The 230686-nt window shown below is 72.8% G+C and carries 185 protein-coding genes, 1 tRNA gene, 1 pseudogene and 2 riboswitches (2 of these 189 running past the window's edge); of the genes and pseudogenes, 116 read left to right on the top strand and 71 right to left on the bottom strand.

Annotated elements, in window-relative coordinates; genetic code table 11:
* Positions 1-338, bottom strand: partial view of a type I pantothenate kinase gene (coaA, locus tag V5O49_RS12195; RefSeq protein WP_405001192.1) — the 5' end (the start) only. It extends 622 nt beyond the left edge of the window; 338 of the gene's 960 nt are visible here — the first part of the coding sequence; it begins with the start codon at positions 336-338; the stop codon falls past the left edge of the window.
* 140 nt (positions 339-478) lie between these two features.
* Here coaA and glmS point away from each other — a divergent pair, with 140 nt between their 5' ends.
* Both glmS and V5O49_RS12185 read left to right on the top strand, forming a co-directional pair.
* Positions 479-2365, top strand: a complete 1887-nt coding sequence (glmS, locus tag V5O49_RS12190; protein WP_332902473.1) for a glutamine--fructose-6-phosphate transaminase (isomerizing) — start codon at positions 479-481, stop codon at positions 2363-2365.
* A gap of 31 nt (positions 2366-2396) precedes the next feature.
* A complete protein-coding gene (locus V5O49_RS12185; protein ID WP_278236563.1) occupies positions 2397-2747 on the top strand; it encodes a holo-ACP synthase in 351 nt (116 codons plus the stop codon).
* Between the two features lie 198 nt (positions 2748-2945).
* Here the strand turns inward: V5O49_RS12185 and V5O49_RS12180 are convergent, their stop codons facing one another.
* Complete coding sequence (locus V5O49_RS12180; protein WP_332902472.1) at positions 2946-4016, bottom strand: TIGR03560 family F420-dependent LLM class oxidoreductase; 1071 nt, start codon at positions 4014-4016, stop codon at positions 2946-2948.
* Positions 4017-4089: 73 nt separating this feature from the next.
* Here V5O49_RS12180 and V5O49_RS12175 point away from each other — a divergent pair, with 73 nt between their 5' ends.
* Positions 4090-5721, top strand: coding sequence for an NAD(P)H-hydrate dehydratase (locus V5O49_RS12175; protein WP_332902471.1), 1632 nt, complete (start codon positions 4090-4092; stop codon positions 5719-5721).
* A complete protein-coding gene (locus V5O49_RS12170) occupies positions 5721-6251 on the top strand; it encodes a GNAT family N-acetyltransferase (protein ID WP_332902950.1) in 531 nt (176 codons plus the stop codon). Before V5O49_RS12175 ends, V5O49_RS12170 begins: the two co-directional genes overlap by 1 nt.
* Here the strand turns inward: V5O49_RS12170 and V5O49_RS12165 are convergent.
* Genes V5O49_RS12165 through V5O49_RS12155 form a run of 3 tightly spaced genes read right to left on the bottom strand, consistent with a single transcriptional unit; the run spans position 6226 to position 8184 of the window.
* Entirely contained in the window at positions 6226-6708 is a 483-nt protein-coding gene (locus V5O49_RS12165) for a glutathione peroxidase (protein WP_278236567.1), read from the bottom strand. The genes V5O49_RS12170 and V5O49_RS12165 overlap by 26 nt on opposite strands.
* 8 nt (positions 6709-6716) lie before the next feature.
* Positions 6717-7556 carry a cytochrome c biogenesis CcdA family protein gene (locus V5O49_RS12160; RefSeq protein WP_332902470.1) on the bottom strand — a complete coding sequence of 280 codons (840 nt, stop codon included), beginning with the start codon at positions 7554-7556 and terminating at the stop codon, positions 6717-6719.
* 1 nt (position 7557) lies between these two features.
* Positions 7558-8184 carry a TlpA family protein disulfide reductase gene (locus V5O49_RS12155; RefSeq protein ID WP_332902469.1) on the bottom strand — a complete coding sequence of 209 codons (627 nt, stop codon included), beginning with the start codon at positions 8182-8184 and terminating at the stop codon, positions 7558-7560.
* 91 nt (positions 8185-8275) lie between these two features.
* Between V5O49_RS12155 and V5O49_RS12150 the strand changes: the two genes are divergently transcribed.
* The 6 genes from V5O49_RS12150 to V5O49_RS12125 all read left to right on the top strand — a co-directional run bounded on the left by V5O49_RS12150 (position 8276) and on the right by V5O49_RS12125 (position 13327).
* Complete coding sequence (locus V5O49_RS12150; protein ID WP_332902468.1) at positions 8276-9244, top strand: pseudouridine synthase; 969 nt, start codon at positions 8276-8278, stop codon at positions 9242-9244.
* A 96-nt stretch (positions 9245-9340) separates the two neighbouring features.
* Entirely contained in the window at positions 9341-10585 is a 1245-nt protein-coding gene (gene alr / locus V5O49_RS12145; protein WP_332902467.1) for an alanine racemase, read from the top strand.
* A complete protein-coding gene (gene tsaE, locus V5O49_RS12140; RefSeq protein ID WP_332902466.1) occupies positions 10582-11130 on the top strand; it encodes a tRNA (adenosine(37)-N6)-threonylcarbamoyltransferase complex ATPase subunit type 1 TsaE in 549 nt (182 codons plus the stop codon). The genes alr and tsaE overlap by 4 nt, the downstream gene beginning before the upstream one ends.
* 30 nt (positions 11131-11160) lie before the next feature.
* Positions 11161-11901, top strand: a complete 741-nt coding sequence (gene tsaB, locus V5O49_RS12135; protein WP_332902465.1) for a tRNA (adenosine(37)-N6)-threonylcarbamoyltransferase complex dimerization subunit type 1 TsaB — start codon at positions 11161-11163, stop codon at positions 11899-11901.
* Positions 11898-12455: a ribosomal protein S18-alanine N-acetyltransferase gene (rimI, locus tag V5O49_RS12130; protein WP_332902464.1), complete on the top strand. Its 558-nt coding sequence runs from the start codon at positions 11898-11900 to the stop codon at positions 12453-12455. The genes tsaB and rimI overlap by 4 nt, the downstream gene beginning before the upstream one ends.
* The gene (locus tag V5O49_RS12125) at positions 12452-13327 is read left to right on the top strand and encodes a sulfurtransferase (RefSeq protein ID WP_405001177.1); all 876 of its coding nucleotides are present in this window, start codon (positions 12452-12454) and stop codon (positions 13325-13327) included. Before rimI ends, V5O49_RS12125 begins: the two co-directional genes overlap by 4 nt.
* A 139-nt stretch (positions 13328-13466) precedes the next feature.
* Here the strand turns inward: V5O49_RS12125 and V5O49_RS12120 are convergent, their stop codons facing one another.
* Entirely contained in the window at positions 13467-14087 is a 621-nt protein-coding gene (locus tag V5O49_RS12120; RefSeq protein WP_332902463.1) for a malonic semialdehyde reductase, read from the bottom strand.
* 103 nt (positions 14088-14190) lie between these two features.
* Here V5O49_RS12120 and tsaD point away from each other — a divergent pair, with 103 nt between their 5' ends.
* A complete protein-coding gene (tsaD, locus tag V5O49_RS12115) occupies positions 14191-15234 on the top strand; it encodes a tRNA (adenosine(37)-N6)-threonylcarbamoyltransferase complex transferase subunit TsaD (RefSeq protein ID WP_332902462.1) in 1044 nt (347 codons plus the stop codon).
* Here the strand turns inward: tsaD and V5O49_RS12110 are convergent.
* Both V5O49_RS12110 and V5O49_RS12105 read right to left on the bottom strand, forming a co-directional pair.
* Positions 15231-16403 carry a glutamate--cysteine ligase gene (locus V5O49_RS12110; RefSeq protein ID WP_332902461.1) on the bottom strand — a complete coding sequence of 391 codons (1173 nt, stop codon included), beginning with the start codon at positions 16401-16403 and terminating at the stop codon, positions 15231-15233. The two genes, tsaD and V5O49_RS12110, sit on opposite strands and share 4 nt — an antisense overlap.
* Before the next feature lie 97 nt (positions 16404-16500).
* Positions 16501-17727, bottom strand: a complete 1227-nt coding sequence (locus V5O49_RS12105) for a class I SAM-dependent methyltransferase (protein WP_332902460.1) — start codon at positions 17725-17727, stop codon at positions 16501-16503.
* Positions 17728-17902: 175 nt separating this feature from the next.
* Here V5O49_RS12105 and groES point away from each other — a divergent pair, with 175 nt between their 5' ends.
* Positions 17903-18199 (top strand): co-chaperone GroES, encoded by a 297-nt coding sequence (groES, locus tag V5O49_RS12100; RefSeq protein ID WP_172152756.1) that lies wholly within the window; start codon positions 17903-17905, stop codon positions 18197-18199.
* Between the two features lie 179 nt (positions 18200-18378).
* On the opposite strand, the gene V5O49_RS12095 is transcribed toward groES, so the two are convergent.
* Positions 18379-18678 (bottom strand): WhiB family transcriptional regulator, encoded by a 300-nt coding sequence (locus V5O49_RS12095; RefSeq protein ID WP_278236579.1) that lies wholly within the window; start codon positions 18676-18678, stop codon positions 18379-18381.
* Positions 18679-18880: 202 nt separating this feature from the next.
* Between V5O49_RS12095 and V5O49_RS12090 the strand changes: the two genes are divergently transcribed.
* Both V5O49_RS12090 and guaB read left to right on the top strand, forming a co-directional pair.
* A complete protein-coding gene (locus V5O49_RS12090; RefSeq protein ID WP_332902459.1) occupies positions 18881-19999 on the top strand; it encodes a MerR family transcriptional regulator in 1119 nt (372 codons plus the stop codon).
* Positions 20000-20079: 80 nt separating this feature from the next.
* Entirely contained in the window at positions 20080-21597 is a 1518-nt protein-coding gene (gene guaB / locus V5O49_RS12085) for an IMP dehydrogenase (protein WP_278236581.1), read from the top strand.
* Between the two features lie 44 nt (positions 21598-21641).
* Here the strand turns inward: guaB and V5O49_RS12080 are convergent, their stop codons facing one another.
* Positions 21642-22364 (bottom strand): exonuclease domain-containing protein, encoded by a 723-nt coding sequence (locus V5O49_RS12080; protein WP_332902458.1) that lies wholly within the window; start codon positions 22362-22364, stop codon positions 21642-21644.
* 90 nt (positions 22365-22454) lie between these two features.
* Between V5O49_RS12080 and V5O49_RS12075 the strand changes: the two genes are divergently transcribed.
* The 3 genes from V5O49_RS12075 (at position 22455) to V5O49_RS12065 (ending at position 28346) form a co-directional block, all read left to right on the top strand.
* Complete coding sequence (locus V5O49_RS12075) at positions 22455-23579, top strand: GuaB3 family IMP dehydrogenase-related protein (protein ID WP_332902457.1); 1125 nt, start codon at positions 22455-22457, stop codon at positions 23577-23579.
* A 179-nt stretch (positions 23580-23758) separates the two neighbouring features.
* Positions 23759-25381 (top strand): succinic semialdehyde dehydrogenase, encoded by a 1623-nt coding sequence (locus V5O49_RS12070; protein WP_332902456.1) that lies wholly within the window; start codon positions 23759-23761, stop codon positions 25379-25381.
* A gap of 271 nt (positions 25382-25652) precedes the next feature.
* On the top strand, positions 25653-28346 hold the full coding sequence (locus tag V5O49_RS12065) for an amidase family protein (RefSeq protein ID WP_332902455.1): 2694 nt from the start codon (positions 25653-25655) through the stop codon (positions 28344-28346).
* A 61-nt stretch (positions 28347-28407) separates the two neighbouring features.
* Here V5O49_RS12065 and V5O49_RS12060 read toward each other — a convergent pair whose 3' ends face one another.
* Both V5O49_RS12060 and V5O49_RS12055 read right to left on the bottom strand, forming a co-directional pair.
* Positions 28408-29394 carry a DUF4031 domain-containing protein gene (locus tag V5O49_RS12060; protein WP_332902454.1) on the bottom strand — a complete coding sequence of 329 codons (987 nt, stop codon included), beginning with the start codon at positions 29392-29394 and terminating at the stop codon, positions 28408-28410.
* Positions 29391-30098 carry a FadR/GntR family transcriptional regulator gene (locus V5O49_RS12055; protein ID WP_332902453.1) on the bottom strand — a complete coding sequence of 236 codons (708 nt, stop codon included), beginning with the start codon at positions 30096-30098 and terminating at the stop codon, positions 29391-29393. Before V5O49_RS12055 ends, V5O49_RS12060 begins: the two co-directional genes overlap by 4 nt.
* Before the next feature lie 118 nt (positions 30099-30216).
* Between V5O49_RS12055 and V5O49_RS12050 the strand changes: the two genes are divergently transcribed.
* Both V5O49_RS12050 and V5O49_RS12045 read left to right on the top strand, forming a co-directional pair.
* On the top strand, positions 30217-30768 hold the full coding sequence (locus V5O49_RS12050) for a gluconokinase (RefSeq protein WP_332902452.1): 552 nt from the start codon (positions 30217-30219) through the stop codon (positions 30766-30768).
* A 55-nt stretch (positions 30769-30823) separates the two neighbouring features.
* Positions 30824-32206, top strand: a complete 1383-nt coding sequence (locus V5O49_RS12045) for a GntP family permease (protein ID WP_332902451.1) — start codon at positions 30824-30826, stop codon at positions 32204-32206.
* 138 nt (positions 32207-32344) lie between these two features.
* On the opposite strand, the gene V5O49_RS12040 is transcribed toward V5O49_RS12045, so the two are convergent.
* The 3 genes from V5O49_RS12040 to V5O49_RS12030 form a co-directional block, all read right to left on the bottom strand.
* Entirely contained in the window at positions 32345-33616 is a 1272-nt protein-coding gene (locus tag V5O49_RS12040; protein WP_332902450.1) for an acetate/propionate family kinase, read from the bottom strand.
* Positions 33613-35778 carry a phosphate acetyltransferase gene (pta, locus tag V5O49_RS12035; protein WP_332902449.1) on the bottom strand — a complete coding sequence of 722 codons (2166 nt, stop codon included), beginning with the start codon at positions 35776-35778 and terminating at the stop codon, positions 33613-33615. The genes V5O49_RS12040 and pta overlap by 4 nt, the downstream gene beginning before the upstream one ends.
* Positions 35779-35885: 107 nt before the next feature.
* Positions 35886-38360, bottom strand: coding sequence for a phosphoketolase family protein (locus V5O49_RS12030; RefSeq protein WP_332902448.1), 2475 nt, complete (start codon positions 38358-38360; stop codon positions 35886-35888).
* 189 nt (positions 38361-38549) lie between these two features.
* Between V5O49_RS12030 and V5O49_RS12025 the strand changes: the two genes are divergently transcribed.
* The gene (locus V5O49_RS12025; protein WP_332902447.1) at positions 38550-39476 is read left to right on the top strand and encodes an SURF1 family protein; all 927 of its coding nucleotides are present in this window, start codon (positions 38550-38552) and stop codon (positions 39474-39476) included.
* Positions 39477-39678: 202 nt separating this feature from the next.
* Here the strand turns inward: V5O49_RS12025 and V5O49_RS12020 are convergent, their stop codons facing one another.
* A complete protein-coding gene (locus tag V5O49_RS12020) occupies positions 39679-40656 on the bottom strand; it encodes a hypothetical protein (protein ID WP_332902446.1) in 978 nt (325 codons plus the stop codon).
* 174 nt (positions 40657-40830) lie between these two features.
* Positions 40831-41412, bottom strand: coding sequence for a TetR/AcrR family transcriptional regulator (locus tag V5O49_RS12015; protein WP_332902445.1), 582 nt, complete (start codon positions 41410-41412; stop codon positions 40831-40833).
* 99 nt (positions 41413-41511) lie between these two features.
* Here V5O49_RS12015 and V5O49_RS12010 point away from each other — a divergent pair, with 99 nt between their 5' ends.
* Complete coding sequence (locus tag V5O49_RS12010; RefSeq protein WP_332902444.1) at positions 41512-43140, top strand: glutaredoxin domain-containing protein; 1629 nt, start codon at positions 41512-41514, stop codon at positions 43138-43140.
* A 135-nt stretch (positions 43141-43275) separates the two neighbouring features.
* On the opposite strand, the gene V5O49_RS12005 is transcribed toward V5O49_RS12010, so the two are convergent.
* Together V5O49_RS12005 and V5O49_RS12000 are read right to left on the bottom strand one after the other, a co-directional pair.
* The gene (locus tag V5O49_RS12005; RefSeq protein WP_332902443.1) at positions 43276-45063 is read right to left on the bottom strand and encodes an ABC transporter ATP-binding protein; all 1788 of its coding nucleotides are present in this window, start codon (positions 45061-45063) and stop codon (positions 43276-43278) included.
* On the bottom strand, positions 45060-46832 hold the full coding sequence (locus V5O49_RS12000; RefSeq protein WP_332902442.1) for an ABC transporter ATP-binding protein: 1773 nt from the start codon (positions 46830-46832) through the stop codon (positions 45060-45062). The genes V5O49_RS12005 and V5O49_RS12000 overlap by 4 nt, the downstream gene beginning before the upstream one ends.
* A 65-nt stretch (positions 46833-46897) precedes the next feature.
* Between V5O49_RS12000 and V5O49_RS11995 the strand changes: the two genes are divergently transcribed.
* Together V5O49_RS11995 and V5O49_RS11990 are read left to right on the top strand one after the other, a co-directional pair.
* Positions 46898-47293: a DUF3817 domain-containing protein gene (locus tag V5O49_RS11995; protein ID WP_278236596.1), complete on the top strand. Its 396-nt coding sequence runs from the start codon at positions 46898-46900 to the stop codon at positions 47291-47293.
* On the top strand, positions 47290-48549 hold the full coding sequence (locus tag V5O49_RS11990; RefSeq protein WP_332902441.1) for a ThiF family adenylyltransferase: 1260 nt from the start codon (positions 47290-47292) through the stop codon (positions 48547-48549). Before V5O49_RS11995 ends, V5O49_RS11990 begins: the two co-directional genes overlap by 4 nt.
* Before the next feature lie 7 nt (positions 48550-48556).
* Here the strand turns inward: V5O49_RS11990 and V5O49_RS11985 are convergent, their stop codons facing one another.
* The 3 genes from V5O49_RS11985 to thiO all read right to left on the bottom strand — a co-directional run bounded on the left by V5O49_RS11985 (position 48557) and on the right by thiO (position 50940).
* The gene (locus V5O49_RS11985; protein WP_332902440.1) at positions 48557-49387 is read right to left on the bottom strand and encodes a thiazole synthase; all 831 of its coding nucleotides are present in this window, start codon (positions 49385-49387) and stop codon (positions 48557-48559) included.
* 9 nt (positions 49388-49396) lie between these two features.
* Positions 49397-49687: a sulfur carrier protein ThiS gene (gene thiS / locus V5O49_RS11980; protein WP_332902439.1), complete on the bottom strand. Its 291-nt coding sequence runs from the start codon at positions 49685-49687 to the stop codon at positions 49397-49399.
* Positions 49684-50940: a glycine oxidase ThiO gene (gene thiO / locus V5O49_RS11975; protein WP_332902438.1), complete on the bottom strand. Its 1257-nt coding sequence runs from the start codon at positions 50938-50940 to the stop codon at positions 49684-49686. Before thiO ends, thiS begins: the two co-directional genes overlap by 4 nt.
* Positions 50929-51030, bottom strand: a riboswitch (TPP riboswitch). It overlaps the preceding gene by 12 nt.
* Before the next feature lie 38 nt (positions 51031-51068).
* Here thiO and thiE point away from each other — a divergent pair.
* The 4 genes from thiE to V5O49_RS11955 all read left to right on the top strand — a co-directional run bounded on the left by thiE (position 51069) and on the right by V5O49_RS11955 (position 54670).
* A complete protein-coding gene (gene thiE, locus V5O49_RS11970) occupies positions 51069-51716 on the top strand; it encodes a thiamine phosphate synthase (RefSeq protein ID WP_332902437.1) in 648 nt (215 codons plus the stop codon).
* Positions 51717-51762: 46 nt separating this feature from the next.
* A complete protein-coding gene (gene guaA / locus V5O49_RS11965) occupies positions 51763-53382 on the top strand; it encodes a glutamine-hydrolyzing GMP synthase (RefSeq protein ID WP_332902436.1) in 1620 nt (539 codons plus the stop codon).
* Positions 53379-54068 carry a trimeric intracellular cation channel family protein gene (locus V5O49_RS11960; protein ID WP_332902435.1) on the top strand — a complete coding sequence of 230 codons (690 nt, stop codon included), beginning with the start codon at positions 53379-53381 and terminating at the stop codon, positions 54066-54068. The genes guaA and V5O49_RS11960 overlap by 4 nt, the downstream gene beginning before the upstream one ends.
* Positions 54069-54181: 113 nt before the next feature.
* Entirely contained in the window at positions 54182-54670 is a 489-nt protein-coding gene (locus tag V5O49_RS11955) for an aromatic ring-opening dioxygenase LigA (protein ID WP_332902434.1), read from the top strand.
* Between the two features lie 76 nt (positions 54671-54746).
* Here the strand turns inward: V5O49_RS11955 and V5O49_RS11950 are convergent, their stop codons facing one another.
* Positions 54747-55148 carry a hypothetical protein gene (locus V5O49_RS11950; RefSeq protein ID WP_332902433.1) on the bottom strand — a complete coding sequence of 134 codons (402 nt, stop codon included), beginning with the start codon at positions 55146-55148 and terminating at the stop codon, positions 54747-54749.
* On the bottom strand, positions 55145-56659 hold the full coding sequence (locus V5O49_RS11945) for a PspC domain-containing protein (protein ID WP_332902432.1): 1515 nt from the start codon (positions 56657-56659) through the stop codon (positions 55145-55147). The genes V5O49_RS11950 and V5O49_RS11945 overlap by 4 nt, the downstream gene beginning before the upstream one ends.
* Before the next feature lie 124 nt (positions 56660-56783).
* Between V5O49_RS11945 and V5O49_RS11940 the strand changes: the two genes are divergently transcribed.
* Both V5O49_RS11940 and V5O49_RS11935 read left to right on the top strand, forming a co-directional pair.
* Positions 56784-58082, top strand: coding sequence for an ATP-binding protein (locus V5O49_RS11940; protein ID WP_332902431.1), 1299 nt, complete (start codon positions 56784-56786; stop codon positions 58080-58082).
* Entirely contained in the window at positions 58079-58750 is a 672-nt protein-coding gene (locus V5O49_RS11935) for a response regulator transcription factor (RefSeq protein WP_332902430.1), read from the top strand. The genes V5O49_RS11940 and V5O49_RS11935 overlap by 4 nt, the downstream gene beginning before the upstream one ends.
* A gap of 30 nt (positions 58751-58780) precedes the next feature.
* On the opposite strand, the gene V5O49_RS11930 is transcribed toward V5O49_RS11935, so the two are convergent.
* The 4 genes from V5O49_RS11930 to V5O49_RS11915 are packed head-to-tail and all read right to left on the bottom strand — an operon-like array spanning position 58781 to position 63406.
* The gene (locus V5O49_RS11930; RefSeq protein ID WP_332902429.1) at positions 58781-59488 is read right to left on the bottom strand and encodes a sirohydrochlorin chelatase; all 708 of its coding nucleotides are present in this window, start codon (positions 59486-59488) and stop codon (positions 58781-58783) included.
* A gap of 56 nt (positions 59489-59544) precedes the next feature.
* On the bottom strand, positions 59545-60792 hold the full coding sequence (cobA, locus tag V5O49_RS11925) for a uroporphyrinogen-III C-methyltransferase (RefSeq protein WP_332902428.1): 1248 nt from the start codon (positions 60790-60792) through the stop codon (positions 59545-59547).
* Positions 60792-61682 carry a phosphoadenylyl-sulfate reductase gene (locus V5O49_RS11920; protein WP_332902427.1) on the bottom strand — a complete coding sequence of 297 codons (891 nt, stop codon included), beginning with the start codon at positions 61680-61682 and terminating at the stop codon, positions 60792-60794. Before V5O49_RS11920 ends, cobA begins: the two co-directional genes overlap by 1 nt.
* A complete protein-coding gene (locus tag V5O49_RS11915) occupies positions 61679-63406 on the bottom strand; it encodes a nitrite/sulfite reductase (RefSeq protein ID WP_332902426.1) in 1728 nt (575 codons plus the stop codon). Before V5O49_RS11915 ends, V5O49_RS11920 begins: the two co-directional genes overlap by 4 nt.
* Before the next feature lie 365 nt (positions 63407-63771).
* Here V5O49_RS11915 and V5O49_RS11910 point away from each other — a divergent pair, with 365 nt between their 5' ends.
* The 3 genes from V5O49_RS11910 to V5O49_RS11900 are packed head-to-tail and all read left to right on the top strand — an operon-like array spanning position 63772 to position 65163.
* On the top strand, positions 63772-64143 hold the full coding sequence (locus V5O49_RS11910) for a hypothetical protein (protein ID WP_332902425.1): 372 nt from the start codon (positions 63772-63774) through the stop codon (positions 64141-64143).
* 46 nt (positions 64144-64189) lie between these two features.
* On the top strand, positions 64190-64672 hold the full coding sequence (locus V5O49_RS11905) for a DUF456 domain-containing protein (protein ID WP_332902424.1): 483 nt from the start codon (positions 64190-64192) through the stop codon (positions 64670-64672).
* 29 nt (positions 64673-64701) lie between these two features.
* Positions 64702-65163, top strand: coding sequence for a GNAT family N-acetyltransferase (locus tag V5O49_RS11900; protein WP_332902423.1), 462 nt, complete (start codon positions 64702-64704; stop codon positions 65161-65163).
* On the opposite strand, the gene V5O49_RS11895 is transcribed toward V5O49_RS11900, so the two are convergent.
* Both V5O49_RS11895 and V5O49_RS11890 read right to left on the bottom strand, forming a co-directional pair.
* Positions 65144-65521: a VOC family protein gene (locus V5O49_RS11895; protein ID WP_332902422.1), complete on the bottom strand. Its 378-nt coding sequence runs from the start codon at positions 65519-65521 to the stop codon at positions 65144-65146. The genes V5O49_RS11900 and V5O49_RS11895 overlap by 20 nt on opposite strands.
* Before the next feature lie 103 nt (positions 65522-65624).
* Positions 65625-67304 (bottom strand): DUF389 domain-containing protein, encoded by a 1680-nt coding sequence (locus V5O49_RS11890; RefSeq protein ID WP_332902421.1) that lies wholly within the window; start codon positions 67302-67304, stop codon positions 65625-65627.
* A 74-nt stretch (positions 67305-67378) separates the two neighbouring features.
* On the opposite strand from V5O49_RS11890, the gene pcrA reads away from it, so the two are divergent.
* From pcrA to purN, 5 genes are all read left to right on the top strand, one after another.
* Positions 67379-70000 (top strand): DNA helicase PcrA, encoded by a 2622-nt coding sequence (gene pcrA / locus V5O49_RS11885; protein WP_332902420.1) that lies wholly within the window; start codon positions 67379-67381, stop codon positions 69998-70000.
* A 225-nt stretch (positions 70001-70225) separates the two neighbouring features.
* Entirely contained in the window at positions 70226-71410 is a 1185-nt protein-coding gene (sucC, locus tag V5O49_RS11880; RefSeq protein ID WP_332902419.1) for an ADP-forming succinate--CoA ligase subunit beta, read from the top strand.
* Between the two features lie 29 nt (positions 71411-71439).
* Positions 71440-72333 carry a succinate--CoA ligase subunit alpha gene (gene sucD, locus V5O49_RS11875; protein WP_332902418.1) on the top strand — a complete coding sequence of 298 codons (894 nt, stop codon included), beginning with the start codon at positions 71440-71442 and terminating at the stop codon, positions 72331-72333.
* Positions 72334-72445: 112 nt separating this feature from the next.
* Entirely contained in the window at positions 72446-73732 is a 1287-nt protein-coding gene (locus V5O49_RS11870; protein WP_332902417.1) for a cell division protein PerM, read from the top strand.
* Positions 73733-73741: 9 nt separating this feature from the next.
* On the top strand, positions 73742-74383 hold the full coding sequence (gene purN / locus V5O49_RS11865) for a phosphoribosylglycinamide formyltransferase (protein ID WP_332902416.1): 642 nt from the start codon (positions 73742-73744) through the stop codon (positions 74381-74383).
* Positions 74384-74401: 18 nt separating this feature from the next.
* On the opposite strand, the gene V5O49_RS11860 is transcribed toward purN, so the two are convergent.
* Positions 74402-74959: an ArsR/SmtB family transcription factor gene (locus tag V5O49_RS11860; RefSeq protein WP_332902415.1), complete on the bottom strand. Its 558-nt coding sequence runs from the start codon at positions 74957-74959 to the stop codon at positions 74402-74404.
* A 73-nt stretch (positions 74960-75032) separates the two neighbouring features.
* Here V5O49_RS11860 and V5O49_RS11855 point away from each other — a divergent pair, with 73 nt between their 5' ends.
* Entirely contained in the window at positions 75033-76316 is a 1284-nt protein-coding gene (locus V5O49_RS11855) for an MFS transporter (protein ID WP_332902414.1), read from the top strand.
* A 125-nt stretch (positions 76317-76441) separates the two neighbouring features.
* Here the strand turns inward: V5O49_RS11855 and V5O49_RS11850 are convergent, their stop codons facing one another.
* On the bottom strand, positions 76442-77524 hold the full coding sequence (locus tag V5O49_RS11850) for an SDR family NAD(P)-dependent oxidoreductase (RefSeq protein ID WP_332902413.1): 1083 nt from the start codon (positions 77522-77524) through the stop codon (positions 76442-76444).
* A 64-nt stretch (positions 77525-77588) separates the two neighbouring features.
* Here V5O49_RS11850 and V5O49_RS11845 point away from each other — a divergent pair, with 64 nt between their 5' ends.
* Entirely contained in the window at positions 77589-78176 is a 588-nt protein-coding gene (locus V5O49_RS11845) for a helix-turn-helix domain-containing protein (protein ID WP_332902412.1), read from the top strand.
* Positions 78177-78412: 236 nt separating this feature from the next.
* The gene (gene purH / locus V5O49_RS11840; RefSeq protein ID WP_332902411.1) at positions 78413-80047 is read left to right on the top strand and encodes a bifunctional phosphoribosylaminoimidazolecarboxamide formyltransferase/IMP cyclohydrolase; all 1635 of its coding nucleotides are present in this window, start codon (positions 78413-78415) and stop codon (positions 80045-80047) included.
* Between the two features lie 83 nt (positions 80048-80130).
* On the opposite strand, the gene V5O49_RS11835 is transcribed toward purH, so the two are convergent.
* Positions 80131-81474, bottom strand: coding sequence for an NAD(P)/FAD-dependent oxidoreductase (locus V5O49_RS11835; protein WP_332902410.1), 1344 nt, complete (start codon positions 81472-81474; stop codon positions 80131-80133).
* A 58-nt stretch (positions 81475-81532) separates the two neighbouring features.
* On the opposite strand from V5O49_RS11835, the gene V5O49_RS11830 reads away from it, so the two are divergent.
* Complete coding sequence (locus V5O49_RS11830) at positions 81533-81853, top strand: DUF3017 domain-containing protein (protein WP_332902409.1); 321 nt, start codon at positions 81533-81535, stop codon at positions 81851-81853.
* Positions 81854-81944: 91 nt separating this feature from the next.
* On the opposite strand, the gene V5O49_RS11825 is transcribed toward V5O49_RS11830, so the two are convergent.
* On the bottom strand, positions 81945-82958 hold the full coding sequence (locus tag V5O49_RS11825) for an aquaporin (RefSeq protein ID WP_332902408.1): 1014 nt from the start codon (positions 82956-82958) through the stop codon (positions 81945-81947).
* A gap of 205 nt (positions 82959-83163) precedes the next feature.
* Between V5O49_RS11825 and V5O49_RS11820 the strand changes: the two genes are divergently transcribed.
* The 3 genes from V5O49_RS11820 to pulA all read left to right on the top strand — a co-directional run bounded on the left by V5O49_RS11820 (position 83164) and on the right by pulA (position 93814).
* Positions 83164-84150 carry a malate dehydrogenase gene (locus V5O49_RS11820; RefSeq protein ID WP_278236631.1) on the top strand — a complete coding sequence of 329 codons (987 nt, stop codon included), beginning with the start codon at positions 83164-83166 and terminating at the stop codon, positions 84148-84150.
* Positions 84151-84224: 74 nt separating this feature from the next.
* Complete coding sequence (locus V5O49_RS11815; RefSeq protein ID WP_332902407.1) at positions 84225-87809, top strand: ABC transporter ATP-binding protein; 3585 nt, start codon at positions 84225-84227, stop codon at positions 87807-87809.
* A gap of 119 nt (positions 87810-87928) precedes the next feature.
* Positions 87929-93814 (top strand): pullulanase-type alpha-1,6-glucosidase, encoded by a 5886-nt coding sequence (gene pulA, locus V5O49_RS11810; protein WP_405001175.1) that lies wholly within the window; start codon positions 87929-87931, stop codon positions 93812-93814.
* A gap of 63 nt (positions 93815-93877) precedes the next feature.
* Here the strand turns inward: pulA and V5O49_RS11805 are convergent, their stop codons facing one another.
* Positions 93878-94675, bottom strand: coding sequence for an alpha/beta fold hydrolase (locus tag V5O49_RS11805; protein WP_332902405.1), 798 nt, complete (start codon positions 94673-94675; stop codon positions 93878-93880).
* A 317-nt stretch (positions 94676-94992) separates the two neighbouring features.
* On the opposite strand from V5O49_RS11805, the gene chvE reads away from it, so the two are divergent.
* The 6 genes from chvE to V5O49_RS11775 all read left to right on the top strand — a co-directional run bounded on the left by chvE (position 94993) and on the right by V5O49_RS11775 (position 102310).
* Complete coding sequence (gene chvE / locus V5O49_RS11800; RefSeq protein ID WP_332902404.1) at positions 94993-96156, top strand: multiple monosaccharide ABC transporter substrate-binding protein; 1164 nt, start codon at positions 94993-94995, stop codon at positions 96154-96156.
* Positions 96157-96275: 119 nt separating this feature from the next.
* Positions 96276-97835, top strand: a complete 1560-nt coding sequence (gene mmsA, locus V5O49_RS11795) for a multiple monosaccharide ABC transporter ATP-binding protein (protein ID WP_278236636.1) — start codon at positions 96276-96278, stop codon at positions 97833-97835.
* On the top strand, positions 97832-99010 hold the full coding sequence (gene mmsB / locus V5O49_RS11790; protein WP_332902403.1) for a multiple monosaccharide ABC transporter permease: 1179 nt from the start codon (positions 97832-97834) through the stop codon (positions 99008-99010). Before mmsA ends, mmsB begins: the two co-directional genes overlap by 4 nt.
* A gap of 90 nt (positions 99011-99100) precedes the next feature.
* Complete coding sequence (locus V5O49_RS11785; RefSeq protein WP_405001191.1) at positions 99101-100285, top strand: ROK family transcriptional regulator; 1185 nt, start codon at positions 99101-99103, stop codon at positions 100283-100285.
* The gene (locus V5O49_RS11780; RefSeq protein WP_278236639.1) at positions 100282-101025 is read left to right on the top strand and encodes an ATP-binding cassette domain-containing protein; all 744 of its coding nucleotides are present in this window, start codon (positions 100282-100284) and stop codon (positions 101023-101025) included. Before V5O49_RS11785 ends, V5O49_RS11780 begins: the two co-directional genes overlap by 4 nt.
* Positions 101026-101200: 175 nt before the next feature.
* Positions 101201-102310 (top strand): sugar-binding protein, encoded by a 1110-nt coding sequence (locus V5O49_RS11775; protein WP_332902401.1) that lies wholly within the window; start codon positions 101201-101203, stop codon positions 102308-102310.
* A 77-nt stretch (positions 102311-102387) separates the two neighbouring features.
* Here the strand turns inward: V5O49_RS11775 and V5O49_RS11770 are convergent, their stop codons facing one another.
* The gene (locus V5O49_RS11770) at positions 102388-102888 is read right to left on the bottom strand and encodes a MarR family winged helix-turn-helix transcriptional regulator (RefSeq protein WP_332902400.1); all 501 of its coding nucleotides are present in this window, start codon (positions 102886-102888) and stop codon (positions 102388-102390) included.
* Between the two features lie 103 nt (positions 102889-102991).
* Between V5O49_RS11770 and V5O49_RS11765 the strand changes: the two genes are divergently transcribed.
* The gene (locus tag V5O49_RS11765) at positions 102992-103606 is read left to right on the top strand and encodes an NADPH-dependent F420 reductase (protein WP_332902399.1); all 615 of its coding nucleotides are present in this window, start codon (positions 102992-102994) and stop codon (positions 103604-103606) included.
* Positions 103607-103656: 50 nt separating this feature from the next.
* Positions 103657-104538, top strand: a complete 882-nt coding sequence (locus V5O49_RS11760; RefSeq protein ID WP_278236643.1) for a VOC family protein — start codon at positions 103657-103659, stop codon at positions 104536-104538.
* A gap of 146 nt (positions 104539-104684) precedes the next feature.
* On the opposite strand, the gene purU is transcribed toward V5O49_RS11760, so the two are convergent.
* Positions 104685-105584, bottom strand: coding sequence for a formyltetrahydrofolate deformylase (gene purU / locus V5O49_RS11755; protein ID WP_405001174.1), 900 nt, complete (start codon positions 105582-105584; stop codon positions 104685-104687).
* 28 nt (positions 105585-105612) lie between these two features.
* On the opposite strand from purU, the gene V5O49_RS11750 reads away from it, so the two are divergent.
* The 13 genes from V5O49_RS11750 (at position 105613) to V5O49_RS11690 (ending at position 126391) form a co-directional block, all read left to right on the top strand.
* A complete protein-coding gene (locus V5O49_RS11750) occupies positions 105613-106194 on the top strand; it encodes a GNAT family N-acetyltransferase (protein WP_278236645.1) in 582 nt (193 codons plus the stop codon).
* 38 nt (positions 106195-106232) lie between these two features.
* The gene (locus tag V5O49_RS11745; protein ID WP_332902398.1) at positions 106233-107249 is read left to right on the top strand and encodes a LacI family DNA-binding transcriptional regulator; all 1017 of its coding nucleotides are present in this window, start codon (positions 106233-106235) and stop codon (positions 107247-107249) included.
* 92 nt (positions 107250-107341) lie between these two features.
* Positions 107342-108955, top strand: a complete 1614-nt coding sequence (locus V5O49_RS11740; protein WP_332902397.1) for a xylulokinase — start codon at positions 107342-107344, stop codon at positions 108953-108955.
* A gap of 25 nt (positions 108956-108980) precedes the next feature.
* On the top strand, positions 108981-109703 hold the full coding sequence (locus V5O49_RS11735; protein WP_332902396.1) for an L-ribulose-5-phosphate 4-epimerase: 723 nt from the start codon (positions 108981-108983) through the stop codon (positions 109701-109703).
* A 41-nt stretch (positions 109704-109744) separates the two neighbouring features.
* Positions 109745-111256 carry an L-arabinose isomerase gene (araA, locus tag V5O49_RS11730; RefSeq protein WP_278236649.1) on the top strand — a complete coding sequence of 504 codons (1512 nt, stop codon included), beginning with the start codon at positions 109745-109747 and terminating at the stop codon, positions 111254-111256.
* A 159-nt stretch (positions 111257-111415) separates the two neighbouring features.
* Complete coding sequence (locus tag V5O49_RS11725; RefSeq protein WP_278236650.1) at positions 111416-112435, top strand: LacI family DNA-binding transcriptional regulator; 1020 nt, start codon at positions 111416-111418, stop codon at positions 112433-112435.
* On the top strand, positions 112435-114006 hold the full coding sequence (locus V5O49_RS11720; protein ID WP_332902395.1) for a sugar ABC transporter ATP-binding protein: 1572 nt from the start codon (positions 112435-112437) through the stop codon (positions 114004-114006). The genes V5O49_RS11725 and V5O49_RS11720 overlap by 1 nt, the downstream gene beginning before the upstream one ends.
* A gap of 207 nt (positions 114007-114213) precedes the next feature.
* Positions 114214-115239 carry an ABC transporter substrate-binding protein gene (locus tag V5O49_RS11715; RefSeq protein WP_332902394.1) on the top strand — a complete coding sequence of 342 codons (1026 nt, stop codon included), beginning with the start codon at positions 114214-114216 and terminating at the stop codon, positions 115237-115239.
* Between the two features lie 99 nt (positions 115240-115338).
* Entirely contained in the window at positions 115339-116877 is a 1539-nt protein-coding gene (locus V5O49_RS11710) for a sugar ABC transporter ATP-binding protein (RefSeq protein ID WP_332902393.1), read from the top strand.
* Entirely contained in the window at positions 116877-117953 is a 1077-nt protein-coding gene (locus V5O49_RS11705) for an ABC transporter permease (RefSeq protein ID WP_332902392.1), read from the top strand. The genes V5O49_RS11710 and V5O49_RS11705 overlap by 1 nt, the downstream gene beginning before the upstream one ends.
* Positions 117953-118999, top strand: coding sequence for a galactofuranose ABC transporter, permease protein YjfF (gene yjfF / locus V5O49_RS11700; RefSeq protein WP_332902391.1), 1047 nt, complete (start codon positions 117953-117955; stop codon positions 118997-118999). Before V5O49_RS11705 ends, yjfF begins: the two co-directional genes overlap by 1 nt.
* A gap of 214 nt (positions 119000-119213) precedes the next feature.
* Positions 119214-124568, top strand: a complete 5355-nt coding sequence (locus V5O49_RS11695; RefSeq protein ID WP_332902390.1) for an alpha-L-arabinofuranosidase C-terminal domain-containing protein — start codon at positions 119214-119216, stop codon at positions 124566-124568.
* A gap of 323 nt (positions 124569-124891) precedes the next feature.
* Positions 124892-126391, top strand: a complete 1500-nt coding sequence (locus V5O49_RS11690) for a helix-turn-helix domain-containing protein (protein WP_332902389.1) — start codon at positions 124892-124894, stop codon at positions 126389-126391.
* Positions 126392-126496: 105 nt separating this feature from the next.
* On the opposite strand, the gene arfA (V5O49_RS11685) is transcribed toward V5O49_RS11690, so the two are convergent.
* Positions 126497-128026, bottom strand: coding sequence for an arabinosylfuranosidase ArfA (gene arfA / locus V5O49_RS11685; RefSeq protein WP_332902388.1), 1530 nt, complete (start codon positions 128024-128026; stop codon positions 126497-126499).
* Positions 128027-128163: 137 nt separating this feature from the next.
* Here arfA (V5O49_RS11685) and V5O49_RS11680 point away from each other — a divergent pair, with 137 nt between their 5' ends.
* The 13 genes from V5O49_RS11680 (at position 128164) to V5O49_RS11620 (ending at position 143297) form a co-directional block, all read left to right on the top strand.
* Complete coding sequence (locus tag V5O49_RS11680) at positions 128164-129180, top strand: LacI family DNA-binding transcriptional regulator (protein WP_278236658.1); 1017 nt, start codon at positions 128164-128166, stop codon at positions 129178-129180.
* 197 nt (positions 129181-129377) lie between these two features.
* A complete protein-coding gene (locus V5O49_RS11675) occupies positions 129378-130757 on the top strand; it encodes an ABC transporter substrate-binding protein (protein WP_332902387.1) in 1380 nt (459 codons plus the stop codon).
* Positions 130758-130829: 72 nt separating this feature from the next.
* Entirely contained in the window at positions 130830-131810 is a 981-nt protein-coding gene (locus V5O49_RS11670) for a carbohydrate ABC transporter permease (RefSeq protein WP_332902386.1), read from the top strand.
* Positions 131807-132715: a carbohydrate ABC transporter permease gene (locus V5O49_RS11665; protein WP_278236661.1), complete on the top strand. Its 909-nt coding sequence runs from the start codon at positions 131807-131809 to the stop codon at positions 132713-132715. Before V5O49_RS11670 ends, V5O49_RS11665 begins: the two co-directional genes overlap by 4 nt.
* 83 nt (positions 132716-132798) lie before the next feature.
* Positions 132799-134313: an arabinosylfuranosidase ArfA gene (gene arfA / locus V5O49_RS11660; protein ID WP_332902385.1), complete on the top strand. Its 1515-nt coding sequence runs from the start codon at positions 132799-132801 to the stop codon at positions 134311-134313.
* A complete protein-coding gene (locus tag V5O49_RS11655) occupies positions 134310-135341 on the top strand; it encodes an arabinan endo-1,5-alpha-L-arabinosidase (RefSeq protein WP_332902384.1) in 1032 nt (343 codons plus the stop codon). The genes arfA (V5O49_RS11660) and V5O49_RS11655 overlap by 4 nt, the downstream gene beginning before the upstream one ends.
* Positions 135342-135651: 310 nt before the next feature.
* The gene (locus V5O49_RS11650; protein ID WP_332902383.1) at positions 135652-137676 is read left to right on the top strand and encodes a carbohydrate-binding module family 20 domain-containing protein; all 2025 of its coding nucleotides are present in this window, start codon (positions 135652-135654) and stop codon (positions 137674-137676) included.
* Between the two features lie 90 nt (positions 137677-137766).
* Positions 137767-137854: riboswitch (ZMP/ZTP riboswitch) on the top strand.
* A gap of 44 nt (positions 137855-137898) precedes the next feature.
* Positions 137899-139182: a serine hydroxymethyltransferase gene (glyA, locus tag V5O49_RS11645; RefSeq protein WP_332902382.1), complete on the top strand. Its 1284-nt coding sequence runs from the start codon at positions 137899-137901 to the stop codon at positions 139180-139182.
* Complete coding sequence (locus tag V5O49_RS11640) at positions 139179-140060, top strand: bifunctional methylenetetrahydrofolate dehydrogenase/methenyltetrahydrofolate cyclohydrolase (protein ID WP_332902381.1); 882 nt, start codon at positions 139179-139181, stop codon at positions 140058-140060. The genes glyA and V5O49_RS11640 overlap by 4 nt, the downstream gene beginning before the upstream one ends.
* A gap of 161 nt (positions 140061-140221) precedes the next feature.
* Positions 140222-140704 (top strand): VOC family protein, encoded by a 483-nt coding sequence (locus V5O49_RS11635; protein ID WP_332902380.1) that lies wholly within the window; start codon positions 140222-140224, stop codon positions 140702-140704.
* 45 nt (positions 140705-140749) lie between these two features.
* Positions 140750-141562: an exodeoxyribonuclease III gene (locus V5O49_RS11630; protein WP_332902379.1), complete on the top strand. Its 813-nt coding sequence runs from the start codon at positions 140750-140752 to the stop codon at positions 141560-141562.
* Between the two features lie 158 nt (positions 141563-141720).
* On the top strand, positions 141721-142953 hold the full coding sequence (locus tag V5O49_RS11625; RefSeq protein WP_332902378.1) for a Na/Pi symporter: 1233 nt from the start codon (positions 141721-141723) through the stop codon (positions 142951-142953).
* Complete coding sequence (locus tag V5O49_RS11620) at positions 142950-143297, top strand: hypothetical protein (RefSeq protein ID WP_332902377.1); 348 nt, start codon at positions 142950-142952, stop codon at positions 143295-143297. The genes V5O49_RS11625 and V5O49_RS11620 overlap by 4 nt, the downstream gene beginning before the upstream one ends.
* A gap of 73 nt (positions 143298-143370) precedes the next feature.
* Here the strand turns inward: V5O49_RS11620 and galK are convergent, their stop codons facing one another.
* Entirely contained in the window at positions 143371-144600 is a 1230-nt protein-coding gene (gene galK, locus V5O49_RS11615; protein ID WP_332902376.1) for a galactokinase, read from the bottom strand.
* Between the two features lie 109 nt (positions 144601-144709).
* A complete protein-coding gene (locus V5O49_RS11610) occupies positions 144710-145861 on the bottom strand; it encodes an Mrp/NBP35 family ATP-binding protein (RefSeq protein WP_332902375.1) in 1152 nt (383 codons plus the stop codon).
* A gap of 112 nt (positions 145862-145973) precedes the next feature.
* Between V5O49_RS11610 and V5O49_RS11605 the strand changes: the two genes are divergently transcribed.
* Together V5O49_RS11605 and V5O49_RS11600 are read left to right on the top strand one after the other, a co-directional pair.
* Entirely contained in the window at positions 145974-146786 is an 813-nt protein-coding gene (locus V5O49_RS11605; RefSeq protein WP_332902374.1) for a general stress protein, read from the top strand.
* A gap of 228 nt (positions 146787-147014) precedes the next feature.
* Positions 147015-147983, top strand: a complete 969-nt coding sequence (locus V5O49_RS11600; RefSeq protein ID WP_332902373.1) for a hypothetical protein — start codon at positions 147015-147017, stop codon at positions 147981-147983.
* Between the two features lie 138 nt (positions 147984-148121).
* Here the strand turns inward: V5O49_RS11600 and V5O49_RS11595 are convergent, their stop codons facing one another.
* Together V5O49_RS11595 and V5O49_RS11590 are read right to left on the bottom strand one after the other, a co-directional pair.
* Positions 148122-149651: an aminopeptidase P family protein gene (locus V5O49_RS11595; RefSeq protein WP_332902372.1), complete on the bottom strand. Its 1530-nt coding sequence runs from the start codon at positions 149649-149651 to the stop codon at positions 148122-148124.
* Positions 149652-149706: 55 nt separating this feature from the next.
* Positions 149707-150450 carry an alpha/beta fold hydrolase gene (locus V5O49_RS11590; protein ID WP_332902371.1) on the bottom strand — a complete coding sequence of 248 codons (744 nt, stop codon included), beginning with the start codon at positions 150448-150450 and terminating at the stop codon, positions 149707-149709.
* A gap of 91 nt (positions 150451-150541) precedes the next feature.
* Here V5O49_RS11590 and V5O49_RS11585 point away from each other — a divergent pair, with 91 nt between their 5' ends.
* Complete coding sequence (locus V5O49_RS11585) at positions 150542-151402, top strand: PHP domain-containing protein (RefSeq protein WP_332902370.1); 861 nt, start codon at positions 150542-150544, stop codon at positions 151400-151402.
* Positions 151390-152025: a MarC family protein gene (locus V5O49_RS11580; RefSeq protein WP_278236684.1), complete on the top strand. Its 636-nt coding sequence runs from the start codon at positions 151390-151392 to the stop codon at positions 152023-152025. Before V5O49_RS11585 ends, V5O49_RS11580 begins: the two co-directional genes overlap by 13 nt.
* Positions 152026-152072: 47 nt before the next feature.
* On the opposite strand, the gene V5O49_RS11575 is transcribed toward V5O49_RS11580, so the two are convergent.
* The gene (locus V5O49_RS11575; protein WP_332902369.1) at positions 152073-152372 is read right to left on the bottom strand and encodes a DUF1905 domain-containing protein; all 300 of its coding nucleotides are present in this window, start codon (positions 152370-152372) and stop codon (positions 152073-152075) included.
* A gap of 111 nt (positions 152373-152483) precedes the next feature.
* Entirely contained in the window at positions 152484-154148 is a 1665-nt protein-coding gene (locus V5O49_RS11570; protein WP_405001173.1) for a DEAD/DEAH box helicase, read from the bottom strand.
* Positions 154149-154367: 219 nt separating this feature from the next.
* On the opposite strand from V5O49_RS11570, the gene V5O49_RS11565 reads away from it, so the two are divergent.
* Positions 154368-155075: a ferritin-like fold-containing protein gene (locus V5O49_RS11565; RefSeq protein ID WP_332902368.1), complete on the top strand. Its 708-nt coding sequence runs from the start codon at positions 154368-154370 to the stop codon at positions 155073-155075.
* A 72-nt stretch (positions 155076-155147) separates the two neighbouring features.
* Here the strand turns inward: V5O49_RS11565 and V5O49_RS11560 are convergent, their stop codons facing one another.
* A complete protein-coding gene (locus V5O49_RS11560) occupies positions 155148-155372 on the bottom strand; it encodes a DUF3107 domain-containing protein (RefSeq protein ID WP_332902367.1) in 225 nt (74 codons plus the stop codon).
* 247 nt (positions 155373-155619) lie between these two features.
* Here V5O49_RS11560 and V5O49_RS11555 point away from each other — a divergent pair, with 247 nt between their 5' ends.
* Genes V5O49_RS11555 through V5O49_RS11545 form a run of 3 tightly spaced genes read left to right on the top strand, consistent with a single transcriptional unit; the run spans position 155620 to position 162812 of the window.
* Positions 155620-158928 (top strand): ATP-dependent helicase, encoded by a 3309-nt coding sequence (locus V5O49_RS11555; protein WP_332902947.1) that lies wholly within the window; start codon positions 155620-155622, stop codon positions 158926-158928.
* Positions 158925-162440, top strand: coding sequence for an ATP-dependent helicase (locus V5O49_RS11550; RefSeq protein ID WP_332902366.1), 3516 nt, complete (start codon positions 158925-158927; stop codon positions 162438-162440). The genes V5O49_RS11555 and V5O49_RS11550 overlap by 4 nt, the downstream gene beginning before the upstream one ends.
* Before the next feature lie 9 nt (positions 162441-162449).
* A complete protein-coding gene (locus tag V5O49_RS11545; protein ID WP_332902365.1) occupies positions 162450-162812 on the top strand; it encodes a hypothetical protein in 363 nt (120 codons plus the stop codon).
* 81 nt (positions 162813-162893) lie between these two features.
* Here V5O49_RS11545 and V5O49_RS11540 read toward each other — a convergent pair whose 3' ends face one another.
* On the bottom strand, positions 162894-163817 hold the full coding sequence (locus V5O49_RS11540; protein ID WP_278236690.1) for a macrolide 2'-phosphotransferase: 924 nt from the start codon (positions 163815-163817) through the stop codon (positions 162894-162896).
* A gap of 74 nt (positions 163818-163891) precedes the next feature.
* Between V5O49_RS11540 and nudC the strand changes: the two genes are divergently transcribed.
* Positions 163892-164839, top strand: a complete 948-nt coding sequence (gene nudC / locus V5O49_RS11535; RefSeq protein WP_332902364.1) for an NAD(+) diphosphatase — start codon at positions 163892-163894, stop codon at positions 164837-164839.
* 20 nt (positions 164840-164859) lie between these two features.
* On the opposite strand, the gene V5O49_RS11530 is transcribed toward nudC, so the two are convergent.
* The gene (locus V5O49_RS11530; protein WP_278236692.1) at positions 164860-165123 is read right to left on the bottom strand and encodes a mycoredoxin; all 264 of its coding nucleotides are present in this window, start codon (positions 165121-165123) and stop codon (positions 164860-164862) included.
* A 59-nt stretch (positions 165124-165182) separates the two neighbouring features.
* Here V5O49_RS11530 and V5O49_RS11525 point away from each other — a divergent pair, with 59 nt between their 5' ends.
* The 3 genes from V5O49_RS11525 (at position 165183) to V5O49_RS11515 (ending at position 168119) form a co-directional block, all read left to right on the top strand.
* Positions 165183-167228, top strand: a complete 2046-nt coding sequence (locus tag V5O49_RS11525; protein ID WP_332902363.1) for an ATP-dependent helicase — start codon at positions 165183-165185, stop codon at positions 167226-167228.
* Between the two features lie 188 nt (positions 167229-167416).
* Positions 167417-167584, top strand: a complete 168-nt coding sequence (locus tag V5O49_RS11520) for a hypothetical protein (RefSeq protein ID WP_332902362.1) — start codon at positions 167417-167419, stop codon at positions 167582-167584.
* Between the two features lie 166 nt (positions 167585-167750).
* Positions 167751-168119 carry a WhiB family transcriptional regulator gene (locus V5O49_RS11515; protein WP_278236695.1) on the top strand — a complete coding sequence of 123 codons (369 nt, stop codon included), beginning with the start codon at positions 167751-167753 and terminating at the stop codon, positions 168117-168119.
* Positions 168120-168179: 60 nt separating this feature from the next.
* Here the strand turns inward: V5O49_RS11515 and V5O49_RS11510 are convergent, their stop codons facing one another.
* Entirely contained in the window at positions 168180-169274 is a 1095-nt protein-coding gene (locus tag V5O49_RS11510) for a ThiF family adenylyltransferase (RefSeq protein WP_332902361.1), read from the bottom strand.
* A gap of 188 nt (positions 169275-169462) precedes the next feature.
* Between V5O49_RS11510 and V5O49_RS11505 the strand changes: the two genes are divergently transcribed.
* Positions 169463-169951, top strand: a complete 489-nt coding sequence (locus V5O49_RS11505; protein ID WP_405001172.1) for a M48 metallopeptidase family protein — start codon at positions 169463-169465, stop codon at positions 169949-169951.
* A 10-nt stretch (positions 169952-169961) separates the two neighbouring features.
* Here the strand turns inward: V5O49_RS11505 and V5O49_RS11500 are convergent, their stop codons facing one another.
* Positions 169962-171404 carry a zinc-dependent metalloprotease gene (locus tag V5O49_RS11500; protein ID WP_332902359.1) on the bottom strand — a complete coding sequence of 481 codons (1443 nt, stop codon included), beginning with the start codon at positions 171402-171404 and terminating at the stop codon, positions 169962-169964.
* A gap of 131 nt (positions 171405-171535) precedes the next feature.
* Here V5O49_RS11500 and V5O49_RS11495 point away from each other — a divergent pair, with 131 nt between their 5' ends.
* The 3 genes from V5O49_RS11495 to V5O49_RS11485 all read left to right on the top strand — a co-directional run bounded on the left by V5O49_RS11495 (position 171536) and on the right by V5O49_RS11485 (position 176100).
* A complete protein-coding gene (locus V5O49_RS11495; RefSeq protein ID WP_332902358.1) occupies positions 171536-172720 on the top strand; it encodes a YlbL family protein in 1185 nt (394 codons plus the stop codon).
* Positions 172721-172876: 156 nt separating this feature from the next.
* Positions 172877-175921 carry a UPF0182 family membrane protein gene (locus tag V5O49_RS11490; RefSeq protein ID WP_332902357.1) on the top strand — a complete coding sequence of 1015 codons (3045 nt, stop codon included), beginning with the start codon at positions 172877-172879 and terminating at the stop codon, positions 175919-175921.
* 102 nt (positions 175922-176023) lie between these two features.
* Positions 176024-176100, top strand: a tRNA-Met gene (locus tag V5O49_RS11485).
* A 68-nt stretch (positions 176101-176168) separates the two neighbouring features.
* Here the strand turns inward: V5O49_RS11485 and V5O49_RS11480 are convergent.
* The 4 genes from V5O49_RS11480 to V5O49_RS11465 all read right to left on the bottom strand — a co-directional run bounded on the left by V5O49_RS11480 (position 176169) and on the right by V5O49_RS11465 (position 181256).
* Positions 176169-177077 (bottom strand): aldo/keto reductase, encoded by a 909-nt coding sequence (locus V5O49_RS11480; RefSeq protein WP_332902356.1) that lies wholly within the window; start codon positions 177075-177077, stop codon positions 176169-176171.
* Between the two features lie 85 nt (positions 177078-177162).
* Positions 177163-178050 (bottom strand): helix-turn-helix transcriptional regulator, encoded by an 888-nt coding sequence (locus tag V5O49_RS11475; RefSeq protein WP_332902355.1) that lies wholly within the window; start codon positions 178048-178050, stop codon positions 177163-177165.
* A gap of 238 nt (positions 178051-178288) precedes the next feature.
* The gene (locus V5O49_RS11470) at positions 178289-178540 is read right to left on the bottom strand and encodes a DUF4242 domain-containing protein (RefSeq protein WP_278236707.1); all 252 of its coding nucleotides are present in this window, start codon (positions 178538-178540) and stop codon (positions 178289-178291) included.
* A 106-nt stretch (positions 178541-178646) separates the two neighbouring features.
* On the bottom strand, positions 178647-181256 hold the full coding sequence (locus V5O49_RS11465; protein WP_332902354.1) for an ATP-binding protein: 2610 nt from the start codon (positions 181254-181256) through the stop codon (positions 178647-178649).
* A gap of 159 nt (positions 181257-181415) precedes the next feature.
* Here V5O49_RS11465 and V5O49_RS11460 point away from each other — a divergent pair, with 159 nt between their 5' ends.
* The 6 genes from V5O49_RS11460 (at position 181416) to V5O49_RS11435 (ending at position 186201) form a co-directional block, all read left to right on the top strand.
* Positions 181416-181685: a DUF7218 family protein gene (locus V5O49_RS11460; protein ID WP_332902353.1), complete on the top strand. Its 270-nt coding sequence runs from the start codon at positions 181416-181418 to the stop codon at positions 181683-181685.
* Between the two features lie 49 nt (positions 181686-181734).
* The gene (locus V5O49_RS11455; protein ID WP_332902352.1) at positions 181735-182280 is read left to right on the top strand and encodes a dsRBD fold-containing protein; all 546 of its coding nucleotides are present in this window, start codon (positions 181735-181737) and stop codon (positions 182278-182280) included.
* A gap of 114 nt (positions 182281-182394) precedes the next feature.
* Positions 182395-183276 carry an ABC transporter substrate-binding protein gene (locus tag V5O49_RS11450; RefSeq protein WP_332902351.1) on the top strand — a complete coding sequence of 294 codons (882 nt, stop codon included), beginning with the start codon at positions 182395-182397 and terminating at the stop codon, positions 183274-183276.
* Between the two features lie 13 nt (positions 183277-183289).
* Positions 183290-184171, top strand: coding sequence for an amino acid ABC transporter permease (locus V5O49_RS11445; protein WP_332902350.1), 882 nt, complete (start codon positions 183290-183292; stop codon positions 184169-184171).
* A complete protein-coding gene (locus V5O49_RS11440; protein WP_332902349.1) occupies positions 184168-184929 on the top strand; it encodes an amino acid ABC transporter ATP-binding protein in 762 nt (253 codons plus the stop codon). Before V5O49_RS11445 ends, V5O49_RS11440 begins: the two co-directional genes overlap by 4 nt.
* A 102-nt stretch (positions 184930-185031) precedes the next feature.
* Entirely contained in the window at positions 185032-186201 is a 1170-nt protein-coding gene (locus V5O49_RS11435; protein ID WP_332902348.1) for a DUF2235 domain-containing protein, read from the top strand.
* Between the two features lie 9 nt (positions 186202-186210).
* Here the strand turns inward: V5O49_RS11435 and V5O49_RS11430 are convergent, their stop codons facing one another.
* The 4 genes from V5O49_RS11430 to V5O49_RS11415 all read right to left on the bottom strand — a co-directional run bounded on the left by V5O49_RS11430 (position 186211) and on the right by V5O49_RS11415 (position 189390).
* Positions 186211-186585: a universal stress protein gene (locus V5O49_RS11430; RefSeq protein WP_332902347.1), complete on the bottom strand. Its 375-nt coding sequence runs from the start codon at positions 186583-186585 to the stop codon at positions 186211-186213.
* Between the two features lie 12 nt (positions 186586-186597).
* Entirely contained in the window at positions 186598-187701 is a 1104-nt protein-coding gene (locus V5O49_RS11425) for a calcium/sodium antiporter (RefSeq protein ID WP_332902346.1), read from the bottom strand.
* Between the two features lie 89 nt (positions 187702-187790).
* Entirely contained in the window at positions 187791-188249 is a 459-nt protein-coding gene (locus tag V5O49_RS11420; protein WP_278236721.1) for a SufE family protein, read from the bottom strand.
* Positions 188250-188484: 235 nt separating this feature from the next.
* Positions 188485-189390 carry a sulfurtransferase gene (locus V5O49_RS11415; protein WP_332902345.1) on the bottom strand — a complete coding sequence of 302 codons (906 nt, stop codon included), beginning with the start codon at positions 189388-189390 and terminating at the stop codon, positions 188485-188487.
* A gap of 177 nt (positions 189391-189567) precedes the next feature.
* Between V5O49_RS11415 and V5O49_RS11410 the strand changes: the two genes are divergently transcribed.
* From V5O49_RS11410 to V5O49_RS11390, 5 genes are all read left to right on the top strand, one after another.
* Entirely contained in the window at positions 189568-190851 is a 1284-nt protein-coding gene (locus V5O49_RS11410) for a helix-turn-helix domain-containing protein (protein WP_332902344.1), read from the top strand.
* A gap of 130 nt (positions 190852-190981) precedes the next feature.
* Positions 190982-192505 carry an acetaldehyde dehydrogenase ExaC gene (exaC, locus tag V5O49_RS11405; RefSeq protein ID WP_332902343.1) on the top strand — a complete coding sequence of 508 codons (1524 nt, stop codon included), beginning with the start codon at positions 190982-190984 and terminating at the stop codon, positions 192503-192505.
* Between the two features lie 15 nt (positions 192506-192520).
* Positions 192521-192934, top strand: a complete 414-nt coding sequence (locus tag V5O49_RS11400) for a DUF779 domain-containing protein (protein ID WP_332902342.1) — start codon at positions 192521-192523, stop codon at positions 192932-192934.
* 9 nt (positions 192935-192943) lie between these two features.
* Positions 192944-193240 (top strand): DUF3175 domain-containing protein, encoded by a 297-nt coding sequence (locus tag V5O49_RS11395; RefSeq protein WP_332902341.1) that lies wholly within the window; start codon positions 192944-192946, stop codon positions 193238-193240.
* Between the two features lie 55 nt (positions 193241-193295).
* Positions 193296-194345: a hypothetical protein gene (locus tag V5O49_RS11390; protein ID WP_332902340.1), complete on the top strand. Its 1050-nt coding sequence runs from the start codon at positions 193296-193298 to the stop codon at positions 194343-194345.
* 79 nt (positions 194346-194424) lie between these two features.
* On the opposite strand, the gene V5O49_RS11385 is transcribed toward V5O49_RS11390, so the two are convergent.
* The 9 genes from V5O49_RS11385 to V5O49_RS11345 form a co-directional block, all read right to left on the bottom strand.
* Positions 194425-194898, bottom strand: coding sequence for an HNH endonuclease (locus tag V5O49_RS11385; RefSeq protein WP_278236728.1), 474 nt, complete (start codon positions 194896-194898; stop codon positions 194425-194427).
* A gap of 274 nt (positions 194899-195172) precedes the next feature.
* Positions 195173-196102, bottom strand: coding sequence for a CHAD domain-containing protein (locus V5O49_RS11380; RefSeq protein WP_332902339.1), 930 nt, complete (start codon positions 196100-196102; stop codon positions 195173-195175).
* A gap of 6 nt (positions 196103-196108) precedes the next feature.
* Positions 196109-196552 carry a hypothetical protein gene (locus V5O49_RS11375; protein WP_332902338.1) on the bottom strand — a complete coding sequence of 148 codons (444 nt, stop codon included), beginning with the start codon at positions 196550-196552 and terminating at the stop codon, positions 196109-196111.
* A gap of 108 nt (positions 196553-196660) precedes the next feature.
* Positions 196661-199684 (bottom strand): DEAD/DEAH box helicase, encoded by a 3024-nt coding sequence (locus V5O49_RS11370; protein ID WP_332902337.1) that lies wholly within the window; start codon positions 199682-199684, stop codon positions 196661-196663.
* A complete protein-coding gene (locus V5O49_RS11365) occupies positions 199681-201201 on the bottom strand; it encodes an EH signature domain-containing protein (RefSeq protein ID WP_332902336.1) in 1521 nt (506 codons plus the stop codon). Before V5O49_RS11365 ends, V5O49_RS11370 begins: the two co-directional genes overlap by 4 nt.
* Positions 201198-202031 (bottom strand): OmpA/MotB family protein, encoded by an 834-nt coding sequence (locus V5O49_RS11360; RefSeq protein WP_332902335.1) that lies wholly within the window; start codon positions 202029-202031, stop codon positions 201198-201200. The genes V5O49_RS11365 and V5O49_RS11360 overlap by 4 nt, the downstream gene beginning before the upstream one ends.
* Positions 202028-203659, bottom strand: a complete 1632-nt coding sequence (gene zorA, locus V5O49_RS11355; RefSeq protein WP_332902334.1) for an anti-phage ZorAB system protein ZorA — start codon at positions 203657-203659, stop codon at positions 202028-202030. Before zorA ends, V5O49_RS11360 begins: the two co-directional genes overlap by 4 nt.
* 191 nt (positions 203660-203850) lie before the next feature.
* Positions 203851-204723, bottom strand: a complete 873-nt coding sequence (locus V5O49_RS11350) for a DUF4190 domain-containing protein (protein WP_332902333.1) — start codon at positions 204721-204723, stop codon at positions 203851-203853.
* Positions 204724-204749: 26 nt separating this feature from the next.
* Positions 204750-205418 carry an Rv1352/Rv1906c domain-containing protein gene (locus V5O49_RS11345; protein WP_332902332.1) on the bottom strand — a complete coding sequence of 223 codons (669 nt, stop codon included), beginning with the start codon at positions 205416-205418 and terminating at the stop codon, positions 204750-204752.
* A 220-nt stretch (positions 205419-205638) separates the two neighbouring features.
* On the opposite strand from V5O49_RS11345, the gene V5O49_RS11340 reads away from it, so the two are divergent.
* The 4 genes from V5O49_RS11340 (at position 205639) to V5O49_RS11325 (ending at position 211682) form a co-directional block, all read left to right on the top strand.
* Positions 205639-207702, top strand: a complete 2064-nt coding sequence (locus tag V5O49_RS11340; RefSeq protein ID WP_332902331.1) for a hypothetical protein — start codon at positions 205639-205641, stop codon at positions 207700-207702.
* A gap of 14 nt (positions 207703-207716) precedes the next feature.
* Complete coding sequence (locus V5O49_RS11335) at positions 207717-209333, top strand: class I SAM-dependent DNA methyltransferase (protein WP_405001171.1); 1617 nt, start codon at positions 207717-207719, stop codon at positions 209331-209333.
* Positions 209330-210517 carry a restriction endonuclease subunit S gene (locus V5O49_RS11330; protein WP_332902330.1) on the top strand — a complete coding sequence of 396 codons (1188 nt, stop codon included), beginning with the start codon at positions 209330-209332 and terminating at the stop codon, positions 210515-210517. The genes V5O49_RS11335 and V5O49_RS11330 overlap by 4 nt, the downstream gene beginning before the upstream one ends.
* 172 nt (positions 210518-210689) lie before the next feature.
* Positions 210690-211682 carry an Abi family protein gene (locus V5O49_RS11325; protein WP_332902329.1) on the top strand — a complete coding sequence of 331 codons (993 nt, stop codon included), beginning with the start codon at positions 210690-210692 and terminating at the stop codon, positions 211680-211682.
* Positions 211683-211687: 5 nt separating this feature from the next.
* On the opposite strand, the gene V5O49_RS11320 is transcribed toward V5O49_RS11325, so the two are convergent.
* Complete coding sequence (locus V5O49_RS11320; protein ID WP_332902328.1) at positions 211688-213562, bottom strand: exonuclease domain-containing protein; 1875 nt, start codon at positions 213560-213562, stop codon at positions 211688-211690.
* 172 nt (positions 213563-213734) lie between these two features.
* On the opposite strand from V5O49_RS11320, the gene V5O49_RS11315 reads away from it, so the two are divergent.
* From V5O49_RS11315 to V5O49_RS11305, 3 genes and pseudogenes are all read left to right on the top strand, one after another.
* Positions 213735-214286 (top strand): type IV toxin-antitoxin system AbiEi family antitoxin domain-containing protein, encoded by a 552-nt coding sequence (locus tag V5O49_RS11315; protein ID WP_332902327.1) that lies wholly within the window; start codon positions 213735-213737, stop codon positions 214284-214286.
* Positions 214283-214663: pseudogene (locus V5O49_RS11310) on the top strand (nucleotidyl transferase AbiEii/AbiGii toxin family protein); the annotation flags it as partial. The gene V5O49_RS11315 and the pseudogene V5O49_RS11310, both read left to right, overlap by 4 nt.
* Before the next feature lie 142 nt (positions 214664-214805).
* On the top strand, positions 214806-215540 hold the full coding sequence (locus tag V5O49_RS11305; protein WP_332902326.1) for a DUF4230 domain-containing protein: 735 nt from the start codon (positions 214806-214808) through the stop codon (positions 215538-215540).
* 61 nt (positions 215541-215601) lie between these two features.
* Here the strand turns inward: V5O49_RS11305 and V5O49_RS11300 are convergent, their stop codons facing one another.
* A complete protein-coding gene (locus V5O49_RS11300) occupies positions 215602-216924 on the bottom strand; it encodes a hypothetical protein (protein ID WP_332902325.1) in 1323 nt (440 codons plus the stop codon).
* 272 nt (positions 216925-217196) lie between these two features.
* Here V5O49_RS11300 and V5O49_RS11295 point away from each other — a divergent pair, with 272 nt between their 5' ends.
* On the top strand, positions 217197-220490 hold the full coding sequence (locus V5O49_RS11295) for a type I restriction endonuclease subunit R (RefSeq protein WP_332902324.1): 3294 nt from the start codon (positions 217197-217199) through the stop codon (positions 220488-220490).
* Positions 220491-221010: 520 nt separating this feature from the next.
* Here the strand turns inward: V5O49_RS11295 and V5O49_RS11290 are convergent.
* The gene (locus V5O49_RS11290; protein ID WP_332902323.1) at positions 221011-221328 is read right to left on the bottom strand and encodes a hypothetical protein; all 318 of its coding nucleotides are present in this window, start codon (positions 221326-221328) and stop codon (positions 221011-221013) included.
* Between the two features lie 357 nt (positions 221329-221685).
* Here V5O49_RS11290 and V5O49_RS11285 point away from each other — a divergent pair, with 357 nt between their 5' ends.
* Positions 221686-222741 carry a hypothetical protein gene (locus V5O49_RS11285; RefSeq protein ID WP_332902322.1) on the top strand — a complete coding sequence of 352 codons (1056 nt, stop codon included), beginning with the start codon at positions 221686-221688 and terminating at the stop codon, positions 222739-222741.
* Between the two features lie 1434 nt (positions 222742-224175).
* On the opposite strand, the gene aceB is transcribed toward V5O49_RS11285, so the two are convergent.
* Complete coding sequence (gene aceB / locus V5O49_RS11280; RefSeq protein WP_332902321.1) at positions 224176-225921, bottom strand: malate synthase A; 1746 nt, start codon at positions 225919-225921, stop codon at positions 224176-224178.
* A gap of 95 nt (positions 225922-226016) precedes the next feature.
* A complete protein-coding gene (gene aceA, locus V5O49_RS11275; protein ID WP_332902320.1) occupies positions 226017-227360 on the bottom strand; it encodes an isocitrate lyase in 1344 nt (447 codons plus the stop codon).
* 164 nt (positions 227361-227524) lie between these two features.
* Between aceA and V5O49_RS11270 the strand changes: the two genes are divergently transcribed.
* Both V5O49_RS11270 and V5O49_RS11265 read left to right on the top strand, forming a co-directional pair.
* Positions 227525-229024, top strand: a complete 1500-nt coding sequence (locus tag V5O49_RS11270) for a helix-turn-helix domain-containing protein (protein WP_332902944.1) — start codon at positions 227525-227527, stop codon at positions 229022-229024.
* Positions 229025-229105: 81 nt separating this feature from the next.
* A protein-coding gene (locus V5O49_RS11265; protein ID WP_332902319.1) for an NAD-glutamate dehydrogenase crosses the window boundary here: on the top strand, positions 229106-230686 show its beginning. It continues 3195 nt past the right edge of the window; only the first 1581 of its 4776 coding nucleotides appear in the window; its start codon is at positions 229106-229108; the stop codon falls past the right edge of the window.

Raw genomic sequence — 230686 nt, 5'->3', positions numbered from 1 at the left:
ATCTCGCGCAGGACGCGCGCCGTCGTCGACTTGCCGACCGCGACCGAGCCCGCCACCCCGATGACGTACGGGGTCCGGGGCGGGTCCTCGCCGAGGAACGTCGAGGTCGCCCGGTGCAGCCCGCCCGTCGCCGTCACGTACAGGTTCAGCAGGCGCGACAGCGGCCGGTAGACGGCGTCGACCTCCGCCAGGTCGATCGGGTCGCCCAGGCCGCGCAGGCGCTCCACGTCGGCGTCGGTCAGCGGCAGCGGCGTCTGCTCCGACAGCCGGCTCCACGCCGCGCGGTCGAAGTCCACGTACGGCGAGGCGGGGGCGAACCGGGACAGGTGCTCGCTCAGCGGCCGCGGCGGCACCGGTTCGCCGGGTGCGGGGCTGTGCTGGCTCGCGAAGGTCACAGGGACGATTCTGCCCGAGTCGGGACCGATGACGGCAATCCGGTGCTCGGGGACGCCCAGGGCGCGCGGGTAGACTCCGGCGCATGTGTGGCATCGTCGGATACGCCGGGACTGGTACTGCCGTCGCCGGAGGCCCGGACGCGAGCGAGCGTCCGCTGGAGGTGGCCCTGGCCGGGCTGAAGCGACTCGAGTACCGCGGGTACGACTCCGCGGGCGTGGCGCTCGTCGGCCCCGGCCGCCCCGAGGCGGCGTTCGCCAAGAAGTCCGGCAAGCTCGACAACCTCGTCGCGGAGATCGCGGCGCACCCGCTGCCAGCCGCGACGGCCGCGATCGGGCACACGCGGTGGGCGACCCACGGCGGCCCCACCGACACCAACGCCCACCCGCACCTGGCCGACGGCGACCGTCTCGCGGTCATCCACAACGGCATCATCGAGAACTACAGCGAGCTGCGCGACTCCTTGACGGCCGACGGCGTCACGTTCCTGTCCGACACGGACACGGAGGTCGCCGCCCAGCTCCTGGCGCGCGAGTACCGGGCGGCCGGTGACCTCGCCACCGCGATGGCCGCCACCGCCCGCCAGCTCACCGGGACCTTCACCCTGCTCGCCGTGCACGCCGACGCCCCGCAGACCGTGGTGGGCGCCCGGCACGACTCGCCGCTCGTCGTCGGCCTCGGCGAGGGGGAGAACTTCCTGGGCTCCGACGTCGCCGCCTTCGTGGAGCACACCAAGGAGGCGCTCGAGCTCGGCCAGGACCAGATCGTCACGATCACCCCGGACGCGGTGACCGTCACGGACTTCGACGGCGCGCCGGCCGAGGGCAAGCGGTTCACCGTCGACTGGGACGCGGCTGCCGCCGAGAAGGGCGGATTCGACTCCTTCATGGACAAGGAGATCCACGACCAGCCCCACGCCGTCGCCGACACCCTGCTGGGTCGGACGGACTCCTCGGGCCGGATCGTCCTCGACGACCTGCGCATCGACGAGTCCGTGCTGCGCAGCGTCGACAAGATCATCGTCATCGCCTGCGGGACGGCGGCCTACGCCGGGCACGTGGCCAAGTACGCCATCGAGCACTGGTGCCGCATCCCGGTCGAGGTCGAGCTCGCCCACGAGTTCCGCTACCGCGACCCGATCGTCGACGAGCGCACCCTGGTGGTGGCGATCTCGCAGTCCGGCGAGACCATGGACACCCTCATGGCGGTGCGCCACGCCCGCGAGCAGGGTGCCAAGGTGCTCGCCATCGTCAACACCAACGGCTCGACCATCCCGCGCGAGTCCGACGCCGTGCTGTACACGCACGCCGGTCCGGAGATCGCGGTGGCCTCGACCAAGGCCTTCCTGGCCCAGATCACCGCCGCCTACATCCTCGGGCTGTACCTGGCACAGCTGCGCGGCAACAAGTTCCCCGACGAGGTCGCCCAGCTCTTCGACGAGCTGCGCGACATGTCCCGCAAGGTGCAGACCGTCATCGAGCGCGGCGAGTACGTGCGGGCCACCGCCCGGTCGATGCAGGCCGCCGACAAGGTGCTGTTCCTCGGCCGCCACGTCGGGTACCCGGTGGCGATGGAGGGCGCGCTCAAGCTCAAGGAGCTCGCCTACATCCACGCCGAGGGCTTCGCCGCGGGCGAGCTCAAGCACGGGCCGATCGCCCTGATCGACTCCGGCCAGCCGGTGTTCGTCGTCGTGCCCTCCCCGCGGGGCCGCGACCAGCTGCACTCCAAGGTCGTCTCCAACATCCAGGAGATCCGGGCACGCGGGGCGCGCACGCTGGTGATCGCGGAGGACGGCGACGACGCGGTGCGGCAGTACGCCGACGAGATCTTCTGGATCCCGCGGGCCCCGTCGCTGCTCCAGCCGCTGCTCGCCGTGGTGCCGCTGCAGATCTTCGCGATGGCGCTCGCCGGCGCCAAGGGGCTCGACGTCGACCAGCCCCGCAACCTGGCCAAGTCGGTCACCGTCGAGTGACCCGCCGGCAGGGGTGACCAGGGGTGACACGGTGATCATCGGGGTGGGCATCGACGTCGTGGACGTCGAGCGGTTCATGGCGACCCTGGAGCGCACGCCCCGGCTGCGCGAGAAGCTGTTCACCGAGGCCGAGCGGGAGCTGCCGGCGTCGTCGCTGGCGGCCCGGTTCGCGGCCAAGGAGGCCATCGCCAAGGCGCTCGGCGCGCCGGGGACCATGCACTGGCACGACGCCACGGTGCACCGCGTGGTCGGCGGGCCGCCCCAGGTGGAGCTGCGCGGCTCGGTGCAGGCGCGGGCGGACGAGCTCGGGGTGCGGCACTGGCACCTGTCGATCTCGCACGACGCGGGGATCTCCTCGGCGATGGTGGTCGCCGAGGGCTGACCCGGAGCGAGCCTGCGAGTGCAGGGTCGGCCCGACCCGGGGGCGCCGAGGGCTGACCGACCCCTCGAGAGACCGCTCCGTCGCCGAGATACCGGTCGATCGACGCCGACGACGGCGACGGGCCGGTATCTCGACGACCGGACGGTATCCCGGCGACCGAGCACCGTCTGGGGGACGGGCTCGAACCCAGGGGAGCGGTCAGCCCTGGAGCTCGGGGATGACCTGACGCTGGAACAGCTCGATCTGCTCGCGGTCGCCGACGGCGTTCGCGAAGTAGGTGATCGCGTACGTCATGCCGCGGGACCTCAGGTCCTGCAGCGTCTCGACGATCTGCTCCGGGGTGCCGACCAGGGGGCCGTTGCGCCAGTTGGCGATCTCGCGCTCGCCCGGCTCACCCGGGGCGTACCGCGAGAAGTGCGAGGCCACCCAGGCCAGCTTGTCGTCGATCTCGGCCTGGTTCTCGCCGATGACCACGTTGTAGTTGGCCGACCGCGTGATCGCCCCGAAGTCCGTGCCGACGTCGGCGCAGTGCTGCTCCAGGATGCGCGACTTGTGGTCGAAGCCCTCCGGGTCGCCGGCGAAGTTCGTGTACTGGGCGTACTTCGCAGCCGTGCGCAGGGTCTTCCGCTCCCCGCCGCCGGCGATCCACAGCGGGATGGACGGAACGAGGTCGGCGTCGCCCGAGCCGTCTGAAGGGCCGACGGCCAACCGCTGCAGCGGCTGCGGGTAGCACAGCGCACCGTCGACCTGGTACCGCTCGCCGGTGAACGTGCCCGAGGACCCCGTGCGCCACATGTTCGCCATGATCTGCACGCCCTCGTCCAGGGCGCGCAGGCGCTCCCCGGCGGTGGGGAAGCCGTACCCGTACGCGCGCCACTCGTGCTCGTACCAGCCGGCGCCGATCCCCATCTCCACGCGGCCGCCGGAGATCGCGTCCACGGTGGAGGCGACCTTGGCCAGGTAGGTGGGTTCGCGGTAGGCCATGCACGTGCACATCTGCCCCAGGCGGACGCGCTGGGACGCGGCCGCGAAGGCGGCCATCAGCGACCAGGCCTCGTGGGTCGCCTCGGTGCTGGGCACGGGCACGGTGTGGAAGTGGTCGTAGACCCACACCGACTCCCAGGCGAACTCACCGCCCGGTACCGCCTCGCCGGCCGCGGCGTTGTCGGCGTAGTGGAGGAGAGACAGCATCGTCTCCCAGTGCTGCTCCGGCGGGACGTCCGTGAGGGACATCCGCCAGCCCTGCGGGATGAAGAGTCCGAATCGCATGCCTGAGAGCCTATTCCCCCGCGGCCCGCCGCGCCGCTGCGAGCCGCCCGGGTCAGGCGGCATGATCGAGGACATGATCTCCGCCTGGACCGCCGCCGACGTCCGCGCCGCCGAGGAACCGCTCCTGGCGGCCGGCGAACCTCTCATGGAGCGCGCCTCGTTCGCCCTGGCGGTGCAGGTCCTGGCCGACCTGCGCGCCCGACGGCGGCACGTCCGCGGGGCGCGCGTCGCCCTGCTGGTCGGGGCGGGCAACAACGGCGGCGACACCCTGCACGCCGGCGCGGTCCTCGCCCGCCGCGGTGTCGCGGTGACCGCGGTCCTCACCTCCGACCGCGTCCACGCCGGGGGGCTCGTCGCGTTGCGCGGCGCCGGAGGGACGGTCGTCGACCTCGCCGCCACGCCGGAGCGGACCGGGGCCGTGGCCGACGACGCCGCCGGCGCCGACGTCGTCCTCGACGGGCTGCTCGGGATCGGCGCCCGGGGCGCGCTGCGCGGGCTCGCCGGAGACCTCGTCTCCGCCCTCGTCTCCCGGTGTGCTGTGGGCGTGAAATCCGCAGGCTCGGAACGTTCCGAGCCTGCAGATTTCACGCCCACAGCACCGGGGGGCGGGCGAGAGCGGGAGAGGGGGCCCTGGGTGGTGGCCGTCGACCTCCCCTCCGGCATCGGGGTCGACGACGGCACGCTGCCCGGCCCCGTCCTGGCGGCCGACCGCACCGTCACCTTCGGCGCCGCCAAACCGGGCCTGCTGCTCCCGCCGGCCGCCCGTGTCGTCGGTGCGGTGACCGTGGTCGACATCGGCCTGGACCCCGCCGGGCCGCCCGCGGTCCGCCGCCTGGAGCCCGCCGACGTCGGCGCATACTGGCCCGTGCCCGGCCCGGCCGACCACAAGTACACCCGCGGGGTCGTCGGGCTGGTGGCCGGTACCGCCACCTACCCGGGGGCCGCCGTCCTCGCCGCGTCGGCCGCGGTGCGCACCGGCACCGGCATGGTGCGCTACCGCGGCTCGGACCCCGTGGCGCGGGCCGTCCTCGCCGCCCGCCCCGAGGTCGTCACCGCGACGGGGCGCGTCCAGTCGTGGGTGGTCGGCCCCGGCATCCCCACCACCCGCGACCGCGACGACCCCGCCGACGACGGGCAGCACGACCGCGGGCGGGGCGGCCTCGCCGTGGCCGCCGGGAACCTGCCGGGGACGTCGTACGGGCCCGTGCCCGCCGTCGTCGACGCCGGGGGCCTGCCGCTGCTCGCGGAGTCGAACCCGCCGTGGTTCGTCCTGACACCGCACGCCGGCGAGCTCGCCGGTCTGCTGCGCTCCCGCGGCGAGGACGTCCACCGCGACGACGTCGAGGCGGCTCCGCTGCACTGGGCCCGGCGCGCCCACGAGCTCACCGGCGCCACGGTGCTGCTCAAGGGCGGCGTGACCCTCGTGGTCGGCCCCGACGGTGCCTGGGCCCAGGCCGACGCGCCCGGCTGGCTCGCCACCGCCGGCGCCGGCGACGTGCTCGCGGGGATCCTGGGCACGATGCTCGCCGCCCGGTCGGAGGAGATCGTCGCCGGGCCGGCGCTCGCGGCCGAGGTCGCGGCGGGTGCCGTGCTGGTCCACGGGCTCGCGGCCGAGCGGGCGAACCCCGGCGGCCCGGTCGCCGCCCTGGACGTCGCGGCAGCGGTGCCCGCCACCGTGGCCGGGCTGCTCGAGCAGCGACGGTGATGCCGCTGACCGCGCCGGACGGCCCCGCGGGCGTGTCGGTGCGACGGGCCCGCGAGGACGACCTGCTCGCGATCGAGGAGGTGCAGGAGGCCGCGGGCCGAGGGGAGCTCCTCGACGGGGTGCGGGCGGCCCTGCACGACCCGCAGCGGCTGGTGGTGGTCGCCGAGGCCGCCGGCGCCGTCGTCGGCTGGGCCAAGACCCACGTGCACGCGACGTCCGACGGCGTCGCCCCGGCGGGCCACTACCTCGGCGGGGTGACCGTCGCCCCGGCGTGGCGGCGCCGCGGTGTCGGGACGGCGCTGACCGCGACCCGCATGGACTGGCTGGCCCGGCGCACCGGGCGGGTGCACTACGTGGTCAACGCCGCGAACACCGCGTCGATCGCGCTGCACGCACCGTGGGGGTTCCGGGAGGTGGTGCGCTCGTCCGCGCTGCACGGCGTGCGGTTCGCGGGCGGCGTCGGGGTGCTGCTGCGCGCCGACCTGCCGGCACCCGCCCCGACGGTCAGCGCGGCAGGTGGGACTCGATGACCTCGACGATCTCCGGGTCGTCCGGCACGGTCTTGGGGGAGTAGCGGCGGACCTCGCCACCGGGCAGCACGAGGAACTTCTCGAAGTTCCACCGGATGCGGCCGTCGTGGCCGCCGGCGTCCGGCGTCTTGGTCAGCTCGGCGTACAGCGGGTGGGCGTTCCTGCCGTTGACCTTGACCTTGGACACCACGGGGAACGTCACCCCGTAGGTGGCCGAGCAGAACTCCGCGATCTTCTCGTCGGTGGACAGCTCCTGCAGGAACTGGTTGCTGGGGAACCCCACGACCGTGAACCCGCGCTCGGCGTACTTCTGCTGGAGCTGCTCCAGGGCGGTGTACTGCGGGGTCAGGCCGCAGCGCGAGGCGACGTTGACGACCATCACCACGTCGTCACGGTGCTCGGCCAGCGTCGCCGTCGTGCCGTCCATCCGGTCGAAGGGGATCTCGTAGATGTCCATGCGACCCATCATGCCCGGTGCCGGCGCCACCAGGTCAGGCCCGCCACGGACCCGAGCACGACGACGAGCACCGCCAGCAGACCGATCCAGCCCAGGCTCTCCGCGGTCGAGGCCAGCCAGCGCTGGACGGCGGCGGCGCCCTCGACCACGGGGTCGGTGCCTGCGCCGCCGTACAGCACGCGCAGCTCCCAGAACCCGTACCAGGCCACGTACAGCCCCGCGACGAGGAGGATGGCGCCGCCGACGCGGGCCAGGACCGGCCCGGCACGGCGGGCGCGACCCACGACGCCGGCCCCCGCGACGGCCACGACGACGGCGGCCGTGCCGACGAGCAGGGCCATGCCGGCCGCGTAGGTGGCGAACAGCGCCACGCCCTGCCCCACGGACCCGGCGCGGAAGGCCGTCACGACGACGGCGAGGAACGGCGCGATCGTGCAGGTGAGCGACGCCAGGGCGTACGAGGCGCCGAACCCCACCACCGACCACCAGCGGTCCGTCAGGGGGCGCCCCGTCCCGGTGCGCAGCACCCGCAGCCCCGGCAGCTCGCGCCCGGCGACCACCCACGCGCCGGCAGCGGCGAGCACGACGCCGAGCACCAGGGTGAACACGGGCAGCCAGCGCTGGACCGAGCTGGCCACGGGCGCCACGACGAGCCCGAAGGCGCCGAACACGGCGACGAACCCGAGGGTCAGCGCCGCCGTCGAGCGCAGGGCGCGGCCGACGGCGGACGCCCGGCCGTCGTCGGGTCGCACCAGGGTGGCGAGGTAGGCGGGCAGCAGCGCGAACCCGCACGGGTTGACCGCCGCCACCAGGCCGGCCCCGAGAGCGAGCGCGAACCCCTCGCCCACGTCAGCCCGCGAGGTCGGCGACGACGGACTCGAGCTCGGACTCCGGCACGGACCCCTCGAGGACGATCTCGCCGTCGGCGTCGAGCACGACGAAGGTCGACTGCTGCGTCATGCCGAAGTGCTGCCAGACCTCGCCCGCGTCGTCGACGAGGTGGGTGGGCCCGGCGATGTCGTCCGCGGCCATGTCGCTGATCGCCTCCGCGTCGTCGAGGCCGCCGACGGCCACGACCGCGACGTCCTCGCCGTAGGTCTCCGCCAGGCCGGTCACCGTGGGGATCTGGGCCCGGCAGGTCGGGCACCACGGCGCCCAGAACCACAGCACGGCGGGCGCGTCGGCGAGCTCGGAGCCGACGAAGGTGCCGCCCTCCAGCGTCGTCGCGGAGAAGTCGTAGACGGCGGGGAGATCCGCGTCGTCCGTCCTGTCGGTGCTCTCGTCCGCGGACATGTCGTCCGAGTCCGTCTCCTGCGCCGCGTCGTCCGCCGTCTCGTCGTCCATCGGCTCCGCGGAGGCCGTCGTGGTGTCCGCGGCCGAGCCGGCGGCGGACGGCGTCTCCTCGGCGGCGCAGCCGGCCACGAGCAGCAGGGCCAGGGTCGCGGCGGCCGTCGCCGCACCTCGTGTGGTTCGCATGCCCCCAGTCTGCGTCGGCGCGGACCGCGATCCCAGGGTGCGGCGCCTTACGGAGTCGTGACGACGGGTGGCGGGGCCCGACAATGGAGGCATGCCGTCCCCGCGCAAGCACGTCCCGCCGCTGCCGGTGCGCGACGGACTGAACCCCACCCGGCTCGTGCTGCCGCACGACGAGGCCTCCGTGGCACGGTTCGCGACGGCCGCCCAGTACCTGCTGGACCGCTTTCCCGACGACGCGGCTCGCCTGCGGGAGGAGATCGCCGCGGGGGAGGTCGTCACGGGTGACGGCACGCGGGTCACGGACGACACGCCCTACCGTCCGCGGGGCTTCGTGTACCTCTACCGCGACCCGCCGTCCGACGAGCCCGACGTCCCGGCGCTGGCCGAGATCGAGGTGCTGCACCGCGACGAAGACCTGCTCGTGGTGGACAAGCCGCACCGGGTCGCCACGATGCCGCGCGGCCGGTGGGTCACCCGCACCGTGCTGACCCACCTGCGGCGCGAGCTCGACCTGCCGGACCTCGTCCCCGCGCACCGCCTCGACCGGCCGACCGCCGGTGTCCTCGTGCTCACGGTCCGGCCCGAGGTCCGGGGCCCGTACCAGCTCGTCTTCCAGGAGCGCCGCGCGCACAAGGTCTACGAGGCGGTCGCCCCGCTCCCCGCGGCCGACGACGACGGCGGCCCCGCTTTCCCGCGGACGGTCCGGTCGCGCATCGTCAAGCGCCGCGGGTCGGTGCGGGCCGAGGAGGTGCCCGGCGAGGTCAACGCGGAGTCGTGGATCGACCTCGCCGACCGGGACCGGGACCGCGGGCTCGGCCTGTACCGTCTCGAGCCGCACACCGGAAAGACCCACCAGCTCCGGCTGCACATGGCCTCGCTCGGGCTGCCGATCCGGCACGACCCGTTCTGGCCCGTGCTGCGCGCCGGGTCGGACGACGACGCCGACGACGGCCCGCCGCTGCAGCTCCTGGCGCGCACGCTCACCTTCGCCGACCCGCTGACCGGGCGGTCGCGCCGCTTCACCTCTCGGCGCAACCTGTCCGCCTGGCCCTCCCGCTGAGTGTTGTGGGCGTGAAATCTGCAGCTCCTGGCCCCCGAGAGCTGCAGATTTCACGCCCACAGCGGTGGGGCCGGGTCCGGTGAGAGAATCGCGACCGTGACGACTCCCGCCTTCGACGACGGCACCCCGGCCCGCGCGATCGTCGACCTCGACGCGATCCGCGACAACGTCTCCGCGCTACGCGACCACGCGCCGTCGGCCGACCTGATGGCCGTCGTCAAGGCCGACGGCTACGGCCACGGCATGCTCCCCGCGGCCCGGGCGGCGCTCGCGGGCGGGGCGCACTGGCTCGGGGTGGCGACCGCCGAGGAAGCCCTCGCCCTGCGTGCCGGGCTGGGCCCCGACGTGCCGGTGCTCGTCTGGCTCCTGACGCCGGGCGCGCCGTTCGCCGAGCTGATCGCGGCCGGCGTCGACGTCACCGTGGCGGCCCCCTGGGCGCTGGACGAGGTCGCCGCCGGTGCGCGGGCGGCCGGCCGGGTCGCCCGGGTGCACGTCAAGGTCGACACCGGCCTGTCGCGCAACGGCGTCGCGATGGGCGACCTGCCGCGGGTGGCCCGCCGGGCGGCCGGGCTGGAATCGTCGGGGGAGATCCACGTCGTCGGGGTGTTCTCGCACCTGGCCTGCGCCGACGAGCCCGGCCACCCGTCGATCGACCGCCAGGCGGCGGCCTTCGACGCCGCGCTGGAGGAGATGGCCGGTGCCGGGTTGCGGCCCGAGGTGCGGCACCTCGCGAACTCCGCGGCCACGCTCACCCTGCCGGGGCTGCACTACGACCTGGTCCGGCCCGGGATCTCGGTCTACGGCAACTCGCCCGGTCCGCTCCTCGGGCCACCCGGCCGGTACGGGCTGCGCCCGGCGATGACGTTCGAGGCACGGCTGGCGAACGTCAAGCACGTCGCCGCCGGCGAGGGCGTCTCGTACGGCCACCTGTACACCACGACCCAGGACACGACCGTGGGCCTGGTCCCGGTGGGCTACGGCGACGGCGTCCCGCGGCACGGCTCGGGCGGCGCGGCCGGTCCCGGCGGACCGGTCGCCGTCGGCGCGGACGGCTCCGGCCGGGTGCTGCGCGTGGCGGGCCGGGTCTGCATGGACCAGTTCGTCCTCGACCTCGGGCCGGGGGCCGCCGAACGAGCGGGCGACGTGGTGACCCTGTTCGGCGCGTCGGACGGCGTGGCGCACGGGGCACCGCTGCCGAACGCCCAGGACTGGGCCGACGCCGCGGGGACCATCAGCTATGAGATCGTGACGCGTCTGGCTCCGCGGGTGCCGCGGACGTACGTCGGCACCGCCGGGTCGGACACGACGGACCGCACGACCGAAGGAGAGGCACAGCAGTGAGTGACGTCGTCGCGCAGGTCGAGCTGGACCTGCCCGAGGCCGCGGACGCGCGGGCGCTGGGCGGGGCGCTGTCGGGGATCCTGCGGGCCGGGGACCTGGTGATCCTCACCGGCGATCTCGGCGCGGGCAAGACCACCCTGACCCAGGGGCTGGGCCGTGCGCTCAACGTGCGCGGCCAGGTCGCGTCCCCCACCTTCATCGTCGCGCGCGAGCACCCGCCGCTGCCGCGCCAGGACGGGACGACCGGCCCGGCGCTGGTGCACGTGGACGCCTACCGCCTCGGCGGCCTGGACGAGCTGGACGCCCTCGACCTGGACTCGTCACTCGACGAGTCCGTCACCGTCGTCGAGTGGGGCCGCGGGCTGGCCGAGGCGCTCACCGAGGACCGGCTCGAGGTCGACCTGCAGCGTCCGCGCGGCGGCGACGTCGACACCGAGCACCCCGAGGCCGGCGTCCGGCGCGCGACCGTGCGCGCCGTCGGCCCGCGCTGGCAGGGCGTCGACCTGACCCGGCTCGTGCCGCGCCCGCGCCCCAGCGAGGTCTGACGGGGCGGCTGCTCGCCGTAGGCTGGTGCCGTGGCAGTTCTCGCGATCGACACGTCCGCCGCCGTCTCCGTCGCCCTGGTCGACGACGACGGCGGCCGCCTCGCCGTCCGCACCGCCGACGAGCGCCGTCGGCACGCCGAGTCCCTCGCCCCGCTGATCGCCGAGGTGCTGGCCGCGGCGGGGCTGGAGCGGACCGACCTGACCGCCGTCGTCGGTGGCACCGGGCCCGCGCCGTTCACCGGTCTGCGGGTCGGTCTGGTCACGGCCCGCACGCTGGCGCTCGCCCTGGGCATCGAGGTCCTCGGCGTTCCGAGCGTCGACGCGCTCGCGGTCGAGGCCGTCGCCGACCTGGGGCTGGACCCCGGCGACGAGGTCGTCGTGGCGACCGACGCCCGGCGCAAGGAGGTCTACTGGGCCCGGTACCGCGTCGTCGCGCACGAGGGGCCGCACGGCCTCCCGGCCGTCGAGGTGCTGAGCGGACCCGAGGTCGCCACGGCGGCCGCCGTCGCGGACGCCCACCTCGACGCCCCGGCGGCGGACGGCGCACGCCTCGCCGTCGTGGGGGAGGGCACCAGCCTCTACCCGGACCACCTGCCGGCCGAGGAGGACGCCCCCGTCCTGCCGGACGCGACCGTGCTCGCCCGGCTGGCGCTGACCCGCCGCGCCGCGGGCGTGGAGCAGCCGACGGAGCCGCTGTACCTGCGGCGTCCGGACGTCCAGGAGCCCACCGGGAACCGGAGCATCCTGCGTGCCGCCGGGAGCGGGGCATGACGCAGCGTCCGGTGTCCGTGCGGCTGCGACCGCTGGCCAGCGCCGACTTCGACCGCATCCTGCAGCTCGAGCACGAGCTCTTCGGTCCGGGCGCCTGGACCTACGGCATGCTCGCCGACGAGCTGGCGGGGCTCGGGCGCTGGTACGTCGTCGCGGAGCTCGACGGACCCGACGCGCTGGGTCTCGGCCCGGGTCGGCGGCCCGTGGTCGGCTACGCGGGCCTGTGGTTCGACGGCGACGTCGCCCAGGTGATGACGATCGGCACGGCGCGGGAGTACCAGGGCCGCGGGGTGGGCCGACAGCTCCTGCAGGCGCTGGTGGACCGCTCCCGGCAACTGCGGGCGAGCGGCCTGCTGCTCGAGGTCGCCGTCGACAACGACCGCGCGCTGGCGCTGTACGGCCGGTTCGGGTTCGAGCAGCTCGGGCTGCGCAAGCGCTACTACCAGCCCGAGGACAAGGACGCCTACACGATGCGGCTGGACCTGTCGGCGGCGGCCGCGTCCTCCGCTCCGGAGACCCGCGCCTCGTCCGGACACTCCGGCGGCGCCGCGTGACGCCGCCCGGGGCGGAGCGCCGGGGCGAGGTCCTGGTCGACGCGGACGTGCTGGCCGCCGACCTGCAGCTCGGCGGGCTCGAGGACCCCTTCGGCGGGGCCCCGGTGCTGCTCGACGTGCGCTGGGCGCTGGGCCGGACGGACGGACGGGACCGCTACGAGGAGGGGCACCTGCCGGGCGCCGTCTACGTCGACCTGGAGACCGAGCTCGCCTCGGTGCCCTCCCCGGCGAGCGGTCGTCACCCGCTGCCCTCGGCGGCGGAGTTCCAGCGCGCCGCCCGCTCCTGGGGCGTGGGGACGGACTCGCGGGTCGTGGTGTACGACGACGTCGGCGGGACGTCCGCGGCGCGCGCCTGGTGGCTGCTGCGCTGGTTCGGGCACCACGCGGTGCGGATCCTCGACGGCGGTCTCGAGGCGTGGCGCCGGGCGGGCCACCCGCTCGAGGTCGGCCTGACCACGCGCGTGCCGGGGGACGTCGTCGTGCACCCGGGCGGGATGCCCGTGCTGGACGCCGACGACGCGGCCGACCTGACGACGTCGGGCGTGCTGCTCGACGCGCGGGCCGCCGAGCGCTACCGCGGCGAGGTGGAGCCGGTCGACCCGCAGGCCGGGCACATCCCCGGTGCCGTCTCGGCGCCCACGACGGGCAACCTCGACGACGACGGCACGTTCCGGCCGCCGCACGAGCTGGCGGCACGGTTCGCCGCCCTCGGGGTGCGGGAGGACGCCCCGGTCGGGGTGTACTGCGGGTCGGGCGTCACCGCCGCACACGAGATCGCGGCGCTGGCCTCGGTCGGTGTGACGGCCGCGCTGTACCCCGGGTCGTGGTCGCAGTGGTCGAACGACCCGGGCCGACCCGTCGCCACCGGCTGACCGTCCGCCGCCTCACCGCTCCCGTCGGCCAGCCGTCGTGGGTGTGTCGTTGTGGGCATGAAAAATGCGGTCTTGAACTGGTTCAAGACCGCATTTTTCATGCCCACAACGACACGGGGGAGCCGTGGGGTGACGAGACTCAGAGGGTGCGGGAGACCTGCTCCAGGTCGAGGCGCTTGTTGCGAGGGTGCGGCGCACCCTCGCCGTCGGCCTCGCCGACGTTGACGACCATCAGCGACCGCCAGCCGGACTCGGCGAAGAACTCCCGGTCGATCCCGTCGGTGTCCATGCCGTCCATCGGGCCGGCGGCGAGACCCGCGGCCCGCAGCGCGACGACGAGGTAGCCGGCCTGCAGCAGCGCGTTCTTGCGTGCCATCTCCTCGCGGACCGCGGTCGCCGGGGCGAGCTGCTCGCGGACGCCCGGGTAGACCGGGAAGAGCTCGTCCAGGTGCTCGTGGAAGGCGGGGTCGGCGGCCAGGACGAGGGACACCGGGGCGGCGTCGACCTTCGCCTTGTTGCCGCCGCCCATGTGCTCGATCAGGCGCTGCTTCGCCTCCGGGCTCCGGACGACCAGCATGCGCAGCGGCAGGGTGTTCATCGCGGTCGGGCCGAGCTTGGCGAGGTCCCAGGCGGCCTCCAGCCGGGCGTCGGGGACCTCGGCGTCGGTCCACAGGGACGTCGAACGGGCGTGGCGGAAGAGCCGGTCCGCCGCCGCCTCGTCGATGGCGAGGGGGGCGGTCTCGAGCACGGTGTCGGTCATGCTCGGGGGAACCGTCCATGCGTTCGCACGATTCCGGTCGGGGCTGTGGGTCGCGTCACCACGCGACGTCGCCCTACCCGGACCGGGTGACAGAATGTGGCCCATGCCTGAACCCCTGGTCCTCGGCATCGAGACGTCCTGCGACGAGACGGGTGTCGCCCTGGTGCGCGGCGACACGCTCCTGTTCGACGCGGTGGCGAGCTCGATGGACGAGCACGCCCGTTACGGCGGGATCATCCCGGAGGTGGCCAGCCGCGCCCACCTCGAGGCGATGACCCCCACGATCCGCCGCGCGCTGAGCGAGGCCGACGTCGACCTGTCCGAGGTCGACGCGGTCGCCGTGACCGCCGGCCCCGGCCTGGTCGGTCCGCTGACGATCGGTGCCAGCGCGGCCAAGGCCCTCTCGATCGGGCTCGGCAAGCCGCTGTACGGGATCAACCACGTCATCGGCCACGCCGCGGTGAACCAGCTCGTCGACGGTCCCTTCACCGAGCGGTCCATGGCGCTGGTTGTCTCCGGCGGGCACAGCTCGCTGCTGCTCGTCGACGACATCGCCACCGACGTCACCGAGCTCGGCTCCACCCTGGACGACGCCGCCGGGGAGGCCTTCGACAAGGTCGGCCGCCTGCTGGGCCTGCCCTACCCGGGCGGCCCGCACATCGACCGGCTCGCGCGCGAGGGCGACCCGGAGGCCATCCGGTTCCCGCGCGGGCTGACGGCGCGCAAGGACCAGGCCCGGCACGCCTACGACTTCAGCTTCTCCGGGCTCAAGACGGCCGTGGCCCGCTGGGTCGAGTCCTGCCAGGACGCCGGCAAGGAGGTCCCCGTGGCCGACGTCGCCGCCTCCTTCGCCGCGGCGGTCGCGGACGTGCTCACGGCCAAGACCATCGCCGCCTGCCGCGCCCACGACGTCGACACCCTCATCATCGGCGGCGGGTTCTCCGCCAACAGCCAGCTGCGCGACATGGCGGCCGAGCGCTGCGCCGAGGCCGGCATCGACCTGCGGATCCCGCCGATCCGCTACTGCACCGACAACGGGGCGATGATCGCGGCGCTCGGGTCCGCCGTCGTGCGCGCCGGGCTGCCGCCGTCGGACCTGGACATCGCGGTGGACTCCTCGATGCCGCTGACGACGATCACGGTCTAGGTCGCGGCGCCGCGGCCGAGCACGGACGGGTCGAGCGGCCGGCCGGCGTGCAGCTCGGCCACCAGCGCCCCGACCACGGCCTCCAGGCCCCGCTGCCCGCCGCCGTGGGCCGCTGCCACCGCGCGCTGGCGCTGGTAGGAGGCACCGAGGCGCACGATCTCGCGGATGCCGTCGAGCTCGGCCGCGCACCCCAGCCGTTCCGCCACGGGGGCCAGCTCCTCGAGCAGCCGGGGCAGCGCGTCGGTGATCAGCTCCTCGTTGCCGTCGTCGTCGAGGATGATGATCGCGTCCATGCCGTACCGGGCCGCGCGCCACTTGTTCTCGTGGACGTACCACCGCGGCATGGTGGGCAGCGCGCGGCCCTCGTCGAGCAGGGTGGAGAAGTGCTCGACGAGGCAGTGCACCAAGGCGCCCAGGGAGGCCAGCTCGGCGACGTTGGAGGTGCCGTCGCAGATGCGCACCTCGACGGTGCCGAAGTGCGGGGCCGGCCGGATGTCCCAGCGCACCTCGGTGAAGTCGTCGATGACGCCGGTCTTGAGCATGTCGGCGGTGTAGCGCTCCAGCTCGGCCCACTCGGTGAACTGGTAGGGCAACCCCGCCGTGGGCAGCTGCTGGAAGATGAGTGCACGCATCGAGGCGTAGCCGGTGTCCGCGGCGTCCCAGTACGGCGACGACGCCGACAGGGCCTGCAGGTGGGCGACGTAGACCAGCAGCGAGCGCAGGATCGGCAGCACCTTGGCGCGGTCCTCCACCCCGACGTGCATGTGCACGCCGTAGACCACCTGCTGACGGCCCCACACCTGGGCGCGGTCGACGACGGTGGCGTACCGCTCCTTGTCGGTCACCTGCTGCTGCGACCAGGGCGCGAAGGGGTGGGTGCCGGAGCCCATGAGCTCCGCCCGCATCGGCCGGATGACCTCCTGGACGCGGGCGACCCCGTTCTCCAGGTCGGCGATGGCGCCGGGGACGGTGTCGCACACGTCGGAGACGATCTCGACGGTGTTGCGCAGGAACTCCGGCTTGACGTGTCGCGCCCGCGCGTCCGGGCCCAGCTCGGCCATGACGGCGGGGGCCACCTGGCGCAGGATGCCGGAGTCGGCGTCCACCAGGGCCAGCTCCCACTCCAGGCCGACGCTCGACCGCCGGGAGGTCTCGAACTCCAGCACCATGCCGCCATGCTTCCACGGCCGGGGCGCCCGGCGCGCCCCGAGGCGGCCGGATGTTGCCTACCTCGGCCGAGGGGCGCCTAGCTCGGCCGAGGGGCGTCTACCTCGGCAGAGGCTCCACGACGAGCACGTGCTGACGCCCCGCGACCCGGGTGAGGACCAGCGTGGCCTCGGCGTCGCCGGTCAGGGAGAGCTGGGCGCGCAGCTGCTCGGGGGTGACGGCCGTGCCGCGCTTCTTCACCGTCAGGCGCCCCACGCCGCGCTCGCGCAGGTAGGCCTTGAGCCGCTTGAGGTTGAAGGGCATGACGTCGAGCACCCGGTAGCCCGTCGCGGGCGCCGCGGTGCCCGACGGCGGCGGACCGGCGGGGGTGTCGGTCGTGACGTAGGCGATGGTGCGGTCCACGAGCCGCCCGCCCAGCTCGGCGGCGACGTGGGCCACCAGCCCCGCGCGCACGACCGCACCGTCGGGCTCGTACAGGTAGCTCCCGACCGGCCCGACGTCGGGGTTCAGGTCGGCGCCCTCGGCCCCGGGGCGCACGACGCGCGCCGCGGTGCCGCCGTCCTCGGTGCGCAGCACCAGGGCGGTGCGTCCCGGGCCGTCGGGGGCGAGCGGGCCGAACCAGAGCCCGGCCTCGACCACGTCGCCGTCGAGAGAGACCCACTGGGTCTCGGCGTCCTCGGGCAGCCCCTGGTGGCCGATCCCGGGGCCGACCTTGATGCCGACGGCGGGCACCTGCTCGCGCAGCGCCCACACGGCATCCAGGGGCGGCGCCCACGCGGACGGGTCGAAGACCCGCTTCCCGCCGCGCGTGCGGCGGGCCGGGTCGGCGTACACGCCGTCGACGCCCTCGGCGACCAGGTCCAGCGCCAGCCCGTCGCCGTGCCGGACCTCGGCCTCGGGGAAGGCGCGCAGGTTGACGGTGGCCAGGGCGGCGGTCACCTCGTCGACGTCCGTGGCCAGCACGTCCAGGCCCACGCCGGCGAAGGCGAGCGCGTCCGCGCCCAGGCCGCAGGTCAGGTCGGCGACCTTGTGCACTCCGGCGGCCAGGTAGCGGCGCGCGTGCAGGGCGGCGACGGTCAGCCGGGTCGCCTGCTCGAGGCCGTCCGGGGTGAACAGCATCCCGTCGGCGAACGGACCCAGCTTGGCCCGGGCGCGGGCACGCAGGCGGGACTGGGTCAGGGCGGCCGCGGCCAGGTCGGGGTCGACACCCTCGGCGCGGAGCCGCGTGGCCAGCGCCATCGCCTCCGACTCGTCGTAGGGAGGGAGGTCGTTGAGCAGGGTCCAGCCCTCGGGGCTGAGAAGCTTGCTGAGCGAGGCCGCGTCCATCGGGACATCGTCTCAGGCCGGGTGCGGAGCGCGGTCTTTGGCACTCGACTTGTCAGAGTGCTAATGGCTGCCTAGATTTGGTCCCAGCGCACGCGCTGTGCCGGCACCCGCGACGACGGACAGCGGCCGGGCGCGACCCAGTCAACGCTAGTCATCGCGAACAAGGAGGTCCGACGTGTCGGTCCCCATCAAGCCGCTCGAGGACCGGATCGTCGTCAAGGCCGTCGAGGCCGAGACCACGACCGCTTCCGGCCTGGTCATCCCGGACACCGCCAAGGAGAAGCCCCAGGAGGGCGAGGTCCTGGCCGTGGGCGACGGCCGCTTCAACGACAAGGGCGAGCGCGTCCCGGTCGACGTGAAGGTCGGCGACAAGGTCATCTACAGCAAGTTCGGCGGCACCGAGGTCAAGTACGCCGGGGAGGACTACCTGGTCCTGTCCGCGCGCGACATCCTCGCCGTCGTGGTCGGCTGACGACCTGACGCAGGCGGCGGGTCCGTCCGTCGACCCCGGTCGTCGGACGACCGGCCCGCCCGCACGAGAGCCCCGCACCGAGATCGGTGCGGGGCTCTCGTCGTGCTCGGACGGCGGCCGTGCTCGGACGGCGGCGCGGGCGAGGGGGTCGCGCCGGTCCGGGGCGGTCGGGCGAGGGGTCAGCCGACCTTCTTGCGCTCGCGGTCGCGGCCGCTGAGGATCGCCGAGCGCTCGTCCTCGCTCAGGCCGCCCCAGACGCCGTAGGGCTCGCGGACCCGCAGCGACTGCTCGCGGCACTCCATCATCACGGGGCAGCTGCGGCAGATCGCCTTGGCGGCCTCCGCACGTCGTCGACGGGTCGACCCGCGCTCACCCTCCGGGTGGAAGAACAGGGTGTCGTCCGCGTCGCGGCACGACCCCTGGTACTGCCACTCCCACAACTCCATGACCGGCCCTGGCAACCGCGAAATCTCCGTCATGGCGAACAACCTACAAGTTGGGCAGAAGTTGTTCAACCCCCTGGTCGACGCGATCGGCGACACCCGGGATGAATCAGTGTGACCATGGTGTGAACCGCTTGCTATCGCGCCATGGCCAGGTTCGATGTCGATTTCCCGACGGCGACGGGACGCGCCGCCGGGCGCGGTGGCGGTCCCGGGTCACCGTGGGCAGAATCGAGGCATGACCTCTTCGCGACCCGCCCAGGATGCTGGGGGGTCGCGTCCGTCGGGCCCCGGGCTGGCGGTCGCGGCCGTCGCGCGGCGCCTCGGCGTCGCGCCCGCCACGCTGCGCACGTGGGACCGCCGCTACGGCCTCGGGCCGTCCGACCGGACGGCCGGCTCGCACCGGCGCTACACGCCCGAGGACGTGGCTCGACTGCTCGTCATGCGGCGCCTCACGCTGGAGGGCGTCGCCCCCGTGGATGCGGCTCAGGCCGCCCTCGAGGCCGACGTCGACGAGCTCGAGGAGGCCCGCCGGTCCGGGCCCCCGAGCCCGCCCGGCGAGGACGCGTCGACCGAGTCCGCCGAGGAGTCCCCGGACGACGCCGGCCGCACCGGCCGCGCGCACCTGCGCGCCCTGCCCGGTGGCGGGCAGAGCGCCCCCCGGGGCGCCGGCCAGGGCAACGGGTCGGCGCACGCGCAGCAGGCCTCCGGCAAGGTGTCGGCCGTCGTCGACGCCGCGCTCTCCTACGACCAGGCCCGGTGCGACGACCTCGTGCGCATCCCGCCGAACGGTGACCCCGCCGCGTGGTGGGCCCACCTGATGGAACCAGCCTGGAGCCGTGTCGCCGAGCGCACCGTCCTCGCCGGTCCCGGCGCGGTCCCCGAGATCGTGCTGGCCACGGCCGCGCTGCAGGCGCTGCGCTCGTTCACCGACGCCTTCGAGCAGCAGGTGGTCCAGAACGGCGGCCCGCCGGCCAACCACCCCAGCCGGATGCGCAACATCGTGCTGATCTTCGCCGCGCCCGACGAGACCGTGCCGCTCTCGGCGCACGCGCTCGCCGCCGCGCTGACCGCCAAGGGCAAGACCGCGCGGATCGTCACCGGCCCGGCCAGCATCCGCCGGTCGCTCGAGCTGGTGACCATGGTGCGTCCCGCCGCCCTGGTCCTGGCCACGGGGCAGCGGCGTCCGGACCTGGACGTCGTGCACGCCGTGCACGAGGGCTTCGCGGAGCTGCCGATCTTCGTCGGGCTGCGTCGTGACGACGCCGCCAGCGAGCTGCCGCTGACCCCCCAGGTCCAGCGCGTGCGCTCCTTCACCGGGCTGCTGCACGAGGTGCTGGCGGTCGTCGGGGCGTGACCCGCCCGGTGGCCGCGGGACCGGAAGGGTGTGACGGACGACGCTGACGGGGCCTCGTGCGCGCGCCGTAGACTCGTGACATGACGGAGACGACCTCGCCCGCCCACGATCCGTTCGGCTTCCTCGGCCTGACCTACGACGACGTCCTGCTGCTCCCCGGCTACTCGGACCTGGCGCCGTCGGACATCGACACCACCTCGCGGCTGACGCGGGAGATCTCGCTGCGGACCCCGCTCGTCTCCGCCGCGATGGACACCGTGACCGAGTCGCGCATGGCGATCGCGATGGCCCGCCAGGGCGGCCTCGGCGTGCTGCACCGCAACCTGTCCATCGAGGACCAGGCCTACCAGGTCGACCTGGTCAAGCGGACCCAGACCGGCATCATCTCCAACCCGGTCACCATCGGCCCGGACGCCACCCTCGAGCAGCTCGACCAGCGCGCCGGCGAGTACCGCGTCTCCGGGTTCCCGGTGCTCGACGCGGCCGGCAAGCTCGTCGGGATCGTCACCAACCGCGACCTGCGGTTCACCCCGGTGGCGGAGTGGGCCACCACCACGGTGTCCGAGGTCATGACGCCGCAGCCTCTGATCACCGGCCACTCCGGCATCTCGCGCGAGGACGCCACGGCCCTGCTGCGCAAGCACAAGCTCGAGCGGCTCCCGCTCGTCGACGACGAGGGCCGGCTCGCGGGCCTGATCACCGTCAAGGACTTCGTCAAGTCCGAGCAGTTCCCCCAGGCCTCCAAGGACTCCCAGGGGCGCCTGATGGTGGGTGCCGCCATCGGCTACTTCGGTGACGCCTGGCAGCGGGCCACCACGCTGGTCGACGCCGGGGTGGACGTGCTCGTCGCGGACACAGCCCACGGCAACGTGCGCATGCTCATCGAGATGGTGCGCACGCTGAAGTCCGACCCGGCGACCCGGCACGTCCAGGTCATCGGCGGCAACGTGGCCACCAAGGAGGGCGCCCAGGCCTTCGTCGACGCCGGTGCGGACGGCATCAAGGTCGGTGTCGGCCCGGGGTCGATCTGCACCACGCGCGTCGTCACCGGCGTGGGCGTCCCGCAGATCACCGCGATCTACGAGGCCTCCCGCGCGGCCCGCCCGGCCGGCGTGCCCGTCATCGCCGACGGCGGCATGCGGCACTCGGGCGAGATCGGCAAGGCCATCGTCGCCGGCGCCGAGGCCGTCATGCTCGGCTCCATGCTCGCCGGCACCGAGGAGTCGCCGGGCGACACCATCCTCATCAACGGCAAGCAGTTCAAGGCCTACCGCGGCATGGGCTCGATGGGGGCGATGTCCTCGCGCGGCAAGAAGTCCTACTCCAAGGACCGCTACTTCCAGGCCGAGGTCACCAGCGACGACATGATCGTGCCCGAGGGCGTCGAGGGGCAGGTGCCGTACAAGGGCACCCTCGGCACCGTGGCGCACCAGCTCGTCGGCGGCCTGCACCAGACGATGTTCTACGTCGGTGCGCGGACCGTGCCCGAGCTGCAGGAGAAGGGCCAGTTCGTGCGCATCACGTCGGCCTCGCTGGCCGAGTCCCACCCGCACGACATCAAGATGACCGTCGAGGCACCGAACTACACGGTCGGCTGACCCGCGTCCCGGGCGCGTCCCGCGCTCCGCGCCCGCGCCGCCGGTCAGCCGGCGGCGCGCGGCGTGGTCGGCCAGGTGGTCGACGCGCCCGGGCCGGGGAGCCCCTGGCGGTCCCGCCAGGCGTTGAAGCTCTCCGCCCAGGCACGGTGCGCGTCGCGCTGGGCCGAGTGCAGGGCGTCGAGCGCCACCGAGCGCAGCTCGGGGAACCGCAGCACCTGAGCGTCCAGCACGTCCAGCGTGGCCAGCACGTCGACGTCGGCGCTGTGCAGCTCGCCGTCGCCCACCACGCCGTACAGCTCGCACAGGTCGCCCAGGCGGCGCTTGCCGCGGCGGTAGCGGTCCTGCCAGCGGTCGATGACGAGCGGGTCCAGCACGGGGGAGACCGGCCGTCCGAGGCGCTCGGGCACCGTCGGCAGCCCGTGGCGCGCCAGCTCGGCGTCCAGCAGCGTCAGGTCGAACGAGGCGTTGTAGGCCACCACCGGGACGCCGTCGCGCAGGTGCGCGGTGAGGACCGCGGCGATCTCGTCGAGAGCGCCGGCCGGGGCCACGCCGTGCGCCCGCGCGTGCTCCGTCGTCACGCCGTGGATCGCCGCCGCCTCGGCGGGGATCTCCACCCCCGGGTCGATCAGCCAGGTGCGCACCTCCGTCGACGTCGCCGTGCGCACCACGACCGCCGCGGTCACGATGCGGTCGTCGTGCACGTCGACGCCGGTCGTCTCGGTGTCGAAACCGAGCAGCGGTCCGCCCGTCCAACCGGTGTCGTCCATCTCGATCCCCTCTCGTGGCCTCTCGTCGGTGACGATGCCACGAGCCTCCGACAGGGACCGCGACCCGCGACGGCCGGTAGGCTGGCCCGCGTGAGCAACGAGATCGAGATCGGACGTGGCAAGCGCGGGCGTCGCGCCTTCTCCTTCGACGACGTGGCGGTGGTCCCCTCCCGCCGCACGCGCGACCCGAAGGACGTCTCCACCGGGTGGCAGATCGACGCCTACCACTTCGACCTGCCGATCATGGCGGCGCCGATGGACTCCGTCATGAGCCCCGCCACCGCGGTCGCCCTGGGCAACCACGGCGGCCTGGGGGTGCTCGACCTCGAGGGCCTGTGGACCCGCTACGAGTCCCCGGAGCCGCTGCTCGCGGAGATCCGCGCGCTGCCCGCCGACGAGGCGACGTGCCGCATGCAGGAGATCTACGCCGAGCCGATCCGGTCCGAGCTCATCACCCAGCGGCTCAAGGAGATCCGCGCCGCGGGCGTCACCGTGGCCGGCGCGCTGTCGCCGCAGCGCATCCAGGAGCACTACCAGACCGTCCTGGACGCCGGGGTCGACCTGTTCGTCATCCGCGGCACGACGGTCTCGGCCGAGCACGTCTCGAGCAACGCCGAACCGCTCAACCTCAAGCGGTTCATCTACGAGCTGGACGTCCCCGTGGTCGTCGGCGGGGCGGCCTCCTACACCGCCGCCCTGCACCTGATGCGCACCGGGGCGGCCGGCGTGCTGGTCGGGTTCGGCGGCGGCGCCGCGCACACCACCCGTGTCGGGCTCGGGATCCACGCCCCGATGGCCACGGCGGTCTCCGACGTCGCCGCGGCCCGGCGCGACTACCTGGACGAGTCCGGCGGTCGCTACGTGCACGTCATCGCCGACGGCGGGGTGGGCCACTCCGGCGACATCGTCCGGGCGATCGCCTGCGGCGCCGACGCCGTCATGCTCGGCGCGGCCCTCGCCCGTGCCTCCGAGGCGCCCGGCCAGGGCTGGCACTGGGGTCCTGAGGCCCACCACTCCCAGCTCCCGCGCGGCGAGCGCGTGGAGGTCGGCACCGCCGGCACGCTGGAGGAGATCCTCTTCGGCCCGGGGCGCCGCGCCGACGGCACGACGAACCTCGTCGGCGCCCTGCGCCGCGCGATGGCCACCACGGGCTACTCCGACCTCAAGGAGTTCCAGCGCGTGGAGGTCGTGGTCTCGCCGTACCAGCCGCGGTGAGCGAGCCGACGGTGACCCGGTCGCCGGCCGCACGGGTTCCACGTCGCGCGCACGAGGGCCGACTCCTGGTGCTCCGCACCGACGGCCGCACGCTCGACGGGACGGGCTGACGGCGAACGTCACGCGCTGCCGACCTGGCCTTTACCGGCTCGTCACCCCCCGCACGTAGGCTGTCGCTCATGGCAACCGCGCACGAGAGCGACGGCGCTCCGGTGGAACTCATCGACCCGGAGCTGCCCGCCTCCACCTACGTCCTCGAACCCGAGATCGTGGCCCCGCTGGTCCGGCGGGTCGTGACCTCGCACGACGGCGGGACGCACCGCAGCACGCTCCCCTTCACCGGCGCCCCGCTGGCGGCGATCCCGCTGTCCGGGCCGGGGGACGTCGTCGAGGCCACCCGCCGTGCCCGCGCGGCGCAGCACGACTGGGCCGCGCAGCCCGTCCGAGACCGCGCCCGCGTGCTCGACCGGCTCGGCGCCCTCGTGCTGGAGCGGCAGTCCGAGATCCTCGACCTGATCCAGATGGAGTCGGGCAAGTCCCGGCGCAACGCGTTCGAGGAGGTCGCCGACGTCGCGCAGACCTGCCGCCACTACGTCACGCGGGCCCGGCGCTACCTCGCCGACCGGCGCGAGCCGGGCGCCCTGTCGGTGCTGACCGGGGTGCGGGTGCACCGCCGGCCGGTCGGCGTCGTCGGCGTCATCGCCCCGTGGAACTTCCCGCTGACCCTCGCCCTGGCCGAGGCGATCCCCGCCCTGCTGGCCGGGAACGCCGTCGTCGTCAAGCCGGACCCCCAGACCACGCTGTCGGCGCTGTGGGCGTCCGAGCTGCTCGCCGAGGCAGGGCTGCCGGACGACCTGTTCGCCGTCGTCGCCGGGGCCGGGGACGTGGGGGCCGCACTGATCGACCACGTCGACCACGTCGCGTTCACGGGCTCCACCGCCACCGGGCGGAAGGTCGCCGCCCGGGCGGGGGAGCGGCTCGTCGGCGCCACCCTCGAGCTCGGCGGCAAGAACCCGCTGTACGTCGCGGCCGACGCCGACCTGGACCGCGCGGTGCCCGGGGTGCTGCGGGCGTGCTTCACGAACGCCGGCCAGCTGTGCATGTCGATCGAGCGGCTCGTCCTGCACGAGCGGATCGCCGACGAGTTCCTCGCGCGGTTCGTCCCGGCGGTGCGCGAGCTCACGCTCGGCGCCGGGCTGGACTACTCGGCCGATGTCGGCTCGCTGGTCTCCGCGGTCCAGCTCGAACGGGTCTCCGCGCACGTCGACGACGCCCTGGCCAAGGGGGCCCGGGCGCTGGTCGGCGGCGTGCACCGCAGCGACGTCGGGCCGTACTTCTACGCCCCGACCGTGCTCGACGACGTCCCCGAGGACGCGGCCTGCCGCCACGAGGAGACGTTCGGCCCGGTCGTGGCGGTCACGCGCGTGGGCGGGGACGACGAGGCGCTGCGGGTCATGAACGACACGCACTTCGGCCTCAACGCCTCGATCTGGTCCCGTGACGTCCCGCGTGCCCGGCGGCTGGCCGCCAAGGTCGAGTCCGGCACGGTCGTGGTCAACGACGGGTACCTGCAGGCCTGGGGTTCCGCCGCCGCACCGATGGGCGGCATGAAGGCGTCGGGGCTGGGGCGCCGGCACGGCCGGGAGGCCGTCGAGGCGGTCACCGAGGCGCAGAGCGTCGTCGCCCAGCGCGGGCACCACGTCGGGCTCTCGGTGGACTCGCTGTACGCGCTCGGCGGGGACGTGCCCAGCCGGGTGCTCACCGGTGCGCTGCGGGTGATGCGGCGGCTGCGGCTGCCCTGAGACGCCGTCCAGGGTCCGGCCGGCCGGGAGGGCTCGGCCGGTCCGGGCGGCGAGCAACGCTGCGGCATCACGACGCGACCTCGCGATGATTGCCGTGGGCGATTTTACGGTGACGTTACGGACCCCTAATACTGTTGACTCATTAAACAAATATCCATGGGTGACGGCTGCGCAGCCCGGGCTACGTCGCCGACTGTCCCCCATGGAAAGGTTCACCATGACCAACGCTTCACGGCCGTGTCCGAGTCGACGGGCCGTATGGTCGGCTGGTTTGACCACAGCAGCGCTCGCCCTTGCGGGGCTCCTTCCGGCTGCACCGGCGTCCGCGGTGACGGTGGTCACCACGGCGAACGGTGCCGAGTTCACAATCCACGACGCCCACCGCCCATCTCTCGACACCGGCAGCATCCGCTCGCTTTCCGGCTCGCGTCTCGAGGGATTCGGCAACATTTTCCTCCAGGTCACCGAGGGTGATGATCGAATGAACGGGCAGATGCTCCGTGGGTTCGGGCTGACGGCCGACGGATCCGGCGGCTTCGATTCGACCAGGTCGGTGCTTGTCGACGGTGTGCAGGTCGCCCGCGACGTCACCGTCGAGACGGGTGAGGACCGGGTGCGTTTCCTCGATTCCTTCACCAACACGACCGATGCGACCGTGACGGTCCGTGTCTCGTTTGGCGGCACGCTCGGTTACGGCACGGGCGACGATGCCGGTGTCATCATCGCGACAGCTGACGGCGACACCGATGTCGAGACCTCCGACACCTGGGTCGTCTCGGCCGCCGCCGATCGGCGTCCTGTGGGTATCGTCGTCGGCGAAGGGGTGGACGCGCTGGGAGACCAGCAGGCCGACCCGTTCAGCACTCCGTACGAGCACGAAGGGTCGCGCGCGAACCATCCTGGGTTCGTCCAGACGTTGGAGATCGCCGCCGGCGAGACTCAGTCGCTCCTGCAGTACGTCATCGCCGGCGGGGCAGGGGCTGACGCGCTCGGGCCGCTGACCGAGAATGCGTCCGACCTGGCCGATGACGCTGCTGCGGTGGACCTGGACCTCGCGATGAGGTGCAGCGTGGTCAATTGGTCGTTGCCCGGCACCGAGGACGCGGCCTGTGACGCCGCGCCGCTGCTGCCGATGCCGAGCGCCGACCTGAGCACGTTGACCTCCGAGGCAGCCGCAACGACCGTGGACTACGACGTCACGGGTGCGACCATCGAACGGCTGCAGATGGACATGCGGTCGGGCATGACCACGTCGGTCGAGATCACGCAGGCCTACCTGGACCGCATCTCGGCGTACGACGGTGGCGCGCTCGGGTTCCACTCCTTCATCACGGTGGCAGACGACGCTCTCGCTCAGGCTGCTGCGGCTGATGCCGCCCGTGCCGAGGGCGCGGACTCCGACCTGCTCGGCATCCCACTGGGGATCAAGGACCTCTACGACACCTTCGACATGCCGACCACTGGCGGCACGCGCGCATTGGAGGACTTCCAGCCCGCGAAGGATGCCTGGCAGGTCGCCAGGCTCCGTGAGGCGGGCGCCGTCATCATCGGCAAGACCAACATGTCCGAGTTCGCGTACTCGGGAGGCTTCAGCGAGTCCGGCTTCATGCAGACGTGGAACGCCCTGTACCCCTCGAAGACGTCGCACGGATCCTCCGGTGGCTCGGGTGCGGCAGTGGCGGCTGACCTCGCTGCCGCGGGCATGGGGTCGCAGACCGGGGTCTCGCTCTACGCGCCGTCGACCTCCAACGGGCTCGCGACCTTCCGCGGTACCGATGGGCTCTCGTCCACCTCAGGCGTCCAGCCGCTCACGTGGGGGCGGGACTTCGCCGGGCCGATGGCGAAGACCGTGACCGACCTGTCCTTCTTGCTCGACGCCACCAGCTCGCGGACTACGGGCAACAATCCTGACGATCTGCTCACGTCGCGAGTGGACAACGATCTGCGGCCTGAGTCCTTCGGATCGCGCCTGCAGCCGGACATGCTCGACGGAAAGGTACTGGGCATCATCCCGGACTCGTTCGTCTCGTCGCGGCTGCCCGACGACCCGACCGGCCCCGCCGCTCGTGCCAGACTCGAGGAGCTGGCAGAGGCAGCCGGCGCCGAGATCGTCGAGGTGCCCGAGCCGGAGTCGTTCGAGCGCTCTCCCGGTGGTAGCGCCGGAGCCGAGGGCTGGGCTCGCTACATCGAGGAGCAGGAGTCCTTCCCCTTCGCTGACGGAAACGAGCTGACCGCGTCTCCGCTCGTGCTCCCGTACAACGAGAGAAGCCAGCGGGACACACCGCGGATGACCGAGCAGCAGGTGACCGACTATCTCGACTGGCGGGACCGCTACAAGGAGCACATCGCGGCCTGGATGGCCGACCAGGGCATTGACGCGGTGGTCTACCCCGGGTTCCTCTCGGCGGTCGGCAACAACGACGTGTCCTCGGCGATCCACACGTCTGACCGGTCGACGGGGGTGCTGACCTCCACCGCGGGCCTGCCCACGGTGGTCGTGCCGGTCGGCGCGAGCCCCTACGGTCAGTCGATGTCCTTGCAGATCGTCGGCCCGGCGTGGACGGACGACGAGGTGCTCGGCATGGGCTACGCGCTCGAGCAGGGAGTTGCGGCTCCGGTGGCCACGACCTTCGCGGACGCGCTTCCGGCTGATATCGGAGACGTGACCACCGACGTCAAGATCCAGACGCGTCGCCTCATCGAGAGCGCGACCAACACTGTGACCGTCCGGGTGGTCGCCCGCGGCGGGTTCAAGGCGTCGGGCACGGTGGTGGTCGAGGTCGCAGGGCGCACCCTCACCACCGAGGTCGAGGCCGGAGTGGCTGTCGTCGAGCTTCCCGATCGGCTCGAGGCGGGACGTCATCAGATGCGTGCGAACTACATCGGTGACACCGCGACCGAGGCGTCAAGCACGGTCGCGACACTCAGGGTGGCAGAACCCCGCGGAAGGGGCGCCGGCCACTGATCTTCGGTTCGCGACGCGCCACACGCTGAGGCCCCTGCTCGCCCTTGCGCGAGCAGGGGCCTCAGCCCGTCAGCGTGGCGAGCTCGTCGCGCAGGTTCGCCCCGGCCTGGTCGGCCCAGCGGCGTCGTGCCGGCTCCGTCCGGAACAGCCCCGGTCCGGCGTGCAGTGCCAGGAGCTGCTCCAGCACGTCGGCGCGGCCGGCGCGGAAGTCGGCGTCGTCGACGTGGCCGTACTCGGCCCGCACCTGGGCCGTGTAGCGGGCGTACCGCGCCGGCGAGCCGCCGAGCACCGCCAGGTCCGCGTCGCTGACCAGGGCCCCGAGCCGGTCGGCCGGGTCCGGGTCGTGGTCGGCGGTCACCAGGACCAGCCGGGCCACCTCCTCCACCTGCTCCGGGTCCGCGAGCCCGCGTCCGGGGGAGTCTGTGGCCGCGGGTCCGGGGAGGTCTGCCGCAGCGGCGTGGCACCGCGGCAGCAGCGTGCGGGCCAGCGCGGCGGAGAGCTCCTCGTCGGCCGGGGTCGCGCCGTCGTGCACCGCGTCGTGGAACCACAGGGCGAGCGCCGCGCGTCGTGCTGCGGGGCCGTCGGCCCCCGGGACCTCGGGGGTCAGCTCCTCGAGGGCGTCGAGCGTGTCGGCCAGGTGCAGACGCGCGTGGTAGACCCGGTGCGGCTCGCCCCAGCGCTCGACCAGCTCCTCGCCGACCGCGGCGGCCCCCGTCGGGAGGGTCCCGCCGTCGGTGGTCCACAGCCGCGCCCACCGGGCGCGCAGCGCGACGGGCTTCGCCCGGGCCCGTTCTCGGCCGGGCACCCGCAGACCGGACGCGGCCAGCCGCCGGGTGAGCTCGCGACCGGTGACGGGCACGGCCCCGGCCGCCACCAGGTCCTCGAACCGCTCGTCGGGCACGTCGTAGTGGTCGACGTCGAGAGCACGGTCGGGGATGCCGGCCGCGCGGGCGAACGTCCGCAGCTCGTGCAGGGAGCGGTCCGAGACGAGGTGCGACCAGCGGCGGCCGTGCGCCGGCCACGTCGGCGGGTCGACGAGCACGGTCACGACGAGGCCTCGTCCGTGGTGGTCTCCAGGGACCGACGCACCTCGCCCACGATCGCGGCCATGGCCGCCTCGGCCGCCGGGGCGTCCCCGGCGGCGACCGCGCGGGCCACCGCCTCGTGCTGGTCGAGCGCCTCCGGTGCGGGGGAGGCCGGCATGAGGCCCAGGTGGGTGCGACCCGACAGGACCTCGGCGACGACGCCGGCCAGCGCGCCGAACATCTCGTTGCCGCTGGTGCGCAGCAGCAGCTCGTGCATCCGGATGTCGAGCGCGAGGAAGTCCTCGAGGTCGCCCCGGACTCCGAGCACCCGCATGCGGGCCGCGAGGTCGACGAGCTCGGCGCGCTCGGCGTCGGAGGCGTGGCGTGCGGCACCGGCGGCCGCGAGCGGCTCGACGGCGTGGCGCAGCTCCGTGAGCGTGCGGAGCTGGGCGTCGCGTCCGGGGCCGGCCAGCCGCCAGCGGATCACCCGCGGGTCCAGGACGTTCCAGTCCTCCATGGGCAGCACGACGAGCCCGACCCGGCGGCGGGACCGGACGAGGCCGAGGCCCTCGAGCAGCCGCATCACCTCGCGGGCGACGGTGCGCGAGACGTCGTGCTCGACGCCGATCGACTCGAGCGTCAGGACCGCGCCGGCCGGGACGTCCCCGCTGGTGATGGACCGGCCGACGGCGTCGAGCACGGGGCTGTGCAGGGCGGCGGACGGCATGGGGCGAGCCTACCGACGTGCGCGCCACCGGCAATTGGTGACACCAATTGCTTGTCAAAGGTGATACCTATGAGGCATGCTCGTGGGACGCATCCACCCCGACACGGAAGTCGATCCGATGGACACCGACGTCACCACCCCGGCGCACCGCCCGCCCGACCCCACCGCCGTCCCGCACGTCGTCGTCATGGGCGTCGCCGGCTCCGGCAAGACCACGGTCGCCACGCTCCTCGCCGCACGCCTCGGCGTCACCTACGCCGAGGCCGACCAGTTCCATCCCGCGGCGAACATCGCCAAGATGAGCGCCGGCACGCCGTTGACCGACGCCGACCGGGCCCCGTGGCTGGCCACGATCCGTGACTGGCTCAGCGCCGAGGCGGACGCGGGCCGGCCCGGCGTCGTCACCTGCTCGGCCCTCAAGCGGGCCTACCGCGACGTGCTGCGCGCTGCGCACGGCCAGGTGCTGTTCGTGCACCTGGACGGGCCGCCCGAGCTGCTCGCCGAACGGATGGAGGGCCGGACGGGGCACTTCATGCCGCGATCGCTCCTGCCGTCCCAGCTCGCCGCGCTCGAACCCCTGGCCGACGACGAGCACGGCCTGACGCTCAGCATCACCGAGACGCCCGACGCGATCGTCGACGCCGTCGCCGACCTGCTCGGCCGCGGCTGACGCGTCCACCCCCGCACCACACCCGATTCCCACCCCCGATGTCGACGAGGACACCATGACCACCGACGACTGGACCCAGACCCTCACCGCCGGGCCGCTGCTCGGCATCGCCGCGGGCGCCGTCGCCCTGCTGCTCGTGCTCATCATCAAGGTCAGGCTGCACGCGTTCGTCGCGCTCGTCCTGGTCAGCCTGCTCACCGCCGTGGCCGCCGGACTGCCGGCCGGCGGCGTGATCGACGTGCTGCTCGACGGATTCGGCTCGACGCTCGCCGCCGTCGCGCTGCTGGTCGGCCTCGGCGCCATGCTGGGCCGTCTCGTCGAGACCAGCGGCGGCGCCACCGTCCTGACCGACGTGCTCATCGCCCGGTTCGGCGAGCGGCGCGCACCGCTCGCCCTCGGCGTCGCCTCGCTGATGTTCGGCTTCCCGATCTTCTTCGACGCGGGCCTCGTGGTCATGCTGCCCATCGTGTTCGCCGTCGCCCGCCGGCTCGGCGGGTCGCTGCTGCTCTACGGGCTGCCCGTCGCCGGTGCGTTCTCCGTCATGCACATCTACGTGCCGCCCCACCCCGGACCCGTCGCCGCCGCGGAGTTCCTCGGGGCGAACGTCGGGATCGTCCTGCTGGTCGGTCTGCTCGCGGCGATCCCCACCTGGTACGTCACCGCCTACCTGTTCGGACACTTCACGGGCCGACGCATCGAGCTGCCCGTGCCCCAGATCCTGGGCCGTGCCGACGAGGCCCAGATCGCGAACCCGCCGCGGTTCGCCACCGTCGTCACGGTCCTGCTGCTGCCCCTGGTGCTGATCTTCGCCAACACCGGTCTGGAGACCGCGGCGTCCGTCGGCTGGGTGGACGCGGACTCGACCGGTGTCGCGGTCGCCCGCCTGGTCGGGTCGACGCCGGTCGCGCTGCTGATCACGGTCCTCGTCGCCGCCTGGGCGCTCGGCCGCCGACGGGGGGTGGGCGGCACCGCCCTGGAGAAGACCCTCGACTCCGCCCTCGGCCCGGTCGCCTCGGTCATCCTCATCACCGGCGCCGGCGGGATGTTCGGCGGCGTGCTGCGGGCCAGCGGCATCGGGGACGCCCTCGCGGACGTCCTCGGCGACCTCGGGCTGCCGGTCATCGTGGCCGGCTTCCTCATCGCCGCCGTGCTGCGCGTGGCGCAGGGCTCGGCGACCGTGGCGCTGACCACGGCTGCCGGCCTGATCGCGCCCGCTGTCGCGGCTGGGGGCTACGGCGCGGTCGAGCTCGCCGCCGTCGTCGTCGCCGTCGCGGCCGGGTCCGTCGTGCTCAGCCACGTCAACGACTCCGGCTTCTGGCTGGTGGGCCGGTTCTTCGACATGGACGTCCGCACCACGCTGCGCACGTGGACCGTCATGGAGACCGGGATCGGCGTGATGGGCTTCGCGATCGCCGGGATCGTGTTCGCCGTCGCCTGAGCCGGAGGTTCGGGCGACCAGGGCATCGCCTGTGCCGGAGCCCGATCCTGAGCCACGGCGCGGCGGAGCGTGGGTGCCTCGGACGGGCACCCACGCTCCGCGGAGTCGCGGGCCCTGGTGGGCCCGTCGGACCGGCCGTCAGCCGGTGGCGACCGCCGCCGACGGGTGCAGCCGGTCCACGGCCTCGACGCTCTGCCGGGCGATCGCCAGCTCCTCCATCGTCGGGATGACCATGACCAGCGTCTTCGTCCAGTCGGGGGAGATGATGCGCTCCTGGCCCCGGGCGGCGTTGCGGTCGTCGTCGACGGCGATCCCCAGCGCCTCCAGGTCGGCGCAGACGGCGGCACGCACCACCGCGTCGTTCTCGCCGACGCCGGCGGTGAAGGCGATGACGTCGACCCGGCCCAGCAGCGCCGTGTAGGCGCCGACGTACTTGCGCAGCCGGTGGACGTACACGTCGAGGGCCAGCGCGGCGTCCTCGTCGCCCTCCTCGACGAGCCGGTGCAGCTCGCGGAAGTCGTTGACGCCGGACAGGCCGAGCACGCCGGACCGCTTGTTCAGCAGCGTGTCGAGCTCGTCGATGTCCATCCCCGCGTTGCGGGCCAGGTGGAAGACCACCGCGGGGTCGACGTCCCCCGAGCGGGTGCCCATGACGAGCCCCTCGAGCGGCGTCAGGCCCATGGACGTGTCGATCGGCACGCCGCCGCGCACCGCCGAGGCCGACGCGCCGTTGCCGAGGTGCAGCACGATGGTGTTGAGGTCCTCGACCCGTCGGCCCAGCACCCGGGCGACCTTGCCCGCCACGTACTGGTGGCTGGTGCCGTGGAACCCGTAGCGGCGCACGTCGTGCTCGCGCGCGACGTCGCGGTCGATGGCGTACGTGTACGCCTCCGCGGGCAGCGCCTGGAAGAACGCCGTGTCGAACACCGCCACGTGCGGCACGTCGCCGAGCAGCTCGCGCGCGACGCGGATGCCCTGGACGTTCGCCGGGTTGTGCAGCGGGGCGAGCGGCACCAGCGCCTCGATCCGGTCGATGACGTCGTCGTCGACGACCACCGGGCCGGAGAACTCCGCCCCGCCGTGCACCACCCGGTGCCCGACGGCGTAGATCCCGGCCCCGTGCAGCGCCGGGCCGATCTCGTCGAACATGCCCAGGGCGAGCCTGAGCGCCGCGCCGTGGTCCGCGACCTCCAGCTCGCGGCGCGTCCTGTTCCCCGCGAAGGTGTGCGTCACGATCCCGCTCGGCTCGCCGATCCGCTCGACGGTGCCGGCCGCGATCGCCTCGCCGCCCACCGGGTTGACCAGCTGGTACTTCAGCGACGACGAGCCCGAGTTGAGCACCAGCACCGAACCGTGCGCCCCGTACGCGCTGTAGGGGTTCGGTCGTTCCGAGGCGGGCAGGATGCTCATGCGGACTCTCCGTTCGAGGTCGACTGGGCCTGGATCGCGGTGATCGCGACCGTGTTGACGATGTCGGCCACGAGCGCCCCGCGCGAGAGGTCGTTGACCGGCTTGTTCAGCCCCTGCAGGACCGGGCCGATCGCCACGGCCCCGGCGGAGCGCTGCACCGCCTTGTAGGTGTTGTTGCCGGTGTTCAGGTCCGGGAAGATGAACACGCTGGCCTTGCCGGCCACCGCGGAGTCGGGCAGCTTGGAGGCCGCCACCGAGGCGTCCACCGCGGCGTCGTACTGGATCGGGCCCTCCACCGACATCTCCGGGTGGCGTTCGTGCACCAGCTCGGTGGCGGTGCGCACCTTGTCCACGTCCGCGCCGGAACCCGACGTCCCCGTCGAGTACGACAGCATGGCCACCCGCGGGTCGACGCCGAACTGCGCCGCCGTGGCGGCGGAGGAGGCGGCGATGTCGGCGAGCTGCTCGGCCGTCGGGTCCGGGTTGACGGCGCAGTCGCCGTAGGCGAGCACGCGGTCGGGCAGGCACATGAGGAACACCGAGGACACGACCGAGACGCCCGGCTGGGTCTTGATGATCTCGAACGACGGCCGGATCGTGTGGGCCGTGGTGTGGGCCGCGCCGGACACCATGCCGTCGGCCAGGCCCAGGTGGACCATCATCGTGCCGAAGTAGGAGACGTCCGTGACGATCTCGCGGGCCCGCTCGAGGGTCATGCCCTTGTGGGCGCGCAGCTGCGCGTACTCGGCGGCGAACTGCTCCACGTGCTCCGGGTCGGTCGGCGAGATGACCTGCGCGGCGGAGATGTCCAGGCCCAGCTCGGTGGCCCGGCGTCGGATCGCGGCCTCGTCGCCCAGGATCACCAGGTCGGCGATGCCGCGCGCCAGCACCGTGGACGCGGCCCGCAGGATACGGTCGTCGTCGCCCTCGGGAAGGACGACGCGACGGCGGTCGGCCCTCGCCCGCTCGATGAGCTCGTGCTCGAACATCAGCGGCGTCACCACGGGGGTGCGCTCGACCTCGAGGCGCGCCAGGAGCTCGTCGGCGTCGACGCTCTGCTCGAACATCGCGCGGGCGAGGTCGTGCTTGCGCTGGGCCTCGGTGGACATGATGCCGCGCGTGCGCGAGGCCACGCGGGCCACCTCGTAGGTGTCCATCGCCGTGGCGATGATCGGCACGTGCGGCTGCAGCGCGGACGCCAGCTGACCGGACCGGCCGGTGGGGCGCAGCCCGCCGGTGAGGATGAGGCCGGCCAGGGACGGGAAGCGGTCGGCCGCCTGCACGGCCAGCAGGCCGAGGACGACGTCGGTGCGGTCACCCGGTGTGATGACCACGGCACCGTCGCTCAGGTGGCCGAGCATGTGCTCGAACGTCATCGCGCCGACGATGACCTCGGTGGCCTCGCGGGCCATGAGGTCGCGGTCGCCCAGCAGCAGCGTGCCGTCCACGGCGTCGGCGAGCTGGGCGATCGTCGGGGCGCCGAGGAACGGCTCCTCGCCGATCACCCAGGTCGGCAGGTGGTCGCCGGAGAAGTCCGCCCGGGTCGCGGCGTCGGCCGTGCGGACCGCCCCCTCGGCGCGGTTCACGACGACGCCCAGCGGCTGGGCGTGGTTGGCGCGCAGCTCGGCCAGGCTCAGGCGGGTCAGGGTGGTGACGTCCTCGACGCCGCGGTCGCGGCCGGAGACCACCAGCAGCACGGGGGAGTCGAGGTTCGCGGCCACGCGGGCGTTGAACGCGAGCTCCGTGGCGCCCGAGACGTCGGTGTAGTCGGTGCCGAGGACCACCACCGCGTCGCACTGCGCGGCGACCCGGTGGTAGCGGTCCACGATGCGCGACAGGGCGGCGTCCGGGTCGGCGTGGACCTCGTCGTAGGTGACCCCGACGGTCTCGGCGTAGCTGAGGTCGACGCCGTCGTGCGCGAGCATGAGCTCCAGCACGTGGTCCCGCAGGGTGTTGCCGGACGCCGAGGGGCGTTCCGGCACCCGCGAGACGGCACGGAAGACGCCGACGCGCTGGACCTGCCGGACCAGGAGGTCGAGCACCCCCAGCGCGACCGTGGACTTGCCGGTGTCCCCCTCGGGGGAGGCGATGTAGATGCTCCGAGTGCTCACTGCCTGCCTGTTCCTCTGCACGGGGCGGTGGTCATCCCCATTCCACCGCATCGGGACGCGTGCTGCACCGATTCAGGGCGTCAGGTGCGTCACGCCGGCGACGGTCCGGTGCGGCGGCGGGCAACGGCCCACCGCCGCACCGGGTCACGCGCCGTCGGTCACTCGTTGTCGCCGCCGGTGTCCTCCATGCCTGAGGCGCCCTCGCCGACCACGCGGCGCGCACCCGGCCACACCCAGTCGCGCACCTCGGGGATGTCCTCGCCGTGGGAGCGGGTGTACTGGCGGGCCGCCAGGCGCTGGTCCACCATGCGCTGGCGCAGGCCCGCGACCTTCGAGCCGAGCCCGGGCACCCGGTCGATCACGTCGAGCACCAGGTGGTACCGGTCGATGTCGTTGAGCATCGCCATGTCGAAGGGCGTCGTGGTGGTGCCCTCCTCCTTGTACCCGCGCACGTGGATGTTGGGGTGGTTGCGCCGGCGGTAGGTGAGCCGGTGGATCAGCCACGGGTAGCCGTGGTAGTTGAAGATCACCGGCCGGTCCGGCGTGAACAGGCCGTCGAAGTCCTTGTCGGACATGCCGTGCGGGTGCTCCGTCTCGTCCTGGAGCCGCATGAGGTCCACGACGTTGACCACGCGGACCTTGAGGTCCGGCAGCTCGTTGCGCAGGATGTCCGCGGCCGCCAGCACCTCGAGCGTGGGGACGTCGCCGGCGCAGCCGAGCACCACGTCGGGGTCCTCGCCCGGCGTCTCGGTGCCGGCCCACTCCCAGATGCCCAGGCCCCGGGTGCAGTGCGCGATCGCGTCGTCCATCGACAGGAACTGCGGGGCAGGCTGCTTGCCGGCCACCACCACGTTCACGTACTGACGGCTGCGCAGGCAGTGGTCGTAGGTGCTCAGCAGCGTGTTGGCGTCCGGCGGCAGGTAGACCCGCACGATCTCGGCCTTCTTGTTGACCACGTGGTCGATGAACCCCGGGTCCTGGTGGCTGAAGCCGTTGTGGTCCTGGCGCCAGACGTGGCTGGACAGCAGGTAGTTCAGGCTCGCGATGGGCCGCCGCCACGGGATGTGGTTGGTGACCTTGAGCCACTTGGCGTGCTGGTTGAACATCGAGTCGACGATGTGGATGAACGCCTCGTAGCTGGTGAACAGCCCGTGGCGCCCGGTGAGCAGGTAGCCCTCCAGCCAGCCCTGGCACTGGTGCTCGGACAGCATCTCCATGACCCGGCCGACGCGCGCCATGTGCTCGTCGACGTCGGGGCCGTAGAAGTCGGCGTTCCACTGCTTGTCGGTCGTCTCGTACACGGCCTGCAGCCGGTTCGACGCCGTCTCGTCCGGACCGAAGATGCGGAAGTTGTCCGGGTTGCGGCGGACGACGTCGTTGAGCCAGGTGCCGAGCACGCGCGTGGACTCCGCCACGGCGCCGCCCGGTTCGGGGACGTCGACGGCGAAGTCGCGGAAGTCGGGCATCCGCAGGTCCTTGAGCAGCAGCCCGCCGTTGGCGTGGGCGTTGGCGCTCATGCGCAGCTCGCCGGTCGGGGCCTGGGCGGCGATCTCCTCGCGGAGCCGGCCGCGGTCGTCGAACAGCTCGCCCGGGCCGTAGGACTCCAGCCACTGGTGCAGCACCTCGAGGTGCTCGGGGGTGTCGCGGGCGCTGGCGAGCGGTACCTGGTGGGCGCGCCAGGAGTCCTCGGTCTTCTTCCCGTCGATCTCCGGCGGGCAGGTCCAGCCCTTCGGGGTGCGGAAGACGATCATCGGCCAGGCCGGGCGCTCGTCGTTGCCGGCGGCGGCGTCGGCCTTGATGCGGGCGATGTGGTCCATCACCTCGTCGAGGAGCTGGGCGAACCGACGGTGCACGGCCGCGTGGTCCTCGCCGTCGAAGCCGCCGGTGAAGAAGTACGGGGTGTGGCCGTAGCCGATCATCAGGTCGCGCAGCTCGTCGTCGCTGATGCGGCTGAGGACCGTCGGGTTGGCGATCTTGTAGCCGTTGAGGTGCAGGATGGGCAGCACGACGCCGTCGGTGCGCGCGTTGACGAACTTGTTGGAGTGCCAGCTCGTGGCCAGCGGGCCGGTCTCCGCCTCGCCGTCACCGACCACGGCGGCGACGAGCAGGTCGGGGTTGTCGAAGGCGGCGCCGTAGGCGTGCGACAGGGCGTACCCGAGCTCGCCGCCCTCGTGGATCGACCCGGGCGTCTCCGGGGCGACGTGGCTGGGGATCCCGCCGGGGAACGAGAACTGCCGGAAGAGCCGGCGCATGCCCTCGTCGTCGCGGGTGATGTCGGAGTAGGTCTCGGAGTAGGTGCCCTCGAGATAGGAGGCGGCGACGAGGCCGGGGCCGCCGTGGCCGGGACCGGTGACGTAGATGGTGGACTGCTCGCGCTCGCGGATCGCGCGGTTCAGGTGCGCGTACAGGAAGTTCAGTCCCGGCGTCGTGCCCCAGTGGCCGAGGAGGCGGGGCTTGACGTGGTCACGCGTCAGCGTCTCGCGCAGGAGGGGGTTGTCGAGCAGGTAGATCTGGCCGACGGAGAGATAGTTCGCCGCTCGCCACCACTGGTCGAGGCGCTCGACGTCGGTGTCCGACAGGTCGGCCACACCGGTCTGCGCCCAGGTCGTGGTGGTCGTCGTCGTCGTGCTCATCTGCCGCTCCTCCGCTGGGGATGTCAGGGCTCGTGCTGGTGACCTCATTCCATCGCACCCGGGGCCGAAGTGCAGGGGGAGAACGAGGCGACGGCCGTGACCGTTTCGTCGCGTCCGTCTGGCTGGTGACCCTGTGGTCTTACCATACCGGATTCTCGCTGCGGTGCGTGTCGCGGATACCGTGGTGCCGTGCCCGACGCCCTGCCCGCCCGACGCTCGTTCTGGGCGGTCGCCCGCCAGCCACGCATGCTCGTCGTCCTGCTGCTCCTCCTGCTCGCCGCCGCCGTGTGCGGCCGCCTCGGCGTCTGGCAGATCGACCGCGCCTACGAGCGCGCGAGCCTCGCCGCCGAGCAGGAGGCCGCCGAGCAGGCGGCGGCCGGACCGGCCTCGCTCGGGGAGCTGCTGCCTCCCCAGTCGGCGTTGCCCGGTGAGCTCGTCGGGCGCGAGGCCTGGGTCTCCGGCACCTACGAGCCCGACGGCCAGATGCTCGTGACCGGTCGTTCCCTCGACGGGGTCGAGGGCTACCTGGTGCTCACGCCGCTGCGGGTGTCCGACGACGGCACCGCGGGGGAGTCCTGGGCCGACCTGTCCGGGCCCCCGGTGCTGCCGGTGGTGCGCGGCTGGGTCGACTCGCCCGACCCGGGGGCCGAGGCGCTCGAGGTGCCCGCCGGCGAGGTCCGCGTGACCGGGTGGCTGCAGGCCTCGGAGTCGACGGCCCGCACCGGCGAGGTGCCCGCCAACGCCGACGGTCCGCCGCTGACGCAGGACATCGCGTCCTCGGCGCTGGCGAACACCTGGGACGGACCGATCTACGCGGCGTACGCCGTGCTGACGTCCTCCGACCCGGCGCAGCCCTCTGCCGCGTCGGGCGGCCCTGCGCCGCTGCCGCGGCCGGTGCTCGACGGCGGGACGGACGTGGACCTGCAGAACTTCTTCTACGCGCTGCAGTGGTGGGTCTTCGGGCTGTTCGCCGTGGCCCTGTGGGTGCGGCTCGTGCGCGACGAGATGGCCGGCGGGCGCCGTGAACGCCGCCGCGACAGGCGTCCGGGAGATCGCGAGGGGCGTCACGACGACGACCCGATCGGCACCGGCATCGCCGGCCTGCCCTCCTCCTGACCCGTCGGCGTCGCCGCCACGCCGCCCCGCCGCGCCGCCGCGCCGCCGCTTCGCCGTCCCGCCGCGCCGCCGCCACCGCCTTCCGCAGATTCCCCCGCGTCCTCCGCCGAGATCGACCCACCCGGACCGAGATCGACTGACGGTGAGTCGATCTCGACCGCGTGGGTCGATCTCGACGTCTGTCAGCGTCTGTCAGCGTCTGTCAGCGCGTGGCGCGGTGCCACAGCGCGCGGCGGATGCGCGCGGCCAGCGCCGGTGGGTCGGCGAGCTCGTCCCACAGCACCCGCAGGACCACCCAGCCAGCCTCCTCGAGCGCGTCCTGGCGGGCCTTCTCCTGCCGGACCCGGGCCGAGGGGTCGCCGAACTCCCCGCCCGAGTACTTCACCGCGCCGTCGAACTCGACCGCGACCCGCCACTCCGGCCAGGCGAGATCGACCCAGACGGTGCCGCGGTGGGTGCCGACGTCCAGCCCGGGTTCCGGGGCCGGCAGCCCCTCGTCGTGCGCGATCCACCGCAGGATCGACTCGCCGGGGGACTCCGAACGCGCGTCCGCCAGGGCCAGCACCTCGCGGGCTCGCGGCACGCCGCGCTTGCCCACCGACTCGCCCAGGATCGTCGTCAGCGTCTCCGGGTCGGCGCCGCCGCGCAGTGCCGAGTCGGTGACCACCAGGGCCTGGGCGGGGCGCAGCAGCCGCGCGCAGTCGACGACCGTCCGCTCCAGGCTCGTGGCGGGGATCCCGGCCACGGTGGTGCGGTCGCGGAGCGGGAGGTCGGTCCAGTGCCGCCGCAGGCCGCGCTCGCGTGTCTGCGCCAGGTTGGGTGGTCGGAGCTGGGTGAGGTGGACGACGTCGGACAGTCGCCACGTCCAGCACCCGTGCAGGACGGCGGCGCTCGTGTGGGAGAACCAGTGGTCGACGTCGAGACGGACGTCGACGGCGCGTATCCGGCGCAGCACCTCGGCGCGTCGTCGCGCCGCCGCACCGGCCTCGCGCGCCGGGGGCAGATAGACCCCCTTGCGGACGCGGTCGAGCGTGCCGTCCCGGGCGCGCCGTCGGATCTCGGCCCGCCGTCGCTCGCTGAACCGGGTCGCGGTGGGCAGCAGGGCCGGCGTCAGACCGCGGCGGTCGCCGGGACGGACGGCGTCCCGACGTCGCGGCGGCCCCGTGGGGTTCTCCGTCATGAGCAGCACCGTGGCAGGTCGAGGCTCCCTCGTGCGGCCCCGACCGGCCCGCCTGTGGACAACTCCCGCCGAGATCGACTCACCCGGAGCGAGATCGACCGACGGTGAGTCGATCTCGGTCGTGCGGGTCGATCTCGGCCCAGGGTCCTGCGGCGCGCTGAGCTGCGGCGCGGCTCAGGCCCTCGCGTGGGCGAGGAACCCGTCGATCGTGCGGTCGGCGAACCCGGGATCGATCTCGCGACCGAGGATGAGCCGCTCGAACAGCAGGGGCCCCAGCAGGGTCGAGGTGGCCTCGTCGAGGTCGGTCCCGGCCGGCAGCTCACCGGCGTCGACGGCGTCACCCAGCACCGCGAGCAGCGGCGCCTGCTGGGTGCGCACGAACTGCTCGCGCAGGTCCGCCAGCTCCGGGTCCCGCGCGGCCTCGCCGAGCAGGCTCGAGACGAGCGGGACGTAGCGGGTGCCGTTCATCTCCGGTACCCGTGGCGTCATCACGGCGCGGAGCCGGTCGGCGAGCTTCCCCTCGGCGGGCGGGGGAGTGGTGGGGGGCAGCAGACGGGCGAAGGCGGCGGCCACCACCTCGGACCGGGTCGGCCAGTGCCGGTAGATCGTCGAGCGCGCGACGCCGGAGGCCTCCACCACCGCCTCGATCGTCACGGCGCGCACGCCGCCGGCGAGCAGCAGGTCCGACGCCGCGCTGGTCACGGCCGTCCGGGTGCGCTCGAGGCGCGGGTCGGGTCGTCGTCGCTCGGGTGCCACGGGTCCATTCTTCCCTCTTGACTGCAAAACAGAACAGTACTGTACTGAAAGTGTTCTCGCCGCGGACGCCGCGGCCACCCCGCAGCCCCAGGAGGGACCATGTCCGCCCCCACCGTCCACGTGTTCACCAAGCCCGACTGCGTCTACTGCCGCTCGGCCAAGCACGCTCTGGACCGCGCCGGCATCGCCTACGACCAGCACGACGTCACCGCCGACGAGCGCACCGCCGACACCGCCGCCTACTACTCGGGCCGGCACACCGTGCCGCAGGTGTTCGCCGGCGACACCTGGATCGAGGCGCCCGAGGACGTCAGGGCGCTCGCCGACGACGGGCGTCTCGCCCACCTGGTCGACGCCGCCGCGGGCCCCGCTCCCTGGGACGCGGCCGGGAGCGCCGTCGACGGCGTGCTCGCCCGGGGCGCCGAGGACGTGCCGCTGCACCGGTACCTCTCCACCAGCGACGGCACCCACGACGACGACCCCGAGTCCTGGCCGATCCTGCGCTTCTACCACGACTTCTTCGGGTTCTGGCCGAACACGTTCGCCTACCTGCACCACTGGCCCACGGCGTACAAGCTGTTCGTCTACTGCCAGAACCTGGCCTCGGTGCGCGGAGCGGTCGACGTCGTCGGGCACGGCGGCATGGCCGCCATCGGCTACGCCACGTCGGCCGCCCAGGGCTGCTCGTACTGCATGACGCACGCCGTCGCCTACGGCGGGCAGGACCTGGACGTCCCGGCCGCGCTGTCCGACGCGCGCCGCGGCGGGTCCGACGACGGCCCTCTCGGCCCGTTCGAGGCGGCGCTCGCGGACCTGGCGGCTCGGGCCACCCGCCACGCCGTGACCGCCAAAAGTCTCGACGCGGTGCGCCGCACCGCCCCGGACGCTCGCGTGGGCGCCGTCGACCCGGACGCCGCGATCCAGGCCGCGACCCAGGTCGCCGCCTCGTTCGGGTTCCTCAACGTGTTCAACGACCTCGGCGGTCTCGAGATCGAGGGCGACTGGGCGGCGACTGCCGCGGCCCGCGGTGTCGACGCCGGTCGGCACGGCGTCGCGGACACGAACCCGGACAACCTGTCCCACGCGCTGCCGCAGGGCGGCCCGACGCTCCAGGAGATGCTCGCCGACTACGCGCGGCGCGTGGGGGACCCGGAGGACTACGCCGCCGAGCACCTCGGTCTGGTGCCCTCCTGGGTGCGCGCCTGGCCCGAGGCCTCGCGGCGGCACCACGTGTACCTGTACACGGAACTGATGGGGGACGGCGAGGGGTCCCGGGTGCCCGCGGAGCTCAAGCACCTGATGGCCCGGGTCTCGGCGGTCGCCCGTGACCACGCCTCCCTCGCCGCCGTGGAGGGATACCTGGCGACGCGGGCCCCGGGGGCCGGCGACCGGTCGGTCGAACGGGTGCGTCGGGCGTACGACGCGGCGCTGGGCCGGGACGACGGCGGCGCCTTCGACGACGCGGAACGGGCCGCTCTGCGTCTGGCCTGGCTGTCCGCCCAGGCGCCGTTGACGACGCCGCGCCGGTTCGTCGAGGCCGTCACCGAGCACTTCGACACCCAGCAGGTGGTCGAGCTGATGGTCGCCTGCGCGGTGGCCTCGATGGTGCAGCGGTTCGTCGCGGTGTCGTCGCCGGAGACCGAGCCCGAGGTGGGCCGTTTCCTGGCCCGGCACGACCTCGCGGCCGACCCGCTCGACGTCCGGTATCCCGCGGCGCAACGCGCCTGACCAGCGCCGAGATCGACGTACCCGTACCGAGATCGACCCACGGTGGGTCGATCTCGGTACGGGTACGTCGATCTCGCGGCAGAGGGGGTGGGGCGTCGCCGGCGGCGTCGGCGGCGGACGCAGCGGCGCGGGGGGCTACTGGTGCTGCCAGGAACGCCACAGGCGGGCGTACTCGCCGTCGGCGGCCACCAGCTCCTCGTGCGGCCCGATCTCGGTGATCCGCCCGCCGTCGACGACGGCCACCCGGTCGGCGTCGTGGGCGGTGTGCAGCCGGTGGGCGATCGCCACGACGGTGCGCCCCGTGAGCACCGCGTTCAGCGACCGCTCCAGGTGCCGGGCCGCCCGCGGGTCGAGCAGCGACGTGGCCTCGTCCAGCACCAGAGTGTGCGGGTCCAGCAGCACCAGCCGGGCCAGGGCCACCTGCTGGGCCTGCGCCGGGGAGAGCGGGTGGCCGCCGGAGCCGACCTCGGTCGACAGCCCGGACGGCAGCGCGGACGCCCACCCGCGGGCGTCGACGGCCTCCAGCGCCTCCCACAACGCCGCCTCGGACGCGCCGGTGTCGGCCAGCCGCAGGTTCTCCGCCAGCGTCCCGACGAACACGTGGTGCTCCTGGGTCACCAACGCCACCTGCCCGCGCAGGTCCTCCAGCGGTAGGTCCACCAGCGGCACGCCGCCGACGGTCACCGAGCCGCCCGTGGGCGGGTGGATGCCCGCGAGCATGCGCGCCAGCGTGGACTTGCCCGACCCGGACGGGCCGACCACCGCCAGCCGTTCCCCGGGCCGCAGGTCCACCGAGACGCCGTGCAGCACGTCGCGACCCTCGCGGTAGGCGTACCGGACCTCGTGGGCGCGCACCTCGTCCGACGTCGGCACCTGGCCGGAGGCGACCCGGTCCGGACCGACCAGGCCGACGCCGACCACGCGGGCCAGCGCCACCGCGGCGACCTGCAGCTCGTCCAGCCAGAACACGAGGTCGAACACCGGCCCGCCCATCTGGTGGGCGTAGAACGCGATGGTCGCGACGGCGCCGACGGTCGTCAGGTCCTGGGAGACCAGCCAGGCGCCCCAGACGATCGCCGCGATCGGGGCGACGGCCACGGCCGTGTCGAGCGCGGGGATCAGGCGCAGGCGCAGCCCGAGGGTGTAGCTCTCGGCGGCGAACGCCTCGGACAGGTCGCGGCGCAGCCGTCGGCGCAGGCGCGAGCCCAGCCACAGGGCGTCCGTGGTGCGTGCCCCCTCGACGGACTCGGTGATGGTGCCGTTGACCGTCGCGTAGGCGGCCGACTCGCGCAGGTATCCCGGCGTCGCCCGGCGCAGGTACCAGCGCACGGCGACGACGATGAGCGGGACGCCCACGAGGAGCGCCAGGGCCACCAGCGGGTCGGTGAGGAACGACGCCACCAGCGTCAGTCCGATCGTCACGACGCACACCAGCACGCGCGGCACGCCGAAGCGGACGGCGTGCTGCAGCTTGTTGATGTCGTTGGTGGTCCGGGCGACCAGGTCCCCGGTCCCGGCCTTCTCGACCGTCGACAGCGGGAGCCGCGTCACCCGGGCCATGAACTCCTCGCGCAGCTCGGCGAAGACCTGCTCGCCGAACACCATGGACAGCCGCTGGGCGTACCGCGTCACGACGGCCTGCACGACGACGGCGCACACGAGGACCAGCGCGATCTGGTCGACGCGCGCCAGGGTGGTGCCGGCGGCGACCTCGTCGATGAAGCGGCCCATGAGGAACGGTCCGGTGAGACCGGCGACGGCGGCGAGGGCGTGCAGGACGGCGATCACGCCCAGCCGGCCCCGGTGGCTGCGGAAGAGCCGACCGACGGTGCGCCGCACCTCGTGCCGGTCGGCGATCGGCAGCCGGCTCGACGGCTCCGACGGTGCCGGTCGGTCCGCCGGCGGCGTCGTGGTGGCGCTCATCGCGCGGCTCCTTCCAGCGTGGTCCCGGGGTCGGGCTCGGCCATGCTGCGCCCGACGACGGCGCGGTAGCGGGCGCCGTCGTCGTCGCGGCGGGCGAGCAGCTCGGCGTGGGTCCCGGTCGCGACGACGCGGCCCGCCGGCGAGAGCAGACGCACCCGGTCGACGTGGTCGAGCACCAGGGGGCTGGCGGTCACGACCAGGGTGGTCCGGCCGCGCCGCACCTCGGCGACGCGTTCCGCGATCCGTGCCTCGGTGTGGGCGTCGACGGCGCTGGTGGGCTCGACGAGCACGAGGATCTCGGGGTCGGTGAGCAGCGCGCGGGCCAGCGCGACGCGCTGCCGCTGGCCGCCGGACAGGGACCGGCCCTTCTCGGGCAGCTCGCCGGTCAGGCCGCCGGGCACGGAGTCGAGCACGTCGCGGGCGTCGGCGGCGAGGATCGCCGCGGTGAGCTCCGCCTCGCCCGCGCGGCCGCGGGCGTCGAGCTGCTCGCCGAGGATGCCGGAGAACAGGTGCGGCGTGGCCTCGGAGACGACCACGCGGTGACGCAGCGCCTCCTTGTCCAGCGCGGCGAGCGGCACCCCGCCGAGGGTGACGGGCGTGCCGGCCTCGGCGGCGTCGTCGAACCGGCCGAGGCGCGTGGCCACGGCGGCGGAGACGTCGGGGTCGGGGCACACGAGCGCCACGACCTCCCCGGGCGCCAGCACCAGCCCGGAGGCGTGGTCGACCAGGTCGCTGCCCGACGGCGGGTCGGCGGACGGCGTGGCGGCCTGCGGCGTCGCCTCGTCCACGCGCAGGACGCCGAGGATCTTGCGGGCCGACACCACGGCGTTCGTCGACGCCTGCAGCATCTGGGTGGCCATCTGCACGGGCCAGGCGAGGAAAGCGGTGTACCCGTAGTAGGTCACGAGCTCGCCGGAGGTCAGCTCGCCGCGCACGACGGCGCGGGCGCCGAGCCAGAGCACCAGGGCGCCGAGCAGGCCGGGCAGCAGCACCTGCAGACCGTCGAGGACGGACTGGACCCCGGCGACCTGGACACCACGGCGGCGCACCTCCTGCGACTGGCGGGCGTAGCGACCGGAGAAGACCTCCTCGCCACCGATGCCGCGCAGGATCCGCAGCCCGGAGACCGTGTCGGAGCCGAGGGCCGTCAGCCGGCCGACCGACTCGCGGTGGGTCTGCTGGCGCCTCTGCAGCGGGCGCACGAGCAACCCGAGCACGGCGGCCACGACGGGGATGCCGAGCGCCACCACGAGCCCCAGCGCCAGGTTCTGCCAGAGCAGGTAGCCCGCGGCGGCGGCGTAGGCGAGCACCCCGCCGACGAACCGCCCGGACATGGCGAACATGTCGCCGGCCCGCAGGGCGTCGTTGGCGACGGCGGCGACGACCTCGCCGGTGGGCAGCTTCTGCGTGACGGCGTGCCCGGTGCGGGTGGCCTTCTGGCCGACGAGCGTGGTGAACGAGAAGGAGGCCCGCAGCCAGTTCTCGACGTCGTAGGTGTGGCTGAACACGCCGGAGACGACGATCGCCACGGCCGCGACGAGCATCCAGCCGCACCACAGGAACAGCTCTCCGCCGAACCCGGAGGCGAGCCCGGAGTCGACCGCGCGTCCGAGCAGCAGCGGCGCGGACGCGGCGCCCAGGAGGGAGACGGTGCCCGCGGTGACGGCCTTGACGAGCACGTCGCGCTGACGCCACGCCTGCCAGGTGAGCAGGCGCGCCGCGGAGGACAGCGGAGGCGTGCCCGGGTCGGGCAGGGGAAGGGGGCGCACGGTCGACCAGGGTAAGCGTCGCCGAGGACGTCCGGCACCGGTTTTTCCGCGCCTATCCTGGTGCCGTGAGCACCGAGCAGAACGCCCCGACCGCGACGACCGAGCAGGCCGCGACCGCTATCCGCAAGGCGCGCGGCGCCCTGGCCCGCTACCGGGTGCTGGCGATCATCACCGGTGTGATGTTGCTCGTGCTCTGCGTCGAGATGGTCTTCAAGTACCTCGTGCCGGTGCAGGCCGTCATCGACTACATGGGCTGGGTCCCGTTCGCGCACGGGTGGATCTACGTCGTCTACCTGGTCACGGTGCTCGACCTGTGGGCCAAGATGCGCTGGGGCTTCGGCCGGCTGACCACGATGGTGTTCGCGGGCGTCGTCCCGGTGATGTCGTTCGTCCTGGAGAAGCGGGTGCACGCCGACGCCGACGCCAAGCTCGCGGCGCTCGCGCAGCGGTACGGGGCGTGACGGTGCACGACGGCGGCACGGAGGGCACCCCCGGGCGCCTCGCCCCGCTCGTCGAGCCGACCCGCGAGCTCACCGGCGCCGAGCTGGACCGGTACGCCCGGCACCTGGCGCTGCCCGGCATCGGCCCGGACGGCCAGCGGCGGCTCGCGGCCGCGCGCGTGCTGGTCGTCGGCGCCGGCGGGCTCGGCAGCCCGGCGCTGCTCTATCTCGCCGCGGCGGGCGTGGGCACGATCGGGATCGTCGACGACGACGCCGTGGACGTCACCAACCTGCAGCGTCAGGTCCTGCACGGCCAGTCCGACCTGGGCCGGTCCAAGACCGTCTCGGCACGGGCGACGGTCGCGGAGGTCAACCCGCACGTCGAGGTGGTGGAGCACGTGCTGCGCCTCGCCCCGGACAACGTCCTGGACGTGCTGCGGGGGTACGACGTCGTGCTCGACGGCGCCGACAACTTCCCGACCCGCTACCTGGTCTCCGACGCGGCCGAGATCCTCGGCGTCCCGGTGGTGTGGGGGTCCATCGACCGGTTCGACGGCCAGGTCAGCGTCTTCTGGGGCGCCCCGCGGTACGTGACGGCCGACGGCGCCCGGAGCGTTCGCCGAGGCGTCACCTACCGGGACGTCTTCCCGGTGCCGCCGCCGCCCGGCGTCGTGCCGGACTGCGCCACCGGCGGCGTGCTCGGTGCGATGTGCGGCACCGTCGGCTCGGCGATGGCCACCGAGACCGTCAAGCTGGTCACCGGCGTCGGGGAGCCGCTGCACGGCCGCCTGGCCGTGCACGACGCACTCGCCGCCGACTGGCGCGAGCTCGTCGTCCGCCCGGACCCCGGCCGGGAGCCGGTCACCGAGCTGCTGGCCGGCGACGACGCCTACGCCGCGTTCTGCGGACTGGCCCCGGCCGTCCCGGGACCCGGCCGCACGGCGGTCCCGGGCGACCTGGAGGTCAGCGCCGCCGACGCCCGCACCCTGCTCGCGGCCGACCGGCCCGCGGTCCTGGTGGACGTGCGCGAGGAGTGGGAGGCGCGGGTCCGCCCCGTGGACGGCGCCCGGCTCGTGCCCAGCGGGACGTTCCTGGGCACGGCCGCCGGCAGGCCCGACGACGTCGCGCGCGGCGCCCTGGACGCCCTGCCCACCGACCGGCCGGTGCTGCTGGTGTGCGCGGCCGGCCCCCGGTCGACCCGGGTCGCGCGGGTGGCCCGGGCGGAGGGCGTCGACGCGCGCTCCGTCGTCGGCGGGGTGCCGGCGCTGCTCGGCTGAGCCGCCGCTACAGCGACAGGTCCAGCCGGCCCTCCGCCGGTGAGCTGGCCAGCGCACCCTCGCGCCGCGGGATGCGGCCGGCGCCCGCCGCGAGCCGCCCCGCCTCGGTGGCGAGCCGCATCGCGCGGGCCATGCGCACCGGGTCCTCGGCCCGGGTGACGGCGGTGGCGAGGAGCACGCCGGCGCAGCCGAGCTCCATCGCCAGCGCGGCGTCCGAGGCGGTGCCGATGCCGGCGTCGAGGATCACCGGTACGTGCGCGGCATCGGCGATCGCCTCGATGTTGCGCGGGTTGAGGATGCCCAACCCGGACCCGATCGGCGCGCCGAGAGGCATCACGGCTGCGCAGCCGACGTCCTCCAGGCGACGCGCCAGGATCGGGTCGTCGTTCGTGTAGGGCAGGACGACGAACCCGTCGCGGACGAGCTCCTCGGCGGCCTCGACGAGCCCGACCGGATCCGGGAGGAGCGTGACGTCGTCGGCGATCACCTCGAGCTTGACCCAGCTCGTGCCGCAGGCCTCCCGGGCGAGCTGCGCGGTGAGCACCGCCTCGCGCACCGAGAAGCAGCCGGCCGTGTTCGGCAGGGCGCGGATGCCGAGGCGCTCGAGCAGACCCCAGATCCCGGCGTCCCGGGCCGCCTCGCCGCCGGCGCGCGGCGCGACGCGGCGCATGGCCACCGTCGTCAGGGCGGTGCCGGAGGCGACCAGGGCCTCCTCCAGCGTCAGCAGGTTGGCGGCCCCGCCCGTCCCCATCACCAGCGGGGACGCGATCTCGGTCCCGGCGACGACGAGCGGGGCGCCGACGTCCGTGCGCAGGTCGGTCGTTCCGGTCGTGGTCATGGCTCCTCCTCAGCCGCCCTGGACGGCGGTCACGATCTCGACGCGGTCCCCGGCGCGGACGACGGCGGTCCGCCACGTGCCGTGCGGCACGACGACGTCGTCGACGGCGACGGCGACCCCGCGGGCCACCCCGTCGACGACGTGCCCGGGCACGAGGCGGGTCACCAGCTCGGTGACGGGCAGCTCGCCCGTCGGGCCGAGGTCGTACGGTTCGCCGTTCACCCGGGCGGTGCCCGCGGGGGCGGGGGGACCCGGCGCGGCACGGGCGGCGGGGTCGACGTGCTGGTGCGCGGGGTTCATCGGGGGGCTCCGTCGGGGGTGCGGGGGTCGGGTGCGCGGGGCGGGAACCGGCGGGGGTCCGTCGCCCGCAGGGCGGCGAGCACGGCCGGTGGGTCCGTCGTGGCGACGTCGACGGCGAACCAGGAGCGGGTCAGCCCGGCCACGACGACCTCCGCGGTCAGCGGCGCGAGCAGGATGCCGTTGCGGTAGTGGCCGGTGGCCAGGTGCAGTCCGGGCACGTGCGTCGCGCCCACCAGGGGCAGGTTGTCCGGCGTGGACGGCCGGGCCCGCGGGGTGGCCTCGACCAGCGCGGCCTCGTCGATCGCGGGCAGCAGGGCGCGCGCGTCGCGCAGGAGGGCGAACACACCGCCGGCGGGTGCGCGACGGTCGTCGGGGTTCTCCTCGGAGGTCGCGCCGATCACCAGCTCGCAGTGCCCGGCCCACGGCCCCTCGGTCGCGGGCTCGCGTCCCACGACGTACACGGGCCGCCCCTGGACCAGGCCGCGGACGACGTGGCGCGGCGCCAGCTCGGGGTCCGCCTGCAGCCGCAGCGTGAGGCCCTTGACCGGCCGCACGGGGACCGCCACGCCGGGCACCTCCGCCAGCAGCGGGGCGGACGCCCACCCGGCGGCGACGACGGTCGAGCCGGCGCGGTGCCGGTCGCCGGTGTCGTCGACGGCCCCGACGACCCGGCCGTCCTGCTGCTCGAGCCGGACCGCGGCGCGCGGCACGACGGCGCCGCGGGAGTGGGCGGCCACGACGCGCCAGAGCGCGGCGTGCACGGCCCGGGGGTCGACGGCGTGGTCGCCGGGGACCCAGGCGGCTCCGCGCACGCGCTGGCCGAGCAGCGGTTCGCGCCGGCGCGCCTCGGCGATCGTCAGCTCCTCCGAGGCCACCCCGTGCCGGCCGTGCAGGGCCAGGACCCGGCGCAGCAGGGCGACGTCGGTCTCGTCGTAGCCGAGCGTCAGCGTCCCGGACTCGCGCAGCCCCACGCCCCGGCCCGCGGCGGCCTCCAGGTCGGCGGCGAACGGGAGCCAGCGTGCGGCCCCGGCCAGGTGCAGGTGCAGCGCGGCGTCCTCGGTGAACTCGGCCTCGGTGGCCGGGGCGAGCATGCCCGCGGCGGCGTGCGTGGACCCGTCGCCGGGGTCCGGGTCCAGGACGGTGACGCTCAGGCCGGCCTCGAGGGCCCGCCAGGCCACGGCCAGGCCGATGATGCCGCCGCCGACCACGACGAGGTCGCGGACGCCGTGCGGCGCCGACGAGTGACGGTCCACGGTGCTCCCTTCGCTGGCATGATCCAGATCAGGTTCGACGGTCGGCGCCGTGCGCCCTCTCAGCCCCTGCGGGCTCCCGTGCTCCGGTCACCCTACTCGCCCGTCGACCGTCCCTAGACTCGCTCACGATGACGACTCCCGCTCCTCGCAGCCGCCTCGCCGACGCCCGCCTCTACCTGTGCACCGACGCCCGCGAGGACCGCGGCGACCTGGAGGACTTCCTGCACGCCGCGCTGAGCGGCGGCGTCGACGCGGTCCAGCTGCGCGACAAGTCCCTCGACGTCGCCCGCGAGCTCGAGCTCCAGGCCCTGGTGGCGCGGGTCGCCGCCGAGCACGGCGCGCTGCGGGCGGTCAACGACCGTGCCGACGTGGCCCGGCTCACCGACGCTCCCGCGGTGCACATGGGCCAGGGCGACCTGCCGGTGCCGGCCGTGCGCTCCCTGCTCGGTCCGGGGCCGGTCCTGGGGCGGTCCACGCACTCGGCGGCGCAGGCGGCCGCCGCGGAGGCCGACCCCGACGTCGACTACTTCTGCGTCGGACCCCTGTGGACGACCCCGACCAAGCCCGGTCGGGCCGCCGTCGGGCTCGGCCTGCTGCGCGAGGTGGCCGCCACCGCGCCGACCACGCCGTGGTTCGCCATCGGGGGCATCGACGCCGACCGACTCGACGCCGTCCTCGAGGCCGGGGCGCGGCGGGTCGTGGTCGTGCGGGCGATCACCGGCGCCCCCGACCCCGAGCGGGCCGCCCGCGAGCTGCGCGAGCGGCTCGGGGCGTGACGGGTCGTGGCGGCAGCGGGCACGTGCCGGCGGATAGGATGAGGCGGTGACGTCTCCCGCCACCGCTCCCGCCACCGCATCCGCCCAGGCCGCGCCCCGCCCGGTCCTGGTCGTCGACTTCGGCGCCCAGTACGCCCAGCTCATCGCGCGCCGCGTGCGCGAGGCCAACGTCTACTCCGAGATCGTGCCGCACACGTGGACGCCGGAGCAGATGCTCGCCCGCGACCCCGCCGCGATCATCCTCTCGGGCGGCCCGTCCTCCGTGTACGCCACGGGGGCGCCGTTCGTCGACGCCGAGCTGTTCGACGCCGGGGTGCCCGTGCTGGGCATCTGCTACGGCTTCCAGGCCATGGCGCAGGCGCTCGGCGGCACGGTCGCCCAGACCGGTACCCGCGAGTACGGCGGCACCGAGGTGGAGGTGTGCGAGGCCGGGATGCTGCTCGCCGACACCCCCGTCACCCAGACCACGTGGATGAGCCACGGCGACTCCGTGCACGCGGCGCCCGAGGGCTTCGAGGTGCTCGCGACGTCGTCCGGGTCGCCGGTCGCCGCCTTCGAGGACCGCCGGCGCCGCCTGTACGGCGTGCAGTGGCACCCCGAGGTCAAGCACTCGGCCCACGGGCAGACGGTGCTGGAGCACTTCCTCTACGAGGGCGCGGGCCTGGCACCTGACTGGACGCCCGACAACGTCATCGCCGACCAGGTCGCCGCGATCCGCGCGCAGGTGGGCGACGCCCGGGTCATCTGCGGTCTGTCCGGCGGCGTGGACTCCTCGGTCGCCGCCGCGCTGGTGCAGCGCGCGGTGGGGGACCAGCTCACCTGCGTGTTCGTCGACCACGGCCTCCTGCGCGAGGGCGAGGTGGAGCAGGTCGAGCGCGACTTCGTGGCCGCGACGGGCGTCAACCTGGTGGTGCGCGACGAGCGCAAGCGCTTCCTGGAGGCCCTGGAGGGCCACAGCGACCCGGAGACGAAGCGCAAGATCATCGGCCGCGAGTTCATCCGCGTCTTCGAGGACGCCGCCCGCGACATCGTCGCCGAGGGGCACGAGCACGCCGTGCACGGCGAGGGTTCCGAGGTGCGGTTCCTCGTGCAGGGCACCCTCTACCCCGACGTGGTCGAGTCGGGCGGCGGTGAGGGCGCGGCCAACATCAAGAGCCACCACAACGTGGGCGGCCTGCCCGACGACCTGCAGTTCGACCTGGTCGAGCCGCTGCGCACCCTGTTCAAGGACGAGGTGCGGGCCGTCGGCCGCGAGCTCGGCGTCCCGGAGCCGATCGTCGCCCGGCAGCCTTTCCCGGGGCCCGGCCTGGGCATCCGCATCATCGGCGAGGTGACGGCCGAGCGGCTCGAGATCCTGCGCCGGGCCGACGCCGTCGCCCGCGAGGAGCTGACGAAGGCCGGGCTCGACGGCGAGATCTGGCAGTGCCCGGTGGTGCTGCTGGCCGACGTGCGCTCGGTGGGCGTCCAGGGTGACGGCCGGACCTACGGGCACCCGGTCGTGCTGCGTCCCGTCTCCAGCGAGGACGCCATGACGGCCGACTGGACGCGCATGCCGTACGACGTGCTGTCGACGATCTCCACGCGCATCACCAACGAGGTCAGCGAGGTGAACCGGGTGGTCCTCGACGTGACGAGCAAGCCCCCGGGCACCATCGAGTGGGAGTGACCGGGCAGCTCGCGACGGCCGTCCTGACCGAGTCCGACACGGTCGCCGCGACGCTGGGCGTCGTGCAGCGCGTGCTGGAGTACCTCGGCACCGTCGCCTTCGCGATCTCCGGTGCCTTCGCCGCCGGCCGCAAGCAGATGGACCTCGTCGGCGTCGTCGCGCTCGGTGCGACCGTGGCGGTGGGTGGCGGCACCCTGCGGGACCTCCTGCTCGGCGAGACGCCCGTCTTCTGGGTCACCGAGCCGACGTTCCTGCTCGTCGGCGCGGCGACGGCCCTGCTGGTGGTGCCGCTGGCGCGCACCCGGACGCTCGACGTGCTGCGACGGCTGCAGGTCATCGAGGTCTCCGACGCCGCCGGCATGGCCCTGTTCGTCGTCATCGGCACGAACGTGGCGCTGTCCGCCGGGGCGAGCGCGGTCTCGGCGGCGGTCGTCGGCGTGGTGGCCGGCGTCGGCGGTGGCGTGTTCCGCGACGTGCTGGCCAACGAGCTGCCCGAGGTGCTGAGCAACGCCCAGTTCTACGCCACCGCGGCGCTGCTCGGCGCGGCGGTGCACCTGGGTCTGCTGGAGCTCGACGTCGACCCGGCGGTCGTGTTCTGGGTGCCGATCGCGGTGATCCTCACCGTGCGCCTGCTGGCGGTCCGTCTCGGCTGGGGCATGCCCACGTTCACCGTCGCGGGTGAATGACCGGCCGATCAGCCGTGTGACCTAGGGTTTCGCCGCGACGCGCGCGGGTCGGTCGCGGTACGTTGACGAGCAGGGGCATCAACCATCGCACGAGTGCAACGAGAGGCAGTCTCATGTCCAGCTCTGTCACCGTCCGACCCGCCAAGGGTGTCCGCGGCATCGGGATCGTGTCCATCGTCGCCGGCATCATCATGATCATCGCCGGCGTCGTCGTCTGGTTCATCGTCTCGTCGACCCTGTCCGACGAGCAGATCACCGTCTCGGAGGACGCCAGCATGGCGGCCGGCCAGGAGGTCGCCGGACCGTTCACCGCGTACGCCCAGGCCGACATCATCAACCAGCACGCGATGGAGGCCTCGGGCGGGATGACCTACGCCCAGCTCGACCAGGAGGACCCGACGCGTGACACCGTCATGAACGCGTCGTTCCTGCGGGCCTCGCTGTTCACGTCGGTCGTCGCCTTCGGCGTCTGCGCCCTGGTGATCGGCCTGGGCGTGATGTTCATCCTCGTCGGCTACGCGTTCAGTCGCCTGGGAGGCAGCTCCTCGGCGGCGGTCGTCTCCACCCCCACGGGTGGTCCCACGTCGACCTCGACCGCCTGAGCCCCGGGTCCCGGACCCGCCGAGCGACGACGGGCCGGCACACCGCACGGTGTGCCGGCCCGTCGTGCGTCCGGTGTCAGGACGGGGTGCGGCGGCGCCGTCGTGCGGCGCCGACGACCGAGCCGACCACGAGCACGAGTCCGGCGGCGCCGAGCAGGAGGATCGCGGCCAGTTGGGCGTCGACGCTCGCCCCGGCCGTCCGGGCGAGCAGCCCGACGGCGACGGCGATCACGACGACGCCCCACACGACGGTGCTGCCGCGCGGCCCCGTGCGCACCGGCGGCGCGCCGGGGACCGGTGCCGTGCCGGTCGACGTGCCGGCAGCCGACGGGGCCGGGTCCGCCGTGGCGGGCGACCCCGCGTGCGGCGGGCCGTCGGCGGCCGTCGCTGCGGTGTCCTGCGGGATCTCGACGGTCGGGTGGTCCTGCCGTGGGGTGTCGGGCTCGTCGCCCGGGGTGCGGTACGGCTCGGTGCTCATCGGTCCTCCTCGATGACGATCTCTCCGGCACGGGCGTCGACGTCGAGCAGCAGCACGGCGCCGCCCGCGGTGTCCACCTCGTCGGTCGTGTAGGTGGCGGGGCCGCCGCTGAACCCGTCGACGGTGCGGTACTCGCCCTCGACGTCCCAGACGAACCGGCCGGCGCTGACGTCGACCGACGCCGTCACGGCCGTGTCGGCCGGGATCTCGACGACGGTGCGTCCGGCGGTCATCTCGATGGGTACCTCGACGGGGGACCCGGGCACGACGTCGGTGAGGTCGAGCTCGGTGAGGTCCACCCGGGCCTCACCGAACTGCACGCGGATCCCGTCCTCGGCCGCGGCCACGGACCGGGGCGTGACCACCCCGGAGCTCAGGGCGGTGCCGGACGAGGTCGTGACCTGCGCCCCGTCGTCCCACGGCCACTCGTCCCACCACGCGCTGCGGTCGGCGAAGGGCCACGTCAGCGCGGTCGCGACGATGCCGAGGACCGCGAACGCGGTCAGCCAGCCGCCCCGCCGTCCGCGCAGGCCCGTGACGACCAGGGCGGCTCCCACGACGCCGACGGTGATCCCCAGCCACAGCCCCCACACGGGGACCGTCAGCCCGGCCACGACGTCGGCCGCGAGCAGGGCGGCACCCACGAGCAGGGACAGCCCGACCACGACCCCCACGGTCCCGGCGCCGGCCGGACGGACCACGGGCCGCGGAGCGGGGGGCGGCCCGGACCACGCGGGACCGGTCGGCCCGGTCGGCCCGGCCGGGCCCGCCGGGCCCGCCGGACCCGCCGGGCCCGACGGGGCTCCGGCGGTGGGGCCCGCCGCCGCCGGGGCGGTCGGTCCCGCCGGCGGCGCCGGCGCGTAGTGGACCCGGGGCGCGGGCTCGAACCCGGTGGACTCGGAGGCCGTCGGCGCGGACGCGGCGGTCGGCGCACCGGGCGCACCGGGCGCCCCCGGGGCCGCCGAGGGCCCGGGCGGTGCCACGGCCTCGGCGCGCTCCCGCTGCCGGGACCGGACCAGCCGGACGACCAGCCAGACGACGGCCACCCAGAAGGCGATCCAGAACAGTGCGGCGATCCACTCGGGGAACCCGCCCCACCAGGGCCAGATCCCGCCGCCCCAGCCGATGCCCAGCACGACCGCCAGCGCGCCGCCCAGGACGGCCACGTCGAACGTGCCGTGGATCGCCTCCTGCAGGTGGATCCGCCCGTCGGACCGCTCGGGCAGCAGCAGCCAGGCGACGCCGTAGAGCACGAGCCCGGCCCCGGTGACGAAGAAGCTGAGGACGAGCAGCCCGCGCACCAGCAGCGGGTCGAGGCCGAACCGGTCGGCCACGCCGGCGGCGACGCCGCCGACCCAGCGGTCCTCGGACCGGCTCACGCCCATCCGGCGCAACGAGTCGAAGAAGCCGTCGCCGGCAGGGCGGGGCGGCGGGGGAGCGGCTCCCGGACCGGGGTCGCCGGCGGGGCCGGTGCCGCCGTCCGGGGGTGGTGGGGTCTCGTTCGTGGTCATGTCTCCATGCTGCTCCCGCGCGGTCCGTCCCGGCATCGGGGGTGCCCCTGAACCGACCCTGATTCGGCCGGGCGCGACCCCGGATCCGGCGCGGGCCGGCACCCTGACGTGCCACGATCAGGGGGTGACATCACCCGGTCCCGACCGCCTGCCGCTGCGCCGCCCCCGCCAGGGACGGTGGGTCGGCGGCGTGTGCGCCGGGGTCGCCGCGCACGTCGGTGCGCCGGTGTGGGCGGTCCGGCTGGCGATGGTCCTGCTGGCCCTCTCCGGCGGCATGGGCCTGGTCCTGTACGCCTTCTGGTGGGTCACGGTGCCGGCAGGTGACCCGCACGACGCGGCGGCGGCTGCCCGGCCCGCCGCCGTCACGCGGCTGGCGCCCCGGCTGCGGCGCACGGGCACCGTCCAGGCGCTGTCGCGCCGCGACGTGCTGGTGGGCGTCCTGCTGCTCGGCGGCGCGCTGGTCCTGGTCGCCGTGCGTGCCGGCTGGGACCTGCCCTCGACCTGGCTCCCCCTGCTCATCGTGGGCGGCGGTGCGGTCCTGGCCTGGAGCCAGCTCGACGCCGTCCAGCGGGCCCGCGCGGGCGACGTGCCGACGTCGCGGTCCGGGATGCTGCTGCGACTGGCCGGCGGCCTCGTGCTGGTCACCGCGGGCGTGCTGCTGCTGTTCGTCCAGGGCACCCCGCCCGGTGAGCTGCTCACCGTCACGCTGGCCTCGCTGGCCGTGCTCGTGGGCGTGGCCCTGGTGCTGGCCCCGTGGTGGCTTCGCCTGGTCCGGGAGCTCGGGGACGAGCGGGCCGCCCGTGCGCGGGAGGCCGAACGGGCGGACATCGCCGCCCACCTGCACGACTCGGTGCTGCAGACGCTGTCCCTCATCCGCGCCCGGGCCCGAGACCCCGAGGAGGTGGCCCGGATGGCGCGCGCCCAGGAGCGCGAGCTGCGCGAGTGGCTGTACGACGACCGGCCCGCCGAGGGCACGTCGCTGGCCGCCGAGCTGCGCTCCCTGGTGGGGGAGGTCGAGGACGGCCGCGCCGCCGAGATCGAGACCGTCGCCGTCGGCGACTGCCCGCCGACCGAGACCACGACCGCGCTGCTGCAGGCCACCCGCGAGGCCCTGGTCAACGCCGTCGTGCACGGTGCCGCGCCCGTCACCGTCTACCTGGAGGTGACCGACGCCGCGGTCGAGGTGTTCGTGCGCGACCGGGGCGACGGGTTCGACGTGGACGACGTCGCGCCCGACCGGTTCGGCGTGCGCGAGTCGATCCTCGGCCGGGTCCGGCGTCGCGGCGGGACCGCCGAGGTGACCAGCCGGCCCGGCTGGGGCACCGAGGTGCACCTGCTCGTGCCGCGCACGGCCGACGCACGCACCAACCCGTCGCCCGACTCGGCGTCGTCCGCCCCCGAGACCGAAGGAGCCCGGTCATGACCAGCCCTGCCACCGAGACGCCGGTACCGGTGGTCCTCGTCGACGACCACCACATGTTCCGCACCGGCGTCCGCGCGAGCCTCGACGGGCGGGTCCGCGTCGTCGGGGAGGCGGCGGACGTCGACGAGGCGGTCGCCGTCGTGCACGAGCACCGGCCCCCGGTGGTGCTGCTCGACGTCCACCTGCCCGGCGGCGACGGCGGGGGCGGTGCCGAGGTGGTGCGCCGCTGCGCCGACCTGCTCGCCGGGACGCGGTTCCTCGCGCTGTCGGTGTCCGACGCCGCCGAGGACGTCGTGGCGGTGATCCGCTCGGGGGCACGGGGCTACGTCACCAAGAACATCTCGGCGTCCGACCTGTCGGCCGCCGTGGTGCGGGTGGCCGGCGGGGACGCCGTGTTCTCCCCACGGCTGGCCGGGTTCGTGCTCGACGCGTTCGGCACGGCGGCGGGCGACGTCGCGGTGGCCGACGACGAGCTCGACCGCCTCTCGAAGCGCGAGCAGCAGGTCATGCGGCTCATCGCCCGCGGGTACACCTACCGCGAGGTCGCCGCGGACCTGTTCATCTCGGTCAAGACCGTGGAGACCCACGTCTCGGCCGTGCTGCGCAAGCTGCAGCTGTCGAACCGCAACGAGCTCACCCGGTGGGCGGCGGCGCGACGGCTGCTCTGAGCACCGGGGTGCGGCGGGGACGGCGGCTCCTCAGCGTGCGGCGCGGTACCGGTCGACCACGATCTCGACCAGCTCCGGGGGCGCCGGGGCGTCGGCCGGCAGCAGCGGCGGCGTCGTGAGGTCGCCACCGGCGCGCTCGGCCAGCGTCTGGAAGTAGCCCGGCGCGATGAGGTAGCTCGCGGTGACGATCCGGGTGTCCGGGTGCTCGAGGCGGACGGACCCGACGACGTCGGCGAGCTGCGGGGTGGCGTTGGCGAGGTAGCCGACGCGGACCGGGTGCCCGGTGCGCTCGGCGAGCAGGATCCCGGTGCGCTCGCAGTCGGCGACCGCCCGGGCGTCGGACGACCCGGCCGCGGCGAGGACGATGACGTCGCCCTCGGTCAGCCCCGCCTCGACGAGCCGGCGCTCGAGCAGGTCCACCAGCCGGGTGTCGGGGCCGAGGGCTCCGGCGAGCGTGACGTGCTGACCGCCCGCGACGGCTGCGTCGACGTCCTCGGTCAGGTCGACGTGCACGTGGAAGCCGGCCGAGAGCAGCAGCGGCACGAGCACCGTGGAGGTCTCGCGCAGGTCGGCCAGGCACGTCGGGACGTCGGGCTGCTGGACGTCCACGAAACCGGCCCGGACCGGGGCCTCGCCGTCCAGCCGGTCGGCCACGGCGTCGACGAGTCCCGCGACGGCGGACGCGCCGACGTCGGAGGACGTGCCGTGGGAGATCGCGAGAAGCGTCGGGGCTGCCATGGTGGGCACGCTACGCGTCGGATCGTTCGTCCCCGTGTCGACCGTGTCACCGCGTGTCACGACTCGCTCACACCCTCGGCGGCCGCGGCGTGAGCCGCCCAGGCCGGCGACAGCCGGACGACGTCGCCGACGACGGTCACGGCGGGCGGGCGGACCTCGGCCGCGGCGGCCCGCTCGGCGATGTCGGCCAGCGTGCCGACGGTGGTCCGCTGGCGCGGTCCGAAGCCGTCCTCGACCACCGCGACGGGAGTGTCGGCCGGGCGGCCGGCCTCGACCAGCGCCCGGGTGGTCGAGGCGAGCCGGGTGACGCCCATGAGCAGCACCAGGGTGTGCTCCGGACCACCGGGCACGGAGGCGACGGCCTCGTGCGCGGTCAGCACGCTGAACCCGGCCGCCACCCCGCGGTGCGTCACCGGGATCCCGGCCGCGGCGGGGACGGAGACGGCCGAGGTCACGCCTGGCACCACCTCGACGTCGAGCCCGGCCGCGCGGCAGGCGGCGAGCTCCTCGCCGCCGCGTCCCAGCACGTACGGGTCGCCCCCCTTGAGGCGGACGACCTGCCGGCCGGCGAGGGCGTGCTCGACGAGCAGCTCGTTGATGCGCTCCTGCGGCACCGGGTGGTTCCCGGCGGTCTTGCCCACGTCGATCACCTCGACGTCGTCGGCGAGCGTGGTCAGGACGCTGCGCGGGGCGAGCCGGTCGACGACGACGACGTCGGCGCTCGCCAGGAGGCGCCGGCCGCGTCCGGTGAGCAGCCCGGGGTCCCCGGGGCCGCCGCCGACCAGGGCCACCCGGCCGGGGCCCGGTGCGTCCGTCGGCCGGACGCGGCGCAGCGGCAGCTCCCCGGCGTCCAGGGCCGCCGCGACGCCGTCGCGCAGCCGGGCGGCACGGCGCGGGTCACGACCGGCGTGCACGGAGACGACCACGTCGCCCTCCGGCCCGGGCAGCCCGGCCGAGGCGGGGACCCAGGCCGTGGCAGCCGCGGCGTCGGCGGCGACGACGCAGAAGGTCTGCTGCGCCTCGGCGTCGGCCGCCACGGCCCGGTCGACGTCCTCGACGCCGGTGGCGGTGTGCACGACCCACGCGCCGTCCAGGTCACCGGACCGGTAGGCGCGGGCCGCGTGCTCCACCGTCCCGGCGGCGGCCGCGGCGGCCAGCTCGTCGTCGAGGACGGGGGCCACCACCCGGACGCGCGCCCCGGCCTCGAGCAGGCCGCGGACGCGGCGGGCCGCGACCGGCCCGCCGCCGACGACGACGACGAGCCGGTCGCGCACGCGCAGGCCCAGGGGGTACAGGTCGCTCATCAGATGTGCAGACCGCACTCGGACTTGTCCGCCCCCGCCCAGCGCCCGGCGCGGGCGTCCTCGCCGGGTCCGACGCGACGGGTGCACGGTTCGCAGCCGATCGACGGGTACCCGTCGTTGAGCAGCGGGTTGACGGTCAGCCCGTGCCGCAGCGCGTAGCCGACCAGCTGGTCGTCGCTCCAGCCGGCGATCGGGTTGATCTTGACCAGGTTGTTCGAGGCGTCCCACGAGACGAGCTCGGCGGTGGCGCGCGAGGCGGAGTCCGCACGCCGGACGCCCGTGGCCCACGCCTCGTACCCGGACAGCACCCGGCGCATCGGCTCCACCTTGCGCATGCGGCAGCAGGCCTCGGGGTCGCGGGCGAACAGGTCCGGGCCGTAGGCGTCGTCCTGCTCGGCGACGCTGAGCAGCGGCCGCACGTCCACCACGGTGACGTCGAGGGAGTGCGCGACGGCGTCGCGCGTCCCGATCGTCTCCGCGAAGTGGTAGCCGGTCTCGCCGAACAGCACGTCCACCCAGGGGAGCTGGGCGCTGACCAGCGCCGCCAGCACGGAGTCCGTCATCGAGGACGCCACCGCGAGGGAGTCGCCGAACTCGGCCACCGCCCAGGCGATGACCTCCTCGGCAGTCGCCTCGTCCGTGGAGCCCGGTCCGGACCCGCCGAGCTCGCGGCGACCACGCTCGGCGATCTGCGACAGCTCGACGTCCGAGCGCCGGCGACGCTCCCGACCGTCGACACGGGCGTTGCGGCGGGCCCGGGACATCTCCCGCTCGGCGGCGCGGCGGCGTGCTTCCGCGGCGGCGTCGGCGAGGGACGAGGCCCCGGCGGGAGCCGTGGAGGTGGCCGCTGAGGTGGGGCCGACCCCGAGGGAGACCGGTACGGCCGTCACTGCAGCACCTCCTCGTCCGCCCGGTGGGCCCACTCGGCGAACGACTCGCCGTCGCTGCGGTCCGCCGCGTAGCGGCGCACCACGCGCTCGACGTAGTCGGCGACCTCGGTGGCCGGGACCTTCAGGCCGCGCACCGTGCGGCCGAGGCCGCCGGCGTCGTGGCCCTGCCCCGCGAGGCTGCCGCCCAGGTGCACCTGGAAGCCCGCCATCTGCTCGCCGTCGACGGTGATGATCTGGCCCTTGAGACCGATGTCGGCGGTCTGGATGCGGGCGCAGGAGTTGGGGCAGCCGTTGACGTTGAGCGAGATCGGCCGGTCGAGCTGCTCGGCGTGCTCGTCCAGGCGCTGCTCCAGCTCGGCGATGACGCCGGCGGCGGTGTCCTTGGTGTCGACGATGGCGAGCTTGCAGAACTCGATGCCCGTGCAGGCGATCGTGTTGCGGCGGAACAGCGAGGGCCGTGCCGTCAGGCCCAGCGGCTCGAGGCCGTCGACCAGCTCGTCGACACGGTCGGCGGGCACGCCGAGGACCACGACCTTCTGGTGGGCGGTGAGTCGTGCCGAGCGGGCGCCGACCGACTCGACGAGGTCGGCCAGGCCGGTCAGCGTGCCGCCGCCGACGCGGCCGACGACGGGGGCGGCGCCCACGTAGTAGTCGCCGTCCTTCTGCTCGTGGACACCGACGTGGTCGCCCGGGCGGGTCGCCGGGGCCGGGGGCGGGCCGTCGGGCAGCGCGTACCCGAGGTACTCGGTCTCGAGAACCTCCCTGAAACGCTCGGGACCCCAGTCCTTGAGCAGGAACTTCAAGCGGGCCTTGTTCCGCAGCCGGCGGTAGCCGTAGTCGCGGAAGATGCGGATGACGCCGTACCAGACGTCGGGTGCCTGCTCGGCGGTGACGAAGACGCCGAGGCGCTCGCCGAGGCGCGGGGCGGTGGACAGCCCGCCGCCGACCCACAGGTCGAAGCCGGCGCCGAGCTCGGGGTGCTCCACGCCCACCAGGGAGATGTCGTTGATCTCGTGCACGACGTCGAGGCTCGGGTGGCCCGAGATGGCCGTCTTGAACTTGCGCGGCAGGTTCGCGAGCTCCGGGTCGCCGATGTGCCGCCGCTTGATCTCGTCGATGACGGGCGTGGCGTCGATGATCTCGTCGGTGGCGATCCCGGCGACGGGGCTGCCCAGGAACGCGCGCGGGGAGTCGCCGCACGCCGTCGTCGTCTCGAGGCCGACCGTGTCGAGGCGGCGCCAGATCTCCGGCATGCTCTCGATCTCGATCCAGTGGTACTGGATGTTCTGCCGGTCGGTGATGTCCGCGGTGCCGCGGCCGAACTCGTCCGAGATCTCGCCGAGGACGCGCAGGGCGGCCGGCGTCAGCTCGGCGCCGTCGGTGCGCACGCGCAGCATGAAGTAGCGGTCCTCGAGCTCGTGCGGCTCGAGGGTGGCGGTGCGGCCGCCGTCGATGCCGGGCTTGCGCTGGGTGTACAGGCCCCACCAGCGGAAACGGCCGTGCAGGTCGTCGTCGGCGATGGAGTCGAAGCCGTCGCGCGCGTAGGTCGACTCGATGCGCTCGCGCACCTCGAGCGGCGGGCCGGCCTGCTTGAACTCCTCGTTGTGGTTCAGCGGGGTGGTGCCGTCGATCTTCCACTGGCCGTTCGGCTTCGGGGCGCGGGCGGGCCGCGCCGGGCGACCGGCAGCGTTCGGCGGCGCGGGAGGATTGGTCTGCGTCGTCATCTGGGGGGAGTTCCTCGGGTCCTCGGGGCGGGACGCGCGACGACGGGGCTCAGCGGGGGTGGGCCGAGACCGACGGCGCGCGCCGGTGCTCAGGTCCGCAGGTGCGGAGGGGGCTGAGAGGGGGCGCGATCAGCGACAGCAGCACTGACAGCTGCACATGGACATGTGCATCGGGCACGCCGGCATGGCACGACGGGTCGTCGTGCTGCGGAGGGGCGCGGCCGTGGTCATGACGAGGAATCTAACCCCCGGTGACCATCTCGCGAAACCCCCGGTCCGCATCGTGGGATCGGGGTGACGCAGCGTGAGACGACGCACGGTCAGGATGGTCTCGCGGGCGCGCGCGGGTCGATAGGCTTCCTGCCATGGAGTTCCTCTACAACATCTTCACGGTGCTGCACTTCGTCGGCTGGGCCATCGTCCTCGGCGGCTACCTCGCCTCGCTGCGCAGCCCGGGCCTGTACCGCGGCGTCTTCCACGGGGCGGCGACCGCGCTCGTCGCGGGCATCCTCATGGTCGGCGTCGCGGAGATGGGCGGCCTGTGGGAAGACTTCGGGCCGTCGATGGCGAAGATCGGCGTCAAGCTGACCATCGCCCTGGTCATCACCGTCCTGGCCTTCGTCGCCAAGCGCCAGGGTCGCAAGGGCGACAACGGCACCGGAGCCGTCGCCCCGGCGCTGAAGCACTCGATCGGCGCCCTCGTGCTCGTCAACATCGTCATCGCCGTCTTCTGGTGACCTGCCGCCGGCCGACCGGTCCGTCGCACCGGCGCCCGGGGCGCGCGTGAGCGTCCTGGGCGAGGTCCTCGTCGGCCTCGCGATCGCCGTCGGGCTCGTCGGGATCGTCGTCCAGGTGCTGCCGGGCAACGCCCTGGTGGCGAGCGCTCTGCTCGTGTGGGCCTGGGCGACCGGCGGCACGACGGCGTGGACCTGCTTCGCCGTCGCCGCGCTGCTGATCGTCGCCGCCGAGACGGGCAACTGGCTCGTGGCGGGCCGCCACATGCGCCGCGCCGACGTGCCGTGGTCGACGCTCGCCGTCGGCGGCGTCGCCGGGATCGTCGGGTTCTTCGTCGTGCCCGTGGTCGGGCTGTTCCTGTTCTTCACGCTCGCCGTGCTGCTCGTGGAGTACCTCCGGCGCCGGGACCGGGCCGCGGCGTGGCGGGCCACCGTGGCCGCCCTCCAGGCCACCGCGATCACCATCGGCATCCAGCTCGTGGGCGGGCTGCTGGCGACGGTGGTGTGGGTCGTCGGGCTCGTGCTGACCTGACACCGACCCGGCCGTGTGACGATGGCGGCGTGGAGATCCTCACTCGTCACCTCGACGACCTCGCGCCCCGGACCGTCTTCGACCTGTGCAGGTTGCGCCAGGACGTGTTCGTCGTCGAGCAGGACTGCGCGTACCCGGACCTCGACGACCGCGACCTCGAGGCGGCCACCCGTCAGGTGGTGCTGCTCGACGCCGGGCGCGTGGTCGGCACCGCGCGGGTGCTCGACGACGCCACGGAGCAGCGCATCGGGCGGGTCGTGTGCCACCGCGACGCGCGCGGGACCGGGGCGTCCGGCGTCCTCATGCGTGCCGCCGTCGAGGCGGCCACGCAGACCGCGCCCGGCCAGGACGTGGTGCTGGGGGCGCAGTCGCCGCTGGTCGGCTGGTACGCGACCTTCGGGTTCGCCCCGGACGGGCCGGAGTACCTCGAGGACGGCATCCCGCACACCCCGATGCGCCGTCCGGGCGTGCTCAGCCCGGCAGCTCCATGACGTAGAGGGTGTTGCCGTCGACGTCGCGCAGGACGAACATCGGTGGCACCCCGTCCCAGCGCAGCAGCTCGCCGACGTCGGCACCTGCCGCGGTGAGCGTCGCGTGGTCGGCGACGGCGTCCGCGCTGACGAGCCGGATGCCGGTGTCGGTCCCGGGCTGCCGGTCGCCCTCCGGGCCGACCAGCGCGATCGAGGTCGTCGCGCCCGGCGGGGCCACCTCGGCCCAGCGCATCCCCGGGCGGAGCTCCTCGTCGAAGAGCACCTCGCAGTCGAGCGTGCCTGCGTAGAAGTCCAGCGCCCGGTCGTGATCGGCCACCGGGACGGCCACGGTGTGGACCCCGGTCAGGTGTGTCGTCATGTCTCCGCCTCCGTCCCCCCGCGCCCGGTGCGCGGTGTCGAGGGGTGGACGACGGGGGCCCGCCGGACTCATCGGTGCCGGTGCTCGAGCCGGTCGCCCCGGCTCAGGGCAGGTCGAGGTCCAGCCGCCCCGACGGCGAGGGAGACGGCGACACCGCGGGGACCCGCTGGACGTCCACGGGCGTCACGGCCACCTCGACGGCGTAGCTGCCGTCGAGCGCGTCGTCGAGGGACGTCTGCAGGTCGGTGAGGTCCGGCAGGTCGTCCGGCGAGCCCGACAGCTGCACCGTCGCGGTGCCGTCGGTGATCGCGACCGACGTCAGCGTGAGCCGGGAGTCGTCGGGCAGCCACTCGTCGACCGCGGACTGGGCGGCCCGCTGGTCGGCCGACGTGCTGAGCAGGCCGTCGGTGGTCAGCAGCAGCGGCAGCAGGATCACCAGCGCCGCGGTGACGAAGGGCGCCATGGTCAGCAGGATCTTGCGGCCTCCGCGCCGCAGCCGGCGCGGGTCGGCGACCCCGGTGAGCACGAAGACGACGGCGGCCGCGAGGACGATGGAGACGAAGTTCGTCGAGAACAGCAGCAGGGCGCCCAGCGCGTCGCGCAGGCGCCCGTCGGACAGCGCCACGCCGACCACCGACAGCGGCGGGACCAGCGCGACGGCGATCGCCACGCCTCCCAGGGACGCCGCGACCCGGCGGTCCACGGTGGCGAACGCCCCGGCGGCACCGGCCGCGAGCGCGACGAGCATGTCGAGCAGGGTCGGGTCCACCCGCGAGGTGATCTGACTGTTGCTGTCGAAGGGCACGACGATCGGCACCCAGGACGCGATGACGAACGCGATGAGGACCGCGACCGCGGTCCCGGCCAGGATCAGCGCGAAGGAACGGACGGCGCGGAAGGCCCAGCCGCTGACCAGCGCGGCCGCGAGCCCGAGGATCGGGGTCATCAGCGGGGCCACGAGCATGGCGCCGATGACGACGGCGGTGGAGTCCTGCAGCACCGCCAGCGTGGCGATGCAGACGCTGAGGACGAGCATCGTCCACCAGGCGATCTGCTTGGCGGTCATCTCGGGGCGCTCGAGGTAGAGCTGGTCGGCGAGCTTCGTCCGCCCCGCGGCACCCACGTCCACGTGCTCGACCCACGTCCAGAGGATCTCGGTGAAGGACGGGTAGAGCCCCTCGGGCGCGGGCAGGCGGCCGGCGGCGACGCGGTAGCCGTAGGCGAGCGTGATCGTGCCGCCGAAGACCGCGACGAGACCGACGGCCGCGGCGATCCAGTCGATGTAGGCGCCGGGGACGGCCAGGATCAGGACCGAGAAGGCGAGGCCGACACCGCCGCTGGCGAGCCGCGGTGCGCGCTTCTGCTTCGTCCGGCTGAACGCCGCGAGCAGCAGGTTGAGCAGGCTGCGGAAGAGCAGGTAGAGCGCGCCGAGCAGGATCGTGAAGGCCAGGGCGGCGGTGGCGGAGAACAGGAAGACCAGCGCGAGCAGGAGCGAGGCGAGGCCCCGCACGGCCGCGGTCACCCGTCCGGCCGTGCTGACGTGGCCGCGCCGGATCGTGGTCCACAGGTCGTTGAGACCGGAGGTCAGCAGCCCGATCCCGACGACGGTCTCGGTCAGCCCGTGGGACAGCGCCGGGACGAGCACGAGGACCAGGCCGACGGCGAGGGCGACCGCCCCGCCCACCGTGGAGGGGTTCACCAGCCGCCGGGGGTGGGCCAGCAGATCCTGCAGGCTCGCGGGTGTCCCCGTGTCGTCCGTGGCGCTGGTCACGCGGCTGTCCATGCGGTGACCATAGCGACGCCCCGGCCCGTTGGCGCGCCGTCGGTGTCGGTCGGACGGCCTAGGCTTGTGCCGCCATGACTTCGCTCTTCGACAGCCTCTCGCTCCCCGGACTGGATCCGGCACCCGCCGGCGACACCGCGCGCCTGCCCACGACCGCCCCGCGGTGGGACGAGGGCGGTGCTCCGGACTGGGCCCCGACGTCGTCGGCAGAGCCTGACGGAGCGCGGGACGCGGCCGCGGACGACGCGGCCGAGGCGCTGCTGGAGGGCCTCAACGAGCCCCAGCGGGACGCCGTCGTGCACGCGGGGTCGCCCCTGCTCATCGTGGCCGGTGCCGGCTCGGGGAAGACGCGGGTGCTGACCCATCGCATCGCCCACCTGCTGGCGACCCGGCGGGCCTGGCCGGGGCAGATCCTGGCGATCACCTTCACCAACAAGGCTGCCGCCGAGATGCGCGAGCGCGTCGAGCAGCTCGTCGGTCCGGCGGCCCGGCGCATGTGGGTGTCCACGTTCCACTCGGCCTGCGTGCGCATCCTGCGCCGCGAGGCCGCGACGCTCGGCCTGCGCTCGAGCTTCTCCATCTACGACGCGGCCGACTCCCAGCGGCTCATCACCCTGGTGTGCCGCGAGCTCGACCTGGACGTCAAGAAGTACCCGCCGCGGTCCCTGGCGCGCAAGATCAGCGACCTGAAGAACGAGCTGATCGACCCCGACGCCTACGCCCAGCAGGCCGGTGCCGACGCGACGGAGGAGGGGTGGCGCGAGCGGGCGCTGGCCGGCGGCGGCATCGCCGACTCCTCGGTCCCGGCGTTCGACACCGTGCTCGCCGACGTCTACCGCCGGTACCAGGCGCGCCTGGCCCAGGCCAACGCCCTGGACTTCGACGACATCATCATGACGACCGTCAACCTGCTGCAGGCGTTCCCGAACGTGGCCGAGCACTACCGACGCCGCTTCCGGCACGTCCTGGTCGACGAGTACCAGGACACGAACCACGCGCAGTACGTCCTGGTGCGCGAGCTCGTCGGCGTCCCGGAGCAGGGACTCGACCCGGCCGAGCTGACCGTCGTGGGCGACGCCGACCAGTCCATCTACGCCTTCCGCGGCGCCACGATCCGCAACATCGTCGAGTTCGAGCAGGACTACCCGGACGCGACGACGATCCTGCTGGAGCAGAACTACCGCTCGACCCAGAGCATCCTGTCGGCCGCGAACGCGGTCATCGCCCGCAACACCGGCCGGCGCCCGAAGCGGTTGTGGACCGACGCCGGTGACGGGGCGAAGATCGTCGGCTACGTCGCCGACGACGAGCACCACGAGGCGCGGTTCGTCGCCGAGGAGATCGACCGGCTCGGGGACAGCGCCGAGGTGCGTCCGGGGCAGGTGGCGATCTTCTACCGCACCAATGCCCAGTCGCGGGCGCTGGAGGAGGTGCTGATCCGCGTCGGCCTGCCGTACAAGGTGGTCGGCGGGACGCGGTTCTACGAGCGCCGCGAGGTCAAGGACGCCGTCGCCTACCTGCGGTCGCTGGCCAACCCGGACGACGACGTCTCGCTGCGCCGTGTCCTCAACGTGCCCAAGCGCGGTCTCGGCGACAAGGCGGAGTCCCTGGTGGCCGGCTTCGCCGCCGCCGAGCGGATCTCGTTCGGTGCCGCCCTGCAGCGCGTCGACGAGATCCCCGCGATGACCACGCGCACGCTCAAGCCGTTGCGGACCTTCGCGGCGATGATGGCCGAGCTGCAGGCGATGGTCGACGACGGCTCGACCCCGGCGGAGATCCTGGGGGCGGTCCTCGACCGCACGGGGTACCTCGCGGAGCTGCGCGCCAGCGACGACCCGCAGGACGCCACACGGGTGGAGAACCTCGCCGAGCTGCACGCCGTGGCCGCCGAGTTCACGGAGATGGACCCCGAGGGCGACCTGGCGGACTTCCTGGAGCGGGTGTCGCTGGTGGCCGACGCCGACCAGATCCCGGACGAGGACGTCGCCGACGGCGGGGCGGAGCACACCCACGAGGACGAGCCGGTCGAGGACCCGGGCGTGGTCACCCTGATGACGCTGCACACGGCCAAGGGGCTGGAGTTCCCCGTCGTGTTCCTCACCGGCATGGAGGACGGCACCTTCCCGCACATGCGCTCGCTGCACGACGACGCCGAGCTCGCCGAGGAACGGCGGCTGGCCTACGTGGGCATCACCCGGGCCCGGGAGCGGCTCTACCTGTCGCGGGCGGGGACCCGGTCGGCGTTCGGCATGGCCAACGAGTTCCCCCCGAGCCGGTTCCTCGACGAGATCCCGACCGAGCTGGTCGACTGGCGCCGTGCGGAGTCCGCGACCCAGACGCTGCGGCGCGGCGGGTCGAGCTGGGGCGGCGGTGCCTACGGTGCCGGCCGCGCGGCCCGCGCCGGGTCCGGCGTCGGACGTCGGGAGGGCACGTCGCGTCCGACCACCGGCGGCGCCTCCGGGCCGATCGGGCGGACGGGCACGGGATCCGGTCCCCGGTTCGGGTCGGCGACGCCCCGCCAGGACGCCGACATCCCGTCGCTGTCGGTGGGCGACAAGGTCTCCCACGACGCCTACGGGGTCGGCACCGTCGTGGGTCTGGAGGGTGCGGGCCAGAACGCGGTGGCGAAGATCGACTTCGGTGCGGACGGCACGAAGCGGCTGCTGCTGCGGTTCAGCCCGGTCACCAAGCTCTGAGCCCGGCCGGGCGGGACGGACATGGCCCGCGATGCCATGACGAACCGGACAGCGATTCCCTCGGCCGTCTGTGGAATCGGTCACGTCCAGGGGGCAGAATGCCGTGAGGGTGCCGCGGCCTGACGGCCGCGCACTACTCTGGAACGCGGATGTCTTGACGTCGAGACATCTCTCCGGCCGGCCTCTGCCGACCCAGGGGCACAACCGATGGAAGGACGCAGCAGGGTGGACCTGTTCGAATACCAGGCTCGCGACATCTTCGAGAAGCACGGCGTGCCCGTGCTCGGGGGCGTCGTCGCGACGACGCCCGAGGAGGCTCGCGCAGGCGCTGAGGAACTCATGGGCGGCACCGGCAGCTCTGTCGTGGTGGTGAAGGCCCAGGTCAAGATCGGCGGCCGCGGCAAGGCCGGCGGCGTGAAGCTGGCGCGCTCCCCCGAGGAGGCCGCGCAGAAGGCCGAGGAGATCCTCGGCATGGACATCAAGGGCCACACGGTCCACCGCGTCATGATCGCCGCCGGTGCGCAGATCGCCGAGGAGTACTACTTCTCGGTGCTCCTGGACCGCGCCAACCGCAACTACCTCGCCATGTGCTCCGTCGAGGGCGGTGTGGAGATCGAGGAGCTCGCCGTCGAGCGGCCCGAGGCCCTGGCCCGCGTCGCCGTCGACCCGGCCGTGGGCATCGACGCCGCCAAGGCCGCCGAGATCGTCGAGGCCGCCGGCTTCGCCGCCGACGTCAAGGACAAGGTCGCCGCGGCGATCCAGCAGCTGTGGACCGTGTTCTCCGAGGAGGACGCGACCCTCGTCGAGGTCAACCCGCTGGTCAAGACGGAGCAGGGCGACATCATCGCCCTGGACGGCAAGGTCACCCTCGACGCCAACGCCGACTTCCGGCACCCGGACCACGCCGAGCTCGAGGACTCCGCCACGACGGACCCGCTGGAGGCGAAGGCCAAGGAGCACGACCTCAACTACGTCAAGCTCGACGGCGAGGTCGGCATCATCGGCAACGGCGCGGGTCTGGTCATGTCGACCCTCGACGTCGTCGCCTACGCCGGCGAGGCGCACGGCGGCGTCAAGCCCGCGAACTTCCTCGACATCGGCGGCGGCGCCAACGCGCAGGTCATGGCGGCCGGCCTCGACGTCATCCTGCACGACGACCAGGTCAAGTCGGTCTTCGTCAACGTCTTCGGCGGCATCACCGCCTGCGACGAGGTCGCCAAGGGCATCGTCGGCGCGCTCGAGATCCTCGGCGACGAGGCGTCCAAGCCGCTGGTCGTCCGTCTCGACGGCAACAGCGTCGAGAAGGGGCGCGCGATCCTCACCGAGGCGAACCACCCCCTCGTGACCCTTGCCGAGACCATGGACGGCGGCGCTGAGACGGCAGCAGCCAAGGCCGCCGCGACCGCCTGAGACGCCGGAAAGCGAAGAGACACAGAGACATGTCGATCTACCTGAACTCCGACTCCAAGATCATCGTCCAGGGCATCACCGGCGGCATGGGTGCCAAGCACACCGCCCTGATGCTCTCCTCCGGCGCGAACATCGTCGGCGGCGTCAACGCCCGCAAGGCCGGCCAGACCGTCGAGCACACCGACGCCGACGGCAACCCCGTCACCCTGCCGGTCTTCGGCTCGGTGAAGGAGGCCATGGCCGAGACCGGCGCGAACGTCTCCGTCGTGTTCGTCCCGCCGGCGTTCACCAAGGACGCCTCCATCGAGGCCATCGACGCCGGCATCGGCCTGCTCGTGGTCATCACCGAGGGCGTGCCCGTCCAGGACACCGCCGAGGTGTTCGCCTACCTGGAGGGCAAGGAGACCCGGATGATCGGGCCGAACTGCCCCGGCATCATCACCCCGGGCGAGTCGCTGGCCGGCATCACGCCGCACACCATCACCGGCTCCGGCCCGATCGGCCTGGTCTCCAAGTCCGGCACGCTGACGTACCAGATGATGTACGAGCTGCGGGACCTGGGCTTCTCCACCGCCATCGGCATCGGCGGCGACCCGGTCATCGGCACCACGCACATCGACGCCCTCGAGGCGTTCGAGAACGACCCCGCTACCGAGGCGATCGTCATGATCGGCGAGATCGGCGGCGACGCCGAGGAGCGGGCCGCGGCCTACATCGCCGAGCACGTGACGAAGCCGGTCGTCGGCTACGTCGCGGGCTTCACCGCCCCGGAGGGCAAGACGATGGGTCACGCCGGCGCCATCGTCTCCGGTTCCTCCGGCACCGCGCAGGCCAAGAAGGAGGCCCTCGAGGCCGTCGGCGTCAAGGTCGGCAAGACGCCGTCCGAGACCGCCCGCCTCATGCGCGAGGTCCTGCAGGGCTGACCAGCCCGGCCGCACGACGCCCGCCCCGCCCGGTCGCCCCGGGCCGGGCGGGCGTCGTCGTCCCCGGCGTGGGAGCGGCCCGACGACGGCGTCCCCGGGCGACGATGGGCCGGTGAGCACCACCGCCAGCAGCCGCCCCGCCCCCGTCGTCGAGCCCGACCGGCCCCGCTCCGTCCTGGCCCGGTTCGCGCTGGCCTCGTCCGGCGTGTGGGCCGCGCTGCAGGCCGTCGGGCTGTCCTACGCCGTCGTCGCGCTGCTCGCGGTCGCTGCCGTCCTGGACGCCCCGAGCGCCTCCGGGTCCGACGGCGGGCTCGGCGCCGGTGTCGCCGCGGCCACCGGGCTGTGGCTGCTCGGGCACGGCGTACCGCTCGCGGTGGCCGGCGCGACGGTGAGCGTCGTCCCCCTCGGGCTCACGGCCCTGGCGGTGTTCACGGCGCACGTCACCGCGAAGCGCTCCGCGGTGCCGACCCTGGCCGCCTGGATCGGCGGCACCGTCACCTACGCCGCGACCCTGGTGGTCGCCACGGTGCTGCTCGCTCTCGGCACGCCCGGGTCCATGTCCGTCACCGACCTCGCGCTCCAGGTGCTCGCCGCCGCGCTCGGGGGCCTCGTGATCGGCGGCGGGGGATCCGCCCTCGGCATGTTCTCCGCCCCGGACGGGCCGTTGCTGGCCGGGCTCACCCCCCGGCTGGACCCCTACCTGCCGGACACCGCCCGCCTCGGGCTGCGGGCCGGGCTCGTCGGGGCGGCGCTGCTGACCGCGCTCGGCGGCCTGCTGACGACGGTCTGGGTCGTGCTCGGGCGCGGGACCGCCGCGGACGTCGCCGCCGGACTCGGCGGGAGCTGGTTCGCGGTGCTGGTGCTCCTGCTCACCCAGGCCGCGCTGGTCCCCAACCTGGTCGTCTGGTCGACGGCGTGGCTCGCCGGCCCGGGGTTCGCCATCGGGACGGACAGCACCTTCTCGGCGGCCGCGACGGCCGCGGGCCCGCTGCCGGGGCTGCCGCTGCTGGGCGTGCTGCCCGGGCCGGTCTGGTCGTCGCCGGTCGCGCAGTGGTCACCCGTGCTCGTCGTGGCCTGCGGTGCGGCCGCCGGGTGGTTCGCCTGGCGCCGGCTGGAGCCGAGCCTGGTGCGGGTCCGCGACGTGGCCTGGATCCTGGTCGGCACGGGCGTCGCCGCCGGTGCGGTGACCGTCGCGCTGCAGACGGTCGCCGGGGGTGCCGCGGGTGCGGACCGGCTCGCCGCGGTCGGCGCCGACGCCTGGGTGACGGGCGGTCTGGTCGCGGCCGAGATCGGCGGCGGGGCGGCCCTGGTGCTGCTCGGCGCCGCCGGTCGCGCGTGGCTGTCCGAGCGCGCGGCGTCCGCCGTCTCGGATGACGGGACCGCGTCGTCCGGCACGTAGGGTAGGCGCGTGCAGACACCGTCCGGCCACCCTGTTCCGCCCGCGTCCGGCGCACGTCTCGTCGTGCTCGCCTCGGGCGGCGGGTCGAACCTCGCCGCCCTGCTCGCGGCGCACGAGGACGAGGCCTACGGTGCCCGGGTCGTCGGTGTCGTCTCCGACAAGCCGGCCGCCGGGGCACTGGACCTCGCCCGCGACGGGGGAGTGGCCAGCGTGGCGGTGTCTCCCGCCGACTTCCCCGACCGGGCCGCCTGGAACGCCGGGATCGGGGAGGCCGTCGAGGTCTTCCGGCCCGACTGGGTGGTGCTGGCCGGCTTCATGCGCATCCTCGCGCCGGACTTCCTGGCGCGCTTCCCGGGCCGCGTCGTCAACACCCACCCCGCGCTGCTGCCCGCGTTCCCCGGCGCCCACGGCGTGCGTGACGCCCTCGACTACGGGGTGAAGATGACCGGCTGCACGGTGCACGTCGTGGACGACGGCGTGGACACCGGCCCGATCATCGCCCAGGCGGCCGTCCCGGTCCTGGACGACGACACCGAGACGGCCCTGCACGAACGCATCAAGGTGGCCGAGCGGTCGCTGCTCGTGGAGACCGTCGGGCGCGTCGCGCGCGAGGGGCTGCGCGTCGAGGGCCGACGCGTGCACATCGGCTGATCCCGCCTCGGCGGCCGGTCAGGCCTCGTCGCGGGGGCCGAGCGCCAGGAGGACCTGGTAGGCGTCCCGCGCGCTCCCGGGCTCGTCACGGGCGGCGCCGACGGTGCGGCGGGCCCACTTCTCGTGGAGGGCGACGAGCTCGTCCTTCATCTGCCGGGCCTCGTCCGGGGTCAGGAAGACGTTGTTGACGACCAGGGTGCGTCGCCGCGACTCGTCGTCGGCGGGCTCGGCCTCGTTCGCCGCGGCGAAGAGCCGCTCGACCCAGTCGAGGGTCGGACGCAGGATCTCCGCCGCCGTCCCGGGGGTCCCCGGTTCGACCTGGTAGCTCTCGGCGGCCGGACGCCAGACGCGGTCACGCTTGTCGCGCGCGAGCTCGGGCGCCTCGACGACCATCCCGGCCTTCGCCAGCGTGCGCAGGTGGAAGCTGACGGAGTTGGCGGGCTCGCCGACGGACCTCGCCAGGTCCGCCGCTCGTCCGTGGCCCGCCGCGACGAGCTGCAGGAGGATCCGCTGGCGCAGGGGGTGGGCGATCGCCTTGAGCGCCTCCGGGGTCTGCACCAGGAACGTGTCCTCCATGGCGGCGATACTAGCAAGACACAGTGCGCAACAACCATTGCGCAACAACTACTGCGCAACTAGTGTTGCGGACATGACGACCACCCCCACCGCCTCCACCACCGACCCGGCAGCGGCGCAGCAGCCGCGCAGCCTGCTGCGCAACCGCTCCTACCTGCTCATGATGTCGGGGCTGACCGCTCAGGCGTTCGGTGCCGGCGTCGCGGCGTTCGCGGTGCCGCTGCTCGCGTACGCGGTCACCGGCTCGGTCTGGCAGGCCGGGGTGGTGTCCGCCGTCGGGCACGTCGGCGCGTTGCTCGCCACGCTCCCCGCCGGCGTCGTGGCCGACCGGGTCGACCGGCGCCGGCTCGTCGTCGTGTCGGCGTCGCTGGCCGCGCTCGCCTGGGCCGGCGCCGCGCTCGCCGCGCTGGCCGGGGTCCTCGGCGCCGTGCACCTGGCGGGCGTCCTGCTCGTCTCGTCCGTGGCCGGTGCGTTCGTCGACCCGTCCGTGGCGGGTGCCTTCCGTTCCGTCGTCCCTGCGCAGCAGCTCTCGTCCGCCTACGCCGCGGTCCAGGGCAGGGACGCCGCCGCGTCCCTGGTCGCCGGTCCGCTCGGCGGTGTGCTCTACGGCATCGCGCACTCCGCACCGCTGGTCGCCGGAGCCGTCGGGCACCTCGCCACCGCGGTGTGCACGTGGTTCGTGCGCGAGCCGCTCAACGCCGACACCGCCGAGGCGCGGCGGACCCGCCCGGCTGCCGCCCTGCGCGAGGGGCTGCGCTACGTGTGGTCGGTGCCCCTGTTCCGCATCTGCCTGGGGCTGTTCGCCGTGATCAACGTGGCGATCAACGCGCTCCTCCTGGCGATCACGCTGGACCTGACCGCGGGCGGCACCCCCGCGGCGCAGATCGGCCTGCTGTCCGGGACGGCGGGGGCCTCGATGCTGGTGGGCGCGGTGATCGCCCCGGCGCTGGTCGCGCGGGTGCGCGTGGGCGTGGTGACGCCGGTCTCGCTCGCGATGGTGGCCGGGTCCGCCGTCGTCATGGCCACCACCCAGGAGTTCGTGGTCCTTGTCGCGGCTCTCGGCCTCGGCGTGCTCGGGGTGCCGGCGGCGAACGCCGGGCTGGCCGGGTACGCCGCCGCGATCACGCCGCCGCAGATGCAGGGCCGGTTCTCGTCGGTCATGGAGCTGTCCGGCGTGGTGGCGATGCCGCTGGCGCCCCTGGTGGGCGGGGGCCTGCTGGCCGCGGCCGGGCTGCCGACCACGCTCGTCGTCCTCGCCGCGGTGCTCGGCACCGCGGTGGTCGCCGTGTGGTGCGCCCGGCCCGTGCGCCGGATCGGGCTGCCCGCGACCTGGGCGGACGACGCGATCGACGCCTGATCCCGCCCTCGGGGCGCGTCCGGCCACCCCGCCCCTCCGTTGTGGGCATGAAATCTGCAGCTCCCCGACGTCGGGGAGCTGCAGATTTCATGCCCACAACGGGCGGTGGGTCTCCGGCGGCAGGGTCAGGCGGCGGACCAGCCCCCGTCGGAGGCCAGGATCTGGCCGTTGACGTTCGTCGAGTCCGCGGACAGCAGGAACGTGATCGACGCCGCGAGCTGCTCCGGCATCGCGATGTCGGCCATGATCCCCATCGCCGACTGGACCCGGCCCATGCCGAAGCCGTCGACGTCCTGGGGGCTCATCCCGGTCGCCACGCCGCCCGGGGCGACCGCGTTCACCCGGACGCCGGTGCCGGTGTACATGAACGCCGCGTTCTTGGTCAGGCCGACCACCGCGTGCTTGGAGGCGGTGTAGGCGGCGCCGGAGGCCGAGCCGCGCAGGCCGGCCTCGGAGGCGACGTTGACGACGCGGCCCTCGGCCGCGGCCAGCATCCCGGGCACGACGGCGCGCATCAGCTTCATCGTGCCGGTGACGTTGACGGCGAAGACCTTCTCCCACGTGGCGTCGTCCACGGTGTGCACCGCCGCGAAGCGGTCCATGATCCCCGCGACGTTCGCCAGGCCGTGGATCCGGCCCCCGGCCGCCGCGACGATCCGGGCGATCGCGGCGTCGTCGGTGATGTCGGCCGTCACCGGGACGACCTCGGCGCCGGCGGGCAGGGAGTCGGCGAGCTCGGCCGCCAGCTCGTCCAGGCCGGCCTGCGTCATGTCGACGGCGATCACCCGGCCGCCCTCGCGCGCGACGCGGGAGGCCGTCGCCCGGCCGATGCCGGAGGCCGCGCCGGTCACGACGACCGTCTGCCCGGTGAAGCGGCCCGGCGTGATCTCCTCGACGAACTCGGCCGGCTCCGGGGCCGCGGTGCCGGAGCTCTCGGCCGTGTCCTCGGTCGCGGGAGCGGTGTCCGTCGCGACGGGTGCACCGCCCGCCGCCTTGGCCGCCCGGACCTGCTCGACGAGCTGCTCGGCGACCTCGCGGGAGAACTTGCCCCGCGAGACCTTGATGAGCTTCTCGAAGCTCATGCGCTTGACGGGTGCCAGCGCCTTGGTGGACTGCCCCTGGGCGGCGAGCATCTCGGTGAGCGCCGCGTTGCCCTCCGGGTCGGCGAGCCACTCGCGCACGGTGTGCTGGAGCGTGAGGTCGGCCATGGTGATCCCTCCGAGTTCTTGACCGGACAAGAATGTCCGGATGTCTCCGTCTAAAGTAGCACCCGTGAGTACCTCGGTGGGTGAGAACGGGCGGCGGTCCAACCCTGGGCCGCGGGCCGCCGCTCGCAACCGGGCGGCGCTGCTCGCCGCCGCCCGCGAGATCTTCGCCGAGCACGGTGCCCACGCTCCGCTCAACGCCGTCGCGCGCCGCGCCGGGGTGGGGCAGGGGAGCCTCTACCGGCACTTCCCCGACCGGCTCACCCTCGTGCTCGCGCTGTTCGAGGAGCAGGTGAGCACGGTCGAGGAGCTGGCCGAGGACCCCGACGCCTCGCTGCTGGACCTGCTCGGCCTGGTGACCCGGCACGCCATCGACTCGGTGGTGAGCATCGACCTCGCGGCCAGCTCCCCCGAGGTCCGGCCCGACCCCCGGCTGCTGGACCTGACCGAACGGCTCGCCGACGTCGTGCGCTCCCGCCTGGACGACGCCCTCGCCCGCGGGCAGGTGCGGCCCGGCACCGACGTCGAGGACGTGCTGCTCGGCATCGAGATGGTCGCCTCCGCGCTCACGCGTCGACCCGCCCGGGAGCGCGAGGAGTACGCCGTGCGTGCCTGGCGCCTGCTCGGGTTCGACGTCGTCGCCGCGCCGCGCTGACCCCGCCGCGCTGACCCCGCCGCGCCGACCGCAGCGGCCGCCCGATTCCGTGGCTCCGGGGTGGCGCCGGTAGGATCGGCCCCGGCCGTGACTGGCGAAGGTGGAGCCACCACCGGGGAGCGGCCGACTCGATCCGACCCGGCAGCCCGCCGCACCGCGTTCGAGCCACACCGTGCGCGCCGCCCGCCTGGGTGCCAGGGTTTCCGCGAAGGTCCGACCCCGAGGAGACCACCCCGATGTCCGGCATCCCCACGAACCCCGACCTCCGGCTCGCCGACGACGCGCGCCACCCGATCCGCCGCGCCCTGCTGAGCGTGTACGACAAGTCCGGCCTGGTCGAGCTCGCCACCGCGCTGCACGGCGCCGGCGTCGAGCTCGTCTCCACCGGCTCGACGGCGGCGCGGATCGCCGACGCCGGCGTCCCCGTCACGCGCGTCGAGGAGCTCACCGGCTTCCCCGAGTGCCTCGAGGGCCGGGTCAAGACCCTGCACCCGCGCGTGCACGCCGGCATCCTCGCCGACACCCGCAAGGCCGACCACCTCGACCAGCTCCGCGAGCTCGAGATCGACACGTTCGACCTCGTCGTGGTGAACCTGTACCCGTTCGCCGAGACCGTCGCCTCCGGCGCCGCCCCGGACGCCGTCGTCGAGCAGATCGACATCGGCGGTCCCTCCATGGTGCGTGCCGCCGCGAAGAACCACCCCAGCGTCGCCGTCGTCGTCGACCCCTCCCGGTACGACGACGTCACCGCCGCCGCGCAGGCGGGCGGCTTCACGTTCGCCGAGCGCAAGCGCCTCGCCGCCGCCGCGTTCGCGCACACCGCCACCTACGACGTCGCCGTGTCGGCCTGGTTCGCGAGCGCGTACGCCCCGGACGAGGCGGCCGCGACCTCGGGCATGCCCGACGTGGTCGGTGCGACCTACGAGCGCTCCGACGTGCTGCGCTACGGCGAGAACCCGCACCAGGGCGCCGCGCTCTACACGCGCACGGACGGCGCGACCGGGCTGGCGCAGGCCACCCAGCTGCACGGCAAGGCGATGAGCTACAACAACTACGTCGACGCCGACGCCGCGTGGCGGGCCGCGCACGACCACACCGACCCGGCCGTGGCGATCATCAAGCACGCCAACCCGTGCGGCATCGCCGTCGGGGCCGACGTCGCCCAGGCCCACGCCCGTGCGCACGCCACCGACCCGGTCTCCGCGTTCGGCGGGGTCATCGCTGCGAACCGCACGATCACGAAGGCCGCCGCCGAGCAGATCGCGCCGGTGTTCACCGAGGTCGTCGTGGCCCCGGGCTTCGAGCCCGAGGCCCTCGAGGTGCTGCAGGCCAAGAAGAACATCCGCCTGCTCGTCGTCGACGGCGCCCCGGACGCGCCGGTCGAGACCCGGCCGGTCTCCGGCGGGCTGCTCGTCCAGGCGGTCGACCGGTTCCAGGCCGACGGCGACGACCCGGCGTCCTGGACGCTGGCCGCCGGCGAGCCGGCCGACGAGGCCACGCTCGCCGACCTCGCGTTCGCGTGGCGGGCCGTGCGCGCCGCCAAGTCGAACGCGATCCTGCTCGCCGCCGACGGCGCCGCCGTGGGCATCGGCATGGGCCAGGTCAACCGCGTGGACTCCTGCCGGCTGTCGGTGGAGCGGGCCAACACCCTCGCCGACGCCGGGTCGGGGCCCCTCGAGCGCGCCCGCGGCGCCGTCGCGGCCTCGGACGCCTTCTTCCCGTTCGCCGACGGCCTGCAGGTGCTGCTCGACGCCGGTGTGCGCGCCGTCGTCCAGCCGGGCGGCTCGATCCGGGACGCCGAGGTCGTCGAGGCGGCGCAGGCCGCCGGGATCACGATGTACCTGACCGGGACCCGCCACTTCGCCCACTGACCCGTTCGCGCAACGAGCGTGCCGGAAGGTTTCCCATCGGCTCGAGGTAGGGGAGTTTCCGGCACGCTCGTGGCGCGAAACGGTCAGGTGACGACGGCCGTGCGCAGCTTGACCTCGGGGTCCCCGGCCCGCTCGAGATCCATCCGGAGCGGGCCGGGGCGGTTCATCGCCCGCCGGACCGCGCCGACCTCCTTGGGCGCGTCGACCAGCAGCACGGCGCGGACGACGGCGACCCCGTCGCCCGCGCCGTGCCCGGCGTGCTCGGTGCCGGTCGCGTGCCCGTCGTCGGTGTCCTCCGGGCCGCCCACGGTCGGCGCCGTCCAGAACGCCGCCCACGACCCCGTGCCGGGTGTGCCGCGCCACGCCGTCGGCGGCCCCTCGGGCAGCCCGAAGAGGGCCAGGTCGTGACCGAGCTGACGCGAGAACACGTAGGGCGCCTGCGGCGGCTCGACCGGCAGGGCCAGCATCGCCCGGGCCGTCGCGTCCGGGTCGTGCAGCGCCGCGGACCAGTGGCCCCCGGGCACGACGCCGAGCTCCGGGTGCGGGCGGGAGGCCACGTCCCCGACGGCCCAGACGCCGTCCGCCCCGGGGACCGCGCCGCCGGCGTCGACGAGCAGCCCACCGGCCGGGTCGAACACCACCTCCGGCAGGGTCGCGCGCAGCCAGGCCGTGGCCGGTCGGGCGCCGACGGCCACGAGGACGACGTCGGCGGGGACCTCCTCGCCGGAGGTGAGGGTGACGCCGTCGCGGCGGACCGCGGCCGCGGTGGCGTCGAGACGCAGCCGCGCACCGGCCGCCGCGTACCAGGGGACCAGGTGCGTGCCGACGTCGGTGCCGAGCTGTCGCGCCAGCGGCGCCGGGCCGGCCTCGAGCACGGTGACGTCGGCGCCGGCCCCGGCCGCCACCCCGGCGACCTCCGCGCCGATCCAGCCCGCCCCGACGATCACGAGCCGCGTGCCGGGCCGCAGGTCGGCGCGCAGCCGGTCGGCGTCGGCGGCGGTGTGCAGCACGTCGGCGTCCCAGCCGGGCGGCAGCACCGGTCGGGACCCGCAGGCCAGTACGACGGCGTCGGGGGCGAGGCGGTCGCCGGACCGCGTCGTGAGCGTCGGGCCCGGCTCGACGGCGACGACCGGGTCGGCGAGCCGCACCTCGTCGGCGAGCGCGTCCAGGTCGACGCCGAGGTCGTCGCGCAGCCACAGCGGCTCGGTGCGCGACACGAGCTCCTTCGACAGCGGCGGCCGGTCGTAGGGCGGCAGCCCCTCCTCGCCGAGGACGGTCAGGTGCCCGTCGAAGCCGTGGGCACGCAGCGCCGCGGCCGTCTGCGCGCCGGCCAGCCCGGCGCCGACGACGACGACGGAGCGCGGCGGTCGCGGGTGCGGGTCGTCCCGGAGGGGGGCGGGTGCGGTCAAGTCGTTCGTCGCGGGCACCGGTCCAACCTAACCGCCGGGCGCTCCGGCGTGGGTCGCGCCAGGTAGTCTCGACGCCGTGGTTCCCGACACCCCGCAGCCGTCCTGGCACTCCCTCGACGCCGGCCCCCGGCAGCGCCGCGACGCGCCCAGCCCGGTGCCGGCGATCCTGGTGGTGCTCGCCGGGATCCTGCTGGCCGTGCTGCTCGGACTGCTCGTCGGCGCGCGCCTGGGATCGTTGACGATCGCCGGGACCCTCGCGGTGGCCGGCACCTGGCGAGCGGTGGCGCCGGGCGGGCCCGCCGGCCTGGCGATCCGCAGCCGCGGGTTCGACGTCTTCCTGTGCTGGGGGGCCGCGACCGTGATCGCCGTGCTGGCCCTGACGGCCCCGGGGGTCTGAGACCCCGCGCACACGAACGCCGGGTGCCGGTCCCTGCGGACCGGCACCCGGCGTGCGTCGGCTCCCGCCCCGTCGTGGCGGGGCGGCTCGATCAGGTCGTCGTGGGCTTGTCGTCCTCGTCGTCCTGCGTCGCGGTCTCGGCGGAGTCCTCGGTCGAGTCGTCGCCGGTGGTCGCGGAGTCCTCGGTCTCGGTCTCCTCGGCGACCACGGCGGCCGCGGTGGCGGAGGCCACGGCGGCGACGGTCGCCGCCTCGGCGGTCGCCGGGGCGGTGCCCGGCTGCTCGCCCCAGCCGTCGGCCGCCGTCGGTGCGGCCGGCAGCGGCGCGAAGGCCCGGGCGAACAGGGCCGCGAGGGCCGCGCCCACGAGCGGGGCCACGACGAACAGCCAGAGCTGGCTGCCGACGCTGCCCTCGCCCCAGGCGTCGGGCGAGACGACCGACGCGAGCGACCGGGCCGGGTTGAACCCGGTGTTCGTGACCAGCCAGGACACGATGTGCAGGGCGGTCAGGGTCAGCCCGATGACCACCGCCGGGTAGGTGATCTTGGCGCGCTCGTTGGTCACGCCGAGGATCACACCGACGAAGATCGCAGCGATGAGGACCTCGACGATCGCGGCGGTCGCGAGGTCGAAGGTGGCCCCGCCCTGGGTGAGCGTGTTCATCGGGGAGTGGTCGCCGTAGCCGTTGGCGGTGGCGGCGAGGACCTCGCCGGACGACGCCGATCCCACGAGCGCGCCGTAGCCGTCCGGAATGATGAGGAGCATCAGCGCGCCCGCGGCCGCGCCGCCGACGAGCTGGGCGAGCCAGTAGGGCGCGAGGTCGACCCACCGGGACCGGCCGGCCAGCGTCAGGCCGAAGGTCACCGCCGGGTTGAAGTGACCGCCGGACAGGTGGCCGACGGCCGCGATGGCGGCGATGAGGGCGATCCCGCCGGCCAGGGCGACGGTCATGATCTGCCCGCCGTTGGCGACGTTGAACGTCGCCGTCCCCACGATCCCGAGGACCAGGACGAAGGTGCCGAAGGCCTCCGCCGCCATCCGGGTGAAGAGCCGGGGCGGTGGCGGCGTCGTCTCGACGTCGTGCGGTGTCACGGTCTGCGCGGCCATGGGTGTCCTTTGCTCGTCGGTGAAGTGTGCCGGCGCCCACCGGGGACGCGGCGGCGATGCTGGCAGCGGTTCCTGAGCACGACCTGGACGTCGCGCGGTCGACCGGTGCCGTCCGGGGTGCACGCTACCGCGCGGTCCGGGTGTTTCGTCGGATCCGACGTCCGGAGGGGATGACGGCGACGGCCGGGTACGCCAGAGTGGGCCCATGAGGACTCCTGTGAACGTCACCGTGACCGGAGCCGCCGGTCAGATCGGGTACGCCCTGCTGTTCCGCATCGCCTCGGGCGCGATGCTGGGACCGGACACCCCCGTGCGGCTCAAGCTTCTCGAGATCCCGCAGGGGGTCAAGGCGGCCGAGGGCACCGCCATGGAGCTCGACGACTGCGCCTTCCCGCTGCTGGCCGGCATCGACATCGACGACGACGCCACCCGCGCCTTCGACGGCACCAACGTCGCGCTGCTGGTCGGCGCCCGTCCCCGCGGGCCCGGCATGGAGCGGGCCGACCTGCTCGAGGCCAACGGCGGCATCTTCGGGCCGCAGGGCACGGCGATCAACGACGGTGCCGCCGACGACGTGCGGGTCCTCGTGGTCGGCAACCCGGCCAACACCAACGCCCTCATCGCGTCCTCGCACGCCCCGGACGTGCCGGACGACCGCTTCACGGCGATGACGCGGCTGGACCACAACCGGGCGCTGTCCCAGGTCGCGCACAAGGCCGGCGTACCGGTGTCCGAGGTGCGCCGCCTGACGATCTGGGGCAACCACTCGGCCACGCAGTACCCCGACCTGTTCCACGCCGACGTCGCCGGCAGCCCCGGCGGCACGCTGACGGCCGACACGGCGTGGCTGACCGACGACTTCATCCCCACCGTCGCCAAGCGCGGCGCGGCCATCATCGACGCCCGCGGGGCGTCCTCGGCCGCGTCGGCGGCGAACGCGGCCATCGACCACGTCCACGACTGGGTGCACGGCACCCCGGCCGGTGACTGGACCAGCGCGGGTCTGGTCTCCCACGGCGAGTACGGCGTGCCCGAGGGGCTGGTGTGCTCCTACCCGGTGACGTCGTCGGACGGCGCCTGGCACGTGGTCGAGGACCTCGAGCTCGACGCGTTCTCGCGCGAGCGCATCGACGCCAGCGTCGCCGAGCTCGTCGCCGAGCGGGACACGGTGCGGTCGCTCGGACTCGTCTGACCGGCACCGCCGGGGGCCCGGGGGCCCGAGGAAAAGGAGTCGAGCGCCGTCGTCGGCCGCTCTAGCCTCGAAGCATGATCGACGTCCCCGCGCCCCCGGCGCGCCCGCCGGCGGTCGCGGAGGACCCGGCGCGGCGGCTCGACTGGCGGCGCCTGCGGAGCCCCGTCGGCGCCGCAGCCCTCGTCGCGCTCGCGATCGGCACGGTCGGGACGGCGCTCGGCACGGTGGTCGCCGGCGGTCTCGCCCAGGACCCGACGGCGGCGGGTGTCGCGCTGCTCGCGCTGTGCCTGGTGGGCGGGGCCCTGCTCGACGCCGCCGGCCAGGTGGCCTGGGCCGGCGTCGTCGACCGCGCCGAGGGCCGCCTGCGCGGCGACCTGCTCAGTGCCGCCCTGCACCAGCCGCTCGGGGTCCTCACCGAGCAGGCCGTCGGGGAGATCCTCGACCGGGTCGACGACGACACCCACGCCGTCGGAGCGCTCGCGCGGCGTCAGCTCTGGGGCATGGGTCGCACCGTCGTCGGCTTCGTCCCGATCTGGGTGGTGGCGGGGGCGACCTGGTGGCCGGCCGCGGTGCTGTTCCCCCTGCTCGGCGCGGTGACCTGGTGGACGGTGCGGCCGCTGCTGGACGAGATCGCCCGCCGCAAGGTCGTCGAGGAGCGCGCCTGGACCGACAACGCGGCGGTGCTCGAGGAGGGCGTCGCCGCGCGGGACGACCTGCGCACCGCCGGGGGCCAGGCGTTCGCGCTGCGCCGGCTGGCGGAGATGTCCGCGCGCGTGCACCGCACCCTGCTCGCGGTGGTGCGGGTCGAGACGCGGCTGCTGGCACGCGTCGGCGTGCTGCTGCACGCCCTGCTGGCCGGCGTCGTCGTGGCCGGGGTGGCGCTCGCGGTGGACGGCGGCATGCCGGTCGACCGGCTGGTCACCCTGTTCCTGGCGACGTCCCTGTTCGTCGGGCAGGTGGACCGGCTGGCCCAGCACCTGCCGGACCTGCAGGAGGGGCTGGGCGCCGTGGTGCGGATCCGCCAGCTCCTGGACTCCGAGCCCGAGCCGTCCGGCGGCGAGCCGCTGCCCGACCGTCCGCTCGACATCGAGGTGCGCGGGCTGCACTTCGCCTACACCGAGGGCACGTTCGCGCTGCGGGACGTGTCGCTGTCCGTGCCGGCCGGCCAGACCGTCGCGTTCGTGGGGCGGACCGGCTCCGGCAAGACGACGCTGGCCTCCCTGCTGTCCCGGGCGGTCGAGCCGCCACGCGGCACCGTCCTCATCGGCGGTGTCGACGTGCGCGACGCCGACCTGGAGCGGCTGCGCGCGGGCGTCGGCGTGGTCACGCAGCGCACCGAGATCCTCGCGGGCACGCTCGCGCAGAACATCACGCTGTTCGCCGACCTGCCGCGCGCCGACGTCACCGCCGCCGTGCGCGAGCTCGGGCTGGCCGACTGGGTGGCCGGGCTGCCCGACGGGCTGGACACGCTCCTCGGACCCGGCGGGACCTCGTTGTCGGCGGGGGAGGAGCAGCTCGTGGCCTTCGCCCGCCTGCTCGTGCGGGACGTGCACCTGGTCGTCCTGGACGAGGCGACCGCGCGCATGGACCCGCACACCGAGGCCCGGGTCGTCGCGGCCGCCGACCGGCTGCTCGCGGGCCGGACCGGTGTGATCGTCGCCCACCGGCTCGGGACCGTGCGGCGCGCGCACCGCGTCGTGGTGCTCGACCACGGCCGGGTGGTGCAGCAGGGGCTGCACGAGGACCTGGTCCACCGGGACGGCCCGTTCCGCGACCTGCTCGCGGCCGGCAGCGGTGCCGGCGACGACGCGCTCGTCGACGGCGCCCCTGCCGACGGCGGAGCCGTGGCGCCCGACGACCGCGTGGCCGGCGAGGGCGTGGCCGACGACGGCACGGCCCCCGGGCTGCGGTCGGGGGCCGTCGGGGGCCGGCGACGGGTCGGCGACCCGCCCGTGCTGACCGATCCCGGAGCTGGCCCCGGGCTGGCCCGCAGCGTCCTGCACGCCCTGGCCACGCGACCGCGGTGGGGGGCTGCGGGAGCGGTGCTGTTCCTGTTCAGCAGCCTGTTCGCGGCCCAGGGTGCGCTTGCGGGCTACCTCTGGGGCCGCGTCGTCGAGACGGTCGCCGCCGGCGGCTCGCCGGGTCCCCTGACCGCCGCCCTGGTGGTCATGCTGCTCGCCGCGCCGCTGTGCCTGGCGGTCGCGGTGCGGCTGTACCCGTCGTGGTGGATCGAGATGCTGCTGCGGGTGCGCGTCGGCGTGCTGGTGGGGCAGACCCGACGGCACCGGTTGCGCCGCTCGCCGGCGGGGGAGGTGGTCGCCCGCGCGCTCGACGGCGACCGGTTCGTGCTCTACGTGGACCGCTGGGTCGACCTGCTCAACGGTCTGGCCGTCGTCCTGGTCACCTGGGCCGTCAGCGGCTCGGCGCTGGCGGGTCTGGTGCTGCTCGCCGTCATGGCGGTGACGGCGGCGTGCGCGCTGGTGGGTCGTCCCGTGGCCGGCCGGACGGCGACCCGGTCCGCCGAGGCGCGGGCGGGGTTCGGCCGGGCCCTGGTCTCGGCCCTGGACGCGGCGCGCACCGTCAAGCTCGCGGCCCGCATCCCGGCGGTGCACCACCACCTGCGTCAGGTCGACGCCGGGCGCGTGGGGGCGGCCGTCCGCGAGCACCGGGTGCAGGCCGTCCTGGACGGCATCCCGACGGTCATGGTGCAGGCGGGTGTGGTGACCGCGTGGGCGCTGCTGCTCGCCGGGACGTGGGACCTCGCCACGACGCTGCTGGTCACCGCCGCCGTGAGCGGGTTCGCGTACTTCGGGGTCGTGGCGGGCGCGGTGATCACCGAGGCGCCGGGGACCCGCGCGTGGCTGCGTGCGACCCAGGCGTTCGCCGCCGGCGCGGACCTGACCCGGCTGCCGGACGGCGTCGACCTGGCCGCGGGCACCGCCCCGGCTCCCGCCCCGCCGGAGGCGTCGTCGGCGCCGTTCGCGCGGCTGGACCTCGAGTCCCTGGAGGCGGTGCACGACGACGGCACGATCGGGGTGTCCGGCGTCGACCTGACCGTGGAGCGGGGCGAGCTCGTGCTGCTGCTCGGCCCGGTCGGGTCGGGCAAGTCGAGCCTGCTCGCCGCCGCGACGGGGCTGATGCAGCACCGGGGCGAGGTGCGGTGGAACGGTGAGCCGGTCCTGGACGCCGAGACCTTCCTGCGTCCGGCCCGGGTGGCCCACGTCGCGCAGGTGCCGCGGGTGCTGTCGGGGACGTTCGCCGAGAACGTCACGCTGGACCACGCGCGCGACGTCGTGGGGCCGGTGGACGTCGCCCGGCTGGCGCCGGACGTCGCCGACGCCGGAGGCGCGGACGCGGTGGTCGGGCACCGCGGGGTGCGGCTCTCGGGCGGCCAGGTGCAGCGGCTCGCCCTGGCGCGGGCCCTGGCGACGGGCTCCGAGGTGCTGCTGGCCGACGACGTGTCCAGCGCCCTGGACGCGGCGACGGAGGTCGAGCTGTGGACGGCGCTGCGCGAGCAGGGGCTCACGGTGATCGGCTCGACCTCGAAGCGCGCGGCGCTCGCCCGCGCCGACCGCGTCGTCGTGCTGCTGGAGGGACGCGTGGTCGAGGTGGGGCCGTGGGCCGAGCTGGAGCGTCGCTGGGGACACCTGGCCGGCTGACCTGCCCCGCCGACCATGCTCGGCGGGCACAGGGCTCTGACCGTTGCTGCAAGGTTGCAGCAACGGTACAGTCCTCCGCAGGTCGCGATCGACGCGCCCGGTCGACGAAGGAGTCCTCCATGGCCCGTGCCACCCGCCCCCCTGCGCCACCACACGCGGTGCCACCTCACGCAGCACCACGACGCGCGGTCGCCTCCCTGGCGGCGCTCGCCGTGGCCGTCCCCGCCGTGGCCGGCGGGCTGGCGCTCGCGGGGGTCCCCGCGGCCAGCGCCGCCGACCGGTCCGTCGCTCTCGTCGGTGACCTGCAGTCCGAGCTGGGCTGCGGCGCCGACTGGGACCCGGCGTGCGACGCCACCGAGCTCGCGCCCGCCGGCGACGGCACCTACACGGCCGAGTTCGACGTGCCCGCCGGCACCTACGAGTACAAGGTCGCGATCGACGACTCCTGGGAGGAGGCCTACGGTCGCGACGGCGGCGGCGACAACGCCCCCCTCGTGCTCGGCGGCGACACCCGCCTGCGCGTCACCTACGACGACGCCACGCACCTGACCGCGCTGACCCCGCTCGGCCTCGCGGGGGAGTACGACGCCGCCACGGACGACGCGCTGGTCGCGGCACCGGCCCGCCAGGCCGGCGGCGACGAGCAGTTCTACTTCGTCATGACGGACCGGTTCGCCAACGGGGACACCACCAACGACACCGCCGGGCTCGGCGACGACCCGCTCGTGTCCGGGTTCGACCCGACGAACAAGGGCTTCTACCAGGGCGGTGACCTGGCCGGTCTGCACGAGAACCTCGACTACATCGAGGGGCTGGGCACGACGGCCATCTGGCTGACCCCGTCGTTCAAGAACCGCCCCGTCCAGGGCAGCGGCGACGACGTCTCGGCCGGCTACCACGGGTACTGGATCACGGACTTCACGCAGATCGACCCGCACCTGGGCACCAACGCGGAGCTCGAGGCGCTCATCGCCGACGCCCACTCGCGCGGCATCAAGGTGTACTTCGACATCATCACCAACCACACGGCCGACGTCGTCGACTACGCCGAGGGCGAGTACTCGTACGTCGACCAGGCGACCTCGCCATACACCGACGCCGCCGGGAACACCTTCGACCCGGCCGACTACGCGGGCACGGGCGACTTCCCCGAGCTCGACGCCACGACGTCGTTCCCCTACACGCCGGTGGTCGCCGACGCCGACGCCGACCTCAAGGTGCCGGCCTGGCTCAACGACTCGACGCTGTACCACAACCGCGGCAACTCGACCTGGAGCGGGGAGTCCGTCACCTACGGCGACTTCTCCGGCCTGGACGACCTCATGACCGAGCACCCGACCGTGGTGAACGGGTTCGTCGAGGTCTACCAGGACTGGGTCGACCTCGGCATCGACGGGTTCCGCATCGACACCGTCAAGCACGTCGACCGCGAGTTCTGGGACACCTGGACCACCGAGGTCCTCGACTACGCCCACGCCGCCGGCAAGGACGAGTTCTTCATGTTCGGCGAGGTGTACGACGCCGACCCGAAGCTGCTCTCGCCGTACGTGCGCGAGACCGACATGAGCTCGGTGCTCGACTTCGCCTTCCAGGCCTCGGCCACCAGCTACGCCAGCGGCAACAGCGCGAAGGGACTCGCCGGGATGTTCGCCGGCGACGACCGGTACACGACGCCGGACACCTCCGCGGCCGCGCTGCCGACCTTCCTCGGCAACCACGACATGGGCCGCGTCGGCTACATGCTGAACAGCACCGACGACCCGCTGGCACGTGACGAGCTCGCCCACGAGCTGATGTACCTCACGCGCGGCCAGCCCGTCGTCTACTACGGCGACGAGCAGGGCTTCGCCGGCAGCGGCGGCGACAAGGACGCCCGCCAGACGCTGTTCGCCACCCAGGTGGACTCCTACGCCAACCAGGAGCTGGTCACCGGCGAGACCGCCGGCAGCCAGGACCGGTACGACACCGACGCCCCGCTGTACTCGCTGATCGCCGACCTCTCGGCGCTGCGGGAGGGCACGCCGGCGCTGGGGCAGGGTGCGCAGATCGAGCGTTACATCGGCGATGCGGACGACGGCACGGATGGTGTCTACGCCGTCAGCCGCGTCGACCGGGACGAGAAGGTCGAGCACCTCGTGGCGCTGAACAACGCCTCCGAGGAGCGCACGGCCACCTTCACCACCCTCACCCCGGGGGCCACGTACAGCGCGCTGTACGGGGAGACCGGCGAGGTCACGGCCGACGCCGCGGGCGAGGTGACGGTGACGGTCCCGGCGACCTCCGCCGTCGTGCTGGTCGCCGACCGCACGGTCGGTGCGGACACCGCCGGTGAGATCGCCGTCGAGGTGCCGGCGGCCGGTGCCGCCGTGTCCGGTGACGCCCCGGTGCGCGCTGCGATCGACGACGCCTGGGCGGAGACCTCCTTCGCCTGGCGCGAGGTCGGCACCACCGACTGGCAGCCGCTCGGCACCGCCGAGGACACCACCCCGCGGGTCTTCCACACCACGGCCGGCCTGCCCGAGGGCACCCTGGTCGAGTACCGCGCGGTCACCGTCGACGCCGACGGCGACCGTGCCGCGGCCTCGACGTTCGCCTCCGTGGGGGTCGACGTCTCCGGCGTGGCCGGCGAGGAGGAGCCCCCGAGCGACATCGACATGGTGACCGTGCCCGGCAGCCACAACAGCGAGATGGGCTGTGCCGGGGACTGGACGCCGGACTGCGAGAACGCCCGCCTCACGGAGCGCGCCGACGGCGTGTACGAGGGCACCTTCGACGTGCCGGCCGGCGACTACGAGTACAAGGTCGCGATCAACGGCTCGTGGGACCTCAACTATGGCGCCGGGGGCGAGCAGAACGGCCCCAACGCCACGTACACCCATGACGGTGGCGAGATCACCTTCTACTGGGACCCGGTGAGCACGGACTTCTCCTCGACCGCCCAGGGCCCGATCGTCACGCTGCCCGGCTCCTACCAGGACGAGGCCGGCTGCCCCGGCGACTGGCAGCCCGAGTGCCTCGCGACCTGGGCCAAGGACCCGGACGGCGACGGCGTCTACACCTGGTCCACCGACGCCCTCCCGGGTGGTGCCTACGAGGTCAAGGTGGCCCACGGCATGAGCTGGGCCGAGAACTACGGGGTCGACGGGGCGCGTGACGGCGCGAACTACTCCTTCTCCGTGGGGGAGAGTGAGACCGTGACGTTCTCCTACGACATCGCCACCCACGAGCTGACCATCGGCACCGAGAACCCGCCGCTGGCGGGTCTGGGCCAGCAGGCCGCGCACTGGGTGCGTGAGGACCTGCTGCTCGCCCCGGGCGACCTGGGCAGCGGCGACGTGTGGACCCTGTGGACCGCCCCCGAGGGCGGCCTCGAGGTCTCGTCGGGTGACGACGGTGACACGGTGACCGGACCCGACGGCGGCGAGCTGCCTGCGGTTGCGGCCTCCTACACGCTCGAGCCCGGCGACCTGCCGGACGGCGTGACCGAGGACTTCCCGGCGCTCGCCGACCACACGGCGCTCGTGCCGACGTCGGACGGCGAGGCCCTGGACCGCGCGACGGTCGAGGAGCTGCTCACCGGCCAGCTGCTGGTGACCCGCACCGACGGTGACACCCTCACCGCCGCCACCGGGGTGCAGGTGCCGGGCGTGCTGGACGACCTGTACGCCAAGGAAGCTGCGGAACGTACGCTCGGGGTCACGGTGCAGCCGAACCTCAAGTGGGCGACGTTCGCGCTGTGGGCACCGACGGCTCAGGACGTCGACCTGCTGGTCTGGCCCGCGGGTCGCGACCTGGGGGAGGAGCCCGACCGGTTCGACGCCGCGCGGGCCGCCGACGGCACCTGGCTGCTCGACGGCAAGGCCGAGGACAAGGAGTACCCCTGGTACGGCGCGCGGTACCAGTTCGCCGTCGAGGTGTACGTTCCGGGACACGGGGGCAACCCGGGAAGGATGGAGACGAACGTCGTCACCGACCCGTACTCGGTGGCGCTGACCACCGACTCGACGCACTCGGTGGTCGTGTCCCTGGACGACAAGCAGTTCCGTCCGAAGGTCTGGCGCACCAGCGCCCAGCCCGTCGTGGAGCGGCCCGTCGACCAGACGATCTACGAGCTGCACGTGCGGGACTTCTCGATCGAGGACTCGACGGTCCCCGAGGAGGTGCGGGGCTCCTACCTGGCCTTCGCCGAGTCGGACTCGGACGGCATGACCCACCTGCGTGAGCTGGCCGAGGCCGGCATGACGACGGTGCACCTGCTGCCGACGTTCGACATCGCCTCGATCACCGAGGACCCGGCCGACCAGAAGACCACCGGCGACCTGTCCGGGTTCGCCCCGGACTCCACGGAGCAGCAGGCCGCCGTGGCCGAGGTGCAGGGCCAGGACGCCTTCAACTGGGGCTACGACCCGTACCACTTCACCACGCCGGAGGGCTCCTACGCCGTCGACCGTGAGGGCGGGGCCCGCGTGGCCGAGTTCCGCACGATGGTGGGCTCGCTGCACGAGGCCGGGCTCCAGGTGGTCCTCGACCAGGTGTTCAACCACACCGCCCAGAGCGGCCAGGCCTCGACGTCGGTGCTGGACAAGGTCGTGCCGGGCTACTACCACCGGCTGAACGCGACCACGGGCGCCGTCGAGACCAGCACCTGCTGCCAGAACGTCGCCACCGAGCACGCCATGGCCGAGCAGCTCATGGTCGACTCGGTCGTCACCTGGGCCCGCGACTACAAGGTCGACGGTTTCCGGTTCGACCTCATGGGTCACCACTCGCGCGAGAACATGCTCGCCGTCCGCGAGGCGCTCGACGCGCTGACGGTCGACGAGGACGGCGTGGACGGCTCGGCCGTCTACCTGTACGGCGAGGGCTGGAACTTCGGCGAGGTGGCCAACAACGCCCTGTTCACGCAGGCCACGCAGGGCCAGCTCGGCGGCACGGGGATCGGGACGTTCAGCGACCGGCTCCGCGACGCCGTGCACGGCGGCTCGCCCCTCGACGGTCCGTCGACGTTCACCCAGGGCTTCGGCACCGGGCTGTTCACCGACCCGAACGGTCGGGAGGCCCGGACCGGCGAGCCCGGCACGGTGAACGACGGCGGGGACGACGAGGCGGCCGACCTCGCCCACCAGACGGACCTGGTCCGCCTGGGGCTGGCCGGCAACCTGCGGGACTACACGTTCCTCACCTCGGACGGCGAGACGACCCGGGGCGAGGACCTCGACTACCGCGGCTCCCCGGCCGGGTACGCCGAGTCCCCGGAGGAGGTCGTCACGTACGTCGACGCCCACGACAACGAGACGCTGTTCGACCTGCTCACGCTCAAGCTGCCGCAGGCCACCTCGATGGACGACCGCGTCCGGATGAACACCGTCTCGCTCGGCACGGCGGCACTGGCCCAGACGCCGTCGTTCTGGCACGCCGGCACGGACCTGCTCCGCTCGAAGTCGCTGGACCGCAACTCCTACGACTCCGGCGACTGGTTCAACGCCATCGACTGGTCGGGCCAGGACAACGGGTTCGCCCGGGGTCTGCCGATGGCCGCGGACAACGAGGAGAAATGGCCGCTCATGGCGCCGCTGCTGGCCGACCCGGCGCTCAAGCCGACGCCGGAGCACATCGCCACGGCCTCCGCGCAGGCGCGGGAGCTGCTGGAGCTGCGCTCGTCGACGCAGCTCTTCCGGCTGGGGTCGGCCGAGCTCATCGGTGAGAAGGTCTCCTTCCCCGGCTCGGGCCCGGACGCCGTCCCGGGTGTCATCGTCATGGCGATCGACGACACGGTCGGTGCCGACGTCGACCCGGCGCTCGACGGGGCGCTCGTGGTGTTCAACGCCTCGCCCGAGGCGGCCACGATCGACCTGCCGGACCTCGCCGGACGGGGCTTCGAGCTCTCGCCGGTGCAGGCCGGCGGCGTCGACCCCGTCGTCCAGGAGACCTCCTGGGACGGCGAGGCCGGGAGCGTGACGGTGCCGGCGCGGACCGTCGCGGTGCTGGTCGAACCCACCGCCTGACCAGGGCGGACGGCGGGCGGGCCCGGGAGCGGGCCCGCCCGCCGTCGTGCTCCCCGGCGGGGTTCAGCCGCGGACACCGGCCAGGAAGGCCCGGACCGTGCGTGTGAAGGCCTCGGGAGTCTCGAGGTTGCTCAGGTGACCGGCCGCGGGGAGCACGACGAGGCGGGCGCCGGGGATCGCCTCGTGGAGGGCGGTGGCAACGGGCAGCGGCGCGCGGACGTCGAGCTCGCCGTGCAGCACGAGCGTGGGCACGCGGACGCTCCCGAGGGCGTCACGCAGGTCGGCGCCGGCCATGGCCTCGAGCATGGTGAGGCTCGCGCGCGGGTGGACCCCGGACATCAGGCCGAGGGTCCGCCTCCGCAGAGCGTCCGGTGCGGATGGGGTCAGCAGGCCGGGCAGGTACTCCGGCAGCCACTCGTGCGGGTCGCGGTTCACGTCGTCGGCGGCGCGTCGGAGCCGGCGGTCGACCTCGTCGGGCGGGAGCGAACCCGACCAGCCGGCGTAGGCGCCGGCGAGGACGAGGGAGCGCGGCACGTCCGGGTGCCGTGCCGCCAGGGCGAGCGCCACCCCGCCGCCGAACGACAGTCCCAGGACGTGGGGTCGGCCCCGGTCCAGGGCCGCCACGAACCCGGCGAGGACGTCGGCATGGTCGCCGAGCGTGAAGTCCTCCGGCGGGTCGTCGGACCCGCCCGCTCCCGGGGCGTCCCACGCGACGACGTCGTAGGCGTCGGCCAGGGCGTCGAGCTGCGGGGCCCAGGACCGGCTGTCGAACCCGAAACCGCCGTGCAGGAGCACCAGCGGGGCACCGGACCCCGCCCGGCGGTACGTGATCGTCAGCCCGGGCACCGTCACCGAGTCCATGTCTGAGCATGGCACCGGGGCCGGGTGGCGTGCCATCATCTGGGGCGGCTTCGGGGGTGACACCCCGGCATAAGTTCGAGCACCGAACCCAACGGACAGCGTTATCCGGTCAAATCGGACCCTGCGGCGGCGGTGTGAACGCTCACTTTGTAACCAGATCGTGATTCTCTCGCGCCGTTCCGGCATTGACTTCGAGTCCCGAAGTCAGCACAGTGGTCTTCGGTCACCGCGACGGTGGCTTCGGTCCGGCCCTCCGTGGGCACCGGTGGTGAAGGTCGCCGCCGGGGGGACCCTCGACGACGAGAAGGAGCGCGAGGATGCGACTCGGCAAGAAGATGGGCGTGGTCGCCGCGGGTGCGGCGCTGGCGCTCACCCTCACCGCCTGCGCGGGTGAAGGCGCGGGCAGCGACAGCGGCAGCAGCGACGGCGGGGACTCCGCGGCCGAAGGCGGCGACCTGAGCGTCGGCGTCGCGATGCCCACCGAGACGTCGGAGCGGTGGATCGCCGACGGCAACGCGGTGCAGTCGGGCCTCGAGGAGGCCGGCTACGGCGTCGACCTGCAGTTCGCGGGCGACGACATCCCCACCCAGACCCAGCAGATCGACGCCATGATCACCGGCGGCGTCGACGCGCTGATCATCGCCGCGATCGACGGCACGGCCCTGACGAGCCAGCTCGAGGCCGCCGCCGCCGCAGACATCCCGGTGGTCTCCTACGACCGCCTCATCAACGGCAGCGAGCACGTGGACTTCTACGTCTCGTTCGACAACTACAAGGTCGGCGTCGCCCAGGCGACCGCTCTCCTGTACGGGCTGGGTCTCACCGACCAGGACGGCAACCCGACCGACGAGGAGGGCCCGTTCAACGTCGAGCTCTTCGCCGGCTCGCCCGACGACAACAACGCGACCTTCTTCTGGAACGGCGCGATGGACACGCTCCAGCCGTTCCTCGACAGCGGTGCGCTCGAGGTCCCGTCCGGCCAGACCGAGTTCGACCAGGCCGCCATCCTGCGCTGGCAGCAGGAGACCGCGCAGAAGCGCATGGAGGACCTCATCACCTCCACGTACTCCGGTGACACCGAGCTGCACGGCGTGCTGTCCCCGTACGACGGCCTCTCCCGCGGCATCATCACCGCCCTGAAGGGTGCCGGCTTCGGCGACACGATCGAGGACGGCCTGCCCGTCGTCACCGGCCAGGACGCCGAGATCGCCTCGGTCAAGCTGATCCAGGACGGCGTGCAGCAGTCCACGATCTTCAAGGACACCCGCAAGCTGGCCGACCAGGCCGTGGTCGCCACCGAGGCCTTCCTCGCGGGCGAGGAGCCCGAGGCGAACGACACCGAGACGTACGACAACGGCGTCAAGGTCGTCCCGTCCTACCTCCTCGAGGTCGACACCGTCTACGCGGACAACATCACCGAGCTGCTGGTCGACAGCGGCTACTGGACCCAGGACGAGATCGACGCCGGCCAGGCCGAGTGATCCGATCCTGACCACCGGGCCCGCTCCCGCCACCGCGGTGGCGGGAGCGGGCCCGGCCAGGGACCGCGGTCGGCGTCGCCGGTCCGCGGGCACACCCAGAAGGAGGGACGAGGGCGCACATGAGCACGATCCTGGAGATGCGCTCCATCACCAAGGAGTTCCCGGGCGTCAAGGCGCTGTCCGGAGTCGACCTCGACGTCGGCGAGCAGGAGATCCACGCGATCTGCGGCGAGAACGGTGCCGGCAAGTCGACGCTGATGAAGGTGCTCTCGGGGGTCTACCCCCACGGCAGCTACGACGGCGAGATCGTCTTCGAGGGCGAGACGGTGCGGTTCGGGTCGATCAACGACTCCGAGGACCAGGGCATCGTCATCATCCACCAGGAGCTCGCCCTGGTGCCGTACCTCTCCGTGGCCGAGAACATCTTCCTCGGCAACGAGAAGCGCGGCCCCCTCGGGCTGATCGACTGGAACGACGCCAACCACCGCGCGGCCGAGCTGCTCGAGCGGGTCGGGCTGCACGAGAACCCCATGACGCCCGTGCAGCAGCTCGGCGTGGGCAAGCAGCAGCTCATCGAGATCGCCAAGGCGCTGTCGAAGAAGGTCAGGCTGCTCATCCTCGACGAGCCGACCGCCGCCCTGAACGACACGGACTCGGCCCACCTGCTCGACCTGCTGCGAGCGCTGCGGGACGAGGGCATCACCTGCATCATCATCTCGCACAAGCTCAACGAGATCGCGGACATCGCCGACCGCACGACGATCATCCGCGACGGCGAGACGATCGAGACGATCGACATGTCCGAGCCGGACTCCACGCAGGACCGGATCATCCGCGGCATGGTGGGTCGTGACCTCGAGAACCGCTACCCGCACCGCACGCCGGAGATCGGCGAGGAGGTGCTGCGGATCGAGAACTGGAGCGTGGACCACCCGACCCAGGCCGGGCGCCAGGTGATCTCCGACGCCTCCTTCAACGTCCGTGCCGGCGAGGTCGTCGGGATCGCCGGCCTCATGGGTGCCGGCCGCACCGAGCTCGCCATGAGCGTCTTCGGGCACAGCTACGGGCGGAACATCCGTGGAACCGTCTACAAGGACGGCCGGGCCGTCCAGGTCCGGGACGTGTCCGAGGCGATCCGCCACAAGATCGCGTACGCGACGGAGGACCGCAAGCGGTACGGGCTCAACCTGCTCGACGACATCCGGCACAACATCTCCTCGGCCGGGCTGCGCCAGCTCGCGCCCGGCGGGTGGGTCAACGCCAACGAGGAGCTGAAGGTCGCCGAGGAGTACCGCGAGTCGCTCAACGTCAAGACGCCCCACGTGCTGGCGAACGTCGGCAAGCTGTCCGGCGGCAACCAGCAGAAGGTCGTGCTGTCCAAGTGGCTGTACACCGACCCGGACGTGCTCATCCTCGACGAACCGACGCGCGGCATCGACGTCGGCGCCAAGTACGAGATCTACACGATCATCAACAAGATGGTCGCCGCCGGGAAGGCGGTCATCGTCATCTCCTCGGAGCTGCCCGAGCTGCTCGGCATCTGCGACCGCGTGTACACGCTGGCCTTCGGCCGGATCACCGGTGAGCTCCCGGTCGCCGAGGCGACCCAGGAACGACTCATGGAGCTCATGACCCTCGAGCGCGACCAGCCCCTGCCCACGAAGGAATCGATCTCATGAACGTCATCGCCGGAGCCCGGGACCTCGCGACCCGGCACCTGCGCGAGAGCGGCATCTTCATCGCGTTCGCCGCGCTCGTGATCCTCTTCGCCGCGCTGAACCCCAACTTCCTCAGCGCGAACAACCTGACGAACATCATCCTGCAGTACTCCTACATCCTGATCCTCGCGATCGGCATGGTGATGGTGATCGTCGCCGGACAGATCGACCTGTCGGTCGGATCGGTGGTGGCCCTCACCGGGGCCGTGTCGGCGGTGGTCGTCATCAGGATGGGCATGCCGTGGTACGTCGGTGTGCTCGCTGCCCTCGTCGTCGGCCTGCTGGTCGGCATCTGGCAGGGATTCTGGGTGGCCTACGTCGGCATCCCCGGGTTCATCGTGTCGCTCGCCGGCATGCTGCTCTTCCGCGGCCTGACCTACCTGGTGCTCGACAACGTCTCGCTCTCGCCGTTCGGCGGGACCTACTACGAGATCGCCAACGGGTTCCTCAACGGTCTGCTCGGCGGGATGGGCTTCGACGTCTTCACCCTGGTCATCTTCGGCATCGCGGTGGCCGGCTACGCCATCAGCCAGTGGCGCAGCCGCCAGGGCAAGATCGCCTACCAGCAGCAGGTCGAGACGATGGGCCTGTTCGTGCTGAAGATCGTCCTCGTCGCGGCCGTGGTCATGTGGTTCGGCTACCAGCTGTCCACCTACCGCGGGCTCCCGCTGGTGCTCATCATCCTGGCGGTGCTGATCATCGTCTACGCGCTGGTGACGCAGAAGTCCGTCTTCGGCCGGCACATCTACGCCGTCGGCGGCAACCGGCACGCCGCCGAGCTGTCCGGTGTGAAGGTCCGCCGGATCAACTTCTGGGTCTTCGTCAACATGGGCGTCCTGGCCTCCGTGGCCGGCATCGTGTACTCCTCGCGCATGAACGCCGCCCAGCCGGGCGCCGGCAACATGTTCGAGCTCGACGCGATCGCCGCCTGCTTCATCGGTGGTGCCTCCACCACCGGCGGTATCGGCCGCGTGGGCGGCGCGATGATCGGTGGTCTGATCATGGCGGTCATGTCCAACGGCATGCAGCTCATGGGTGTGCCGCAGTCGATGCAGCAGGTGGTCAAGGGCCTCGTGCTCCTGCTCGCCGTCGCCTTCGACATCTGGAACAAGAAGCGCGCCGCCTCGGCACGCTGATCCGGCACGACGGCGGGCGGTCGGGGGCGAGGTCCCCCGGCCGCCCGTCGTCGACGCCTAGACTCACCGCTCGTGAAGGGACGGCAGGCCATGGCGCGGACGCAGTCGTCGCTGCGGGAGGCCAACCGTGCTCGAGTGGTCGACGCGGTCAAGAAGCACGGGAGTCTCACCCAGGTGGAGCTGACGGGCGCCACGGGGCTGTCCGCGGCCACGGTGTCGACCATCGTCAAGGAGCTCGTGGCCGCCGAGGTCGTCGAGGTCCGCAACACCGTCCGGTCCGGCCGGCGGGCCCAGCTCGTCACGCTCGCCCACCGGGTCGGCCTCGTGGCCGGCGTCGTCGTCGGGTACCGCACGATGCGGGTGGCGATCGCCGACGTCGCGCACGAGATCCTCGCCGAGCAGAGCCTGCCCCTGCCCGCCGACCACCGCTCCGACACGAGCCTCGACCGCGCCGCCCTCCTCGTCGTCGACCTGCTCGACCGCATCGGGTCGACCCTCGACGAGCTGCTCAGCATCGGGCTCGGCGTCCCGGCGCCGGTCCATCCCACGACCGGGATGCTCAGCGTCCGCGGTGTGCTGCGCGGCTGGGACGCCGTCCAGATCGGCCAGGTGCTGGAGAAGCGGCTCGCCCGGCCCGTGTACGTCGACAACGACGCGAACCTAGGTGCGCTCGCCGAGTCGACGATGGGCGTGGGCCGACCGTGGCGCGACATGATCTACATCAGCGTCGCGCACGGTGTCGGGGCCGGACTCGTCATCGGCGGGACGGTGCACCGCGGGGTCGACGGCACGGCCGGGGAGATCGGGCACGTCCAGGTCGACCCGGCCGGACGCATCTGCCTGTGCGGCAGCCGGGGCTGCCTGAACACCGTGGTCGGCCTGCCGGCGCTGCTGGAGCCTCTGCAGACCAGTCACGGCCACCTCTCCCTGCGCGACGTCGTGCGCCTGGCCGGCGACGACGACCCGGGATGCCGGGAGATCGTGGCCGACGCGGGGGAACGTGTCGGCGGTGTCGTCGCCGCCCTGGCGACGGGTCTGGGCATCCAGGGCGTCGTCGTCGGCGGTGAGCTGGCAGCGACGGGGGAGACGTTTCTGGCACCCTTGCGTGCGGCGCTCGAACGGCGCACGGTGCTCAACCAGGCCGGAGGCCCGGAGGTCGTCCCCTCCGCGCTGGGGACGCGGGCCGAGCTGGTGGGTGCCGTCGCGCTCGCTCTCGAGCACACCGACGTGTTCGACCGACATGACCGCACCGACGAGGAGATGGCTGGACGATGAGGCCGCCACAGTCCCGCACGCCCCTGCTCGCCCTGCACGAGGTGAGCAAGTACTTCGGTGCCGTCGAGGCGCTGGTGGGCGTGGACCTCGAGGTGCACGCCCACGAGGTGGTGGCGCTCGTCGGGGACAACGGTGCCGGCAAGTCGACACTGGCGCAGGTCGTGGCCGGGGTGCTGTCGCCGGACGCCGGGCAGATCGAGATCGCCGGTCGGCCGGTGACCATCTCCTCGCCGTCGGCGGCCAACGAGCTCGGCGTGGCCAGCGTGTTCCAGGACCTGGCCGTCTGCGAGAACCTCGACGTCACCGCCAACGTGTTCCTCGGCCGCGAGCAGCGCAACCGCCTCGGGCTGATGCACGAGGGGGAGATGGAGGTCGAGACCCGCCGGCTGCTGCAGCGGCTGACGGTGCGGATCCCCTCGGTGCGCACCACGCTCCGTCAGCTCTCGGCGGGGCAGCGGCAGGCCGTCGCGATCGCCCGCACCCTCATCGGCGACCCGCGCATCGTGGTGCTCGACGAGCCCACGGCGGCGTTGTCGGTGGCGCAGACCGGTGAGGTGCTGACCCACATCCAGCGCCTGCGCGACCTGGGGCTGGGCGTGATCCTCATCAGCCACAACCTCAACGACGTCCGGGCGGTCGCCGACCGCATCGAGGTGCTGCGCCACGGGCGCAACAACGGCTCCTTCCCGGCCACGGCGTCGCACGAGTCCATCCTGGCCGCCATCACCGGAGCGGCCTGACACTGTCCCGCCGGGGCCGGGCGACCGCCCGCGCCACCGACGGGTCCGACGGCGGTGCCGCCGTCGCCCACCGCGTGACGGTGCGTGAACCGTGACGTCGCGCTGCGTGGTTTCTTGACGACGAGGAACGAGACGGGCCCGCCCAGGGACGGGCGGGCCGAGCGAAAGGAACGCGATGACGCGACGAGTGGCAGCAGCGGCTGCCGCACTGGTCAGCACGGGCGTGCTCGCCCTGTCGGGCTGCGGGGTGCTCGACGGGACGGAGACGATCGGTGTGGCGATGCCCACCGAGTCCTCCGAACGATGGATCACCGACGGCGAGACGCTGGCCGACGGCCTGGAGGGGGCCGGGTACGAGGTCGACCTGCGGTACGCCGGGGACGACATCGCCCAGTACCGGCAGGCCGACCAGGTTCAGGAGATGATCGACGACGGCGTGGAGCTGCTGATCGTCGCGGCCGTCGACGGCGCCGGGCTGGTGGACCAGCTGGCCGCGGCCGAGGCGGCGGGCATCCCGGTGATCGCCTACGACCGGCTCCTGCTGGACTCCGAGCACGTCGACCACTACGTCACCTTCGACAACTACGGCGTGGGGGTCGCCCAGGCCCAGGCCCTGCTGCGCGGGCTCGGTGTCGTCGACGCCGACGGGGCGCCCACGGGCGACGGCGGGCCCTACAACATCGAGCTGTTCGCCGGGTCGCTGGACGACAACAACGCGCTGATCTTCTGGGAGGGCGCGATGGACACGTTGCGGCCCTACCTCGACGACGGCACGCTGCGGGTGCCGTCCGGCCAGACCGAGGTCGCGTTCGCCGAGACCTACCGCTGGTCGGAGGACACCGCCCGTGACCGGATGGGCAGCCTGCTGTCCCAGTACTACGACGACGGCACCGAGCTGCACGGGGTGCTCTCCCCGTACGACGGGATCTCCCGGGGGGTCATCGCGGCCCTCGGGCTGTGGGGGATCGGCCCGACCCTCGACGAGGGGCTCCCCGTCGTCACCGGTCAGGACGCCGAGGCCGGCTCGGTGCAGCTGATGCGTCAGGACATGCAGCACTCGACGATCTTCAAGGACACCCGGGTGCTCGCCGACCGTGCGGTCGACGCGGCCCTGGCGTACCTGGACGGCGGGGAGCCGGAGGTGACCGACACCACCACCTACGACAACCGCGTCAAGGTGGTGCCCACCTACACCCTGGACATCGAGACGGTGTACCGCCGGGACATCGAGGAGGTCCTGGTGGCCAGCGGCTACCTGACCGAGGAGGAGATCTCGGCCGGCTGACGCCGACCGACGCCGTCCCGGGCGTCCGGTGCCGCACCTCCGCGGGGGGCCGGCCCGGTCCCCGGGACGTCGTCGTCTCAGCGGCGCTCGTGGTCGGCGAGGCCGAACGTGTCGTGCGGGTCGACGTGCGCCAGGATCGCGTCGAGGACACGGGTCAGGGCTCGCAGGTCCTCGGGGTCGAGGTCGTCGTAGACGGTCTCCAGCACCGTGCGGGCGTGGCCCGGAGCGCTCGCGACGACCTTGTCCCACCCGTCCTCGGTCAGGTGCGCGACGGTGGCCCGCCGGTCGTCGGGCGCGGGCCCGCGGTCCAGGTAGCCCCGTTCCTCGAGCCGCCGCGCGACGTGCGAGAGCCTCGGCAGCGTGGCGCTGGTGAGCCGGGCGAGGTCGCTCATGCGCAGCGACCGGTCCGGGGCCTCGGACAGCATCGCCAGCGTCAGGTACTCGAAGTGGGTCAGCTGGGCGTCGCGCCGCAGCTGCTGGTCCAGCAGGGCGGGCAGCAGACCGATCACGGCCTGCAGGCGGAGCCAGCTGCGCATCTGCTCGTCGTCGAGCCAGCGCGGGGGTGCGCCGTCGTCCATGGAGATGTCTCCCTCCCGTAATGGTTGACACGACAACTATAGCGTCCTATCTTCGTTGTAGCGTCAACCAATCGGGTCGACGTCCCACCGAAGGAGAAGAGTCATGAGCAGCATCAGCATCATCGGCGCCGGGAACATGGGTGCCGCCATCGCCCGCCTCGCTCTCGCCGCCGGCACGCCGGTCCAGGTCGTGACCCGCGACGGCTCCGCGGCGCAGGCCGTCGACCCGGCCGTGACCGCCACCGCCTTCGGCGAGCCGCTGACCGGTGACGTCGTGGTCCTCGCCCTGCCGTACCCCGCGCTGGACGACGTCGTGGCCACCTACGGCGACCAGCTCGCCGGCCGGACCGTCGTCGACATCACCAACCCGCTCGACTTCTCGACCTTCGACTCCCTGGTCGTGCCCGCGGACTCCTCGGCGGCCGCCGAGCTGGCCGCCGCGCTCCCCGGTGCCTCCGTGCTCAAGGCGTTCAACACGAACTTCGCCGCCACCCTCGCCACCGGCACCGTGGGCGACGTGCCGACCACCGTGCTCGTCGCGGGCGACGACGCCGACGCCAAGACCACCTTCACCGCGGCCTTCGACGGCTCGGCCGTGCGCGTCGTCGACGCCGGCTCCCTCGCGCGAGCCCGCGAGCTCGAGGCGCTCGGCTTCCTGCAGCTGACCCTGGCCGCCGGCGAGAAGACCTCGTGGACCACCGGGTTCGCGCTGCTCTGAGTCCCCGCACCCCCTCACCCCCGACCCGCCCCAGCACCCAGGAGCCGTTCATGCACCCCGCGACCGGTCGTCCCGAGGATCTCCTCGCCCCCGAGACCACGATGGGAGCCGTCACGCTCCACGTCGGCGACCTCGCCGCGATGAGCGCGTACTACCGGGAGGCGATCGCGCTCACCGAGCTGCCCGGGCTCGGAGCGCCCGACCGCGTCGTCCTGGGGCGGGGGCGCACGCCCGTCGTCGTGCTGCAGCACACGCCGGGGCTGCCGGCGACGTCGCGGCACCAGGCAGGCCTGTTCCACACCGCCGTCCTGTTCGACACCGAGGAGGCGCTGGCGGCCGCGGTGGCCCACGCCGCCCGGCACCCGCTGTCCCGGTTCGTCGGGAACGCCGACCACTGGGTCTCCCGGGCGTTCTACTTCACCGACCCCGAGGACAACGGCATCGAGCTGTACTGGGACCGGCCGCGCGAGACCTGGCAGCGGTCCGGCGGCCGGGTGGCGATGGGGACGGACTGGTTCGACCCGAACGCCTACCTGCAGCAGCACCTCAGCGAGTCGGCGCTGGACGGCGCCGCTGGGCAGGGCGCCCAGGTGGGGCACGTCCACCTGCAGGTCGGCGACGTCCCGACCGCCCGGCAGTTCTACGTCGACACCCTCGGGTTCGAGATCATGGCGGACCTGCCCGGTGCGCTGTTCGTCGCGGCCGGCGGCTACCACCACCACCTGGCGGTCAACACGTGGAACAGCGCCGGGGCGGGGCCGCGGGCGGCGTCCCTGGGGCTCGGTCAGGTGGCGCTCACCGTGCCGGGCCAGGACGACGTCGACGCGCTGCGCGACCGGTTGCGGCACGCGCGCGTCCCCGTGCGCGACGACGGACGGACGCTCCGTTTCGACGACCCGTGGAAGACGCTGGTCGAGGTCTCGGTCGGCTGAGGCCCGGTCGGTGAGGACGCCTCGGAGGGGCGGTCGCGTTCACGGTCGCTGCGCGACCTGCACTTCGCGTCTGACGACCGCCCCTCCGAGGCGTCCTCACCTCGGTCCCGCGCGTCCCGGGCCCTCGCTCGCCCGGACGCCGACGGTCAGTGGAAGACGACCGTGCGGTGGCCGTTGAGCAGCACCCGGTGCTCGGCGTGCCACCGCACCGCGCGGGCGAGCGTGCGCCGCTCGACGTCCTCGCCCAGGGCCACGAGGTCGCGCACGGCCCGGGAGTGGTCGACCCGCTCGACGTCCTGCTCGATGATCGGTCCCTCGTCCAGGTCGCCGGTCACGTAGTGCGAGGTCGCCCCGATGAGCTTCACGCCGCGGTCGTGCGCCTGGGCGTAGGGTCGCGCACCCTTGAACGACGGCAGGAACGAGTGGTGGATGTTGATCACCTGGCCGGCCAGGTCGCGGCACAGCTCGTCCGAGAGGATCTGCATGTACCGGGCGAGCACCACCAGCTCGACGTCGAGCTCGGTCACCAGGGCCCGCAGCCGGTCCTCGGCCTCGGTCTTGGTCGCCGCCGTCACCGGGACGTGGTGGAACGGCTTGCCGTAGAAGTCGGCGATGTCCGCGAGGTCGGGGTGGTTCCCCACCACCCCGACGACGTCGATGGGCAGACCCTGGTCGCGCTCGCGGTAGAGCAGGTCGACCAGGCAGTGAGCCGCCCGGGAGACCATGACGAGCGTGCGCACGGGGCGTCCGACGACGTCGAGGCGCCACGACATCTCGAACCGGCCGGCGACCGCGGCCAGCGCGCTCTCCAGCTCCTCGCGCGAGGCGTGCGACTGGACCTGCACCCGCATGAAGAACAGTCCGGAGCTCGGGTCGCCGAACTGCTGGGACTCGGTGATGTTGCCGTCGTGCTGGGCGAGCATCCCGCTGACGGCGTGGACGATGCCCGGCCGGTCGGGGCAGGACAGCGTCAGCACCCACTCGGTGGGCGGTGCGGTGGCGGGCGCGGCGGGCGGAGGTGTCGGCTGCGTGGTCACGCACGCCATTGTCGCCCAGTTCTGCGACGATGGACCCATGAGCGACACCACCGCCACGTCCGGTCGCCCCGGGGACGGGTCCGCCCACCCGGAGGCGCCGACCCGCATCGCCCTCGTCGACGACTCCCACGCCGGCGAGCTGCTGACGCTGCGCCGTGCCGCGTTCGTCTCGGAGGCGCAGGTCTACGGTGACCCGAACATCCCGCCGCTGACGCAGACGCTGCACGAGCTGCGCGAGGACATGGCGCGCGACGACGTGGTGACCATCGGTGCCTGGACGGGCGAGCGCCTCGTCGGCTCGATCCGCGTCGAGCTCGAGGACGGCCGTGCCACGCTCGGCCGGCTGGCGGTCGCTCCGGACCAGCAGGGACGCGGGCTGGGGACGACCCTGCTGTTCGCGATCCTGGACCACCTGCCCGAGGACGTCTCGGAGATCTGGGCCTTCACCGGCAAGGATTCCCAGCAGAACCTGGCGATGTACACCAAGCACGGCTACGAGGCGCAGTACGACGAGGCCGCCGGCGAGCTGACCTACACCTACCTGCGCCGCGTGCTGCACGAGGTCGACGCGCGCAACGCCGCCGAGCGGCCGGCAGGCCCGCCCGCCGAACGGCCGTGAACGGCCCGGCGGCCGCACGGTCGGTGCGCCGACCGTCCATGGCCGACGTGGCCGCGCTCGCCGGCGTGTCCCACCAGACCGTCTCGCGGGTGCTGAACGAGCACCCGAGCGTGCGCGAGGCCACGCGAGAGAGGGTCCAGGCTGCGATCGACGAGCTCGGCTACCGCCGCAACAGCGCGGCACGTGCCCTGGTGACGTCACGGTCGGCGACCCTCGGTGTCGTGACCACGGGGTCGGCGCTCTTCGGCCCGACCAGCACGCTCATCGCCGTCGAGGAGGCGGCGCGGGACCGGAGCTACTTCGTCTCGGTCGCCACGCTGCGCAGCTACGACACCGCGTCGATGCACCAGGCGCTCGAGCACTTCATGGCCCAGGGCGTCGACGGGATCGTCGTCATCGCCCCGCACGCGGCGGTGGCCTCCGCGGTGGAGTCGTTCCGCGCACCGGTCCCGGTGGTCGTGGTGGCGGCGCTGGAGGGCGCGACGACGTCGGACGGGCCGGCGTCGTCGACGATGTCGGTCGCCGTCGACCAGCGGGCCGGTGCGCGCCTGGCCACCGAGCACCTGCTCGACCTGGGCCACGCGAACGTGGTCCACGTCGCGGGGCCGCAGGACTGGTTCGACGCCCGTGAGCGCTGGGCCGGCTGGCGCGAGGCCCTGGTGGCGCGCGGGATCCGTCCCGCCCGGCCGCGCGAGTGCTCGTGGTCCGCGGGGGACGGCTACGCGGCCGGCCGCGACCTGGCCGAGGCGGTCGGGTCGGGCGAGGGGCCGACGGCGGTCTTCGCCGGCAACGACCAGCTCGCCCTCGGCGTGCTGCGCGCGCTGTGGGAGCGCGGGCTGCGGGTCCCCGACGACGTCTCCGTGGTGGGGTTCGACGACGTCGCGGGGTCGGCGTACTTCGTGCCGCCGCTGACGACCGTGCGACAGCCGTTCGCCGAGCTCGGCGCCCGGTCGGTGGCGATGGTGCTCAGCTCCCTGGAGGGGGAGCCCGTGGCGGTCCAGCGCATCGAGCCGGAGCTCGTCGTGCGCTCGTCGACGGCGCCTCCGCCGCCCTGACCGGACGGCCGGGGCGCCCTGGCCGGGACATTTGGGCAGGACCCCATGTGAGCGTTAACATCTGAGGGACGACAGCGAGGAGTGACACGGCGATGACGCGGCAGGACGAGGCGACCGACATCCGGGACGCCATTCAGGCCGGGCGGACCACGCTCGGCATCGAGCTCGGCTCGACCAACATCAAGGCGGCCCTCATCGGGCCGGACCACGACGTGCTCGCCAGCGGCTCCCACGCCTGGGAGAACGAGCTGGCCGACGGGCTGTGGACCTACTCGCTGGACGCCGTCCACGCCGGCCTGCAGGGTGCCTACGCAGCGCTGGTGGCCGACGTCGAGCAGCGGTACGGCGTGCGTCCCACGACCTACGGCGCGCTCGGCGTCTCGGCGATGATGCACGGGTACCTCGCCTTCGACGCCGACGACGAGCTGCTGGTGCCGTTCCGCACGTGGCGCAACACCAACACCGGCACGGCGGCCGCGGAGCTGTCCGAGCTGTTCGGCTACAACATCCCGCTGCGCTGGTCGATCGCGCACCTGTACCAGGCGATCCTCGACGACGAGCCCCACGTGCCGCAGATCGCCTCGTTCACGACGCTCGCCGGGTACGTCCACCGGGTGCTGACCGGCCGGCACGTCCTGGGCGTCGGCGACGCCTCGGGCATGTTCCCGGTCGACCCCGCGACCCGCGACTACGACCAGCGCCTGCTGCAGCAGTTCCGCCACCTCGTGGCGGCCAAGCGCCCCGGCCTGCACGTCGAGGGGCTCCTGCCCGAGGTCCTGGTCGCCGGTGCCGACGCCGGGCACCTGACACCTGAGGGCGCCGCGCTGCTGGACCCCAGCGGCGAGCTGGAGCCGGGCGTCGTGCTGTGCCCGCCCGAGGGCGACGCGGGCACCGGCATGGTCGCGACCGACGCCGTCGCGCCGCGGACCGGCAACATCAGCGCCGGCACCTCGATCTTCGCGATGGTCGTGCTCGAGAAGCCGCTGACGAGCGTGCACCACGAGCTGGACCTGGTCACGACCCCCGCCGGGGACCTCGTGGCGATGGTGCACTGCAACAACGGCGCGAGCGAGCTCGACGCCTGGGCCGGGGTGTTCTCCGAGTTCGCCGCGGCGCTGGGTCACCCGAGCGCGGCGGACGACGTCTTCGGCGCGCTCTTCACGGCCGCGCTGGACGGTGAGGCCGACGGCGGCGGGCTGCTGGCCTACAACTACCTCGCCGGGGAGCCCATCACCGGCCTCGAGGAGGGGCGTCCGCTCGTCGTCCGCACCCCGGACAGCCGGCTGACGCTGGCCAACATGATGCGTACCCAGATCTACGGCGCCTTCGGCACGCTGGCGCTCGGCATGAAGGTGCTGCACGGCGAGGGCGTCGCCATCGACACCATGTTCGCCCACGGCGGCATGTTCCGGACCGCCGGGGTCGCCCAGCGCTTCCTGGCCGCGGCCGTCGACGCCCCGGTCGCCGTCGCGCAGACCGCCTCCGAGGGCGGCGCGTGGGGGATCGCGGTGCTCGCCGCCTTCACCCGGGCCGCCGCCGAGCAGCCGGGCCTCACCCTGGACGGCTACCTGACCGACCGCGTCTTCGCCGACGCGGCGGTGGACGTCGCCCAGCCCGACGCCGGGGACGTCGCCGGGTTCGCCGCCTACCTCGACCGGTACTCCGCAGGGCTCGCCGTCGAGCGGGCCGCCACCGAAGCCCTCTGACGACCCCCGAACGGAACGGAACCCCATGTCGAACGACGCATCCCTGACCGAGGTGCCGGCCCACCTGCGCACCGCCGTCGACGCCGCCAAGCAGAAGGTCGCCGCCCTGCACGCCGAGCTGCCCCGCTGGGAGCTCGTCGTGTGGACGGCCGGCAACGTCTCGGAGCGGGTGCGGGACCCCGAGGCCGGGCCCGACGGCGAGGGCGATCTCCTCGTCATCAAGCCCTCCGGCGTCTCCTACGACGACATCACCCCCGAGGCCATGGTCGTGTGCGACCTGGCGGGCAACCTCGTCGAGGGCGACCGCGCGCCGTCGTCGGACACGGCCGCGCACGCCTACGTGTACGCGCACATGCCCGAGGTCGGCGGCGTGGTGCACACGCACTCGACCTACGCCACGGCGTGGGCCGCCCGGGGCGAGGAGATCCCCTGCGTGCTGACGATGATGGCCGACGAGTTCGGCGGCCCGATCCCCGTCGGCCCGTTCGCGATCATCGGCGACGACTCGATCGGTCGCGGCATCGTCGAGACCCTGCGCGGGTCCCGCTCCAAGGCCGTGCTGATGAAGAACCACGGCCCGTTCACCATCGGCGGCGACGCCAAGGCCGCCGTCAAGGCCGCGGTGCTCTGCGAGGAGGTCGCGCGCGCCGTGCACGTCTCCCGCCAGATCGGCGAGCCGCTGCCGATCGAGCAGCAGTACGTCGACTCCCTGTACGACCGCTACCAGAACGTCTACGGCCAGCGCTGACGGCGCCGTCGGCTCGTGATTCTCTTCGAAAGGACGCCCCTATGAGCAAGCCCTACGGTGACCGCGAGGTCTGGTTCCTCACCGGCAGCCAGGACCTGTACGGTCCCGAGACGCTGGAGCAGGTCGCCCAGCAGTCCCAGGAGGTCGCCGCCGCGCTGGACGCGTCGGGCGACGTCCCCGCGAAGGTCGTGTGGAAGCCGGTCCTGAAGGACTCCGCCGCCATCCGCCGCGCGATGCTGGAGGCGAACAGCGACGACGGCGTCCTCGGCGTCGTGACCTGGATGCACACCTTCAGCCCGGCCAAGATGTGGATCGCCGGCCTGGACGCCCTGCGCAAGCCGCTGCTGCACCTGCACACGCAGGCGAACGTCGAGCTCCCCTGGTCGGAGATCGACATGGACTTCATGAACCTCAACCAGGCCGCGCACGGCGACCGCGAGTACGGCTACATGCTGACCCGCCTCGGCGTCGCCCGCACCACCGTGGTGGGCCACGTGTCCGACCCCGCGGTGCAGCGGCGCGTCGGCACCTGGGTCCGCGCGGCGGCCGGCCGCCTGGCCACCCAGGAGCTGAAGCTGGTCCGCTTCGGCGACAACATGCGCAACGTCGGCGTCACCGAGGGAGACAAGACCGAGGCCGAGCTGCAGTTCGGCGTCAACGTCAGCACCTGGGGCGTCAACGACCTCGTCGCCGCGGTCGAGGCGGTCGCCGAGTCCGACGTCGACGCGCTCGTCGCCGAGTACGCCGAGCTCTACGACGTGGCCGCCGAGCTGCAGGCCGGGGGAGAGCGGCACGAGTCGCTGCGCTACGCGGCCCGCCAGGAGCTCGCCATGGAGGCGTTCCTCGTCGAGCGCGGGGCCAAGGCGTTCACGACGAACTTCGAGGACCTGGGCGCGCTGCGCCAGCTGCCGGGTCTCGCCGTGCAGCGCCTCATGGCCAAGGGCTACGGGTTCGGCGCCGAGGGCGACTGGAAGACCGCCGTCCTGGTCCGCGCCGCGAAGGTCATGGGCGAGGGGCTGCCGGGCGGCGCCTCCCTCATGGAGGACTACACCTACGACCTCACGCCGGGGTCGGAGCTGATCCTCGGGGCGCACATGCTCGAGATCTGCCCGACCCTGACGACCGCGAAGCCCCGGGTCGAGATCCACCCGCTCGGCATCGGCGGCAAGGAGGACCCGGTGCGCATGGTGTTCGACACCGACGCGACCGAGGGCGCCGTCGTCGTGTCGCTGGCCGACATGCGCGACCGCTTCCGCCTGACCGCCAACGTCGTCGACGTCGTCCCGCCGGCCCAGGAGCTGCCGAACCTGCCGGTGGCCCGTGCCGTGTGGAAGCCGCGTCCGGACTTCGCGACGTCGGCCGAGTCCTGGCTGACCGCCGGCGGTGCGCACCACACCGTGATGTCGACCGCCGTCGGTATCGAGGCGTTCGAGATGTTCGCCGAGATCTCGGGCACCGAGCTGCTCGTCATCGACGAGAGCACCACGCGGCGCGGCTTCGCGGACCAGGTGCGCTGGAACCAGGTCTACTACAAGCTCGCCCAGGGGCTCTGACCTCCTGCGCCGGCATCGAGCGTGCCGGGTTCTCCCTCATGACCTGATCGGGGGGAAGAACCCGGCACGCTCGACGCGTCGGGGGGAAGGTCGACGGCGGTATCCTGTCGACGCACCGCCGCCTCTCGGTCGTCCGGCGGGAACCGATGGAGGCCCTGCATGGTGAGTCCCGGAGTCGACAAGCCGAACATCCGGCAGGTCGCCCAGCTCGCCGGCGTGTCGCACATGACCGTGTCGCGGGTGCTCAACGACCACCCGAACATCCGCGAGGCCACCCGGCGCCGCGTCGAGGAAGCCATCGCGGAGCTCGGCTACCGCCCGAGCATGACGGCCCGCGCCCTCGCCACCCAGCGCAGCCACCGCATCGGCGTCCTCGTCGAGAGCGCGGTGACCCACGGGCCGGTCAGCACGCTGTACGCCGTGGAGTCCGCCGCCCGGGCCTCGGGCTACGAGGTCAGCTCGGTGCTCCTGCGGGCCGGGGAGGAGATCACCCCCCAGGAGGCCGTCGACCACCTGATCATGCTGGGCGTCGACGCGCTGTGCGTCGTCGCTCCCCGCTCGTCGTCGATCGCGGCGCTGCGCCGCATCTCCGTCGGTGTCCCCGTCCTCGTGGTCAAGCCCGACAAGGACCCGACGTTCCTCACGGTGACCGTCGACCAGCAGGCGGGCACCGTGCTCGCCGTCGACCACCTCGTCTCGCTCGGGCACCGCGACATCCTGCACGTGGCCGGCCCGCTCGACTGGCTCGACGCGCGCGCCCGCGAGCGTGCCTTCCACGCGCGGGCGAAGTCCTGGGGGATCCGTGAACGACCGATCGTCGTGGGGGACTGGACGGCGGACTTCGCCTACGACTTCGCGCGCGGGATCCGCGAGCTCCCCGAGTACACGGCGGTCTTCGTCGCGAACGACGACATGGCGGTCGGGCTCGTCCACGGGCTGCACGAGCGGGGCTTCTCCGTGCCGGACGACCTCAGCGTGGTCGGTTTCGACGACATCCCGCTGGCACGGCACGTCATCCCGCCGCTGACCACCGTGCGACAAGGCTTCGACGCGCTCGGGGTCTCCGTCGTCGACGTCCTGCGTGCGGCGATCGAGGAGCGGGAGATCCCGGCCGTGACGCGCATCCCCGCCGAGATCGTCGCGCGCGACTCCAGCGCGCCGCCGAGGAAGGCCGGCTGATGGCCGCCCGGGACGCGTCCACGCCGACGACGGCACGCCCCGTCGTCGAGATGTCCGGGATCACCGTGGACTACGCGGGGGTGCGGGTGCTCGACGGGGCGGACCTGACGGTGCACGCCGGCGAGGTGCACGCGCTGATGGGGGAGAACGGTGCCGGCAAGTCCACCCTCATCGGTGCGCTGACGGGCACCGTGCCGATCGTGGCGGGCACCGTCCTGGTCGGCGGCGAGCCCCTGACGCCGACCAGCGTCGCCGACAGCCGGGCGGAGGGGATCGCGACGGTCTTCCAGGAGTCGCACCTGAGCCCGCAGCTGTCGGTGGCCGAGAACATCATGATCGGCCACGAGGTGCGGGGGCGGTTCGGCATCAGATGGTCGCGCAGCCGCGAGCGCGCCTCGGCCGCCCTGTCGACGCTGGGGATCGAGGACGTCGACCCGCGCACGCCGTTGGAGGAGCTGTCGCCCGCGACCAAGCAGCTCGTCGCCGTGGCCCGGGCGATCGTCCTGGAGCCGCGCGTGCTCGTGCTGGACGAGCCCACCTCGAGCCTGGACGAGGCCGAGGCGGCCCGGTTGCTGGGGGTGGTCCGGCGCCTGCGGGACCAGGGCGTCGCGGTGCTGTTCGTCTCGCACTTCCTGGAGCAGGTGCTCGAGGTGAGCGACCGGATGACGGTGCTGCGGGGCGGCCGGGTCGTGGCCGAGTACGACACGGCGCAGGTGGAGCGGGCCGAGCTCATCTCCAAGATGATCGGCGAGGACATCGACGCGCTCCAGGCCCTGCACTCCGAGCGGCTGGAGCACCACTACGCGGAGTCGGGGCGCGTCACGCTGCGGGCGACCTCCATCGGACGCCGGGGGACGCTCGAGCCCACCGACGTCGACCTCAGCCGGGGGGAGGTCGTGGGGTTCGCCGGTCTGCGCGGGTCGGGACGCACCGAGCTCGCCCGCCTGATGAGCGGCGTGGAGCGTGCCGACCACGGCGAGCTCTGGCTGGACGGCGCCCCGGTGCAGCTGCGGGGTCCGGCGTCGGCCCTGCGGCACCGGATCGCGGTGTCGACCGAGAACCTGCGCCACGAGGGCATCGTCGCGGAGCTGACCGCCCGGGAGAACATCGTGCTGGCCCTGCAGGCGCTGCGCGGCTGGACCCGCCCGTTGTCCCGCGCCGAGCAGGCGGCGGTGGTCGACACCTATCTCCACGCCCTGCACCTGTCGCCCGAGGACCTGGACCGGCCGGCGGGGGAGCTGTCGGGAGGCACGCAGCAGAAGGTGGTGCTGGCTCGGCTGCTGGCCACCCGGCCGCACGTGCTGATCCTGGACGAGCCGACCCGCGGCATCGACATCGGGGCCAAGCTCGACATCCAGCGTCGCGTCGCCAAGCTGGCGGGCGAGGGGGTGGCCGTCGTCTTCATCTCCTCCCAGCTCGAGGAGGTGGTGCGGCTCAGCGACCGCATCGTGGTCCTCAAGGACCGGGAGAAGATCGGCGAGCTGAGCAACGGTCCCGGGGTCACGGTGGACACGGTCGTGGAGATGATCGCGGCGGAGATGGACGGGCTCGTGACCGGCGACGACGCCTGATCGCGCCCCCCGTGCGGGCGCACGGGACCGACCGTCGTCCGTGACGGTTGCGTTACGAGATCGTGACGTCTGATCGAGGGAACCCTCTTTGTGACCGGTCACATCTTCGCTATGTTAGCGATCACAACGCAAGCCTTGTCGGAGGGTCAGAGCTGACCCGCAGGCCGGACCCACCGGTCACCCGGCGTCTCGAAGAGGAGGACGAACATGGCACGGAAGATGTGGATGCGCGGCACGGTGGCAGCCCTGTCGGCGACGGCCCTGCTGGCCCTGGGTGCGTGCAGCAGCGAGCAGGCCCCTGCTGCCGAGGGCGAGGAGACCACGTCCGACGACGGCGGCGAGACGGAGGAGGCCGGCGACGAGCTCATCTCGATCGGCTTCTCCCAGGTCGGCGCCGAGTCGGGCTGGCGCGCCGCGAACACCAAGTCCATCCAGGACACGCTGACCGCTGACAACGGCTTCGACCTGAGCTTCTCGGACGCCCAGCAGAAGCAGGAGAACCAGATCCAGGCGATCCGGTCCTACATCGCCCAGGGCGTGGACGTCATCTCGTTCTCCCCGGTCGTCGAGACCGGCTGGGGCCCGGTGCTGGAGGAGGCCAAGGCGGCCGACATCCCGGTGATCCTGACCGACCGCGCCGTCGACACCGAGGACGACACCCTCTACGAGTCCTTCATCGGCTCCGACTTCGTCCTCGAGGGCGAGATGGCCGGCGAGTGGGCCGTCGAGCAGTACGACGGCGAGGGCTACCAGATGGTCGAGCTGCAGGGCACGACCGGCTCCGCCCCGGCGATCGACCGCAAGGAGGGCTTCGCCGACGCGATCGCGGGCAGCGACATCGAGGTCATCGACTCCCAGACCGGTAACTTCACCCGGACCGAGGGCAAGCAGGTCATGGAGGGCTTCCTGCAGAAGTACGACGAGATCGACCTCGTCTTCGCCCACAACGACGACATGGGCCTGGGTGCCATCGAGGCCATCGAGGCCGCCGGCATGACGCCGGGCGAGGACATCAAGATCATCACGATCGACGCGGTCAAGGACGGCATGCAGGCCCTGGCCGACGGCAAGATCAACTACATCGTCGAGTGCAACCCGCTGCTCGGACCGGACCTGGCCGAGGTGGCCCAGAAGGTCGTCGCCGGCGAGGAGGTCGAGAAGCGCATCGTGGTCGAGGACAAGACCTTCGACCAGGAGGCCGCCGTCGAGGCCCTGCCCTCGCGCGAGTACTGATCGACCCCTCCCGGGGCGCGGCGGGTCCGCGCCCCGGGGCATCGACCCGCGGCGGGGTGCGGGGCTCCGCACCCCGCCGCGTCCCACGGAAGGTCAACGATGACGAGCTCCACGAGCGCGGACCGGCCGGTCGTCGAGATGTCCGGGATCTCCATCGAGTTCCCGGGCGTCAAGGCGCTCGACCAGGTCGACTTCAGGCTCTTCCCCGGTGAGGTGCACGCCCTGATGGGCGAGAACGGGGCCGGGAAGTCCACCCTCATCAAGGCACTCACGGGTGTCTACGGCATCGACGCCGGCCAGATCGTCGTCGACGGTGCCCCGCACCGTTTCTCGGGACCGGGCGAGGCGCAGGACGCCGGGATCGCGACGGTGTACCAGGAGGTCAACCTCTGCGAGAACCTCACGGTCGCCGAGAACATCATGCTCGGCCACGAGCCGCGCCGGCTCGGGGCGATCGACTGGCGGGCCACCCGGCGCGCCGCGTCGGACCACCTGGCCACCATGGGTCTCGACCTCGACCCCGCCTCGTCGCTGGGCTCGCACTCGATCGCCGTCCAGCAGCTGGTCGCGATCAGCCGCGCCATGGTCGTCGACGCCAAGGTCCTGATCCTCGACGAACCGACGTCCAGCCTGGACGCCGACGAGGTCGCCCAGCTCTTCGCCGTCGTGCGGCGGCTGCGGGACCAGGGCGTGGCGATCCTGTTCGTCTCGCACTTCATCGAGCAGGTCTACGAGATCTCCGACCGCATGACCGTGCTCCGCAACGGTCAGCGGGTCGGCGAGTACCGCACGAGCGAGCTCGACCGGCTCGAGCTGGTCTCGACGATGATCGGGCGCTCGATGGAGCTGCTCGACGACCTGCAGGTCTCCACCGATCACGCGGTCGACGTCGAGCAGGGGACCGTCCCGTTCCTCCAGGCGGTCGGTCTGGGCCGCAAGGGCGACGTCCAGCCGTTCGACCTCGAGGTGTACGCCGGCGAGGTCGTCGGGCTCGCCGGGCTGCTGGGGTCGGGGCGCACGGAGGTCGCGCGGCTGCTCGCCGGCGCCGACCGCGCCGACGCCGGCTCCACCCGCATCAAGGACGTGCTGACGCGGCTGCGGAACCCGCGCTCGGCGATCTCCCGCGGCATCGCGTTCTCCTCGGAGGACCGCAAGGCCGAAGGAGTCGTCGGCGACCTGACGGTCCGCGAGAACATCGTCCTCGGCCTGCAGGCCGGCCGCGGCTGGATGCGGCGGCTGCCGCGCCGGCAGGTCGACGAGATCGTCGACAAGTACATGGCGGCGCTCAACGTGCGCCCGGCGAACCCGGACGCGCTGCTGCGGAACCTCTCGGGCGGCAACCAGCAGAAGGTGCTGCTCGCCCGCTGGCTGGCGACCGCCCCCGAGCTGCTCATCCTCGACGAGCCCACCCGCGGGATCGACGTGGGGGCCAAGGCGGAGATCCAGAAGCTCGTCGCCGAGCTCGCCTCCCAGGGCATGGCCGTCGTGTTCATCTCGGCCGAGCTGGAGGAGGTCCTGCGCCTGAGCCACCGGATCGGCGTCATGCGCGACCGGCAGAAGGTGGCCGAGATCGTCAACTCCGAGGACGTCGGCGTCGACGACGTCGTCACCCTCATCGCGAGCGGAGGTGGGCACTGATGCCTGCGACCACGGGAGCGTCGACGCGCACCGCAGGCCCGGGCGGGCTGCGGCGCCTCGCGCACCACACCATCTTCTGGCCCGTCGTGGCGCTGATCGCGCTGCTGGTGGCCAACACCCTGTACAGCCCCGACTTCCTGGCCGTGTCGATCCTCGACGGGCACCTGTTCGGCGCGCCGATCGACATCCTGCGCAACTCGGCGCCGCTGCTGCTGGTCTCGCTGGGCATGACCCTGGTCATCGCCACCCGCGGCATCGACCTCTCCGTCGGCGCGGTGGTCGCGATCGCCGGGGCGCTGTCGCTGAGCTTCATCGCGACCTCGCCGAACCCGGGCTCGGTGACGACGGTGCTCATCGCCATCGCGATCGCCCTGGGCCTGTGCCTGCTGCTCGGCGTGTGGAACGGGTTCCTGGTCTCGGTGGTGGGCATCCAGCCGATCATCGCGACCCTGATCCTCATGACCGCGGGACGCGGCGTGGCGATGCTCATCACCGAGGGGCAGATCACCACGGTGAACAGCGCGCCCTTCAAGACGCTCGGCGCCGGGTTCTGGCTCGGGCTGCCCGCGGCGGCGCTCATCGCCTACGGCGTCTACGTCGTCGTCGCGCTGATCACCCGCCGCACCGCCCTCGGCATGCTGGTCGAGTCCGTCGGCATCAACCCGTCGGCGAGCCGGCTGGCCGGCGTCAGGGCGCGCACCATCGTGTGGACGGTGTTCGCCCTGTCCGGGCTCTTCTCCGGGCTGGCCGGACTGATCCTGGCGTCCAACGTCATGGCGGCCGACGCCAACAACGCCGGCCTGTTCATCGAGCTCGACGCGATCCTCGCCGTCGTCATCGGCGGCACCTCGCTCCAGGGCGGCAAGTTCTCGCTGTCCGGGACGCTCGTCGGCGTGCTCATCATCACGACCCTGACCCTGACCGTGACGATCGTGGGGATCTCCCCGCTGGTCACCCCGCTGTTCAAGGCGCTCGTGGTGATCGCGGTGACCCTGCTGCAGTCGCCCAGGGTCCGCGAGAGACTCGCCGCCCGCCAACGGCAGCGCGTGGCGAAGCCCGAGGAGGTGGCGGCCTGATGACCGCGACGACGCCCCAGAAGACGGCGACCCCGTCCGGCCCCGACGGGCCGGGAGGGAACGGGTCGCGGCTGCCGGCGCTCGCGCGACGGCTGCGCGTCGACCGGCGGTACCTGCCGGTGCTCGGCACCTTCGTGGTGCTCGCCCTGATCCTCGCGATCGGCGGCGTGCGCTACGAGAACTTCCTGTCGACCGGAGTCCTGGCGAACCTGTTCATCAACAACTCGTTCCTCATCGTGCTCGCGGTGGGCATGACGTTCGTCATCCTGACCGGCGGCATCGACCTGTCGGTCGGGGCGGTGCTGGCCCTGTCGGCGGTCTCGACCGCGTTCCTGCTGGACGCCGGCCTCCCCGTGGCGGTCGTGCTCCCCGCCGCGGTGCTCATCGGCTCGATCATCGGATTCCTCATCGGGCTGATGGTGCACGTGTTCGAGGTGCAACCGTTCATCGCGACGCTGGCCGGGATGTTCTTCGCCCGCGGGCTCTGCTTCGTCATCGCCCCGGAGTCGATCCCGATCACCGACGAGACGTTCGTGGCGCTCGCCGGCTGGGACACCTGGATCGGCGGCCAGTGGCGGATGACCACGAGCGTGATCATCGCGCTGGTCGTCATCGCGGTCGCCTTCTACCTGCTGCACTACACGCAGTTCGGGCGGACGGTGTACGCGATCGGCGGCGGCGAGCAGTCCGCCCAGCTCATGGGTCTGCCCGTGGCGCGCACCAAGGTGCTGGTCTACGTCATCTCGGGCACCTGTGCCGGTCTCGGCGGTCTCCTCTTCGCGATGTACTCGCGGTCCGGGTACTCGCTGACCGGTGTCGCGATGGAGCTCGACGCGATCGCCGCGGTCGTCATCGGCGGCACCCTGCTCACCGGTGGCACCGGGTTCGTCCTCGGATCGGTGCTCGGTGTCCTGGTGCTGGGCCTGATCCAGACGATCATCACCTTCGAGGGCACGCTGAGCTCCTGGTGGACGAAGATCTTCATCGGCGTGCTGCTGCTGGTGTTCGTCGTCCTGCAGCGGGTGCTCAGCCTCCGCAAGACCTGACCGTCTTCCCGACCTCCGCCGCGGTCCCGCGGCGGAGGTCGGGTCGTCCTGCTGTCCGTCGACCACAGGAGGTGCCACCACGCCAGATGTGAGCGCTAACACTCGCAGGCGAGCTGTTCGCGCTCTTGCTCGACACCGGTGCTCGACGCCGAGCACCGGTGGCGGAGCGGAAATCCGCCCCGCACCGAGTCACGCTCATCGAGGAGTAGACACGATGTCCAGAGCAGTACGCAGGTCGGCGCCCGTCGCGCTGACCCTCGCGCTGGCGCTGCCGGCCGGTCTGATGGCCGGTCCCGCGGCGGCCGCGCCACCCGTGGCACAGTCCCCCCTTCCGGCGGCCGTCGACGGTGTCGGCGGAGACGACGACGGCGCCGCCGCCTACGTCTTCCCGTACTTCGCCGGGGAGGGCGAGAACGGCGAGAAGATCTACCTGGCGGTCAGCGAGTCCGACGACCCCACCACCTGGCACACGCTCAACGACGGCGAACCGATCCTCGAGTCCGCCCTGGGCACGGAGGGTCTGCGCGACCCGTTCCTCATCCGGCACCCCGAGACCGGGGTCTACTACCTCATCGCCACCGACCTGCGGATGGCCTCCGGAGGAACCTTCGGCGAGGCCCAGGAGACCGGCAGCCGGTCGATGATGGTCTGGGAGTCGGAGAACCTCGTCGACTGGTCCGCCCAGCGCGAGATCGAGCTCGCGCCGGAGAACGCCGGCAACCTGTGGGCCCCCGAGGCGCACTGGGACGCCGAGGCCGAAGAGTTCGTCGTGTACTGGGCCTCCGCCCTGTACCCGGACGACGTGGCCCCCGAGGACCGCGACATCAACACCTCGTACCAGCGGATGATGTACGCCACGACCCCGGACTTCACCCAGGGCAGCTTCTCCGAGCCGCAGCTGTGGATCGACATGGACCGGGGCGCGGGCCGCGGCATGATCGACTCCACGATCGCCGAGATCCCGGGCGAGAGCGGCAGCACGTACTACCGCCTGACCAAGGACGAGGCGGACATGACGGTCCGCCAGGAGGTCTCCGACGACCTGCGCCTGACCCAGGGCGTCACCGAGGGCGACGGCTGGGAGCTGCTCGGCGAGCAGATCGGCGTCGGCGAGCCCAACCCGTGGGGCGGCACCTTCACCTCGGGTGAGGGTCCGACCATGTTCCCGTCGCTGACGGACGACCGCTGGTACCTCATGATCGACCAGCCGTCGTACCACGGCGGCGAGGGCTACATGCTCTTCGAGACGGACAGCCTCACCGACGGTGACTGGACGTCGCGTCCCGAGGTCCAGCTGCCCAGCAACCCGCGGCACGGCACGGTGCTCCCGATCACGGCGGCCGAGCAGACCGCGATCATCGAGAACTACCAGCCCGACCTGCTCGCCGAGGGGGTCGCGCTGGACCGGACCGAGGTCGCGCTCGAGCCGGGGGACACCACGACGCTGACCGCGACGGTCTCCCCGTTCACCGCCGAGGACCAGACGGTCGCGTGGGCGAGCGACGACGAGTCGGTCGCCACGGTCGACGCCGACGGCGTGGTCACCGCGGTGGCCGAGGGGTCGGCGACCGTCACCGCCACCTCGAACGGAGGCTACGGTGCGGCGTCCGCGACCGTCACGGTCACCGCCGCCACCCCGGCCCCGCTGCCCGAGGGCGCCTGGGTCGACCAGTTCGAGGGGGACACCCTGGACCCCCGGTGGACCATCGACCGCGAGGAGGCCTCGGCCTGGTCGCTCGGCGGTGGTGCGCTGACGCTGCAGTCGCAGCCCGGTGACACCTACCAGACCGACAACAGCTACGAGAACATCTTCCTCGTCGACGTCCCGGCCGGTGACTTCGTCGCCCAGACGTCGCTGGAGGCCACGCCGACGGCGGACTTCCAGGGTGCGGGCATCATGGCCTGGCAGGACAACAACAACTACGTGCGGGCCGGTCTGACCCACGCGTCCGTGTTCGACGCCCCGGAGTCGGTCGGTGTCGAGACGGGCACCGAGGCGGACGCCACGTACTCGGCAACCTTCCTCGCTCGTGAGGGGTCCACCGGCGAGACGATCCGCATGGAGCGCACCGGCGACGACTTCACCGTCTCCGTCTGGGACGGCGTCGAGTGGGCGCAGGCCGCGACGACGACCCTGGCTCCGGACACCACGCAGATCGGCCTCTACGCGCTCGCCGCGGGCAGCGCGCCGAGTCATGAGGTGGTCTTCGACTACTTCGCGCTGGTCGAGCCCGAGGGCGCGGACCTCGTGCCCGAGGGTGAGTTCACCGTCGGCGGCGCGGACGGCCGCTACCTCGTCGACGACGGCGGCCTCGGGCTGGTCGAGGACCGTCCGCTGGAGACGACGAGCTTCGTCGCGACCGAGGTCGAGGGTGGAGACGGTGACACGTCGCCGGTCACCCTTGCCACGCCGGCGGGCCTGCCACTGGTGCTCGACGGCGACCGGCTCACGGTCGGTGCCGAGGGTGACGAGGCCGCCGTGGTGCGGCTCTCCGACGTCGGCGGCGGCAAGCTCGCCGTGCTGGTCGGCGACCAGGCGCTGGTCGAGGGGGCCGACGGGACGCTCGTCCTGGGCGACCCTGCCGAGGCCGCGCGTCTCCTGCTCGTGCCCGTCTCGGTCACGCAGCACGAGATCGCCATCGACGCCGACGCCGAGCGCACCGACATGAGCGACGACCTCTACGGAGCGTTCTACGAGGACATCAACTACGCGGCCGACGGCGGCATCTACGCCGAGCTGGTCCGCAACCGCTCCTTCGAGTTCAACAGCTCGGACAACGGCTCGTTCAACGGGCTGACGGCGTGGTCGAAGGTGGGCGGCGGCGACATCGCCGTCGAGTCGGAGGAGGCGGAGTGGCTCAACGAGTCGAACCGCTTCTACCTCACGGTGGAGTCGGACGGCACCACCGGTGTCTCGAACTCCTCGTACAACGAGGGGGTCGCGGTCGAGGACGGCGCGTCGTACGACGTCTCCGTGTGGGCCCGCACTGCGGTGGCGCAGGACCTCACGGTCCAGGTGGTCTCCGCCGACGGCGAGACGACCTACGCCACCGGCACGATCGCCGTCGACGGCTCGGACGAGTGGAAGCAGTACGAGACCGAGCTGACGGTGTCCGGTACCGCGAATGACGCTCGCTTCGAGGTCGTCTCCGGAGCCGAGGGCACCCTGCGTCTCGACATGGTGTCGCTGTTCCCGCAGGACACCTGGGTCGGTCCGGTCAACGGCACGTCGGTGTTCCGCAAGGACCTCGCCGAGCTGGTCGAGGACCTGAGCCCGAAGTTCCTCCGGTTCCCCGGTGGCTGCGTCACCAACGTCGGGACCTTCGACACCTACCTCGGCTCCGACGGGCAGGACCGCACGCGGACCTACCAGTGGAAGGAGACCATCGGTCCGGTCGAGGAGCGCCCGACCAACTGGAACTTCTGGGGTTACAACCAGTCGTACGGTATCGGGTACCTCGAGTACATGATGTGGGCCGAGGACCTCGGCGCCTTCCCGCTGCCCGTGGTGTCGGTCGGCGCCAACGGCTGCGGGTCGAACATCCCGGAGATGCACCCCGGCGACGACAACTTCGACCGCTGGGTCCAGGACACCGTGGACCTCATCGAGTTCGCCAAGGGTGACGTCGACACCGAGTGGGGCGCCGTGCGTGCCGAGCTCGGCCACCCGGAGCCCTTCGAGCTGCCGTACATCGGTCTGGGCAACGAGGAGAACACCTCGACGTTCGAGGAGAACTTCCCGGCGTTCCGCGACGCCATCGAGGCGGAGTGGCCCGACGTGACCATCATCTCGAACTCCGGTCCGGACGACACCGGGACCCGGTTCGACGAGCTGTGGGAGTACAACCGCGAGCAGGGCGTCGCGATGGTCGACGAGCACTACTACAACGAGCCGTCGTGGTTCCTGCAGAACTCCGAGCGGTACGACTCGTACGACCGTGAAGGCCCGCACGTGTTCCTCGGTGAGTACGCCTCGCGCGGCAACACCTGGGGCAACGCGCTGGCCGAGGCGGCGTACATGACCGGGCTGGAGCGGAACTCCGACCTGGTCGAGCTCGCCTCGTACGCCCCGATGTTCGCCAACGAGGACTACGTCCAGTGGACCGCGGCGAACATGATGTACTTCGACAACGACGAGTCGTGGGGCACGGCGAACTACTACAACCAGCGGCTGTTCATGAACAACGTCGGTGACGAGGTCGTCCCGAGCACCCACACGAGTGCCATGGGCTCCTCGGACCTCGACGGCGGCGTCTTCCTGTCGACCTGGGCCACCCAGGCCGCCTACGACGACGTCGTGGTCACGGACAACGAGACCGGTGACGTGCTGTTCTCCGACTCGTTCGACGACGCGTCTGACTGGGAGCCGGTCGCCGGGTCGTGGGCCGTGCAGGACGGCGAGTACGTCCAGTCCGGCACGGCGAACGACGCTCGGTCGGTGCCCACGGGTGCCTACGACGTCGACTGGTCGAACTACACCCTCGAGCTCGACGCCCGGAAGCTCTCGGGCGACGAGGGCTTCCTGGTCGGGTTCGCGGCCGGCGGCGCGGACGACTACTTCTGGTGGAACCTCGGCGGGTGGGGCAACACCCGGTCGGTGCTGCAGCGCGCCAACGGCGGGGACGCCGGCGTGGTCACCGCTCTGGAGAACCAGTCGTTCACCACGGGGCAGGACTACCACATCAAGGTCGTCGTGTCCGGACGTACCGTCGAGCTCTACCTCGACGGTGAGCTGCAGATGACCTACACGGAGCCGGCCGAGAAGTCGCTCTACCAGGTCGTCACGCACGACGAGGACACCGGCGAGATGATCGTCAAGGTCGTCAACCCCGGTGCCTCGACCGCCCGGACCGACGTGTCGGTCACCGGTGCGTTCGAGGTCGCGTCCGACGTGGCCGTCACCGAGATGGTCGCCGACCCGTCGGCGGCCAACACCAAGGCCGACAAGACCCACGTGGTGCCGGTCGACCGGGCCTGGGACGGGGGAGCGAACGAGTTCACCTACGACTTCCCGGCCCACTCGGTGACGTTCCTGCGCCTCGCCGAGGAGCTCGTCGAGGTGACGCCGGAGCGTCCGACGTGGACGGACGAGTGTGGTCCGGGCAACGTCACGGGTGCTCCTTTGCCGGTGGTCGAGGGTGTGGAGTACGTCGAGACCCGCAAGAACGACGGTGGGGTGAAGGTCGTGGCGACTCCGGTGGAGGGGTACGTCCTGAGCGACAAGCCGTCGCAGACGAAGAACCCGGACTCGTGGACGTGGACGAAGGGTGATTCCGGGCTGCCGTGCTGGGACGCGGGTACCCGTTACGAGGCGGGTGACCGTGTTCAGGTCGACGGTGTGGTCTGGGAGGCCGTGCGCGACTCCTCGGGCAAGGTGCCGGGGGAGAAGGTGAACGGTCCGTGGCAGGAGATGGTCGAGACCTCGGACGGGGTCGCGGTCTGGACCGAGTCGCGGGTGTTCACCACGGGTGAGGTCGCGGTGTTCGAGGGGGAGTCCTTCGAGGCGTTGCACCGGACGCGGGGCCACGAGCCGGCGTCGTCGCCGGACCACTGGGCACCCGTGGAGTGATCCCGGCTTCGTGCCACGCATGACGTTGTGGGCGTGAAATCTGCAGCTCCGGAGCACTCCGGAACCGCAGATTTCACGCCCACAACGGGTGAGGAGGTGGCACGAGCAGAGGCGCTCGACGTGGTGTCGGACGCCCCTCGGACGACGGCGTCGCGAGATCGACGGTCTCTCGCACAGGATGTGAGAGGTTTGCGGACGGAACGTGACGTCTCCTCGCCCGTCGGCGTGCCGGGTCGCGGACCTAACGTTGACTTCCGCGCCTCGCAACTGCTGATATATAGCCTCATCACGATATTTCGGAGGCAGACGTGACTCAGCAGGACATGCCCGCTTCGACCGCAGGCGATGCCCCGCCGAGAGTGCGCTACCGCGGTCGGCACCTGCCCATGGTGGCCGTGGTCATCGCCGCGTTCATCGCGACCGCGCTGGCCTACAGCGGCATGGTCCTGTTCGGGCTCGAGGTCGCCAACATGGCGCCCCTGGAGGCCTATGCGCTCGCCGGCTTCCTCGAGGTCAGCCTGGTCGCCGTCGCGCTCATGGCGCGCAACGCCGCCCTCGAGGGCCGGCCCTACGGCGTCCTGCTGACCCTGACGTGGATCCTGTCCGGCACGTCCGGCGTGTTCGCCGCGCTGCACGAGGTCGCGGTGCCCAACGAGTCGACGCCGTACATGGTGGTCTTCCGGTTCGTGCCGCCGCTGGTCGCGGCCCTGATGTGGCACCTGGCGCTCGTGGGGGAGCGTCACCTCGTCACCGGCCACACGCTCGACGAGCGCCGGCGCGAGCACCGCGTGCACCAGTACGTCACGGCCCTGGAGGAGTGGCGCGACGCGCGGCTCGACAACAGCGGCAACCGCCGCGGCACCCAGAAGGTGCGGGCGGCGCACCAGCGGCAGCGGGCGGCGCGCGACCGCGCCCTCAAGCTGCTCACGGTCGAGGACTTCGAGCGTCGGATGCAGGTCTGGGTCCAGCGTCTCGAGGCCGCCGAGCGCCACGGCAGCCGGCTGGACTCCATCGGGGCGAGCTCGGTCAAGCGCGGCATGGTTCGTGGTGTCACGGGCTGGTCGGACGAGCCCGCACCTGCACCCGCCGCGGCGCCCGCCCCGGCCGGCGCCGAGGACGGACGACCTGCTCCGGCACGGGCCGCGACGCCGTTCGAGGCCGCCGGCGAGCAGCCCTACGAGCCCGCGACGGCGTTCGAGGAGCTGCCCGCGTTCGAGTCGCGCGTCCGGCAGGCCTTCGCCATGCACGAGCCCGCCGTGCCGGTCGAGGCTCCCGCTGCGCCCGAGGAGCAGGCGACCGCTCCGGTCCCCGGCCCGGCGACGTCCGGGCAGGCCTCCGCCGGCACCACGAAGCGGACCGAGCCGCTGCCGGAGACGGGCCACACCCGTCGCGTCGAGGTGTTCGACCTCGCCGACCGCGCCGCCGCCCCGACGGCGCCGAGCGCCGACGTGCCGGACTGGTCCGCGGTGCACGAGTCGGCCGAGGGCTCCTCGGCGACGACCGCCACGCAGGACGCGGCCGACGACGCGGCGGCGCCGAGCAGCGAGTCGACCACCGGGACGACGACCGCGGACCCGGCGGACGAGGCGGAGACGCCCGACTCCGGGGCGTCGGACGACAGCGGGGTGCAGGGCACCGACGCGTCGCCGACGGCGGAGCGCGACCGGCTCATCGTCGAGCTCGCCACCGAGGGGCTGACGCAGCGCGAGATCGCGGAGAAGGTCTCGGCGTCCCGTTCCACGGTCAGCCGCGTCGTGCGCCGCTACGAGGACCAGAAGGCCGAGCGCGGCCGCGACGAGGAGCTGGAGCTCGCTCCCGCCTGATCGTCCCGTCGCCTCGACGAGATCGACCCTCCCGGATCGGGTCCCACCGCCAGGCGGTGGGACCCGATCCGGGAGGGTCGATCTCGTACGGTTCCCGCGGTGCCGTCAGGCGCGGGTGAACGTCCCCGAGAACGCGGTCCAGGACTCCGGCGCGAGGCGCACGGTCGTCGTCCCGCCCGCGGTGCCCGTGACGGCGGACGCCACGTCGACGGAGGACCAGCACGTCTCGGCCACCTTCGCGGCGTGCTCGGGACCGTGCACGGCCGGCTCGTGGTCGGCGACCATCTGGTGACCCTCGGTGAGCGCGAGCGCGGCGCCGACGTGTGCCAGGTCGACCTCGACGACTCGGTCGGTGCGATTCGTGAGGAACAGCCCCAGCGCGCCGTCGTCGCCGACGGTCGCGGCCGCCGTGACGGTGGGGGCCGCGCCGTGGCGCGTGGTCTCGTACGACGGCGCCTCGACGCGCACGTCCAGCGCGGTGCCCTGGGCGAGCCGCGCGGTGGTGGCGAACGGGTGGAAGGTGGGCTGACGCCACGCCTCCCCGCCGGGCTCGGTCATGATCGGGGCGATGACGTTGACGAGCTGCGCCAGCGCGGCGACCGGGACGCGGTCGGCGTGGTTGAGCAGGGTGACCAGGAGGTCGCCCACGACGACGGCGTCCAGCCCGGAGTAGACGTCCTCGATGATGCGCGGGGCGTCACGCTGGATGGGCAGGTTGGACTCGCCGGGGAACCGGGTCTCGAGGTACCAGACGTTCCACTCGTCGAAGGAGATGGTGATCTTCTTGTCCGACCGCCGCTCGGCCCCGACGGCGTCGGCCGAGGCGACGACGCGGTCGATGAACTGGTCCATCGCCGTGCCGGACGCGAGGAAGGACCGGCGGTCGCCGCCGTGCTCCTCGTAGTACGCGTGCATCGAGATGTGGTCGACGATGTCGTACGTGTAGGACAGCACGACGCGCTCCCACTCGCCGAAGGTCGGCATCTGCATCGAGCTGGACCCGCAGACGACGAGCTCGATGGAGGGGTCCACGAGCTTCATCGCCTTGCCGGCCTCGGCGGCGAGCTTGCCGTACTCGTGGGCGTCCTTGTGGCCGATCTGCCAGGGGCCGTCCATCTCGTTGCCGAGGCACCAGAGCTTCACGCCGTAGGGCTCGGTGCGGCCGTTGGCGATGCGCAGGTCGGCCCAGCGGGTGCCGGCCTCGCCGTTGCAGTACTCGAGGAGGGCCGCGGCGGCGTCGACGCCCCGGGTGCCGAGGTTGACGGCCATCATCGGCTCGATGCCCTCGCGCTCGGCCCACTGCAGGAACTCGTCGGTGCCCACGAGGTTGGGCTCGACGGTGCGCCAGGCCAGGTCCAGGAAGGGCTTGCGCTCCTCCACCGGGCCGACGGCGTCCTCCCAGACGTAGTTGGACACGAAGTTGCCCCCGGGGTAGCGCACCATCGGGACGCCGAGCTCGGTGATGAGGTCCGCGACGTCGCGACGGAAGCCGTGCTCGTCGGCCTGCGCGTGCTCGGGCTCGTAGATGCCGGTGTAGACGGCGCGGCCGAGGTGCTCGACGAACGAGCCGAACAGGCGCCGGTCGACGGTGCCCCGCCGGAAGTCGGGGTGGAGGGTGATGCGGGCGTCAGCCATGTCTGTTCCTCTGCGAACGGAGCGGGGTGGTACCGCCTTTGGTTACAACGATGTAGAGTTAATCACAGTCATCGGGCGACGCACCAGCCGGCATCGAGTGGCCTACGCTGTGGCGCGTCGACCAGGAGGAGAGTCACATGGCAGTGACCATGCACGACGTGGCGCAACGGGCCGGCGTCTCGATCAAGACCGTCTCGAACGTCGTCAACGGGTACCCGCACATCCGGCCCGAGACGCGGCGTCGTGTCCAGGACGCGATCGACGAGCTGGGCTACCGGCTCAACACGACCGCCCGCAACCTGCGCCAGGGGCGCACCGGCATGATCGGGCTGGCTCTGCCGGAGCTGTCCCTGCCGTACTTCGCCGAGCTGGCGGACTCCGTCATGCGCGCCGCCGAGGCCCGCGGCGTGGTGGTGCTGCTGGAGCAGACGGGCGCGCAGCGGGAGCGCGAGCTCCAGGCGCTCGACTCGCCCCACCGTCGGCTCACCGACGGGCTGCTGTTCTCCCCGCTGGCCCTCGAGCCCGAGGAGACCGAGCGGCTCCAGGTCGACTACCCGATGGTCCTCCTCGGCGAGCGCATGTTCGGCCCGGTCGACCACGTCACGATGGCCAACGTCGAGGCGGCCAGGGCGGCCACCCTGCATCTCGTCGAGCGCGGGTGCCGCCGGATCGCGACGGTCGGTGCGCACCCCGGCGAGACCATGGGGTCCGCCCGGCTGCGCCTCGACGGGTACCGCAAGGCGCTCGCCGAGGCGGGGCTGCCCTTCGACCCCGACCTGGTCGCCGACGCCGGGCTCTGGCACCGCTCGACCGGCGCCGAGGCCATGACACGGCTGCTCGACGCCGGGGTGCAGCTCGACGGCGTCTTCGCCATGAACGACGCCCTCGCGCTCGGTGCGCTGCACGTGCTCCACACCCGGGGCGTCGCGGTGCCGCGCGACGTGGCGGTCATCGGCTTCGACGACATCGACGACGCCCGCTACTCCGAGCCGCTGCTGAGCACGGTCGACCCCGGGCGGGAGCAGATCGCCGGCACCGCCGTGGACCTGCTGCTGGAGCGCATCGCCGGATCCACGGTCGCGCCTCGACGCGTCGTCGCGGACTTCCGCATCGTCGCCCGGGAGTCGTGCCTGCTGGGGCAGGACGTGCACTGACACGCGCGGCCGGCACGGCGCGCGCCGTGGTGCGGTGACGATCGGGTCACGACGGCACGAGGGGGTTGCGGACCGGATGTACAACGGTGTAAAAATGGTCCTACTCCGATCTACAACGTTGGAGAGAAGGCACCGCGGTCGGTGACCTTTCGCCGGAGGCCAAGGCGGCCCCCGCGCACATCAAGGAGGAACTTCGAATGCGCATCTCACAGCGACGTGGAGCAGCAGCCGTCGCGGCCACCGTGGCGGCCGGTGCGATCCTCACCGCCTGCTCGTCCGGCGGGTCCGAGGACGGCCAGACCGACGCAGGGTCCGCCGCCGGCGGCGAGGACGCGACCTGCACGAACGAGATCCTGAACGCCGACGCTCCCCAGGTGAGCGTCTGGGCCTGGTACCCCGCCTTCGAGTCGGTCGTGGACCTCTTCAACGAGACCCACGACGACGTCCAGGTCTGCTGGACGAACGCCGGTCAGGGCGCCGACGAGTACAACAAGTTCTCGACGACCATCGAGGCCGGCAGCGGTGCGCCCGACGTCATCATGCTCGAGTCCGAGATCCTGCCGACCTACACGATCCTCGACTCGCTGGTCGACCTGTCGGAGTACGGTGCCGGCGAGCTGGAGAGCCAGTTCACCACCGGTTCCTGGTCGGACGTCTCCAACGGCGACTCGGTCTACGCCGTCCCCGTGGACGGCGGCCCGATGGGCATGCTGTACCGCGCCGACATCTTCGACGAGTACGGCGTCGAGCCCCCCACCACGTGGGACGAGTTCGCCCAGGCGGCCCAGGACCTGCGGGACGCCGGCTACGACGGCTACATCACGAACTACCCGACCAACGGCAATGCGCTGAACTACGCGCTGTTCGCCCAGAACGGCTGGTCGCCGTTCGAGTACGACAACGCGAACCCGGCCGAGATCGGCATCGACATCGCCACGCCGGAGGCCGAGGAGGTCCTGTCCTACTGGAACGACCTCATCGAGTCCGACCTGGTCGCCACCGACGACGCCTTCACCTCCGACTACAACACGAGCCTGGTCGACGGCACCTACGCCGTCTACCTCGCCGCCGCGTGGGGTCCGGGCTACCTGCAGGGTCTGTCCGACGCCGACTCGGGCGCCGAGTGGAAGGCGGCACCGCTGCCGCAGTGGGACCCGGCGAACCCGGTCCAGGTCAACTGGGGCGGCTCGACCTTCGCCGTGACCGAGCAGGCCGCCGACCCCGAGCTGTCCTACACCGTCGCCAGCGAGCTGTTCGGCACGATGGACGCCTGGGAGCTCGGCATCGACGAGGCGGCGCTGTTCCCGCAGTGGCTCGAGGCGCTGGAGTCGGACTTCTTCGTCGAGAAGGAGTACGAGTTCTTCGGCGGGCAGCAGATCAACAAGGACGTCTTCATCGAGGCCGCGAACGGCTACGAGGGCTTCTCCTTCAGCCCGTTCCAGGTCTACGCCTACGACCAGCAGACGCAGGCGCTGTACGACATGGTCGAGTCCGGCGGCGACGCCGCCGGCGCGCTGCAGACCATCCAGGACGCCCTGGTGACCTACGCCCAGCAGCAGGGCTTCACCGTCAAGTGATGGCAGGGCCGCCGGTCCGGGCGACCGGGCCGGCGGCCCTCCCTCTCACGCAGGATCGCGCAGGGAGAAACCATGACAACGTCGTCGACGGCAGTCGACCAGACTGCCGGACCCGCGGCTGCGGGTGCACGCGGCGGCAAGCTCCGCAGGAGCTCGTCCACCAGCACCATCGACAGCAAGCGGCAGTGGTGGGGATGGATCTTCACCACCCCGTTCACCATCGTCTTCGTGCTGTTCCTCATCGTGCCGCTCTCCTACGCGTTCTGGATGAGCCTGCACAACAAGGGGATCGCCACCGGCGGTGAGTCGGTCTTCGTCGGGATCGACAACTACGTCCGCGCCTTCACCGACCCGATCTTCCTCGACGGGCTGCTGCTGGTGGCACGGTTCGTGGCCGTGATGGTCCCGATCCAGATCGGCGTCGCGCTGCTGTGCGCGCTGGTGCTCGACACGCTCGCCACGCAGCTCAGCAAGGCCTCGCGGCTGCTCATCTTCGTGCCGTACGCCGTCCCGGCGGTCATCGGCGCCCTGATGTGGGGCTTCCTCTACAGCCCGCGCTTCGGGCCCGCCCAGGACCTCTTCGGGCTCTTCGGCCTCACGGCGCCCGACTTCCTCAGCTCGTCGATGATCTTCACCTCGCTGGTGAACATCGTGACGTGGCAGTGGGTCGGCTACTACATGATCATCATCTACGCCGCCCTGCGGACCATCGACCCCTCGGTCTACGAGGCCGCCCGCATCGACGGCGCGAACGGCGCCCAGATCGCGCTGCGCATCAAGGTGCCGATGGTGTCGTCGTCGATGGTCATGGTCGTGATCTTCTCGTTGATCGGCACGCTGCAGTTCTTCACCGAGCCCACGGTGCTGCGCTCGGTCGCGCAGGGCGCGATCCCGCCGGACTACACGCCGAACATGTACGCGTACTCGCTGGCGTTCTCGTACAGCCAGTTCAACTACGCGTCCACGATCGCCTTCGCACTGGGCATCTTCGTGTTCATCGGGTCGTACCTCTTCCTGTACCTGACCCGCAAGCAGAGCGGACTGAAGTCATGACTACGGACCTCGAGACGACCCAGGCCCCGTCGCGTCGTACCCGGCGCGCGAGCTCCAAGAACAGCCGGCGGATCGGTTCGCACGCGTTCCTGCTGATCATGGCGCTGTACTTCGTCATCCCGCTGTGGTTCCTCATCGTCGGCTCGACCAAGTCCAACAGCGGGCTGTTCGTCGGGTCCGGCGGGGCGCTGTGGTTCAACGACGAGTTCAACCTCGTCGAGAACATCCGCGGGCTCTTCGAGCACCAGGGCGGGATCTACTGGATCTGGCTGCGCAACTCGTTCGTCTACGCCTTCGCCGGCGGGGTCGGCGCCACCGTGCTGGCGGTCTTCGCCGGGTACGGCCTGGCCAAGTACCGGTTCCGGGGGCGTGGTGCCTACTTCACCGTGCTGCTCGGGTCCGTCATGGTGCCGCTGACGGCGCTGACGATCCCCACGTTCGTGCTGCTCAGCGACATCGGCCTGATCAACACCATGTGGGCGGTCATCCTGCCCTCCCTGCTCAGCCCGATCGGCGTCTACCTGATCCGCGTCTATTCCCAGGACGCGATCCCGGACGAGATGCTCGACGCGGGCCGCGTGGACGGCGCCGGGGAGCTGCGGCTCTTCTTCCGGGTGTCGTTGCCGCTGCTGCGTCCCGCCATGGTGACGGTGCTGCTGCTCGCGACGGTGTTCAGCTGGAACAACTTCTTCCTCCCGCTGGCCGTGCTGCGCGACACCGACCTGCTGCCGGTGACGGTCGGCCTGAACCAGTGGCAGGCCCTGTCGAACGCCGGTGCCGGCGGCGAGCAGGTGTGGAACCTCATCGTCACCGGTGCGCTGGTGTCGATCATCCCGCTGATCGCCGCGTTCCTCGGCCTGCAGAAGTACTGGCAGGGCGGGCTCTCCCTCGGGTCGATCAAGTAGTCGACCCGACCCCACGCCCCGGTGGGCACCGCTCCCGCGGTGCCCACCGGACCCATCGTCGTCCCCACCGCGGGGGAGGAATCATGCTGTCCGCATCCGTCACCGTCGACCCGGCCTTCGTCGTCGGACCCGTGCGTCGTCGCACGTTCGGTTCGTTCGTCGAGCACCTGGGCCGTTCCGTCTACACCGGGATCCACGACCCCGAGCACCCGACCGCCGACGCCGACGGGTTCCGCGGCGACGTCGTCGAGCTCACCCGAGAGCTGGGCGTCTCGACCGTCCGGTACCCGGGCGGCAACTTCGTCTCCGGCTACCGCTGGGAGGACGGCATCGGCCCGGTCGAGGACCGCCCGCGCCGTCTCGACCTGGCCTGGCACTCCACCGACCCCAACCTGGTCGGGGTCGACGAGTTCATGCGCTGGGCCGAGCGCACCGGCGTCGAGCCCATGATGGCCGTCAACCTCGGTACGCGCGGCGTGCAGGAGGCGCTCGACCTGCTCGAGTACTGCAACGTCCCCGGCGGCACCGCCTGGAGCGATCTCCGTCGGGCGAACGGGGCCGAGGAGCCGTACCGCGTGTCGATGTGGTGCCTCGGCAACGAGATGGACGGGCCGTGGCAGATCGGCGCCAAGACCGCCGCCGAGTACGGCCGCCTCGCCGCCGAGACCGCGCGGGCCATGCGCATGATCGACCCGGACCTCGAGCTGGTCGTGTGCGGGTCGTCCAACTCTGGCATGCCCACCTTCGGCGCCTGGGAGCACACGGTGCTCACCGAGGCGTACGAGCACGTCGACCACGTCTCGGCGCACGCCTACTACTACGAGGAGGACGGCGACCTCGCCTCGTTCCTCGCGTCGGCCGTCGACATGGACCACTTCGTCGACTCCGTCGCGGCCACGGCCGACGCCGTGCGGGCGGCTGGCAAGCACACCAAGCGGATCCACATCTCGTTCGACGAGTGGAACGTCTGGTACCAGAAGCGCGCCGAGTCCCGTCCGCCGTCGGGCGACGACTGGCCGGTCGCGCCCGTGCTCCTCGAGGACCGGTACAACGTGGCCGACGCCGTCGTGGTGGGCAACCTGCTCATCAGCCTGCTGCGGCACACCGACCGCGTGCACGCGGCCTCGCAGGCCCAGCTCGTCAACGTCATCGCGCCGATCATGACCGAGCCGGGCGGCCGGAGCTGGAAGCAGACGATCTTCCACCCGTTCGCCCTGACCTCCCGGCACGCGGCGGGCGAGGTGCTGCGTCTGGCGATCGACGCGCCGACGACCGACACGGCCCGCTTCGGCGAGGTCCCCGTGCTCGACGCCGTGGCCACCCATGACGCCGGGACCGGGGAGGTCGTGGTGCTGGCGACGAACCGGTCGGTCACCGACGAGGTCACGCTCGACGTCGACCTGCGCGGCTTCGAGGGGTTGCGGGTCGTCGAGGCGCTCACCCTGTCCAACCCCGACCACACCTGGTCGGCCACCGCCGACGACGACTCGTCGGTCGCACCCCGGTCCAACGCGACCGCGCAGGTCGCCGACGGTCGGCTCGGCGCCGTCCTGCCGCCGGTGTCGTGGAGCATCGTCAGGCTCGGGCCCGCGGCGTGAGCCGCTGGCGCGCCGTCGTCGGCCTCGTCGCCGTCGTCGTGATCGGCGCCGGGGTCGCGCTCGCCGCGCTCCGGCCCTGGCAGACGGCGAGCGAGCCCGAGCCGCTGGCCCTCGACGGCGACCTGGCCACCCACGACCCGGCGCTCGTCGTCGGGGACGAGGGCGAGCCCTGGTTCGTCTACTCCACCGGCGCCCCGGGCAAGTCCCGGGGCGCCCCGCTGGTGCACCGGTCCGACGACGGCGGGACCACCTGGGAGGCCGCCGGGACGGCCTGGTCGACCGACGAGGACCCGCAGTGGGTCCGCGACTCGATCGACGGTGTCGAGCACTTCTGGGCGCCGGAGCTCGTCGAGCACGACGGCACCTGGTACCTGTACTACTCGGCGTCCACGTTCGGCTCGAACACGTCGGCCATCGGGCTGGCCACCGGGTCCACGCTGGACCCGGAGGACCCGGACTACGGCTGGACCCACCAGGGCGCGGTCTGGCGCTCGCAGGCCGGCGACCCCTACAACGCCATCGACCCCGGGGTCATCACCGACGCCGACGGCACGCCGTGGTTGTTCTACGGCTCCTTCTGGGAGGGCATCCATGTGCTGCCCCTCGACTGGCCCTCCGGGATGCCGGCGGAGGACGCCGACACCGTGCAGGTGGCGAGCCGGCCCGGCGTCACGCACAACCCGATCGAGGCGCCGTACGTCGTCGAGCGGGACGGCTGGTACTACCTGTTCGTCTCGTGGGGGAAGTGCTGCTCCGGCGTGAGCTCGACGTACTCCATCCACGTGGGGCGCTCCCGCGACGTCACCGGCCCCTTCGTGGACGCGGACGGCGTCGACATGGCCGACGGCGGCGGGACGCTCGTGCTCGGGTCGCGCGACTCCCTGATCGGCCCGGGCGGGCAGTCCCTCTCGGAGGGCTACCTCGGTTACCACTTCTACGACGGCGACAACGCCGGCGCCCACCGCCTCGCGATCCAGCGGCTCGGCTGGGACGACGGCTGGCCGGTGGCGACGACGGCGGTCCCCTGAGCCCGCGTCACCTCTCGGTCCCGGTGCGACACCACCGGGCAGGACCGCAGCTCGACGACGGAGCCCTCGCACCGCACGGTGCGGGGGCTCCGTCGTCGTGACGCCCTCCTCTGTACGTGTGCTGCAACCTTGCAGTAGCGTTGCGGACGGCGCGCCTACCCGGTGCCCGCCCGATCCGGCCCACAGGCCGCAGCACCGTCCCGGCAACGCCGCCGGGCGACGTACGGGTCCTCGCCGACCCCGACGAAGGAGCAGAGCAATGCCGCTCGCAGAACGACACCTCCCACCGCGCCGTGCGCACCGCCGACCGTTGGCCGCACTGGCCACCCTCCTCCTCGCCACCGGCGGACTCCTGGCCGCGACGCCGGCCACCGCCGCCGTACCGACCCCCGACCCCGTCGTCGACTCCCCGAACGGACGCGGCGGCGTGATCGTGCAGATGTTCCAGTGGACCTGGGACGCGATCGCGGACGAGTGCACCTCGACGCTCGGGCCCGCCGGTTACGGGTACGTCCAGGTCTCCCCACCGCAGGAGCACGTGCGCGGCACCGAGTGGTGGACCTCGTACCAGCCGGTCAGCTATCGGATCGAGTCCAAGCTCGGCACCCGCGCCGAGTTCGCGCACATGGTGGACACCTGCGCGGACGCCGGCGTCGGGATCGTCGCCGACGCCGTGATCAACCACACCACCGGTGCCGACCAGGGGTCGGGGACCGGGGTCGCCGGCAGCGCGTTCGGCGTCGACTCGTTCCCCGGCATCTACTCGGGGGCCGACTTCAACGACTGCCGCAGCAGCATCACCAACTACGGCGACCGCTACCAGGTGCAGCACTGCCGACTGCTCTCCCTGCAGGATCTGCGCACCGGGTCGTCCTCCGTGCGCGACACGCTCGCCGCCTACCTGAACGACCTGATCGACCTCGGCGTCGCCGGCTTCCGCATCGACGCTGCCAAGCACATGCCCGCGGCCGACCTCGAGGCGATCCGCTCCCGGCTCTCGGACCAGGACGCGTTCTGGATCCACGAGGTCATCGGAGCCGCCGGCGAGCCGATCACGCCCTCGGAGTACCTGGGCAGCGGCGACTCCCACGAGTTCGACTACGCCCGCGAGCTCAAGAGCAGCTTCGACGGCAGCATCGCTGGGCTGCGCTACATCGGCGACGGCAAGCTGCCGTCCGATCGCGCCGGGGTGTTCGTCGACAACCACGACACCGAGCGCAACGGCGAGACCATGAACGCGCAGTGGGGCGCCAAGTACCTGCTGGCGAACACCTTCATGCTGTCCTGGCCGTACGGCTCGCCGACCGTCTACTCGGGCTACACGTTCTCCGACAAGGACGCAGGAGTGCCCGGATCGACCGACACGACGGTGCCCGACGCCGACTGCGGCTCGTCCACCTGGACCTGCACGCACGCCGCGCCCGAGATCCGCGGCATGGTGGGCTTCCACAACGCTGTCGACGGCACCCCGGTGACGAACTGGTGGGACGACGGGACCAACCACGTCGCCTACGGACGGGGCTCGGTGGGCTACGTGACCCTCAACAACACCGGATCCTCGGTGACGCGCACCTACTCGACGTCGCTGCCCGCGGGCACCTACTGCGACGTGGTCGCCGCCGACGACTGCGCGGTCACCTACGAGGTCTCGGCCTCCGGGACCTTCTCCGCGACGGTGCCGGCCTACGGCGCCCTCGCGCTGCTGGCCGGTGAGCCGACCGAGCCGCCGTCGGGCGAGAACACCACGGTCCACTACGCGACCGACGCGGGCTGGTCGGCGCACCGCATCCACTACCGCGTGGGGACCGGGTCCTGGACGGACGTCCCGGGCGAACCGATGGCGGCAGCCTGCGACGGCTGGGTCTCTCGGGAGATCGCGGCCGACGGGGCCACGATCACGGCCGCCTTCACCGACGGCGCGGGTGCCTGGGACAACAACGGGGGGCAGGACTACACGCTGACCGGGACCGACGTCGTCGTCTCCGGCGGCGAGGTCACAGCCGGCGACCCGTGCTCCGAGCCCGAGCCCGAGCCCGAGCCCGAGGCCGGTGACGTCGAGGTCTCGGTGGACGCCACCACGACGTGGGGGCAGACCGTGCACCTGGTGGGCTCGCTGCCCGAGCTCGGCTCGTGGCTGCCGCGCGACGCGCCGGCGCTCGACGCCAGTACCTACCCGACGTGGACGGGAGCGGTGGAGCTGCCTGCCGGGACGTCCTTCGAGTACAAGTACGTGAAGGTCGACGACGCCGGGAACGTCGTGTGGGAGAGCGGCCCGAACCGCACCGCGACGGTGGGCTCGGACGGCACGCTCGTGCTCCACGACGCCTGGCGCTGAACCGGGCCGCGGGGCGGGGAGCCGTCGTGCGTCCCCGCCCCGTCGGCGTCGTCCCGCCCCGGAGACCGGCTGTGGTGACGCTGCTAGGATCGGTGGCGTCGTGACTGGCGTGCAGGTGGATCACCACCGGGGAGCGACATGCTGTGCTGACGACGGGTCGGTCGCCTGGGCCCGGTCGGTAACGACAACCGTGGAACCGCCGACACAGCAGGAGACGCCCCCATGAGCACTCCCGACCCCACGTTCGACGCCCCTCTCGCCGAGGTCGACCCGGAGATCGCCGCCGTCCTCGACGGCGAGCTGGCCCGGCAGCGCGACACCCTCGAGATGATCGCGTCGGAGAACTTCGTCCCCCGCGCCGTGCTGCAGGCACAGGGCTCGGTGCTGACGAACAAGTACGCCGAGGGCTACCCCGGTCGCCGCTACTACGGCGGGTGCGAGCAGGTCGACATCGCGGAGAACCTCGCGATCGAGCGGGCCAAGGCGCTGTTCGGCGCCGAGTACGTCAACGTCCAGCCGCACTCCGGCGCCCAGGCGAACGCCGCCGTCCTGCACGCGCTCATCAAGCCCGGCGACAAGATCATGGGGCTCGAGCTGGCGCACGGCGGCCACCTGACCCACGGCATGAAGATCAACTTCTCCGGCAAGCTCTACGACGTCGCCGGCTACGGCGTCGACCCGCAGACCTACCGGATCGAGATGGACGAGGTGCGCAAGCGGGCGCTGGAGCACCGCCCCGACGTCATCATCGCCGGCTGGTCGGCGTACCCCCGCGAGCTCGACTTCGCGGCCTTCCGCGAGATCGCCGACGAGGTCGGCGCCAAGCTCTGGGTCGACATGGCCCACTTCGCCGGCCTCGTGGCCGCGGGTCTGCACCCGTCCCCGGTGCCGCACGCCGACGTCGTCTCCTCGACGGTGCACAAGACGATCGGCGGCCCGCGGTCCGGTTTCATCCTCTCCTCGGACGAGCACGCCAAGAAGCTCAACTCCGCGGTGTTCCCCGGCCAGCAGGGCGGCCCGCTCATGCACGTCATCGCCGGCAAGGCGGTGGCATTCAAGATCGCGGGCACCGACGCGTTCGTCGAGCGTCAGGAGCGCACGCGCCGCGGCGCGCGGATCATCGCCGACCGTCTCGCCCAGGCCGACGTCGCCGAGACGGGGGTGTCGGTGCTCACCGGCGGCACCGACGTCCACCTGGTGCTCGTGGACCTGCGGAACTCCGCGATGGACGGCCAGCAGGCCGAGGATCTCCTGCACTCGGTCGGCATCACGGTGAACCGCAACGCGGTCCCGTTCGACCCGCGCCCGCCGCGCGTGACCTCGGGTCTGCGGATCGGTACCCCGGCGCTGGCGACCCGCGGGTTCGGCGACGCGGAGTTCACCGAGGTGGCCGACATCATCGCCGCCGCCCTGCGCGAGGGCACCGCGGCCGACGCCGAGGCGCTCAAGGCCCGCGTCGCGCAGCTCACCGCGGACTTCCCGCTCTACCCGGGGCTGTCCCAGTGACCGCACAGAAGCTGGACGGCAAGGCCACCGCCGCCGCGATCAAGGACGAGCTCCGCGGGCGGGTCGCCGCGCTGCGCGAGCAGGGGATCACCCCCGGGCTGGGCACGCTGCTCGTGGGCGACGACCCCGGCTCCCAGTGGTACGTCGCCGGCAAGCACCGCGACTGCGCCGAGGTCGGCATCGAGTCCCTCCGCGAGGACCTGCCGGCCGACGCCACGCAGGCCGACATCGAGGCCGCCGTCGCGCGCCTCAACGACGACCCGGCCTGCACCGGCTTCATCGTCCAGCTCCCGCTCCCGCCGGGGATCGACACGAACCGCGTCCTCGAGCTCGTCGACCCGGCCAAGGACGCCGACGGGCTGCACCCGACGAACCTGGGGCGCCTCGTGCTGCGCGTGAGCGGGGACATCACCTCCCCGCTGCCGTGCACGCCGCGCGGCATCGTCGAGCTGGTGGAGCGGCACGGCGTCGACTGGGCGGGCAAGGAGGTCGTGGTCCTCGGCCGCGGCGTGACGGTGGGCCGCCCGATCGGGCTGCTGCTGACCCGCAAGTCCGTCAACGCCACCGTGACGCTGACGCACACCGGCACCCGTGATCTGCCGGACCTGGTGTGCCGGGCCGACGTCGTGATCGCGGCGGCGGGGGTCGAGGGCATCGTCACCGCCGACATGGTCAAGCCGGGCGCGGTGCTCATCGACGTCGGCGTGTCGCGGCGCACCGACCCCGAGACCGGCAAGTCCCGGGTGGTGGGCGACATCGCGCCCGAGGCCCGCGAGCAGGCGGCCTGGTACTCGCCGAACCCCGGGGGGGTGGGCCCGATGACCCGGGCGATGCTCCTGGCGAACGTCGTCGACACCGCCGAGCGGCTCGCGGGCTGAGCGCTGGCCCGGTCGGGCGCGGTGGGGTGGCGGTCGCCACCCCACCGCACGGCGTCACCCGCCGCCGAGCCGGTCCCCGGCCGGTGCGATGAGTTCCGTGCGGCGTCGTCGTCCCCCCTGCATGCCCCGACCCGCGGGGCCGTGCATCGAGGAGGGACGACATGATCACCGTGCGACCGCACCTGTGGTTCGGGAACGACCGGGCGCTCGAAGCCGCGGCGTTCTACGCCGACCACATCCCCGGTTCCAGCGTGGGCCGCGTGCTGACGGCCTCGGAGGGCATCCCGGGAGCGACGGCGGGCGCTCCGTTCATCGTCGAGTTCACCGTCTGCGGGCTCGAGGTCGTCGGGCTCAACGCCGGACCCGCGCTGCAGCTCGACGAGGCGTTCAGCCTCTACCTGCGCTGCGACGACCAGGCGGAGGTCGACCACTACTGGGACCTCCTGACCGCCGACGGCGGCAAGCCCGGGCCGTGCGGCTGGTGCACGGACCGCTTCGGGGTGAGCTGGCAGGTCATCCCCCGGCAGCTCGAGGAGCTGTGCGGCGACTACACCACGGCGGCGAACCAGCGCACCGTGCAGGCCATGCTGCAGATGGGCAAGATCGACGTCGCGACGCTGGAGGCCGCTCACCGCGGTGAGTGAGGCACGTCGCTGACGGCGTCGGCGACGTGTGGTGGGATGGCGCGCGTGCTGACTGTCGCCACCGCTAACGTCAACGGGATCCGAGCCGCCGTCCGTCGCGGCATCGACGACTGGATCGCCCGGTGGGATCCGGACGTCCTGCTCCTGCAGGAGGTGCGCGCTCCCGACGAGCTGGTCCGGGCCCACTTCGCCGACCGCCACGTCGCGCACGTGCCGAGCCGGCTCAAGGGACGGGCGGGCGTCGCGGTGGTCTCGCGGCTGCCCCTCGCCGCGGTGCGCGACGGCGTCGAGGCGGACGACGCGTCCGAACCCGACGTCGACAGCGGACGCTGGCTCGAGGCCGACCTCGAGCTCGGTGACGGGGGCCGCCTCACGGTCGTCTCGGCCTACCTCCACTCGGGGTCCGCCAAGCCCGGCCAGGAGCACACGATGGCCGCCAAGTACGCCCATCTCGACAAGGTCTCCCGGCGGCTGGAGGCGCTCGCGGCCGGGCCGGGCCCGGTCCTGGTGGCGGGCGACGTGAACATCGCCCACCGCGAGGTCGACATCGCGAACTGGAAGGGCAACCTGAAGAGCTCGGGGTTCCTGCCGGACGAACGGGCGTACCTCGACCGCTGGTTCGAGGCGGGCTGGACGGACCTCGGACGCGCCCACGGCGGCGAGGGGCCGGGGCCGTACACCTGGTGGACCTGGCGGGGACAGGCGTTCGACAACGACCGGGGCTGGCGGATCGACTACCAGCTCGCCGACCCGCTGCTCGCGGACCGGGCCGTGAAGGTGCAGGTGGACCGGGCGCCGTCCTACGACGCGCGGTGGAGCGACCACGCCCCGGTGGTGGCGACCTACGACCTCGGCTGAGGAGCGTCAGGTGAACGTGTGATGCACGAAACCGTGCGTGTTCATCTTCTGTTTACCTGACGGCTGGGATGGCGTCATCCACGACTGGTTCTCTCAGGAGTGCCATGACGTGAGGCGGCTCCGCGGGGAGCCGCCTCCACCCTGACGGGAGCCGCTACATGACCGACGTCGTCCCCCAGACGTCCGTGACCGCCGCGAACGACGCGCAGGTCGAGCCGAAGCGTCTGCGCAGTCCTTTCGAACGGTTCGGGCTGACCGGCCGGCCGCTGCGCACCGCGAACTGGCTCGGCGTCGTCGCCGGGGTCTACGTGCTCATCACGGCCGTGGAGCTCATCGGCTCCGGGTTCAAGGCGTCGACGGGCAGCGCGGCCGAGGACCTCTTCGCGTTCGCGTCGAACCCGTTCGTGGCCCTCATGGTCGGTGTGCTGTTCACCGCCGCCACCCAGTCGAGCTCGACCACGACCTCGGTCACCGTCGGCCTGGTCGCCGGCGGGCTGCCGATCGCGATCGCGATCCCGATGCTCATGGGCGCGAACATCGGCACCACGCTGACCAACACACTGGTCAGCCTGGGCATGGCACGCGACCGGGACAGCTTCCGGCGGGCCTTCTCCGCGGCGACCGTGCACGACTTCTTCAACCTGCTCGCCGTCGCGATCTTCCTCCCGCTCGAGATGGCGTTCGGCCTGCTGCAGCGTGCCTCCTCCTGGCTCGCCGCCTCCACCTCGGGCGGTGACGGCGGGTTCGTCGCGACGGCCTTCTCCGCGGTCGGCACCGCCGTGGACACGGTCACCGAGCCGCTGGCGAACCTGCTCGAGGCCGGGACCTCGTTCCTGCCCGACCCGTGGCACGGCGTGCTCATGATCGTCCTCGGCATCGGCCTGATCCTCGGCGTCATCAACTGGCTCGGACGCCTGCTCAAGGTGCTGATGGTCGGCAAGGCGGCCGAGCTGCTGCACGCGTCCGTGGGTCGAGGGCCGCTCAGCGGCGTCGCCAGCGGCGCGGCGGTGACGATGATGGTCCAGTCCTCGTCGACGACGACCAGCCTGATGATCCCGCTGGCCGGTTCGGGGACGTTCTCACTCAAGCAGGTCTACCCCTTCACCGTCGGCGCCAACATCGGCACCACGATCACCGCGCTCATCGCCGCCTTCGCCTTCACCGGCGCCGAGGGCGAGCTCGCCCTGCAGGCCGCGTTCGTGCACGTGCTGTTCAACGTCTTCGCCGCGCTGGTGATCTTCGGTCTGCCGCTCCTGCGTCAGGTGCCGCTGCGCGGGGCCGTCTGGCTGGGCGACGTCGCCGCCACCAACAAGCTGTGGGCGGCCGGTTGGGTGCTCGGTGTGTTCGTCGGCGTCCCGATGGCGCTCATCGCCCTGACCGCCGTCCTGTGACCGCGCCGCACGACCGGCCCGACCGGTCCTCGACGGAGCGCAGCGAGGACATCGCCGCGCTGGAGCAGGAGCTGGCCCGCGTCGTGGCCGAGGCGGAGGCCCGCCTGGCCGAGGTGCGTCGAGAGCTGGCCGAGCGGCGCCTGCAGGAGGCCCAGCACGCCGAGATCGACCGGCTCGAGGAGCATCTCGCCAACGCCACCGTGCGCTGGCGCGAGGTGGGGGAGTTCTTCGAGGACGCGCTGCAGCAGCTGCGCAGCGGTCGGCCCGACGGCGAGCCCTCCATGGGAGCGGCACCGGCGTCCGACGACCTGGGCCCGTCGCCGGCGGAGGACTCCCCGGCCTGACGCGCCGGTCCCTCCCGCCGGGTTCGGCCGCCGCGGTCCGGCCGAGGCGGTCCGACCGCCGCCCCGGGCGTGCTCAGTGCGCCGGGGACGACGGCGGCGCGAGCAGGAAACCGGGAGCCGTGAGACCGGCAGCGGCGAACGCCTCGTGCACGGCGGCGGCCACGGCGTCGACCTGGTCGGCACGCACCAGCGCGATCGCCGAGCCGCCGAAGCCACCACCCGTCATCCGGGCCCCGAGCGCGCCGGCGGCGAGCGCCGTGTCGACGACGAGGTCCAGCTCGCGGGCCGAGACCTCGTAGTCGTCGCGCAGCGAGACGTGCGAGGCGTTCATCAGCGGCCCGACCTCGTCGACGCGTCCGTCGCGCACGAGAGCCGCGAAGTCCTCGGTGCGGGCGATCTCGGTGACCACGTGGCGCACCCGCCGCCGCAGCACCTCGCCGTCGTCGGCCGCCGCGAGCCGGGTCAGGGCCTCCTCGAGATCGCCCGGGGAGATCTCCCGGAGCGAGCCGACGCCGAGCGTGTCGGCGGCGCGCTCGCAGGACGCGCGGCGCGCGGCGTACTGGCCGTCGACCAGGGCGTGCTCGGCACGGGTGTCGACCACGAGCAGGGTCAGGCCGGCCCCGGCGAGGTCGAACGGCACGGCGTCGGCCGACTCCAGCGCGGACAGGCCCGGGCGGCAGTCGAGCAGGAGCGCATGGCCGGCCGAGCAGCGCAGCGACGCCGCCTGGTCCATGCCGCCGGTCGGTGCCCCGGCGATCTCGTTCTCGGCACGCACGCACGCCGCGGCCAGGTCGGCGCGACCGGCGTCGTCGGCCGCGAGACCGAGCCCGTGCACGGCGTCGAGCGCCACCGCGACGGCGCACTCGAGCGCCGCGGAGGACGACAGGCCGGCACCGAACGGGACGCAGGAGTCCACGACGGCGTCGAAGCCTCCGACGTCGTGCCCCGCGGCGCGCAGCGCCCAGGCCACGCCGGCCACGTAGGCGCCCCAGCCCTTGGTGTCGCCGGGGGCGACGTCGGCCAGCCGGGTCTCCCAGGTCTCGCCCGGCGCCTGCGCGGACGAGAGCCGCACGACGTCGTCCGGGCGGCCCCGCAGCGCCACGTAGGTGCGGTGGGGGAGAGCCACCGGCAGGGCCAGGCCGGCGTTGTAGTCGGTGTGCTCGCCGATCAGGTTCACGCGGCCCGGCGCGGACCAGACCCCGTCGAGGTCGGCGTCGCTGCCGAAGACCTCGCGGAACAGGGTGCGGACGCGTGCGGCGCCGTCGTCGGCGGACCAGGACTCGAGCCACTCGGGAGACGTCATGGCCCCCAGTATGGAGGACCGCCACGCGGTCCCGGCGAGACGTCCGGCCACCGGTCCGCGGAGCGGACACCCCACGACCGGCGGACTACCCGCCGGGGTGGTCGGAGACTCAGCCGACCGGGGTGACCCCGAGCCGGCGGCCGGCCAGCCCGCGCTCCCGCCCGGCGAGCTGCCGGGCGACGTCGCGCAGCACGCGGGCCCCGGGAGCCTCCGGGTCGCTGAGCACGACCGGGGTGCCCTCGTCGCCGCCCTCGCGCACCGCCACGTCGAGCGGCACCTGGCCGAGCAGCGGGACGTCGTGCCCGACGACGGTGCTGAGCCGCTGCGCGACGGTGCTCCCGCCGCCGGCGCCGAAGACCTCGAGGCGCGTGCCGTCGGGCTGCTCCAGCCACGACATGTTCTCGACGACGCCGATCACGCCCTGCGAGGTCTGGGTGGCTACCGACCCGGCGCGCTCGGCCACCTCGGCGGCGGCCGTCTGGGGGGTCGTGACCACGAGGATCTCGCTGCCGGGCAGGAGCTGGGCGACCGAGATGGCGATGTCGCCGGTGCCGGGCGGCAGGTCGAGCAGCAGCACGTCCAGGTCGCCCCAGAACACGTCGGAGAGGAACTGCTCGAGCGCGCGGTGCAGCATGGGCCCGCGCCACACGACCGGTTGGCCCTGGGGCACGAACATGCCGATCGAGACCACCTTGACGCCGTGCGCGATGGGCGGCAGCAGCATCGAGTCGACCCGGGTGGGCTGGCGGTCGACGCCGAGCATGCGGGGGATGGAGAAGCCGTAGATGTCGGCGTCGACGACCCCGACGGTGAGCCCGTCGGCCGCCATCGCCGCGGCGAGGTTGGCCGTGACGCTCGACTTGCCGACGCCGCCCTTGCCCGAGGCCACCGCGTAGACCTTCGTCAGGCTGTCCGGCTGCGCGAACGGGATGCTCGGGTCCCCGCTGCCGCCCCGCAGGCGCGAGCGCAGGGACTGGCGCTGCTCGGGGGTCATGACGCCCAGGTCGACGTCGACCCGGCCGACGCCCTCGACCGCGCGGGTCGCCGCCGTCACGTCGGTGACGAGCGTGTTCTTCATCGGGCACCCGGCGATCGTGAGGTCCACCCCCACGGTGACGTGGGCGCCGTCCGCGGGGTCCTGCGCGGCCTCGACCTCGATCGAGCGGATCATGTCCAGCTCGGTCAGGGGGCGGCGGATCTCCGGGTCGACGACCCCGGACAGGGCGTCGCGGACGCGGGCCTCGAGATCGGTGGTGCTCATGGGACGATCCTAGGTGTCCGCGGCCAGGGGTCGAACCGTCCCCACGGGGCCGCGCGGGCATCGGGGAGCCGACGGTGTGGCCCCTGGCCTCCGGGTGCGAAATACTGGGCGAATGAGCATGAGCCGTTCGAATCCCCTGCCTCGGGTCCCCACGCCGCCTCAGGGGGACGAGGTCGCCGCCTACGACTCGTACCTCGAGGCGCAGAAGGCCGTCGACTACCTCTCGGACGAGAAGTTCCCCGTCCAGCACGTCACCATCGTGGGCACCGACCTGCGGATGGTCGAGCGCGTCACCGGACGGCTGACGTACGGCCGGGTGGCGCTGGCCGGCGCCCTGTCCGGCGCATGGTTCGGATTCTTCGTGGGCCTGCTCCTGATGTTCTTCGCCGCGGGCGAGACCAGCGTGCTGCTCGTCGCGCTGGCGCTCGGCGCCGGGTTCGGGCTGATGTTCTCGGTGCTCTCCTACGCCTTCACCGGCGGGCGGCGGGACTTCACGTCGCAGTCGCAGATCGTGGCGTCCACGTACGCCCTGCTGTGCGCCACCGAGCACGCGGCCGAGGCGCGGACCATGCTGCAGAACGCACCGGGCGGGCTGGGCAAGCCCCGGCGCCGGGAGCGGCCGGCCGAGCCCGCGGCCCCGTCGGCCCCGGACCCGCGATGGACGATGCCCGACGGCGCCCCGCGCTACGGCGCGATGCGGCCCGGCGGGGAACCGGGTCCGGCCACGACCCCGGGCGGGTCGCGATCGTCGACGTCGGCCGTCGCGGGCGGCGAGGGGCCCTCGCAGCCGCAGCCGGGCCCCGACGAGCGGCCGCCCGCGGTGCCGCCGCAGGGCGCGGAGCCGCCGTCGTCGACCTCCACGCCGACGGCTCCGCCGCCGTCCTCGGACCCCGACGACCCGTACGCGCCGCCGCCGGAGCGCTGAGCGCGCGTTCTGCGCCTGACCGTACCGCCGCCCGCTCTTCTGTCCGCGCCGTCACCTGCCGGTTCGGCAGAGAGCGGCCGGTTCGGCATGCACTCTTGCCGAACCGGCCGCGACGTGCCGACCTGATCGGCTGACGGTTCGTCCCCAGGCCGTGTACGGCCGCCGTTGTCCACCGCCGACGGCCGTCGGCGTCGCCATGAGCCGGCCACCGGCGACAGGATCGTGGACATGGTGATCCCCGGACAGCTGGTGCTGGCACGCGAGACCGACCGGAAGAAACTCCATCGGGCGGTCGCCGCCGGGCGGGTCGAGCGGATCCGTAGCGGTGCCTATCTCGGGCGGCGAGAGTCGAGCGAGGACGACACGTTCGAGGCTGCCCGGCAGCGAGCGCGGGATCTCGTCCTGGCCGTGCACCGCCAGTTGCGGGCCGACCACGTCTTCGGCCACACGACGGCGGCCCTGCTGTGGGGCTGCACGTTGTGGACGACCCCCGCGCACACCCACCTGTGGCAGCGGTACAGGCCGTCGAGTCGCTCGGCCGGCGACCTGCGACGGCACGTCGGCGACGTGCCGTCCTCGCAGCGTTCGAAGGTGGACGGCCTGCCGGTGACGACGCTCGCCCGGACGGTCGTCGACTGCGCGCTGACACTGCACCCGATGGAGGCTCTCGTCGTCGCGGACTCGGCGCTCCGCCTGTCGCCCGCGCTGGACCCCGTCGCGGCGGCCGACGTGCTCGCCCGCGTGGCCCGCCGCAACGGACGGCGGCGGGCGGCATGGGTGCTCGAGCATGCCGACGCCGGCGCGGACTCCGCCTGGGAGAGCTGGCTCCGGTACGTCTGCCTGCGGGCGGGGCTGCCACGGCCGGTGACCCAGGCGCCCGTGAGGACTCGTCGCGGGCTGTACCACTGTGACCTGGGATGGCCGGAGCACGGCGTCTACGCCGAGTTCGACGGCCGGGTCAAGTACGTCGACGGCGCCCTGGGACCCGGGCACGACGGGGCGACGGAACTGCTTCGGGAGAAGGACCGTGCCGAAGCGCTGCTGGACGCCGGTGTGGTCCCCGTGCGGGTGCGGGCTGCGGACGCCCGCCCGCGGCCGGGCGAGCCCGGCGTGCTGCAGCGGATCGCGGACCGCTTCCCGGCGGAAGTGCTCCGGTCCTGCCGCGTCGACCCGCTGCTGCCACCGCCGCTGACCTAGACGGACTGCCGCGACGTCGCACCGGCAGAGAGCGGCCGGTTCGGTACTCAGGTGTGCCGAACCGGCCGCTCTGTGCCGCACTGAAGCGGCGCTGGGCGCTGGGCGCTGGGCGTCTGGCGCAGCGCAGCTGCTGGATGCTCAGGCGCGCACGCGCGCCATCCAGGCCTCGACGTCCTCGGGGCGCCGGGGGAGCGCCGCGGAGAGGTTCTCGTTGCCGTCGGCGGTGACCAGGACGTCGTCCTCGATGCGTACCCCGATGCCGCGGTACTCCTCGGGTACGGCCAGGTCGTCGGCCTTGAAGTAGAGCCCCGGCTCGATGGTGAACACCATCCCCGGCTCGAGCACGCCGTCCAGGTACATCTCGCGGCGGGCCTGGGCGCAGTCGTGCACGTCGAGACCCAGGTGGTGCGAGGTCCCGTGCACCATCCAGCGGCGGTGCTGCTGGCCCTCGGGGGACAGGGACTCCTCGGCGCTCACCGGCAGCAGCCCCCACTCCTCGAGCCGGGCGGCGATGACCTCCATCGCGGCGGCGTGGATGTCGCGGAACTTCGCCCCGGGCTTCGCCACGGCGAACGCGGCGTCCGCGGCGTCGAGCACGGCGGTGTAGATGCGGCGCTGGACGTCGGTGTACTCGCCGTCCACGGGCAGCGTGCGCGTGACGTCGGCGGTGTACAGCTCGTCGATCTCGACACCGGCGTCGAGCAGCACCATCTCGCCCGAGCGCACGACGCCGTCGTTGGTGATCCAGTGCAGCGTGGTGGCGTGCTCGCCGGCCGCGGCGATGGTCTCGTAGCCGACCGTGTTGCCCTCGAGCCGGGCGTGCGCGTCGAAGGTGGTCTCGATGACGCGCTCGCCCCGGCGGTGCTCGGCGGCGCGCGGCAGGGCGCGGACGACCTCCGCGAACCCGTCGATCGTGCGGTCCACGGCCTCGCGCACGAGCTCGATCTCGAGCTCGTCCTTGACCAGGCGCAGCTCGGAGGCCGCCTCGGCCAGCGCGTCGTCGGAGGCGGACTCCTCGGTGCCGGCCTCGGTGCGGATCGCCTCGATGACGGCGGTGATCTCGTCGTCGGCCTCCGCGATCACGAGGACCTGCACGCCGTCGGCGCCGACGTCCTTGGCCAGGGCCTCGCGCAGCTCGTCGACGTGCCGCGCCTCGACGCCGGTGGCGGTGGTGACGTCGTCGAGGGTGGGTCGGGCGCCCACCCAGAACTCGCCGTAGCGGGCGTCGGCGTAGAACTCCTCGGTGTCACGCGGGGCCAGGGGGCGCACGTACAGCACGGCGTGGTGGTGCGACCCGCCGTCGCCCTCGCCCTCGGCGGTGGGGTGCAGCACGAGCACGGCGTCCGGCTCCTGGTCGGTGCCGAACCCGGTCAGGTGCGCGAACGCCGAGTGCGGCCGGAACCGGTAGTCGGTGTCGTTCGAGCGCTGCTTCAGCGGCCCGGCCGGCAGGACGAGGCGGGTGCCGGGGAAGCGCGCGGAGAGGCGCGCGCGGCGGGCCGCGGTGTACGGCGCGGCGCGGCCGGGCGTGACGCCGAGGTCCTGCCGCGGACCCCACTGCGAGGTGATGAACTGCTTGAAGGCGTCCGAGGTCGGGCGCTGGGACCGGTTGCTCCCGCGCTCGGTGATCTGCTCGTCCGCGGGCCGGTCGACCGGGGTGGTGTCGCTCATGGTGCCAGTCTCGCACCTCGCCGCACCCGGGTGCCGCCCGCGCGGTCCGCCGGGGTCACCGGCGTGCGAAGTCGGCCAGGGCGCGGCTCAGCACCCGGTTGTACTCATCGGGTGCATCGAGATGTACGTCGTGTCCGATCCCGGGGACGACGACGAGCGCCCCCCGGTCGGCCGCCCGCGCGAAGCGCTGCTCCTGCCAGCGCAGATGGCACCGCGAGCCGTTGACGAGCCACACCGGCACCGTCATCGTCCCGAGGTCCGCCAGTGCCGACCGGCCGGCCAGCTCGCCGAGCGCGTCGGTGACGAGGTCCCATCCGGGCCGGTCGTCCGTCGTCGGGACGGGCCCGGGCAGCCGACGGCGGAGGGCCTGCCCGGCCCGGGCGACGCCGTCGGCCACGTCCCGGTACAGCCGGACGGGCTTGCCGCGCGGCTCGGTGCTGCACCCGGAGGCCACGACACCGAGCAGCGGCCGCGTGACGTCGTGCGCGCGGTCGGCGGCCCAGCCCAGCGACACGTAGCCGCCCAGCGACTGGCCGACCAGCACCACCGGGGTGCCCTGCGGGAACGAGGCCACGGCGTCGTCCAGGTGCTCCCAGGCACGCCGGAAGGAGAAGCGCTCGGCCATGTGGCGGCCGTGCCCGGGCAGATCGACCGGGACAGCGGCGTGGCCGAGGTCCTCGAGGTGCGCCACCTGGTCCCGCCAGGCCGAGGCGTCCTGGCGCATGCCGTGCACGAGCACGACGCCGACCTGCTGGGTCGGCGTCGGCGTGTCGGTGCGGGACATCAGCGGAACAGTCACGCTCTCCATCCTCCTCCGCCGGTGCGCCGGTGGTCCGAGGAGCGCGTGGAGAGCGTGTGAGGGCATGGCGGCGCGTCCCTACACTTGGCGGGTGATCGACCTCCATACCCACTCCTGCGCCTCGGACGGCACGGACACGCCACGAGGTGTCATGGAGGCCGCGGCCGCGGCCGGCGTGACCGTCGTCGCCCTCACCGACCACGACACCACCGTCGGCTGGGACGAGGCGGCCGCCGCGGTGCCGGACACGCGCGTGGCGCTGGTGCGCGGCGTCGAGATCTCGACGCGTGCGCACACGCCGTCCGGCGGCATCAGCGTCCACCTGCTGGCCTACCTGCACGACCCGCAGCACCCCACGCTCCGGTCCGAGCTGGAACGGACGCGTCACGACCGCGTGCAGCGTGCCCGGCGCATGGCCGAGCGGCTGGCCGAGGACTTCCCGCTGACGTGGGACGACGTCGTGGCGCAGACCCACGACGGGGCCACGGTGGGGCGTCCGCACCTGGCCGACGCCCTCGTCGCGGCGGGCGTGGTCGCGCACCGCGACGAGGCCTTCGCGACGATGCTGCACCCCGGCGCCCCCTACTACGTGCCGCACTACGCGCCGGACACCGCCGACGCCGTGCGTGGGGTGCTCGCCGCCGGTGGTGTGCCCGTGATGGCGCACCCCCGCGCCGGGACCCGGGGACGGGTCGTCACGGAGGACACGATCGCCGAGCTGACGCAGGCCGGGCTGGCCGGTCTGGAGGCCGACCACCGCGACCACACGGACCCCGACCGCGCCCGGATGCGCGGCCTCGCGCAGGAGCTGGGGCTGCTCGTCACCGGGTCGAGCGACTACCACGGGGCGGGCAAGCAGAACCGGCTCGGTGAGCACCGGACCGACCCCGCGGTGCTGGCCGAGATCGAGGAGCGAGGAACGCTGGAGGTGCTGCGCCCGTGGACCAGGTGATCGAGCTGACCCTCTTCACCCAGGCGTTCGTCACGCTGTGGGTGATCATGGACCCGCCCGGCACCATCCCGGTGTTCCTGGCGCTGACCTCCACCATGGGGGCCAAGCAGCGCAGCCGGGCGGCGCTGCAGGCCGTGACGGTCGCGTTCGGCGTGATCGTGACCTTCGCGCTGTTCGGCCAGCAGCTGCTGTCGTACATGGGCATCTCGCTGGCCGCCCTGCAGGCGTCCGGCGGTCTGCTGCTGCTCATCGTGGCGATGCAGCTGCTGACCGGGCACTTCGAGAACGGTGAGGCGACGGCGGCGACCCCGGGGGCGAACGTCGCGCTGGTGCCGCTGGGGACGCCGCTGCTCGCCGGGCCGGGCGCGATCGTGGCGACGATGGTCTTCGTCCAGCAGGCGAACACCGAGGACGACTGGGTCCCGTCGGTGGTCGCGATCGCGCTGGCCATCGTGCTCGTGCACGTCTCGCTCTACCTGGCCATGCGGTTCGCCGAGGTGCTGCACCGTGTGCTCAAGGACTCCGGGGTCACCCTCATCACGCGGATCGCCGGCATCCTGCTGGCCGCCATCGCCGTCCAGCAGATCGCGGACGCCGTCATGGAGTTCATCGCCACCGCGTGACGGGCCGGACCCGGACGGGCCGGACCCGGGCGGCACGGACGGGCGCGTCAGAGGTCGACCGGTGTCAGCGTGACCTCGACCGGCTCCCCGGGGGCGAGTCCCTCGGCGCGTCGCACGGCCTTCTTCATCGGCAGGACGTAGCCGGACTGCTCCTTCGAGGGGAACACGGAGGTGCGCCACGTCGTGGCGCCCACCGTGACCTGCACGCGGATCGACCCGAAGCCGCGGGGCGGCAGGGGCACCTCGGCGAGCAGGTCGGACTCGTCGGGCGGGACCGTCACGAACCACCAGGCGTCGTCCTGGCGCGCGTCCCACTGCCACAGGGGCGCGGTGAACGTGAGCTGCATGCCCTCACCGTACGACCGGCGGACGACGGAGGGCGGGGCCGCGGGAGTACCGCGGCCCCGCCCTCCGGGAACCGGTCCGCCCGGCCGTCGGCCGGGCGCATGGGTGGCTCGTCAGTCGGTCGTGGCCGACGGCGTGCTGCCGCCCTGGCCCTCGCCGGCACCGCTGCGGCGACGACGACGGCGACGACGGCGCTGACCGCCCTCGCCGTTCGCGGCCTGGTCGGAGCCCTGGCCGGCGGGGCCGGACTGCTCCGGACGGGCTGCGCCGTCGGACCGCTGGCCCTGGCCGCCGCGGCCGCCGCGGGACCGTCCGCCGCCGCCACGGGAGCCGCCGCGACCGCCCTGGCCGCCCTGGCTGCCACGACCCTGACTACCGCGACCGCCCTGACGGTCCTGGCCGCCCGAGCGCTTGCCGGTCTCGCCGAGGTCCTCGAGCTCCTCGGCCTCCAGGCCGCCGAGCTGGCGCTTCTCCTTCGGCAGCCGGCCCTTGGTGCCCTCGGGGATCGAGAGGTCGGTGTACAGGTGCGGCGAGGAGGAGTAGGTCTCGACGGGCTCGGGGAAGCCGAGGTCGAGCGCCTTGTTGATGAGCTGCCAGCGGGGCACGTCGTCCCAGTCGACGAACGTGATCGCGGTGCCCTTGTTGCCGGCACGGCCGGTGCGGCCGATGCGGTGCAGGTAGGTGCGCTCGTCCTCGGGGCACTGGTAGTTGATCACGTGCGTGACGTCGGTGACGTCGATGCCGCGGGCGGCGACGTCGGTGGCCACCAGCACGTCGATGTTGCCGTGGCGCAGCGCACGCAGCGCCTGCTCGCGGGCCCCCTGGCCGAGGTCGCCGTGGATGGCGCCGGCGGCGAACCCGCGCGTGCGCAGCTCGTCGGAGACCTTCGCGGCGGTGCGCTTGGTCCGGGTGAAGACGATGGTGCGGCCGCGGCCCTCGGACTGCAGGATCCGGGCCAGGACCTCGACCTTGTCCAGCGCGTGCGCGCGGTAGACGACCTGGCGGGTGTTCTTCACCGTCGCGCCGTCGTCGTCCGGGTCGGCCGCGCGGATGTGCGTCGGCTGCTTCATGTACCGGCGGGCCATGGAGACCACGGGGCCGGGCATGGTCGCCGAGAACAGCATCGTGTGCCGCACGGCGGGGGTGCGCGCCAGGATCTTCTCGACGTCGGGCAGGAACCCGAGGTCGAGCATCTCGTCGGCCTCGTCGAGGACGACGGTGGCGGCGCGGGACAGGTTCAGGTGGCCCTGGTTCATCAGGTCGACGATGCGCCCCGGCGTGCCGACGACGACCTCGACGCCGTTGTTCAGGGTCTCGATCTGCGGCTCGTAGGCGCGACCGCCGTAGATCTGGACGATGCGGACCGAGCGGCGCGTCGAGGCCGACTCGAGGTCCTTGGCGACCTGGACGGCGAGCTCGCGGGTGGGGGCGACGACGATCGCCTGCGGCTTGCCCGGGGCCGGCAGCAGGTCGTACTCGGGCTCGCCCGGGGCGGCGACGCGGTGCAGCAGCGGCACGCCGAACCCGAGGGTCTTGCCGGTACCGGTCTTGGCCTGGCCGATGATGTCGTGCGCCTGGAGCGCGACCGGCAGGGTCATGGCCTGGATGGGGAACGGGTGGGTGATGCCGGTGTCCCGCAGGGCCTCGACGATCTCGGTGCGGACCCCGAAGTCGGCGAAGCTGACGTCCTGCGCCTGGATCGCCGCCGGGGTGGAGTAGTCGGGCTCGTTGGTGCCGGGCGCCGTGGCGGCGTTCTCGGCGGTGGTGTCTGTGGTCACTGGTGCCTTCACATGTCGTCGGCGCGACGGACCTCGCGGTCGGGCCGCGGATCGCACGCTGCGCCGGAGTGGTCGGCAGCCGATCGCGGAAGTACGTCGCGCGGTGTGCGCGTCAGGTCAGCATCGAGACGACCGGGCAACCGAGGTACTCGGCCATGGTATCGGACGCGCCCCGTCGGCGGGTGAGGCGTTCGACACGGGGACACCTATCCTGGTCCGGTGAGCAGCCAGCGCCCTTCCGCCGTGCCCGCCGCCGTCGTCGACCTGGTGGGTTTCGCCGCCTACTCCGAGCTGGCCGAGTTCGGGCTGCTCGCCACCCGGTCGGTGGACGCTCCCGACCTGGCCGTCCGCCAGGCGCTCGCCGACGGCGCCGACCGTGCGCTCGACCGCGAGCGGGCCGTCCTGGCCGTGGTCGAGGGCTCGGCGGCCGAGGTCATGGCCCCCTTCGCCGACGCGCTGACCGAGTTCGACACCCGGACCCGCACCGACGACTGGGCCGAGGGCGTGCTCAAGGGCGTCCTCGGGCACGGGGTCGCCCAGGACTTCTGCCGCGCCCTGGCGGCCGGCGTGGAGGACCCCGTCGGCAAGAAGCTGCGCGAGGTGCTCGACCGGCCCGCACCCGGTCCGGCAGCGGGCGCGGAGGCGGGGGCCGACGCCGAGGCCATCGAGGTGCTGGGCCGTCTCGGGGCCGGCGACGAGGTGCTGGCCTCGCGCCTGGCCCTGTGGGGGCGGCGTGTGGTGGGCGAGGCGCTGAGCCTGGTGACGGTGCTGCTGGACCAGCACCCGGGTCTCGACGAGCTGGCCGCACGGGCCCCCGGGGCCCACGGCGCCGACGAGGTCGAGCCCGACGGCGCGCGCACGTGGCTCGTCGCGCGGCTCACCGCCGAGCACACGCGGCGCATGGACCGGCTCCGACTCGCGGCCTAGCGGGACGACGACGGCGGGACGGCCGCCGTCCCGCCGTCGTCCCGGCCGCGTCGCCGGAGGCGGTCCGCGGCGTCAGAGCGAGCCGAACCCGACCGGGCGCTGCTCGCCGCTGCCGATCTCCACGTAGCCGAGCACGGACGACGGCACGATGATCTGGCGCCCCTTGGTGTCCTTGACCTCGAAGGGCTTGCCGCCCTCGAGCGCCGCGCGGACCGCCTCGGCGACCTCCTCGGGCTTCTGGTCGGTCTCCACCACCAGCTCGCGGTTCAGGTTCTGCACACCGATCGTGATCTCCACAATGTCTCCTTCGCGATCGGCGTCGCGCCTGCGACGCCGGGTGGATCTGGCTGACCTGATCCTATGCACCCGGGGGGTGGGTCGGCGGCGCCGTCCGCGCAGGGTGAACGCCGCCGGGGTGTCGGAGGGTCGTGGTCGAATCGTCCCCGTGACAGCCACCGCCCCCTCGCCCGGCTCCCCGACCGGCGCTGCCCGTGCCGCGGTCCGCCTGGTGCCGCCGGCCCCCGCGCAGGACGCCGGGGCCGCGGTGGTGCTGGACGAGACGCAGGAGGCCGCGGTCGCCGAGGCGCTCACGGCGCCCGCCTGCCTCGTCGTGGGCGCACCGGGCACGGGCCGGACGACGGTCGCGCGCGAGATCGCCGTGCAGGCGATCCGCGACGGACTGGACCCGGCCCGCGTCCTGGTGCTCGCCGCGACCCGGCGTTCGGCGGCACGCCTGCGCGACGAGGTGGCCGCCGGTGCGGACCGGACGATCGGTGCGCCGATGGTGCGCACCGCGGCGTCGGCGGCGTTCTCGGTGCTGCGCACCCGGGCCGGGGCGTTGGGCGAACCGGCGCCCACCCTGGTCTCGGGGCCCGAGCAGGACCTCGTGCTCGCCGAGCTCCTGGAGGGTCGGCTCGCGGGGGAGGGGACCCCGCTGCCGCTGCCCGACGGGCTGCCCGAGGAGTCGCTGGGCCTGCGCGGGCTGCGCCAGGAGCTGCGCGACCTGCTGATGCGGGCGGCCGAGCGGGGGCTCGCCCCCGCCGACCTCGCCGCGCTGGGCCGCCGCCACGAGCGCCCCGAGTGGGAGCTCGGGGCGCGCCTGTACGAGGAGTACCTGGACGTCATGGCGCTGCGCCTCGGCACCCCGGACGCCGGGGAGCGCTACGACCCGGCCGTCGTCGTCGACGAGGCGGCGCACGCGCTGGCCACCTGGCGCGACGAGCTCCCCGACACCCCCGCGCCGCGCTGGGACCTCGTCGTGGTCGACGACTACCAGGAGGCCACGGTGGCCACCGCGCGGCTGCTCGGCGTGCTGCACGACGACGGTGCCCGGCTCGCGCTCCTCGCCGACCCGGACATCGCGGTGCAGGGCTTCCGGGGTGCCGTGCCCGGGCTGGTCGGCCGTGCCGCCGCGCGCCGGGGCGAGGTCGGGGCCTTCGACGCGCGCACCGTCGTCCTGGGGACCGCGTGGCGTCAGCCCGAGCGGCTGCGCGACGTCACCCGTGCGGTCACGTCCCGCGTCGCGACCGTCTCGGGCGCCCTGCACCGCGGCGCGGCCGCCCGGCCGGACGACGGCGACACCCGAGCGGAGGACGGCGACGACCGGCCGGACGACGACGCACGGGCCGACGTCGCCGTGCTCGCCGGCACCGCCCAGGAGGCCGCGTACATCGCCCGTGAGCTCCGGGCGGAGCACCTGCTGCACGGCACCCCCTGGGAGCGCATGGCCGTGGTGGCCCGCAGCGGCGACCGGCTCGCCTCCCTGCGGCGCGACCTCGTCGCGGCCTCGGTGCCGGTGGCCCTGCTCGGGTCGGACGTCCCGCTGCGCGACGAGCCCGCCGTCGTGCCGCTGCTCGCCGCCCTGCGGGTCTGCGCCGGACCGGGACCCCTGGACCGGATCCTGGCCGAGGGCTCCTCGGAACCGCCGCCCCTGCTCGACCCGGAGACCGCGGCGCTGCTGCTCACCTCACCGGTCGGCGGTCTGGACGTCGTCGCGCTGCGGAGGCTGCGTCGTGCGCTGCGGGCCGAGGAGCTCTCGGGCGGGGGCGGTCGCTCGTCGGACGCGCTGCTGGTCGAGGTGCTCGGCGACCCGGACCGTGCGGCGACCCTGCCGGCCGTCGTGCGTCGCGGGCCCCTCGCCGTGGCGCGGGTGCTCGCCGCGGGCCGGGACGCCGCCGCCGTCGAGGGGGCGACCGCCCAGACCGTGCTCTGGGCCGTGTGGGCCGCCACGGGCCTCGCGGACCGCTGGCGCGACCTGGCGCTCGCGGGCGGTCCGGCCGGTGTGCGGGCCGACCGGGACCTGGACGCCGCGCTCGCGCTGTTCCGCGCGGCTGAGACGTACGTCGAGCGCATGCCCGGGGCGCCGGTCGGAGCGTTCGTCGACTACCTCGCCTCCCAGGACCTCCCGGCCGACTCGCTCGCGGCCTCGGCGACCGGGACCCGGTCGGTCGAGGCGTTGACACCGGCCGGGGCCGCGGGCCGGGAGTGGGACGTCGTCGTGGTCGCCGGCGTCCAGGACGGTGTGTGGCCCGACCTGCGGCTGCGCGACTCCCTGCTCGGCTCGCAGGCGCTGGTGGAGCTGCTCGCCGGCCGGTCCGCGGACGCCCACGGCGTGGGCAAGGAGGCGCGGGCCCAGGTGCTCGCCGACGAGCTGCGCGCCTTCGCCGTCGCCACCTCGCGGGCCCGCCGCCGTCTGCTCGTCACGGCCGTCGAGGACGCCGAGGACAGCCCCTCGGTGTTCTGCGACCTCGTCGACCCCCGCGGCGACGACGGCGAGGGTACCGACCCGCGTCGCGTCGGCGTCGGTCCGCCGCTGGACCTGCGCGGCATCGTCGCGGCCGCGCGGGCGGAGCTGGTCCGGGCCGCCACGGCACGCCTCGCCGCGGGGGACGACACGGGCGAGGAGCCCCCCGCCGCCGACGCCCACGCGGGTACCGGCGCCGGCGCGGGTGCCGACGGGGGCGCCGCTGACGCGGACACCGCCGCCGGGACGGCGGCCGCGCTGCTGGCCCGGCTGGCGGAGGCGGGGATCGCCGAGGCCGACCCGCGGACCTGGTACGGCGTCGCGCACGCCTCCAGCGACGCGCCCCTGTGGGGACCCGAGGACGAGGTGACCGTCTCGCCCTCCAAGGTCGACACGGTGGACTCCTGCGCGCTGCGCTGGGCCTTCGAGTCCGCGGGGGGCACCGCGCCCGACGCCACGCACCAGAGCCTCGGCACGCTGGTGCACAGCATCGCCGAGGAGCACCCCGCCGCGTCGCTGTCGGTGCTGCGCGCCGAGCTGGACCGCCGCTGGCCCGAGCTCGCGCTGTCCGAGGGATGGCCCACCCGCCAGCTCCGGCGCCGCGCCGAGGCCATGATCGAGCGGCTGGCGGCCTACACCGCCGAGCACGGTGAGCCCCTGCTCGTCGAGCCCGCGTTCGACCTGACGGTCGGCCGTGCGCGCCTGCGCGGCAAGATCGACCGGGTCGAGCCCGACGACGACGGCGTGGTCGTCGCCGACCTGAAGACCGGCCGGTCGATGCCCGCGCAGGCGAAGGCGGCGGAGAACCCGCAGCTCGGCGCGTACCAGCTCGCCGTCGAGTCCGGTGCCCTGGACCTCCCCGACGGCGTCCGGAGCGCGGGGGCGCGGCTCGTCTACGTCGCCAACGGCGCCCGCGGTGCCACCCTGCGCACCCAGCCGGCCCTGGAGGTCGAGCCCGACGGGTCGAGCTGGGCGCGTGCGCTCGTCGAGCAGGCGGCCGACACCATGGCCGCCTCGGCGTTCACCGCCCGGGAGAACGACCTGTGCACCATGTGCCCCGTGCGGCGCAGCTGCCCCGTGCAGACCGAGGGACGGAGCGTGATCTCGTGACGACGCCGGACGCCGGTCGGCCGCGCCACGACGAGGAGCTGCTGCTCGACGACGCCGCCTGGTCCGCCCTGCCGGAGCAGGACCGTAGCGCGCAGCTCGGCTTCCCCGCGCTGGCCGGCCCGGACGACGAGGACGCGCAGCCCGCGGCGCCGCGGCTGTCGGCCCGGGACATCGCCGGGCTGCTCGGGCGTCCCGCCCCCACCGACGAGCAGGTGGCCGTCATCGAGGCGCCGCTGGAGCCGGTGCTGGTCGTGGCCGGCGCCGGGTCGGGCAAGACCGAGACGATGGCGGCCCGCGTCGTGTGGCTCCTGGCCAACGAGCTGGTCGAGCCCGAGGAGGTGCTGGGCCTGACCTTCACCCGCAAGGCGGCCGGCGAGCTGTCCGCGCGGGTGCAGTCCCGTCTGGGGCAGCTCGCGCGGGCGCGGGGCGGGTCGTCGTCCGACCTGGACCTGCTGGCCCGCCCGACCGTCGCCACGTATCACGCGTACGCCGCCTCCCTGGTGGGCGACCACGGGCTGCGCCTCGGCGTCGAGCCCGGGTCGCGGCTGCTCGGCGAGGCGAACCAGTGGCAGCTCGCGGCGGAGATCGTCGAGTCCTGGGACGGCGACCTGGGCACCGAGAAGGCGGTCAGCACCGTGGTCGGGGCCGTGCTGTCGCTGTCCGGGGCGCTGGGGGAGCACCTGCGCGACGTCGACGAGGCCCGCGCGGCGCTCGAGGACGTCGTCGAGCGTCTCGAGAACCTGCCGCTCGGTCCGCGCCAGCGGCAGCGCACCAAGGAGGTCGAGGCGCTCATCGGCTCGGTGGCCGAACGGGCCCGCCTGCTCGACCTCGTCGCCGAGTACCGGCGTCGCAAGCGCCACACCGACTCACTCGACTTCGGCGACCAGGTGGCGTTCGCCGCCGAGCTCGCGCGCACCGTGCCCGCGGTCGGCGCGGCCGAACGCGCGCGCTACCGCGTCGTGCTGCTCGACGAGTACCAGGACACCTCCCACGCGCAGGTCGAGCTGCTCGCCGGCCTGTTCGGCGGGGGGCACCCCGTGACCGCCGTGGGAGACCCGCACCAGTCCATCTACGGCTGGCGCGGGGCCTCCGCGTCCGGTCTGTCGCGGTTCCCCGACCGGTTCCGGCACGCCGACGGCGGCACGGCCGCGGTGCGCTACCTGAGCACGTCGTGGCGGAACGACGCCGCCGTCCTGCAGGCCGCCAACGTGGCGTCCCGCCCGTTGCGCGAGGAGAACGGCGCCGGTGCTGTCCGGGTGCCCCCGCTGGACCTGCGCCCCGGCGCCGGCACGGGGTCCGTCACCGCCCACGTGGCCGCCACCCTGGAGGAGGAGGCCGAGGCCGTCGCGGACTTCGTGGCCGCCCGCTGGCGTCGGTCGAGCCGCCCGGACGACTCCGACCGGGTCACCGCCGCGGTGCTGTGCCGCGTGCGGTCGCAGTTCCCGGCCCTGGAGACGGCGCTGCGCCGGCGCGGGCTGCCCGTGGAGGTGGTCGGCCTCGGCGGCCTGCTGAGCACGCCCGAGGTGGTCGACGTCGTCGCGCTGCTGGAAGCCGTCCACGACCCCTCGCGGGGCGACTCGCTGCTGCGTCTGCTGACCGGGCCGCGCGTGAACCTCGGGGCCGCCGACCTGCACGCGCTGGGATCCTGGGCCGCCGACCTGGCGCGCCGCGACGCCCCGCGGCCCTCCCCGTCGCGCACCGACGCAGCACCCGAGGGGCCCGACGGCCCGGAGGCGGACGACCCCACGGTCGTGGAGGGCGACGTCGTCGACCACCGCTCCCTCGTCGACGCCCTGGACGACCTGCCCGAGCCCGGCCGGGCCGCCCGGGACGGCCGCGTGCTCACCCCCGACGGGCATGCCCGGCTGGCCGCGCTCTCCCGGCTGCTGCGCGGGCTGCGCTCCCTGACGTACCTGTCCCTGCCCGAGCTGGTCGTCGTCGCCGAGCGGGCGCTCGGGCTCGACGTCGAGGTCGCCACGGCGGAGATCCTCGCCGACGGGCTGGTCGCCACCGGCGGTGCGACCGCCGCCGAAGGGGTGAGCCGTCGGGGCCGCGAGCACCTGGACGCGTTCCGCGACGTCGCCGCCGGGTTCGCTCAGTCCGCCGACGTGGCGACGCTGGGCGCGTTCCTGGCCTGGCTCGGCGTCGCCGACGACCAGGAGCGCGGACTGGACATGCCCGTGCGAGAACCCGACCCCGACGCGGTGCAGATCATCACCGCGCACGCCGCCAAGGGCCTGGAGTGGGACGTCGTGGCGGTGCCCGGACTGGTCGACGGCGTCTTCCCGACCATCGCCGAGACGTCGAAGGGTCGCACCGACTCCGGCTGGCTCACGGGCCTCGGCGAGCTGCCCTACCCGCTGCGCGGCGACGCGGACGACCTGCCCGTCTTCCGCCTCGACGAGGCGGAAGACACCAAGGACCTCGTCGCCCGCCGGGACGAGTTCGTCCTGGACTGCGGGGCCCACCAGCTCGCCGAGGAGCGCCGGCTCGCCTACGTCGCCTTCACCCGGGCCCGCCGCGAGCTCTTCTGCACCGCGCACTGGTGGGGGACGGGGTCCCGGCCGCGTCGGGTCTCGCCGTTCCTGGTCGAGCTCGCCGCCGAGGGCCTCGTCGACACCAGCGGCTGGCACGCGCTGCCCGACGCCACGGACGGCAACCCCCGGGACGACCTCGAGCGGTCCGGCGTGTGGCCGGCGCCGCGGGACACCGCAGGTCCGGAGGTCTCCCCGCGCGACGTCCTGCGTGCCACCGCCGCCCGCGTCACCGAGGCGGCCCGGCAGGGCGCGGTGCCGGACGACGGCGCGCTGCGCGACGACGCCGGGCACGACCTCGTCGAGCTGTCCCGGATCCTGCTCGCCGAGCAGGCCGAGCACGACGAGCCCACCGTCGAGATGCCCGCGCACGTCTCGGCCTCCGGGCTGGTGCGCCTGTCCCGCGACCGGGACGAGTTCGCGCGCCAGCTGCGCCGGCCCGTGCCCGCCGAACCCACGGTGCACGCCCGCCGCGGGACGCTGTTCCACGCCTGGGTCGAGCAGTTCTACTCCGCGGCCTCCCTCGTGGACGTCGACGACCTGCCCGGTGCCGACGAGCAGGACACCGCCACGGACCTCGCCCTGGACGAGCTGCGCCGACGCTTCGAGCAGACGCCCTGGGCGGCGCGGACCCCGGTCGCCGTCGAGCAGGACGTCGAGACGCCCATCGCCGGTGTCATGGTGCGCTCGCGCATGGACGCCGTCTTCGTCGATCCCGACGCACCGCCGCCGGCACCCGGCGAGCCGCCCGCCGTCGTCGTCGTGGACTGGAAGACGGGACGCGAACCCACCGATCCCGCCGACCGCGCCCAGCGGGAGGTCCAGCTCGCCGCGTACCGGCTGGCGTGGTCGCGCTGGACGGGGCTGCCCGTCGAGAAGGTCGGCGCGGCGTTCGTCTACGTCACCTCCGGGACGACGGTGCGGCCCGCCGAGCTGCTCGACGAGGCCGGGCTGGAAGCTCTCGTCCGCGGCTCCTAGGCTGCTCCCGTGGTCGCAGCCGTGGGTCTCGTCGTCGTCCTGGCACTGCTCGCTCTGTTCCAGGTGCTGGTCGCCTGCGGTGCCCCGCTGGGTGCATTCGTCTGGGGCGGCCGCCACCGGGTGCTCCCGGCGCGGCTCCGCGTCGGCAGCCTGGTCGCCGTGCTGGTCTACGCGGCGGTCTCCGTCGTCGCGCTGGACCGCGCGGGCATGATCGACGTGCTGCCCGACGGCGTCGCCCGCGTGGCGATGTGGGTGGTCGTCGGGTGGTTCGCGCTGTCGATCGTGCCCAACGCCATCTCCCGCAGCCGTCCCGAGCGGCTCCTGATGACACCCGTCACCGTGGTGCTCGCCCTCCTGGTCGCCCTCTCCTGACCGTTGTGGGCGTGAAATCTGCAGGTCGGCACCGCTGAGGACCTGCAGATTTCATACCCACAACGAGCCTGCGCCTCCGCCTCACGCGGGGGTGTCCTCGCGGGTGGCCTCGTCGAGGTCGGCGAGCATCGACTCCGCGTCCGCCACGACGTCCGGCAGGCCGCGGCGCACCCCGTGCATGAGCCACCGGGCCAGGGCCAGCTCGCCCACGAGCAGGGCGCGGTCGACGAGGCGAGGGTCCGCCAGCTCGGTCCGGCGCAGCCGGTAGGCCTCCATGATCGCGTCCACGCACTCCGGCGGCGCCGCGGCGAGCAGCCAGGCGAGATCGTCGGCCGGGTCGGCGACCCGCGCCTCCGACCATCCGCTGATGCTGCCCACCCGGTTCCCGGAGGCCAGCACCTGGTCGGGGGCGAGGTCCCCGTGCACCACGACCGGCTGGAACCGCCACAGGCTGATGTCCTCCAGCGCGGCCTCCCACCGGCGCAGCAGCCGCGTCGGCACGCGCCGGGTCGCGGCCGCCTCGTCCAGCTCGACCAGGCGGCGCTCGCGGTACTCGGCCGCGGTGTAGCAGGGCAGCCCGCACGCCTCGACGACCGCCACCGGCAGCTCGTGCACCGCGGCGAGCGTGCGCCCCAGGTCGGCGGCGAGCCCCGGCCCGGGGCGCAGCGCGGCGACGTCCAGGGGGCTGCCGCTCAGGCGCCGGTGGACGACGGCGCGACCGCCCTCGGGCAGCAGCGCCGACCCGGCGACGCGGGGCACGGTGAAGGGCAGCACGCCCGCCTCGACGTACAGGTGCAGCGACTCGAGCAGCTCGATCTCGGCCTCGAGGGCGGCGCCGGCGAGCGTCGTCGACGGTGCGCGGACCAGCCACTCCGCGCCGTCCCCGGTCGTGACGATGGCGACGTCGTAGTCGCCCGGCACGTCGTCGGGGTGCACGGACCGCGCGTCGAGGCCGGGCACGGCAGCCGTGGCGAGCGCGGCGAGAGCGAGGGGACTTCGGGGCACGGTCCCACCGTAATGGGCCGTACCGGCGCCGCAGCGGTGCGTCCGCTGGCGTGTCCTGGCGTACGGTCGCAGGCGTGAACCCCCTGGAGCTGCCGTTCTCCCGCACCCGCCACGACCGCGCCGCGCACCGGCGCTCCGAGAGCGACCTCGTCGACCGGCTGCGGCGGGGACCTGACACCCGGGTGCTGGTCCTGCACCGCAAGCGTCTCGCCGTCGTCGGCCACGAGTCGCCGCGCGCGGCGCTGCTCGCCCCGGGCGGGCTGCCCGAGGGGACCTGGGTCTACCTCGGCGAGGACCACGGCGCGTCCTACGCGGCGCTGCTGCTGCCCGACGACGAGGACCTCGCACCGCCGGAGGGCGCCGACGGGTGGTCGGGGCTGCGCGAGCTGACGTCCGGCCAGGCCGAGGCGCTGGCGGAGGACGACGACGCGACGGTCCTGGTGCACGGCCTGTCGGTGGAGGCCGTAGCCCTGGCGGGCTGGCACGCCACGCACCGACGCTGCGGTCGCTGCGGCACACCGACCCTCGTGGTCCAGGGCGGCTGGGCGCGCCACTGCCCGGTGGACGAGCGCGAGACCTATCCGCGCACCGACCCCGCGGTCATCATGGCCGTCGTGGACGACGCCGACCGGCTGCTGCTCGGGCACGCGGCCACGTGGCCGGCGGGACGGTTCTCGACGCTGGCCGGCTTCGTCGAGGCGGGCGAGGCGCTGGAGGACACGGTGCGTCGCGAGGTGGCCGAGGAGTCCGGCGTCGTCGTCGGCACCGAGCCCGGCGACGTGGTCTACCGGGGCTCGCAGGCCTGGCCGTTCCCGGCCTCGCTCATGCTCGGCTTCCGGGCGCGGGCGATCGGGACCGAGGTGCGCACCGACGACGAGGAGGTCACCGACGCGCGCTGGTTCGCGCGCGACGAGCTGTACGACGCGGCCGCCTCCCGCGAGCTGCTGCTGCCCGGGCGGCACTCGATCGCCCGGGCCCTCATCGAGGAGTGGTACGGCGCGGAGCTGCCGGGCACCTGGTGACCCGGCAGCTCCGGGACGCATCAGGACAGGGCGGAGCGCACGTCGGCCAGCGACGGGTTGGTCGCGGCGGACCCGTCGGGGTAGACGACCGTCGGCACGGTGCGGTTGCCGCCGTTGACCTGCTCGACGTACGCGGCCGTCTCGGGCTGCTCCTCGATGTCGATCACCGTGTAGCCGATGCCCTCGGAGTCGAGCTGCGTGCGCAGGCGCCGGCAGTAGCCGCACCACGGCGTGGAGTACATCGTGATGGTGCCGGGCTCGGGCAGCGTCGGGGCGAGGGTCATCGTGGTCCTCCTGGGGAAACCGGGGTCGGTGTCGGGATCGGCTGCGACAATCGCAGACGATGTCCCTCACGACCAACTCACCGGGCGCCCCGCTTCATCCCGACGCGATCCTGGACGCCCTCGACCCCGAGCAGCGCGATGTGGCGCTCGCGCTGACCGGTCCCGTCTGCGTGCTCGCGGGCGCCGGCACGGGCAAGACCCGGGCGATCACCCACCGGATCGCCTACGGCGTGCGCACCGGGGCCTACCCGCCGACGTCGGTGCTCGCCGTGACCTTCACCGCCCGGGCGGCGGGGGAGATGCGCACCCGCCTGCGCGACCTGGGTGCCCACGGCGTGCAGGCGCGCACGTTCCACGCGGCCGCCCTGCGCCAGCTCGGCTACTTCTGGCCGCGCATCGTCGGTGGCGCGCCGCCCCAGATCCTCGAGCACAAGGCACCGGCGGTGGCCGAGGCCGCGCGGCGCGTGGGGGCGAGCGTCGACCGCGTCGCCGTGCGCGACCTGTCCAGCGAGGTCGAGTGGTCCAAGGTGTCGCTCGTCACCGCCGAGGACTACGTGCGGGCCGCCGCGGCCGACGACCGACCGCCGCCGTCGGGCTACGACCACCAGACGGTGGCGCGCCTCATCAGCGCCTACGAGGACGTCAAGACCGAGCGCGGGGTCATCGACTTCGAGGACGTGCTGCTGATGCTCGCCGACATGCTCGGCTCGCACCCGCACGTCGCCGACCAGGTGCGCTCGCAGTACCGCCACTTCGTCGTCGACGAGTTCCAGGACGTCTCGCCGCTGCAGCACTTCCTGCTGAACCAGTGGCTGGGGGACCGGCGCGAGCTGTGCGTGGTGGGCGACCCGTCGCAGACCATCTACTCGTTCACCGGTGCGACGCCGCACTACCTGCTCGACTTCACGCGCACGTACCGCGACGCCCAGGTCGTCAGGCTCGTGCGGGACTACCGCTCCACCCCGCAGGTGGTCTCCCTGGCCAACGACCTGCTGCGCCGCGGCCGGGTCACGGGGGCGCTGGAGCTCGTGGCGCAGCGACCCTCGGGTCCGGCGGTGTCCTTCACCACCCATGACGACGACGAGGCCGAGGCGGCCGGCATCGCCGCGCGGGCCGCGCGGCTCGTCGCCGACGGCGTGCGGCCCAGCGAGATCGCCGTGCTGTACCGCACCAACGCGCAGTCGGCCTCCTTCGAGTCGGCGCTGTCCGAGGCCGGCGTCAGCTATCAGGTGCGCGGCGGCGAACGCTTCTTCACCCGCAAGGACGTCCGCGACGCCATCGTGCTGCTGCGGGGTGCCGCACGCTCCGCCGACCCCGACCAGCCGATGCCGGAGCAGGTGCGCGACGTGCTCGTCTCGGCCGGCTGGTCCGCCGAGCCGCCCCACGCCCGGGGCGCGGCGCGCGAGCGCTGGGAGGCCATGCAGGCGCTGGTGGCGCTCGCGGACGACCTGGCCGCCGCCGCGCCGGAGGACGCGCCGGCGACGCTGCCGATGCTGGTCGACGAGCTCGCCGAGCGGGCGGCCTCCCAGCACGCACCGACGGTCGAGGGCGTCACGCTGGCCTCGCTGCACTCGGCCAAGGGACTCGAGTGGGACGCGGTGTTCCTCGCGGGCATGAGCGAGGGACTCATGCCGATCTCCCTGGCCGAGACCCCCGAGGGTGTCGAGGAGGAGCGCCGGCTGCTGTACGTCGGGATCACCCGGGCGCGCGAGCACCTGGAGATCTCCTACGCCCGGTCCCGCAACCCCGGCGGACGGGCCTCGCGCAAGCGCACCCGGTTCCTCGACGGTCTGTGGCCCGACGACGGGCGCGGTCGGCGCGGGGGTGCGGGGCGGGGCGCTCGCGGGCAGGCCCGGTCCCAGCTGTCCGGGGAGGCCGACGTGGCGCTGTTCGACGCGCTGCGCGAGTGGCGGCTGTCCGTGGCTCGCGAGGTCGACAAGCCCGCGTTCACGATCCTGGGTGACGCGACGCTGGCCGCGATCGCCGAGCTGCGGCCGTCCTCGACCGCCCAGCTGGCGCGGATCAACGGCATCGGACCGGCCAAGATCGATCGCTACGGCGAGACACTGCTCGACCTGGTGCGCGGGGCGTCCGAGGTTTCCTGACGGCACCCGCGGAGGGCCCGCGGACGGCTCTCGGGCGGCTCTCGGGCGGCCGGGAGGACGTCGCCGAGAAAAGATCCGAAAAAAGATGTGGCGAGCACCCCGGGGCGGTCTATGCTCGTGGAGACCGAGTTCGTTGCGGTGACCACCGAGAGGTGGGCGCCCGAGACCAGTGAGGAGGTGGGCACGAGATGAACACGATGAAGCAGAACATCGGCGCGACCGGCATCGCGACGGGGGAGAAGTACGCCTTCATCACTGTCGTTCCGGCTGTGCGTCTGCGCACGCGCGGCGGAGCAGGCGTTGCTCTCGTCGATCTCGCACCCGGCTCCGCTCCCTGGAGGCATCCGGTCCACTGACCGGTCCAGGCCGCGGAGTCCACCCGGGACCCGCGGCCTTCGTCATTCCTGACCAGGAAACGGCCATCGTCGGCCGGACGAACCGGCCCCCTGCACCCCAGGGGACCACCCGCAGGTCCTGAACACCGACGTTCACACCACACCCAGGACCTGACGGAGGAACATCGTGCGTCTCGCACAGCTGTTGGACGAGCGGCTGGTCGATGCGACCCCCGCCGGCGGCAGCCGCCAGTGGACCCCCCACCAACCCGTGACCCAGGACCCGGCCGAGGCGGCCGCGCTGGACCGGCAGTTCGCCGAGCTGCTGCCGTGCCGGACCAACGACCCCGAGCTCTGGTTCGCGGAGCACACCAGCGAGGTCGAGCGGGCCAAGGCCCTGTGCCGGACCTGCCCGCTGCAGGCGGGCTGCCTGGCCGGCGCCCTCGACCGCAACGAGCCCTGGGGCGTCTGGGGCGGCGAGGTGTTCGTCGACGGTGTCGTCGTGGCCCGCAAGCGGGGCCGGGGCCGGCCGCGCAAGAGCGAGCAGGCGGCCTGAGCCGTGCTCGTCGTCGACCTCTGAGGCGGCGCACCCCGACCGGTGCGCCGCCTCCGTCGTCTACGGGTGCGCCGGCCGCGTCGCCGGGACCCGGCGGACCGGGGGAGGCGCCGGCGCCGTGCACCCGCAGTCCGGGTGCGGAGGCAGCGGGCGGACCCGTGCCAGGGCGTCCGGCAGCCCGACCTGCAGCACCGCGCCCGCCGCGGCGGGCCGACCGCCGTCCAGGTGGGCGAGCACCTGACCGGTGGCGAGGGCGGCCCCGGTCGTGGCCAGCACCGTCTCGTGCCCGGCGGGCAGGGTCCATCCGGCGAGCTGGCCGACGAGCCGCGGCCAGTCGGGGTCGGCGTCCACGTCGTGGTGGAACCGGCAGGCGACGCAGGCCGTCGCGCCGGGTCGGACGAACGGCCCGACCTCCAGACCGGCCTCGCCGGCCACGACCGGCAGGTGGGCGATGCCGTGACTCATCAGCCGGGCGAAGTCCTCCGGTCGGCCCGCACCGGTGCAGACGACCACCGCGTCGGGCGGAGCCTCGTCGCGCCACGTCGTCGCCACACGGGTCCCGGGGTGCTGCTCCGCCAGCCGGCGCCGCAGGCGCGACGCGCGCCGGTGCCCGACGTCGACCTCGTCGTAGGCGCCGACTCCCAGGTCGACGAGCTGGACGGGGGAGTCGTCGTCGAGCAGCACGGTGCCGACCCCGGCGGTGGCGAGGTGTGCCGCGAGCAGCGCTCCGAGCCGCCCCAGCCCGACCACGGCCACCCGGGAGCGTGCCCGCCCGGCGAGGGTGCGCAGCCCGTCGCCGTCGACCCGGAGCGCGGCGAGCGCGGGCGCGTCCGCCGCACCGCCGGCTGCGGCCCGGACCGCCGCGGCCGGGGCGGCCGGCGGGACGAGGAAGCCGCCGTCGGTCAGCAGGGCGAGGATCCGGGCGCGTCGCTCCGGCGGGACCCGGTGCCGGGCGGCGCCGCGTTCCAGGTCGCCGTGGCGCGCGGCGGCGGCCTCGTGCAACCAGGTCCGCTCGGCGTCGGACAGCCCGGAGACCAGGAGTGACCACCGGTGGTCCGAGCCGAGCTGGAGCGTCCCGGAGCCGCGGTCCAGGACGGGCGTCCCCCGGCGCAGCCGCAGTCGGCGAGCGGGGGCGGAGGTGTCGGCGGGAGCCATGCCGACAACCTGGCACGGTCGTGCGCGAGCCCGCCGCGGCCGTCCACAGCGCTGTGGACAGGTCCGGATGGGGCGGTTCGGGTGTGTGCTGACACACAGTCTTGACGTGTTCCCGGTATTCTCGTGGGGTGGCCCGGGACACGTTGGCGTCCGTCGAGGTCCGACGGAGCCGCCGTCGGACCGCCACGGTGAGCGCTTTTCGCGACGGCGACCGCACCGTCGTCGCGATCCCCGCGCGCTTCTCCCAGGCCCAGGAGCGCGAGTGGGTGGCCAAGATGCTCGCTCGCCTCGAGGACAAGGAGCGGCGTCGCCGCCCGTCCGACGACGAGCTCGTCGAGCGGGCGCACGAGCTGTCGGTGAAGTATCTCGACGGCCGGGCGCGGCCCACCAGCGTGCGCTGGGTGTCCAACCAGGAGCGCCGCTGGGGCTCGTGCACGCTCGTGGACGGCTCCATCCGGCTGTCGACCCGCCTGCAGGGGATGCCGGAGTGGGTCATCGACTACGTGCTCCTGCACGAGCTGGCGCACCTGCTGCACGCCGGCCACGGACCCGACTTCTGGCGCCTGCTCGAGTCCTACCCCCGCACCGAGCGGGCGCGAGGGTTCCTCGAGGGCGTGTCCTTCTCCGGGGACGGCGCCCCGGACGACGACGCCGACTCCGGGTCGTCGGCCGGCTGACCGGCCCGGGTCAGGACCCGGAGTCCTTCGCGCGGCCGTCCGCGTCCGGCCCCCGGTCGTCGTCGGACTCGCCGAAGATCTGCGCCAGGGCCGCGTCCACGTCCGACTGCTCCTCGGCCTGCGCGCGCCGACGGTCCAGGTAGCCGGCCGGGTCGTCGAGGTCCTCGGTGCCCGGCAGCAGGTCGGGGTGGTCCCAGACGGCGTCGCGGGACTCGGGCCCGCCGGTGGCCACCAGGTGCGCGAAGAGCGCGGCCGCGTCCCGGGAACGGCGCGGACGCAGCTCCAGGCCGACGAGCGACTTGAAGGTGTGCTCGGCCGGGCCGCCCGCCGCGCGACGTCGCCGGATCATCTCGCGCAGCGGCACCGAGTGCGGCAGGTGCGCCAGGGACGCGGTCGCCGCGACCTCCGAGACCCAGCCCTCGACGAGCGCGAGCGCGGTCTCCAGCCGCAGCAGCGTCGCCTTCTGCTCGTCGGTGTTGTGCAGCCCGAACACGTCGCCGGACAGCGCGCCCCGCAGCGCCTCCGGGTCGGACATGTCGATGCCGCGCACCTGCTCCTCGAGCGCGTCGAGGTCGATGGTGATCCCGCGGGCGTACTGCTCCACGAGGGCGTGCAGGTGCGCCCGGAGCCAGGGGACGTGGACGAACAGCCGGGCGTGGGCCGCCTCGCGCAGCGCCAGGTAGAGCTGCACCTCGTCGTAGGGGGTGTCGAGCCCCTCGGCGAAGGCGGCCACGTTCGTGGGCAGCAGCACGGTGGCGTGGTCCTCGAGCAGCGGGAGGCCGACGTCGGTCGAGCCGAAGACCTCGCGCGACAGCGTGCCCGCGGCCTGGCCGACCTGCATGCCGTAGACCGCGGACCCGAGCCCGCGCATCATCGAGGCCGGGTCCAGGTCGCCCAGCCCGCCCCCGGGGAACACGGGCATGCCGGGCATGCCGAGCGCCCCCGCGCCCTCGTCGCCGAGCTGGTCGCGCAGCACGGTGGCCAGCGCGTCCGCGACGGAGGACGCGACGGGCGCCACCAGACGCTGCCAGGCCGGCAGGGTCGCCTCGACCCACTCGCTGCGGCTCCAGGCCCGGGTCGGACCGCCCGACGGCGGCAGGTCGGTGACGGCGTCGAGCCACAGCTCGGCGACGCGCAGGGCCTCCGTCGCCGACTTCGCCTGCCCGCCGGTCAGGGACGGGTCGCCCTCGGCGACCGCGACCTGGCGTGCCAGGTCGTGCGCGACCTCGGCGTTCACGGGGCCCTCGGAGGAGGTGAACACCCGCTGGAGCTGGGACATCAGCCGCTGCATGGTCGCCGGGTCGGGGGCGGCGCCGCCCATCAGGGCCGCAGGGTCCAGCCCCTGCGCCCGCATCTGGCTCAGCACCTCGTCGGTCCGGTCGCCGAAGATGCCGCGCAGCGCGTCCCGCAGCATCTGCTCGCGGTCGTCGTGGTCGTCGGGCAGGTCGCTCATGGGATGTCCTCGGCTCCTTCCGCGTGCGGCGTCCGCCGCACGCTCACGGTATCCGTGTCCGACGTCGGGGGCGCTGCCCGGGTTCCGGCTTTCGCTCACGGCGCACGCCGGACATCGGTGATGATGGAGCGGTGAGCTTCGAGGACCGCAGTCATCAGCCGTACGCGAGCTACGGGCAGGCCCTGGCCCCGATCGACGTGCCCCGCGCCCCCGAGGGCGTGCCGCACCGTCGGATGAGCCCGCGGTCGATGACGCTCGTCGCCTCGCTGCTGGCCACCGCGATCCTGGCGGCCGTGCTCATGGTGACGCCGGCCCCGTACGCGATCCGCACGCCGGGGCCGACCGAGGACACCCTCGGGGCCCAGGACGCCGGTGACGGGCAGAGCGCCACGGAGGTGCCCCTCATCGAGATCTCGGGCGCCGAGACCTACCCCGCCTCGGGCGAGCTGCGCCTGACCACGGTCTCGGTCTTCGGCGGACCGGGCGGCGACGTGCTCTTCGGCGACGTGCTGTGGGGCTGGACCTCGCAGGAGCGGTCGGTGCAGCCCGTCGAGGCGATCTTCCCCGAGCCGATCACCTCCGAGGAGCAGCAGGAGCAGGGCCAGGCCCAGATGCTCAGCTCCCAGGAGTCCGCGACGGTCGCGGCGCTGACCGAGCTCGGCTACGAGGTCCCCACCACGATGACGGTGGTCGCCGCGGCCGAGGGCACCGGGGCCGAGGGCGTGGTCGAGGAGGGCGACGTCATCGTCGCCCTGGACGGGGAGCCCGTGGACACCTATCCGCAGCTGCTGGCCGCGCTCGACGACGTGACGCCGGGCGACGACGTCGTGCTGGGCGTGGAGCGCGAGGGCGAGCCCGCCGACCTCACGGTCACCACCGGCCAGGGTGACGACCGGGCCCTGCTCGGCGTGCTCCTCGACCCCGAGTACGACTTCCCGGTGGACGTCACCATCCAGCTCGAGGACATCGGCGGCCCGAGCGCCGGCAGCATGTTCGCCCTGGGGATCGTGGACCTGCTGACCCCGGAGGACGAGCTCGGGGGCGCCGTGGTGGCCGGGACCGGCACGGTGGACGTCGACGGGCGGATCGGGCCCATCGGGGGGATCGAGCAGAAGATGTACGGCGCGCTGCGGGACGGGGCCGGCTGGTTCCTCGCGCCGTCGGACAACTGCCCCCAGGTGGCCGGCCACGTCCCCGACGGGCTCGGGGTGGTGTCGGTGAGCACCCTCGCCGAGGCCCGTGACGCGATGGGGGCGATCGGTGCCGGGGAGACGTCCGGTCTGCCCACCTGCGAGGCCGACGCCGCGGGCGCCTGACGGGGCGGATCCGGCGCCGGCGCCGATCGTGACCGACTCGTGAGTGTTGTGGTCGCCCGACGTGTCGGAAACGTGGGAACCTGGAACGACGCCGGGACGTTGTCCCGATGTCCGACGCACGTGTCCCGACCCGAGCACGAATGAGGTGCCCGCACCGTGTCCTTCGCTCCGCCCCGACGTCCAGACGGTCCGCCCCCGGCCCGACGTCGCAGCCCGCTGCTCATCACCCTGGTGGTGCTGGCTGCCCTGGTGGTCGTGCTGCTCTTCCTGACCAACTTCTGGACCGAGGTGCTGTGGTTCACCCAGGTCGGGTACGCCAACGTGGTCTGGACGCACTGGATCTCCCGCGGCGTGCTGTTCGTCGTCGGGTTCCTGCTCATGGCGGCCGCCGTCTACAGCTCGTTCGCGATCGGCTACCGGACGCGTCCGGTCTACGCCCCGTCGACGCCCGAGCAGGCGACCCTCGACCAGTACCGCGAGGCGGTCGAGCCGCTGCGCAAGGTCGTGACCTACGCGGGTCCCGTGCTCATCGGCTTCTTCGCCGGTGTCGCGGCGTCGGCCCAGTGGGAGACCGTCCTGCTGGCCCTCAACGGGCAGTCGTTCGGCAGCGCGGACCCCGAGTTCGGCATCGACGTCGGCTTCTACGTCTTCACGCTGCCCGTCCTGCGGTTCGTGGTCAGCTTCCTCATGGCGGTGCTCGTCATCTCGGCCATCGCGGCCGTGGTGACCCACTACCTCTACGGCGGCGTCCGCATCGGCGCGATCACCGACGGCTCGCCGCGCACCACCACCGCGGCGCGCGTGCACCTGGCCGTGCTGGGCACGCTGATCATGCTGCTCATCGCCGCGAACTACTGGCTGGACCGGTACTCGATCCTCACCAGCCGCCACGAGCGGTACGACGGCGCCAACTACACCGACGTGCACGCGGTCATCCCGTCCAAGGAGATCCTGACGGGCGTCGCCGTGCTCGTCGCGATCCTCTTCGTGGTCGCCGCCTTCCGGGACACCTGGCGGCTGCCGGCGATCGGCGTGGGACTCATGGTCGTCTCCGCGATCGCGATCGGGGCCATCTACCCGGCCATCGTGCAGCGGTTCCAGGTCGACCCGAACGCCCAGTCGCTCGAGGCGCCGTACATCCAGCGCAACATCGACGCGACCCTCGACGCGTTCGACATCGACGAGGTCGAGTCGCAGCAGTACGAGGCGACCACCGAGGCCGAGGCCGGCCAGCTGCGCGACGACGCGGGCACGACCACCCAGGTGCGGCTCCTCGACCCGCAGGTCGTCAGCCCCTCGTTCCGCCAGCTGCAGCAGAACAAGCAGTACTACAACTTCACGGACAACCTGGCCGTCGACCGCTACGACATCGACGGCGAGTCCCGCGACACCGTCATCGCGGTGCGCGAGCTGAACCTCAGCGGTCTGGCCGACCGGAACTGGACCAACGACCGCACGGTCTACACCCACGGGTTCGGCGTCGTGGCGGCCTACGGCAACCAGCCCGGCCCGGACGGCCAGCCGGCGTTCTTCGAGGGCGGCATCCCCACCCAGGGCGCGCTGACGGACATGTTCTCCGGCGGGTACGAGCCGCGCATCTACTTCAGCCCCGAGGCCCCGCCGTACTCCATCGTGGGCGCCCCCGAGGGCACCGACCCGTGGGAGCTGGACTACCAGGCGGACGCCGAGGGTGGCCAGCAGGAGCTGTACAGCTTCCCGACCGACGAGGTCACGGCCGGTCCCGACATCGGCACCTTCATGCAGCGGCTGCTCTACGCGCTGCGGTTCGGCGACGAGGAGATCTTCTTCTCCGACCGTGTCACCGAGGTCTCGCAGATCCTGTACCACCGCGACCCGCAGGAGCGCGTCGCGAAGGTCGCCCCGTGGCTGACCCTGGACAACAAGGTCTACCCGGCCGTCGTCGACGGCCGCGTGAAGTGGGTCGTGGACGCGTACACCACCTCGGACGCGTACCCGTACTCCGCGAGCACGCAGATGCAGGAGGCTACGACGGACTCGCTGACGGCGGCGGCCCAGGGCCTGCCGGTCGAGGCGCCGCCCGAGGTCAACTACATCCGCAACTCGGTCAAGGCCACCGTGGACGCCTACGACGGCTCGGTGACGCTGTACGCCTGGGACGACGAGGACCCGCTGCTGCAGGCCTGGAACGACGTCTTCCCGGACTCGGTGCGCCCGATCTCGGAGATGTCCGGCAACCTCATGTCGCACGTGCGCTACCCCGAGGACATGTTCAAGGTGCAGCGCACCCTGCTCGAGCGCTACCACGTCACCGAGGCCCAGCAGTTCTTCGCCGGCTCGGACGAGTGGCGGACCCCGGACGACCCGGTGGGCGGGGACGACACGCTGGCCTCCAAGCAGCCGCCGTACTACCTGACGCTGCAGATGCCGGGCGAGGAGGACCCCGCGTTCTCCCTGACGAGCACCTTCATCCCGGGTGGTTTCACCGACCGGGAGATCCTCACCGGGTACCTGGCGGCGGACGCCGACGCCGGGTCGACCGACGGGGAGGTCGACGAGGGCTACGGCACGCTCCGGCTGCTCGAGCTGCCGCGTGACTCGACGGTGCCCGGCCCCGGTCAGGTGCAGAACAACTTCAACTCGAACCCGACGATCTCGGAGCAGCTGAACATCCTGGGTCGCGGCGACTCGGAGGTCGTGCGGGGCAACCAGCTGACGCTGCCCGTCGGCGGCGGTCTGCTGTACGTCCAGCCGGTCTACATCCAGTCCGGGTCGGGCACGCAGTTCCCGCTGCTGCGTCGCGTGCTGGTGGCCTTCGGCGACCAGACCGGCTACGCCGAGACGCTCGACGAGGCGCTGGACCAGGTGTTCGGCGGCGACTCGGGCGCCGAGGCCGGCGACGCGGACGAGGCCGAGTCCGAGGTGCCCACCGACCAGGTGGACCCGGAGACCGGCGAGCCGGTGGAGCCGACGGCGGAGCCGACTCCCGAGGAGACGACGGAGCCGACGCCGGAGCCCACCGAGACGCAGGACACCGGTGACGCCACCGACGGGTCGCCGCAGTCCCGGCTCGACGCGGCGCTGCAGGACGCCAACGAGGCGCTCACCGACAGCAACCAGGCGCTGCAGGACGGCGACTGGGCCGCCTACGGCGAGGCGCAGGAGCGTCTGCAGGCGGCGCTGGAGGAGGCGCTGGCGGCCGAGGGTGAGCTGAACCCCTGAGTCCTTCGGTCCGGGCGGACGGGGCGTGCTGTGACGTGCGTCCCATCTGCCCGGATCGATTGGACTTCGCTCGATTCGCTGTCCTAGAGTTAAGGACATCGCCGCGGGGTGGAGCAGTTCGGTAGCTCGCTGGGCTCATAACCCAGAGGTCGCAGGTTCAAATCCTGCCCCCGCTACCACGGGAAGGCCCCCGACCGGATCTCCGGTCGGGGGCCTTCGTCATGTCCGGACGGTGCCCGTCGTGCGGTCAGCGCCGCATCGAGTGCCGGATCATGCGGACCATCGAGCGCAGGTTCATCTGGCCGCCGTAGACCGGCATCATGCTCGCGTCGCCGTAGTCCTCGATCCGGTCGACGTGGCGGAGGGTGTCCATGTCCTCGTCGGAGATGACGAAGTCCAGGTCGGCGTTGTTCTTCATGTGCGCGACCTTCGTGGTCTTCGGCAAGGGCAGCAGCCCGAGCTGGAGGTCGTAGCGGATGGAGAGCTGCGGGACCGAGACGTCGTACCGCGCGGCGATCTCGGCGACCCGGTCGTTCGTGAGCAGCTCGCCGTGGGCCACGGGGGAGTAGGCCTCGACCAGGACGTCCCGGCTCTGGCAGTAGTCGATCAGGTCGTGCGGGGTGTTGCTGACGTGGGCGAGGACCTGGTTGACCATCGGCGCGACCGTGGCGGTCCCGAGGATGTTGTCCAGGTCCTGCTCGTCGAAGTTCGACACCCCGATCGCGCGCAGCTTGCCCGCGGTGTAGGCCTCCTCCAGGGCACGCCACACCTCGCGGTTCTCCTCGAGGTACCGGTTGTCGCCCCGGAAGGACGACCAGGGCTGCGGGCTGTGGATGATCATGAGGTCGATGTGGTCCAGGCCCAGCGTCCGCAGGGAGCGGTCGATCCCGGCGACGGCCTTGCGGTAGGACTTCGCGCCGGCACCGAGCTTGGTGGTGACGAAGAGGTCCTCGCGCGGCACGCTGCTGGTGCGGACCGCCTCGCCGACGCCCTTCTCGTTCCGGTAGGCCTGAGCGGTGTCGATGTGGCGGTAGCCCACGTCGACGGCGTCCTGGACGGCCCGGACGACGTCCCGGTTGTTGATGAACCAGGTCCCCAGCCCCAGCTTCGGGATCTCGACCCCGTTGGACAGCGTGTAGTGCTCGGACAGGATCATGCGTCACTCCTTCGGTCGGTGTGGTCGCGGCGATGCGTCGGGGCGCACCGGCGGGCCCGGTGCACCCCGGGCGGTGGTCGCGGCGTCAGCGATCCGACGCCGTCGTGGCTCCGGGGGTCCTCGCGGCCTTCTCCGAGGCCCACCAGCTGGCGAGGAGGTCCAGCTTCTCCTGCGCCTCGGACCCCGGGGCGGCGGTGTACACGGTCATCCCGAGGCCCTCGTCGCCGGGCAGGCCGAGGGTGTTGTACTCGAGCTCCAGCAGCCCGACCACCGGGTGCCGCATCCGCTTGATCCCCTCGATGTGCAGGCGCACGTCGTGGCGTGCCCAGCGGGTGCGGAACTCCTCGGACCGCGTCGACAGCTCGCCGACGAGGTCGGTGATCGCCTTGTCGAACGGGTGGCGGCCGGCGATGGTGCGGAGGCTCGCCACCGAGGAGTCGGCGATCTCGTCCCAGTCCGGGTAGAACTCCCGCGCGGCCGGGTCGAAGAAGGTGAAGCGCGGGAAGCTCAGGGGCTCCGGCTGCGCCCGGTAGACGGGGTCGTAGAGCGCGCGGGCGAGCTCGTTGGTCGCCACGACGTCGCCGCGCAGGTTGCCCAGGACGGCGGCCCCCGTCGTGATCGAGTCCACGAGGTGGCGAAGGCTCGGTCGCAGGCTGGTGCGCGGTGCCGGACGGCGGCGTGCCCGGGTCCCGGCGTTCGCGGTCCGGGCGAGGTCGACCAGGTGGGACCGCTCGGCGGCGTCGAGGCGCAGGGCGCCGGCGATCGCCTCGACGACCTCGTCGGAGACCCCGCGCAGGTCGCCGCGCTCGAGCTTCGTGTAGTACTCGACGCTGACGCCCGCCACCGTCGCGACCTCGCCCCGCCGCAGTCCCGGCACGCGCCGTGGACCGACGGAGGGCAGGCCGACCATCTCCGGGCTGACCTTGGCGCGTCGGCTCGACAGGAACTCGCGGACGTCGTCACGGTTCGTCATACGGCCAGGCTAGGTCGCCGGACCGTGCCGAGGGAGTTACCGCTGGTACCCGTCATCGCGGGGACCTGTGCCTCCGCGTTCGGGATCGTGAAGTCTCCGATCCCGTGGCCGCGAGCACGTCGAGGTCCTCGGTCCCGTCCCCGGCTCCGGGGATGCCCCGGGCGAGGCTCGTGGCGCGCCGTCGGCCCCCGACCGGTTCGCAGGTCGGGGGCCGGCGACGTGCCCGGTGGTCCGCCCGTCAGACGCCTTCCTGGACCGGGTAGATCTCGTCGGCGACCAGGCCGTGCGCCTCCCGGTGCACCGTGGCCGCGGCGTCGGCCGAGGGGGCGTCGGCCAGGCAGAAGATCTTGCCGGCCGACTCGTCGACCCAGTACCGCAGGTACTGCACGTCGTGCTCGCCCTGCTTCTGCAGGTCGGCGACGTGCGCCTGGGCGACGTCCTCCATCGTCACGCCGGATCCGAGCGTGTGGACGTCCATGAACAGAGCCATCGTGCTCTCCTTCGTCTCGTGCCCGCCGCCCTGGCGGTCCGTCCAGCACACCGCGTCCCGGCCCGGCGCGGATCGGTGGTCACCACCCATGTTTGTGCCGGGGTCGCTACCCGGGGTGCGCGGTGGGCGCGTCGAGCCCGGTGAGCAGATCGCCCCGACGTGCCCGGGCGGCCGCGTCCCGCCGGGTCGGCACGCCCAGCTTGGCCAGCACCGAGGCCACGTGGTGCTCGACCGTCCGCACGCTGAGGACCAGCTCGTCGGCGATCTCGGCGTTGGTCCGGTGGTCGGCGAGCAGCCGCAGGACCTCGTGCTCGCGCGCGGTGAGCCCGGCCGGGTGCCGGCGCGTCGCCCGGCGCGCCCCGGCGGGGACCGAACGGTGCCCGAGCTCGCGAGCGCGGCGACGCGTCGCGCGGACGCCGGCGGTCGCTCCGAGTCGCCGCCACCGGTCGACGGCCTCGCGCAGGTGGTGCGGGTCGTCGGACCAGGACAGCGCGAGTGCGGCGCCGTAGGGGCTCCCGGCGGCGTCCCAGGCCCGGGCCGCGGCGGCGTGATCGCCGTCCAGCTCGGCCGCGACCGGGTCCGGCGGGGGGCCGGCGGCGGCAGGGTGCGGCAGCTGCAGGCGGTCCGACCAGAGCAGGAAGCGAGCCGTGTCGCCGGGGCCGGCCCCGTCCAGCAGCGGCGCGACCTCGGTCAGCGCGGCCCGTGCCGCGCTCACGTCGCCCGCGAGCCAGCACGTCTCCGCCCGCGCGACGGCGTGCGGCATCCGGAGCTGGGTCTCACCGATCTCGCGCACGGCGGGCCGGGCCGCCTCGAGCATCGCCGCCGCGGCTGCCGGGTCGAGGTACGCCTGCAGCACCGCCGCGGTCGCCGTGACGTGCGTCCGGTTCCAGCGTGAGGGGCAGTCGCCGACCATCCGGCGGCACAGAGCGCGCGCCTCGTCCCAGCGCCCCGTGAGGGTCAGGGCGCGGCACCGTTCGCGGCGCAGGCACCATCGCAGGAAGTCGAGGTCGTGCCGGGCGCAGTACCGGTCGCCGTCGGCGAAGACGCGCTCGGCCTCGGCGTACCGGGAGGCGTCGACGAGCTCGTTGAGCAGGTTGACCGACGCCCGGGCCGCGGCCGGCGCCAGACCGTGCTCGACGGCGAGGTCGAGGGACCGGCGCAGCGGCGTCTCCCAGTCCCCGCCCAGGGGCGCGAGGGCGCAGCCGAGGGTGTTGAGGGCCTCCGCCTGCTCCTCGACGAGGCCGAGCCGCTCCGCGGCCGGCAGCACCCGGCGGCACAGCTCCACGGCCTCGGCGCTGCGTGCCTGCAGCATGCGGCGGGCGGCCAACGAGGCGAGCACGTCCACCGTCTCCGCGGAGTCGAGGTCGCCGACCAGCTCCGCGGCCTCCTCGAGGAGCGCGGTGGCGGACCGCCCGCGGCCCTCCCGGTACCGCATCGAGCCGATCCGGGCGAGCGTCACCGCCTCGCGGCGCCGGTCACCGACGGCGCGCCACAGACCGAGCGCCGTCTCGTGCCCCCGCACGGCACGGTCGATCTCGTCGAGGTGCGCGGCCTGGACCCCGACGGCGTCGTGCAGGCGCGCCCGCAGCGCCGTGTCGCCCGCCGGGGCGGCGCGCAGGGCGCGCTCGTACTGGGCGAGCGCCTCCCGGTGGGACCCGAGCCGGTCGGCCAGCTCGGCGGCCGCCGTCGCGTGCCGCAGCGTGGCGGGGGCGTCCCCGGCCGCCTCGGCGTGGAAGGCGCGGATCGCGTCGTCCTCGGGCCGGCCCTCGTAGGCGGCCAGGATCCGGGCGTGCACCTCCCGGGCGCGGTGCGCGGGCAGGGCCTCGGCCACGGCGAGCCGCCCGAGCTCGTGGCGGAAGGCGAACCCGTCGGGTCCCGAGCGGACCACGGCGCACGTCAGCATCTCGTCGACCGCTCGCGGGTCGGCGTCCGTGGCCGTGAGCAGCAGGTCCGGCGGGACCCGGCGGCCGACGAGGGCGGCGGTGTCCAGCGTCCGCCGGGCCTCGGGGCCCAGGCGGTCCGCCCGCGCCAGCACGGCGTCCCGGACCGAGGCCGGCAGCCTCGCGCGGCCCGAGCGCACGACCTCGGCGACGAAGAACGCGTTGCCGCCGGTGAGCTCGAACACGGCGGTCGGGTCCAGCCCGGCGTCGGCGGCGAGGTCCGCCACCGCCGACGGGCTGAGCGGTGGCACGTCGACCCGGTGCGCGTGCGGCAGGGCGCCGATCTCTCCCAGGGTCGCGGTCCGTGCCGACCGGGAGCCCTCGTCGTCGCGGTAGGTCAGGACCAGCACGGCGGGACGGTCGCGCAGGCGGCGGGCGAGGAAGCGGACCAGGTCGACGGTGGCCTCGTCGGCCCAGTGCACGTCCTCCACGACCAGCACCACCGGCGCTGCGGGCTCCGCGGTGGTCACCGCGTCGATCGCGGCGTCGAACAGCTCCTCGCGCGAGGCGTCGCGCCGCAGCGCCGCGGCGAGGTCGCCGCCGAGGCCGTCGGCGACGTCGTGCAGGGGCCCCAGGGGGCGAGGGGTGGCCAGGCTCTCGCAGTGTCCCCACGCCCAGCGGGCCCACGGGGTGCGGCGTTCCGCCGCGGCCAGCAGCACGGACTTGCCCGCCCCGGCCTCGCCCGGCACGAGCACGACGGCGCCCCGTCCGGTCCGGGCGTCGCCGAGCAGCCCGTCGAGCGCCGCCAGCTGGGTGTCCCGCTCCCGCAGGTCCATGCTGGTCACCGTAACGACGTCGTCGTGCCACGGGCAGTCCCGGGGCGGGATTCACCCGCTGCGGCGCGGTTCGGTCGAGCACTACGGGCCCGGCCGACGTGCGCTCCGTGGACGCCCGTCCCACGATGGAGGAGACGCCGTCGACGGGAGGAGCGGACGATGCCCGAGCGAGACCCAGGCCCCAGCGTCAAGGACGAGGAGCTGTACGAGAAGCTCCGCGACGAGGGCAACAGCAAGGAGAAGTCCGCCCGCATCGCCAACGCGGCGGCGAATCGCGGTCGCAGCGACGTCGGCCGCGAGGGCGGCGAGGCACCGGCCTACGAGGACTGGACCGTCGACGAGCTGCGCGAGCGCGCGGCCGAGCTCGACGTCGAGGGGCGCTCCACGATGCGCAAGGACGAGCTGATCGAGGCCCTGCGCTCGCACTGAGCGACGTGGCGTCCGCCGCCCCTGGCGTGCCCGCGCCGCGAGGCGCACCATGGAAGGACAGGTTGCGGAGCTCGACGGCGAGACGGAGGCGAGCGGCATGAAGGCGTCGGTGGGGGACAGGATCATCACGGCGTCCGGCGTGGTGGGCGGCGCGGTCCGGGACGGGATCGTCGTGGACTGCCCGCACGACGACGGCTCGCCGCCCTACCAGGTGCGTTGGTCGGACACGGGCGAGGAGTCGCTGGTCTACCCGGGCCCGGACTCCCTGGTGCAGCACGAGGACGGCGGCGCCGCCGAGGACGACGAGGTACGCACCGCCCGGGCGGTCACGTGGACCATCCAGGTGTCCCTGGTCGAGGCGTCCGGCAGCACGACGGCCGAGGCCGTGCTCGTCGTCGGCCCCGGGGAGCACTCCGACGTGCCCCTGCGGTCCGTGGGCCACGCGCGCAAGGACCCGCACGACACGGAGATCCCGGTCATCGGCGACGAGGTGGCGGCGGGCCGCGCGCTGCGCCGGCTGGCCGACGCGCTGCTGGGCCAGGCCGAGGAGGACATCACCGCCTCGACCGGGGTGCCGGCGCACGTGCACGACTGAGCGGGGTGACCGGACGCACAGCGCCGGGCGGTTCCCGGTGCGGTGCGCCGCGCATAGGCTCGTGCCGGTCATCGACGGCGATCGGCGCCGTCGCCCCATCTCTGGAGGAACCTCGTGCGAGCTCGTCCCGCATCCGTCGCCGTGCTGGCCCCCGCCGTCCTGCTCGGGCTGGCCGCCTGTTCGACGGACGGCGCCCCGGACGCCGAGGAGCCCGGCGCGACCTCGGCCGAGGCCACGGCCGACGCCACGGCCGACGCCTGCGCCGCCGGCGAGCTGCCCACCCTGACCGACGGCACCCTGACCGTCGGCGCGGGCGAGCCGTTCGAGCCGTGGTACGTCGGCGAGCCCACCAGCGGGGAAGGTTTCGAGTCCGCCCTGGTCTACGCGGTCGCCGACGAGCTCGGCTACGGCGAGGACGACGTGGTGTGGGAGACGGTGACGTTCGAGCAGATCATCTCCCCGGCGATCAAGCCGTTCGACCTGGCCGCCTACCAGACCACGATCACCGAGGAGCGCGCCGAGGCCGTCGACTTCTCCAGCCCGTACCTGACCAGCCACCAGGGCGTCATCGTGGCCGACGACGGCGAGTACGCCGACGCGTCGAGCCTGGCGGACCTGGAGGGCGCCCGCATCGGCGTGACCGCCGCCCAGACCTCCCTCGACGCCGCCGAGGCCGCCTGGGGCGACGCGGTGGAGATCACCCCGTTCAGCGCCGCGGGCGACGGGATGACCGCGCTGACCTCCGGCACCGTCGACGCGATGGTCATGGACGTCGACCAGGGCGTGGCCGCCTCGACCGTGTACTTCCCGGACACGCAGGTCGTGGGCACGCTGCCCGACGTCGGCGAGCCGGAGCAGCTCGGGCTCGTGCTGGACAAGGACTCGGCGCTGACCGAGTGCGTCTCGCAGGCCGTCGACGCCCTCGAGGCGGACGGCACCCTGGACGGGCTGCGGACCGAGTGGCTGAAGTCGGACGACATCCCCGAGCTGTCCTGACCGCGCGGCGGGCATGAGCGGCGCGAACCAGGGCCGACCGCCGTCGGCGCGGGCCCGGGCCCGGCAGGACTACCGCCGGGCCCAGCACCGCCGTGCCCTGCTCGTGGCCGCGGTGGCGACCGCCGTCGTGCTCGCCGCCGTCGTCGCCGTCGTCACCACGGCCCCCGGCTGGGAGCGGGCCCGGGAGGCGTTCTTCTCCCCGGAGCGGGCCTGGGAGGTCCTGCCCGAGGTCGCCGAGGGGCTCTGGCTGAACCTGCGCGTGTGGGTCGTGGCCTCCGTCGTCGGACTGACCGTGGGGCTGCTCCTCGCCGTCGTGCGCACCTCGCGGCTGCCCGCGCTGTTCCCCGTGCGGGTGCTGACGGTGCTCTACGTCGACGTCTTCCGCGGCGTGCCGGTGCTGCTGGTGCTGCTGCTGGTCGGGTTCGGGCTGCCAGCCCTGCGGCTGGAGTGGCTGCCGGTCAGCGCGGCGTTCCTCGGGGGCCTGGCCATCGTGCTCACCTACACCGCCTACCTCGCCGAGATCTTCCGCTCCGGGATCGAGGCGGTGCACCCCTCGCAGGTGGCCGCCGCCCGGTCGCTGGGCCTGACCCGGGGCCAGACGGTGCGCCGGGTCGTGCTGCCGCAGGCGGTCCGGAACGTCTCGGCGCCCGTGGCGAGCATGCTGGTCTCCCTGCAGAAGGACTCCGGGCTGATCTCCATCCTCGGTGCCGTGGACGCGATCCGGGCCGCGCAGATCGCCACCACCGGCGACTACAACTTCACGCCGTACGTGGTCGCCGGCGCGCTGTTCCTGCTGGTCTCGATCCCGCTGACCCGGCTCGTGGACGCCTGGTCGGCGCGCCAGGGCTGGCGCGGCTCGCTGCGGGGCGTCAGCGGGGCCGGGGTGGTCCGATGACCGCGGCACCGCTGCTCAGCCTGCGCGAGGTGCGCAAGTCCTTCCCCGCCGGTCCGGGCCGACGCGCGGGTCGCCGCGTCGTGCTGGACGGCATCGACCTGGACGTGGCCGAGCACCAGTGCGTGGTGCTGGTCGGCTCCTCCGGGTCCGGCAAGTCGACGCTCCTGCGGGTCGTCGACCTGCTCGAGGACGTCGACGACGGCCAGGTGCTCCTCGACGGCGTCGACGTGGCCGACCCCTGGGTGGACGCCGACGCCGTGCGGGCCCGGCTCGCGATGGTCTTCCAGCAGTACAACCTGTTCCCGCACCTGACCGTCCTGGACAACGTCACGCTGGCCCCGCGCCTGGTGCACCGCCGGCCGCGGGCCGACGCCGAGGAGGCGGGGCGGGCGATGCTGGCCCGGGTCGGGCTGGCGGACAAGGCGGACGGCTACCCGGACCAGCTCTCCGGCGGTGAGCAGCAGCGGGCGGCGATCGCCCGGGCGCTCGTCGGAGGCCCCGAGCTGCTGCTGCTCGACGAGGTCACCTCCGCCCTGGACCCGGAGCTGGTCGGCGAGGTGCTGGACCTGCTGCTGGACCTGCGCGCCGAGGGCACCACGATGCTGGTGGCCACCCACGAGATGGACTTCGCCCGCCAGGTCGCCGACGAGGTGGTGTTCCTGCACGAGGGGCGCGTGCACGAGCGGGGCACCCCCGCCCAGGTCCTCGACGACCCGCAGCGCGAGCGCACCCGGGAGTTCCTGCGCCGGCTGCGCTGAGCACGACCGCCGCGCCGAGCCCCACCCGGGCCGGGCGCCGCGAGCGCGTGCGTATCACCCGCCGCCGCGCGACGCTCTGGGTAGGCGAGGGGAGTGGTGACGATGAAGCGCCTGATCCTGTGCTGCGACGGGACCTGGAACCACGCGGCGAACCAGTACGTGTCCAACGTCGAGAAGATCGCCCGCGTCCTGGAGCGCGGGCCGGTCGGTGACGGCGTCGTGCAGATCGTCGAGTACGTCGGCGGGGTGGGCTCGCAGGGGTACTTGCTCGACAAGCTGCTCGGGGGTGCGTTCGGCTCCGGACTGACCCAGAACGTCGTCGAGGGCTACCGGTTCCTGGCGATGAACTACGCGCCCGGCGACGAGATCGTCGTCCTCGGCTACTCCCGCGGCGCCTACACGGCGCGCAGCGTGGTCGGGATGGTCGGGGCCGTCGGCCTCCTGACCCGCGAGGCGCTCGCGGCCGGTGCGCTGCACGACGCCGTGCGTCTGTACCGCGAGCCGGCCGACGACGACGCCGCGCGCCTCGCCCGCGAGGAGGAGCGCGCCGCCTTCCGGCGCGAGCACTCGCACGGCGGCGACGCCGGGACGCCGGTGCGGTTCCTGGGCGTCTTCGACACCGTCGGCACCCTGGGCGTGCCCGGGCTGACACGACGCCGCTACCGGTTCCACGACGTCCGGCTCGGCGACGACGTCGAGGTGGCGCGGCAGGCCCTCGCCGTCGACGAGCGCCGGCTGTCGTACGCGCCGTGCCTGTGGGAGGTCCCGGCCGACAGCCCGGAGGGCCGCGTGCAGCAGGTCTGGTTCGTCGGCGGCCACGGCGACGTGGGAGGCGGTGGACCGCGGTGCGGGCTGTCCGACGCCGCGCTGGAGTGGATGGTGGACGAGCTGCGCACGGTCGGCGTCGTCGTCGACGACGCGCTCTGGTCGTCGCAGTGCACGCACCAGGAGGAGCTCGTCCTGGACGTGCGGCCCCGGCTGCTGTTCCGGCTGATCAACCGGGCCAAGCGCCTGCTGCCGGGCAGCGGGAGCATGGGCGGCCGGGAGGTCTTCCGCCACGGCCTGCGCGTGCTCGCCCGCCGGGACGGCGAGGTGTGGGGCGACGGGGTGTGCGTCGCCGGGCCCGTCGTGCGCTACGTGGAGCGCGACGGGTACGCGGAGCACGCGCCGAACCTGCAGCGCTGGTTGGACGAGGCCGGCGGCGTGGACCAGGTGCCCGTCGTCCCCGTCGAGGCGTGGCGCGACGACGAGCGGCGGCTGGTCGTGCGCTGACGGACCCGCTCAGGCGTCGTAGGCGTCCTTGACCACGAGGACCGGCACGGAGGCGTCGAGCAGCACGCGCTGCGTCGTCGTGCCCATGAGGAAGGTGCCCTGGCTGGAGCGCTTGCGCGAGCCCACGACGACGAGGCTCGCCCCGACGTCGTCCGCGCGGTCCAGGATCGCGTCCGCGGGCTCGGTGTGCTCGTCCCGGTAGGCGATCTCCACGGCGGCGTCGCCGAGGACGGCGGCGAGCGCGTCCGAGGGGCCGGCGTCGGGATCCTGCTCGTCGAGCACGAGCACCTGGAGAGGCAGGTCGCGTCGACGCGACTCCTCCAGCGCGGTCCGGACAGCTGCCTCGCCGTGCGGGCAGGCGCGATAGGCCACGAGCACCGTCATGTGCCCACTGTGTCACACCTGACGGCGGCCGCGGCGCAGTCCGAGCTCGTAGGCCGCGAGCGCCACGAGCCACACGGCGGTGACCGGGAGCACGAAGCCGAACATCGCGCCGCCGAAGGGGCCCTGGGCGTCGTGGTCGGTGGCGGCGAGCAGCACGTAGGCGAGGTAGGTCAGGTAGAGGACGACGAACAGCACGCCCTCCCAGCGCACGATCGCCTGCCCGGTGAACGCGACGGGGAGCAGGACCAGGGCGACGGCGATCATCACCGGCAGGTCGAGGTTCACGGCGGCCGGGGCGACGTCGATGCCGCCCGGCGCGACGACGGCGGTCAGGCCGAGGACCGCGCCGATGTTGAAGATGTTGCTGCCGACGATGTTGCCCACGGCCATCTCCTGCTCGCCGCGGCGCACGGCGATGACGCTGGTGGCGAGCTCGGGCAGGGAGGTGCCGATCGCGACGACGGTGAGGCCGATCACCAGGTCGCTCACGCCGAACGCGGAGGCGATCTGCGTGGCCCCGTCCACGAGGAAGCGGGCGCCGACGACCAGCAGCGCCACCCCGACGGCCACGAGCGCCACGTCGATCCCCACCGACCGGGCCCGGCTGGTGCGGAACCGTGCCAGGGAGTCGTCGTCGGCGGCCTCGCGCGGCAGGTCGGTCTGCGCGCGGCGGGCGACGATCGTGGTCACGGCCAGGTAGGCGGCGAGCAGGCCGAGCAGGAGGACGCCGTCGGTGGTGCTGATCGTCCCGTCGAGGGACAGCAGGAGCGCGAGGACGGACATCCCGACCATCACGGGGATGTCCGTGCGCACCAGGCGGTGCGTGACCGCCAGCGGGACGACGATCGCCGCGACTCCGAGCACGAGCAGGATGTTGGCGATGTTGCTGCCGACGACGTTGCCGACGGCGAGCCCGGGCGAGCCGGTCAGGGCGGACCCGGCGCTGACGGCCAGCTCGGGGCTGGAGGTCGCGAAGGAGACGACGGTCAGGCCGACGACCAGGGCGGACATGCCCAGGGTGCGGGCCAGTGACGCCGCCCCGCGCACGAGGGCCTCGCCGCCGCCGACGAGCAGCACGAACCCGGCGAGCAGGAGCAGGACGCTGACGAGGCTCACGGGGTTCAGGGTACGGGGCCGGTCCCCGGCGGGCCGGTCGCGGGGCGCCGGGGCGGGCGGGTGCGTGAGGTGCCGGCTCGGACGCGGGGTCAGGCGGCGGCGAGCTGCTCGACGATCTGGCGCTTGGCGCGGGTGAGCATGCCCGTCATCCCGTTGAGCCGCAGCGCGGAGACAGCCCGGGTCAGACCGAGCTGCAGGGGGAAGTCCTCGGGGACGTCCAGGACCTGCCGGGGCGTGAGCCCGGACAGCCCCTGGGCGAGGATCGAGGCGAACCCGCGCGTCGTGGGGGCCTCCGGGGGCGCGGTGGCGTGGAAGTGCACGACGCCGTCGCTGACCTCGGCGAAGGCGTGCACGGGGGACTGGCACTCCTCGACCTTCTCCAGCAGGGCGGGCGAGTCGGCGTACCGGGCGGGCAGGTCCGGCAGCTCGCGGGAGAACTCGAGCAGGAGCTGCAGCCGTTCGGACTCGGTCAGGGCGAGGAAGTCCTCGCGGATCTCGGCGAGCTGCTCGGGGAGCTCGGGCGTGGGCTGCGCGGCGTCGTCGGTCATGGGTCCAGTCTCTCGTAGCGTGCGTCCGCGAGGTAGGCAACTGTCCCGCGAGGTAGGCAACGGTCCCGCGAGGTAGGCAACTTCTCGGCGAGGTAGGCAACTTCTCGGCGAGGTAGGCGAGCGGCCTACCTCGCCGAGAAGTTGCCTACCTCGGCCCGGGCTTGCCTGCCTCGGCGGGATGGTGCCTACCTCGCCGGGGGAGCGCCGGGGGAGTGCGGGTCTCCGGGGGATGAGGTCAGGCCGCGGGAGCCTCGCCGGACTCCTCGCCCGCGACGATCGGCACGCGCACCGCGTTGCCCCACTCGGTCCAGGAGCCGTCGTAGTTGCGCACGTCCGGGATGCCGAGCAGGAAGTGCAGGGCGAACCACGTGTGGCTGGACCGCTCGCCGATCCGGCAGTAGGTGATGACCTTGTCCGCGTCGGTGATGCCGAGGCCGCCCGCCTGGTAGATCGCCTCGAGCTCGGCACGGGGCTTGTAGGTGCCGTCCTCGGACACGGCGGTGGCCCACGGCACGTTGTGCGCGGTGGGGATGTGCCCGCCGCGCAGCACGCCCTCCTCCGGGTAGTCGGGGATGTGCAGCCGCTCGCCGGTGAACTCCTGCGGCGAGCGGATGTCCACGAGCGGGCCGTGGCCCAGGTGGGCGAGCACGTCCTCCTTGAAGGCGCGGAAGGTGACGTCGTCGCGCTCGACGGCCGGGTACTCGGCCGGCGTCGGGGTCGGGGCGTCGGTGGTGAGCTCGCGGCCCTCGGCCACCCACAGGTTGCGGCCGCCGTCGAGGAGCCGGACGTCGGTGTGGCCGAAGAGGGTGAAGACCCAGGCGGTGTACGCGGCCCACCAGTTGTTCTTGTCGCCGTAGAGCACGATGGTCGTGTCACGGGCGATGCCCTTGGAGCCGAGGAGCTCGGCGAAGCCGGGGCCGTCGAGGTAGTCGCGCTCGACGGGCAGCAGCAGGTCGGTGTGCCAGTCGACCTTCACGGCGCCGGGGATGTGGCCGGTCTCGTACAGGAGCACGTCCTCGTCGGACTCGACGACCACGAGGCCCGGGTCGTCGCGGTGCTCGGCGAGCCACTCGGTGGTGACGAGGCGCTCCGGGTGGGCGTACTCCTGGAGCCGCGGGGTGGGGTCGAGCGGTGCGGGCATGATTCCTCCTGGTCCGGGATGGTCCGGGCCTCACCCTAGGCCGCGGACGACCAGCCCGGACACTGCAGTTCCACCATGTGGGACCAGCATGTGAGACGACGTGCGGCGCGGCCCGCCTCGGCCGCCTCCCGCCGATCTACACTGTCTGCACCACCGGACAACGACGTCGGAGGCTCCATGGGGCATCGGCCCGCCACACCGCACGGCGACCTCGCCCGCGCGCTCTCGCCCGCCGTCCCGGTCCGCCGCGACCGACGGTCCGTGCGCAGCGCCTACGACACGTTCCTCGACACCGGCGCGCTCCCGGCCGGGCTGGACCCGTTGGTCGCCGCGTCGTGGCGGCGCAGCCGGTCCTGCGGCGTCGACCCCGACACCCCGCGCGTCACGCTCGGGCTCGCGCCCGACGAGCTCGAGGCCTACCGTGCCGCCCACCCGCTGGCCGCCCTCATGCCCGCCGTGCGCGACCTCGTCGGCGAGGCCGCCCGCGACGACGGGCTCGTCGTGGCCGTCTCGGACGACACCGGACGCCTGCTGTGGGTCGAGGGCGACACCCGCACGCGGGGGACCGCGGAGAGCGTGGGGTTCGTCGCCGGGGCCGTCTGGCGCGAGGAGGACGTGGGCACCAACGCCCCCGGCACGGCGCTGGCCACCCGGCGGCCGGTCCAGGTGCTCGGCGCCGAGCACTTCTCCCGCCCGGTCCAGCGCCTCAACTGCGCCGCCGCGCCGATCCAGGGCCCCGGCGGGCGCGTCCTCGGCGTCCTCGACGTCACCGGGGGGCGTGCCGCCGGCTCGCACGTGGCCCTCTCCCTCGTGCGCGCCACCGTGGCCAGCCTCGAGCGCGAGCTCGCCGCCCGCGACGGCGCCGCCCGCGCGGCGGCCGGCGGCGTCCGCCCCACCGTCCGGCTGCTCGGCAGCCCCGCGTGGCAGGCGGCCGACGGCGAGCACCGGCTCTCCGGCCGGCACGCCGAGATCCTGGCCCTGCTCGGCGAGCACCCCCGGGGCCTGACCGCCGAGGAGCTCGCCGTGCTGCTGCACCCCGGCGAGCTGTCCGAGGTGACGGTCCGCGCCGAGATCTCCCGCCTGCGCCGCGCCGCCGGGAGCCTCGTGACGGGGTCGCGGCCCTACCAGCTCGCCCCCGGCGTGCGCCGCGACGTCGACGTCGTGCGCGAGCGCCTGGCCGCCGGGGACGTCGCCGCCGCCGTGGTCGCCTACACCGGACCGCTGCTGCCGCGGTCCTTCGCCCCCGGTGTCGAACGGGTCCGGGCCGAGCTGTCCGCCGAGCTCCGCTCCGCCGTGCTCGGCACCGCCGATCCCGCCGTGCTGGACGCCTGGACACGGACCGACGACGGCGCCGACGACGTCGAGGCCTGGCGCGCGCTCGTGGCCCGCTCGGAACCCGGCGGACCCCGGTGGGCCCGCGCCCGGGCCCACCTCGCCGTCGTCGACGCCGCGCTGCGCTGAACCGGCGCTGCGCCGAGCACGCCTGACCGCCGACCGCCCGCAGGGCTGCAACGCCGCTGCAACGCTGCCTGCCTAACGTCGTGCCCACGACGCGACGAGGCGTCGTCGCACTGCGAGGAGGCAGCACACCATGACCGTCTACACCCCACCGGGACGGACCGGGTCGATCGTGGAGTTCCGCAGCCGGTACGACCACTGGATCGGCGGCGAGTACGTCCCCCCGGCGAGCGGGGAGTACTTCGAGAACCCCACCCCCGTCACCGGCCAGACCTTCTGCGAGGTCGCCCGCGGCAACGCCGAGGACATCGAGCGCGCGCTGGACGCCGCGCACGGCGCCGCCCCCGCCTGGGGCCGTACGTCCGTCACCGAGCGCGCCAACGTCCTCAACGCCATCGCCGACCGCATCGAGGCCAACCTCGAGAAGATCGCCGTCGCCGAGAGCTGGGAGAACGGCAAGGCCGTGCGCGAGACGCTCGGCGCCGACGTCCCCCTGGCCGTCGACCACTTCCGGTACTTCGCCGGCGCGATCCGCGCCCAGGAGGGCTCGATCTCCGAGATCGACGGCGACACCATCGCCTACCACTTCCACGAGCCGCTCGGCGTCGTCGGGCAGATCATCCCGTGGAACTTCCCGATCCTCATGGCCACCTGGAAGCTGGCCCCGGCGCTCGCGGCGGGCAACGCCGTCGTGCTCAAGCCGGCCGAGCAGACCCCGGCGTCGATCCTGTACCTGATGGACATCATCGGCGACCTGCTGCCGCCGGGCGTCGTCAACGTGGTCAACGGGTTCGGGGCCGAGGCCGGCAAGCCGCTCGCGTCGTCGTCGCGGATCCGCAAGATCGCCTTCACCGGCGAGACGACGACGGGCCGGCTGATCATGCAGTACGCCTCGGCCAACATCATCCCGGTGACCCTCGAGCTCGGCGGCAAGAGCCCGAACGTCTTCTTCTCCGACGTCGCGGCCGCGCAGGACGACTTCTACGACAAGGCCCTCGAGGGCTTCACGATGTTCGCCTTCAACCAGGGCGAGGTCTGCACGTGCCCGTCGCGGGCGCTCATCCAGTCCGACATCTACGACCAGTTCGTCGGCGACGCCCTCAAGCGCACCGAGGCGGCGATCCAGGGCAACCCCCTGGACACCGAGACGATGGTCGGGGCGCAGGCCAGCAACGACCAGCTCGAGAAGATCCTGTCCTACATCGACATCGGCCAGGCCGAGGGCGCCAAGGTCCTCACGGGCGGCGCACGCGCCGACCTCGGCGGGGACCTGTCCGGCGGCTACTACGTGCAGCCGACGGTGTTCGAGGGCAAGAACTCGATGCGCATCTTCCAGGAGGAGATCTTCGGGCCCGTGGTCTCGGTGACCGACTTCGCCGACTACGACGACGCGATCAAGACCGCCAACGACACCCTCTACGGGCTCGGCGCCGGGGTGTGGACCCGCAACGGCACGACGGCGTACCGGGCCGGGCGGGACATCGAGGCCGGCCGGATCTGGACCAACTGCTACCACGCCTACCCGGCGGCGGCGGCGTTCGGCGGGTACAAGGGGTCCGGCGTCGGGCGCGAGAACCACAAGATGATGCTCGACCACTACCAGCAGACGAAGAACCTGCTCGTCAGCTACTCCGGCGTCCGGGACGGGTTCTTCTAGACCGCAGGGGGCGTGATGATCGACGACGACGGGTCCGACCGACCCGCCCGCGTCGCCGTCACCGACGCCGCGGCCGAGCTCCTGGCTCGGCTGCGGCGTCGTCACGGCGACCTGATGTTCCACCAGTCCGGCGGCTGCTGCGACGGCTCCAGCCCCATGTGCTACCCGGCCGGCGACTTCCTCACCTCGGACGCGGACGTCCACCTGGGCGACCTCTCGCTGTCCGACGACGGCGAGGCGTTCGTCGTGCCGGTCTGGATGAGCCGCGCGCAGTTCGAGTACTGGAGCCACACCCACCTGACGATCGACGTCGTGCCCGGCCGCGGTGCCGGGTTCAGCGTGGAGGCGCCGGAGGGGGTGCGGTTCCTCATCCGCTCGCGGCTGCTCACCGACGCCGAGCTCGCGACGCTGGGCCCCGCCCGGGGGTAGCGTCGAGGGATGGCACCCGCGCACGACGGCGGCCACGGCGGACGATGGTCGCAGGACGTCACCGAGCACTCCGACGCGCTCGACCTCGAGCAGGACGTCTTCACGCTCGACGACCCGGCGCAGATCGCCGAGTCGCTGCGCCGGTCGGCCGAGGCCAGTGACCGGCGCAAGACCTCGCCGTACGCCTCGGCGATGTCGATGCTGACGTTCTACCTCAACCGGGCGGGCCGCACCCTGCCGCCGGAGCGGCGCGAGGTGCTCGAGCAGGCCAAGGTCGAGCTGCGGCGCCTGTACGGGCGGGAGTGAGCAGAGCCGCGGTCGGGGTGTCGCGCGGCGCCGTCGACCCGCTATGTTGCATGCCGTGAGCACCGAACCAGAGGCCCTCCCGTCCGTGTCGTCGCTCCCGGCGTGGCTCGTGCCGTCCGTGTACCTCAACTGGTCCACCGACTGGCTGCGCGAGTCCGTCGCCATCGCGACGCGTTCTCGTGAGCACCACCTGCCCGGCGGGCCCGACGGCCCCAAGCGCGGCGACGTCGTCGTGACCGTGCTGGGCGACGCCGGTGTCGTGGCGGCGGTGGAGCTCATGGGGTCCTCCGACGGCGACTCGTGGGTCACCGACGAGCTCTTCGGCCCCGACCGGCCCATCGTGTGGGCGGACCTGTTCGACGGCGCCGACTCCTACATCGGCTCCTCCGGCTGGCTGCCCGCCGAGCACGCGCGCGCCGTGCTCGACGGCGTCGCGAACCAGTTCCACGACGGTCCGGTGCACACCATCGACCCGGGCGACTGCGGGGCCGGGGACGCCGCCCCGGACGTGCACGCGCTGCGCATCATCGGCCACCGTGCCGTGACCGGGTGGGCGCTGCGCCGCGAGGAGCGCTGCGCCACCTGCGAGCAGTTCGTCGACGTGCGCGAGATGCAGGCGCACGACGACGGTGCCGTGCGCCTGGGCACGACGACGGCCGGCGGCCGTACGCTGGAGCAGGTCATCCGCGACGTTCACCTGCTGTGCGCGCACTGCCACGAGCTGATGCACGAGCACTCGGTGATCGCGCAGCGCAACCGGCTGCGCCCGCAGTGCCCCGGCTGCGGCGTGCGCGGCAAGACCAAGCGCATCGTGTGGGGCATGACCTTCTCCGACGACGTCGTCAGTGCCGAGCCGGACGTCGTCTACGGCGGGTTCGAGGTCCCGGTGCCGACGCCCGAGTGGTACTGCACGGACTGTCACGCCAACTTCGGCAGCACCGTGGTCGCCTCCCGGATGCTCGACGCCGACGGTCCTGCCGTCCCGCAGCCGGTCACCGGTGCCATGTCGACGGTGGCCGACGACGCGCTGACCGCGGGCTCGGCCGCCGATCCGGCGTCGGCGCCCGAGAACGACGGTCGCTGGGAGCCGACGCACGGGATCTGAGCCCCACCGGTCGGCTCGCGCCGCGGGCGCGGGTCGGCCGGGCCGGTCGGCCTGACCGGTCGGCCGGTGGGCCGACCGGTCAGGCGGCGAGCGGCCGTGCGCGCGGGCGTCGCCGGACCATCCCGTGCTCGGGGGTCGGGATGCGCGGTGTGAGCCGCAGGGGCATCCCGGCCTCGAGCGGTGTCCGGTTCGCCTTGCGGTGGTTGCAGGCGCGGCAGGCCGCGACGAGGTTCAGCCACGAGCTGTCGCCGCCGCGGGACCGGGGCACCACGTGGTCGACCGTCTGGGCCGGCCCGCCGCAGTAGGCGCACGCGCCGTCGCGCCGCTTCACGCCGTCCTTGGTGACGGTGGGTCGGCCGCCGCGGTACAGCCACCGCATCGCGACGTAGCGCACGAGCCGCAGGACACGGGGGAGCGGGTAGGGGCCGAAGGACATCCCGTCGACCGACTCCTCGACCACCGCGACCTCGCGCACCAGCATCGTGATGGCGTGCTTGACGGACACGCGGTGCAGCGGCTCGTAGCCGGCGTTGAGGACCAGCACGTCGGCCACGGTCCTGCTCCCTTCCGGTGCGGTGCGCACGGGCCGGCGGGGCCGGTGCGCTCTCGGCGGCTCCTCGATGGGTCGGTGTCGGGTGCGGCGGGGATCCGGGCAGGACCTCCGGACAGGCCGGTATGTGGCGCCCGTCACGGAAAAAAGTATGGTGACCGGCCCCGGAAGTCCAGAGCTTTGGCCAGGATCGGTCGAGCTCGAGCCTGGAAGATCCGGTTTCGGGCGGAAAATGCCGACGTCTGCCGACGTCTGCCGACGTCTGGTGCCCCGGTCGTTACGGCGTCGTGGACAGCAGGCGCTCGAGGGCCTCCGGGACGGCCTCGAGGGCTGATCGCGCCCGCCGGACGGCCGCTCTGGCGAGCCGGTCGTACGGCCCGCGGTCCTCCCCGGCGGCCTCCGCCCGGTCGCCGTGCTCGCGCGCGAGGGCCGCGAGCAGCATCGCGTCGCGATGGTCCCCGAGCGTCGACTGGATCGTCTTGCCGGCGGCGCCGAGGTCCTTGGCCGACGAGCCCAGCACCCGGGTGGGGCTGCGCGTCACCGCGCGGGTCGCCTGGGAGACGCGTCGGCCGGCCTTGCGCACCTCGTGAGCGCGGGCCAGCAGGTCCTCGAGGTTCTCGGACGTGTCGACGTCTTCGACCGTGGCCTCGGCCAGTGCCGCCGGATCCAGCTCGGCCGCTGCCCGCTCGGCCCGGCGGACCGCCTTGCGCAGGCGCTTGCGTGCCACCGTGGCGGCCTTCCGGTCGGCGGCCTTGCCGAGCGGGGGCTCCTGCACCCAGCGGATCAGCTCCGCCGTCGTCACCGCCATGGTCGGGCTGCCGGCGTACTCCACGAACCGGGCGTGGGCGGCTGCGTGCTGACGGTCGAGGTCCTCGACGATCCGTTCCCGGGCCTGGCGCGGGACGCTCGCGGCGCCGCCGACCGACTCGACGTCCGCCCGCCGCACCTCGAGGTCGCGGGCCTCTCCGAGGACGTCGCCCAGCTCGGCGAGACGTCGGCGCAGGTCCTTCACCTGGTCGCGCTCGAACGCCGGCCGGTAGACCGCGAGGACGGTGCGCAGCCGACGCACGGCGGTCCGCAGCCGGTGCACGGCGTCGTCCTCGTCGGCGAGGGCCCGCGGGATGCGCTGCTCGACGCGACGGACGTGGTCGGCCACCACGTCGCCGAAGACCTCGCCGGCTGGATCGGACTTCCGTGGAGGTGCCATGGTCGGTCAGGCTAACCACCCGGCGTCGTCCATCGCGAGCGGACGCACCGCCGACGCCGAGCCGACGAAGAGGCCGTGCAGACGGAATCCGTGCGTGGCCGCCTGCTCGCGCAGGGCCGCGTTCCAGGCGCGGTCGGCGTCGGTGACGGTGTCGTCGCCGGGGCGGCACAGGACCGCGACGACGCTCCCGCCCGCGGCGGACTGCTCCGTGACCGAGGCGATCACCATGCCGAAGCGGCGGGCGTCGTCGACGTCGGGCTTCTCGGGGACGTCGCGGACCGGGACCGCCACGGCCGAGGCGCGGTCCTCGGCGTCGATCCACGTCAGGCACAGCGTGCGTGATCGAGGCAGCGCCGCAGCGGCGAGGGTGGTGGCGAGGGCGAGCCGGTCGTCGTCGGTCAGGACCAGGTCGCCGGGGCGGACGGGCTGCGGGGGTGTCGTGGTGTCCATGCTCCGACGCTGCCGGAGACGCGGGGCTCGTGCGGGGATCGTCCACAGGGTGCGGGGTCGTGCGGGGTGCGGAGCGGCCTGTGGGTGACCGTCCGACGGCCCTTACGCTCAGCTCAGGCCCATCGCGCGGGCGACCTCCTCTTCGGAGACCTGCTCGGGCACGACCACGGCTCCGGAGAGCGACACCTTCGACCGGAGCAATCGTTCCAGGTTGACGTCGAACGAGTCGACGTCGGGATGCAGCGCCATCGGGTAGTAGACGTGCACGTCCCGGGTCTGGCCGATGCGGTAGATGCGGTCGGTCGCCTGCGCCTCCTTGGCGGGGTTCCAGTGCCGCTCGAGGTGGATGGCGTGGTTGGCCCCGACGACGGTGAGCCCGACGCCGACGGCCAGCGGCGACATGATGATGACACCGAACCCCGGCCGGGCCTCGAAGCGCCGGATCCGCTTGACGCGCGAGTCGTCGCTCCCGGTCGCGGGAGTGTCGCCGTTGACCACGTCGACGGGAACGCCGTAGCGCTCGCGGAGCCAGGACGCCAGGGCCCGCTGCATCGCCTTGGTCCGCACGAACACGATCGCCTTCTCGTCGACCGCGCGGATCCCGTCGAGGATCGGGGTGACGGCCATGGCCGTGCGGGCGGAGTGCGTGAGCGGGGCCGCCGTCTCCAGCAGATCGTCGTGCACCAGTCCAGGGTGCAGGCAGACCTGGCCCAGGTCGTGCAGCGCCCCGAGCATCGCGCCCTTCTTCCCGGCCCCGGCGCGGTAGCGGGCGACGGCGTCGTCGTACGCCTGCCGCTGGACCGCCGGCATCGGGGCGGCGTGCTCGCCGCCGTCGTGCACGTGCTTGGTGGGGAGGTCGCTGAGATGGTCCTCCTTGACCCGGCGCAGCATGAAGGGGCCGACGGCGTCGCGGAGCGCACGGCCGAGCTCTGCCTTGCGCTCGGACGGGGCCTCGTTCATCGGCGCTTCCCACCGGTCACGGAACTGCGCCCAGGTGCCGAGCAGGCCCGGTTGGACCAGGTCGAGCATGCTCCAGAAGTCGCGCAGCGAGTTCTCCACCGGGGTGCCGGTCGCCGCGAGCTTGAACCGGGCGCGCAGCGCCTTGGCCGCGCGCGTCCGCAGAATGTCAGGGTTCTTGACGTTCTGGGCCTCGTCGAAGACGACGACGCCCCAGTCGGCCTGGGACAGCGAGACCTGGTACCGCGAGACGGTGTCGTAGGTGGTCAGCACCAGCGTGCCGGGCCGGTCCAACCGGGCGTCGCCGAACTGGTCGCCGACGCGTAGCAGCATCAGGTCCGCGAGCACGTCGTCCCGGACCATGCCGCGGTGGTCGAGCTGGTCCTCGGCGACCGCGGACTCCTTGCCCTTGCCGGTGCGGAAGGGCGCGACACCGGCGCCCTGGAGGACGACGACCTCGTCGAAGGGACCGGTCCGGGACCCGAACACCGACTCGATCTCGCGGAGCCAGTTCTCCAGGAGGGCCACCGGCATGACCGCGAGGTGCGGGCGAAGGGGCCCACCGTGCTCCTGCTCGGACCGCACCGTCTCCCCGAGGGCTGCGAGGGTCATGAAGGTCTTGCCCAGACCCATGTCGTCGGCCAGCAGCGCGCCCCGGATGCGGCCGGGGTCGTGATCGGCGCCGTCGAGCGAGGCCTGCATGAGCCGCGTCATCCACTCGATGCCCTCGACCTGGTGCGGGAAGGGCGAGAACTGCAGTGGACGGTGGTCGACCGGACGGTGGAGCCTCGCGGACTCCGCGGCCGCTCGGAGGTGGTCGGCCAGCTCGGTCGCGTCGTCGAGCTCCCACCCGACCTGGACCTGCGGCCCGTCGGCGCTCGGTGCCGGTTCGTCTGACTCCTCGTCGTGCCCTGGCGTCACACCGAGGTCCTCGAGCCGCTGTCGTGCCTTCTGCTGGCACTCGCGCACCCGGTCGCGGTCCGAGACGTCGACGAGGTCGTCACCGAGCGGGACGACGTCGGCACCTCGTTCCCAGGCCTCGTCGATCTGCTCGCTGATCTCCTCGTGCTCGGCCAACGACTGAGGACGGTCGACGAGGACATCCGGTGCGGTCGTCCCGTGGTCCTCGGAGATCCACTGCGGCCCCTGCTGGGCAGCCTGGGCGAAGGAGACCGGTGCGATCCGCCCGAGCCCGGCGACCAGCCAGGCGAAGGTCAGCTCGATGTCGACCTTCTCGTGGTCGAGGAACGACCCCGGGGCCTCGAGGAACTGGGGGACCTGCTCCTTGGGGATGCTGCCCTGCCGCTGGACCTCGTGAACTCCCTCGAGCTGGTCACGCTCGAGGAGCACGAGGTCCTTGTCGACGCGCAGGACGCCGCCGCCCGCGTCGCCGTCGGAGGGGAGCTGGTGCCATCGTGCGTCGAGGTCGTCCGGGTGGAGACCGTCCCCGAGATGGGGTGTCAGCCTCAGAGAACCGTCCGGCTGGGGAGCGACAGCCACACCGACCTTCCCGGGCTCGACCGTCGTGAAGCGGTCGAAGTGGTGCAGGGTGAGCGAGAAATCCGGGTCCGCCACCGCCGGGTCGTCCGCGGCCGCCATGCGCTGCGCACCCTGCAGCTCGGCGACCAACCGGATGTTGTGGGTCTCGGACCGGCTCCCGACAGGGACGGCGGCGTGACGCTCGACGCCCCGCAGTGCCCGCAACGTCGGTGGGCTCAGCCGGAACGTCTGCTCGTACGGTGGCATGCCGACCGTGAGCAGGACTCCGTCACGGCGGTAGGCCTCGTCGTACTTGTCCAGCCGCACGGCGAGGTCGACGGAGAAGTCGGGTCGTGCCGTCGTCCCGGTGATGGCGGTGCCGAGCCGACCGGTGAAGCGTGCTGGCAGTCCGAGGATCCGCGCCTCGTCGGGGTCGAGACGGGCGAGGTCGTCGGCCGTCACCTCGAAGCCCCGGTCCGTCGCCCGAGCCCTGCCCTCGTCGGCGAGCGCGTCCAGGACCAGGAACTGCTCGGTGATGCTGACGTGCGCCTCGCCGTCGAACAGGGCGGCGATCCGTTCCGGCGACGTCGTGAAGGTGGTGACATCGCCGTGCTCGACGTCGAACGTGGGCACCGGGCCCGAAGTCGGGTCGGGGCGCGTGGCCGGGGCGCGGCGGAGCAGGTCGCGGAGCTTCATCGGCGTCTCCAGGATCGGCCGGAGGTGGTCGTGGTTCGTCGTCGCGCGAGCTTGGCCAGGCTGCGGTCGTCGAGCAGCGCGGACGCGTCGAGGTGGATGCCGTGGCCGCGGAGGAAGTCGAGAGCGTTGCCGGTCCAGTTGCCCCCGGGGTCGTGCGTCCACGAGCGGTAGGCCTCGTACTGCTTCGGGTGGCGCTCGCAGTGCTTCTGGGGGAGCACGCTGTTGAGGTACGTCCGCGTGAAGTGCCGCCGGGAGGAGTCGGTGATCTCAGGGCCCGGGGGGCCGATGTAGGCGTGGAGCTTGAAGTTGTGCGAGCCCTCGATCAGGTGGAACTCACCGCAGTCGACGAGGACGATCGCCGTGTCCCGCGCCTGGTCGGAGAACTGCGCGACGCCGGCGAGGCTGACGTCGGTCACGCGCTTCACGGTCGGGCGGATGTTGCTGCCGAGGATCAGTCGGGTGTCCTGGACCAGGCCGGACTCGTACAGGCCCATGAGGAACCGCCGACGCCGGGGGTACATCCGCTGCAGGGAAGTGTTCGCGGTCTCGTCGCCGTAGACGCGGACGGCATCGAGGAACGCCCGAAGGTCAGCGCCGGACATCCACCGCACGGCGCGTTGCCGCAACGCCGGCTCGAGGTGCGACCACCAGTCGTGCCAGCTGGAGCTCTGCTCGTGGCGCGGATCCCCGCCGATGCGGAGGACCGCGTCGACCCAGGCCGCGCTCGGCACGACGGTGTCGGGCTTGTCGCACAGCCCGCGCAGCACGGCGATGCCGAAGCGGTGGTCGTTGTCGTCCCGGCGCAGGGCGGTGGCGCGATCCGTGGCGTCGTGCAGGAAGTCGTGATGCGCCGAGGTGTGGTCGGCTGCCTCGATGAGGCCCAGGTAGTACTCGTTCCGCACCATCTGGGCGAACCGCCCCCGGTCGTCCTGGCACAGCGCCGAGGCGACCGGATCCGTCTCGAGCCGACGGCCGTCGCGAATGAGGTCCCGCGCCAGCGCATGAGGTCCGTCGGCCGACGTCACGTAGTGGGGCGAGGAACGGACGATCTCCACCACGTCGACATGGTCACGTCGCCGGCAGCCACGGACGGCACGATCGACGGCGGAACCCACCGCTTCGAGTCGGCCTTCCTCCCAGTCGTCCAGGCGGTCGAAGTATCCGAGCAGGGCGGTGATCAGCGAGGTCGTCGCCAGTCGTGAGGCGCGTCGTTCCGGTTGGCCGACCGCCTCCAGCACGGCCGGCGTCATGGAACGCTGCGCCAGCCGCTCGTCCGTGGCCCACCACTCGCACACGGCCCGGGTGAACAGCCGGTCCCGCATCCGTTCGACAGTGCGCCTCGTGTCACGATGCTCGAGAAGACGCTGTGCTTCGGCGAGAAGCGGGGGATAGCGGTAGCCCGTCCCTGCGCGGCGTGCGATCTCCGCCGCGCGTTCCCCGGCGTCGTGCCACTGCTCGGTCAGGTCGCGTGACCAGGCCTCTCGGCGGACCTCCGGTGCGGGGAGCGCCAGCGTCATGAGTCGGCTCCTGCGGCCTCAGCGGCACTGCCGTCCAGGGAGTCCTCGACGATGGTCGCCAGCTCCTCGGCGGTGGGCCCCTTGACGGTGAAGCGGATGTCGATGCGCCGGTTGGCCGCCTTCTGCACGTCGGTGCTCTGCTCGGCCTCGACCGGACGGGTGTCCGCATACCCCGAGACGGAGAAAACGGGCCGGCCGTCCTCGCGGAGCAGGTTGTCGAGTCGCTCCGTCGTCGTGAGGCGGTCACCCCAGAGGCGCCACAGGGAGATCGCGCGGAACGTCGACAGCCCCCAGTTGCCTGTGCCCTCGAGCCCACTGAACGCCTGGCTGTCGGTGTGGCCCTCGACGAACACGGTGTCGAGGGCCTCGAACCGTGCGTCCTCGCGGACGGTGGCGGACATGACACGGCCGATGGTGAGCGCGACGTCCTCGTGGGCGGGCCGGATCTCGTAGGAGCCGGAGGCAAAGCCGAGAGCCGACGTGGGGATGTGCAGCACCGAGGCGTCCTCGCTGATCGTCACCTCGATGCCCCGCTCGTGGAGCTCCGCGGCGATCTCCCGGACCAGCCGGGACCGGATCTCCTCGCGTTCGCTGAGAGTCGCCACCTGTGTCTCCAGCAGGTCACGTTGGTTGGCGAAGACGGCCTCGGCCCGCTCGGCCTCGGCCTCCTGGGCGATCAGCTCCTGCTGCTTGGTGGTGAGAGTCAGGATCAGCAGGACGACGGCGAGCAGGAAGACCAGGAGCAGCGCGGACATCAGGTCGGAGAACGAGATCCAGTGCGAGGAGTCCTCTGAGTCCCGAGCGCTCCAGCGGCGGGAGGACCGTCTCATGCGGCGGCCCCGGTGACGTCATCGTCCCGACGCTGCAGTGCGGTGTCGATCTCCTCGACGGTGGCGGACAGGGCCTTGGCGGCGTCGAGCATCGACGACGTGTACGCGTGGGTCTGTTCGTTCCAGACGTCCATGCGCTCGCGGGTGTGGTTCGTGACAGCCTCGGAGTACTGGGTGAACCATGCCGACAGCGAGTCGCTGAATCCCTCCACCTCGGTCCGGAGCCTGGTGAGGACCTCGTCCTGGTGGGTGCGCATCCCTTCGAGGAAGGAGCTCTGCTGGTCGCGCATCGAGCCCAGCAGCTGCTTCTGCTGCTCGTCGATGCCCTCGATCCCCTCGCGCAAGGTGCTCGATGCGCCCTCGAGCATCCCTGCAGCGGACACGGCGGACTCGGTGAGGCCGTCGAGGCGTTGGGAGAGCACGGTGATGTCGTGGGTGGCTCGGGCCTGCTGCTCGGAGATCCGGTCCAGGCTCTCGACGCTCTCGGCCAGCACGCCACTGAAGCGCTCGCTCGTCGACTCGAAGGCCTGGGCGGTCGCCTGCAGGTGCGCGGCTGCCGGAGTGAGCTGGCGGGACACGTCGTCGAGTCGGTCGGTCACCGCGTCCAGGCGGTCGACGACGGCTGGTAGACGCTCCTCGAGCAGCTCGACCTGCCGGCGGGTCGCCTCGCGGATCTCGGTCATGCGAGCGTGGTGCTCGTCGGCCTGCTCGGCGAGCTTCTCGCCCAGGTAGCCGATGGTGTCCGACAGACCTCGGGTGCTCTCGTCGAGGCGCTCGGCGAGACCGCTACCGAGCTCCGAGAAGCTCTCGTGGAACTTGCCCACGAGGCGTTCGAACACCTCCTCCGACTGGTGTGCGGCCTGCTGGGCCATCTTCTCCATCGCCGGAGCGACGGCCTCCTGGAGCGACCTGCCGATCTGCTCACCGAGCGTGGCGAGGTGCTCCTCGCTCGTGGCCGAGCTGCGCATGATGCTGACCAGCGATGCCTCGGAGGTCTGCTTCTCGAATCGCTCGTCGACGAACGCCTGGAGCGACCGCACGTCGTCGTCGATGCTGCGGCTGGCCCACTTCTCGATCGCGGCGACGACGATGCTGAAGAACACGCCGGCGACCGAGGTGACGAACGCGACGCTCGCGCCACCGATGAGCTCGCGCACGCCCTCCGTCAGCTGATCGGCGTCCCCGTCGATCTCGATCGCCGTCAGGCCCACGACGAGACCGAAGAACGTGCCCAGGACGCCGATGACCGTCAGGACGGCCGGCCTCGTGAGCAGGATGCGGCTGTGCAGCAGCTCGGGGGCCATCGAGTCCGACCGGAAGTAGTAGTCGGCGTCGTGGGTGTTGAGCAGGTTTCCGTCGGGGCCCTCGACGAGGGTCTCGTCGAACTCCTGCCACAGATGACCGACGTCGCTCCCGGACTCGAGGGCCTTACGGCGCATCCCCGAGCGGTGCTCCTTGCGAACGGGGCCGTCGGTGTCGATCAGCTCGCGGACGCCCCGGATGCGTGACTCGGCTCGCGCCTTGGCGCGCAGCACCTGGACCACCGTGATGACGGCGATGCCGAGGATGGCGGCGCAGAACGTTCTGGTGATCGGGTCGGCGAACGCCGTCACGATGAAGTCGGTCACGGGAGCCTCTCGCTCGGGGTGGTGCGGTGGTCCGACAGATCGGACGCGGGAATGTTGCCATGGGAACGTTTCGGATCGGCCCCGCCAATGGGTGAAATCGCATCAATCCGGATCACGATTCGGTGACAAGCGGTACATCAAGGGCGTGCCGGACCGTCGGGGGTCGGTCCGGCACGCCCGGCCTGTGAGGGTCAGTCCTTGGCGCGGAAGAACACCGGGTCGGCGAACCAGCCCGCGGTCAGCGTCCACGCCCCCTCGGCCCCGGCCGGCACCGTCACGCAGACGTTGCCCGTGCCGGTGCCGCCCTCGTAGAGCTCGTCCACGTCCGTGAGGTCGTCCGGGATAACGCCGCAGCTGTCGCTGTACGTGGCGTTGTCGTCGCCGACGAACTCGACCGTCAGGTCGATCCACGGCGTGCCGGTATCGGTGCCGGTGTAGGTTGCCTCGACCGGGACGATCCAGTACTCCATCCCGTCGGCCGGCGGGTCGTTGAACTGGTTCTCGGCGCGGATGTCGTCCCACGCCTCGGCGGGCTTGCCCAGGTCGACGGTCCACTCCTCGTTGCCCACGGTGTCCGAGAACCGGAACGGGTTGTCGCGGGTGCCCTCCTCCGGAGCGGGCTCCAGTTCGGGCTCCTCGGCCGCGGCCTCCTCGGTGTCCTCCGCGGCCGGCTCCGCGACGTCGCCGGAGCCGTCGGCCGGATCATCCTCGGTCGCCACGGCGCCGTCCGAGGTCGGGGTGTCGTCCAAGGACTCCGAGACGTCGTCGAGCACCGCGCTGTAGAACGCCTGCGAGGCCAGCACGCCGATGCCGGCGAGCACGGATAGGACGATCCCGGCGATCGCCAGTCCACGGCGCGGCGCACCGCGCCGAGCCTTGACGAGCCCGACGATCGCCAGCACGAGTCCGACGATCGCGGTGAGGAACACCGCGTTGTTCAGGATCGGGACCAGGCACAGGACCAGGGACACGAGTCCGACGACGAAGCCGGCGACGGCGAGGCCGTTGGAGCGGGCCGGGGCGGCAGGTGCAGGCGCAGGAGCCTGCGGGAAGGGGGTGGACATGATGGTCCTCTCTTGATGGGTGGTGGTTACTGCTTGTCCCAGCTGCCGCACCGGCTGGACTCGAAGTCCTGGCCGTCGCGGAGCGTGACGGTGGGGTGGCCGCCGTCGACGATGTCGTTGGCGACGATGTCGCGCTTGTTCGTGCCGGAGCGGTAGATGCCCCAGTAGCAGTCGCCGGAGACGGCGTGCGTGGTGCGGTAGGTGCCGGGTTCGACGTCGTCGCCGACCGTCCAGGTGCCGTCGGAGATCCGGTTCGCGGCGATGCGCTCCTCGGTCTCGGTCACAGCGTCCTCGCGGGCCGCCACGTCCTCCTCGCGCTGATCGAGCTCGGCAGACCGTTCGTCGAGCTCGCTCTCTCGCTGCTCGGTCGCCTCGGTCAGCTCGGTGTGGGCGGCCTCGGCCTCCTCGGCCCGCTCGACGGCGGCCGCCTCGTCGTCCTCGGTGTCGGCCAGCGCAGCGGTCAGGTCGGCGTGCTCGGACTCGAGCTCGGTCGCGCGCTCTGCCCAGCGGGCGTTGGCGACGCCGGCGCTGATGCCGTAGGCGACGGCAGCGACGAGCAGCACGGCGAGCGCGAGGGTCGCGGGGCGCCAGCGGCGGTGCACGACGGCGGTGGTGGCGTTCGACGGGGTGGTGCGCGCGGTCCCGCTCTCGGCGGGCTGCTCCGCACCGGGTGCGTCGGCGGGGCGCGTGGGCATGGTCTCCTCCTCGGGGCTCGGGTCGGCCGTCACAGCGGGGTCGACCGGGGGCGGCGTGAGCGGTGGCTGGATGTCAGCGGCATGGCATCGACTCTGGAGCCAGCGAGCTTCGCTGTTCGAACAGGGCGTCGATAAGGGGGCTTATCGCCAAAACGATGCAGCAAGGTCGGATCATTCGTAGGCTTCGACCACGCCCATCACCGTTCGAGAGGAACCACCGATGCCCGACGCCGGCACCCCCGCCGTGATGGACCGCCTGCACGTCTCGCTGCCGGACATCGCCGAGATCGCCCGCGTGCAGCGGCCGGTGGTGTCCACCTGGCGGCGCCGGTACGCCGGCCGCGGCCTTCCGTTCCCCGAGCCGGTGGTACGCCACGACGACGGCGCGCTCCGCTTCCGCGCGGTCGACGTCGCCGACTGGATCGAGGCGACCGGCCGCGGCAACAACCCGCACTTCCGCGCCGACGTCGCGCTGCGCGCCTCGCTCGCCGTCGACGACCCGGCGCGCGCCCGACGCCTGCACGACGGGCTCGCCGCGATGCTGTGCCTGAAGGACGTCAGCGACGAGCCCCTCGGGTCGCTGGCGGACGGCGACCTGCTCGACCTGGCCGACGAGCTGGACCCCGACGACGCGTTCCTCTTCACCGAGGTGCAGGCGCTCGGCGCCGACCGCCGCACCGCCGCCGAGCTGGCCGATCTCGCCGCCGACGCCGCCTACACCCCGGGCCGAGCCGCCGAGGCGATGACGCTCCGGCGCGCGGACCTCGTCTCCGCGCTCGGCCCGGCCGCGCTGTACGTCGCGGCGCGCATCGCGTCCCAGATCGCCGACCACGGCCCCGTCGTGGACCCCGCCCCGGGTGCCGGCGACCTGCTGCGTGCCGTGCTCGCCGACTCCGGCCGCCTCGACCCGCCGGCCGCGCTCCTCCCCGCCGGGCACCGGGCGGTCCGGCGGCGCCTCGCCGCGCACGGCTGGGACGTCGGCACCCTGGAGTCCGACGGCGTCGCCCCGGCGCCCCCCGAGGACGCCCTCGTCGTCACCCAGGTGCCACCCACCGGTGCAGCCGAACAGCCCCCGGCCAACGTGCTCGAGCAGATCGAACGGCTCGTCCTCGGGCTACACCCCGACCAGCGCGCCGTCGTCGTCGGCCCTGCGAACGCCCTCGTCGACGCCGTGGACGGGCGGGCCGAGTCGGTCCGGTCGGCGCTGCTGCGCACCGACCGGCTGCGCGCCGCCGTCGTCCTCCCGCCGGGCCTCGTCGTCGACCGCTCACGGCAGCGGCTCGCCGTGTGGGTGCTCGGGGCCCCGCCGTCCGAGGTGCCGATCGCCGAGCGGTGGACGATGGTCGCCGACCTGTCCGAGCTCCGCGTCGACGACCTGCTCGACCAGGCCGTGCTCGAGGATCTCCTGACCGACGTCGAGGCCGCCCTCGGCGGTCCCGCCGACGTGCGCTCCCACGCCTTCCGGTTCGCACGGTTCGTCCGCATGGCCGGTCTGCTCGCCCTCGGCGGCAGCCTCGTCACCGCGGGACGCCCGGTCGTCGTCGGCATCCGGGACGACGGCGGTACCGCGGCCGTGCGCGTCACCGAGCTCGCCGCACGGCTCGCCCCTGAGGACGCGATGCGTCCCTCGCTCGACGTGCAGGTCGAGCGAGGCGAGGCTGCGGCCGTCCGGGCCGCGCCGCTGTGGGCGCTCGCCGACCAGCAGCGGCTGCGGCGGCTGCCGGGCAACCGCGTCGACCCCGGGCTGGTCGTCGAGGCCCCGGACCGCGACCCGGCGTTGCTGCGGGTGGTGGGCGTGCCGGAGCTGACCGGGGCGTCGCCCTGGGGTGCCCGGGCCGTCGAGCGGCTCCGGTTCGTCGAGTCGAACCCGTCCGGCCGGCTCACCGAGCCGGGCGACGTCGTCGTCACCACGACGCCCAGGCCCGCCGCTGTCGTCGACCACGAGGGATTCTCGGTGGTGGAGTACCCGGCTCAGGTCCTGCGGGTCCTGCCCCCGGCGCCGACGGCCGACGGCACGTCGCCACCCGCCGCCGTCGTCCCCGAGGTGCTGGCGCGCGACATCTTCGCCCAGCCCGAGGGCGCCAAGTGGTGGCGGGCGTGGGAGACCCGGCTCGTGCCGCCCGACCAGGCCGACCAGGTCGCCCGGGTGATGCGCGCGGTGAGCGAGAGGGCGGCCGCGGTCCGCCGCGAGATGCGTGACCTGGACGAGCTCGCCAGGACGCTGTGCGACGGCGTGACCACCGGTGTCGTACGCATGAGGTTGGATGGGGGCGACCCCCTGTGAGGAAGGAACTGCGAGTGCCACCGAGGACGAAGGCCCAGGCGCCGTCGGTCGCCACGGCGACCACCATGAAGGAGCTGAAGGACACGCTCTGGAAGGCCGCGGACAAGCTGCGCGGATCGATGGACGCGAGCCAGTACAAGGACGTGATCCTGGGGCTGGTGTTCCTCAAGTACGTCTCGGACGCCTTCACCGAGCGTCGCGAGGCGATCCTCGCCGAGTGCGAGGCGGACGGGCTGAGCGTCGAGGAGGCCGAGCCGCTGCTCGAGGACGTCGACGAGTACCGCAGTGCCGGGGTGTTCTGGGTGCCGGAACGGGCGCGGTGGGGCTACCTGGCCCAGCACGCCAAGGGGCGGGTGGCTACCCTCGACGAGCACGAGGCGTCGATCGGGCAGCTCGTCGACGACGCCATGGCCCACATCATGGGCGCGAATCCGTCGCTGGCAGGGACGCTGCCCACGATGTTCAACAAGGACAACGTCGACCAGCGCCGGCTCGGTGAGCTGGTCGACCTGTTCTCCTCGGCGCGGTTCACCGGTGTCGCGGGCAACGGTGAGAAGGTCTCCAAGGCCCGTGACGTGCTGGGCGAGGTGTACGAGTACTTCCTCGGCAAGTTCGCCGCCGCCGAGGGCAAGCGGGGCGGCGAGTTCTACACCCCGCCCGGGGTGGTGCGCGTGCTCGTCGAGATGCTCGAGCCATACCAGGGTCGCGTGTACGACCCGTGCTGCGGGTCGGGCGGCATGTTCGTCCAGGCCGAGAAGTTCCTGGAGCGTCACGGCGCGAACCCGCAGGCGATCAGCGTGGTGGGCCAGGAGCTCAACGAGCGCACCTGGCGCATGGCCAAGATGAACCTGGCCGTGCACGGCCTGACGGGGGACCTGGGGCCGCGCTGGGGCGACACGTTCGCTCGCGACCTGCACCCGGACCTGCAGGCCGACTACGTGATGGCCAACCCGCCGTTCAACATCAAGGACTGGGCGCGCACCACCGACGATGCCCGCTGGAAGTACGGCGTGCCGCCGAAGGGCAACGCGAACTACGCGTGGATCCAGCACATCCTGTCCAAGCTGGCACCCGGGGGGTCCGCGGGTGTGGTGATGGCCAACGGCTCGATGTCCTCGAACTCCGGGGGAGAGGGCGAGATCCGGGCCCAGCTCGTCGAGGCGGACCTTGTCTCCTGCATGGTGGCGCTGCCGACACAGCTCTTCCGGTCGACGGGGATCCCCGTATGCGTGTGGTTCCTGGCGAAGGACAAGGGCAGCCGGGCCGGCGAGGTGCTGTTCCTCGATGCCCGCAACCTCGGGCACATGGTGGATCGTGCCGAGCGCGCGCTGTCCGAGGAGGACATCGCCAAGATCGCCGGGACGTACCACGCGTGGCTCGGGACTCCGTCCGCCGAAGGGGCCGAGTACGCCGACGAGGCCGGGTTCTGCTACTCGGCGTCGCTGGGGGAGATCAAGGACGCCGGCTATGCGCTGACCCCGGGCCGCTACGTGGGGGTGCCGGAGGTCGAGGACGATGGCGAGCCCATCGAGGAGAAGATCGAGCGGCTGACGGGCGAGCTGTTCGCGCAGTTCGACGAGTCGGCGCGGCTGGAGAAGATCGTCCGCGAGCAGTTAGGACGACTCGCATGAGGCCGAACATCAAGCTCGGCGATCTGATAGAGGTCCAGAGAGGTCAGTCATACAAGAGCGTGTTCATCGGCGAACCAGGACCCTTCCTGCTCGGCCTGGGCACGATCGAACGCAATGGGGGCTTTCGCGGCGACAATCTCCGTCCCTACGGTGGGCCGACCCCTGGCCACATTCGACTGGAGCCAGGCGATCTCTATGCATCATTGAAGGACGTCACTCATGCTGCGGATCTCCTTGGTGCGGTTGCGCGTGTGCCCAAGCATGTCAGCGATGCACGACTGACACAGGACACCGTGCGGTTAGATCTCGTCAGCGAGAGAGTCGACCGAGATTTCCTCTACTGGCATCTGAGGTCACCTCGGTACCGCGCCTACTGCAGGTCTCTGGGGACTGGAACCACCAACCTAGACCTCAGCAGAAATGACTTCTTCGGCTATCGGTTCTGGCTTCCAGATCGCGGGGAGCAGCGGGCGATCGCTGATGTCCTAGGCGCCCTCGACGACAAGATCGCGGCCAACACCAAGCTCGTCACCACCGCCGACGACTTGCTCGCTGCCTACCTCGACTTCTACCTCGCGAGATCCCGGACTGAACTTGTTGCGCTCCATGATGTCGCCGAGTTGAACCCAGACAAGCGGACGCCAATCAGCGGAGGACGCCTTCGCTACGTGGATATTGCTTCCGTCGGTGTCGGTCGGCTTGACTGGCCCGACGAGTCATCGTGGGATGACGCGCCCGGGCGTGCTCGGCGTGGCGTTCGATGGGGCGACATCGTCTGGTCGACGGTTCGGCCCAATCGACGGTCACATGCTCTGATTCTCAGCGAGGACCAACGCCTCGTGGTGTCGACAGGGCTGGCCGTGTTTCGGGCAGATCACGGCCGCTGGCCCTATCTCTACGAGGTGCTTCGACGCCCTGAGTTCACGACCTACCTGGAAGGAGTCGCCGAGGGGAGTGCGTACCCGGCGGTCAAGGTCGATCGAATTGGGGCTGCTTCCATTCCCTGGCTGGCCGAGGATGAGGCTCTCGATGAGTTCGACGCGGTTGCGGGTCCGCTCCGAGCGCGAGTCGCGGAAGCAGAGCGCGAGAACGTCAAGCTTGCGGCCACCCGTGACGCCCTCCTGCCCGCTCTGATGTCCGGAAGGCTCCGCGTCGAGGAGGCCGCCGAGGTGGCCGACCTGTGACCGATCGCGCGGAGCTCGTCGGGTCGCTGGGTCCAGAGACCGAGTTCACCCGACGAGCCCGCGCGCGCTCTTGCGACCCGGTCGCCCCCGCGCGTAGATTCGAACCACTAGATCCCCCACGCCTCTCCACGATGCGCAAATCGGGGGATTTTCTCTGCCCGGAGCATGTCGCATGACCCCGCCACAGCATCTCCGGGCACGCGGGACTCGCCGTTACGACAAGCCTGCCCTCGATCACGACGAACTGGTCGACCGCAAGATCGGCCGCGGCCTCGTCGTTCCGGACCGAGACCGCACCCGACGGTACCTGCGCCATATCGGCTACTACCGGTTCTCGCCATACCTGATCCCGTTCCGGGAGTCGCCGTCCCACGAGCAGCTGCGAGTAGGAACGACCTTCGACCAGGTCCTCGACCTCTACGTGTTCGACCGCAAGCTCCGGCTGCTCGTCATGGATGCGATCGAACGCATCGAGGTCGCGGTCCGCGCCGCCCTGACCGACGCGATGTCGCTCCAGCACGGAGGTCCGTTCTGGTACCTCGATCCCGAGCACTTCGCGGATGCTGCGAGGCACGACGGTCTGCTGCGCCACGTCCAGAAGTCCTGCCGCGAGCAGCTGCGCGAGGGTGAGGACGCACCATCCGGCGAACTGACGCACGCCTCGGCGCTCGAGCACTACCTGACCACCTACGGCGAGCCGGAGCTGCCGCCGTCGTGGCTCGTGGTCGAGAGCCTTACACTGGGCCAGCTCGACAAGGTGATCGGCAACCTGAGGCGACCGGCGGACGTGAAACGCATCGCCCGGCCGCTTGGACTCACCGCCCCGGTGCTGGTCTCCTGGCTCCGCACCTATGTGCGCGTGCGGAACATCTGCGCACACCACGGTCGGCTGTGGAACGTCGGCCTCGGCGTCTACCCGGCCATTCCGAAGCCGACCACCGTGACCTGGCTCGGTGACGCGGAGACGTTCACGGACGCCCCGGACCGCCGCAAGCGTCTCTACCCGGTGCTGGTCTCGCTGCAGAGCGTGCTCTCGACTATCTCACCACGCTCATCGTGGGCGCAGCGCCTGAGCGATCTGCTCGATGCCCACCCTCGGGTTCCGCTGCGAGGCATGGGCATCCCGGCAGAATGGCGGGACGATCCCTTCTGGCCGCTCTCGTAGATCGATCAGTCGTGTGCGTGCTGATCCTGCTCGAACGCCTCGACGACAGCGCGCGGGAGCCGCCCACGAGAACTGACCTCGAACCCTCGCGCTGTCGCCCACGCGCGGATCTCGGCAGGGCTGGCGGCGGACGATGTGGCCGCCGGCTTCGGAGGTGACGCTGCGCGCTTCGCGAGAGCGGTCGCGGCCACCCTGGGCTTCGGCGCCCGGGCTGCAGGATCGGTTCGTACTGGGGGCTGCAGGTGTGTCAGCAGCACGTCGAAGTCGTCCGGCGCGACGATCCGGGTGCCGAGCTCGGTGGCCTTCGCCTGCTTTCCGCCCGAGAACGACCCGTCGGTGACGAGCATTGCCGTCCGGCGCGAGACGTTGTTCATCACGCGGACGCCGAACTTCTCTGCGCGCCGCTCGAGCCGCTCCCGTTGCGCGTCGTCGCAACCGGTGAACGCCACCTTGTCTCCGACCCGCAGCGGTTCGCCGAACGGCCAGTCGTCCGGGAGCGGCTTCAGCCCGGCGCTCAGCCGCGCCGCGCGGGCGTCGTCCGCGTGCTGGATGACCTCGCGCACCGTCGACGGCGCCACCTCGAGGAGCTCTGCGATCTCGTACAGCTCAGAGCGCTCGGAGCGGGACACGTGCCCGTCGTCGAGCGCACGATGCGCCAAGGCCGTCACGAACGCTCTGTGGGCCGTCGCCACCTCGTCGCGCCCCATCCCGTAGACCTCGATCAGATCGTTCAGCGCCCCCGCCTCGCTCTCGGTGATGACACCGTCCTCGAGGACGCCGACCAGGAGTTCGAGGTACGACATCGAACCCGCCGGGGCGCCGTCGTCGAGCAGATCGGTCAGGCCGAGGTCCGCGAGCTGCTGGACGAGTGGTGGCTGCTGCGGCCGGGGCCGGGAGCGGCGGGTCCCGCGCGAGCCGCCCACAGTGCGTGGTCGCGTCGGTGCCGCAACAGGTTCCCGCGTCGGGCCGCTCGGCCAGGAGATCGTCGACGCCTCGGCCGGCAGCCGACCCAGGTCACGGTGGCGGGGCACCCGGGGCATCGTCAGGTAGCGATGCATCAACTCGGCCGTGGCTCGCGCGTCCCCCAGCGCCGAGTGAGCGTTCGCGAGGCGGACTCCGGTCGCTGCACAGCAGTCCGCGAGCCGCCGACGATCGAGCTGCGGCAGGTAGTGGTGGCTGCCGTCCAGCGTGCAGAACGCCGGCACGTACGGCAGGTCCCACCCGCTGCGCTCGAACTCGGCGCGCAGGAACGCCAGGTCGAACCGGGCGTTGTGCGCGACGACCGCCGCACCGCGGAGCATCGTGGCGACGTCGTGCGACCGGTCGCGGAACAGGGGCGCGCCGACCACGTCTGACGCGGTGATGCCGTGGATGTGGGTCGCGCCGACCGGTCCCTGCGGGTCGAACCGTCCGGACCATTCGTCGACGACCACGCCGTGTGCGTCGATCCGGACGACTGCGAGCTCCACGATGCGATCCGCCCGCGGGCTCAGGCCCGTCGTCTCCACGTCGATGACGGCGAAGGTCGGCTCTGCGAGGCGGGGCGCGGCAGCCGCGGCGATGCCCGGGGACGGCGACGGCTGCTCGGTGGTGGTCGTCTTCCGCTTGCCGAAGAGTTGTCCGAGGATCCCCACGAGCCACCCTGCCTGGTCGGTGCCGATCTGGTGGGGCGACCATGGCACGGACGATGCGACCCGATCCATCGCCGGTCGGGTGAAATCGGGTGCAGCTTGTGGACGGCCTGCCGTCAGAAGACTGCGAAACGTCACAGGATCTGTGACACTTGGCAGTGTGGAGAGAGGTCGAACAGGCGATTCACCGGTCCGCGCGAGCGAGCTCGCCGACTGGGCGTTGTCGCACGGTCGGACGAGCCTGACCACAGCCCAGGTCGCCGATCTGCTCGGCATCCCCGAGGACCAGGTGCGGCGCAGGCTCCACGCTCCCGTCCGCCGAGGCGAGTGGGTGCGCCCACTCCAGAGTCTGTGGATCCCGGTGCCGGCCGAGTACCGCACGTGGGGCGCCCCGCCAGGCATCGAGATCGTCGACACGTTGATGCGACACCTGAGCACCGACTACTACGCGGGGTGGCTCACTGCAGCCGCTCTGCACGGGGCGGCGCACCAGGCGCCACAGGTCTTCCAGGTCGCGACGTCGCGCGACGTCCGAGACCGGGTCGTCGGCCGCACGAGGTTCCGTCACCGGACCAGATCGCACGTCACCCGGGTAGCGACCCTGAACTGGCCGACGCGGTCGGGGACCGCCCGAGTCTCCACGGTGGAGACGACGCTGCTCGATCTCGCCACCGACGTCGACGCCGCGGGAGGCCTGGACAACGCCGCGACAGTACTCGTCGAGCTCAGTGAGAACGATGCGTTCCACACCGATGCCCTCGTGGAGATGCTTGGACTGTTCCCCGCGGCTGCCTTCCGACGCCTCGGGTGGATCCTGGAGAACTTCGGCGGCGCCGAGCTCGACGAGCTCGCGGCACGCGTCGTACCACTGACTCGCACCCCGTCCCGGCTCGATCCGGGGAGGCCGCAGACCGGCCCTCTCGACGACCGATGGAATATCCGCCTCAATGCTGATGTGGAGCCCGACCTGTGATTCCTCCTGCTGACGTGACGGCGTGGTCCGTCGACCATCCTTGGCCCACGCTCGAACAGATCGAGCAGGACCTGCTGCTGTCACGCGCCATCTGCGCGATCGCCGCGCATCCCTACCTCGGTGACGAGCTGGCGTTCCGTGGCGGGACGGCGCTTCACAAGCTGCACCTGCCCGATCCGTACCGGTACAGCGAGGACCTCGACTACGTCCGACCCCCTGGTGACTCGGTTGCCCGCCGGGTACGCGGTCGAGTCGGCGGCCGCGCTCGTGAGCTCGTCGCTGCTGGAACGACTCGACGGGTGAGCGGGGCACCCGCGCCCAGGCGAATAGGTCCTCCGCCGGCAGCACGGGCTCGCCGGCTCAGGTCAACGTCCCGGGGCGGTTCACCCGGTCGCAACTGCACCACCTCGACCGGGATGGGCCTAAATTGTCCCGGAACGTCGCCACGAGCACGGACGGGCAAAGACCCCGGACGGAGCATCTGGCACGCAGACGCCACACCGCCAGTCAGGAGAACAGGTGCCCGAGAAGTCGTCAGTCGCCGATACCGAGCCGGTCGTGGCGAAAGACCCACCACGTTCCCGAGCCGGAGGCTTCGTCCGCGCGTTCTTGGGCACTCTGCTGGGTATGGTCGCCGCGCTGGTGCTGCTGGGTGCCGTCGCGTGGGGTGCCGTCCGTTCCGAGGCGATCTCGCTCCCGGCGGCGTTGAACCCCTTCCAGACCGAAGAAGTCGACCGCTCCGAACCCCCTGTGCTGGTCAGCATCCAGAACCTGGCTCGCTTCGTCGCGGCTCAAGGAAGCTATCAGGTGGTCCTCGATCTGGAGCAGGACACGAAGTACGTGCCGGACTGGCTGATGGGGGAGCGCACGATCTTCCTCGCGGACGGTTCTGTCGAGGTGTACGTGGACTTCCGCGAGCTCACGGAGGACTCGGTGATCGTCTCCGAGGACGGGTCCACGGCGACGGTCATGCTGCCCGAGCCGGCGCTGGCGGAGCCGCGGATCGACCTCGAGCAGAGCCGGGCGCTCTCGGAGTCGCGCGGGCTGATCAACCGTGCCGAGGACTTCTTCGCCGATGACGTGGGGAGTAGGCAGGAGACGCTGCTCAAGGCGGAGGGCCTGCTCACCGAAGCGGCCGAGGCGAGTGGACTGACGAACCGCGCCGAGGAGAACACGCGCAAGACACTCGAGGGACTGCTCGGCGGGCTGGGCTACGAGACGGTGGAGGTCGTCTTCGAGGGATCGGCGGGCTGACTCGCTGGCGTCGGTGGAGCAGTGTGGCTTGCACGGCACCACCCCGAGCTGCTGACAGCCGCTAGTCGGCCCGCGCCTCGTCATGGTCGGCCTGCCGACGACGGGCGCGATCGGCGAGGCTGCCGAAGAACCGGCTTGTGGCCTCGCTCGCTCGGGCGACGCCGTCCGCACCCGTGTTGACTGCTCTTGCCCGGAGTTCATTGGACCTCTCGAGCGCGTCCGCGCTGTGTCGTCGGGCGGCCTCGACGGCGTCCTGACCTGACCCGACGGCGAGATCTCGCGTCTCGACGACGGCGCTGAGCCATCGGCGTGCTTCGGCAGTCTCAGATTCCGTCACCAGGTCAAGCCTTCTTTCCAGCTCGAGGACAGCAACGACTACCTGGTTGCTCGCTCTGACGGCCTTCGGCGACGCGAACGGGTTGAACAGCACCTTCTGGTTAGCCCTGCTCGAAGCCTCGTTCATCCGGATCACCAGTTGACTGCAGGCCTTGCCGATGATGTCCAGCCGGTTCTGGCGTGCCAAGCGCAGTCCGACGCGATGTCGGTCGAGGTCCTCGGGACTTGAGTCAGCGACACGGTCGAGCTCGAGTACGCCGATCTTGTCCTGGACCTGGAAGGTGCGCGCGATCACCGCCAGCCATTCGTCGACGGACACCTGCGCTTGATGAGTGGACTTGACGAGGGCTCCAAGGTCCTTCTGGGTCTCGAGCTCGTCGGCCAGCGCATCGAGGCGACGTACCGCGTATGCCTGGGTAGTGGCGATCGCCGCCGCTCCGCCCTGGATCTTCGACCATGTGATCTCCGAGACACGGCCGACCTCGTCCCGGACCGTGATCGCGTCGTCAACCAGGAGGGAGACGCCGATCATCTCGGCGAGGATGGCGTCCTTCTGTGCGCGCAGGATGTCGTCGACCTTCTTGTCGATCTGCGCGAGGTAGTCCCTGAGCTCGTCGATCGACCGCTGCATCTCACGCTGCGCCATCATCGTCCCGATGGAGGCAAGCGCCGCGGGGTTCCTGAGGAAAGCGACCGGCGAGTTGGCGACCTGAACCCAGGACTGTACGCTTCCCGGCTTCCCGATCATGGCGTGACTGACAGCCGGGTTGCTCTTCGTCGGCTGGAGGCCGAACTCGCGAACCTTCGCCGCGGACTCTTCAGTGAGCTTGAGCCAGCGACCGGACTCGGCGGCAATGTGCCCACCCGCCTGGAGGCCCAGACCGCCGAGGCCGATCGCGCGGTGAGCTCCACCCACGGCGACCTCAGTGAGCGGTCGTGACTCCACAGTGACCAGGTCGAGGTCGAGCATGAACTGCTCGATCGCGTCTCTGTCACCGACCACAGCGAGACTGTCGCCATCACTGACCAACTCAAGCTCGGCGCCCACGGGCCCTCCTGTCGTCCGTTGCCCGAAGCCTAGAGCCTCACGCAGGGTGATTTGGCTTCCGACGATCTGTCGGCCACGGGCCTCGCCAGTGTGTCGTGCCCCGATCGGATGTTGGCCCCTGGCAACGGGTGAAATCCCCGGTCAGGGGCGCGTAGCGCGTCACGTAGCCCCTGTGACCCGTGATAGTGCCCTTATCGCCCGCCATCAGGCCCAGGAGCGCAGATCTGCGCCACCATGGAGCCAACGCACCGACCGCCACCAGGGGAGATACCGTGCACCACCCGAACGAGGCCGACTGGGAACAGCTCGCCCGCGAGCACCTGGCCGAGTTCGGCTGGGCCCCGCTGCAGGGCAGGGAGATCGCACCCGGTGTGACCTCCGCCGTCGGGCACCCTGGGTACACGGCGCTGGGGGAGCAGCCTCAGCGCGAGTCGTGGTCCGAGGCGGCGATCCCGTCGCGGCTCAAGGCCGCACTGCGGCGCCTCAACCCCGATGTGCCGCGCGAGCACCTCGACCAGGCGCTCGTCGAGATCTTGCGGCCGACGTCTCAGGACGCGATCACCGAGAACCATCGCATCCACGACTACCTCACCCACGGCTACCGGATCACCTACACGGCGGACGGCGCCGAACACCACCCGACCCTGCGCCTGGTCTCCGCCCGCGAGCACGAGAACGAGTGGCTCGCCGTCAACCAGGTGACCGTGATCGACCGTGAGGTCGAGCGACGCTTCGACCTCGTGCTGTACCTCAACGGCATGCCGGTGGTCATCGTCGAGCTCAAGAACGCCGGCAATCGTCAGTCCGACGTCGCCGCGGCACACGCCCAGCTCGCCACCTACGTGCGCGAGCTGCCGATGGCCTTCCGCTTCTGCGTGATCACGCTCGCCAGCGACGGCGTCGTGGCCAAGTACGGCACCCCCTTCACCCCGCTGAACCACTACGCGCCGTGGAACGTGGACGACGACGGTCGCGTGGTCGGACCTGACGGGCGCCCGCAGGGGGAGGGGAACCTGCACCTCGTCGACGACGCCGGCCTGCCCGGCTACGTCGAGCCGGCCACGCCGCTGGAGGTCACTCTCTCCGGGCTGTTCAACCCCGAACGCTTCCTGCAGCTGCTGCGCGGTTTCGTCGCCTTCGACTCCGACGAGGACGGCCTGGCCAAGCGGGTCGCCAAGCCGCACCAGTACTTCGCGGTGACCAAGGCGGTCGGGGAGACCGTCCGGGCCGTCGACGGCGACGGGAGAGCCGGCGTCGTCTGGCATACGCAGGGCTCGGGCAAGTCGATGGAGATGGAGCTGTACGCGGCCGCCGTCGCCCGCCACCCCCAGTTGCTGAACCCCACGATCGTGGTCATCACCGACCGCACCGACCTGGACGACCAGCTCTACGAGACGTTCAAGCGCTCGGAGCTGCTGCCCGAGAGCCCCCGCCAGGTGATGCGTCGCGCCGAGCTGCGCGACGAGCTCGCGAACCGCACCACCGGTGGCATCTACTTCACGACCCTGCAGAAGTTCGGCCTGACCAAGGCCGAGAAGGACGCCGGTGCCAAGCACCCTGTGCTGTCCGAGCGGCGCAACATCGTGCTCATCGTCGACGAGGCGCACCGCAGCCACTACGGCGACCTCGACGGGTACGCCTGGCACCTCAAGAACGCGCTGCCGCACGCCACGCTCATCGCGTTCACCGGAACACCTATCGCCGAGCAGGACCGTGACACCGAGGCCGTGTTCGGCGACGTCATCGACGTCTACGACCTCACGCGGGCCGTGGCCGACGGCGCCACCGTCCCGGTGTACTTCGAGTCCCGCCTCGTCAAGGTCGGGTTCCCGGACGACGTCGACCCGGAGGCTATCGACGCCGCCGCCGACGAGGCCACGATCGGGCTCGACGACGCCGAACGCGCCCGCATCGAGAAGTCGGTCGCCGTGGTCAACGCCGTCTACGGCGCCCCCGCCCGGCTCAGGACGCTCGCGGGTGACCTCCTGGCGCACTGGGACGCGCGACGCGACGCCGTCGTCGAGAGCGTCCGGCCGTCGTCGGACGGCTCGACGCCGGACGCGGCGCCGGGCAAGGCCCTCGTGGTCTGCTCCACCCGGGAGATCTGTGCTCGGCTCTACCGGCAGATCACCGATCTGCGCCCCGAGTGGCACTCCGACGAGCTGTCGACCGGTCGCGTCAAGGTGCTGTACTCCGGGACCCCGCAGGACCCGGAGCACATCGCGCAGCACGTGCGCCGACCGAGCGAGAACGCTGCCCTGAAGAAGCGGCTGAAGGACCCCGACGACGAGCTCGAGATCGTCATCGTCAACGACATGCTGCTCACGGGCTACGACTCGCCGTCCTTGCACACGCTGTACCTCGACCGGCCGCTGCGGGGCGCCCTGCTGATGCAGACCCTGGCCCGCGTCAACCGGACCTTCCGTGGCAAGGACTCGGGGCTGCTCGTCGCCTACGCCCCTGTGGCCGAGAACCTCAAGGCCGCGCTGGCCGAGTACACGGTGCGCGACCAGGCGGAGAAGCCCGTCGGGCAGGACCTCGACGACGCCGCCGAGGTAGCGCGTGCACACATCGAGCAGGTCGCCGCGCTGGTCGATCCGAGCGGATGGCGCGAGGTGTGGGCGCGGCGTCGGGGTGAGCGACGGGCCGGCATCGATGCGGTGATGCGCGCCGTGAACTACCTGCGCAGCCCGCAGACCCCGGGTAATCAGGTCGGCCCCGACGAGGAGTCGGTGGCCGACGCGTTCCGTCGGCTCGCGCCGGCGCTGCGGCGATCCTGGGCGCTCGCCGGACGACACGAGTCGCTCGCCGACCACGGCGACGACGTGCGCTTTTACGAGCAGGTGCGCACCTGGATGGGCAAGATGGACGCCGAGGACCGCCAGGCCTCCGGCGAACCCATTCCCGACGAGGTGCAACGGCTGCTCAACCAGCTCACGGCCACGGCGGTGGATGCCGACGACGTCGTCGACATCTACGACGCTGCGGGGCTCACGCGCCCGCGCCTCGACCAGATCGACGCGGACTTCCTCGCCAGGGCCGTGGAGTCACCCAACCCTCAGGTCGCCATCGAGGCACTGCGCGCATTGATCACCGCCGAGTCGCGCAAGGCCACCGACGGGAACCTGGTCCGTCGGGAGGCCTTCTCGGAGCGGCTGGCGGCGCTGATGCGCAAGTACACCAACTCCAACCTGACCTCGGCGGAGATCATCACGGCGCTCGTGGAGATGGCGCAGGACGTGGCCGCCGAGGCGTTGCGCGGGGAGCAGTTCGACCCGCCACTCGGGCACGACGAGCTCGCCTTCTACGACGCCGTCGCCACCAACGAGTCCGCCGTCGAGATCCAGGGTGACGCCGAGCTGGCACAGATCGCTCGGGAGCTGGTGGGCGTCATGCGCAAGAACGACCAGGTCGACTGGACTGTGCGCGACGACGTCCGCGCCAAGATGCGCTCGTCGATCAAGCGGCTGCTCATCAAGCACAAGTACCCGCCGGACAAGCGGTCTGAGGCGATCGTGCTGGTCATGAACCAGATGGAGGCGCTGGCGACGCGACGGGCGGCGTAGGTCGCGGTCGAATCCAGCCGGAGGCGACTCGCCCAGACTCGGCTGATCGTGGGTGGATGAGCGGTGCGTGAACTCAAGTTCGAGATATCGAACCAAGCCCAGCAGCAGCAAGGCGGGTGAAACTTTGATACATCGTTCGACATGCGCGATGGACTCGGGAACGATGGCCGCCATGCATCCAAGGCAGCGCGGCTGTTCATGGCCCAGGTGGGATGGCCTCGATATGAATGCGGCCGAGCAATTTGACGAACAGCTTACTAGCCTGCTCCGCTGTAGATCGTGGGATGCGCTAGCGAGAATCGAGAGCCGAACACTCCCTACAGAAACCAACTCGCGCCTTGAAGTGCTTGCCGCCCTTTCAAGTCGTTGGGACTTCCGAAGGGGTCACGAGCGGTGGGACAGCGACACCTCATCGATTCATACGTTAGAAGCAACCCACCGCATCGCCGCCCTGGAAGCGTCTTCGAATTTGCGGCTCCAAGAAGACACCACGCCCCGCGAGTCGGAGTGCGACGTCTTACTAGTTCTGGGAGGACTCGCGGAATCGTGTCTCGAGCGAGCGGCGTATGCGGCCCATCTTCTCGCTACGGGTCAGATCGTGGCGCCAATAGTCACTGGCCTGGTAGCAGAACGCGCCATTACAAGCGCAGAAAAGGCCTTCCTGGAGGCAGTGTCGCAGCGCGCGTTCCAGAGCGAAGCAGACGCAATGCGATTCGCTCTGAACCGAAGCCTGCGGGACGGCATCGATGCCGCCGTTCTCGGCCACCCCACGATCACTCTTCATCAGGCTCAAGCCGCCACCGACGCGCCGCGCGCCGACACGCGCCAGTCCCTGCATTCCTGGGCGTCTACGACACGGTTCCGCCGGGTAGTAGTGGTGACGACCTCAATCTACGGTCTATACCAGGGCACTGTCGCCGCAGAAGTACTCGGACTCGGCCGTGGGGTCCGAGTGGAGACAGTTGGAATAGCGCCAGCATCTCGAGGATTCCAGTGGTGGCAGTACCTGCAAGAAATGCGCTCAGCTATTAGAGCCCTGCGGGCCCTGCGCAACGTGTCCACCTCAGCTCGAGCGCAAGAGCGTACCTAGTATTTGCTGTGTGCGGCAATCTCGGAGGGAGTGCAAGTGCTAGATCAAATGCTAGATGGCGTTGGCGGAGTCATAGCTAGGTGCATTTCCTGGTTTACTGCGATGTTGGAGGACCCAGAGGCGGCGGCAACACTTCTTGTTGCCATATCTGGCCTGCTGTACTGGTTATTGACGGCACCGCAAAGAAATCGCCAGGCTCACGAGAACATGGTCAATAGGTACTCGTCGTCACGCGAGGATCGTGCGTACGTGCTCGAAAGGCTCCCTCCGCTGGTTCTCGACGGTCGTCGGCATATCTTGGACGCAATTGAAGCGGAGAAGCGCAATCCAAGGCAGCGAGACGATCTTGACGACCTCGGTGACGAGGCGAAGGCCGCTCCGGGCGTGTCTTACACAAGTGCTGGCGAAGTGCTGTCATCTGAGTTCAGGTTGCGCAGTCTGCTCTGGGCAGTTGAAGAGGTGCGTTACTGGAGAAGCAATGACGTGTATTCGGCGCTCATCAATCGTGCGCGAGCGGCAGTCGACAACTTGAACGTTCTTGCCATGGACTACGAATCGGGGGTTTATAAGCCGCAGGAGATGTTTGCGCTCCTGCACCGTTCCATTGCTGTCACAGTTAAGGCTCTTGAGCCGATCATATGGGAAGGGACGCTAGAAGGCCGCTGGGGACGTCGTGTACTATATTTGGGCATAGCGGCGCAGCACTTTAATGATGTTAACAAAATTCATCGCCGCCGCGACATCATCTGGCGGTATCGCGCAAATCATATTTCAGGCGAGAGGCAATCAGTCGTTGTGCACCCGCGCCGCACCCGGGAATGTTCTGTCGACAAATCATCCGCGGGAAGGATTAACCATTGGCGACGATGTACGTCGCGTCGTCTTCCCGCGTCTCTGTGGATCAAGTTTAGTGACGTCTGGTGGAGGGGTCTGGGAAAGATGGTTCGCCGCCCCCGGTACTGGTGCTGGGCGCCATTCTTGACAATCTACGGTGGTGTGCGGATTTGGATTCACCGGCGTCAGGAAGGCGAACTTGCTGACTTGCTCGTGCTCCTTTTGAGGGACGACGGATCCCGGGCGTCGATAGACTTTTCGTGGAGCCTCGATGAGAAGCGGAGCGAGCTTAAGAGGGCAACTGCTGATTGTGACGTTCTCGCTTGAGATGCTGACTGATGATTTCTGGATCGGCCTGCTCATGTGTTCGCCCAAGATCGGTTACATGTTGTGTGGGTTCGAACTACTTTCGAATCGAAGTTGGGAGATCTTTCATGCATTCGATGCCACGTGGTAGCCAGTTGGCTGTCCCAGGGGTTGCTCTGACCTCATCGAACTGCAGACCGGAGGGCGAGAGTATAGCGATAGCAAGTTTGGAATTTGCTGGCTGTCAATATCGGATTACGCGAGAGTTGCTTGCCGGTTATGTCGATTGTTCGACTGTAGTCAGCCAGTCGCATTGGATTGGCGGTGCAGTCCAGACGCCGTTCATCGCAGAAGCGCAGAGAGTGGCACCCAATGGAATCGACGTCGGGCCGGACGAGGACTTGCTGCCTGGTGACCTACTCTTCTCTTACCCGAGCAGAATTGAATCGCCGGACGGTGAGCACAATCATGTTGCCATGTATCTGGGGCCGGATGGGGTGGGTGACGAGTGGCTGATTGAGTCTCGTGAGCCTTATGGCGTGATATTTACGCGAATTGACTATTTTTCGTGTCGAGGTGGTCGGCGGCGCTATGCTCCCCATCCTGAGCAACGGTATCCTCACGGAGATTGGTCGGCGCTTGCTCGTCGTGTACCGAAGCTTGGGCGGGTGGGTGCACGTCTCACTGCACGGTATTCCGGTCTTGAACGGCACTCAGGCGTAGACATTTACTTGCCTGACGGCACCCCAGTGGTCAGTCCGATAGGTGGTTTCATTGTCGGGCTGGATGCGGTTGCTGCCCAGAGTTTTCGCATAGAAATTATTGGGGTAGACGGTGGCGTTTCCGTGTTGGCGCCCGTCCAGCTCGATCTGGGTGTTGAACGTGGTCAGAGAATTCGAACAGGTGACTCACTGGGTGTGTTGCATCATCGGTCCGCTCCAATAGCATGCAACGCCATCCCAGCAGGCTCGGGTCTAGGTAGTGCGCGGCTCCACTGGGAAGTCTGGACGACAGCGGTTCCTTCGGTGGCGCCCGAACTGCGTATAGGCGTGATTCCTGGTTGCGACGGGCTCGAGGGCCATCGCGCGCAGAATCCGTTGTACCTCTTGAAGAGGGGGGACGTCGGTTCACCTGTCGAGGGGGTCGGGGCTGCCTAGCGTGGGAGCTCCGGCCATGTGACATCAGTTTCCGGGGTATACCTCGGCCCGACACCGAGCAGGGCTTCAGGCCGCTGTTGTATCGGGCCCGGGATGCTGCCTGGTGCACGTGATCCTCGTGGGACTTGGCCGTATTCCACAGAGCTACTGAATTTTTCACCAGGTAGGTGCGCGACGGCGGCCCGTCACCGATCGGTGACGGGCCGCCGTGCTGTGCTCGGCGCCCTGGGCAGCGGCCCGGGACGCGAGGTCGGCCCCGGAGGGGTGGCCGGAGCCGATGTCGGCGGAGCGGTGCCGCTCAGCCGAAGAACCGCGCGTACGCGCTCGTGGTGAGGAACGGCGGGAACTCGTCGCCCATCGCGACCTCGCGGAAGATCGTCACGGCCTCGTCGAGCCGGTCACCCGGGGTCCGCGGCGTCGTCCGCAGGAACTCCTGCAGCATCGACTCGCACAGCTCGCGGGTGATGGTGACCCCGTCCTCGGTACGGGTCCCGGAGTGCATCCACTGCCAGACCTGCGACCGCGAGATCTCCGCCGTCGCCGCGTCCTCCATGAGGCTGTCCAGCGCCGCGGCGCCGGTGCCCCGCAGCCAGGACGCGATGTACCGCACGCCGACGGAGATGTTGGTGCGCAGCCCGGCCTCGGTGATGGTCGCGCCCTCGCGCCGCGCGGAGGCGACGTCGAGCAGCTCGGCCTGGCCCACCGTGACGTCGTCGCGCAGCCGCTCGACCTGGTTCTCCCGCTCGCCCAGCACCTCGTCGAACGCCTCGCGGGCGATGCCGATGAGGTCCGGGTGCGCGACCCAGGAGCCGTCGAAGCCGTCGCCGGCCTCGCGCTGCTTGTCGGCGCGGACCTTGGCGAAGGCACGTTCCGTGGTCTCCGGGTTGCGGCGGTCGGGGATGAAGGCGCTCATGCCGCCGATGGCGTGCGCCCCGCGCCGGTGGCACGTGGCGACCAGCAGCTCGGTGTACGCCCGCATGAACGGGGCCGTCATCGTCACCTGCGCCCGGTCGGGCAGGACGTAGGAGTCGCCGCGGGAGCGGAAGCACTTGATGACGCTGAACAGGTAGTCCCAGCGTCCGGCGTTCAGCCCGGCGCAGTGGTCGCGCAGCTCGTAGAGGATCTCCTCCATCTCGAACGCGGCCGGCAGGGTCTCGATGAGCACCGTGGCCCGGATCGTGCCCTGCGGGATGTCCAGGGCGTGCTGGGCCAGCTCGAAGACCTCGTTCCACAGCCGCGCCTCGCGGTGGCTCTCCAGCTTCGGCAGGTAGAAGTACGGTCCACGGCCCCGGGAGATCAGCTCGCGGGCGTTGTGGAAGAAGTACAGGCCGAAGTCGACCAGCGACCCGGACGCCGGCTGGGTGGAGCCGTCCGTGCCCGTGTAGGCCAGGTGCGACTCGAACAGGTGCCAGCCCCGCGGGCGGAACACGATCGTCGGCATCTCGGTCAGCTCGGAGGTCCGCAGCGCGTAGTGCTTGCCCGGGGTGCGACCGCCGTCGGGCGACGGGCCGTCGAACGACAGCTCGCCCCGGATCGCCGAGCGCAGCGAGAGCTGGCCGCCGACGACGTTGCCCCAGGTCGGGCTCGAGGCGTCCTCGGCGTCGGCGAGCCAGACCTTCGCGCCCGAGTTGAGGGCGTTGATGGTCATCTTCGGGTCGGTCGGCCCCGTGATCTCGACGCGCCGGTCGGACAGCCCCGGCGCCCCGGTCGAGCCGGCGACGCGCCAGGACGGGTCGTCCCGCACGGGCCGGGTGGTGGGCAGGAAGTCCGGGTCGGCGCCGTCGGCGATCTGCCGGGTACGCCGCTGGCGGGTGAGCAGCAGCTCGCACCGCGCGTCGGCGAAGTGGTCGTGCAGCAGCGCCAGGAACTCCAGCGCCTGCGGGGTGAGGATCTCCTCGAAGCCCGGCTCGATCGGGCCGACGACGTCGATCGTGCCCTCGGCCACGGTGGCCGAGTCGGCCAGGGCGATGCCGCGCGGGGGCGTGGCGGGCGAGCCGGTCGAGCGGGGGGACTGCGTGCGGGGCGGGTCGGCGATGGTGGTCATGACGTACTCCTGATCGGGAGGGCCGGGTGTCCCGGTCGTGCGGGGTATCGGGCGGGATGCCCGCACGACCGGGACGTTCGCGGCACGGGGGTGAGTCAGAACTGAGCGGCCTCGGTGGAGCCGGCGAGGGCGAGGGTGGCGGCGTCGGGGTTGAGCGCCGTCGACACGCGGTCGAAGTACCCGGTGCCCACCTCCCGCTGGTGCTTGGTGGCGGTGTAGCCGCGGGTCTCGGAGGCGAACTCGGCCTCCTGCAGCTGCACGTAGGCCGTCATCTGCTCACGGGCGTAACCGTGGGCCAGATCGAACATGGAGTGGTTGAGGGCGTGGAAGCCCGCCAGGGTGATGAACTGGAAGCTGAAGCCCATGGCGCCGAGCTCGCGCTGGAACTTCGCGATGGTGTCGTCGTCCAGGTGCTTCTTCCAGTTGAACGACGGCGAGCAGTTGTACGCGAGCATCTGGTCGGGGAACTCGGCCTTGACTGACTCGGCGAACCGGCGGGCCAGGTCGAGGTCGGGGGTGCCGGTCTCCATCCAGATGAGGTCGGCGTACGGGGCGTAGGCGTGGGCCCGGGCGATGCAGGGCTCGATGCCGTTGCGGACCTTGTAGAAACCCTCCGAGGTGCGCTCCCCGGTGAGGAACTGCTGGTCGCGCTCGTCGACGTCGGAGGTGATCAGGGTGGCCGCCTCGGCGTCGGTGCGGGCGATGACGACGCTCGGCACGTCGGAGACGTCGGCGGCGAGCCGCGCGGCGTTCAGGGTGCGCACGTGCTGCTTGGTGGGGATGAGCACCTTGCCGCCCAGGTGGCCGCACTTCTTCTCCGAGGCGAGCTGGTCCTCCCAGTGCACGCCGGAGGCGCCGGAGGCGATCATCGACTTCATGAGCTCGTAGGCGTTGAGCGGCCCGCCGAACCCGGCCTCGGCGTCGGCCACGATCGGGGCCAGCCAGTTGCGGGTCGGAGATCCGTTCTCTTCGACGTCGATCTGGTCGGCCCGCAGCAGCGCGTTGTTGATGCGCCGCACGACGGCGGGCACCGAGTTCGCCGGGTAGAGCGACTGGTCGGGGTACGTCTGCCCGGAGAGGTTGGCGTCGCCGGCCACCTGCCAGCCGGACAGGTAGATGGCCTTGAGGCCGGCCTTGACCTGCTGCACGGCCTGGTTGCCGGTCAGGGCGCCGAGGGCGTTGACGTAGTCCTCGGTGTGCAGCAGCTCCCAGAGCAGCTCCGACCCGCGCCGGGCCAGCGTGTGCTCCTCGCCCACCGAACCGCGCAGCGCGACGACGTCCTCGGCCGTGTAGTCCCGGGTGACGCCGGCCCAGCGCGGGTCGGTCGCCCACTGCTCGGCGAGCGCCGCGGCGGTGGTGACCTGGTCGCCGGGACGGGCGGTCGGCGCCGTGGTCGGGGTGCCGGTGGTCGGGGTCTCGGTCTCGAGGGTCGCGGTCATCGTCGTCGCCTTTCGTCGTGCGGTCCGCCGGCGGGGTGCCGGCGGCCGCGGTGCCTGTCGGTATCGACTCTGCGGCCTGCGCAACCCCTGTGGCGAGGTTCTGCGAGGAGAACTTTCCGGGTTCTTCTCCTTGGCAGAAGGAGTGGCGCATGTCACGCTGGGGCATGGCCATCACGACGACGTCACGGCCGCCGGCGACGCCCCCCACGCCGCCCCCGGCCGAGTCCGAGCCCGACGCGCTGACGATCGGGCGACGCATCCGGCACCTGCGCCTGCAGCGGGGCATGACCCTCGGTGAGCTCGGGGACGCTGTCTCACGTGCCCCGTCGCAGATCTCGATGCTCGAGAACGGAAAGCGCGAACCGACCATCGCGCGGCTGCAGGCGGTGGCGAAGGCGCTGGGCACGAGCGTGGACGACCTGCTCTCGCCCGAGGCCCCCTCGCGCCGGGACGCCCTGGAGATCGAGCTGGAGCGGGTGCAAAGAGGCCCCCTCTTCTCCGCGCTCGGGGTGAAGCCGGTGCGGGTCGGCAAGTCGCTGCCGACCGATGCCCTCGAGGCGATCGTCTCCCTGCAGGCCGAGCTCGAACGGCTGCACTCCGAGCGGGCGCTCACCCCGGAGGAGGCGCGGCGGGCCAACACCGAGCTGCGCGCCGACATGCGCGCGCAGGACAACTACTTCCCGGACCTGGAGATCGTCGCCCGCACGCTGCTGGACGACGTCGGGCACACCCGCGGCCCGGTGCCGCAGCGCGCGGCGGTCGACATCGCCAAGCACCTGGGCTTCACGATCCACTACGAGTCGGACCTGCCGCACTCGACCCGCGCGGTCATCGACCAGCGCCATCACCGGGTCTACCTGCCCAGCAACGGCATCCGCGGCCGCTCCGACGCCCGGTCGGCGCTGCTCCAGGCGCTCGCCTCGCACGTGCTGGATCACGCCGAGCCCCGCGACTACGGCGAGTTCCTGCGCCAGCGGGTCGAGGCCAACTACCTGTGCGCGGCGCTGCTGCTGCCCGAGCGCGAGGCCGTCAAGCACCTGCGCGAGGCCAAGGACGCCCGGGCGATCTCCCTCGAGGACCTGCGCGACGCCTTCGCCGTCTCCTACGAGACGGCCGCGCACCGGTTCACGAACCTGGCCACCCGCCACCTCGGCATCGGCGTGCACTTCATGAAGGTCCACGAGTCCGGGGCGATCCACAAGGCCTACGAGAACGACGGGGTGCGGTTCCCCGCCGACGCGCTCGGCACCGTCGAGGGCCAGCACGTGTGCAAGCAGTGGACGGCCCGGGTCGTGTTCGACGTCGAGGACCGCCTCAGCCCGTACTACCAGTACACCGACACCCCCACCGGGACGTACTGGTGCACCTCGCGGGTCTCCGACACCCCCGACGGCCGGTTCTCCGTCAGCGTCGGCGTGCCGTACGCCGAGGTGAAGTGGTTCCTGGGCCGGGAGACGACGGCGCGGTCCACCTCGCGCTGCCCGGACGAGTCCTGCTGCCGCCAGCCCTCGCGGCCGCTGGCCGAGCGCTGGGACGGCCACGCGCTGCCCAGCGCCCGGCCGCACGCCTCGATGCTCGCGGCCATGCCGTCCGGGGCGTTCCCCGGCGTGGACACGACGGCGGTCTACGAGTTCCTGGAGCGGCACGCCCCGGCCGCCGGCTGAGCCTGCGACGCGGCGTCGCGGCGATAGCATCGGGACGACCCGCAACCCGGGTCACGGTCCCGACGGAGAACGAAGAGGTTCATGACCGACGACGCTGTGCTGAGCCCGCAGATCCAGGATGCCGTGGACGACCTCCCGGCCGAGCTGCGGCGCTGTGCCACCCATCTGCTGAGCGCCTGGACCGACGAGGACGCCACGGAGCGCGAGCCCCGTGACATCGTCGGTGCCGTCGCCTCGACCTGCCGGTTCGCCGAACAGCGCGAACCCGGCGAGACCCTGGTGCGGGCGTTCACCCCCACCCTGCGCGAGGACGGCTGGACGTCGCGCCGCACCGTCGTCGACATCTGCACCGACGACGCGCCCTTCCTGGTCGACTCGGTCGACGGGGCCGTCGCCCGCCACGGCGGCACCGTCCACCTCATGCAGCACCCCGTGGTCGGGGCGCAGCGCGACGAGTCCGGCCGGCTGCTCGAGATCGCGTCGCGCGGCGGACGCGCCGAGTCGTGGATGCACCTGGAGACCGACCGCATCACCGACGCCGAGGACCGCGACGCCCTCGAGGCGCGGCTGCGCGACGTCGTCGCCGACGTCCACGCGTCCGTCGACGACTGGGCGGCGATGCGCCGCGCCTGCCTCGACATCTGCACCGACCTGCGCGTCCAGCCGCCCCCCACGGCCGACCCGGACACGGTCGCGCCCACCGTCGAGTTCCTCACCTGGCTCGCCGAGGACCACTTCACGTTCCTCGGCTACCGCGAGTACGTCCTGGATGAGCGCGACGGCGAGGACGTGCTGCGTCCGCTGTCGCACACCGGTCTGGGCATCCTGCGCAAGCCGACGACCGACATCGTGCACCTGCGCCCCGAGGCCCGGCGCACCGCCCGCGAGCCGCGGCTGCTGACGATCACGAAGGCCAACTCGCGCGCGACGGTGCACCGCGACGTCTACCTCGACTACATCGGCGTGCGGACCTTCGACCACGCCGGCAACGTCACCGGCGAGCGCCGCATCGTGGGGATGTTCACCTCGGCCGCCTACGCCTCCTCGGTGCTGACCCTGCCGATCGTGGCCGCGAAGGCGCGCGCCGTGCTCGCCGCCTCGGGGCTCGCCCCGACCTCGCACTCCGGCAAGGACCTCCTGCAGGTCCTGGAGCAGTACCCGCGCGACGAGCTCTTCCAGGACACCCCGGAGCACCTGTACGCCGTCGCCAGCCAGGTCAGCCGCCTGCGCGAGCGGCGCCGGTCGCGGATCTTCCTGCGTCCCGACGAGTTCGGTCGTTTCGTCTCGGCCCTGGTCTACCTGCCGCGAGACCGCTACACCACGGCGGTGCGGCTGCGGATCGAGGCGCTGCTGCACCAGACCTTCTCCGCCGAGCGCGTCGAGCACACCACCCGCGTGGACGACTCGCCGCTGGCGCAGCTGCACTTCGTGGTCCGCCTGCCCCGGGGCACGGGGATCCCGGACGTCGACGAGGACGAGCTGCAGCGCGGGCTCGAGGACGCCGTGCGGACCTGGTCGGCCGCCCTGGTCGACGCCCTGCACCACACGCACGGCGAGGAGGAGGCCGCCGAGGTCCTGGCGCGCTACGGCTCCGCCTTCCCCGAGGCCTACAAGGAGCAGGTCGAGCCGGCGGCGGCGGTGGGGGACATCAGGCGCCTGGAC

This window comes from Isoptericola haloaureus (assembly GCF_036689775.1).
Lineage (GTDB): Bacteria > Actinomycetota > Actinomycetes > Actinomycetales > Cellulomonadaceae > Isoptericola > Isoptericola haloaureus.
Note: the sequence above shows the minus strand (reverse complement) of the source record. Positions and strands in the feature narration are given on the sequence as shown.

Coding starts and splice junctions, on each gene's coding strand:
- V5O49_RS11680 (WP_278236658.1), top strand. CDS start 128,164: ATGGCAGTGACCATGCACGACGTGGCGCAACGGGCCGGCGTCTCGATC.
- aceA (WP_332902320.1), bottom strand. CDS start 227,360: ATGACCGCGACCCTCGAGACCGAGACCCCGACCACCGGCACCCCGACC.
- V5O49_RS11330 (WP_332902330.1), top strand. CDS start 209,330: ATGAGGCCGAACATCAAGCTCGGCGATCTGATAGAGGTCCAGAGAGGT.
- V5O49_RS11860 (WP_332902415.1), bottom strand. CDS start 74,959: ATGGAGGACACGTTCCTGGTGCAGACCCCGGAGGCGCTCAAGGCGATC.
- V5O49_RS11825 (WP_332902408.1), bottom strand. CDS start 82,958: ATGGCCGCGCAGACCGTGACACCGCACGACGTCGAGACGACGCCGCCA.
- purH (WP_332902411.1), top strand. CDS start 78,413: ATGTCCGGCATCCCCACGAACCCCGACCTCCGGCTCGCCGACGACGCG.
- arfA (WP_332902388.1), bottom strand. CDS start 128,026: ATGGCTGACGCCCGCATCACCCTCCACCCCGACTTCCGGCGGGGCACC.
- V5O49_RS11350 (WP_332902333.1), bottom strand. CDS start 204,723: ATGTCCACCCCCTTCCCGCAGGCTCCTGCGCCTGCACCTGCCGCCCCG.
- V5O49_RS11850 (WP_332902413.1), bottom strand. CDS start 77,524: ATGGCCGACCTCACGCTCCAGCACACCGTGCGCGAGTGGCTCGCCGAC.
- V5O49_RS11340 (WP_332902331.1), top strand. CDS start 205,639: ATGCCCGACGCCGGCACCCCCGCCGTGATGGACCGCCTGCACGTCTCG.
- pulA (WP_405001175.1), top strand. CDS start 87,929: ATGGCCCGTGCCACCCGCCCCCCTGCGCCACCACACGCGGTGCCACCT.
- V5O49_RS11895 (WP_332902422.1), bottom strand. CDS start 65,521: ATGACGACACACCTGACCGGGGTCCACACCGTGGCCGTCCCGGTGGCC.
- V5O49_RS11445 (WP_332902350.1), top strand. CDS start 183,290: ATGAGCGGCGCGAACCAGGGCCGACCGCCGTCGGCGCGGGCCCGGGCC.
- pcrA (WP_332902420.1), top strand. CDS start 67,379: ATGACTTCGCTCTTCGACAGCCTCTCGCTCCCCGGACTGGATCCGGCA.
- V5O49_RS11395 (WP_332902341.1), top strand. CDS start 192,944: ATGGCACCCGCGCACGACGGCGGCCACGGCGGACGATGGTCGCAGGAC.
- V5O49_RS11815 (WP_332902407.1), top strand. CDS start 84,225: ATGATCGACGTCCCCGCGCCCCCGGCGCGCCCGCCGGCGGTCGCGGAG.
- chvE (WP_332902404.1), top strand. CDS start 94,993: ATGCGACTCGGCAAGAAGATGGGCGTGGTCGCCGCGGGTGCGGCGCTG.
- V5O49_RS11915 (WP_332902426.1), bottom strand. CDS start 63,406: ATGACGACGCAGACCAATCCTCCCGCGCCGCCGAACGCTGCCGGTCGC.
- V5O49_RS12120 (WP_332902463.1), bottom strand. CDS start 14,087: ATGACCGACACCGTGCTCGAGACCGCCCCCCTCGCCATCGACGAGGCG.
- V5O49_RS11805 (WP_332902405.1), bottom strand. CDS start 94,675: ATGGACTCGGTGACGGTGCCCGGGCTGACGATCACGTACCGCCGGGCG.
- V5O49_RS12050 (WP_332902452.1), top strand. CDS start 30,217: ATGGACACCGACGTCACCACCCCGGCGCACCGCCCGCCCGACCCCACC.
- V5O49_RS11625 (WP_332902378.1), top strand. CDS start 141,721: ATGACCGACGTCGTCCCCCAGACGTCCGTGACCGCCGCGAACGACGCG.
- V5O49_RS11600 (WP_332902373.1), top strand. CDS start 147,015: ATGGTGATCCCCGGACAGCTGGTGCTGGCACGCGAGACCGACCGGAAG.
- V5O49_RS11360 (WP_332902335.1), bottom strand. CDS start 202,031: ATGAGACGGTCCTCCCGCCGCTGGAGCGCTCGGGACTCAGAGGACTCC.
- V5O49_RS11520 (WP_332902362.1), top strand. CDS start 167,417: ATGAACACGATGAAGCAGAACATCGGCGCGACCGGCATCGCGACGGGG.
- cobA (WP_332902428.1), bottom strand. CDS start 60,792: ATGAGCGACCTGTACCCCCTGGGCCTGCGCGTGCGCGACCGGCTCGTC.
- V5O49_RS11530 (WP_278236692.1), bottom strand. CDS start 165,123: ATGACCCTCGCCCCGACGCTGCCCGAGCCCGGCACCATCACGATGTAC.
- V5O49_RS11745 (WP_332902398.1), top strand. CDS start 106,233: ATGGCCGACGTGGCCGCGCTCGCCGGCGTGTCCCACCAGACCGTCTCG.
- V5O49_RS12010 (WP_332902444.1), top strand. CDS start 41,512: ATGTCCGCCCCCACCGTCCACGTGTTCACCAAGCCCGACTGCGTCTAC.
- V5O49_RS11460 (WP_332902353.1), top strand. CDS start 181,416: ATGCCCGAGCGAGACCCAGGCCCCAGCGTCAAGGACGAGGAGCTGTAC.
- V5O49_RS12110 (WP_332902461.1), bottom strand. CDS start 16,403: ATGGTGCTGGAGTTCGAGACCTCCCGGCGGTCGAGCGTCGGCCTGGAG.
- V5O49_RS11595 (WP_332902372.1), bottom strand. CDS start 149,651: ATGAGCGACACCACCCCGGTCGACCGGCCCGCGGACGAGCAGATCACC.
- V5O49_RS11945 (WP_332902432.1), bottom strand. CDS start 56,659: ATGACCACGAACGAGACCCCACCACCCCCGGACGGCGGCACCGGCCCC.
- V5O49_RS11375 (WP_332902338.1), bottom strand. CDS start 196,552: ATGGACACCACGACACCCCCGCAGCCCGTCCGCCCCGGCGACCTGGTC.
- V5O49_RS11605 (WP_332902374.1), top strand. CDS start 145,974: ATGAGCATGAGCCGTTCGAATCCCCTGCCTCGGGTCCCCACGCCGCCT.
- V5O49_RS11365 (WP_332902336.1), bottom strand. CDS start 201,201: ATGACGCTGGCGCTCCCCGCACCGGAGGTCCGCCGAGAGGCCTGGTCA.
- V5O49_RS11780 (WP_278236639.1), top strand. CDS start 100,282: ATGAGGCCGCCACAGTCCCGCACGCCCCTGCTCGCCCTGCACGAGGTG.
- V5O49_RS11775 (WP_332902401.1), top strand. CDS start 101,201: ATGACGCGACGAGTGGCAGCAGCGGCTGCCGCACTGGTCAGCACGGGC.
- V5O49_RS12090 (WP_332902459.1), top strand. CDS start 18,881: ATGACCTCTTCGCGACCCGCCCAGGATGCTGGGGGGTCGCGTCCGTCG.
- exaC (WP_332902343.1), top strand. CDS start 190,982: ATGACCGTCTACACCCCACCGGGACGGACCGGGTCGATCGTGGAGTTC.
- V5O49_RS12175 (WP_332902471.1), top strand. CDS start 4,090: ATGATCTCCGCCTGGACCGCCGCCGACGTCCGCGCCGCCGAGGAACCG.
- V5O49_RS11820 (WP_278236631.1), top strand. CDS start 83,164: ATGAGGACTCCTGTGAACGTCACCGTGACCGGAGCCGCCGGTCAGATC.
- V5O49_RS11705 (WP_332902392.1), top strand. CDS start 116,877: ATGCCTGCGACCACGGGAGCGTCGACGCGCACCGCAGGCCCGGGCGGG.
- V5O49_RS12165 (WP_278236567.1), bottom strand. CDS start 6,708: ATGGACATCTACGAGATCCCCTTCGACCGGATGGACGGCACGACGGCG.
- glmS (WP_332902473.1), top strand. CDS start 479: ATGTGTGGCATCGTCGGATACGCCGGGACTGGTACTGCCGTCGCCGGA.
- V5O49_RS12095 (WP_278236579.1), bottom strand. CDS start 18,678: ATGACGGAGATTTCGCGGTTGCCAGGGCCGGTCATGGAGTTGTGGGAG.
- V5O49_RS12030 (WP_332902448.1), bottom strand. CDS start 38,360: ATGAGCACGACGACGACGACCACCACGACCTGGGCGCAGACCGGTGTG.
- yjfF (WP_332902391.1), top strand. CDS start 117,953: ATGACCGCGACGACGCCCCAGAAGACGGCGACCCCGTCCGGCCCCGAC.
- V5O49_RS11725 (WP_278236650.1), top strand. CDS start 111,416: ATGGTGAGTCCCGGAGTCGACAAGCCGAACATCCGGCAGGTCGCCCAG.
- thiS (WP_332902439.1), bottom strand. CDS start 49,687: ATGAACCCCGCGCACCAGCACGTCGACCCCGCCGCCCGTGCCGCGCCG.
- V5O49_RS12005 (WP_332902443.1), bottom strand. CDS start 45,063: ATGAGCGCCACCACGACGCCGCCGGCGGACCGACCGGCACCGTCGGAG.
- V5O49_RS11420 (WP_278236721.1), bottom strand. CDS start 188,249: ATGACCGACGACGCCGCGCAGCCCACGCCCGAGCTCCCCGAGCAGCTC.
- aceB (WP_332902321.1), bottom strand. CDS start 225,921: ATGACCACCATCGCCGACCCGCCCCGCACGCAGTCCCCCCGCTCGACC.
- V5O49_RS11525 (WP_332902363.1), top strand. CDS start 165,183: ATGTCCCTCACGACCAACTCACCGGGCGCCCCGCTTCATCCCGACGCG.
- V5O49_RS11670 (WP_332902386.1), top strand. CDS start 130,830: ATGACAACGTCGTCGACGGCAGTCGACCAGACTGCCGGACCCGCGGCT.
- V5O49_RS11955 (WP_332902434.1), top strand. CDS start 54,182: ATGTCCAGCTCTGTCACCGTCCGACCCGCCAAGGGTGTCCGCGGCATC.
- V5O49_RS11435 (WP_332902348.1), top strand. CDS start 185,032: ATGAAGCGCCTGATCCTGTGCTGCGACGGGACCTGGAACCACGCGGCG.
- V5O49_RS11270 (WP_332902944.1), top strand. CDS start 227,525: ATGGCCATCACGACGACGTCACGGCCGCCGGCGACGCCCCCCACGCCG.
- araA (WP_278236649.1), top strand. CDS start 109,745: ATGAGCAAGCCCTACGGTGACCGCGAGGTCTGGTTCCTCACCGGCAGC.
- V5O49_RS11610 (WP_332902375.1), bottom strand. CDS start 145,861: ATGAGCACCACCGATCTCGAGGCCCGCGTCCGCGACGCCCTGTCCGGG.
- V5O49_RS11430 (WP_332902347.1), bottom strand. CDS start 186,585: ATGACGGTGCTCGTGGCCTATCGCGCCTGCCCGCACGGCGAGGCAGCT.
- V5O49_RS11715 (WP_332902394.1), top strand. CDS start 114,214: ATGGCACGGAAGATGTGGATGCGCGGCACGGTGGCAGCCCTGTCGGCG.
- V5O49_RS11890 (WP_332902421.1), bottom strand. CDS start 67,304: ATGGACAGCCGCGTGACCAGCGCCACGGACGACACGGGGACACCCGCG.
- V5O49_RS11735 (WP_332902396.1), top strand. CDS start 108,981: ATGTCGAACGACGCATCCCTGACCGAGGTGCCGGCCCACCTGCGCACC.
- galK (WP_332902376.1), bottom strand. CDS start 144,600: ATGACGTCTCCCGAGTGGCTCGAGTCCTGGTCCGCCGACGACGGCGCC.
- V5O49_RS12170 (WP_332902950.1), top strand. CDS start 5,721: ATGCCGCTGACCGCGCCGGACGGCCCCGCGGGCGTGTCGGTGCGACGG.
- V5O49_RS11910 (WP_332902425.1), top strand. CDS start 63,772: ATGGAGTTCCTCTACAACATCTTCACGGTGCTGCACTTCGTCGGCTGG.
- V5O49_RS11315 (WP_332902327.1), top strand. CDS start 213,735: ATGCGACACCTGAGCACCGACTACTACGCGGGGTGGCTCACTGCAGCC.
- V5O49_RS11985 (WP_332902440.1), bottom strand. CDS start 49,387: ATGACCACGACCGGAACGACCGACCTGCGCACGGACGTCGGCGCCCCG.
- V5O49_RS11475 (WP_332902355.1), bottom strand. CDS start 178,050: ATGACGAACCGTGACGACGTCCGCGAGTTCCTGTCGAGCCGACGCGCC.
- V5O49_RS11695 (WP_332902390.1), top strand. CDS start 119,214: ATGTCCAGAGCAGTACGCAGGTCGGCGCCCGTCGCGCTGACCCTCGCG.
- V5O49_RS11440 (WP_332902349.1), top strand. CDS start 184,168: ATGACCGCGGCACCGCTGCTCAGCCTGCGCGAGGTGCGCAAGTCCTTC.
- V5O49_RS11770 (WP_332902400.1), bottom strand. CDS start 102,888: ATGGACGACGGCGCACCCCCGCGCTGGCTCGACGACGAGCAGATGCGC.
- V5O49_RS11510 (WP_332902361.1), bottom strand. CDS start 169,274: ATGGCTCCCGCCGACACCTCCGCCCCCGCTCGCCGACTGCGGCTGCGC.
- V5O49_RS11480 (WP_332902356.1), bottom strand. CDS start 177,077: ATGATCCTGTCCGAGCACTACACGCTGTCCAACGGGGTCGAGATCCCG.
- V5O49_RS11370 (WP_332902337.1), bottom strand. CDS start 199,684: ATGAAGCTCCGCGACCTGCTCCGCCGCGCCCCGGCCACGCGCCCCGAC.
- V5O49_RS11415 (WP_332902345.1), bottom strand. CDS start 189,390: ATGCCCGCACCGCTCGACCCCACCCCGCGGCTCCAGGAGTACGCCCAC.
- thiE (WP_332902437.1), top strand. CDS start 51,069: ATGACGACTCCCGCTCCTCGCAGCCGCCTCGCCGACGCCCGCCTCTAC.
- pta (WP_332902449.1), bottom strand. CDS start 35,778: ATGCGGTGGAATGGGGATGACCACCGCCCCGTGCAGAGGAACAGGCAG.
- V5O49_RS11740 (WP_332902397.1), top strand. CDS start 107,342: ATGACGCGGCAGGACGAGGCGACCGACATCCGGGACGCCATTCAGGCC.
- V5O49_RS11465 (WP_332902354.1), bottom strand. CDS start 181,256: ATGGACCTGCGGGAGCGGGACACCCAGCTGGCGGCGCTCGACGGGCTG.
- V5O49_RS12020 (WP_332902446.1), bottom strand. CDS start 40,656: ATGACGGAGAACCCCACGGGGCCGCCGCGACGTCGGGACGCCGTCCGT.
- V5O49_RS11345 (WP_332902332.1), bottom strand. CDS start 205,418: ATGCCCACGCGCCCCGCCGACGCACCCGGTGCGGAGCAGCCCGCCGAG.
- V5O49_RS12180 (WP_332902472.1), bottom strand. CDS start 4,016: ATGCGATTCGGACTCTTCATCCCGCAGGGCTGGCGGATGTCCCTCACG.
- V5O49_RS11575 (WP_332902369.1), bottom strand. CDS start 152,372: ATGCAGCTCACGTTCACCGCGCCCCTGTGGCAGTGGGACGCGCGCCAG.
- V5O49_RS12070 (WP_332902456.1), top strand. CDS start 23,759: ATGGCAACCGCGCACGAGAGCGACGGCGCTCCGGTGGAACTCATCGAC.
- V5O49_RS11930 (WP_332902429.1), bottom strand. CDS start 59,488: ATGGCAGCCCCGACGCTTCTCGCGATCTCCCACGGCACGTCCTCCGAC.
- rimI (WP_332902464.1), top strand. CDS start 11,898: ATGACGCAGCGTCCGGTGTCCGTGCGGCTGCGACCGCTGGCCAGCGCC.
- V5O49_RS11290 (WP_332902323.1), bottom strand. CDS start 221,328: ATGCAGGGACTGGCGCGTGTCGGCGCGCGGCGCGTCGGTGGCGGCTTG.
- guaB (WP_278236581.1), top strand. CDS start 20,080: ATGACGGAGACGACCTCGCCCGCCCACGATCCGTTCGGCTTCCTCGGC.
- V5O49_RS11785 (WP_405001191.1), top strand. CDS start 99,101: ATGGCGCGGACGCAGTCGTCGCTGCGGGAGGCCAACCGTGCTCGAGTG.
- V5O49_RS12155 (WP_332902469.1), bottom strand. CDS start 8,184: ATGCGAACCACACGAGGTGCGGCGACGGCCGCCGCGACCCTGGCCCTG.
- purU (WP_405001174.1), bottom strand. CDS start 105,584: ATGGCGTGCGTGACCACGCAGCCGACACCTCCGCCCGCCGCGCCCGCC.
- V5O49_RS11750 (WP_278236645.1), top strand. CDS start 105,613: ATGAGCGACACCACCGCCACGTCCGGTCGCCCCGGGGACGGGTCCGCC.
- V5O49_RS11675 (WP_332902387.1), top strand. CDS start 129,378: ATGCGCATCTCACAGCGACGTGGAGCAGCAGCCGTCGCGGCCACCGTG.
- glyA (WP_332902382.1), top strand. CDS start 137,899: ATGAGCACTCCCGACCCCACGTTCGACGCCCCTCTCGCCGAGGTCGAC.
- sucD (WP_332902418.1), top strand. CDS start 71,440: ATGTCGATCTACCTGAACTCCGACTCCAAGATCATCGTCCAGGGCATC.
- mmsB (WP_332902403.1), top strand. CDS start 97,832: ATGAACGTCATCGCCGGAGCCCGGGACCTCGCGACCCGGCACCTGCGC.
- arfA (WP_332902385.1), top strand. CDS start 132,799: ATGCTGTCCGCATCCGTCACCGTCGACCCGGCCTTCGTCGTCGGACCC.
- V5O49_RS12040 (WP_332902450.1), bottom strand. CDS start 33,616: ATGAGCATCCTGCCCGCCTCGGAACGACCGAACCCCTACAGCGCGTAC.
- V5O49_RS11455 (WP_332902352.1), top strand. CDS start 181,735: ATGGAAGGACAGGTTGCGGAGCTCGACGGCGAGACGGAGGCGAGCGGC.
- V5O49_RS12055 (WP_332902453.1), bottom strand. CDS start 30,098: ATGCCGTCCGCCGCCCTGCACAGCCCCGTGCTCGACGCCGTCGGCCGG.
- V5O49_RS11410 (WP_332902344.1), top strand. CDS start 189,568: ATGGGGCATCGGCCCGCCACACCGCACGGCGACCTCGCCCGCGCGCTC.
- tsaD (WP_332902462.1), top strand. CDS start 14,191: ATGCCTGAACCCCTGGTCCTCGGCATCGAGACGTCCTGCGACGAGACG.
- mmsA (WP_278236636.1), top strand. CDS start 96,276: ATGAGCACGATCCTGGAGATGCGCTCCATCACCAAGGAGTTCCCGGGC.
- V5O49_RS11325 (WP_332902329.1), top strand. CDS start 210,690: ATGACCCCGCCACAGCATCTCCGGGCACGCGGGACTCGCCGTTACGAC.
- V5O49_RS11950 (WP_332902433.1), bottom strand. CDS start 55,148: ATGAGCACCGAGCCGTACCGCACCCCGGGCGACGAGCCCGACACCCCA.
- V5O49_RS11665 (WP_278236661.1), top strand. CDS start 131,807: ATGACTACGGACCTCGAGACGACCCAGGCCCCGTCGCGTCGTACCCGG.
- V5O49_RS11855 (WP_332902414.1), top strand. CDS start 75,033: ATGACGACCACCCCCACCGCCTCCACCACCGACCCGGCAGCGGCGCAG.
- V5O49_RS11760 (WP_278236643.1), top strand. CDS start 103,657: ATGCACCCCGCGACCGGTCGTCCCGAGGATCTCCTCGCCCCCGAGACC.
- V5O49_RS12045 (WP_332902451.1), top strand. CDS start 30,824: ATGACCACCGACGACTGGACCCAGACCCTCACCGCCGGGCCGCTGCTC.
- V5O49_RS11765 (WP_332902399.1), top strand. CDS start 102,992: ATGAGCAGCATCAGCATCATCGGCGCCGGGAACATGGGTGCCGCCATC.
- V5O49_RS11710 (WP_332902393.1), top strand. CDS start 115,339: ATGACGAGCTCCACGAGCGCGGACCGGCCGGTCGTCGAGATGTCCGGG.
- V5O49_RS11635 (WP_332902380.1), top strand. CDS start 140,222: ATGATCACCGTGCGACCGCACCTGTGGTTCGGGAACGACCGGGCGCTC.
- V5O49_RS11720 (WP_332902395.1), top strand. CDS start 112,435: ATGGCCGCCCGGGACGCGTCCACGCCGACGACGGCACGCCCCGTCGTC.
- V5O49_RS11935 (WP_332902430.1), top strand. CDS start 58,079: ATGACCAGCCCTGCCACCGAGACGCCGGTACCGGTGGTCCTCGTCGAC.
- V5O49_RS11470 (WP_278236707.1), bottom strand. CDS start 178,540: ATGGCTCTGTTCATGGACGTCCACACGCTCGGATCCGGCGTGACGATG.
- V5O49_RS11380 (WP_332902339.1), bottom strand. CDS start 196,102: ATGGCACCTCCACGGAAGTCCGATCCAGCCGGCGAGGTCTTCGGCGAC.
- V5O49_RS11400 (WP_332902342.1), top strand. CDS start 192,521: ATGATCGACGACGACGGGTCCGACCGACCCGCCCGCGTCGCCGTCACC.
- V5O49_RS12080 (WP_332902458.1), bottom strand. CDS start 22,364: ATGGACGACACCGGTTGGACGGGCGGACCGCTGCTCGGTTTCGACACC.
- V5O49_RS12105 (WP_332902460.1), bottom strand. CDS start 17,727: ATGGACGCGGCCTCGCTCAGCAAGCTTCTCAGCCCCGAGGGCTGGACC.
- V5O49_RS11500 (WP_332902359.1), bottom strand. CDS start 171,404: ATGAGCGACCTGCCCGACGACCACGACGACCGCGAGCAGATGCTGCGG.
- V5O49_RS12150 (WP_332902468.1), top strand. CDS start 8,276: ATGCCGTCCCCGCGCAAGCACGTCCCGCCGCTGCCGGTGCGCGACGGA.
- V5O49_RS11690 (WP_332902389.1), top strand. CDS start 124,892: ATGCCCGCTTCGACCGCAGGCGATGCCCCGCCGAGAGTGCGCTACCGC.